General features: G+C 68.6%; 216 protein-coding genes, 1 tRNA gene and 1 pseudogene (2 of these 218 running past the window's edge). 105 read left to right on the forward strand and 113 right to left on the reverse strand.

Features of this window, described 5'->3' with window-relative positions; all coding sequences use genetic code 11:
* Together ACGF7Y_RS10480 and ACGF7Y_RS10485 are read left to right on the forward strand one after the other, a co-directional pair.
* Positions 1–840 carry the 3' portion of a polysaccharide deacetylase family protein gene (locus ACGF7Y_RS10480; RefSeq protein ID WP_393231790.1) on the forward strand. Its footprint begins 60 nt before the window's first position, so 840 of the gene's 900 nt are visible here — the last part of the coding sequence; the start codon falls outside the window, past its left edge; the stop codon is at positions 838–840.
* Positions 841–860: 20 nt separating this feature from the next.
* A complete protein-coding gene (locus tag ACGF7Y_RS10485) occupies positions 861–1,730 on the forward strand; it encodes an SDR family NAD(P)-dependent oxidoreductase (RefSeq protein ID WP_393231793.1) in 870 nt (289 codons plus the stop codon).
* An 8-nt stretch (positions 1,731–1,738) separates the two neighbouring features.
* Here ACGF7Y_RS10485 and ACGF7Y_RS10490 read toward each other — a convergent pair whose 3' ends face one another.
* Positions 1,739–2,071 carry a hypothetical protein gene (locus ACGF7Y_RS10490; RefSeq protein ID WP_393231796.1) on the reverse strand — a complete coding sequence of 111 codons (333 nt, stop codon included), beginning with the start codon at positions 2,069–2,071 and terminating at the stop codon, positions 1,739–1,741.
* Between the two features lie 53 nt (positions 2,072–2,124).
* Here ACGF7Y_RS10490 and ACGF7Y_RS10495 point away from each other — a divergent pair, with 53 nt between their 5' ends.
* Positions 2,125–2,724 (forward strand): GDSL-type esterase/lipase family protein, encoded by a 600-nt coding sequence (locus ACGF7Y_RS10495; RefSeq protein ID WP_393231799.1) that lies wholly within the window; start codon positions 2,125–2,127, stop codon positions 2,722–2,724.
* 95 nt (positions 2,725–2,819) lie between these two features.
* Here ACGF7Y_RS10495 and ACGF7Y_RS10500 read toward each other — a convergent pair whose 3' ends face one another.
* Positions 2,820–4,310 carry an ABC1 kinase family protein gene (locus ACGF7Y_RS10500; protein WP_393231802.1) on the reverse strand — a complete coding sequence of 497 codons (1,491 nt, stop codon included), beginning with the start codon at positions 4,308–4,310 and terminating at the stop codon, positions 2,820–2,822.
* A gap of 105 nt (positions 4,311–4,415) precedes the next feature.
* Here ACGF7Y_RS10500 and ACGF7Y_RS10505 point away from each other — a divergent pair, with 105 nt between their 5' ends.
* Entirely contained in the window at positions 4,416–5,192 is a 777-nt protein-coding gene (locus ACGF7Y_RS10505) for a GntR family transcriptional regulator (RefSeq protein WP_393231805.1), read from the forward strand.
* Positions 5,193–5,621: 429 nt separating this feature from the next.
* On the opposite strand, the gene ACGF7Y_RS10510 is transcribed toward ACGF7Y_RS10505, so the two are convergent.
* From ACGF7Y_RS10510 to ACGF7Y_RS10530, 5 genes are all read right to left on the reverse strand, one after another.
* Entirely contained in the window at positions 5,622–6,746 is a 1,125-nt protein-coding gene (locus tag ACGF7Y_RS10510) for an NAD(P)H-dependent flavin oxidoreductase (RefSeq protein WP_393231807.1), read from the reverse strand.
* Between the two features lie 216 nt (positions 6,747–6,962).
* Entirely contained in the window at positions 6,963–8,306 is a 1,344-nt protein-coding gene (locus ACGF7Y_RS10515; protein ID WP_393231809.1) for a wax ester/triacylglycerol synthase family O-acyltransferase, read from the reverse strand.
* A gap of 134 nt (positions 8,307–8,440) precedes the next feature.
* On the reverse strand, positions 8,441–9,106 hold the full coding sequence (locus ACGF7Y_RS10520; protein ID WP_393231812.1) for a class I SAM-dependent DNA methyltransferase: 666 nt from the start codon (positions 9,104–9,106) through the stop codon (positions 8,441–8,443).
* Positions 9,107–9,119: 13 nt separating this feature from the next.
* The gene (locus tag ACGF7Y_RS10525) at positions 9,120–9,566 is read right to left on the reverse strand and encodes a nuclear transport factor 2 family protein (protein WP_393231814.1); all 447 of its coding nucleotides are present in this window, start codon (positions 9,564–9,566) and stop codon (positions 9,120–9,122) included.
* Positions 9,567–9,642: 76 nt separating this feature from the next.
* Positions 9,643–10,560: a DMT family transporter gene (locus tag ACGF7Y_RS10530; protein ID WP_393231816.1), complete on the reverse strand. Its 918-nt coding sequence runs from the start codon at positions 10,558–10,560 to the stop codon at positions 9,643–9,645.
* A 248-nt stretch (positions 10,561–10,808) separates the two neighbouring features.
* Between ACGF7Y_RS10530 and ACGF7Y_RS10535 the strand changes: the two genes are divergently transcribed.
* Positions 10,809–12,041 (forward strand): hypothetical protein, encoded by a 1,233-nt coding sequence (locus tag ACGF7Y_RS10535; RefSeq protein WP_393231819.1) that lies wholly within the window; start codon positions 10,809–10,811, stop codon positions 12,039–12,041.
* A 215-nt stretch (positions 12,042–12,256) separates the two neighbouring features.
* Positions 12,257–13,006: an SDR family oxidoreductase gene (locus ACGF7Y_RS10540; RefSeq protein WP_393231821.1), complete on the forward strand. Its 750-nt coding sequence runs from the start codon at positions 12,257–12,259 to the stop codon at positions 13,004–13,006.
* Between the two features lie 57 nt (positions 13,007–13,063).
* Here the strand turns inward: ACGF7Y_RS10540 and ACGF7Y_RS10545 are convergent, their stop codons facing one another.
* Both ACGF7Y_RS10545 and ACGF7Y_RS10550 read right to left on the reverse strand, forming a co-directional pair.
* Positions 13,064–14,725, reverse strand: coding sequence for a cutinase family protein (locus ACGF7Y_RS10545; protein ID WP_393231824.1), 1,662 nt, complete (start codon positions 14,723–14,725; stop codon positions 13,064–13,066).
* Between the two features lie 273 nt (positions 14,726–14,998).
* On the reverse strand, positions 14,999–15,733 hold the full coding sequence (locus tag ACGF7Y_RS10550; protein WP_393231827.1) for a TetR/AcrR family transcriptional regulator: 735 nt from the start codon (positions 15,731–15,733) through the stop codon (positions 14,999–15,001).
* 120 nt (positions 15,734–15,853) lie between these two features.
* Between ACGF7Y_RS10550 and ACGF7Y_RS10555 the strand changes: the two genes are divergently transcribed.
* Entirely contained in the window at positions 15,854–17,119 is a 1,266-nt protein-coding gene (locus ACGF7Y_RS10555; protein WP_393231830.1) for a serine hydrolase domain-containing protein, read from the forward strand.
* A 158-nt stretch (positions 17,120–17,277) separates the two neighbouring features.
* Here the strand turns inward: ACGF7Y_RS10555 and dnaB are convergent, their stop codons facing one another.
* From dnaB to rpsF, 5 genes are all read right to left on the reverse strand, one after another.
* Positions 17,278–18,660, reverse strand: coding sequence for a replicative DNA helicase (gene dnaB / locus ACGF7Y_RS10560; protein WP_084466690.1), 1,383 nt, complete (start codon positions 18,658–18,660; stop codon positions 17,278–17,280).
* 627 nt (positions 18,661–19,287) lie between these two features.
* Positions 19,288–19,740: a 50S ribosomal protein L9 gene (rplI, locus tag ACGF7Y_RS10565; protein WP_393231832.1), complete on the reverse strand. Its 453-nt coding sequence runs from the start codon at positions 19,738–19,740 to the stop codon at positions 19,288–19,290.
* A 17-nt stretch (positions 19,741–19,757) separates the two neighbouring features.
* Positions 19,758–20,009 (reverse strand): 30S ribosomal protein S18, encoded by a 252-nt coding sequence (rpsR, locus tag ACGF7Y_RS10570; RefSeq protein WP_040871322.1) that lies wholly within the window; start codon positions 20,007–20,009, stop codon positions 19,758–19,760.
* Positions 20,010–20,067: 58 nt separating this feature from the next.
* Positions 20,068–20,604: a single-stranded DNA-binding protein gene (locus ACGF7Y_RS10575; protein WP_040871221.1), complete on the reverse strand. Its 537-nt coding sequence runs from the start codon at positions 20,602–20,604 to the stop codon at positions 20,068–20,070.
* A gap of 88 nt (positions 20,605–20,692) precedes the next feature.
* The gene (rpsF, locus tag ACGF7Y_RS10580) at positions 20,693–20,980 is read right to left on the reverse strand and encodes a 30S ribosomal protein S6 (protein WP_040871220.1); all 288 of its coding nucleotides are present in this window, start codon (positions 20,978–20,980) and stop codon (positions 20,693–20,695) included.
* 215 nt (positions 20,981–21,195) lie between these two features.
* Between rpsF and ACGF7Y_RS10585 the strand changes: the two genes are divergently transcribed.
* Positions 21,196–22,587, forward strand: a complete 1,392-nt coding sequence (locus ACGF7Y_RS10585; RefSeq protein WP_393231837.1) for a hypothetical protein — start codon at positions 21,196–21,198, stop codon at positions 22,585–22,587.
* On the opposite strand, the gene ACGF7Y_RS10590 is transcribed toward ACGF7Y_RS10585, so the two are convergent.
* Entirely contained in the window at positions 22,584–23,117 is a 534-nt protein-coding gene (locus ACGF7Y_RS10590) for a CGNR zinc finger domain-containing protein (RefSeq protein ID WP_393231840.1), read from the reverse strand. The two genes, ACGF7Y_RS10585 and ACGF7Y_RS10590, sit on opposite strands and share 4 nt — an antisense overlap.
* 83 nt (positions 23,118–23,200) lie before the next feature.
* On the opposite strand from ACGF7Y_RS10590, the gene ACGF7Y_RS10595 reads away from it, so the two are divergent.
* Positions 23,201–24,100, forward strand: coding sequence for a DMT family transporter (locus tag ACGF7Y_RS10595; RefSeq protein ID WP_393231842.1), 900 nt, complete (start codon positions 23,201–23,203; stop codon positions 24,098–24,100).
* Position 24,101: 1 nt separating this feature from the next.
* On the opposite strand, the gene ACGF7Y_RS10600 is transcribed toward ACGF7Y_RS10595, so the two are convergent.
* The 3 genes from ACGF7Y_RS10600 to ACGF7Y_RS10610 form a co-directional block, all read right to left on the reverse strand.
* A complete protein-coding gene (locus ACGF7Y_RS10600) occupies positions 24,102–24,725 on the reverse strand; it encodes a Tellurium resistance (RefSeq protein ID WP_062966718.1) in 624 nt (207 codons plus the stop codon).
* A gap of 94 nt (positions 24,726–24,819) precedes the next feature.
* Positions 24,820–25,920: a DUF475 domain-containing protein gene (locus ACGF7Y_RS10605; protein WP_393231846.1), complete on the reverse strand. Its 1,101-nt coding sequence runs from the start codon at positions 25,918–25,920 to the stop codon at positions 24,820–24,822.
* Positions 25,921–26,078: 158 nt separating this feature from the next.
* Positions 26,079–26,654, reverse strand: coding sequence for a TerD family protein (locus tag ACGF7Y_RS10610; RefSeq protein ID WP_040871215.1), 576 nt, complete (start codon positions 26,652–26,654; stop codon positions 26,079–26,081).
* Between the two features lie 145 nt (positions 26,655–26,799).
* On the opposite strand from ACGF7Y_RS10610, the gene ACGF7Y_RS10615 reads away from it, so the two are divergent.
* The 5 genes from ACGF7Y_RS10615 (at position 26,800) to ACGF7Y_RS10635 (ending at position 32,743) form a co-directional block, all read left to right on the forward strand.
* Positions 26,800–28,017 (forward strand): hypothetical protein, encoded by a 1,218-nt coding sequence (locus ACGF7Y_RS10615; protein WP_393231849.1) that lies wholly within the window; start codon positions 26,800–26,802, stop codon positions 28,015–28,017.
* Positions 28,018–28,030: 13 nt separating this feature from the next.
* Complete coding sequence (locus ACGF7Y_RS10620; RefSeq protein ID WP_393231852.1) at positions 28,031–29,245, forward strand: HpcH/HpaI aldolase/citrate lyase family protein; 1,215 nt, start codon at positions 28,031–28,033, stop codon at positions 29,243–29,245.
* 80 nt (positions 29,246–29,325) lie between these two features.
* On the forward strand, positions 29,326–30,759 hold the full coding sequence (locus ACGF7Y_RS10625) for a phosphoribosyltransferase domain-containing protein (RefSeq protein WP_393233124.1): 1,434 nt from the start codon (positions 29,326–29,328) through the stop codon (positions 30,757–30,759).
* The gene (locus ACGF7Y_RS10630; RefSeq protein WP_393231855.1) at positions 30,756–31,895 is read left to right on the forward strand and encodes a cysteine protease StiP family protein; all 1,140 of its coding nucleotides are present in this window, start codon (positions 30,756–30,758) and stop codon (positions 31,893–31,895) included. The genes ACGF7Y_RS10625 and ACGF7Y_RS10630 overlap by 4 nt, the downstream gene beginning before the upstream one ends.
* A 59-nt stretch (positions 31,896–31,954) precedes the next feature.
* Positions 31,955–32,743 (forward strand): HAD family hydrolase, encoded by a 789-nt coding sequence (locus ACGF7Y_RS10635; protein ID WP_393233127.1) that lies wholly within the window; start codon positions 31,955–31,957, stop codon positions 32,741–32,743.
* 47 nt (positions 32,744–32,790) lie between these two features.
* On the opposite strand, the gene ACGF7Y_RS10640 is transcribed toward ACGF7Y_RS10635, so the two are convergent.
* Positions 32,791–33,177 carry a MerR family transcriptional regulator gene (locus tag ACGF7Y_RS10640; protein WP_393231858.1) on the reverse strand — a complete coding sequence of 129 codons (387 nt, stop codon included), beginning with the start codon at positions 33,175–33,177 and terminating at the stop codon, positions 32,791–32,793.
* A gap of 47 nt (positions 33,178–33,224) precedes the next feature.
* Here ACGF7Y_RS10640 and ACGF7Y_RS10645 point away from each other — a divergent pair, with 47 nt between their 5' ends.
* Positions 33,225–34,022: an MBL fold metallo-hydrolase gene (locus ACGF7Y_RS10645; protein ID WP_393231860.1), complete on the forward strand. Its 798-nt coding sequence runs from the start codon at positions 33,225–33,227 to the stop codon at positions 34,020–34,022.
* Positions 34,023–34,024: 2 nt separating this feature from the next.
* Here ACGF7Y_RS10645 and ACGF7Y_RS10650 read toward each other — a convergent pair whose 3' ends face one another.
* The 5 genes from ACGF7Y_RS10650 to ACGF7Y_RS10670 all read right to left on the reverse strand — a co-directional run bounded on the left by ACGF7Y_RS10650 (position 34,025) and on the right by ACGF7Y_RS10670 (position 38,713).
* Positions 34,025–34,870 carry a hypothetical protein gene (locus tag ACGF7Y_RS10650; protein WP_393231862.1) on the reverse strand — a complete coding sequence of 282 codons (846 nt, stop codon included), beginning with the start codon at positions 34,868–34,870 and terminating at the stop codon, positions 34,025–34,027.
* Positions 34,871–35,011: 141 nt separating this feature from the next.
* A complete protein-coding gene (locus ACGF7Y_RS10655; protein WP_393231865.1) occupies positions 35,012–36,511 on the reverse strand; it encodes a hypothetical protein in 1,500 nt (499 codons plus the stop codon).
* A 100-nt stretch (positions 36,512–36,611) separates the two neighbouring features.
* Positions 36,612–37,376, reverse strand: a complete 765-nt coding sequence (locus ACGF7Y_RS10660) for an AIM24 family protein (RefSeq protein ID WP_393231867.1) — start codon at positions 37,374–37,376, stop codon at positions 36,612–36,614.
* A gap of 7 nt (positions 37,377–37,383) precedes the next feature.
* Positions 37,384–38,079, reverse strand: coding sequence for an AIM24 family protein (locus ACGF7Y_RS10665; RefSeq protein ID WP_393231869.1), 696 nt, complete (start codon positions 38,077–38,079; stop codon positions 37,384–37,386).
* Positions 38,080–38,089: 10 nt separating this feature from the next.
* Entirely contained in the window at positions 38,090–38,713 is a 624-nt protein-coding gene (locus tag ACGF7Y_RS10670) for an AIM24 family protein (RefSeq protein WP_040871306.1), read from the reverse strand.
* Between the two features lie 180 nt (positions 38,714–38,893).
* Between ACGF7Y_RS10670 and ACGF7Y_RS10675 the strand changes: the two genes are divergently transcribed.
* Positions 38,894–40,312 (forward strand): TerD family protein, encoded by a 1,419-nt coding sequence (locus ACGF7Y_RS10675; protein WP_393231873.1) that lies wholly within the window; start codon positions 38,894–38,896, stop codon positions 40,310–40,312.
* A gap of 28 nt (positions 40,313–40,340) precedes the next feature.
* Positions 40,341–41,918 (forward strand): TerD family protein, encoded by a 1,578-nt coding sequence (locus tag ACGF7Y_RS10680; RefSeq protein ID WP_393231876.1) that lies wholly within the window; start codon positions 40,341–40,343, stop codon positions 41,916–41,918.
* Between the two features lie 10 nt (positions 41,919–41,928).
* On the opposite strand, the gene ACGF7Y_RS10685 is transcribed toward ACGF7Y_RS10680, so the two are convergent.
* The 3 genes from ACGF7Y_RS10685 to ACGF7Y_RS10695 all read right to left on the reverse strand — a co-directional run bounded on the left by ACGF7Y_RS10685 (position 41,929) and on the right by ACGF7Y_RS10695 (position 47,134).
* Positions 41,929–43,599 (reverse strand): glycosyltransferase family 87 protein, encoded by a 1,671-nt coding sequence (locus ACGF7Y_RS10685; protein WP_393233130.1) that lies wholly within the window; start codon positions 43,597–43,599, stop codon positions 41,929–41,931.
* 225 nt (positions 43,600–43,824) lie between these two features.
* Positions 43,825–46,257: a transglycosylase domain-containing protein gene (locus tag ACGF7Y_RS10690; RefSeq protein ID WP_393231878.1), complete on the reverse strand. Its 2,433-nt coding sequence runs from the start codon at positions 46,255–46,257 to the stop codon at positions 43,825–43,827.
* Positions 46,258–46,714: 457 nt separating this feature from the next.
* Complete coding sequence (locus tag ACGF7Y_RS10695) at positions 46,715–47,134, reverse strand: DUF5318 domain-containing protein (RefSeq protein WP_040871200.1); 420 nt, start codon at positions 47,132–47,134, stop codon at positions 46,715–46,717.
* 113 nt (positions 47,135–47,247) lie between these two features.
* Between ACGF7Y_RS10695 and ACGF7Y_RS10700 the strand changes: the two genes are divergently transcribed.
* From ACGF7Y_RS10700 to ACGF7Y_RS10715, 4 genes are all read left to right on the forward strand, one after another.
* Positions 47,248–48,339 carry a DUF1707 domain-containing protein gene (locus ACGF7Y_RS10700; protein ID WP_393231880.1) on the forward strand — a complete coding sequence of 364 codons (1,092 nt, stop codon included), beginning with the start codon at positions 47,248–47,250 and terminating at the stop codon, positions 48,337–48,339.
* 3 nt (positions 48,340–48,342) lie between these two features.
* Complete coding sequence (locus tag ACGF7Y_RS10705; RefSeq protein WP_393231883.1) at positions 48,343–49,140, forward strand: DUF1707 domain-containing protein; 798 nt, start codon at positions 48,343–48,345, stop codon at positions 49,138–49,140.
* Positions 49,141–49,253: 113 nt separating this feature from the next.
* Positions 49,254–49,811, forward strand: a complete 558-nt coding sequence (locus ACGF7Y_RS10710; RefSeq protein ID WP_040871180.1) for a PadR family transcriptional regulator — start codon at positions 49,254–49,256, stop codon at positions 49,809–49,811.
* Complete coding sequence (locus ACGF7Y_RS10715) at positions 49,804–50,904, forward strand: inositol-3-phosphate synthase (RefSeq protein ID WP_040871179.1); 1,101 nt, start codon at positions 49,804–49,806, stop codon at positions 50,902–50,904. Before ACGF7Y_RS10710 ends, ACGF7Y_RS10715 begins: the two co-directional genes overlap by 8 nt.
* A 68-nt stretch (positions 50,905–50,972) precedes the next feature.
* On the opposite strand, the gene ACGF7Y_RS10720 is transcribed toward ACGF7Y_RS10715, so the two are convergent.
* The 6 genes from ACGF7Y_RS10720 to ACGF7Y_RS10745 form a co-directional block, all read right to left on the reverse strand.
* Positions 50,973–51,398 carry a GyrI-like domain-containing protein gene (locus tag ACGF7Y_RS10720; protein WP_393231887.1) on the reverse strand — a complete coding sequence of 142 codons (426 nt, stop codon included), beginning with the start codon at positions 51,396–51,398 and terminating at the stop codon, positions 50,973–50,975.
* A 9-nt stretch (positions 51,399–51,407) separates the two neighbouring features.
* Positions 51,408–51,866 (reverse strand): GyrI-like domain-containing protein, encoded by a 459-nt coding sequence (locus ACGF7Y_RS10725; protein ID WP_040871176.1) that lies wholly within the window; start codon positions 51,864–51,866, stop codon positions 51,408–51,410.
* Between the two features lie 250 nt (positions 51,867–52,116).
* Entirely contained in the window at positions 52,117–54,393 is a 2,277-nt protein-coding gene (locus tag ACGF7Y_RS10730) for a transglycosylase domain-containing protein (RefSeq protein WP_393231890.1), read from the reverse strand.
* Between the two features lie 182 nt (positions 54,394–54,575).
* Positions 54,576–55,469 (reverse strand): carbohydrate ABC transporter permease, encoded by an 894-nt coding sequence (locus ACGF7Y_RS10735; protein ID WP_174315517.1) that lies wholly within the window; start codon positions 55,467–55,469, stop codon positions 54,576–54,578.
* Positions 55,469–56,497, reverse strand: coding sequence for a carbohydrate ABC transporter permease (locus ACGF7Y_RS10740; protein ID WP_393231893.1), 1,029 nt, complete (start codon positions 56,495–56,497; stop codon positions 55,469–55,471). Before ACGF7Y_RS10740 ends, ACGF7Y_RS10735 begins: the two co-directional genes overlap by 1 nt.
* Positions 56,498–56,541: 44 nt before the next feature.
* Positions 56,542–57,843: an ABC transporter substrate-binding protein gene (locus tag ACGF7Y_RS10745; RefSeq protein WP_393231895.1), complete on the reverse strand. Its 1,302-nt coding sequence runs from the start codon at positions 57,841–57,843 to the stop codon at positions 56,542–56,544.
* 455 nt (positions 57,844–58,298) lie between these two features.
* Here ACGF7Y_RS10745 and ACGF7Y_RS10750 point away from each other — a divergent pair, with 455 nt between their 5' ends.
* The 4 genes from ACGF7Y_RS10750 (at position 58,299) to ACGF7Y_RS10765 (ending at position 60,690) form a co-directional block, all read left to right on the forward strand.
* Positions 58,299–58,787 (forward strand): hypothetical protein, encoded by a 489-nt coding sequence (locus tag ACGF7Y_RS10750; protein ID WP_393231898.1) that lies wholly within the window; start codon positions 58,299–58,301, stop codon positions 58,785–58,787.
* Positions 58,777–59,139, forward strand: coding sequence for a hypothetical protein (locus ACGF7Y_RS10755; RefSeq protein WP_393231901.1), 363 nt, complete (start codon positions 58,777–58,779; stop codon positions 59,137–59,139). The genes ACGF7Y_RS10750 and ACGF7Y_RS10755 overlap by 11 nt, the downstream gene beginning before the upstream one ends.
* Before the next feature lie 89 nt (positions 59,140–59,228).
* On the forward strand, positions 59,229–60,074 hold the full coding sequence (locus ACGF7Y_RS10760) for a DUF2786 domain-containing protein (protein ID WP_393231904.1): 846 nt from the start codon (positions 59,229–59,231) through the stop codon (positions 60,072–60,074).
* A gap of 103 nt (positions 60,075–60,177) precedes the next feature.
* Complete coding sequence (locus ACGF7Y_RS10765; protein ID WP_393231906.1) at positions 60,178–60,690, forward strand: TIGR04338 family metallohydrolase; 513 nt, start codon at positions 60,178–60,180, stop codon at positions 60,688–60,690.
* A gap of 437 nt (positions 60,691–61,127) precedes the next feature.
* Here the strand turns inward: ACGF7Y_RS10765 and ACGF7Y_RS10770 are convergent, their stop codons facing one another.
* A complete protein-coding gene (locus ACGF7Y_RS10770; protein ID WP_393231909.1) occupies positions 61,128–62,111 on the reverse strand; it encodes an o-succinylbenzoate synthase in 984 nt (327 codons plus the stop codon).
* 105 nt (positions 62,112–62,216) lie between these two features.
* Between ACGF7Y_RS10770 and ACGF7Y_RS10775 the strand changes: the two genes are divergently transcribed.
* Together ACGF7Y_RS10775 and ACGF7Y_RS10780 are read left to right on the forward strand one after the other, a co-directional pair.
* On the forward strand, positions 62,217–62,627 hold the full coding sequence (locus ACGF7Y_RS10775; protein ID WP_393231912.1) for a hypothetical protein: 411 nt from the start codon (positions 62,217–62,219) through the stop codon (positions 62,625–62,627).
* Positions 62,628–62,671: 44 nt separating this feature from the next.
* Positions 62,672–63,010, forward strand: a complete 339-nt coding sequence (locus tag ACGF7Y_RS10780; protein WP_063051937.1) for a hypothetical protein — start codon at positions 62,672–62,674, stop codon at positions 63,008–63,010.
* 366 nt (positions 63,011–63,376) lie between these two features.
* On the opposite strand, the gene ACGF7Y_RS10785 is transcribed toward ACGF7Y_RS10780, so the two are convergent.
* Positions 63,377–64,546 (reverse strand): thiolase family protein, encoded by a 1,170-nt coding sequence (locus tag ACGF7Y_RS10785; protein ID WP_393231915.1) that lies wholly within the window; start codon positions 64,544–64,546, stop codon positions 63,377–63,379.
* 99 nt (positions 64,547–64,645) lie between these two features.
* Here ACGF7Y_RS10785 and ACGF7Y_RS10790 point away from each other — a divergent pair, with 99 nt between their 5' ends.
* Entirely contained in the window at positions 64,646–65,176 is a 531-nt protein-coding gene (locus ACGF7Y_RS10790) for a winged helix-turn-helix transcriptional regulator (RefSeq protein ID WP_393231918.1), read from the forward strand.
* A 115-nt stretch (positions 65,177–65,291) separates the two neighbouring features.
* Here ACGF7Y_RS10790 and ACGF7Y_RS10795 read toward each other — a convergent pair whose 3' ends face one another.
* From ACGF7Y_RS10795 to ACGF7Y_RS10805, 3 genes are all read right to left on the reverse strand, one after another.
* Positions 65,292–66,374, reverse strand: coding sequence for an ABC transporter ATP-binding protein (locus ACGF7Y_RS10795; protein ID WP_393231920.1), 1,083 nt, complete (start codon positions 66,372–66,374; stop codon positions 65,292–65,294).
* A gap of 91 nt (positions 66,375–66,465) precedes the next feature.
* Positions 66,466–67,452: a phosphotriesterase gene (locus tag ACGF7Y_RS10800; protein WP_393231923.1), complete on the reverse strand. Its 987-nt coding sequence runs from the start codon at positions 67,450–67,452 to the stop codon at positions 66,466–66,468.
* A 127-nt stretch (positions 67,453–67,579) separates the two neighbouring features.
* Positions 67,580–68,839, reverse strand: coding sequence for a PucR family transcriptional regulator (locus ACGF7Y_RS10805; protein WP_393231926.1), 1,260 nt, complete (start codon positions 68,837–68,839; stop codon positions 67,580–67,582).
* A 153-nt stretch (positions 68,840–68,992) separates the two neighbouring features.
* Here ACGF7Y_RS10805 and ACGF7Y_RS10810 point away from each other — a divergent pair, with 153 nt between their 5' ends.
* The 6 genes from ACGF7Y_RS10810 to ACGF7Y_RS10835 all read left to right on the forward strand — a co-directional run bounded on the left by ACGF7Y_RS10810 (position 68,993) and on the right by ACGF7Y_RS10835 (position 74,239).
* Positions 68,993–69,787: an LLM class F420-dependent oxidoreductase gene (locus tag ACGF7Y_RS10810; protein WP_393231929.1), complete on the forward strand. Its 795-nt coding sequence runs from the start codon at positions 68,993–68,995 to the stop codon at positions 69,785–69,787.
* Positions 69,788–69,937: 150 nt separating this feature from the next.
* On the forward strand, positions 69,938–71,734 hold the full coding sequence (locus tag ACGF7Y_RS10815) for an ABC transporter permease subunit (RefSeq protein ID WP_393231932.1): 1,797 nt from the start codon (positions 69,938–69,940) through the stop codon (positions 71,732–71,734).
* A complete protein-coding gene (locus tag ACGF7Y_RS10820) occupies positions 71,735–72,460 on the forward strand; it encodes an amino acid ABC transporter ATP-binding protein (protein WP_393231935.1) in 726 nt (241 codons plus the stop codon). It begins immediately after the preceding gene.
* A 108-nt stretch (positions 72,461–72,568) separates the two neighbouring features.
* Positions 72,569–72,865 (forward strand): hypothetical protein, encoded by a 297-nt coding sequence (locus tag ACGF7Y_RS10825; RefSeq protein WP_357123516.1) that lies wholly within the window; start codon positions 72,569–72,571, stop codon positions 72,863–72,865.
* Positions 72,866–72,897: 32 nt separating this feature from the next.
* On the forward strand, positions 72,898–73,737 hold the full coding sequence (locus tag ACGF7Y_RS10830; protein ID WP_393231938.1) for an alpha/beta fold hydrolase: 840 nt from the start codon (positions 72,898–72,900) through the stop codon (positions 73,735–73,737).
* Between the two features lie 97 nt (positions 73,738–73,834).
* A complete protein-coding gene (locus tag ACGF7Y_RS10835; protein WP_393231941.1) occupies positions 73,835–74,239 on the forward strand; it encodes a nitroreductase family deazaflavin-dependent oxidoreductase in 405 nt (134 codons plus the stop codon).
* Positions 74,240–74,263: 24 nt separating this feature from the next.
* On the opposite strand, the gene ACGF7Y_RS10840 is transcribed toward ACGF7Y_RS10835, so the two are convergent.
* The 5 genes from ACGF7Y_RS10840 to ACGF7Y_RS10860 all read right to left on the reverse strand — a co-directional run bounded on the left by ACGF7Y_RS10840 (position 74,264) and on the right by ACGF7Y_RS10860 (position 79,875).
* Positions 74,264–74,506: a hypothetical protein gene (locus ACGF7Y_RS10840; protein ID WP_393231944.1), complete on the reverse strand. Its 243-nt coding sequence runs from the start codon at positions 74,504–74,506 to the stop codon at positions 74,264–74,266.
* Positions 74,507–74,725: 219 nt separating this feature from the next.
* Complete coding sequence (locus tag ACGF7Y_RS10845) at positions 74,726–75,982, reverse strand: CHAT domain-containing protein (protein ID WP_393231946.1); 1,257 nt, start codon at positions 75,980–75,982, stop codon at positions 74,726–74,728.
* The gene (locus tag ACGF7Y_RS10850) at positions 75,979–77,505 is read right to left on the reverse strand and encodes a tetratricopeptide repeat protein (protein ID WP_393231949.1); all 1,527 of its coding nucleotides are present in this window, start codon (positions 77,503–77,505) and stop codon (positions 75,979–75,981) included. Before ACGF7Y_RS10850 ends, ACGF7Y_RS10845 begins: the two co-directional genes overlap by 4 nt.
* Before the next feature lies 1 nt (position 77,506).
* Positions 77,507–78,526 carry a hypothetical protein gene (locus tag ACGF7Y_RS10855; protein WP_393231952.1) on the reverse strand — a complete coding sequence of 340 codons (1,020 nt, stop codon included), beginning with the start codon at positions 78,524–78,526 and terminating at the stop codon, positions 77,507–77,509.
* Entirely contained in the window at positions 78,526–79,875 is a 1,350-nt protein-coding gene (locus tag ACGF7Y_RS10860; RefSeq protein WP_393233132.1) for a hypothetical protein, read from the reverse strand. The genes ACGF7Y_RS10855 and ACGF7Y_RS10860 overlap by 1 nt, the downstream gene beginning before the upstream one ends.
* Positions 79,876–80,063: 188 nt before the next feature.
* Here ACGF7Y_RS10860 and ACGF7Y_RS10865 point away from each other — a divergent pair, with 188 nt between their 5' ends.
* From ACGF7Y_RS10865 to ACGF7Y_RS10880, 4 genes are all read left to right on the forward strand, one after another.
* Positions 80,064–80,669 (forward strand): hypothetical protein, encoded by a 606-nt coding sequence (locus ACGF7Y_RS10865; RefSeq protein ID WP_393231955.1) that lies wholly within the window; start codon positions 80,064–80,066, stop codon positions 80,667–80,669.
* Between the two features lie 234 nt (positions 80,670–80,903).
* Positions 80,904–81,635, forward strand: a complete 732-nt coding sequence (locus ACGF7Y_RS10870; RefSeq protein WP_393231958.1) for an alpha/beta hydrolase — start codon at positions 80,904–80,906, stop codon at positions 81,633–81,635.
* 349 nt (positions 81,636–81,984) lie between these two features.
* On the forward strand, positions 81,985–82,428 hold the full coding sequence (locus ACGF7Y_RS10875) for a VOC family protein (RefSeq protein ID WP_393231961.1): 444 nt from the start codon (positions 81,985–81,987) through the stop codon (positions 82,426–82,428).
* A complete protein-coding gene (locus ACGF7Y_RS10880) occupies positions 82,421–83,227 on the forward strand; it encodes a MerR family transcriptional regulator (RefSeq protein ID WP_393231964.1) in 807 nt (268 codons plus the stop codon). Before ACGF7Y_RS10875 ends, ACGF7Y_RS10880 begins: the two co-directional genes overlap by 8 nt.
* 43 nt (positions 83,228–83,270) lie before the next feature.
* Here ACGF7Y_RS10880 and ACGF7Y_RS10885 read toward each other — a convergent pair whose 3' ends face one another.
* Positions 83,271–83,768, reverse strand: a complete 498-nt coding sequence (locus ACGF7Y_RS10885; protein WP_393231967.1) for a MarR family winged helix-turn-helix transcriptional regulator — start codon at positions 83,766–83,768, stop codon at positions 83,271–83,273.
* Between the two features lie 118 nt (positions 83,769–83,886).
* Here ACGF7Y_RS10885 and ACGF7Y_RS10890 point away from each other — a divergent pair, with 118 nt between their 5' ends.
* A complete protein-coding gene (locus tag ACGF7Y_RS10890) occupies positions 83,887–84,831 on the forward strand; it encodes an NADP-dependent oxidoreductase (RefSeq protein ID WP_393231969.1) in 945 nt (314 codons plus the stop codon).
* 106 nt (positions 84,832–84,937) lie between these two features.
* Here ACGF7Y_RS10890 and ACGF7Y_RS10895 read toward each other — a convergent pair whose 3' ends face one another.
* Both ACGF7Y_RS10895 and ACGF7Y_RS10900 read right to left on the reverse strand, forming a co-directional pair.
* Positions 84,938–85,669, reverse strand: a complete 732-nt coding sequence (locus ACGF7Y_RS10895; RefSeq protein ID WP_393231972.1) for a MerR family transcriptional regulator — start codon at positions 85,667–85,669, stop codon at positions 84,938–84,940.
* A 40-nt stretch (positions 85,670–85,709) separates the two neighbouring features.
* Entirely contained in the window at positions 85,710–87,089 is a 1,380-nt protein-coding gene (locus ACGF7Y_RS10900) for a serine hydrolase domain-containing protein (RefSeq protein WP_393231975.1), read from the reverse strand.
* 158 nt (positions 87,090–87,247) lie between these two features.
* Here ACGF7Y_RS10900 and ACGF7Y_RS10905 point away from each other — a divergent pair, with 158 nt between their 5' ends.
* The 3 genes from ACGF7Y_RS10905 to ACGF7Y_RS10915 all read left to right on the forward strand — a co-directional run bounded on the left by ACGF7Y_RS10905 (position 87,248) and on the right by ACGF7Y_RS10915 (position 88,992).
* On the forward strand, positions 87,248–87,727 hold the full coding sequence (locus ACGF7Y_RS10905; protein ID WP_393231978.1) for an ankyrin repeat domain-containing protein: 480 nt from the start codon (positions 87,248–87,250) through the stop codon (positions 87,725–87,727).
* Positions 87,728–88,313: 586 nt separating this feature from the next.
* A complete protein-coding gene (locus ACGF7Y_RS10910; protein ID WP_393231981.1) occupies positions 88,314–88,682 on the forward strand; it encodes a type II toxin-antitoxin system RelE/ParE family toxin in 369 nt (122 codons plus the stop codon).
* A complete protein-coding gene (locus ACGF7Y_RS10915; RefSeq protein ID WP_393231983.1) occupies positions 88,672–88,992 on the forward strand; it encodes a helix-turn-helix domain-containing protein in 321 nt (106 codons plus the stop codon). Before ACGF7Y_RS10910 ends, ACGF7Y_RS10915 begins: the two co-directional genes overlap by 11 nt.
* A 110-nt stretch (positions 88,993–89,102) precedes the next feature.
* Here ACGF7Y_RS10915 and ACGF7Y_RS10920 read toward each other — a convergent pair whose 3' ends face one another.
* The 3 genes from ACGF7Y_RS10920 to ACGF7Y_RS10930 form a co-directional block, all read right to left on the reverse strand.
* Positions 89,103–89,615 (reverse strand): hypothetical protein, encoded by a 513-nt coding sequence (locus ACGF7Y_RS10920; RefSeq protein WP_393231986.1) that lies wholly within the window; start codon positions 89,613–89,615, stop codon positions 89,103–89,105.
* 100 nt (positions 89,616–89,715) lie between these two features.
* Positions 89,716–89,937, reverse strand: coding sequence for a hypothetical protein (locus tag ACGF7Y_RS10925; protein WP_393231988.1), 222 nt, complete (start codon positions 89,935–89,937; stop codon positions 89,716–89,718).
* Between the two features lie 171 nt (positions 89,938–90,108).
* Positions 90,109–90,546: a DNA-directed RNA polymerase subunit beta gene (locus ACGF7Y_RS10930; protein ID WP_393231990.1), complete on the reverse strand. Its 438-nt coding sequence runs from the start codon at positions 90,544–90,546 to the stop codon at positions 90,109–90,111.
* A 314-nt stretch (positions 90,547–90,860) separates the two neighbouring features.
* Here ACGF7Y_RS10930 and ACGF7Y_RS10935 point away from each other — a divergent pair, with 314 nt between their 5' ends.
* From ACGF7Y_RS10935 to ACGF7Y_RS10955, 5 genes are all read left to right on the forward strand, one after another.
* Positions 90,861–91,751, forward strand: coding sequence for a helix-turn-helix domain-containing protein (locus tag ACGF7Y_RS10935; RefSeq protein ID WP_393231993.1), 891 nt, complete (start codon positions 90,861–90,863; stop codon positions 91,749–91,751).
* The gene (locus tag ACGF7Y_RS10940) at positions 91,748–91,951 is read left to right on the forward strand and encodes a DUF397 domain-containing protein (protein WP_393231996.1); all 204 of its coding nucleotides are present in this window, start codon (positions 91,748–91,750) and stop codon (positions 91,949–91,951) included. The genes ACGF7Y_RS10935 and ACGF7Y_RS10940 overlap by 4 nt, the downstream gene beginning before the upstream one ends.
* Positions 91,952–92,471: 520 nt before the next feature.
* Positions 92,472–92,999, forward strand: a complete 528-nt coding sequence (locus ACGF7Y_RS10945; protein WP_063051964.1) for a lipoprotein LpqH — start codon at positions 92,472–92,474, stop codon at positions 92,997–92,999.
* Positions 93,000–93,098: 99 nt separating this feature from the next.
* A complete protein-coding gene (locus ACGF7Y_RS10950; protein WP_393231999.1) occupies positions 93,099–93,899 on the forward strand; it encodes a hypothetical protein in 801 nt (266 codons plus the stop codon).
* Between the two features lie 232 nt (positions 93,900–94,131).
* Positions 94,132–96,198 carry a PhoX family protein gene (locus tag ACGF7Y_RS10955; protein ID WP_393232001.1) on the forward strand — a complete coding sequence of 689 codons (2,067 nt, stop codon included), beginning with the start codon at positions 94,132–94,134 and terminating at the stop codon, positions 96,196–96,198.
* A 105-nt stretch (positions 96,199–96,303) separates the two neighbouring features.
* Here ACGF7Y_RS10955 and ACGF7Y_RS10960 read toward each other — a convergent pair whose 3' ends face one another.
* Together ACGF7Y_RS10960 and ACGF7Y_RS10965 are read right to left on the reverse strand one after the other, a co-directional pair.
* Entirely contained in the window at positions 96,304–97,041 is a 738-nt protein-coding gene (locus tag ACGF7Y_RS10960) for a glycoside hydrolase family 25 protein (protein WP_393232004.1), read from the reverse strand.
* A 74-nt stretch (positions 97,042–97,115) separates the two neighbouring features.
* A complete protein-coding gene (locus ACGF7Y_RS10965) occupies positions 97,116–98,453 on the reverse strand; it encodes a glycogen debranching protein (RefSeq protein WP_393232007.1) in 1,338 nt (445 codons plus the stop codon).
* 228 nt (positions 98,454–98,681) lie between these two features.
* Here ACGF7Y_RS10965 and ACGF7Y_RS10970 point away from each other — a divergent pair, with 228 nt between their 5' ends.
* Positions 98,682–99,371 (forward strand): SDR family oxidoreductase, encoded by a 690-nt coding sequence (locus ACGF7Y_RS10970; protein ID WP_393232009.1) that lies wholly within the window; start codon positions 98,682–98,684, stop codon positions 99,369–99,371.
* A 76-nt stretch (positions 99,372–99,447) separates the two neighbouring features.
* Here the strand turns inward: ACGF7Y_RS10970 and leuS are convergent, their stop codons facing one another.
* Positions 99,448–102,294 (reverse strand): leucine--tRNA ligase, encoded by a 2,847-nt coding sequence (leuS, locus tag ACGF7Y_RS10975; protein ID WP_393232012.1) that lies wholly within the window; start codon positions 102,292–102,294, stop codon positions 99,448–99,450.
* Positions 102,295–102,458: 164 nt separating this feature from the next.
* Here leuS and ACGF7Y_RS10980 point away from each other — a divergent pair, with 164 nt between their 5' ends.
* A complete protein-coding gene (locus ACGF7Y_RS10980) occupies positions 102,459–102,866 on the forward strand; it encodes an SdpI family protein (protein WP_391461370.1) in 408 nt (135 codons plus the stop codon).
* Positions 102,867–102,879: 13 nt separating this feature from the next.
* Here the strand turns inward: ACGF7Y_RS10980 and ACGF7Y_RS10985 are convergent, their stop codons facing one another.
* A complete protein-coding gene (locus ACGF7Y_RS10985; protein ID WP_393232015.1) occupies positions 102,880–103,245 on the reverse strand; it encodes a cupin domain-containing protein in 366 nt (121 codons plus the stop codon).
* Between the two features lie 154 nt (positions 103,246–103,399).
* On the opposite strand from ACGF7Y_RS10985, the gene sigJ reads away from it, so the two are divergent.
* Both sigJ and ACGF7Y_RS10995 read left to right on the forward strand, forming a co-directional pair.
* Positions 103,400–104,344 (forward strand): RNA polymerase sigma factor SigJ, encoded by a 945-nt coding sequence (sigJ, locus tag ACGF7Y_RS10990; protein ID WP_393232018.1) that lies wholly within the window; start codon positions 103,400–103,402, stop codon positions 104,342–104,344.
* Positions 104,345–104,426: 82 nt separating this feature from the next.
* Positions 104,427–105,611 (forward strand): NAD(P)/FAD-dependent oxidoreductase, encoded by a 1,185-nt coding sequence (locus ACGF7Y_RS10995; protein ID WP_393232020.1) that lies wholly within the window; start codon positions 104,427–104,429, stop codon positions 105,609–105,611.
* Between the two features lie 161 nt (positions 105,612–105,772).
* On the opposite strand, the gene ACGF7Y_RS11000 is transcribed toward ACGF7Y_RS10995, so the two are convergent.
* From ACGF7Y_RS11000 to ACGF7Y_RS11015, 4 genes are read right to left on the reverse strand one after another with little or no spacing between them, the layout of a single operon-like run.
* A complete protein-coding gene (locus ACGF7Y_RS11000) occupies positions 105,773–106,810 on the reverse strand; it encodes an aminotransferase class I/II-fold pyridoxal phosphate-dependent enzyme (RefSeq protein WP_393232021.1) in 1,038 nt (345 codons plus the stop codon).
* Positions 106,807–107,841: a 3-oxoacyl-ACP synthase III family protein gene (locus ACGF7Y_RS11005; protein ID WP_393232024.1), complete on the reverse strand. Its 1,035-nt coding sequence runs from the start codon at positions 107,839–107,841 to the stop codon at positions 106,807–106,809. Before ACGF7Y_RS11005 ends, ACGF7Y_RS11000 begins: the two co-directional genes overlap by 4 nt.
* 8 nt (positions 107,842–107,849) lie before the next feature.
* Complete coding sequence (locus tag ACGF7Y_RS11010) at positions 107,850–108,509, reverse strand: SRPBCC family protein (RefSeq protein WP_393232026.1); 660 nt, start codon at positions 108,507–108,509, stop codon at positions 107,850–107,852.
* A gap of 58 nt (positions 108,510–108,567) precedes the next feature.
* Complete coding sequence (locus tag ACGF7Y_RS11015) at positions 108,568–110,256, reverse strand: thiamine pyrophosphate-binding protein (protein WP_393232029.1); 1,689 nt, start codon at positions 110,254–110,256, stop codon at positions 108,568–108,570.
* A gap of 137 nt (positions 110,257–110,393) precedes the next feature.
* Here ACGF7Y_RS11015 and ACGF7Y_RS11020 point away from each other — a divergent pair, with 137 nt between their 5' ends.
* Positions 110,394–110,924 (forward strand): EXLDI protein, encoded by a 531-nt coding sequence (locus tag ACGF7Y_RS11020; protein ID WP_062973098.1) that lies wholly within the window; start codon positions 110,394–110,396, stop codon positions 110,922–110,924.
* 57 nt (positions 110,925–110,981) lie between these two features.
* On the opposite strand, the gene ACGF7Y_RS11025 is transcribed toward ACGF7Y_RS11020, so the two are convergent.
* From ACGF7Y_RS11025 to ACGF7Y_RS11035, 3 genes are all read right to left on the reverse strand, one after another.
* On the reverse strand, positions 110,982–111,725 hold the full coding sequence (locus ACGF7Y_RS11025) for an anti-sigma factor family protein (RefSeq protein ID WP_393232032.1): 744 nt from the start codon (positions 111,723–111,725) through the stop codon (positions 110,982–110,984).
* Positions 111,722–112,258, reverse strand: a complete 537-nt coding sequence (locus tag ACGF7Y_RS11030) for a sigma-70 family RNA polymerase sigma factor (RefSeq protein ID WP_393232035.1) — start codon at positions 112,256–112,258, stop codon at positions 111,722–111,724. Before ACGF7Y_RS11030 ends, ACGF7Y_RS11025 begins: the two co-directional genes overlap by 4 nt.
* A 132-nt stretch (positions 112,259–112,390) precedes the next feature.
* Positions 112,391–113,035, reverse strand: coding sequence for a YqgE/AlgH family protein (locus tag ACGF7Y_RS11035; RefSeq protein ID WP_393232038.1), 645 nt, complete (start codon positions 113,033–113,035; stop codon positions 112,391–112,393).
* Between the two features lie 135 nt (positions 113,036–113,170).
* On the opposite strand from ACGF7Y_RS11035, the gene ACGF7Y_RS11040 reads away from it, so the two are divergent.
* Positions 113,171–113,932, forward strand: a complete 762-nt coding sequence (locus ACGF7Y_RS11040; RefSeq protein ID WP_393232039.1) for a lysophospholipid acyltransferase family protein — start codon at positions 113,171–113,173, stop codon at positions 113,930–113,932.
* 4 nt (positions 113,933–113,936) lie between these two features.
* Here ACGF7Y_RS11040 and ACGF7Y_RS11045 read toward each other — a convergent pair whose 3' ends face one another.
* Positions 113,937–114,248, reverse strand: coding sequence for a GNAT family N-acetyltransferase (locus tag ACGF7Y_RS11045; RefSeq protein ID WP_040871100.1), 312 nt, complete (start codon positions 114,246–114,248; stop codon positions 113,937–113,939).
* Between the two features lie 157 nt (positions 114,249–114,405).
* On the opposite strand from ACGF7Y_RS11045, the gene ACGF7Y_RS11050 reads away from it, so the two are divergent.
* Positions 114,406–115,995, forward strand: coding sequence for an alpha/beta hydrolase (locus ACGF7Y_RS11050; RefSeq protein ID WP_393232042.1), 1,590 nt, complete (start codon positions 114,406–114,408; stop codon positions 115,993–115,995).
* Positions 115,996–116,129: 134 nt separating this feature from the next.
* Positions 116,130–117,248, forward strand: coding sequence for a glycerate kinase (locus ACGF7Y_RS11055; protein WP_393232045.1), 1,119 nt, complete (start codon positions 116,130–116,132; stop codon positions 117,246–117,248).
* A gap of 50 nt (positions 117,249–117,298) precedes the next feature.
* Here ACGF7Y_RS11055 and ACGF7Y_RS11060 read toward each other — a convergent pair whose 3' ends face one another.
* Positions 117,299–117,655, reverse strand: coding sequence for a helix-turn-helix domain-containing protein (locus ACGF7Y_RS11060; protein ID WP_040871095.1), 357 nt, complete (start codon positions 117,653–117,655; stop codon positions 117,299–117,301).
* Between the two features lie 138 nt (positions 117,656–117,793).
* Between ACGF7Y_RS11060 and ACGF7Y_RS11065 the strand changes: the two genes are divergently transcribed.
* Both ACGF7Y_RS11065 and ACGF7Y_RS11070 read left to right on the forward strand, forming a co-directional pair.
* Complete coding sequence (locus ACGF7Y_RS11065; RefSeq protein ID WP_393232047.1) at positions 117,794–118,672, forward strand: NAD(P)-dependent oxidoreductase; 879 nt, start codon at positions 117,794–117,796, stop codon at positions 118,670–118,672.
* 254 nt (positions 118,673–118,926) lie between these two features.
* Entirely contained in the window at positions 118,927–119,373 is a 447-nt protein-coding gene (locus ACGF7Y_RS11070) for a nitroreductase family deazaflavin-dependent oxidoreductase (RefSeq protein WP_062973086.1), read from the forward strand.
* Between the two features lie 2 nt (positions 119,374–119,375).
* Here the strand turns inward: ACGF7Y_RS11070 and aroQ are convergent, their stop codons facing one another.
* Both aroQ and ACGF7Y_RS11080 read right to left on the reverse strand, forming a co-directional pair.
* Entirely contained in the window at positions 119,376–119,825 is a 450-nt protein-coding gene (aroQ, locus tag ACGF7Y_RS11075) for a type II 3-dehydroquinate dehydratase (RefSeq protein ID WP_393232050.1), read from the reverse strand.
* Between the two features lie 51 nt (positions 119,826–119,876).
* Entirely contained in the window at positions 119,877–120,476 is a 600-nt protein-coding gene (locus ACGF7Y_RS11080) for a hypothetical protein (RefSeq protein WP_393232053.1), read from the reverse strand.
* Positions 120,477–120,852: 376 nt separating this feature from the next.
* On the opposite strand from ACGF7Y_RS11080, the gene ACGF7Y_RS11085 reads away from it, so the two are divergent.
* Positions 120,853–122,532: an NTF2-like N-terminal transpeptidase domain-containing protein gene (locus ACGF7Y_RS11085; protein ID WP_393232056.1), complete on the forward strand. Its 1,680-nt coding sequence runs from the start codon at positions 120,853–120,855 to the stop codon at positions 122,530–122,532.
* On the opposite strand, the gene ACGF7Y_RS11090 is transcribed toward ACGF7Y_RS11085, so the two are convergent.
* The 3 genes from ACGF7Y_RS11090 to ACGF7Y_RS11100 are packed head-to-tail and all read right to left on the reverse strand — an operon-like array spanning position 122,533 to position 125,555.
* Positions 122,533–122,892, reverse strand: a complete 360-nt coding sequence (locus ACGF7Y_RS11090; RefSeq protein ID WP_393232059.1) for a DUF3054 domain-containing protein — start codon at positions 122,890–122,892, stop codon at positions 122,533–122,535. It lies immediately after the preceding gene.
* 49 nt (positions 122,893–122,941) lie between these two features.
* Positions 122,942–124,030, reverse strand: coding sequence for a YbhN family protein (locus ACGF7Y_RS11095; RefSeq protein ID WP_393232061.1), 1,089 nt, complete (start codon positions 124,028–124,030; stop codon positions 122,942–122,944).
* Positions 124,031–124,034: 4 nt separating this feature from the next.
* Positions 124,035–125,555, reverse strand: coding sequence for an adenylate/guanylate cyclase domain-containing protein (locus tag ACGF7Y_RS11100; protein ID WP_393233135.1), 1,521 nt, complete (start codon positions 125,553–125,555; stop codon positions 124,035–124,037).
* A 211-nt stretch (positions 125,556–125,766) separates the two neighbouring features.
* Between ACGF7Y_RS11100 and ACGF7Y_RS11105 the strand changes: the two genes are divergently transcribed.
* The 4 genes from ACGF7Y_RS11105 (at position 125,767) to ACGF7Y_RS11120 (ending at position 129,734) form a co-directional block, all read left to right on the forward strand.
* Positions 125,767–127,062: an AI-2E family transporter gene (locus tag ACGF7Y_RS11105; RefSeq protein WP_393232064.1), complete on the forward strand. Its 1,296-nt coding sequence runs from the start codon at positions 125,767–125,769 to the stop codon at positions 127,060–127,062.
* Complete coding sequence (macS, locus tag ACGF7Y_RS11110) at positions 127,022–128,215, forward strand: MacS family sensor histidine kinase (protein WP_393232067.1); 1,194 nt, start codon at positions 127,022–127,024, stop codon at positions 128,213–128,215. The genes ACGF7Y_RS11105 and macS overlap by 41 nt, the downstream gene beginning before the upstream one ends.
* 99 nt (positions 128,216–128,314) lie before the next feature.
* Positions 128,315–128,980: a response regulator transcription factor gene (locus ACGF7Y_RS11115; RefSeq protein WP_040871077.1), complete on the forward strand. Its 666-nt coding sequence runs from the start codon at positions 128,315–128,317 to the stop codon at positions 128,978–128,980.
* 118 nt (positions 128,981–129,098) lie between these two features.
* Positions 129,099–129,734, forward strand: a complete 636-nt coding sequence (locus ACGF7Y_RS11120; RefSeq protein ID WP_393233137.1) for a DUF1707 domain-containing protein — start codon at positions 129,099–129,101, stop codon at positions 129,732–129,734.
* 9 nt (positions 129,735–129,743) lie between these two features.
* Here ACGF7Y_RS11120 and ACGF7Y_RS11125 read toward each other — a convergent pair whose 3' ends face one another.
* Positions 129,744–130,856, reverse strand: coding sequence for an alkene reductase (locus ACGF7Y_RS11125; protein WP_393232069.1), 1,113 nt, complete (start codon positions 130,854–130,856; stop codon positions 129,744–129,746).
* A 65-nt stretch (positions 130,857–130,921) separates the two neighbouring features.
* On the opposite strand from ACGF7Y_RS11125, the gene ACGF7Y_RS11130 reads away from it, so the two are divergent.
* The gene (locus ACGF7Y_RS11130; RefSeq protein WP_393232072.1) at positions 130,922–131,290 is read left to right on the forward strand and encodes a MerR family transcriptional regulator; all 369 of its coding nucleotides are present in this window, start codon (positions 130,922–130,924) and stop codon (positions 131,288–131,290) included.
* On the opposite strand, the gene ACGF7Y_RS11135 is transcribed toward ACGF7Y_RS11130, so the two are convergent.
* Entirely contained in the window at positions 131,287–132,477 is a 1,191-nt protein-coding gene (locus ACGF7Y_RS11135; RefSeq protein ID WP_393232075.1) for a helix-turn-helix domain-containing protein, read from the reverse strand. The genes ACGF7Y_RS11130 and ACGF7Y_RS11135 overlap by 4 nt on opposite strands.
* A 347-nt stretch (positions 132,478–132,824) precedes the next feature.
* Here ACGF7Y_RS11135 and ACGF7Y_RS11140 point away from each other — a divergent pair, with 347 nt between their 5' ends.
* Together ACGF7Y_RS11140 and ACGF7Y_RS11145 are read left to right on the forward strand one after the other, a co-directional pair.
* On the forward strand, positions 132,825–133,277 hold the full coding sequence (locus ACGF7Y_RS11140) for a hypothetical protein (RefSeq protein ID WP_393232077.1): 453 nt from the start codon (positions 132,825–132,827) through the stop codon (positions 133,275–133,277).
* 1,085 nt (positions 133,278–134,362) lie between these two features.
* Positions 134,363–135,970 carry a DUF2339 domain-containing protein gene (locus ACGF7Y_RS11145; protein WP_393232080.1) on the forward strand — a complete coding sequence of 536 codons (1,608 nt, stop codon included), beginning with the start codon at positions 134,363–134,365 and terminating at the stop codon, positions 135,968–135,970.
* A 481-nt stretch (positions 135,971–136,451) separates the two neighbouring features.
* Here ACGF7Y_RS11145 and ACGF7Y_RS11150 read toward each other — a convergent pair whose 3' ends face one another.
* The 4 genes from ACGF7Y_RS11150 to ACGF7Y_RS11165 are packed head-to-tail and all read right to left on the reverse strand — an operon-like array spanning position 136,452 to position 142,427.
* Positions 136,452–139,484 (reverse strand): MMPL family transporter, encoded by a 3,033-nt coding sequence (locus ACGF7Y_RS11150; protein ID WP_393232083.1) that lies wholly within the window; start codon positions 139,482–139,484, stop codon positions 136,452–136,454.
* Positions 139,484–140,212 carry an NYN domain-containing protein gene (locus ACGF7Y_RS11155; RefSeq protein WP_084499051.1) on the reverse strand — a complete coding sequence of 243 codons (729 nt, stop codon included), beginning with the start codon at positions 140,210–140,212 and terminating at the stop codon, positions 139,484–139,486. Before ACGF7Y_RS11155 ends, ACGF7Y_RS11150 begins: the two co-directional genes overlap by 1 nt.
* Positions 140,209–141,021 carry a tRNA (guanosine(46)-N7)-methyltransferase TrmB gene (trmB, locus tag ACGF7Y_RS11160; RefSeq protein ID WP_393232088.1) on the reverse strand — a complete coding sequence of 271 codons (813 nt, stop codon included), beginning with the start codon at positions 141,019–141,021 and terminating at the stop codon, positions 140,209–140,211. The genes ACGF7Y_RS11155 and trmB overlap by 4 nt, the downstream gene beginning before the upstream one ends.
* A 59-nt stretch (positions 141,022–141,080) precedes the next feature.
* Complete coding sequence (locus tag ACGF7Y_RS11165) at positions 141,081–142,427, reverse strand: lipase family protein (RefSeq protein ID WP_393232090.1); 1,347 nt, start codon at positions 142,425–142,427, stop codon at positions 141,081–141,083.
* Between the two features lie 151 nt (positions 142,428–142,578).
* Here ACGF7Y_RS11165 and ACGF7Y_RS11170 point away from each other — a divergent pair, with 151 nt between their 5' ends.
* The 4 genes from ACGF7Y_RS11170 to ACGF7Y_RS11185 all read left to right on the forward strand — a co-directional run bounded on the left by ACGF7Y_RS11170 (position 142,579) and on the right by ACGF7Y_RS11185 (position 148,240).
* Positions 142,579–143,361: an SDR family oxidoreductase gene (locus ACGF7Y_RS11170; protein WP_040871059.1), complete on the forward strand. Its 783-nt coding sequence runs from the start codon at positions 142,579–142,581 to the stop codon at positions 143,359–143,361.
* A gap of 65 nt (positions 143,362–143,426) precedes the next feature.
* Entirely contained in the window at positions 143,427–144,560 is a 1,134-nt protein-coding gene (locus ACGF7Y_RS11175; RefSeq protein WP_393232093.1) for a hypothetical protein, read from the forward strand.
* Positions 144,547–146,190 (forward strand): hypothetical protein, encoded by a 1,644-nt coding sequence (locus tag ACGF7Y_RS11180; RefSeq protein WP_393232096.1) that lies wholly within the window; start codon positions 144,547–144,549, stop codon positions 146,188–146,190. The genes ACGF7Y_RS11175 and ACGF7Y_RS11180 overlap by 14 nt, the downstream gene beginning before the upstream one ends.
* Positions 146,191–146,407: 217 nt before the next feature.
* Complete coding sequence (locus tag ACGF7Y_RS11185) at positions 146,408–148,240, forward strand: phosphoenolpyruvate carboxykinase (GTP) (protein ID WP_393232099.1); 1,833 nt, start codon at positions 146,408–146,410, stop codon at positions 148,238–148,240.
* Positions 148,241–148,352: 112 nt separating this feature from the next.
* Here ACGF7Y_RS11185 and ACGF7Y_RS11190 read toward each other — a convergent pair whose 3' ends face one another.
* Positions 148,353–149,105: a phosphohydrolase gene (locus ACGF7Y_RS11190; RefSeq protein ID WP_393232101.1), complete on the reverse strand. Its 753-nt coding sequence runs from the start codon at positions 149,103–149,105 to the stop codon at positions 148,353–148,355.
* Between the two features lie 113 nt (positions 149,106–149,218).
* On the opposite strand from ACGF7Y_RS11190, the gene ACGF7Y_RS11195 reads away from it, so the two are divergent.
* Entirely contained in the window at positions 149,219–150,169 is a 951-nt protein-coding gene (locus ACGF7Y_RS11195; RefSeq protein WP_393232104.1) for a GlxA family transcriptional regulator, read from the forward strand.
* A 343-nt stretch (positions 150,170–150,512) separates the two neighbouring features.
* Positions 150,513–150,716 carry a hypothetical protein gene (locus ACGF7Y_RS11200; RefSeq protein WP_393232106.1) on the forward strand — a complete coding sequence of 68 codons (204 nt, stop codon included), beginning with the start codon at positions 150,513–150,515 and terminating at the stop codon, positions 150,714–150,716.
* On the opposite strand, the gene ACGF7Y_RS11205 is transcribed toward ACGF7Y_RS11200, so the two are convergent.
* On the reverse strand, positions 150,717–152,162 hold the full coding sequence (locus ACGF7Y_RS11205) for an aldehyde dehydrogenase (protein WP_393232108.1): 1,446 nt from the start codon (positions 152,160–152,162) through the stop codon (positions 150,717–150,719).
* 209 nt (positions 152,163–152,371) lie between these two features.
* Here ACGF7Y_RS11205 and ACGF7Y_RS11210 point away from each other — a divergent pair, with 209 nt between their 5' ends.
* Positions 152,372–152,674, forward strand: a complete 303-nt coding sequence (locus ACGF7Y_RS11210; protein ID WP_040871049.1) for a hypothetical protein — start codon at positions 152,372–152,374, stop codon at positions 152,672–152,674.
* Positions 152,675–152,679: 5 nt separating this feature from the next.
* On the opposite strand, the gene ACGF7Y_RS11215 is transcribed toward ACGF7Y_RS11210, so the two are convergent.
* Positions 152,680–153,465: a class I SAM-dependent methyltransferase gene (locus ACGF7Y_RS11215; protein ID WP_393232111.1), complete on the reverse strand. Its 786-nt coding sequence runs from the start codon at positions 153,463–153,465 to the stop codon at positions 152,680–152,682.
* A 112-nt stretch (positions 153,466–153,577) separates the two neighbouring features.
* Between ACGF7Y_RS11215 and ACGF7Y_RS11220 the strand changes: the two genes are divergently transcribed.
* The gene (locus ACGF7Y_RS11220; protein WP_393232113.1) at positions 153,578–154,750 is read left to right on the forward strand and encodes a glycosyltransferase family 4 protein; all 1,173 of its coding nucleotides are present in this window, start codon (positions 153,578–153,580) and stop codon (positions 154,748–154,750) included.
* Between the two features lie 205 nt (positions 154,751–154,955).
* Here the strand turns inward: ACGF7Y_RS11220 and ACGF7Y_RS11225 are convergent, their stop codons facing one another.
* Positions 154,956–156,833, reverse strand: a complete 1,878-nt coding sequence (locus tag ACGF7Y_RS11225; protein WP_393232115.1) for a hypothetical protein — start codon at positions 156,831–156,833, stop codon at positions 154,956–154,958.
* Positions 156,834–157,420: 587 nt separating this feature from the next.
* Between ACGF7Y_RS11225 and ACGF7Y_RS11230 the strand changes: the two genes are divergently transcribed.
* On the forward strand, positions 157,421–158,662 hold the full coding sequence (locus ACGF7Y_RS11230; RefSeq protein WP_393232118.1) for a polysaccharide biosynthesis protein: 1,242 nt from the start codon (positions 157,421–157,423) through the stop codon (positions 158,660–158,662).
* Between the two features lie 33 nt (positions 158,663–158,695).
* Positions 158,696–158,920: a VOC family protein gene (locus ACGF7Y_RS11235; protein ID WP_393232121.1), complete on the forward strand. Its 225-nt coding sequence runs from the start codon at positions 158,696–158,698 to the stop codon at positions 158,918–158,920.
* A gap of 69 nt (positions 158,921–158,989) precedes the next feature.
* On the opposite strand, the gene ACGF7Y_RS11240 is transcribed toward ACGF7Y_RS11235, so the two are convergent.
* Entirely contained in the window at positions 158,990–160,150 is a 1,161-nt protein-coding gene (locus ACGF7Y_RS11240; protein WP_040870842.1) for a DUF3068 domain-containing protein, read from the reverse strand.
* 203 nt (positions 160,151–160,353) lie between these two features.
* On the opposite strand from ACGF7Y_RS11240, the gene ACGF7Y_RS11245 reads away from it, so the two are divergent.
* Entirely contained in the window at positions 160,354–161,538 is a 1,185-nt protein-coding gene (locus ACGF7Y_RS11245; RefSeq protein ID WP_393232124.1) for an acyltransferase family protein, read from the forward strand.
* Between the two features lie 18 nt (positions 161,539–161,556).
* Here ACGF7Y_RS11245 and ACGF7Y_RS11250 read toward each other — a convergent pair whose 3' ends face one another.
* The 5 genes from ACGF7Y_RS11250 to ACGF7Y_RS11270 form a co-directional block, all read right to left on the reverse strand.
* Positions 161,557–162,057 carry a DinB family protein gene (locus ACGF7Y_RS11250; RefSeq protein ID WP_174371866.1) on the reverse strand — a complete coding sequence of 167 codons (501 nt, stop codon included), beginning with the start codon at positions 162,055–162,057 and terminating at the stop codon, positions 161,557–161,559.
* Positions 162,058–162,174: 117 nt separating this feature from the next.
* On the reverse strand, positions 162,175–166,584 hold the full coding sequence (locus ACGF7Y_RS11255) for an alpha-(1->3)-arabinofuranosyltransferase family protein (RefSeq protein WP_393232126.1): 4,410 nt from the start codon (positions 166,582–166,584) through the stop codon (positions 162,175–162,177).
* Complete coding sequence (locus ACGF7Y_RS11260; protein WP_357130952.1) at positions 166,565–166,735, reverse strand: DUF2613 domain-containing protein; 171 nt, start codon at positions 166,733–166,735, stop codon at positions 166,565–166,567. The genes ACGF7Y_RS11255 and ACGF7Y_RS11260 overlap by 20 nt, the downstream gene beginning before the upstream one ends.
* 150 nt (positions 166,736–166,885) lie before the next feature.
* The gene (locus ACGF7Y_RS11265; protein WP_393232130.1) at positions 166,886–167,980 is read right to left on the reverse strand and encodes an isochorismate synthase MenF; all 1,095 of its coding nucleotides are present in this window, start codon (positions 167,978–167,980) and stop codon (positions 166,886–166,888) included.
* A gap of 69 nt (positions 167,981–168,049) precedes the next feature.
* Complete coding sequence (locus ACGF7Y_RS11270; protein WP_393232133.1) at positions 168,050–168,523, reverse strand: universal stress protein; 474 nt, start codon at positions 168,521–168,523, stop codon at positions 168,050–168,052.
* Positions 168,524–169,072: 549 nt separating this feature from the next.
* Between ACGF7Y_RS11270 and ACGF7Y_RS11275 the strand changes: the two genes are divergently transcribed.
* The 3 genes from ACGF7Y_RS11275 (at position 169,073) to ACGF7Y_RS11285 (ending at position 172,283) form a co-directional block, all read left to right on the forward strand.
* Positions 169,073–170,233 carry a glycoside hydrolase family 3 N-terminal domain-containing protein gene (locus tag ACGF7Y_RS11275; protein ID WP_393232135.1) on the forward strand — a complete coding sequence of 387 codons (1,161 nt, stop codon included), beginning with the start codon at positions 169,073–169,075 and terminating at the stop codon, positions 170,231–170,233.
* A gap of 99 nt (positions 170,234–170,332) precedes the next feature.
* Positions 170,333–170,932: a TetR/AcrR family transcriptional regulator gene (locus ACGF7Y_RS11280; protein WP_040870930.1), complete on the forward strand. Its 600-nt coding sequence runs from the start codon at positions 170,333–170,335 to the stop codon at positions 170,930–170,932.
* 112 nt (positions 170,933–171,044) lie between these two features.
* The gene (locus ACGF7Y_RS11285; RefSeq protein WP_393232138.1) at positions 171,045–172,283 is read left to right on the forward strand and encodes a DUF5685 family protein; all 1,239 of its coding nucleotides are present in this window, start codon (positions 171,045–171,047) and stop codon (positions 172,281–172,283) included.
* A gap of 100 nt (positions 172,284–172,383) precedes the next feature.
* Here ACGF7Y_RS11285 and ACGF7Y_RS11290 read toward each other — a convergent pair whose 3' ends face one another.
* Positions 172,384–173,274, reverse strand: a complete 891-nt coding sequence (locus ACGF7Y_RS11290) for a MaoC family dehydratase (protein ID WP_393232141.1) — start codon at positions 173,272–173,274, stop codon at positions 172,384–172,386.
* Positions 173,271–174,629 carry a 3-oxoacyl-ACP reductase gene (locus ACGF7Y_RS11295; protein ID WP_393232143.1) on the reverse strand — a complete coding sequence of 453 codons (1,359 nt, stop codon included), beginning with the start codon at positions 174,627–174,629 and terminating at the stop codon, positions 173,271–173,273. Before ACGF7Y_RS11295 ends, ACGF7Y_RS11290 begins: the two co-directional genes overlap by 4 nt.
* A 209-nt stretch (positions 174,630–174,838) precedes the next feature.
* Here ACGF7Y_RS11295 and ACGF7Y_RS11300 point away from each other — a divergent pair, with 209 nt between their 5' ends.
* Positions 174,839–176,161 carry an acetyl-CoA C-acetyltransferase gene (locus ACGF7Y_RS11300; protein WP_393232145.1) on the forward strand — a complete coding sequence of 441 codons (1,323 nt, stop codon included), beginning with the start codon at positions 174,839–174,841 and terminating at the stop codon, positions 176,159–176,161.
* A 70-nt stretch (positions 176,162–176,231) separates the two neighbouring features.
* Here the strand turns inward: ACGF7Y_RS11300 and gnd are convergent, their stop codons facing one another.
* Entirely contained in the window at positions 176,232–177,260 is a 1,029-nt protein-coding gene (gene gnd, locus ACGF7Y_RS11305) for a phosphogluconate dehydrogenase (NAD(+)-dependent, decarboxylating) (protein WP_393232147.1), read from the reverse strand.
* A gap of 315 nt (positions 177,261–177,575) precedes the next feature.
* Between gnd and ACGF7Y_RS11310 the strand changes: the two genes are divergently transcribed.
* Entirely contained in the window at positions 177,576–179,474 is a 1,899-nt protein-coding gene (locus ACGF7Y_RS11310; protein WP_393232149.1) for a VanW family protein, read from the forward strand.
* A 71-nt stretch (positions 179,475–179,545) separates the two neighbouring features.
* Here the strand turns inward: ACGF7Y_RS11310 and ACGF7Y_RS11315 are convergent, their stop codons facing one another.
* The 3 genes from ACGF7Y_RS11315 to ACGF7Y_RS11325 form a co-directional block, all read right to left on the reverse strand.
* Positions 179,546–180,631: a DUF4185 domain-containing protein gene (locus ACGF7Y_RS11315; RefSeq protein WP_393232152.1), complete on the reverse strand. Its 1,086-nt coding sequence runs from the start codon at positions 180,629–180,631 to the stop codon at positions 179,546–179,548.
* A 37-nt stretch (positions 180,632–180,668) separates the two neighbouring features.
* On the reverse strand, positions 180,669–181,421 hold the full coding sequence (locus ACGF7Y_RS11320) for a helix-turn-helix domain-containing protein (RefSeq protein ID WP_393232155.1): 753 nt from the start codon (positions 181,419–181,421) through the stop codon (positions 180,669–180,671).
* A 188-nt stretch (positions 181,422–181,609) separates the two neighbouring features.
* Positions 181,610–183,445 (reverse strand): acyl-CoA dehydrogenase, encoded by a 1,836-nt coding sequence (locus tag ACGF7Y_RS11325; RefSeq protein WP_062972999.1) that lies wholly within the window; start codon positions 183,443–183,445, stop codon positions 181,610–181,612.
* 733 nt (positions 183,446–184,178) lie between these two features.
* On the opposite strand from ACGF7Y_RS11325, the gene ACGF7Y_RS11330 reads away from it, so the two are divergent.
* Positions 184,179–184,769, forward strand: a complete 591-nt coding sequence (locus tag ACGF7Y_RS11330; protein ID WP_393232158.1) for an alpha/beta family hydrolase — start codon at positions 184,179–184,181, stop codon at positions 184,767–184,769.
* A 4-nt stretch (positions 184,770–184,773) separates the two neighbouring features.
* Here ACGF7Y_RS11330 and ACGF7Y_RS11335 read toward each other — a convergent pair whose 3' ends face one another.
* From ACGF7Y_RS11335 to ACGF7Y_RS11350, 4 genes are all read right to left on the reverse strand, one after another.
* A complete protein-coding gene (locus ACGF7Y_RS11335) occupies positions 184,774–185,448 on the reverse strand; it encodes a bifunctional 2-polyprenyl-6-hydroxyphenol methylase/3-demethylubiquinol 3-O-methyltransferase UbiG (RefSeq protein ID WP_062972997.1) in 675 nt (224 codons plus the stop codon).
* A 49-nt stretch (positions 185,449–185,497) separates the two neighbouring features.
* Entirely contained in the window at positions 185,498–186,709 is a 1,212-nt protein-coding gene (locus tag ACGF7Y_RS11340) for an erythromycin esterase family protein (protein ID WP_393232160.1), read from the reverse strand.
* Positions 186,710–186,805: 96 nt separating this feature from the next.
* A complete protein-coding gene (locus ACGF7Y_RS11345) occupies positions 186,806–187,912 on the reverse strand; it encodes a DUF4185 domain-containing protein (protein WP_393232163.1) in 1,107 nt (368 codons plus the stop codon).
* A gap of 166 nt (positions 187,913–188,078) precedes the next feature.
* A complete protein-coding gene (locus ACGF7Y_RS11350) occupies positions 188,079–188,822 on the reverse strand; it encodes a crotonase/enoyl-CoA hydratase family protein (RefSeq protein WP_393232165.1) in 744 nt (247 codons plus the stop codon).
* Positions 188,823–188,940: 118 nt separating this feature from the next.
* On the opposite strand from ACGF7Y_RS11350, the gene ACGF7Y_RS11355 reads away from it, so the two are divergent.
* Genes ACGF7Y_RS11355 through ACGF7Y_RS11365 form a run of 3 tightly spaced genes read left to right on the forward strand, consistent with a single transcriptional unit; the run spans position 188,941 to position 191,875 of the window.
* Positions 188,941–190,470, forward strand: a complete 1,530-nt coding sequence (locus tag ACGF7Y_RS11355) for an acetyl-CoA acetyltransferase (RefSeq protein ID WP_393232168.1) — start codon at positions 188,941–188,943, stop codon at positions 190,468–190,470.
* The gene (locus ACGF7Y_RS11360) at positions 190,467–191,231 is read left to right on the forward strand and encodes a crotonase/enoyl-CoA hydratase family protein (protein WP_393232171.1); all 765 of its coding nucleotides are present in this window, start codon (positions 190,467–190,469) and stop codon (positions 191,229–191,231) included. Before ACGF7Y_RS11355 ends, ACGF7Y_RS11360 begins: the two co-directional genes overlap by 4 nt.
* The gene (locus ACGF7Y_RS11365) at positions 191,216–191,875 is read left to right on the forward strand and encodes a TetR/AcrR family transcriptional regulator (protein ID WP_393232174.1); all 660 of its coding nucleotides are present in this window, start codon (positions 191,216–191,218) and stop codon (positions 191,873–191,875) included. The genes ACGF7Y_RS11360 and ACGF7Y_RS11365 overlap by 16 nt, the downstream gene beginning before the upstream one ends.
* A 13-nt stretch (positions 191,876–191,888) precedes the next feature.
* On the opposite strand, the gene ACGF7Y_RS11370 is transcribed toward ACGF7Y_RS11365, so the two are convergent.
* Complete coding sequence (locus ACGF7Y_RS11370) at positions 191,889–192,680, reverse strand: alpha/beta fold hydrolase (RefSeq protein ID WP_393232177.1); 792 nt, start codon at positions 192,678–192,680, stop codon at positions 191,889–191,891.
* Between the two features lie 97 nt (positions 192,681–192,777).
* Between ACGF7Y_RS11370 and ACGF7Y_RS11375 the strand changes: the two genes are divergently transcribed.
* The 4 genes from ACGF7Y_RS11375 (at position 192,778) to ACGF7Y_RS11390 (ending at position 194,490) form a co-directional block, all read left to right on the forward strand.
* A complete protein-coding gene (locus ACGF7Y_RS11375) occupies positions 192,778–193,002 on the forward strand; it encodes a hypothetical protein (RefSeq protein ID WP_040870818.1) in 225 nt (74 codons plus the stop codon).
* On the forward strand, positions 192,989–193,285 hold the full coding sequence (locus ACGF7Y_RS11380) for a hypothetical protein (protein ID WP_040870817.1): 297 nt from the start codon (positions 192,989–192,991) through the stop codon (positions 193,283–193,285). The genes ACGF7Y_RS11375 and ACGF7Y_RS11380 overlap by 14 nt, the downstream gene beginning before the upstream one ends.
* 141 nt (positions 193,286–193,426) lie before the next feature.
* The gene (locus tag ACGF7Y_RS11385; protein WP_393232181.1) at positions 193,427–193,756 is read left to right on the forward strand and encodes a hypothetical protein; all 330 of its coding nucleotides are present in this window, start codon (positions 193,427–193,429) and stop codon (positions 193,754–193,756) included.
* A 122-nt stretch (positions 193,757–193,878) separates the two neighbouring features.
* On the forward strand, positions 193,879–194,490 hold the full coding sequence (locus ACGF7Y_RS11390; protein ID WP_393232184.1) for a hypothetical protein: 612 nt from the start codon (positions 193,879–193,881) through the stop codon (positions 194,488–194,490).
* 31 nt (positions 194,491–194,521) lie between these two features.
* On the opposite strand, the gene ACGF7Y_RS11395 is transcribed toward ACGF7Y_RS11390, so the two are convergent.
* Positions 194,522–194,824 (reverse strand): DUF1905 domain-containing protein, encoded by a 303-nt coding sequence (locus ACGF7Y_RS11395; RefSeq protein WP_063052760.1) that lies wholly within the window; start codon positions 194,822–194,824, stop codon positions 194,522–194,524.
* Positions 194,825–195,000: 176 nt separating this feature from the next.
* Here ACGF7Y_RS11395 and ACGF7Y_RS11400 point away from each other — a divergent pair, with 176 nt between their 5' ends.
* Genes ACGF7Y_RS11400 through ACGF7Y_RS11410 form a run of 3 tightly spaced genes read left to right on the forward strand, consistent with a single transcriptional unit; the run spans position 195,001 to position 196,947 of the window.
* Positions 195,001–195,357: a DUF1048 domain-containing protein gene (locus ACGF7Y_RS11400; RefSeq protein ID WP_357131737.1), complete on the forward strand. Its 357-nt coding sequence runs from the start codon at positions 195,001–195,003 to the stop codon at positions 195,355–195,357.
* A 9-nt stretch (positions 195,358–195,366) separates the two neighbouring features.
* Positions 195,367–196,176: an ABC transporter ATP-binding protein gene (locus tag ACGF7Y_RS11405; RefSeq protein ID WP_393232187.1), complete on the forward strand. Its 810-nt coding sequence runs from the start codon at positions 195,367–195,369 to the stop codon at positions 196,174–196,176.
* 9 nt (positions 196,177–196,185) lie between these two features.
* On the forward strand, positions 196,186–196,947 hold the full coding sequence (locus tag ACGF7Y_RS11410) for an ABC transporter permease (RefSeq protein ID WP_393232190.1): 762 nt from the start codon (positions 196,186–196,188) through the stop codon (positions 196,945–196,947).
* Between the two features lie 255 nt (positions 196,948–197,202).
* Here the strand turns inward: ACGF7Y_RS11410 and ACGF7Y_RS11415 are convergent.
* The 8 genes and pseudogenes from ACGF7Y_RS11415 to dpgA form a co-directional block, all read right to left on the reverse strand.
* Positions 197,203–198,144: pseudogene (locus ACGF7Y_RS11415) on the reverse strand (MFS transporter); the annotation flags it as partial.
* Positions 198,145–198,696: a cytochrome b gene (locus ACGF7Y_RS11420; RefSeq protein ID WP_393233140.1), complete on the reverse strand. Its 552-nt coding sequence runs from the start codon at positions 198,694–198,696 to the stop codon at positions 198,145–198,147.
* Positions 198,697–198,706: 10 nt separating this feature from the next.
* Positions 198,707–199,783: a catalase family peroxidase gene (locus tag ACGF7Y_RS11425; protein WP_393232193.1), complete on the reverse strand. Its 1,077-nt coding sequence runs from the start codon at positions 199,781–199,783 to the stop codon at positions 198,707–198,709.
* A gap of 73 nt (positions 199,784–199,856) precedes the next feature.
* On the reverse strand, positions 199,857–201,662 hold the full coding sequence (locus ACGF7Y_RS11430) for a thiamine pyrophosphate-binding protein (RefSeq protein WP_393232194.1): 1,806 nt from the start codon (positions 201,660–201,662) through the stop codon (positions 199,857–199,859).
* 43 nt (positions 201,663–201,705) lie between these two features.
* Complete coding sequence (gene dpgD / locus ACGF7Y_RS11435) at positions 201,706–202,515, reverse strand: enoyl-CoA-hydratase DpgD (RefSeq protein WP_393232196.1); 810 nt, start codon at positions 202,513–202,515, stop codon at positions 201,706–201,708.
* Positions 202,512–203,822: a (3,5-dihydroxyphenyl)acetyl-CoA 1,2-dioxygenase DpgC gene (gene dpgC / locus ACGF7Y_RS11440; RefSeq protein ID WP_393232199.1), complete on the reverse strand. Its 1,311-nt coding sequence runs from the start codon at positions 203,820–203,822 to the stop codon at positions 202,512–202,514. The genes dpgD and dpgC overlap by 4 nt, the downstream gene beginning before the upstream one ends.
* Positions 203,819–204,523, reverse strand: coding sequence for an enoyl-CoA-hydratase DpgB (dpgB, locus tag ACGF7Y_RS11445; protein WP_393232201.1), 705 nt, complete (start codon positions 204,521–204,523; stop codon positions 203,819–203,821). Before dpgB ends, dpgC begins: the two co-directional genes overlap by 4 nt.
* A gap of 33 nt (positions 204,524–204,556) precedes the next feature.
* On the reverse strand, positions 204,557–205,699 hold the full coding sequence (gene dpgA / locus ACGF7Y_RS11450; RefSeq protein ID WP_393232204.1) for a 3,5-dihydroxyphenylacetyl-CoA synthase DpgA: 1,143 nt from the start codon (positions 205,697–205,699) through the stop codon (positions 204,557–204,559).
* Between the two features lie 527 nt (positions 205,700–206,226).
* Between dpgA and ACGF7Y_RS11455 the strand changes: the two genes are divergently transcribed.
* The 3 genes from ACGF7Y_RS11455 to ACGF7Y_RS11465 all read left to right on the forward strand — a co-directional run bounded on the left by ACGF7Y_RS11455 (position 206,227) and on the right by ACGF7Y_RS11465 (position 209,447).
* The gene (locus ACGF7Y_RS11455; RefSeq protein ID WP_393232207.1) at positions 206,227–206,715 is read left to right on the forward strand and encodes a MarR family winged helix-turn-helix transcriptional regulator; all 489 of its coding nucleotides are present in this window, start codon (positions 206,227–206,229) and stop codon (positions 206,713–206,715) included.
* Positions 206,716–206,799: 84 nt separating this feature from the next.
* Entirely contained in the window at positions 206,800–208,017 is a 1,218-nt protein-coding gene (locus ACGF7Y_RS11460; RefSeq protein ID WP_393232210.1) for an acyl-CoA dehydrogenase family protein, read from the forward strand.
* The gene (locus tag ACGF7Y_RS11465) at positions 208,014–209,447 is read left to right on the forward strand and encodes an LLM class flavin-dependent oxidoreductase (protein ID WP_393232213.1); all 1,434 of its coding nucleotides are present in this window, start codon (positions 208,014–208,016) and stop codon (positions 209,445–209,447) included. Before ACGF7Y_RS11460 ends, ACGF7Y_RS11465 begins: the two co-directional genes overlap by 4 nt.
* Before the next feature lie 51 nt (positions 209,448–209,498).
* On the opposite strand, the gene ACGF7Y_RS11470 is transcribed toward ACGF7Y_RS11465, so the two are convergent.
* Positions 209,499–209,981, reverse strand: coding sequence for a GAF domain-containing protein (locus ACGF7Y_RS11470; RefSeq protein WP_393232216.1), 483 nt, complete (start codon positions 209,979–209,981; stop codon positions 209,499–209,501).
* A 98-nt stretch (positions 209,982–210,079) separates the two neighbouring features.
* Between ACGF7Y_RS11470 and ACGF7Y_RS11475 the strand changes: the two genes are divergently transcribed.
* From ACGF7Y_RS11475 to ACGF7Y_RS11505, 7 genes are all read left to right on the forward strand, one after another.
* Positions 210,080–211,471, forward strand: a complete 1,392-nt coding sequence (locus tag ACGF7Y_RS11475) for a styrene monooxygenase/indole monooxygenase family protein (protein WP_393232219.1) — start codon at positions 210,080–210,082, stop codon at positions 211,469–211,471.
* A 128-nt stretch (positions 211,472–211,599) separates the two neighbouring features.
* Positions 211,600–212,715 (forward strand): dimethylsulfone monooxygenase SfnG, encoded by a 1,116-nt coding sequence (sfnG, locus tag ACGF7Y_RS11480; protein ID WP_393232221.1) that lies wholly within the window; start codon positions 211,600–211,602, stop codon positions 212,713–212,715.
* Positions 212,715–213,932 carry an SfnB family sulfur acquisition oxidoreductase gene (locus ACGF7Y_RS11485; protein ID WP_393232223.1) on the forward strand — a complete coding sequence of 406 codons (1,218 nt, stop codon included), beginning with the start codon at positions 212,715–212,717 and terminating at the stop codon, positions 213,930–213,932. The genes sfnG and ACGF7Y_RS11485 overlap by 1 nt, the downstream gene beginning before the upstream one ends.
* A gap of 11 nt (positions 213,933–213,943) precedes the next feature.
* On the forward strand, positions 213,944–214,459 hold the full coding sequence (locus ACGF7Y_RS11490) for an NADPH-dependent FMN reductase (protein WP_393232226.1): 516 nt from the start codon (positions 213,944–213,946) through the stop codon (positions 214,457–214,459).
* Positions 214,452–214,967: a flavin reductase family protein gene (locus ACGF7Y_RS11495; RefSeq protein ID WP_393232229.1), complete on the forward strand. Its 516-nt coding sequence runs from the start codon at positions 214,452–214,454 to the stop codon at positions 214,965–214,967. The genes ACGF7Y_RS11490 and ACGF7Y_RS11495 overlap by 8 nt, the downstream gene beginning before the upstream one ends.
* 84 nt (positions 214,968–215,051) lie before the next feature.
* Positions 215,052–215,666 (forward strand): uracil-DNA glycosylase family protein, encoded by a 615-nt coding sequence (locus ACGF7Y_RS11500; protein WP_393232231.1) that lies wholly within the window; start codon positions 215,052–215,054, stop codon positions 215,664–215,666.
* 221 nt (positions 215,667–215,887) lie between these two features.
* The gene (locus ACGF7Y_RS11505; protein ID WP_393232233.1) at positions 215,888–216,997 is read left to right on the forward strand and encodes a methyltransferase; all 1,110 of its coding nucleotides are present in this window, start codon (positions 215,888–215,890) and stop codon (positions 216,995–216,997) included.
* Between the two features lie 89 nt (positions 216,998–217,086).
* On the opposite strand, the gene ACGF7Y_RS11510 is transcribed toward ACGF7Y_RS11505, so the two are convergent.
* Genes ACGF7Y_RS11510 through ACGF7Y_RS11525 form a run of 4 tightly spaced genes read right to left on the reverse strand, consistent with a single transcriptional unit; the run spans position 217,087 to position 218,651 of the window.
* Complete coding sequence (locus ACGF7Y_RS11510; RefSeq protein ID WP_393232236.1) at positions 217,087–217,281, reverse strand: hypothetical protein; 195 nt, start codon at positions 217,279–217,281, stop codon at positions 217,087–217,089.
* 12 nt (positions 217,282–217,293) lie between these two features.
* On the reverse strand, positions 217,294–217,749 hold the full coding sequence (locus ACGF7Y_RS11515) for a hypothetical protein (RefSeq protein ID WP_393232239.1): 456 nt from the start codon (positions 217,747–217,749) through the stop codon (positions 217,294–217,296).
* A gap of 42 nt (positions 217,750–217,791) precedes the next feature.
* Positions 217,792–218,118 carry a hypothetical protein gene (locus ACGF7Y_RS11520; protein WP_393232241.1) on the reverse strand — a complete coding sequence of 109 codons (327 nt, stop codon included), beginning with the start codon at positions 218,116–218,118 and terminating at the stop codon, positions 217,792–217,794.
* On the reverse strand, positions 218,115–218,651 hold the full coding sequence (locus ACGF7Y_RS11525) for a hypothetical protein (protein ID WP_393232244.1): 537 nt from the start codon (positions 218,649–218,651) through the stop codon (positions 218,115–218,117). Before ACGF7Y_RS11525 ends, ACGF7Y_RS11520 begins: the two co-directional genes overlap by 4 nt.
* 235 nt (positions 218,652–218,886) lie before the next feature.
* Between ACGF7Y_RS11525 and ACGF7Y_RS11530 the strand changes: the two genes are divergently transcribed.
* Positions 218,887–220,248, forward strand: a complete 1,362-nt coding sequence (locus ACGF7Y_RS11530) for a hypothetical protein (protein ID WP_393232247.1) — start codon at positions 218,887–218,889, stop codon at positions 220,246–220,248.
* On the opposite strand, the gene ACGF7Y_RS11535 is transcribed toward ACGF7Y_RS11530, so the two are convergent.
* The 4 genes from ACGF7Y_RS11535 to ACGF7Y_RS11550 all read right to left on the reverse strand — a co-directional run bounded on the left by ACGF7Y_RS11535 (position 220,232) and on the right by ACGF7Y_RS11550 (position 223,542).
* A complete protein-coding gene (locus ACGF7Y_RS11535) occupies positions 220,232–220,768 on the reverse strand; it encodes an NUDIX hydrolase (RefSeq protein WP_393232248.1) in 537 nt (178 codons plus the stop codon). The two genes, ACGF7Y_RS11530 and ACGF7Y_RS11535, sit on opposite strands and share 17 nt — an antisense overlap.
* A gap of 179 nt (positions 220,769–220,947) precedes the next feature.
* A tRNA-Gly gene (locus ACGF7Y_RS11540) sits at positions 220,948–221,021 on the reverse strand.
* 613 nt (positions 221,022–221,634) lie between these two features.
* A complete protein-coding gene (locus ACGF7Y_RS11545; protein WP_393232251.1) occupies positions 221,635–222,348 on the reverse strand; it encodes a phosphatase PAP2 family protein in 714 nt (237 codons plus the stop codon).
* A 420-nt stretch (positions 222,349–222,768) separates the two neighbouring features.
* Entirely contained in the window at positions 222,769–223,542 is a 774-nt protein-coding gene (locus ACGF7Y_RS11550) for an SDR family NAD(P)-dependent oxidoreductase (RefSeq protein WP_393232253.1), read from the reverse strand.
* Between the two features lie 112 nt (positions 223,543–223,654).
* Here ACGF7Y_RS11550 and dcd point away from each other — a divergent pair, with 112 nt between their 5' ends.
* Positions 223,655–224,254, forward strand: coding sequence for a dCTP deaminase (gene dcd, locus ACGF7Y_RS11555; RefSeq protein ID WP_393232256.1), 600 nt, complete (start codon positions 223,655–223,657; stop codon positions 224,252–224,254).
* Between the two features lie 75 nt (positions 224,255–224,329).
* On the opposite strand, the gene ACGF7Y_RS11560 is transcribed toward dcd, so the two are convergent.
* Positions 224,330–224,779 (reverse strand): hypothetical protein, encoded by a 450-nt coding sequence (locus ACGF7Y_RS11560; RefSeq protein WP_393232259.1) that lies wholly within the window; start codon positions 224,777–224,779, stop codon positions 224,330–224,332.
* Positions 224,780–225,339: 560 nt separating this feature from the next.
* Between ACGF7Y_RS11560 and ACGF7Y_RS11565 the strand changes: the two genes are divergently transcribed.
* Positions 225,340–225,777, forward strand: the beginning of a protein-coding gene (locus ACGF7Y_RS11565; RefSeq protein ID WP_245549136.1) for an XRE family transcriptional regulator. Its footprint extends 573 nt past the window's final position; only the first 438 of its 1,011 coding nucleotides appear in the window; its start codon is at positions 225,340–225,342; the stop codon falls past the right edge of the window.

Below are 225,777 nucleotides of genomic sequence, written 5' to 3' on the forward strand. Positions count from 1 at the left end.
GGCAATGCCCGGGTGGCGTTCTATCTCGGGCTCAATGTCGAGCACTACCAGGTGGACCGCCCGTCCACGAGCATCTTCCCCGGCACCGCCGGGCTCGCGCCCGACCCGCTGAACTACGGCTGGCGCGACTACGGGCCGCGCGTCGGCATCTGGCGGGTGATCGAGGTGCTCGACCGGCACGGCATCCGGGCCAGCGCGTTGCTCAACTCGGATGTGGCCGAACACTATCCCCAGATCGTGGCGGCAGGGGTGCGGCGGAACTGGGCGTGGCTCGCGCACGGGAAGAACAATTCGATCTTCCAGGCCGACCTTCCGCCGGACGAGGAGCGCGCCTACCTCGCCGACGTGGTCACGACCATCGAACGAGCGACCGGCCGCAGGCCGCGTGGCTGGATGGGACCGGCGCTCACCGAGTCGTTCCTGACCCCGTCGCTGTTGGCCGAACTCGGCCTCGGCTACGTGCTCGACTGGACCAACGACGACCAGCCTTATCCCCTGTCGGTGCCCGGCCTGCTCAGCGTCCCCTACTCGGTGGAGCTCAACGACAACACGCTGTTCCTGGGCAAGGCCACCAGCGGACCGGACTTCGTGCGGATCGTGCGCGATCAGCTCGACCAGCTCTACGCGGAGTCGGCAGGCAGCGGGCGCGTCATGGCGCTGGCCCTGCACCCGTTCGTGATCGGGCAGGCGTTCCGGATCAAGTACCTGGATCAAGCGCTCGACTACGTGGCCGACCACCCGGGGGTATGGCTGACCACCAGCGACGAGATCGCCGAGCACTACGCGGGCGCGTCGATGCTTGCCGAATACGCGCCGGCCGAAGACGATCGGGTCACGTAAACGATGCTCGGGAGGCAGCGATGACAGCGCAGGACGAGGTACACGACAAGGACCTCACCGGAAAGACGGTGGTGGTGACCGGCGCGAGCTCCGGTATCGGCGCCGCCGCGGCACAGCGGCTCGCCGCGCGCGGCGCGAGCGTCGCGGTGGTCGGCCGATCACCGGAGCGGACCGCCGAGGTGGCGGCGAAGGCGGGGGCGGAGCCGTTCGTCGCCGACTTCGCCCGGCTCGACGACGTGCGCAAGCTGGCCGACCAGCTGCTCGACCGGTATCCCAGGATCGACGTGCTGGCCAACAACGCGGGCGGCGCGTGGCCCAAGCGGACGGTCACCGACGACGGCAACGAACTCACCTTCCAGGTCAATCACCTGGCGCCGTTCCTGCTCACCAACCTGCTGCTGGAGCGCTTGGCCCACTCGCAGGCCCGGGTGGTCAACACCGCGAGCATGACCTACCGGATGGCCAAGCTGGACCTGGACACGGCCAACGCGGCGACGGGCTCGTTCAACCAACTCGGCGCGTACGGCACGTCGAAACTGGCGAATATCCTGTTCACGCGGGAACTGGCCCGCCGCACCGAGGGCACCGGGATCACCACCGTGGCCTTCCATCCCGGCGCGGTCGCCACCCACGTCTACGACAACGCCCCGTTCGGTCTCGGCTGGTTCATCCGGTCCCCGCTGGCGCGCCCGTTCTTCATCCAACCGGACAAGGGCGCGCAGCCGCTGGTGCACCTCGCCACCACCGCCGACGGCGCGGCGATCAACGGGCAGTACTTCCACCGGTTCGAGCTGGAGCCGCCGAGCAACAAGCAGGCGGTCGACGCCGATCTCGCGCGACGACTGTGGACGCTGTCCGAGCAGGCCACCGGGCTGACGCCGAGCGAATAGGCCGGCCCTTACGGGCCGGCGTCGGTGAGCCGCAGGGACAGGCCGTCCACCGGCTCCGGCTCGACGCCGACCCCGTACACCCCACCGGACCGGTCGCTCGCGTCAAGTTCGACGATGGCCCGCGCGACTTGCCCGGTGGGGACCAGGACGGGAAAAGTGTTGGGCGTGGCCTCGACGCCGCCGAGCCGGGCGACCAAGTCGTGCCACTCGCGCGAGGCGAACACCGCGAGCGGTCCGCCGCGCAGGTCGGAGAACCGGATTCCGTCGGCGCTGTAACCATCGGCGACGGTCGCGAGAGGCCGGGGCGCTCCCCGCGAAGCCGCTCGAACCTCCGTGATCATATTGCCCGCACCCGGCATTCGCGGGCCGGTCTCCGCGCTGCCAGGATCAGGTGGTGAGCCGTGATCTGCGTGTGTGTTTCGTCGGGGATTCGTTCGTCGCCGGTGTCGGCGACCCGGCTTGCCTGGGCTGGGCGGGCAGGCTCGCGTCCGATGCGCACGCGCAGGGCGTCGCGCTGACCGCCTACAACCTAGGGGTCCGCAGGGAAACTTCGGCCGCGATCCTGCGGCGCTTCCGAACCGAATGCGCGCCCCGCCTGCCGGAGGGCGCGGACGCCAGGGTGGTGCTGTCGTTCGGCGTGAACGACGCCATGCACGAGAACGGCGGTCCGCGGGTGCCCCCTGACGAGTCGGTGGCCAATCTGGGCGAACTGCTCGCGCAGGCGGCCGAGCGGCGGTGGCCGGTGCTGATGGTCGCCCCGCCACCGATCGCGGACGACGAGCACAATGCCCGCACCGCCGCGCTGGACGAACGATTCGCGCAGGTCTGCGCCCGATCGGAGGTGCCGTACATACGCGTGCACCAACCGCTGCGCGTCAATGCGGTGTGGGGTGCCGAGGTCCGCGCGGGCGATGGGGCGCATCCGGGGGCCGCGGGCTACGACGAGTTCGCGGCACTCATCGCCCCGCGGTGGCACGCGTGGTTGGCGCGGTGAATCGCCTGTCTGAGACAAAATGCGGCACGACGGCCGGATCGCACCATATGTGCTGATAGATCGGTGGATCTGCCTGCGACTCAGCACAACCGGGATCACGCGATCGGCATGCCGGGCTTGCTCATCGCGGCCCGTCGCCTCCGCGCGGCGCCCAGGTCCAGCGTCGGCGTGACGGCCTCCGTGTTCTCCTCCGGGATGAACGCCTCGCTCAATTCCGGTACCCAGCGCACGATTTCGTCGCGATAGGGACCTTCGGTCTCCAGCTGGCCGAGCACGCCCACCAGCGTGAGGAAGGAGCGGGCGAACGGCGTGAAGTAGGCGGGCATGGTCATCTGCCGTACCACATTGCTCAACCGAGGATTGGTGGTGCGCAACACTTGTCGGCGCAACCAGCGTGCGGTCAGGCGATACGTCTCGTGGCGGAAGGGTTCACCGCACGGGGTTATCGCGGCGTAGAGCGCCTCGCTGTCGATGGCTTGCCCGTTCTCCACGAAACCGTGCCTGCGGGTAGCCGCCGCCAGATCTCCCGGTCCGCCCCGGAAGATCGCCTTGCAGCAGTCGAGCGTCAGCTCGCCGAAACCCGCGGGCGGCCAAGCGCAGCACGCGCCGAAATCCATGACGCCCAACCTGCCGTCGGGCAGCACCCGGAAGTTGCCCGGATGCGGATCGGCGTACAGCAATCCGTGACGGCCCCAGCCGGAGGTCACGAAACGGACCATGAGCATGCCGACCCGGTCGCGCTCGGCCTGCGTGCCGGAGGCGACGACGCGCGGTACCGGCGTGCCTTCGATCCATTCGCTGATCAGCACATCACCGTGCTGCGCAATGACATTCGGTACATAGAAGTCCGGATCGCCGGCATAGGCCGCGGCGAAAGCTGTCTGGTGGGCGGCCTCCGCCGCGTAGTCCAGTTCCCCGGCGACCGACGCGCAGATCGCTTCGGTCACCGCTTTCACGTCCGCGCCGGGCAGGAACACCGTTGCGAGATAGGAGATCCTGCGCAGGTGGTCCAGATCGCGCGCCACCGCTTGCCTGCCGCCCGGGTACATCACCTTGACCGCGACCGTCCTGCCGTCGTGCCAGACCGCGCGGTGCACCTGCCCGAGTGAGGCGGCCGCGGCGCGCCGGTCGTCGAATTCGCGGAAGCGCGAAAGCCAGTCCGCGCCCATGCTTTCGGCCATGGCGGCGTGCACCGTGTGCGGCAGCATCGCGGGCGCGGCATCCTGGAGCCTGCTGAGCGCGATCCGATACGGTTCGGCCACCTCCCGCGGCAGCGCCAGCTCGTAGATGGCCAGCAGTTGCCCCAGCTTCGCGGCACAGCCCTTCAGCTCGCCGAGCACCTCGAAGATGTGCTGCGCGGTGCGCAGCTGGATGTCGCGATTGACTTCTTCGGCCGATCTGCCCAGCGCCCGCTTGCCGAGGCCCGCGGTCTGTCGTCCGGCGAACGCCACCGGCAGCGCGGCGAGCTTGGCGCCGCGCACAGCGCCGTGAACAGGCGGTTTGCCATGGGACCGCGACGCGAAAAGGCGGGATCGCTTGCCCGTGGACCCCTCCTCGGGGCGCTCTCCGATGGGCCGGATGGTCATGCCTCACCTCACAGTCGCGCGCACAAGTGTGACACAGGTGCAGTACCGGACAGTAGGGCTTAGACTGTCTGGGACGTGTTCGAAAGTAGTCGAAAGGTGACTTCGATGGGATCCCAGACGGTGGTCGCCGACGTTGCCGACGAGCTGGCGCGCCGGGTTGCCGCGGGGGAATATCAGCCGGGGGATCTCATGCCGTCGGTGCGTCAGGTCGCCGAGGAATTCGAGATGAATCGCGCTACCGCGCAGCTGACCTTGGGCCGGCTGGAGTCGTACGGCTTCGTCGAAGCAAGGCGCGGCAAGGGATTCACGATCCGCGATGTCCGGGAGGCCGGTGGAGTGGACGTGTACCGCCAGCTGTTCCGGTTCTCGATTCCCATGCCGGACATCGCGATAGAGATGTTCCGCGACATCGTCGACGTCGAGCGCAATCTCGTGCTGGAGGCGCTGCTCACCTATACGGGTGGCGAACAGCGGATCGATTCGGCCGAACTGAAGAACGCGATCGACGAACTGGAATCGATAGCGCGCCAGTCCGATCCGGACTTCCGGCAGCTCCTCGCGCTCGAGGTCGCGCTGGTGCGCAGGCTGTTGACCGTGCTCGGACTCCCCATGCAGCGCGCGATTTTGAACTCGATCGGCGAGATGGTGCTCGAGGTGCCGGAGGCGGTCGAGTCGTACTTCGCGGGCGCGGCGGACCTGCACGTCCTGGTCTGGCGGGCGCTGGCCGCGGTGTGGGATTCCGGCTCCGGGCCGAGCGAGGCGCAGCTGGCGCTGTTCGAGGATCTGTTCGGTATGTACCACGAGAAGGTCATCGCGCGCTTCGAGGAATTGGTGGCCGGTGTCATGGACGAGGCCGACGAGTCCCACGCTGCCACCGCTTGATTTTCGTACGCTGCACAGTCCGTCTGGGACGGCTCCGGCGGACAAGTGCGGATTCGCCCCCTCGGTCCGCCCAGATGCGCCTGTCCGCTGAGTTCGGCTAACAGTCTTGTCCCAGACAAAGTGAAGCACCCGGTGTGGTTCAGGGCGCTGAGCCGCTGCGGGCGATCGGGTCCGCAGGGATCTGCCAGTCGCGACGAATCATTGTGAGCGACCGGGCATCAGTGCACCGGCCGCCCGCCGGCGAGGCGGCTCGGCGTCGTCCTGAACCGCTTGGACGCGGCTGAGCGGATGTCACGTGGCAGTACCGAAGCTGCCGCGAAAACTCTCGCGGGGCAGCATCGACCATCCGGTACTCGCCACTCGAATCCCGCCGTGGGATGCCGCACGGGAAATTCCGCGCGGCATCGCGACCGGGAACGGCGCCCGAAGTCAGACCCCGCCGTTGAGCTTGTTGAGGCGCTCGCACGCCTCGACGTACTCCTGGATCAGCCGGTTGACCACGTCGGCGGAGCGCTCCACGCGGTTCATCATGCCGACGATCTGGCCGACCGGATTGAAGTTGACGTCCTTGGCGGCTTCCGGATAACGGTGGCCACGCTTGACGCCGTCCAGCGCGACCATCATCTGCAGCGGCATCGGCAGCGGGTCGGGGGTGTCGGCGTGCTCCCACGCCTCGGTCCAGTCGTTGCGCAGCATGCGGGCGGGCTTGCCGGTCCATGCGCGCGAACGCACGGTGTCGTGGCTGGTCGCGTCGATGTAGGTCTGCATCTGAGCCGGCGGCACATTGGCTTCCTCGACGGTCAGCCACACCGAACCGGTCCACGCGCCCGCGGCGCCCATCGCCATCGCGGCGGCCACCTGGCGGCCGTTGCCGATGCCGCCCGCGGCCAGCACCGGCAGGTCGCCGACGGCGTCGATGACCTGCGGCCAGAGCACCATCGAGGAGACCTCGCCGCAGTGGCCGCCGCCCTCGGTGCCCTGGCAGACCACGAAGTCCAGGCCCGCGCGCTTGTGGTTGAGCGCGTGCTTGACCGAACCGCACAGCGCGCCGATCAGCCTGCCGGAGTCCTGCACCTGCTTGATCACGTCCTCCGGCGGGGTGCCGAGAGCATTGGCCACCAGCTTCGCCTTCGGATGCCGCAGAATCACCTCCACCTGCGGTCCCGCGGTGGTGGCCGTCCAGCCGAGCAACTGGTTGTGGTGCTCGTTCTCCGGCAGCTTCGGCACGCCGTGGTCGGCGAGGATCTTCTCGGCGAAGTCGCGGTGCCCCTGCGGGACGAGTTCGGCCAGCTTGGCTTCCAGCTCCTCGGGGCTCAGGTCGTCGATGCCCTTGCCCTCGTACTTGGACGGAATCACCAGGTCGACGCCATATACGCCCTGCACGTGCTCGTCCAGCCAGGCCAGCTCGACCTCGAGCTGCTCGGCGGTGAAGCCGACGGCGCCGAGCACGCCGAGTCCACCCGCGTTGCTGACCGCGGCCGCCACGTCGCGGCAGTGGGTGAAGGCGAAGATGGGGAATTCGATCCCGAGCCGTTCGCAGATTTCGGTACGCATGGCGTGCTGGTCTCCCTAACTGCTCCGCCGCGAACGGCGCGGCGCAGGTGTACTAGAACGAGTTGCATAAGTGGCGCGCCGTGCGGCCGGGCCGCCGCGCATCGAGTCCACCGCGAGCCGCGCATATCGCCATGAAGCGGCTGCGGCTTCCTCGACCGGCCGTTGCACCATGCATCGACAGTAACACGTTCTAGTTTTCCGGGGAATGCGCTGCCGTCAAGCGGTGGCCCGCTCCAGTTCGGCGAGCGACTCCTCCAAGTGATCGAGCAGGCGAGGCAACTGCGGCACACTGCGGCGGCAGCCGACCACGCCGAAATCGAGGTTGCCCGCGTTGGAGGTGAGCGTGATGTTCACCGCCTGGCCGTCGAACGGGATCGACAACGGATAACTCGCGTCCAGCCGCGCACCGTTCCAGTACATGGGCTCGCGTGGCCCCGGCACGTTCGAAATCACGAGGTTGAAGGTCGGATTGGTCAACGAGATCAGCGCGGGCACGAGATTGAGGGCGAGCGGGCTGAGCATAAGCGCCGACAGCGCCATCGTCTGGTTGCACGAGAGCGTGCTGTAGACGTCCTTGCCGTCGCGCATCGACCCGGCGACCACCCGCAGGCGGTCCAGCGGATCGGTGATGTCGGTGCCGAGATTGCACAGCACCGCCCCGACCTTCACCCCGTTGGTCTCGTCGTCGTCCTCGGCGCGCAGCGACATCGGCACCATCGCGATCAACGGCTTGTCCGGCAGCGCGTCCCGTTCGATCAGGTACCGCCGCAGCGCGCCCGCCGACATGGTGAGCACCACATCGTTGAGTGTCGAACCGGACGCCTTCTTCACCTGCTGCAGCCGCTCCAGTGGCCAGGACCGGACCACCGCACGGCGCGCGCCGCCGATCGGTACGTTGAACATGGTGCGCGGGGCCGCGAACGGCAGGGTCAGCTGCTGCCGGGTCAGAGCGGTGCGCGCGGCGCGCAGCACCGACGCGCCGGAGGCGGCCGCGGAGACCAGGTTTCGCGCCGGACCGGCCGCACCGGACGCCCTCCTGCGCCTACCCCGGGGCAGATGCCACGGCACCCGCGTGGTGCTGGAGGACGGATCGCTGGTCAGCGTGCGCCGCAGCAGGCGTTGGGCCGAGACGCCGTCGATCAACGCGTGATGCATCTTCGAATACAGCGCGAACCTGCCGTCGGCGAGTCCCTCGATCAAATGGAACTCCCACAGCGGGCGATGCCGGTCCAGCAGGCCGCTGTGCAGGCCGGAGGCCAGCTCCACGAGCTGGTCCATGCGGCCCGGCGCGGGCACGGCCAGTCGCCGCACGTGATAGTCGAGTTCCACGTGGTCGGCATGCGTCCACGCCATCTGCGGCGACCCGAAGATAGTTGCGGGATGCTTGCGGAAGGTCGGATCGACGTCGGTGCTTCGGAGTAGTTCGGCGTGGACTCGAGCGGCGAAGTCCGCTCCCGCGTCCTCCGGTGGCTCGAATAATTGCAGCGAACCGACGTGCATCGGCTGTTCCCGGGACTCGGCGAGCAAGAAGACGGCATCGACCGGCGCGATGAATTCCATGATGAGTCGCCCCCTGACGACATGGTGAAAAGGTTCGGAGTTCAGATCGACCACGTTGTCGGCGGGCCCGCGCAGCCATGAAACCGCCGCGACACGACAAACTTACCCGGACGGGATGGACCGCGTTCGGTGAATCACCGAACCTTCGATGCCAGCAGGTAGGCCTGCCCGAACCGCTCCTCGGGACCCGGTTCGCGCACCACGCGTGCGATCATGGCGAACCCGGCGGCGCCGAGTAGACGCGCGAGGCGTTTCGGCGCCCACCGGTAGGCGCGAATCACCCTGTGATCGAAGGCTTCCACCGCATCGGGCCGGTCCGCCGTCTGGAAAGCCAGCAGCACGTGCCCTTTGCTCGCGAGTACCCGATTGCACTCGCTCAACACGTGCGGCATGCGATCCGGTGGCGTGTGGATCAACGAATACCAAGCCGCTATGCCGCCGAGCGTGTCGTTGCCAAAAGGTAGCTGTTCTATCGAACCCTGCGCGAAGGGCAGGTGCGGGTATTCCGCACGGGCCAGCGCCACCATGCGAGGGGCCAGATCGATGCCGAACACGCGCGCACCCAGCGTCGCGAGATGAGCCGTCACATGCCCCGGCCCACAGCCGAGATCGGCGATCGGCCCGGAACCGTTGCCCGCAACCGCTTCCGCGAACACCGCCAGCATCGCCCGGTCGAGCGGCTGGCGCTCGAGCCGGTGCCGGACATCGTCGGCGTAGCGGTCGGCGACCTCGTCGTACGCCTTGCGGGTGGCGATCGGATCGGGACGCTCGCCCGCGAGGTCTTCGGTCGAATTCAGCACCCGGAGCAGCGTATTACGTGCTCGCTCCCCCGGCGTCGAATGCCTGGGCGACGGCGAGACTGTCCTCGTAGACGTGGTGCCGGGTGATCAGCCCGCCGCGCACCGTGATGTGCAGCGCGAAACGCGCGCGATAGGCGCGGCCGGTGGCACGCGCGGTCTGCCGGATCTCGCCGAGCACCACGGCGTCGTCACCGTCGACGAGCACCCGGTCGACCCGCGTAGCCGCCTCCTCCGGCACATGGTGCTCGGCGATCGAGCGGAAATGCGCCGCGGCGTCGGCGCGGGTGGACCGGTGCCGGATCCAGGGCGTCGCCACCCTTCCGTGTTCCGCTTCCGGCCAGTCGAGCTGCCAATCAGTGTGTTCGGCGTACAGCTCGGCGACGGCTTCGGCATCACCGGAACCGATTCGGCGCAACAACTCTTCGACCACCGATCGAGTGGACGGCGCGGAGACCGACACGACGGATCCTTTCGCTGGGGTGCCGCGTGAACGTGCGGCGCCTTGCCATTCTCGGCAGGCGCGCGCTCGATGGCGATTACCTCTCGGGTAATTGGGTGGCCGCCTCCGGCGCGGCGGGCGCGGGCAGGTCCGCCCGGGCCGCCTCGTCGCGACCGCGTGCGGTTCCGAGCACCGAACCGAGGATGACCAGTGGGAATCCGATCGCCATGCCCGCGGTCAGCGGCTCGTCGAGCGCCGTGACGCCGAGCAGGATCGCCACCGCGGGATTGATGTAGGTGATCACCGTCGCACGGGCGGGGCCGGCCTCGGCGATCAGCGCGAAGAAGAACAGGAACGCCGCGGCCGTGCAGATCACCGCGAGACCCAGCACCGACCAGCCCGCGTCGGCGGTGATGCGCGACGGCCACAGCCAACCCGCGAACGGCGCGTAGATCGCCGCCGCCAGCAGCAGCGACCCGGTCACCACGCCCAACGGAGGCAGATCGGCCAGCGCGCGATCGATGACGATCGGCCCCACCGCGTATCCGATCGTGGTCAGGCCGATCGCGGCGAGCGCCGCCGGATTCCCCAGATCGACGTCCAGGCCGACGAGCGCGGCGACGCCGGCGAACCCGACGAGCAGACCGATCACCCGCCGCGCGTCGAACCGGTCGTGGCCGAGTGCCGTCACGATCACCACGGCGATCAGCGGCACCGCCGCGATCAGCAAGCCGACGGTCGAACTGTTCAGCGTGGTCTCGGCGTACCCGATCAAGAACCACGGCCCGGTGATCTCCACCAAGGTGTAGAGCAGCAGCGGCCGCCACCGTCGCAGTACCGGCGCCAGCGCGCGAGCGTACAGCGCGACCGGCAGCAACAGCAGGCCGCCGATGAGCGTGCGACCGAACGCGACAACGATCGGGTCGAGATCCCGCACCGCCACGCGGATCATCGCGTACGGCACGCCCCAGATCAGGCCCATCGCCAGGAACAGTGTCCACCCGCGGCGCGTCATCGCGCGCCCACTGTTCCACACGCACGGACGGCGACGGGCTCGGTGACGGATGGAATCGGCTCGATTCGGGACATACTCCGCTCGCTTTCGACCGTTCGGAGCCTATTCAAATGAGCCGATCATCCGACAGATCCCGTTCCCGCTTGTGACAAGAGGCCGCCCGCCTGTCCTTTTCGTCCGATTAGGGCGAATGATCCGTGCGTGCAGGGTGTTCGGGCTAGTCTCGCCGGGAGCGAAGGGAATACATTGTGGTCGACGTGATCCGCCGGCTTGCCCCGAGCGAGGAGATGTTCGCCGCGGGCGAGGTCTTCATCGGTTACGCGGTACGAGTGTCCGGACGGTTGGACCTGCCTGCGCTGACGGCCGCCTTCGAGGCCGTCGCAAGGGCGCATCCGATCCTGCGCGCCCGCATCGAGGCGACCGAAGCGGGCGGCCATGTCTTCGCCGTGACCGATGCCACGCCCGAGATCTTCGTCGCCGACGCGAACCCCGAATCCCCCCTCACCGGCGCGAAATTCGATCAGCGGGCGGGCGTTTGCGCCCTGTGCGTGGTGCGCGACGGCGCTACCGCGAGCGTCACCCTGATGCTCCATCACAGCGTCGCGGACGCCTTCCACGCGTTCGCCATCGTCACCGAACTCTGGACCGGATATCGAGACGCGGTCGGTGAAGGTACGTCCGAGTTGCCGGTGCACCCGTTTCCCGAACCGGTCGAGCACCTGCTCGCGGCGCGAGGCATCGAGAAGATGGCGCTGCCCGGTTCCGGCCCCGCCGGTGCGACCTCCTCCACGCCGACGGAGGTTGCGCGACCGCGCGACGACGAGTACCCGGCGTTGCGCACCACCCGGTGCCTGTTCACCGAGGAGGAGACCGCGGCGCTGGTCGCGGTCGGGCATCGCGCGGACGTCACGGTGCACGGCCTGGTGTCGGCGGCGCTGCTGCGGACCGAGGCCGAGATCCGCGAACTGCCGCTCACCGGACTGCTCTACCTGTACTCCGTCGACCTGCGGACCAGAGTGAGCCCCGCGATCGACGCCACCGAAGGGACGAACGTCCTCGGTTTCGCCAGCTACCTCTCCCCCGCATCCGACGTGACGCTGGTGGAATCGGCCCGAGGGATCAGCGAGGCTCTGCATGCGGGCCTGGCCGCGGGCATCGTGCAACGCACGCCCCTGAGCATTCCCGACATGGCGGCCGCACCGAGGCCCGCCCTGCCCGGCGTGGTCATCGCCACCAACTGGGGCACCATCCCGCCGCTACCCGAGCAGGAGGGGCTGCACATCGACGACTTCCACTCCACCATGCTCGCCAAGCCGGACCTGACCGGCCGCCGTCCGCAGCAGCCGGGTGACGGCACCTGCGTCATAAGCACTTTCGCCGGGCGGCTGAGCGTGGAGATACACCATCCGGAGGAATTCACCGACCTCCAGCACCACCGCATCGAGGTGCTGGCCCGTAACCTCCGCGCGGTCATCTCCTGACAGCGTCGTCGGCGCGCAGGTGCGTCCGGCCGCCGTTGCTCGTTGCGCCACTCGCCGGTGCGATGCCCGGCGAATTCGGCAGGCTGCGCTGTTATGGTTGGCCCCTTCTGGTGAACCGACGCCGCTGCTCCGTGGCGTATCGCTTACCCGCCCGGTGACCGGGCGTCGTCGAACAGCTCCGGAATCACGCCGACGAACGGAAGGAACAGCATCCGGTGGCAACCACAAACGGCGGGTCCGCGCGGGTCGCGGTGGTGACGGGCGGTTCTCGCGGCATCGGCCGCGCGTGCGCCGAACGTCTGGCAGGTGACGGGTTCGCTGTGGTGCTGAACTTCGCTTCGAATGCCGCCGAAGCCGACAGCACCGCTGAAGCCATTCGCGCCGCAGGAGGCGTCGCGGTGATCGCCCAGGGTGACGTCGCCGACGAGTCCGCGATGGCGGCCGTATTCGATCGAGCGGAAGGCGAGTTCGGCGGTGTCGACGTGGTGGTGCACGCCGCGGGCCGGATGCAGCTCGCACCGCTGGTCGAACTGGATCTGACGGTGCTGGACAGCACCTACCGGACCAATATTCGCGGCACCTTCGTCGTGGACCAACAGGCGGCCCGGCGGCTGCGACCGGGCGGGGCGATCGTCAATTTCTCCACGTCGGTCGTCGGTACCGCGTTCGCGGAATACGGCGCCTACGCCGCCAGCAAGGGCGCGGTGGAGGTGTTGACCAGGATCCTGGCCCGTGAACTGCGCGGCCGGGACGTGACCGTCAACGCGGTGGCGCCGGGGCCCACCGCCACCGACCTCTTCCTGCACGGAAAAGACGACGCCACCATCCAGCGACTCGCCGACGCCGTGCCACTGCAACGACTCGGCGCACCCGACGATATCGCCGCTGTGGTGGCGTTTCTGGCCGGCCCGGACGGCCGCTGGGTCAACGGTCAGGTGATTCGCGCCAACGGCGGCCTGGTCTGAGCGAAGCGCCGTCGGCTCGCGATCGCGCCGAGTGGCGATCACGAGCCGACGGGTTGGTCAATTCGACGCTTGCGCGGTCGTGCTGGTGGTCGGCGCCGCGGACTGCGTTGTGGTCGTGGTCGTTTCGGTAGTGGTCGGCTTCGCCGTCTCGACCGGAGCCGCGACCGGAGACGGAGCGGGCGTCGTGGTGACCGCCGGCGTCGAGGTCGTGCTCGTCGGCGCGACCGTAGTCGTCGAACTGCCCGTGGTGGCGGTCGTCGTCGGGGCGGCGCTGGTCGATGACGTGGTCGAAGTCTTGGCGGGTTCGGTCGTCGGCGTCGCCGAGGTGGTCTCCGCCGCCTTGTACACGGCGGCGAGGTCCGCCTCTTGCGGCTTGGACGTCGTGTCGACCTGCTTGCCCGCCTGCGCCTGCTTCGCCAGATGGGTGAGCCAGGCGGCGGCGTACTCGGCGGAGGTCAGCGGCTTGCCCGCGTCGGGGTCGGCGTCGTCCCAGTAGTCGAAGTGATGACCGGTGTGGTTCGGGCCGAGCGTGAGGTTGTACGGGTCGCTCATGATCACGGGGATCGTGTTCTGATTCGTCACGATCAGACCGATGATCTCGTTGAAAACCTTCTGCGGCAGGTAGGCCAGCGGCGACATGTCATCGGCCGCGATCGCGTCCGCCTTCGCAGGAGCCTTCGGCTGCTCACCCGGCTTGTACGCCGGATCCGACACCCTCAGCAGCACTTGCAGGAAGGTCTCGTCGCTCTGCATCCAATTCGGCTGCGACTGGATGTCGGCGAACGCCGCCAGCGCGATCCTGCCGAGCACCACCGCGACGTCCTGCCCGGTCGCGGGCGTGAGCCCGTCGCGTTCGAGCGCGTCGACGTTCAGCTGCCTGCCGACGTTGACCACCAACTGCAGCAGTGAGATGTTCTGCGGGGCCGAGCAGGTGAGATCGCCGTCCGAGCAGAACGACGCGATCTTGCCGTTCAGCGCACCGAAGTCACCGCTGGTTCCCTGCACCGCGCCCTGACCGGGCACCGGGTTCCTGCCGTTCTGATACTGCTGGTCGAAGCCGTCCGGGTTGCCGAACGGGTCCTTCGATCCGGGGAACGGCCCGTCTCCGGCCGAGCGACCCGAGTCCGCGAGGATGACGACACCGACGACGTCGTCGGGATCCACGATCCCGTAGGCGCCGTCCTGGCCGGGCTCCTGGTGACCGATCTTCATCGCGACGCGGCGCACGACGTCGGCGCCCTCGCTGTAGCCGACGATCGAGAACTTGGTGTCCGGGCACGCCGCGGAGATCTCCCGCATCACCTGTTCGGTGTTCGCGACACCCGCGTTGACGGCATCCTCGTACGTGGACATGTTCGCCGGATACGCGATGTAGACCGCGGCGTACGCGCCGGGATCGACGTCATCGGCCGGCGCGTTGACGACCGGGTCGACCCACTCACTGCTGTGATCACCGGACAGGGCCGCGGGCAACGGATTGCCGTCGGCGTCCACCAGCATCTTGGTGGTGCCCTCCCGCGGAGTGTCGTTGCGACCGGCCACCGAGATGGTGACCATGTCGTGGCATTCCGTGACCGACGACGTGAGCTGCGTATCCCTGGTTTCCGGCGTCGAGGTCAGTGCCAACGAGGCGGCGACGACCGCCGCCACCCCCAATACAGCCGGCGCGGCAGCGGCCGAAGCGATGCGATGCCGTGCGAAGAACTCGCGAAGAGCCATGTCCTGATTCCCATTCCATACACCGACAAAGTGGACGGACAAGCCCCCCGACGGGCCATACGTCACCGAGGACGTCGTGGTTGGGGAGCCGAGCGTTACTGGTCTGCGACCCCGGCGACACCGCCGCACCCAGCCGGATCATGCGGCCGGGCAGTGTGCGTCCGCGGTTTCGTCGGGTCGACGAGCGAGACTCGCGGCCCGCCTCGGTGGTCGCTCAGGGCCGACCGGCCACAGGGCCGCGCCTATCCCCGTCGTCGGCGGACCGGCGTGGATTCAGTCCGTGGAGGGGAGCGCCGCCGCGAGACCGTCGAGGACACGGTCCAGACCGTAGGAGAAGTTTTCGTCGCGCAGGCGGGCGGGGTCGTCGGCGCGCCGGGCGGCGTAGCCCTCGCTCAGGAGCGGATGCTCCCGTGCGGCCTCTTCCGCGGTCGGCCGCAGGCTCTCGGCCCACTCCTGTTCGGTCTGGCCGCTGCGGGCCAGCAGGGAGAGGTAGGCCGCCTCGCTGGTGGCCATGCCGATGACGTAGGCGATGAGCGTGCTCATGGACCGGTCGGCTTCACCTGGTGCGAACCCCGCCGCATGGAAGAGGGCGAGTATGCGTTCGGACTGCCGCATCATGTTGGGCCCGAATTCCGAGAGCCCCACCTGGCCGAGGACGGAGACGACCCAAGGGTGGCGGAGCGCCATCGCGCGCATGCTGTGCGCGCACGTGGCGACGGCGTCCCGCCAGGTCTCGGTGGCGTCCGCGTCGGGGACGCTGATCTGGCCGTAGACCTCGTCCACGACCAACTCGATCAGCTCGTCCTTGTTGGCCACGTGCCGGTAGATCGAGGTGGCTCCAGCGTTGAGCCGGGTTCCGAGAGTACGCATGCTCAGGGCCTCGATGCCCTCCTCGTCCAGCAGGCGCACAGCCTCGGAGACGATGCGTTCCCGGGTGAGGACCGGTTGTCGCCGGGCGGGGCGCTGACGGGCCCAAACCGAGGGCACGGGCGGCTTGTCGGTTGGCATGGGTCTCCTCTTCGGTGTTGACGGCCACGATAGCGCACAGTGTTCGCACTTGCGCACGGCGCAATCTATGCGTACGGTGTTCGCATATTGAGAACACCGTACGCATTTGGAGGAGAGGCTATGTCGACGACCGTGAGCTGGGACGCACAGGGCAATTGGAAGGCGCGGTGCCGCCGGGACGACGAGGGCGCGCGGCACGGTGGACTGTCGCGGCCGGGACTGCGGCGGATGCGCGATGTGCTGGCCGGGCATGTGGCAGCCGGAGCCGCGCCCGGACTGGTCGCGCTGGTCAGCCGGGGCGACGACGTCCACGTCGAGACGCTGGGAACGATGCACGAGGGCGGCGGCGAGCCGATCCGGCGCGACACGATCTTCCGGATGGCGTCGCTGACCAAGCCGATCACCGCCGCGGCGGTCATGGTCCTGGTCGAGGAGTGCCGCCTGCGGCTGGACGATCCGGTCGACACGTGGTTGCCCGAACTCGCGAACCGGCGGGTGCTCAGGAACATCGACGCCCCACTGGAGGACACCGTCCCCGCCCTGCGGCCGATCACGGTGCGGGACCTGCTGACCTTCACGTTCGGGTTCGGCGCCGTGCCGGCCGCGCCGGGCACCTACCCCATCCAGGACGCGATGGGCGAACTGGGCCTGGACGTGCCGCCGTCGGTCGCGCCGGACGAGTGGATCCGGCGCCTGGGCACCCTTCCGCTCATGCGTCAGCCGGGAGAGCTGTGGCAGTATCACACCGGCTCCGACGTCCTCAGCGTGCTCATCCCGAGGGTCACCGGCCAGACGTTCGAGTCGTTCCTGCGCGAACGGATCCTCGACCCGCTCGGTATGCGGGACACCGGCTTCCACGTGCCCGAGGACCAGATCCACCGGCTGCCGACCAGCTACGCCCACGACCCCGAGACGGGCGCCCCGGTGGTGTGGGACGAGGCGAGGGGCGGCAAGTACAGTCGGCCGCCGGAGTTCCAGGCCGGTGGCGACGGGATGGTGTCGACCGTCGACGACTATCACGCGTTCTACCGCATGCTGTTGAACAAGGGCAGCCTGGGCGGCGAGCGTGTCCTGTCACGCGCCTCGGTCGAGCTGATGACGATGGATCACCTGACGCCGGAGCAGAAGGTCGAGAAGGACGCCTTCGGCGACCACTTCGGTAGGCACGGCGGCTACGGGTTCGGAATGGCCGTGCGGACCCATCGCCGCGACCTGGCCCCTGTGGGTCAGTTCGGGTGGGACGGCGGGCTGGGGACGACCGCCTACTCCGACCCGGTCGAAGGACTCACCGGGATTCTGCTGACGCAGTCGGCGATGGATACCCCGGCCACCGCGCACCTGCACCGGGACTTCTGGACCACGGCCTACCAGGCGATCGACGACTGAAAAGTACGCCGGGTGGAAAGGCTTGTCGTGCAGGGCCCGCGGAATGGTCACCGGAAGGACGACGACAGTGACGAAGCTCGGCGACGCGGCACCGGTACGGCAGGCGAGCCTACCTCCCCCGGGGACGTCGCAGCACGGGCTGTTGCACGGGCCGTAACTCAGCCGCGGGCCATGTCCACGAAGCGCGACAAATGCAATTGGTGGGCGACGGTGATCGTCGCGGTGGGACCATTACGGTGCTTGCCGAGAATGAGATCCGCCTCGCCGCCGCGCGGGTCGTCCCGCTCGAAAGCATCGGGACGATGCAGCAGGATGACCATATCGGCGTCCTGCTCGAGGCTCCCCGACTCGCGGAGATCGGACACCATCGGGCGCTTATCGGTTCGCTGTTCGGGGCCGCGGTTCAGCTGGCTGATCGCCACCACCGGCACTTCGAGTTCCTTGGCCAGTAGTTTCAGATTTCGGGAGAAGTCCGAGACTTCCTGCTGGCGGGATTCGACTTTCTTACCGGAGGTCATCAGCTGCAGGTAGTCCACCACAACGAGTTTCAAATCGTGGCGTTGCTTGAGCCGCCGCGCTTTGGCGCGAATCTCCATCATGGTCAGGTTCGGCGAGTCGTCCACGAACAGCGGCGCCTCGCTGATTTCGCTCATCCGCCGCGCCAATTTCGTCCAGTCGTCATCGCTCATCCGCCCGGACCGCATATCCCCGAGCTTGATCTTCGCCTCCGCCGACAACAACCGCATGACAATTTCGGTCCGGCTCATCTCCAAGGAAAAGATAACGCTCGCCAAGCCATGCTTGATCGAGCAACTGCGCATGAAATCCATTCCCAGCGTCGATTTGCCGACGCCAGGCCTGGCCGCGACGATGATCATCTGGCCCGGGTGCAGGCCGTTGGTGACCTCGTCGAGTTCGGTGAAACCGGTGGGGACGCCGAGCGAGATGCCGCCGCGGCTGGCGATGGAGTCGATCTCGTCCATCGTCGGCTGGAGCAATTCCTCGAGGGGGAGGAAGTCTTCGCTGGTGCGGCGTTCGGTGACCTCGTAGACCTCGGCTTGGGCGCGGTCGACGACCTCGGCGATGTCCTGGCCGTCGGCGCCCGCGTAGCCGTACTGGACGATACGGGTGCCCGCCTCCACGAGGCGGCGCAGAATGGCCTTCTCCGCGACGATTTCGGCGTAGTAGCTGGCGTTCGCCGCGGTCGGCACGGTCTGGGTGAGTGTGACCAGATAGGGCGCGCCGCCGATGCGTTTGAGTTCGCCACGGCGGTCGAGCCCGGCGGCGACGGTCACCGGGTCGGCGGGTTCCCCGCGCCCGTAGAGATCGAGAATCGTGTCGTAGACAGCCTGATGAGCGGGACGGTAGAAATCGCCGGGACGAATCACCTCGACGACATCGGCGATGGCGTCCTTGCTCAACAACATGCCCCCGAGCACCGACTGCTCGGCCGCCATGTCGTGCGGAGGCTGTCGGCCGAAGTCTTCGCCGGGAGGTTCGGGCGGAAAATCCCTGCGCCCGCGGTCATCGGTGGCTGTCACCAGACTCGACCGTCCTCTCTACCCCACGACCGGGTTGCACCCTGTCGACTCGTTTTACTCCCGGGCACCGACACGTACGTAAAAGCCGTTGACCAGGGCTCCAGCTACCGCTGCGGTACCCGTCCGTGCCCGCGATCGGGAGCGTTCCGCGCGCAGCGATGCGACGAACCTAGCGATCCGAGAGGCGTGGACCAAACCGTGCTGTGCACACAGCTGTGGATAACTTGGGGAAAGTTCACCCAACCGTGTGCAGCCCCTGTGGACAACTTGGGGAAAACCCAGGTCGCCGGGGTCAAATACGCAGATAGATGGAGACTTCCGCGTTTTCCCAGGTGTGGATTAAAGAAGTACCGGCGTGTCGGCCGAGTTGAACAGCCGGGCGTGTTGGGTTAACAGCACGCGAGCTGCATATGACCTGAATCACATTGCGAGCGGTCGGTTTTACCGGTAATCCACAGGCTGGGTGAGCGGAGCGCTTGTGCAGGTGGAGTGACGCCCCGATTGTCCCGAATAACGCTCGGCGCTATTCAGCAAATAATTAGCTATTAAGCAGGCTCGGATGACAAGGCACAGCCGAGGACCACTCCCGTTCACCAGAGGGGAGCGGTCCTCGACGCAATGCCTGAATCAGGCGGCGGTGACCGTGAGGTCGAACTTCGCCACCACATCCGGGTGCAGGTGCACCACGATGCTGTGCTTGCCGGTCGACTTGATGTGCGACTTCGGCAGCTCGATGCTGCGCTTGTCGACGACGGGGCCACCCGCCGCCTTGACGGCCGCCGCGACGTCCGACTGGGTCACCGAGCCGAACAGCTTGCCGGTGCCCGCTGTCTTGACCGCCAGCGAGACCGAGTCCAAGGCCTCGATGGCCTGCTTCAGCTCGTTGGCGTGGTCCAGGTCGCGGACCCGGCGGGCTTCCTGCGCCCGGCGGATGCCCTCGACCTGCTTCTGCGCACCGCGGCTGGCCGCGATCGCCAGGCCGCGCGGCAGCAGGTAGTTGCGGCCGTAGCCGTCCTTGACCTCCACGGTATCGCCGGGGGCACCGAGGTTGTCCACATCAGCAGTCAGAATCAACTTCATTTGTGTGCCTCCCTTTCTCAGCGAGCCGTCGACACGTAAGGCAGCAGCGCAACCTCACGCGAGTTCTTGACCGCAACCGCGATATCGCGCTGGTGCTGCACGCAGTTGCCGGTGACGCGGCGGGCGCGGATCTTCCCGCGGTCGCTGACGTACTTGCGCAGCAACGCCGTGTCCTTGTAATCGATGTTGACGGTGCCGGTCTTGCTCTCCTTGCAGAACGCGCAGGCCTTCTTCTTGAGCACCTTTTCGCGCGCGGGCGCTTTAGGCATGGTCTTGTACTCCGTAATCAGTGATGGCCCGAATTCCTGCGGGCCGTTGTGGCCGTTCTCAGAACGGCGGTTCGTCATCCATGCGGCCGCCGCCCCCGAAGGAGCCGGCCGCGGGCGCACTGCCCCAAGGGTCGTCCTCGGCACCGCCGGAACGCCCACCGCTACTACCGGAGGAGGCGTAGTTGCCACCGCCGCCGGAGCCGGACCCGAAGCCGCCGCCACCGCTGCCGCGGCTGGTCTTGTTGACCTTCGCGGTGGCGTAGCGCAGCGAGGGACCGACCTCGTCGACCTCGAGCTCGACGACCGTGCGCTTCTCACCCTCGCGGGTTTCGTAGGAGCGCTGCTTGAGCCGTCCGCTCACGATGACACGGGAACCTCTGGTCAGGCTTTCGGCGACATTCTCCGCGGCCTCGCGCCAGATATTGCAGCGCAGGAACAGCGCTTCGCCGTCTTTCCATTCGTTCGAATTACGGTCGAACACACGGGGAGTCGACGCGACGGTGAAATTCGCCACCGCCGCTCCCGCCGGTGTGAATCGAAGCTCCGGGTCGGCCGTCAGATTGCCGATGACGGTGATGACCGTGTCGCCTGCCATGTGGTTCCTCCTGCTCGGTGTGCAGTCCGCGTCTCGCTGTTGCGCTAGAGCCTAGGCACAGGCTCCGACGCAAACGAGAGTTGCCGGACTACTTGTCGTGGCGCAGAACCTTGGTGCGCAGCACCGTCTCGTTCAGACCGAGCTGGCGGTCGAGCTCGCTCACGGTGGCGGGCTCGGCGGTCAGATCGACCACGGCGTAGATGCCCTCGGCGTGCTTGGCGATCTCGTAGGCGAGCCGGCGACGGCCCCAGATGTCGACCTTGTCGATCTTGCCGCCTTCGGTGCGAACGACACTGAGCAGGTTGTCCAGCGACGGACCAACAGTGCGCTCGTCCAGGCTCGGATCGAGGATGACCATCACTTCGTAATGACGCACGGACCAATCACCTCCTGTGGACTAGGAAACGGCCACGGACGGTCCGTGGCAGGAGGGTCGTTGCGTCAGCAACCCGAACAGGCTACATGAGCGGGGCGTGAGCAGTGAAATCGCCCCGCCGAGTCGCCCCGGCGAGCATGGGATCGGCCCGCGCGTTCACCTTCGTGGGGAGGGGAACGGCGGCGCGGCCCGGACCGTCCGCTTAGGGTGGATCCATGCCGACCGCACTCGCCGCCAGCGACCTGCCCGCGGGTGGTGTGCGACGCCGCGCGGCGTTGGCCGTGGTGGTGGTGTTGCTCTGCGGTCTCGTCCTGGGGCTGGCGTACGCGAACAAGGCGCGCTGCGCCGGGGCGCCGTTCGACCGGGACGGGCGCAGCACGGTTTTCGACGTCATCAAGGATTCGGACGTCTGCTATTCGGACATCCAATTCCTCTGGCTGGGCCGAGACATCAACGAGCACGTCTTTCCCTATGTGAGCGGCGGCATCACCGACGGCGGGGCCCTGGTCGGCGGCGCGGTGGAGTACCCGGTGCTCAGCGGTGTGCTGATGTGGCTCGGCGCGGTAGGCGCGCACAACGACGCCGATTTCCTGCGGTACTCCGCGCTGCTGCTCGCGCCGTTCGCGCTGCTGACCGCGTGGATGCTGGCTCGCCTGGCCGGAGGCGCCGCCCTGCTCTGGGCGGCCGGACCGCCTCTGGTGCTCTACGCCTTCCACAACTGGGAGCTCCCGGTGGTCTGCACGGCGGTGGCGGCCGTCTACGTGATGGCGACGTTGACCCGATACTCCGTGCGTACCAGGGGAATCCTGGCCGCGGTGCTGCTCGGCCTCGGGTTCTGCCTCAAGCTGTACCCGGGGATCTTCGTGTTGCCGCTGCTGGCGTACGTGCTGACCGGCGGCGTCGACCGCGCCCCGGAAGAGCGCGAGCGCGAACTCGACCTGTGCGGCGCGCTGCTCACCGCCGCCGCGGCGATCGGCACCGTCGTCGCGGTGAACCTGCCGTTCGCGCTGGTGGGGTACGAAGGCTGGCGCGCGTCGATCACGTTCCAGCAGTTGCGTCAGGCCGACATCACCACGAACTCGATCTGGTACTGGGGACTGCGGCCGATGTTCGGCCCGGACGCGCGCGGCGAGGTGGCATTTCAGCAGGTGGTCACCATCGCCTCGCCGCTGCTGGTACTCGCGGCGTTCGCGCTCGCGATGTGGCTCGGCTGGAAGCGCTACCTGGCGGTCGGTGTTTTCCCGTGGGTGGGCGTGAGCGGGGCGATGCTGTGTGGATTCCTGTTGTTCCACAAGGTGCATTCGCCGCAGTACACCCTGTGGCTGGTGCCGTTCCTCGTGCTGCTCGAGGTGCCCTGGTGGCTTATCGGCAGCTATCTCGTCGCCGACGCGGCCATCGGGATCGGGGTGTTCCGCTACTTCTACTCGATGGGTGCGGGCACCTCGGTCGAGCAGATGGAGAACGTCGTCCAATTCGGTGTGTGGGGGCGCGCGAGCCTGCTGATCGTGTTGTTCTTCGTGTTCGTGTGGGCGATGCCCCGAGGGCACCGTTCGACGCCGCCCCCGGTGGCACAGTCCGACCCCCGCAGTCTGGTCCCGGTGGTCTAAGGCCCGCCGTGCCGAGCGCGGAAGGCGGCGCTTTTGGCGCGGTTGCCGCACAGCGTCATGTCACACCAACGGCGCGAGCCGCCCCGGGAAGTGTCCACATAGAGCCGGGTGCATACGGTCCGGCCACACTCCTTGACGAGTGCCCCGCCACCCAGTAGCTCGATCGCGGAACGGGCGATGGCGGCCAAGGCGGCATCCGCGTCACCGGAACGGACGACCGCGCCGTCGGTGCCCAGGCTGATCGAGGGCGGTGCTGTCACGGCGAATTCGTTGAGTGTGCGGCGGTCGGCGTCGTCGAGGGAGTGTCCGCGAGCGGCGGCCAGTGCCGACCGATAAGCCGCCTCGCGCAGGCGCACCGCACGCGCGAGGGTGTCGGCATCGCTGGGCGGGGGATCGTCGAGCAGGTTCGCGGCGACGATCCAGTCGGCGAGCGCGGCGGGTGTGGTGAGGGCGTCCTCGAACGTGGTCGACCGCGCCTTGACGGTCCCGGCGAAGTCCAAGGCGAGATTTCCGCTCACGAAGGTGAACACGCCCTCATGGTAACCGCCTTGACAGGTTAGTCCGCAGGATGTCACGGTGATAACCACCCAAGGTGGTTATTTCGGGAGGTTCCGTGCAGAGTCGGTTCGCGATGGTGGCCGCGCAGCCGCTGTTCGTCCTGTTGTGGAGCAGCGCGTTCATCGCCGGTGTGATCGGGGTCGGCGCCGCGCCACCACTGCTGGTGCTGTTCGTGCGCTTCGCCGTCGCCGGAATTCTGCTCGTCGCGTACGCGCTGCTCGCGCGGGTCGAGTGGCCGCGCGGAAGTCGACTGCGCCATGTGCTCGTCGCCGGGTTGCTGATGCAGATGGTCCAGTTCGGCGCGTTCTACACGGCGATGGCCGAGCACGTCTCGGCGGCGGTGATCGCGCTCGTGCAGGGCCTCAATCCGGTGGTCATCGCCCTGTGCGCGGGACTGATCGGCGAAGTCGTCACGCTGCGGCAGTGGTTCGGCTTCGGTGTCGGGGGGATCGGAGTCGCGCTGGCCGTGTTCGACCAGTCCCACTTCTCCCTGACCGGATTGGCGTTGTGCGTGGTGGGGTTGCTCGGGCTGAGCCTGGGCACCGTGTACCAGAAACGGTTCGTGCCCGCCGTCGATCCAAGGGCCGCCACGGCGCTGCACGTGGTGGTGAGTGCGCCGATCGCGGGGGCGCTGGCCTGGCTGTCGGGTCAGACGCACGTGTCGGACGCGGGTCGCTTCGCCGGGTCGCTCACCTGGATGGTGCTGGTGAACTCCATGGCCGCGTTCCTGCTGTTCAACGCCATGCTGCGCCGCTGGGACGCGACCAGGGTGGGCAAGCTGTTCTTCGCGACGCCCGCCGTGACCGCGATCCTGGCCTGGCTGCTGATCGATCAGCCGTTGCGACTGCTGACGGTCGCCGGGCTCGGCATCGGCCTGGTCGGTTTGGTGTTCGCCGCGCGCACGCCGACCGGTTCGGCGGTCGTGGCGCGGCAGCCCGTGCCCGCGGCGCGGTGACCTACTTGCGCCCCGCCTGCCACTGCATGCCCCACTGATAGGCCTGGTCGAGTTCACGCTGGGCGCCGTTGACGTAATGCACTTCGCGGTGCACGGTGATCCCGGCCCCCTGGTTCAGCAGCAGGGCGATGGCGCACGATCGCGCGCCGTCCACCGGAGAGTCGAGGCGGACCTCGATCTGCGGACCGGACGTGGGGTAGAGCGTGACCACGCCGTCGGCGGCGGCCCAGTTGGGCACGCCCTCGTAGATGAAGGCGAAGATCAGGATGCGCCGGAACAACTCGGGCCGGGCGAGGTCGATGTGCATGTTCTCGCCCGTCGTCGCCGAACCGCTGCGGTCGTCGCCGTCGAGCCGGATGTAGGGCTCGGCCTCCAACGTGCCGAAATTGTTCCCGATCGCCTGGACGACGCCCTTGGCTCCGGTGGACAGTTCGTAGAGGCAGCCGAGGTCCAGGTCGACGGGCTTGGACCGGCGGAAGAAACCCTTGGATCCGCTCGACCAGTTCAGGTTGACCCGCATGGTGCCCTGTTGCTCACCCGGCTTGGTCAGATTGATGCTGGGCGTCGCCTTCGACAAGGTCACCTTGGACAGGTTGACGCCGCCAGGGTTGGCGTTGATCGCCATGGCGCGATCCCCCCTCTGTGGAAACGAGAGCGGCAGCGGCCATCCGCGGGGATGGGGCCGCTGCCGCAACGGGTCTTCGGCTGCTTGCCGGGAATCAGCCTACCGGCGTGGGTTCCCGTTCGCTGTCCAGTTCCTCCTCGTCCGCTCGGCCGTTGCGGACGATGCTGGTGAGGAAGGCCGCGCCGATGAACGCGACGCCGACCAGGCCGGTGACGATCTCGTTGATGTGCACGCCGATCGAGACCAGCAGGATGACCGCGAGCGCGCCGATCGCCCAGTGCGCGCCGTGCTCCAGGTAGACGTACTCCGACAGGGTGCCCTTGCGGACCAGGTACACCGTGATCGACCGGACGAACATGGCGCCGATCAGGCCGAGACCGAGCGCGATGATGATCGGGTCGGAGGTGATGGCGAACGCGCCGATCACGCCGTCGAAGGAGAACGACGCGTCGAGCACCTCCAGGTAGAGGAACAGGAAGAAGCCCGCCTTACCGGTGGCCTTCACCAGTTCGGAGGGGCCGCCTTCGGTGTGCTCCTCGGTGTGGAACATGGAGCCGAGGCCGTCCACCGCGATGTAGGTGATCATGCCGAGCAGGCCCGCCACCAGGACGGTCGAGCGGTGCGCCTCGTCGGCGATGAACTCCGCGGTGAGGATCAGGCCGCCGCCTGCGACCACCACGGAGAGCATGTCCAGCTTGCCCGCCTTGGCCAGCGGCCGTTCCAGCCAGCTCAGCCAGGTGATGTCGCGTTCCTCGAAGATGAAGTTGAGGAACAGCAGCGCCAGGAACATGCCGCCGAACGCCGCGATCTGCGGGTGCGCGTCGGTGAGCAGTTTCTCGTAGCTGGGGCTGCCGTCCGGGAAGGTCAGCGCGTCGCCCGGGGGCGGATTGAGGGCCAGGTCGAAGGCTCGCACCGGATCCAGCCCGGCCGTGATCCACACGATGGCCAGCGGGAATACCAGCCGCATGCCGAAGACGGCGATCAACACGCCGATGGTGAGGAAGATCCGCTGCCAGAACGCGCTCATGCGTTCGAGAACGGTGGCGTTGATCACGGCGTTGTCGAACGAGAGGGACACCTCGAGGATGCCGAGGATCGCGGCGAGCGCGAGGGCGGTCGGTCCGCCGTACACGACCGCAGCGATGAGCGAGAGCACCGTGACGACGAGAGACATGCCGAATATGCGCAGGACCACGCTGGGACCTTTCGTGAGTGAAGACTTGGCGGCGACGTTGCTACCAGCGTGGCTGCTGGATCGCCGGTTGTCCAACGCTGCTCCCAGGGCGCCGGCATGCCTGGGCCGCATGACGAGGGGGCCCGTCGCCGGGCCCCCTGCGAACAGCGAAGTGTTGCTTAGACGTTCACGCCGTAGTCACGGGCGATGCCCGCCAGACCGGAGGCGTAACCCTGGCCGATCGCGCGGAACTTCCACTCCGCGCCGTTGCGGTACAGCTCGCCGAAGACCATGGCGGTCTCGGTCGACGCGTCCTCGGTGAGGTCGTAGCGGGCGAGCTCCTCGCCGTTGCTGCGATCCACGACGCGGATGTAGGCGTTGCGGACCTGGCCGAAGGACTGCGACCGGGAGTCGGCGTCGTAGATCGAGACCGGGAAGAAGATGCTCTCGATCGTGGGCGGGGTGCTTGCCAGGTCGACGTTGATGACCTCGTCGTCGCCCTCGCCCTCGCCGGTCCGGTTGTCGCCCGCGTGCTCGATCGCGCCCTCGGGCGAGCGCAGGTTGTTGAAGAAGACGAAGTGCTGGTCGGACAGGACCTTCTTGTCCGCGCCGGTCGCGATGGCGCTGGCGTCGAGGTCGAAGTCGGTGCCGGTGGTGGTCCGAACATCCCACCCGAGGCCGACTGCAACAGCAGTGAGGTTAGGCGCCGCCTTGGTCAGCGAGACATTGCCGCCCTTGGACAAACTGACACCCATGCGGGATTCCCTTTCAATAGTCCGTCATTGGTTCCCAGCATGTCCGAATCGCCGGGTACGTCATCCGACAGTAGTAGGTTTCCGCGAACTTGCGTAGGAACCGGCGTAACCCCCGGCGAACAGGAAGATCTCCTACCATCGGGGCGTGGCAGGGCGAAGGCGCGGTTGGTTCCGTTCGTCGGGAAACGACGAGTGGATCGAACATGCCCGCGCGACGCTGGCGGCGGCGTTCCTCGACATGGACCGGCGGCAGAGCGCGGCCGACGCGGCGGTGCACGCGGCCGACCAGATCTTCCCCGAGCGGCGGACGGGCGCGCGCTGGGAACCGCTGCGCCACAAGTGTTATGGCGCCGCGGAGGTCTATCTGACGCTGAGCGCGGAATTGGAGGCCGCGCAGCAGGGCGGGCCGCCGGTCCCGCAGGGCGGGCAACGCGTCGACGCCGCGGTACGGCAACTGACCGACGCGGCGCACGCGGTCGATGAGTTCTATCGCGGCGACCAGGGCAAGCTCGAAGAGGCGGTGGCCGTGCTCGGCGCGGTGCCGCGGTTGGCGCAGCAGGTGAAGGCCGCCGCGGCCGAGGTGCGCGGCCGGGCCGCCGAGTCGGAGTTCGCGAACTATCCGTCGGTGCGCAAGGGCGCCACCGCGGTCGATGAGGCGCTGGTCACACTGGAGGCTTCGGGTTCCGGCGCACCCGCGGGCGCGGTGCGGGAGGCCGCGAACCGGCTGGACACGGCCACCAGGGAGCTGGCGGATGCGTTGGCGCAAGCACCATCTCGGGCCGCGGCCGCGACCACCGCTATCTCCTCGGTGACAACCCGCATTGCCGCCGTCCGGACCAGGGCCGAAGGCGTTCCGCCGGCCTTCTCGGCGCTGCTGCGCGAGTTCAATGCTGCGAGTTCGGCCGATCTGGCTAACAATGAGCGGGAAAGCCAGCGAGCCATCGAGGCCGCGGACGCGGCCTTGGGCAGGGCGCGTACGGCGGCGGCGGAGAACAATCCGGAGTTTGCACTTGATCTGACCACATCCGCGCGCGGGTTCCTAGCCGAGGCCGAGCAGCGAGTCGACGCCGTCACCAAGCGGCTCACCTTGCTGCGTGCGATCCGGTCCGACCCGCAAGAACAGGCCAAGGCCGTACGATTCCGGCTGCGGGACGCGCAGATGCTCGCGGTGAGCCGCGGGCTGGTCGCCGAATGGGGTTCGGTGCTCGACGCGCAAGCGGCACGGATCGACCGAATCAGCGAAACACTGTCGGGGCGTCATCCCGACTACTGGGCCTATGTGACGGAACTGAATGCCGTTACGGAATTCATAGCCGGGGTAGTGGAACGAATGAGAAGACAAGCAGGACCACGACGAGAATGAGGATGGGGCAACGATGACCGCAGGCATCGCCGTCCAGCAGGAGGTTTCCCTGCGGAAGCGAATGCCGCTGCGCCACTTCCGGCAGTTGCACGGCCCAGAGGCGAGGCGACTCTTCCACCGGCAGCCCGAGCCGTTCGGCGACGACCACACCGATCGCGAGCTGCTCGCGATCGGGCTCGGCGCGACGCTGTATGCGCCCGCGACCAGGCCCGATCTCGCGCTGACGATCGGCAGGCGCGCCGAGCACGGGGTGTGTTCGATGGTGATCGACCTCGAGGACGCGGTGGCCGATCACGAGGTGGAGTACGCCAAGCAGCAGACCGTCGCCGCGCTCGATCTGCTCGCGGGCAGCCACGACGCCAACCCCCTGTTGTTCGTCCGGGTGCGCGACGCGGACACGATCACCGAACTCATCGAGCAACTCGGACCGGGCGCCAAGGTGCTGACCGGGTTCGTGTTCCCGAAGTTCGACAGCGTCACCGGACCGAAGTACCTCAACGCGCTGAACGTGGCGGCCCAGCGGGTGAACCGGCCGCTCTACGGGATGCCGGTGCTGGAGTCGCCGGGGCTGGTGCACCGGGAGACCCGCGATTACGAGCTCACCCAGATCGCGGCGCTGCTGGCCGCGCATCGAGACCGGGTGCTCGCGGTGCGGGTGGGCGCGACCGACATGTGCTCGACGTTCGGCATCCGCCGCGACCGCGACCTGACCATCTACGACGTGCGGGTGGTCGCCGACGTCATCGCCGACATCGTGAATTACCTGGGGCGCGCGGACGGTACCGGGTTCGTCATCACGGGGCCGGTGTGGGAGTACTTCGCCGATCACGAACGGATGTTCCGGCCGCTGCTGCGGACCGCGCCGTTCGAGGAGTCCGACGCGGTGCCGTTCCGGCAATACCTGGTCAGCCGGGATCTGGACGGCTTGCTGCGGGAGATCACGCTGGACCGGGCCAACGGCATCCAGGGCAAGACGGTGATCCACCCGTCGCACGTGTCCGCCGTGCACGCGCTGTCTGTGGTGTCGCACGAGGAGTACTCGGACGCGCTGGACATCCTGCGCGAGGACGTCGGCGGCGTGGCGGCCTCCGGTTACCGGAACAAGATGAACGAGATGCGGCCGCATCGCAGTTGGGCGCGACAGACCTTGTTGCGCGCACGGGTGTTCGGCGTGGCGAACAAGGGAGTGTCGTTCGTGGATCTGCTTACCGCGATGGTCACCGTATGAACCGCCGAGTGACCGAACTCGATAACAGCGAAATCCCTTGGGCGACAAGAACTCTCGGCATATCGCTGCATCACGACCCGATGCGCGAACGCGATTCGGACCGGCTGCGCTCGGCACGGCTGCCGATCACGGCGCTGGTCCAGCCGGGTGTTCGCCACAACAACCGGCGCCGGGCGCACCTGTTGGTCTCCACCGTGCTCGGCAAGCACCTGCCGACCGATCCGCGGGTGGTGCTCGGCGCAGGCGATCACCTGGGTGATCTGGTGCGCGCGGTGCTCGGTGAACGCGAAGCCGTCGTGCTCGGGTTCGCCGAGACCGCGACGGGACTCGGCCACTGTGTGGCCGCGCGGATCGGCGCGAGCTGTTATCTCCATTCGACCCGGCGCGAGGTGCCGCACGCGCAGACGCTCGCCGGGTTCGAGGAGGGGCATTCGCATGCCACCTCGCACCTGTTGCAACCGGCGCCCGCCGACATCTTCGTCAACGAACTGCCGCTGGTGCTCGTCGACGACGAGATTTCTACCGGCGCCACGGCGATCGATGCGGTGCGCGCGTTGCACGCCTTCTCGCCGCGCGCCCACTACGTGCTCGCGTCGCTGGTCGACCTGCGTACCGAGGCCGACCGTGCCGCATTCGACACCGCCGCGGCGGAACTCGGGGCGCGGATCGACACGGTCTGTCTCGCCGCAGGCCGGGCGTCGCTGCCCCCGGAGCTGGTCGACGCCGTCGGGGCTCTCCCCGAGCCGCGGTTGAATCCGACCGCGGGACATCTCGGCTCGTTCCGACGGATGGAGCTACCGTGGCCCGCCTCCGTTCCGGAGGGCGGCAGGCACGGCGTACTCGCCTCCGACACCGGCGCGTTCGAGGCCGCGCTGCTGGAGGCGGGGCAGGTGCTGGCCGCCCGGCTCGCCACCGATTTCCCCGGCCGGGCCGTCATCGTGCTCGGGCACGAGGAGTTGATGTATCTGCCGCTGCGACTGGCGGCGCTGCTCGCCGACACGGGGACGCCGACGCGCTTCCAGACCACCACGCGATCGCCCGCCTACGTGCTGGACGAGCCGGGGTATCCGTTGCGGCGCGGGTTCCGGTTCATCGCGCCCGAACCGGGCGACCCTGCGCCGCGCTATCTCTACAACGCGCACTGGCCGGTGACTCTCGACGTGTTCGAGGCGGACCTCGCCGGGTTGGGCTCGCTGCTCGCCGCTCCGCCGCGCCGCGACGAGGCCGCCGGCGCGATTACCGATGACGGTGTCGGCAGTGGTGCCGATGACGGTGTCGGCAGTGGTGCCGATGGCGGTGTCGGCAGTGGTGCCGATGGCGACGGCCCGGCCGCCGATCCGGTGCTCGTCGTCGTGGTCGACTCACCCGCCGACACGGCGGAGTTGATGGCCGAGCACGGGTTGGTGGACGTGCTGACCGCTTCCGGCGCGGACGTGCTGCTCGCGGTGCTGCCGGAGGCGGACCCGCGGCGGCTGCACGCCGAACGCGCGACAGCGGCCGGGAGCCGGGCGTGACGAGTACCAGGGTGGGTGCGCTACCCACGCCGCTGCACGGGCCGGAGTTCGGCTCCTATGCCGCCGACGAGGTCTCCTGGCTGCTCAAGGACCTATCGGGCGTCGATCTGGAGGCCGATGTCGCCGAGCGGGAACGGCGGATCCAGGCGGGACAGGCGCACTACGCGGAGTCGCTGCCGATCGAGTACCAGCCGGACGCGACGTATCGGTCGCTGTTCGACGAGGTGCTGGCGGCCAGCGCCGAGCGGCTCGCGCTGGCCGTGGCGACCGTGTCCGAGCTGGTCGTCGCCGAACGCGGCGAGGACATCGTCCTGGCGTCGCTGGCGCGGGCGGGCACGCCGGTCGGGATTCTGATGCGCCGCTGGCTGCGTTCGCGGCGTCCGGGCCTCGAGATCCCGCACTACGCGGTGTCGATCGTGCGGGATCGCGGCATCGACGCGGTGGCGCTGGACTACCTGGCCGAGCAGCACGATCCGTCCTCGGTCGTGTTCGTGGACGGATGGACCGGCAAAGGGGCGATCACCCGCGAGTTGACCGAGGCCCTGGACGCCTATCACGCGGCCGGTGGCGCGCGGTTCGACGACGAGTTGGCGGTGCTGGCCGATCCCGGCTACTGCGTGCGTACCTACGGCACCCGCGACGACTTCCTGATCGCCTCGGCCTGCTTGAATTCGACCGTTTCCGGCCTGGTCTCGCGCACGGTCCTCAACGACACGCTGATCGGCCCCGGTGATTTTCACGGCGCCAAGTTCTACCGGGAACTGGTCGGTGAGGATGTGTCCGGACGTCTGCTGGATGTCGTGAGCGGCGCCTTCGACGTGATCGGCGACCGGGTGCCCGCGGAGTTGGCCGCGGTCCGCGCGAGTGACCGGACGCCCACCTGGTCCGGCTGGGCGTCGGTGGAGCAGGTGCGCGAGCGTTACGGCATCGCCAGCGTGAACTTCGTGAAGCCCGGCGTCGGCGAGACCACGCGGGTGCTGCTGCGGCGGGTGCCGTGGCGGGTGCTGGTGCGCGAGGCGGACGCGCCGGAGCACGCGCACATCCGGATGCTCGCCGCGGCCCGGGGTGTCCCGGTCGAAGTCGTCGCCGACCTGGCATATTCGTGCATGGGATTGATCAAGGACGTGCAGCAGTGAACCTATCTCCGAAAGCACACCGAAGACGCGCGCTGATCGCGACCGACCTGGACCGGACGATGATCTACTCGCGTAACGCCTTCAGCACCACCGCCGACGTGCCGACGGTCTGCGTGGAGCATCTGGAAGGGGCGCCGCTGTCGTTCATGACCACCACCGCGGCGCTGCGGATGCAGACCCTGACCGAACCCGCCGCCGTCGTTCCCACCACCACCCGCACCATCAAACAGTTCGACCGCATCCGGCTGCCCGGAGCGCCCTGGCGCTACGCGATCACCAGCAACGGCGGGAACATCCTGGTCGACGGCGTGCCCGATCTGAGCTGGCGCATCGATATCGACGCCAAGGTCCGTGCGGGAGGCGCCACCCTGTCCGAGGTGAGCAAGGAATTGCACGCCCGCATCGATGACTCCTGGGTCACCAAGTTCCGCGTGGCCGACCACCTCTTCTGCTATCTGGTGGTGAAGCCCAAGGAGGTGCCCGAGGGATTCCTGGCCGAGTGGGACGACTGGTGTCGTCCACGCGGCTGGTCGGCGTCCCAGCAGGGCCGCAAGATCTACACCATGCCGCAGGCCGTCTGCAAGAGCCGCGCGGTCGACGAGGTGCGCAAGCGCCTCTGGGAAGGCGGAGAACTCGCCGACGATGCCCGCACGCTCGCCGCGGGCGACGGCGCCCTCGACGCCGACATGCTGCGCGCCGCCGACTCCGCCATCCGCCCCCGCCACGGCGAACTCGAACAACTCAACTGGACCCACCCCAACCTCACCATCACCCGAGCCACCGGCATCCTGGCGGGCGAGGAAATCATCAACTGGTTCATCAAGGCAGCTCCGCCGCCCGCCGAGTAGCCAGCACGGCATCCGTCGGCCCGGTGCCGCGACGAATCGGGTTCGTGTCATGCCGGTTCGAAGGTGGACTTGAAGTCCGGGCATTCGACCAAGGGGTCGTGGGTGCAGGTGGAGGCGTGGCGGAGGCTGTCGCGCATGCGGATGAGGCGGGTGATGTCGTCGTCCAGTTGCCTGGCTTTCTCCGCCATGCGGGTGCGTAGTTCGGCGTCGGTGGGGGAGGCGCGCAGGAAGCGGGCTATCTCGGCGAGGGTGAAACCGGCGCCGCGGGCGCAGGCGATGAGGGCGAGACGGCCGAGGATGTCGGGGTGGTAGGTGCGGCGCAGGCCGTTGCGGCCGGTGGCGGTGATGAGTCCGCGTTTCTCGTAGAAGCGCAGTGCGGAAGGGGCGAGGCCGGTTCGCTCGCCGACTTCGGCGATATCGAGCAGGTCGTTCATCTCGTCTCCTTGACTTGAACCGCGCTTCAAGTCACAGACTAACTCGCATGACGATCCATCACCTCAATTGCGGCTCGGTCCGGCAGATCGAAGCCACCTACGACGGACCAGCGCCCGCCCATGCCGTGAACCACTGCCTGCTGGTCGAGACGGCATCCGACGGACTGGTCCTGATCGAGACGGGCATCGGGCTCGATGACGTGCGTGACCCGGCGGGCACGCTCGGGGCGGACTGGGTGGCGATGGCCCAGCCCGTGCTCACCGAGGACGAGACGGCGATCCGGCAGGTCCAGCGGCTCGGCTACGACCCCGTCGACGTCCGGCACATCATCCTCACCCACCTCGACGTGGACCACTGCGGCGGACTGCCCGACTTCCCGCACGCACGGGTCCACGTGCTCGCCGCGGAACTGGCGGCGGCGCGAGCCGAAGCGCCCAGCTTCCGCTACCGCCCCGCGCACTGGGCCCACGACCCGCTCTGGCAGACCTACCCGTCGGACCCGACGGGACAGTGGTTCGGCTTCGACGCGATCCAACCGAAGGATCTGCCCGGCGACTTTCAGCTGATCCCGCTGGGCGGGCACACAGCGGGCCACACCGGTGTCGCCGTCCGCGATGGCGACAGCTGGTTGCTGCACTGCGGCGACGCGTACTACTACCATCGCGAACTCGATCCGGCGCCGCAGCCCCACCCGGTGCTCGACATCGTGCAGACCACCTCCGAGGTCCACCACGACCTGCGACTGGGCACCCAGGCGCGGCTGCGCGAACTACGCCGCGATCACGGTGACGAGGTCACCTTGATCAGCGCGCACGACCCGTGGGAGTTCCAGCGCGCGAGCTGAACTCACCGACGCTGCCAGCACTGTGCCCGGTCGCCGAGATTCCACCACGAGACGTAGCCAGGGTCCTGGTCGAGCAGAGTCCACCCGGCCTCGAGCGCGTCGAAGAACGCGCTGTCGGCCGTGCGCCCGCCGCGCGGTTCGCCGATGTAGACCAGCAGCGAGCCGCCCGCGTCCTGGTAGGCGGTGAGCGTCGTCGAAGCCATGGGGTTCTCCCAGCCGGGCGGCCAGCAGAGGAACAGCGCGTCGTCGGCGTGGGCGGCGGCGAGATCGGCGGTCGACGCGGGTGGCGTCGCGGTGGGGTGCCAGGTCGCGGGCAGTCCCGCGGCGGCGGGGAACGCCGTGTTGGCCGCCCGGTCCGGCGGGTGTGAGTCGAAAGCATTGGTGGGCACACCCATTCGGGTGAGTTGGTAAGCCCAATAGCCGCGCCCGGCACCGACTTCCAGCACCGGTTGGCCCTGCGCGACGTCCGCTATCCAGCGCAGTGTCGCGGGCGAGGGGATCGCGTACGCGTAGGCGGCTTGCAGCAGAATCTGCGCGTACGCCAGTCGCGCACTGCCTTTCGGGTTCCCACCGTTCACCTCGGAGCGGTTCGCGCGCTCCCACGGCCCGGGCGATACCGCTGCGGCGACGATGTCCCAGTACGGGTTCGTGCTCGCGCCCCCGGTCATGTAGTGCAGCAGGTGTAGGTCGAACGTGGCGTCGGCGATGTCGTCCCCGGTGCCGGGCAACCGGCCCGCGGCGGCCCAGTAGTCGGCGACCCGCGGATATGCTGTCGCGAAACAGAATTCGTCTTGGACCAGGTGCGTCAGCGCCGTGCGACGCTGCGCCGAAAGCGCCGAGTCAGCCATGACCCGATTCTGCGCCGACCGTGGACCGGCGCCGGTGCACATCGAGACGAGTTCACCGATCCGTCGCGAATCCTTTGCTGTACATACGTGATCCGCCTGTCGGCGCGATCTACTCTGACGTGGTTTGCCCGTTTTGTGGGCTCACCGGCTGTCGCGTATCGACACCAGTCCGCCGAGCGTGCCGAGGTAGGCCGCTCCGTCGGGGCCGATCGCTATCCCGGCGTAATTGTTGTTGAAGCCCGGGCCCGTGCCGGACAGCTGTTTCCACACGGTCGCGCCGGTGCGGTAGTCGAGGGCGGTCCAGTGCCACGGGTCGCTCGGCTCGGTGCCTTTCGTATAGGTGTAGACCAAGCCGGTGGCCAGGGACAGCTTCGGTACCACCGTGGGCGCGGCTTCGACCGAGTTGGTCCAGGTGAGATGGCAGCCGTTGCCGTCGGCGTCGATGTCGACACGGGCGAACCCCGGTGTGGTGGTCTTGCCGGACGCGACCGCGTCGGGATGCGAATATCCGTAATTGTTCTCGACGATGAGTGAACGTCCCGCACCGATCAACGAATTCTCCGTGGCGCTGCGGCCGGGCTCGAACACCGGTACCGCGCAGACCTGTCGTTCGGCGACCGACGGCGCCGTGCGGTAGACGACGACGTTCATCGGATCGGCGTTGTCGGTGATGGCGACATAACCGTCTGGCAGAACGGTGGGCGTGGTGCCGGTTCCGTCGTCCACTTGGCCCGGCTTGCGCTGGTCGCTGTTGGCGTAGGTGGTCTGCCAGGTGACCTGGGGTGCCCGGTCCGGACCGGCGTCGAAACGCAGGAGTTGACGGTTGGTGGCGACGTACACCTCACCGGCCGCGCCGACCGCGAACGAATTCTCGATCTGGTTCTCAGTGCCCGCTCCGAGCCGAACCACCTGCGCCGCACCGGTATCCGGATCGAGTGTGCCGACCACGCCGTTCGTCTTGGCCACGAACCAGATCAGGCCGTTGGAATCCGGCAGCGCCGAGTTCAGCGTCTCGTCCGGGCGCAGCACGCCGGTCAGGTCGTAGTCGCGCACCAGCGAAAAGCCTTCGGCTGCAGCATTCTCGGCGAATACTTGGATGTGGCCGGTGCTGGTGCCCACTACAGCGCGGTCCTCGTTGTCGAGGTAGAAGTACCCGCCGCCGACGAAGTTGTTGAAAGCGCCGGGTCGCAACGTGTCGATCGGGCTCTTACCCGGCAGTGGATGCCTGCCGAGGACGGTCATCGTCGCCGGGTCGATGAGGTAGAGCCCCGGTTGCAGCCCGAGGCAGGTGGTGACGATGCGTCCGGCACGGTCGAACGCCACCGAGCCGCACTCGCTGCCGAGCAGCAGGGAATCGGTCCGTGGCGCGCGGCCGAGCGGACCGGGGCGGGTGTAGGTGTCGCTCATCCACCCGTCGTTGTGGACACCCGAGTTGCCGTTCGGCGCCAGATGCGGGTTCTGCGGGACCGGGGGAATGCCGGTGACCGGTTCACCGCTCGCGGCAGCACCGGCGAATCGCGGCGGTTCCGGCACGGCTGGAACCGCCGGAATCGGCATCGCGGCGGCTGGCACCGCCGCTGCGGCGAGGATCGCCGCGGGCAGCGCCGCGCGCAGGATATGGGAGGAGAGGATGTGAAACACGAATGAACGGTATCGAGGTCCGGCGGGCCGCGAATCCCCCACGCGAGTGATTCCGGGCAAGGTCGCGATGTTCGCGCGGCCGCGACCGGAGTTCCGCGGGTCAGTACTGCTGCTGCCCCGCCAATTGCTGCGCGATGAGCCCTTGCAGTCTTTGCAGGCCGCCGACGGTGATGCCGCTCTGGATCTGTCCCTCGATGGTGCGTACCAGCATCGAGTCGCTGAGCACCTTCTCGCTGGATTGGATCAGCACGGTGCCCGCGCCGGTGAACTCGAACTGACGCTCCTCACCGGAGTTCACGCCGAAGCGCGCCGCACCGGCGGCCAGGAAGTTCGAGATCCAGCGCTCGTCGTAGTGGTGGCTGGGAGAGGGACAATCCGCCCAGCCGACCAGCGATTCCGGGTCGACGCGCAGCGGAGGCTCGGCGAACATGACGGGTCCGTTGGAGGAGGCGAGGAACTTGCCGGTGCCGATGAGGGTGAGGAAGCCGGGCACGATGGATTGGTTGAGCGACAGACCCGGCTCGAAGGCCAGCAGGTTCGCCGCCCGGATGGTCAGGTTGCCGTTGTCCTCGAGGTCATAGGAATTGATGTCGTAGCCGCGGTCGCCGATGATCAGCTTGCCGCGCCCCTCCGCGACGACGTAATCGCCGGTGAACAGCGGCGCCGAGAACTGCTGCGACACCATGTGCAGCAGCCCGCCCTGCAACCCGTGGGTGAGCATCTGGAACCGCATGTCGCCGTAGTAGGCGATCATCGCGCCCTTGCGCATGAACCACGGCTTGTTCAGGTCGATGCAGTACGCGTAGCTGTTTCCCGGGAGGTTGTCGCTCTCACCGAGATTCATGGGGTTGAGGATCTGGGACATACCCTGCTCACAACTTCTCTTCGGAGGCCTGCACGTAGACGACGCCCTGCCCGGCGCAATGCAGCTGCATCGCCTCGCCGGAACCGCGACCGACGGCATCCCGCCAGCTCAGTGCCGCTTTGAGCTCGGTCTGCACGTTGCCGTAGGCGGCGACGAAGGCTTGCGGGTCGACCACGATCGGATTGGGCCCGCCCACTTGTAATTCCAGGAATCCGCCGTGCGCGAGCAGCACCGCGGCCCCCTGCCCGGACAGCTGGGTGGTGAACATGCCCTGCCCGGTCAACGCGCCAGAGGCGGCGCCACGCAGCGCGCCCATCAGGCCGCCACCGCCTCCGCCGCCCGAACTCATCACCGACACCACCGAACTCTGCAATCCGGCGGTGTTGGCCAGCAGCCGCGAAGCCTCGACGCGCAGCGTCGCGCCCGGCTGCATGTGCACCACGTGGACCTCCAGGCCCGCGAATCCGTAATGGACTTGGCCGTTGCCCTGCGCGAGCATGGTGCGCTCGTGCTCACCCGCCATCGCGCGGCCCGCCAGCCCCATCAGCCCGCCCATGCCGCCCATACCCTGCGCCCCCGGAATCTGGTGGGGGGCAAACGAAACGTCGCCGGTATAGAACAGCATCGCGCCGTTGCGGGCGACCACACCGCCCGCCATCCCGACATCGACCTTGACGACTTTGCCGTTGACCTTCTCGAACACCCGCTCGCCCCTACCGTTCCGCCGGTTGGATCAACACCACGCCCTGGCCGTCCCAGCGCAGCGAAAACGCCTCGCCCGCATCCTGGCCGACGAAACTGCGCCAGGACACGTCGGTGACGAAGGACTGGTTGAGGTTCCCGCGCGCCGCGACGAACGCGTCCGGATCCACGATCAGCGGGTACTGCGGGGAAACCTCCAGGTGGATGAGCGGACCGCCGGCCGAGAGCAGCGCGACCTGACCCTGGCCGGAGACGGTAGTGGTGAACAGGCCCTGCCCGCTGGACGCACCGCGCAAACCGGCGAAACGCACATCGGTGCGCAGGTTCCCGGCGAACGCGAGCAATTGCTGCGACTCCACCTGTAGCGTCTCGTTGTTCAGGTCGACCACGGTGACGTGCTGGCCGTTGACGGCGAAGAACACCCGGCCGTGCCCGGCGCACTCCATCAGCGACAGCTTCTCACCGGTGGCCCGGCGCTTCAGCCCGGCGATCACACCGTCGCCTCCGCCGAAACCGGCCGCTTTGAACTGCACATTTCCCTCGTAGGCAATCATCGAGCCGGAGATCGCGCGGAGGCTGGTTCCGGCCAGATGAGCCTCGATCACCTTCTTCGATTGCTCGAACAGTTGCGCCATGCGGTGTCTGCCTGCTGTCTCGATCGGGAACACGATGTGATCGCCGCATTCCATCTGCGTGCCGTCACCCTAACCGATGTTTCGCGAGTGTCGGGGTAGCTCGGCAGTTGAGTACAAGCGCCGCGCAGCGCGTTTCTCGTAGAGTGTCAGGCGAACGCACCGACAAGCGAAGGGTCGAACTTGTCCGCAACTCTCGCCAAGGGCCAGAACGGTCCGCTGGCCACCAACGACGTGGTGATTTCCGTCCAGCTCACGGCGCCGGCGGATCTGTCGGCACTACTGGTCACCGAGCGGGGCAAGGTCCGTTCCGACGCCGACTTCGTCTTCTTCAACCAGCCCAGCGGCCCCGGCGTCAACTTGCAGCCCGCGCCCGCGGGCCAGCCGGCGTCGCTGGCGGTGTCGTTGAACGCCGTGCCCGCCGACATCGATCAGATTCGCGCGGTGATCACGCTGGACGACGCGAACAGCAATTTCGGCATGTTCCCCGCACCGACCGCGATCGTGTCGGACGCGGCCGGTAATCAGTTGTACGAGTACCGGATCGAAGGGCTGAACACCGAGTCGATCGTGATCGCGCTCGAGCTCTACCGTCGTCAGGGTGCGTGGAAGGTGCGTGCGGTCGGACAGGGCTACGCGGGCGGTTTCGCCGCGCTGGTCACCGATCACGGTGTGACGGTCGATGATGCGCCCGCCCAGCCCGCGCAGGCGCCACAGGCCCCGCCGCCTCCGCCGCAGCCGGTTCAGCAGCCGCCGACCGCCCCGGCGTACCCGACCCAGCAGCAGGCGCCGCAGTACGCGCCGCCCGGCCCCGGCCCCGGCTATCCACCGCCCGGCCCCGGCTATCCGCCGCCCGGCCCCGGCTACCCGCCCCCGGGTCCCGGTCAGCCACCGCAGGGCGGGCCGGGTTATCCGCCGCCGCCCGGCCAGGGTTATCCCCCGCCCCCCGCCCCCGGGCCGGGCTATCCGCCGCCCGGCCAGCCCGTCCCGCAGCAGCCTGCCGAGGTCAGCCTGAGCAAGGACCGCCCGGTCAGCCTGGTCAAGGGCCAGCGGGTGACCCTGCGTAAGGAAGGCGCCGCGCTGACCTTCGTCAAGATGGGTCTCGGCTGGGATCCGGTGCGCAGCCGCGGCATGTTCGGCAACCGCACGGTCGATATCGACCTGGACGCGTCGGTCATCCTGTTCGCCGACATGAACCCGGTGGACGTCGCCTACTACGGCCAGCTGACCTCGAAGGACGGCTCGATCCGCCACCAGGGCGACAACCTCACCGGCGAGGGCGAGGGCGACGACGAGGTGATCCTGGTCGACCTGACCCGCATCCCCGCGCACATCACCACGCTGGTGTTCATCGTGACCTCCTACAAGGGGCACACCTTCGAGCAGGTGCAGAACGCGTTCTGCCGCTTGGTCGACGGGACCACCAACGGCGAGCTGGCCAGGTACACGCTCGCCGGTGGCATGCCGTTCACCGCCATGGCGATGTCCAAGCTGTACCGGGTGGGCAGCGACTGGAAACTGCAGGCGCTCGGTGAGGGCTTCCAGGCCAAGCATCCGGGTGAGGCGGTGCCGCAGCTCGGCCGGTTCCTCGTCAACAATTGACCGGCGGCGCGACAGCAGGGCAGACACGGTGATTCAACTGCGGGCCGGTCAGAACATCCCGTTGACCGGTGAGGTCGTTCGTTTCAGTGCGCGCGCCGAGGCTGCCCTCGACGTTTCCGCGCTGGTGGTCGCCGAGAACCTGAAGGTGTTCTCCAGCGACGATTTCGTCTTCTACAACCAGCCCGCCACGGCGGGGGTCGCGTTGGCGGCCGACGGGGTCACGATCACGCTCACCGAGGTGCGCGCCGACGCGAAGGCCGTGCTGCTTGTGGTCAGTGCCGACCCGGCCGCCCCCGCGCGGGCCGACGGGCTCGGGCCGGTCACCGCCACCTTGTCCGAGAACGACAGCGTGACCGCGGAATTCGCGATCACCCCGTCGTCCGGTGAGACGGCGCTGATCTGTCTGGAGGTGTACCGGCGCGGTCCTGCTTGGAAGCTGCGCGCGGTGGGCCAAGGTTACGCGGGCGGTCTCGCCGTGTTGCTCACGGCGCACGGCGTCGAGGTCGACGGCGCGGCCACGGAATCCGGGCACTCCGACCAACCCGGTACGCACACCATGGCCGGTCCGCTGGCGGGTGACGCGCAGATCGCCGCCGCCGGTGCGCCGCTGGAGGTCGGTCACGGCCTGGAACGGCTGTGGATGGTGTTCGAGGACGCCGCGCGATCGGCTGCCGCGCTGATCTCGGCGCGGGAGTACGCGGCCAAGCGGTTGGATCACGAACTGTCGCTCGCCGTCTCCGACCCGGCGACCAGGAATACTCCGGCAGCCGAGCAGGCGCGCCGGGTCGCGCAGCAACGGCACGACGAGCTGGTCGCCACCGCCGAGCGCAACCATCAGCGCGACGCCGAACAGCTGACGGGCGAACTCGCCGAGGCCGACCGGGTGCTGCCGCCCGCCCTGGCCTCCTGGGACTCGCCCGTTTGGGACAAGCCGCCCGCACCGAGCGACGGTATCCGGCTCGGCGAGTTGTACGCGCTCGACCGGGGATCGGTGCGCATTCCGTATTGCGTTCCGGTGCCGCTGAACCGGCCGTTGTGGATCGATGCCGAATCGACCCGTGCGGTCACGCCCGTGGTGGGCGCGCTGCTCGCGCGGTTGCTCGCCACGGCGCCGCAGCGGCGGACGCTGCTCGACATCATCGACCTGACCGATGCGTTCAGCGGCTTCACCGGTTTGCTGGCTCCGGTGCTGAACGGCCCGCCGATCACCGACCACGCCGATATCTCGGCGCGGTTGCAAGCGCTGGTGGACGCGGCCGAACTGGCCGAATTGGCTTATGCGAGTGGCGCCTTCACACCGCCCAGCGAGCATCGAGTCCTGCTGGCCGCGGATTTCCCGCATGGCTATCAGAGCTCGGACGCGCAGCGGATCGGCGCGTTGATCACGCGTGGCGAGCTGATCGGACTGTCCATCGTGATCGTCGGCGCCGACGAATCCGACTCGGCCGACACCACCGTGGCGATGCTGTCGCAGTCGTGCCGCCATCTGCCGACCATCGGTGGTACGCCGCTGTTCGACCCGTGGACCGGCAGCGCGTGGGAACTCGATCTGGACATGTTGCCGCAGGAGCCGGAACGGCAGGCGCGCTTCCTGCGCACCCCGTGAGATCGCCTGGTCAGCCGCGTGCGACCGCCGGTCGCGGTCGCAGCGGCGCAGGCAGCCACGCCAGCAGTGGGTCCGGCATACGGTCGACGATCCCGCCGACGGGGTCGTCGACGAAGTCGCGCCGCACCAAGTCCTCCTCGGGGCGGTAGATCTGGCGCACGATCAGGGCGCACAGTCCGAGTACCGCCAGATCACGCAGGGCGACGGTGCCGGTGAACCACTGCTCGGGCAGGCCCTTGCGGTCCAAGCCGAGGTAGTAGAACATACGCGGCACCCAGACCAGCGCGTCGATGGTCATCCAGGCCAGCAGGATGCGCCGGTGCGGCAACGCCAGGACGGCCAGCGGCACCAGCCACAGCGAATACTGCGGACTCCACACCTTGTTCGTCAGCAGGAACGCCGCGACCACGAGGAAACACAACTGCGCCAGCCGCGGTCGCTGCGGCGCCGTGAGGCCGATGTAGGCGATCACCGCGCAGGCCGCGACGAACGCCAACAGCGAGACGGCGTTCAGGATGGCGGGTTGCTCCCCGTGGGTCAGCACGCCGTCGAAGCCGGGCCAGCCGGTGAACGAGGAGATCACGTTGTAGATCGAGTCCGGGTCGGCATGCCGGGTGGTGTTGAGCCGGAAGAATTCCCGCCAGCCGTTCGGGAACAGCGCGGCGATCGGCAGGTTCACCGCCAGCCAGGTGGCCAGCGCGGCGCATACGGTGACGGACGCGGCGCCGAGCGGACGGGCGCTGAGAAATTGGACGCGGTAGGGCGTCTCGCGCACCCACGCCAGGAAGGCGGGCCAGCTGTCGATATCGCGGATCCGCAGGCCGAGGTGCGTGCGCGGCGTGCGTTGCATCGTCTCGGTGCGCAGGCACAGCACGACGATCGGACCGAGCAGCAGCAGAGGATACAGCTTGGCGGCGCCGCCCAGACCGAGCAGGATTCCCGCGAGCACGGGTTTGCGCCGGGCCCAGGCGAGCAGGCCGGTCGCGGCGAAGGCCGTCGCGAGCGCGTCGAAATTGGTGAACGCGTGCACGATCACCAACGGTGAACAGGCGATCAGCGCCGCGTCCCAGATCCGGCGGCCGGACAGCAGCGCCGACGCCCAGACCGTGATCAACCAGGCCATCGCCAGGCCGAACGCGACGACGTTGAAGTAGATCACCACCTGCAACGCGCCGGGCAGCGGCGCGGCGTCCCAGCTCTTCGCGATCCGCATCGAGAAGTACTGGTACAGGCCCGAGAGCACCGGATACTCCATGTATCGCGTCTCCCGCCCGCCGTCGGGAGTCTGCTCTGTCCATTGCTTCTTGTACGGGAAGGCGCCTTCGTTCAGCCGTTCCGCGCCGTAGAGCGGAACGGTGTCCGAGTAACACATCGCCAGGTACTGGCGGCCGTTGTTCCAGTCGAGGGTCGGGCCGTCCGCGCCATCGGTCTGCTGGAGGCATCCCGCCTTGCCGAACCAGCCGAGTGCCAGGAACACCACGGTGAACGCCAGCAGCACTCGCATGGGCGTCCAGAACCGCACCCGCCCGATCAGCGCATGATCACCGACCGGCCCGCCGATCACCGTGGACAGTTGCGCGGCGAGGGATTCGTTGCGGCTCGGCCGGTCGCGCGCGTCCGCCGATCGCAGATCGGAGGCGAGCGGAGCGGGAGCGGCGTAGTACGCCCCACCGGGCACCATCTTCTGGTCCGACAGCGGCGCCCTCCCATTCCTCCGTGGCTCCACCAACTGCTGATCGGTCACGGAACCCGAGGCTACCCGGAGGGCGCCGCGCGGTCCGGATCGACTCGGGCACCGACCGCCTCGGCACCACAGCGCATGCCGACCACCGGGTTCGTCGAAAGGGAGGCGACACGCAGGCCGGGGCCGACCATGGTGCGGTCGGCCCCGGCCTGCGACGAGGATCTATCGACCTCGGGTGGGCGCTGTTCCGCTCGTACCTTCGCCGTTCCCCGAGTTGCCGCTGTTGCCCGGTCTCGGTGAGCCGGTGGCGGTCGGCGAGGAACCGTCGGTCGGTGCGACCGGCTGGCCGGGCAGCGGGCCCGAGTCCGACTCACGTTGCTGTTGCGGACGCTGTTGCTGCGGTGCGGGCTGGACGCCGGGCACCGGGATGGTGATACCGGGCAGGATCTCCACCTGGGTCGGCGCGACCACGACCGGCGGCAGCAGGGGGGAGTCGACGGTGGTGGGCGGGGTGTAGGGCGCCGACCACTCGGGGACACCGGCCTGGCCCTTGATCGGCGCGGGCTTCGGGAACGTCTCGTTGCGGGTGCCCGAGAGCGCGCCGTCCATTGTCGCCTTCCAGATGTCGGAAGGCAGACCCGAGCCGTAGATCATGCCGCCGCCGTAGTTGCGCAGCGGAGAGTTGTCGACGCTGCCGACCCACACTGCGGTGGACAGCGAGGGGGTGTAGCCGACCATCCAGGCGTCCTTGTTCTCGCCCGTGTCCAGCAGCTGCGCGGTGCCGGTCTTGGCGGCCGACTCGCGCCCGTTGGCCAGTCCGTGGTTGCGGGAGTAGCCTGCGATCGGCTTCATCGCGGCGGTGACGTTGTCGGCCACCGCGGCCGAGACGCGCTGCTCACCGGCCACTTCGCCGCGATCGAGCAGCACCTGGCCGTCGGCGGTCACCACCTTGGTCACGAAATGCGGCGCGTGGTAGACGCCGGAGGCGGCGAGCGTCGCGTAGGCGGAGGCCATGTCCAGCGGCCGGGCCTGGTACTGACCGAGCACGATGCCGTTGTTCGGCCCGGAGCCGTCCGACTCGGTCAGGGTCTTGCCCACACCCGGGATGGTGTCCGGGATGCCCAGCCGGTGACCCATGTCGGCGATCTTCTGCGGACCGTTCTGCATGTCCAGCTGCATCCGGTAGAAGCTGGTGTTCAGCGACCGCTTGAGCGCTTCGGCGATGGTGCACATGCCGCACTGCTCACCTTCGACGTTGCTGATCTTGATGCCGTTCACCGTGAGTGGCGAGCTGTCGTACATCTGCGACAGTGGAATGCCCTGCTCCAGGTTGGCCGCGAGGCCGATGACCTTGAACGACGAACCGGTCTGCAAACCGGCGTTGGCGTAGTCGTAGCCTTGGCCGTCGTTGCCGCCGTAGTAGGCGCGCACCGCGCCGGTGTGCGGATCGATCGAGACCACCGCTGTGCGCAGCTGCTCCGGCTCGCCTTGCATCTTCGACGTGGCGGCGTCGACCGCCGCCTGCTGCGCCTTCGGGTCGATCGTGGTGGTGATCTGCAGTCCCGAGGTGTTCAGCTGCTGCTCGCTGATGCCCGCCGCCGCGAGTTCCTTGAGCACCTGGGTCTTGATCAGGCCTTCGGGGCCGGAGTCCTGCTCCTTGTCCTGGGTGGAGGCGAGGGACACGACCTGCGGGTACTGCAGGCTCTGCCGCTCGCCCGCGCTCAGGTTGCCCGCGGAGACCATGCCGTCGAGCACGTAGTTCCAGCGTGTCTTCGCGCCCTCCGGGTTCTTCTCCGGGTCCAGGCTGGAGGGCAACTGGATGGTGGCGGCCAGCACCGCGCCCTCGGCGACGGTCAGTTCCTGCACGGGCTTGCCGAAGTACGCCTTGGACGCCGCGTCGATGCCGTACGCGCCGCGACCGAAGTAGATGGTGTTCAGGTACGCCGCGAGGATCTCGTCCTTGCTCCACTGCCGCGCCATCTTGGCCGAGATGACCAGCTCGTGCATCTTGCGGGTCAGCGAGTGCTCGTCACCGACCAGCGCGTTCTTCACGTACTGCTGGGTGATCGTCGAACCACCGCCCGCGCTCTCCTTGCCGAGGACGTTGTCCCTGGCGGCACGCGCGAAGCCGGAGATCGAGAAGCCGGGGTTGGTGTAGAAGTCCCGGTCCTCTGCGGCCATCACCGCGTTGCGGACGTGCGGCGGGATCTGCTCGATGGTGACGTCGGTCCGGTTGCCTTCCGGCGGCACCACTTTGCTGATCACCGTGTCACCGTCGGAGGCGAGGATGGTCGCCACCTGGTTGGTCTTCAGATCTCCCGGCTGCGGCACCGACACCGTGGTGTACGCGGCGAGGAAGATGCCGCTGGGCAGCAGGATGGCCAACGCGATCAGGACGTAGAGGGTGCGCCGCACGATGCGCCACGGCGACTTCTTCTTCTGCGCCGGCCGCCTGCCCGGCCCATCGGAGCCGTCACCGTTGCCGCCGCCACGGCGCGGCGGCGGACCCGACGGCGGGCCGCCCGCGGTCTGCCTGCGTTCGCCGGTGGAGGGTCCACTGCCCGGGACGCGACGTCCCTCACGGTCCACCGCCGGACGCGCACCGGTGGCCGGACGCGGGCCGGTGGAGGGGCCGCGCCGGTCACGGTCGGCCACCGCCTCGGTCAGCGAGCCCGGCCGCTGGATCCGCTGGGTCTGCTGCGGGCCGGGAGCGCCGCCGGCGGGTACGCCGCGATTGGGCTGCGGCGGCCTGCCCGGCTGCGGCGGACGGCCACCCTGTGGCGGTCGTCCCTGCGGCGGGGGGCCGGGACGGCGCGGCGCCTGTGGGCCGCGTGGCTCACCGGGGATGGGACGCCCCCCGGGCGGCGGAACCGGCCGGGCGCCAGGCGGCGGGCCGGGACGGGGATTCTGGTACGGGTTGGGACTTGGACGTGAACTCTGTGGAGGACGGCCGCCATGTGGCTCATCGCCGTAGGGGGAAGTCTCGTAGGGCGAATTCACTGACAAGATCTCCATAACTCGTAGCGGTCCAAGTGGCTATCAGCGGTAGTCGTCACCGCGGCGGACGCATGCCGGCTCCGCGAGTCACCCGACGGGCGAATGACCTGGCACTTCATTCGGCGGCGGTGCGCCGGTTCGCGCGTGTCCCGGTGCGGCGGCGTGGCGGCGCAGGCGTGGAACCGAGCACATAGGACTGCACCAGATGATTCCAGCTGCAGGTCCTGCATACCTCGACGACATGGACCGAGAACTCCTCGCGCGTCTCGGCGAGGCGCACGAGTTCCTCGGGTGTGCGAGCCGATCCGGCGACCGGCCCGAGGCCGTCGCCGAAGACCCAGGATACGAGGGTCAGTTGTTCCTTCCGGCAGATGGGGCATGTGACCTCACTCCCCCGACCGTGGAACTTCGCCGCACGTAAGAGGTAGGGATTCGCATCACACACCTCGGCGACATCGACTCGGCCCGCATAGACGTCAGCCAGCAGCGACCGGCGCCGGAGGGCGTAGTCGACAACTTGCCGCTGAATTCGCACGAGAACCAGAGTAGCGGTGTTGGAATCGGCCCGCCCCGGGCTGTGCGGATTGACCGGCTCCGGCGGGTGCCGGATCCGGCGCGTCGCGCCGTTATCCGGATTACGATCCGTCTGTGTCCACCGCAGCATCCGGGCGCACGCGAGCGCGTGACCTCGACCGCGCCACCGCGTCCAGCCTGCTGGATGCCGCCTACGCCGAGGGCCAGCTCGGCGCCGACGAATATCACGACCGGATCGCGCAGGCCGCGGCGGCGAAAACGCTCGGCGAGCTGGCCGCGCTCACCGCCGATCTGCAAGCCCCCGCCGCGGCGCGCGGGTTCACCGCGCAGCGCTCGTCGGCCACGCGAAAAGTCCTGCGCCGCTCGGCATCTGGCGGAAGTTATCCCGATCACACCCGGGCGCGCGATGCCGATCGCGCCACTACTCGCGACCTGCTCGACTCCGCCCGCGCCGACGGCCAGCTGTCCGAAGAGGAGCACGACACCCTCACCGAACTCGCCGCGGAGGCGCGCACCCTGGGCGATCTGAAGGATCTGGTCTCGGACTTGCAGCGGTCCCGCGATACCGCCCCCGCGCCGCGGCCGCCGCGTTCGCGTCGCCGTCAGTGGTACGTGGGTGCGGTGACCGTGTCCGCGGTGCTGGCCGCCTGCGCCGGATATCTCGCGGTCACCCGGGAGGCGGAGGCACCGCGACCGGCGGCGCAAGCCCTGCCCGCGCTGGACCAAGGGGCGGTGCAGCCGTTGGTGATCCCCACACCGAGCCCGCACACCACCGACGGAATCGCCACATTCCTACGGAACTACCAGCGGAAATTCGGCGACCTCCAAGTCGACGAGCTGTATATGCACGAAAATTACGCCACGCTCGTCCGGGCGGTGCCGGGCCAGCCGAACCGGAAGGTCTCCTACGACTACCGCGGTGGGTTCGCCCAGTCCGGGAAGATCGAGACGCGCAAGGCCGACACACCCTCGGTGGATCTGGGCACGTTGAACGCGGACGCGATCGGCCGGGCGCTCGCCGACGCGGCCACGATCACCCGGGTGCCGGGCGGCGCTGTGTCGCATTTCATGGTGAGCGCGAACGGCGACAGGGGCTCCGCCGAACCAACCGTCACCGTGCACGTGAACAACCCGGTCAGGGAGAGCGGCTACTTCACGCTGACCCCGGCGGGCGAGATCCGCCTCGTCCGGCCGTTCAAGGGATAGGCGATGGCGACCACCCGATACAGCGGCATCCGCGCCCGCGACACCGACCGCGCCGACGTGTGCGGCCTGCTCGACGCCGCGCTGGCCGATGGCCAACTCACCGCGGGCGAGCACGCCGCGCGGACCACCGAGGCGATGCGAGCCAAATCCTTCGGCGAACTCGACGCGCTGATCGGCGATCTACAGATTCCAGGCGAACTCGCGAACGCCCCGGTGGTCCGCGTCGACCGCAGGCGGCCGCGGCGCTGGCTGGCGCCGGTCTACACGATCGCTGCCGCCCTGGTCGCCGGTGCGATGGTGGGCGCGATCAGTCGTTGCGGCATCGATCTGCCCGGGTCGTCGGAGAAGGTCCCCGATATGACCACCGGGGCAGGTCTGGCCTACTTCCTCGCGGAGTACCGGGCCGAGTTCGGCGACCTGATCGCCGACGATGTCACGCTGTACCCGAAGTACGTCATCGTGGCTCGGCAGCAGCCCGGCAACGAGTCGCAGACCGGCGACTACTACTACAACGGCGACTTCCGCACCTCGCGGACCTCCGAGCGCAAAACGGGGACGCGCACCTTCGACCTCGCCGCCATCGACGTGCCCGCCATCGCCCGGCTGCTGGCCGGCGCGCGGCAGACGGTGCGGTGCCCGGACGGCGAGATCAGCCACGTCGGCTTGGAGTTCGACACACCCGACGCGGCCGATCGCGGTCCCGTGGCGAATATCTACGTGAAGTGCAAAGGCGGCGCGTCCGGGTACGCGAAGGTCACCTTCGCGGGCGAGCCGATCGCGGTCTTCCCCGCCTCTCGCTGAATCAGCGCAACGCCCGTTCCCCGGCCACGTCTGTGCACAGATGTATCGCTCCGATATAGTGGAAAGTCGCATCCATCGGTTAGGTCTGTACAACAGTCAGGGGGTGAAGCCCGGTGCTCGAGCTGGCAATCCTCGGGCTGCTCCTCGAAGCACCCATGCACGGCTACGAACTGCGCAAGCGGTTGACCGGCCTGCTCGGGGCGTTTCGTGCCTTCTCCTACGGATCCCTCTACCCGACACTGCGCCGCATGCAGGCGGACGGGTTGATCGCCGAGGAGATCCCCGCGGGCGCGACGACTCGCCGTGCGCGGCGGGTTTACCAACTGACTCCGGCCGGGCGGGAGCGGTTCAGCGAGTTGCTCGCCGACACCGGACCGCAGAACTACACCGACGACGGCTTCGGCGTTCATCTGGCCTTCTTCAGCCGCACCCCCGCGGAAGCGCGGATGCGGATCCTGGAGGGCAGGCGGCGTCAGGTCGAGGAGCGCCGAGAGGGGCTCCGGGAGGCGATCAAGAAGGCCAGCGGTTCGCTGGATCGCTACACCCGGCAGCTCCATCAACTCGGACTCGAATCAAGCGAGCGCGAAGTGCGCTGGCTCAACGAGTTGATTGCGGCGGAGCAATCGACGAAGGCGGCACCACAGAAAGAGGGAAATACCGGCCATGAGTGACATCGAGAAGGCTGACAACGCCACAGAGGTTCGCGTCGCCATCGTAGGTGTGGGAAACTGCGCCTCTTCGCTGGTCCAGGGCGTGCAGTACTACCGGGACGCGGACGAGTCCGCGACCGTTCCCGGTCTGATGCACGTACGGTTCGGGCCCTACCACGTCCGCGACGTCAAGTTCGTCGCCGCGTTCGACGTGGACGCGAAGAAGGTCGGCTTCGACCTGGCCGAGGCCATCTTCGCCAGCGAGAACAACACCATCAAGATCTCCGATGTGCCGCCCAGCGACGTCGTCGTGCAGCGCGGCCCGACCCTCGACGGCATCGGCAAGTACTACGCGGAGACCATCGAGCTGTCCGAGGCCGAGCCGGTCGACGTGGTGCGGGTACTGAAGGACAACAACGTCGACGTGCTGGTGTCCTACCTGCCGGTGGGTTCGGAGGAAGCCGACAAGTTCTACGCGCAGTGCGCGATCGACGCGGGTGTCGCGTTCGTCAACGCGCTGCCGGTGTTCATCGCCTCCGACCCGGTCTGGGCGGAGAAGTTCACGAAGGCCGGTGTCCCGATCGTCGGTGACGACATCAAGAGCCAGGTCGGCGCGACCATCACCCACCGCGTGATGGCCAAGCTGTTCGAGGATCGCGGCGTGCAGCTCGACCGCACCATGCAGCTCAACGTCGGCGGCAACATGGACTTCAAGAACATGCTCGAGCGTGAGCGCCTGGAATCGAAGAAGATCTCCAAGACCCAGGCCGTCACCAGCAACCTCAAGAAGGAGCTCGGCGCCAACGACGTGCACATCGGCCCGTCCGATCACGTGGGCTGGCTCGACGACCGCAAGTGGGCCTACGTCCGCTTGGAGGGCCGCGCCTTCGGTGACGTGCCGCTGAACCTGGAGTACAAGCTCGAGGTCTGGGACTCGCCGAACTCCGCAGGCATCATCATCGACGCGGTGCGCGCGGCGAAGATCGCCAAGGACCGCGGCATCGGCGGACCGGTCATCCCGGCCTCGGCCTACCTGATGAAGTCCCCGCCGCAGCAGCTGGCCGACGACATCGCGCGCACCCAGCTGGAAGCTTTCATCATCGGCGCGGAGTAATTCGGCAGACCGACGCAAGCCGGCCGGAGGCGATGCCTCCGGCCGGCTGCGTTGGTACGACGTCCGCGCTAGTCCAGGGAGACGTAGACCTCCACCGACGCCGGGCCGGTGTAGCGCTCTACCTCGGCGGTGTGAGAACGGGTGATGGTTCCCGCGTTCTCGGCCTTCGCCACCTGCGCCCACGCGGTGCGCAGCAGGTCGTAGGGCTTGTCGGCGACGACGAATTTGGCGTAGCGGCCCTGCGGGATGATGGTGAGCACATCGCCCGGGTCCAACTCGTCCATCCCGCCGATCTCGTAGCCGAGCACCGCGACGGCGTGATCGTTCTGGCCGATGTAGGCGGCCACCCGCGGCACGGTCTTCTCCCGCGCCAGATACCGGTCCCACGTGAAGTTCACCAGGTCGAGGTCACGCGCGGTCACCTCACGGCCGGCCAGCGGCACGGTCAGGCCGGCGACCATGCTCTGCGGCAAAGTGACGATCTCGAAGTCCACTGTCTGTTCCTACCCGTTGCCCTGATCGTCTGCCAATGCCACGAAGACTTCCACCGTTCGCGCGTCCGGATAGTGTTCCCAGTCGCCGGTATAGGCGCGCAGGAGCCGCCCCGCGGCCTCCGCGTCCCAGACCGCTCGCCAGATGCTCACAATGGTGTCGCCGAGATTGTCGCCGCTGGCGATGAACCGGGCGAAGCGCCCGGCGGGCACCCGGGCGAGCACGTCGCCGGGCTGCAGGTCGGCCAAGCTGTGGCAGCGGTAGCCGACGATATGGGTCAGGTACGAATTGATCTCCGGCGCGTGGTCGACGTACGCCGTGGTGGGCGGTCCGGGCAGCTTGCGGGCCAGGTTGCGCTTCCACGCCTCTTCGACTTTCGCGCGGCGCGGCCCCTCGACCGCGAGCGCGGGGCTGCGAAGCACTGTTCCCGCCACCAGCGTCTCGGGTTGGTCAACGACATTGAAATCCACCGGCGTAGCCCCTATGTCTCGTCTGTCTTCAATTGGCGTCGCTCCCGGTGCCCTCCATGGTGCGCAGGCTACCGCCTCCGGGCCCGCCGCTCGCGCCGCGCTGTCGTCGCTCGAGCGCATATCCTTCCGCATCGTTTCCGCGGTTTCGGCGTCGGCCCGTTCCGACGCACTCGCTGTTCGCTCTCACTCTGGCAAACGATGCTGCCATGTCATGCGTTCCGCCGGGCCACGGAAGGTCACAGCATCATCGCTATCCAGGAACCGGAATGCTCAGGCCCGGAAAAATCTCCACCTCCCTGGGCGGTTGCGGGCTGGACGGGATGATCACGGCGGGTTCGCGCTGCGGTGACTGCTGCGGCGGATTGAGGATGTCGTAGGGGCCGCCCGAGGGAGGCTTGCTCTGATTCGGCCGGTCCGGGGCCCGCGTCCCAGGGAACTGTTCGATGGGCGTGCCGTCGAGCGCGTCGTCCATCACCTGTTTCCAGATGTCGGCGGGCAGGCCGGAGCCGTAGATGTCGGCGCCGCGCGCGGTGCGGATCGGCTGGGACTGCTCGGTTCCGATCCATACTGCCGTGGACAGCGACGGGGTGAACCCGATCATCCACGCGTCCTTGTTCAGATCGCTCGTACCGAGTTGCGTGGTACCGGTTTTGGCGGCCGAGGGACGGTTGTTCTTCAGCGCGTGCCCATTGGAGTAGGCCGCGATCGGGAGCATCGCCTCGGTGGTGTTCTCCGCGATCTTGCGGGGGAAGCTCTGCCTGCCCTCGGGCAGTTGTTCACCGACCTGCTGGTCCGGGCCGCGATCCAGGAGCACCCGCCCGTCACCGGTCACCACGCGCTGTACGAAATAGGGCCGGTGATAGACGCCCGACGCGCCGATCGTGGCGTAGGCCGAGGCCATGTCGATGGGCCGGACCGAATACTGCCCGAGGACGATCCCGTTCAGCGGTCGCCCGCCTTCCTCGGTGAGGGTCTTGCCCGGTACGCCCGGCAGTTCCTCCGGTATGCCCGCCGCGTGCGCCGCGTCCGCGATCGCCTGCGGGCCGTCGAACATCGTCATGGTCAACCGGTAGAAGCTGGTGTTCAGCGAGCGCTTCAGCGCCTCCGCCATGGTGCACTTGCCGCACGATTCGCCGTCCACGTTGGTGATCCGGGTACCGCGGTCGGTCACGGGGGAGCTGTCCAGCACGCGGGACAGCGGGATGCTCTGCTGCTGCGCGGCGATCGCCGCGAAGACCTTGAACGCCGACCCGGTCTGCAACGGCGCCTGGGCGAAATCGAAGCCGATACCGTCGTAGCCGCCGAAGTACGCGCGCACCGCGCCGGAGCGCGGGTCGATCGACACCACCGCGGCGCGCAGTTCCGGTGGCTGCGCACCGAGCCGGTCGCGCACCGCGCCCAGCACCGCCTGCTGCGCCCTGGTGTCGATGGTGGTGGTGATCTGCAACGCGCCCTTGTTCAAGTCGCGCTCACTGATGCCGGAGTCGCGCAGTTCGCGCACCACCTGGTTGCGGATCAGGCCCTCGGGGCCGCGGGTCACATTGTCGTCCGGGATCTGGGTGAGCGGGATGATCGGCGGAAAGACGGTCGCGTCGCGATCGCCCGGCGCCAGCGCGCCCATCTCCACCATTCCGTCGAGCACGTAGCGCCAGCGCGCTTTGAGGTCCGCGAGGTGGGTTTCCGGGTCGAGGATCGAGGGCGTCCGGATCAGCGCCGCGATCACCGCGCCCTCCGCGAGGGTCAGCTGGTCGACTTGTTTGTCGAAGTAGACCTTGGCCGCCGCGGCGATGCCGTAGGACCCCCGGCCGTAGTAGATGGTGTTGAGGTACGCGGCGAGGATGTCGTCTTTACTCCACTGCCGCGCCATCTTCGCCGCGATGATCAGTTCGCGCATCTTGCGGGTGACGGTGCGCTCGGAGCCGAGGAACGCGTTCTTGACGTACTGCTGGGTGATCGTGGAGCCGCCACCCGCGTTGTCCTTGCCGAGCAGGTTGTCCCGTGCGGCACGCAGGAAGCCGGAAGTCGAATAACCGGGATTGGTGTAGAAATTGCGGTCCTCCGCCGACAGCACAGCGTCGCGTACCGGCCGCGGCACATCGGACAATGGAACCGGTGTCCGGTTTCCATCCGGCGGAACGATTTTCGCGAGCACGGTGCTGCTGTCGGAGGCGAAGATGGTCGCGATCTGATTCGTCTGCACCGCATTCGGATCCGGGATCTCGGCGCTCCAGTACGCCAGGACGGACAGCAGCGCGGGCACCACGCCGAAGAGGATGAACAAGGCGAGCAGCAGGCGACGGATACGTTCGGCTCTGCTGCGCGGCGGCCGATCCGGCTGCGCCGGACGCGGGGTGGGCGGCCGTGATTTCCGGCGGGCCGCCGCGCGTTCGCGCCGGTCGCGTGCGTCCCGCTTCGCCGCATCCGGCCGCTGCGTCCAGCCCGCGATCGAGGCATACGGTGCGGTCGGGGGAGCCCCCTTGGCGCCGCGTCCACGTCCTCGCGGTTTGCGGAACGAGCTCACGATCATCTCCTCCCGGAGCGCCGGACGAACTCACCTGCACGAACGAACGGAAAAGAGCGTCGAAAGCCAGAGTTTACCGTGTTCTCTCACAAGCGGCTTTCCACTTTCCGGCCCGTCCGCACGCACCAGCGCGGCGATGTGCGACTCACTGTGCGGGGCGCCGGCTCGCTGCGACCGCCCCGGAAGGCTCAGCTCTTCACGCCGCCCGCGGTCAGGCCGGAGATGATGCGGCGCTGGAAGAGCAGGACCATGACGACCAGCGGGATGGTGACGATGGTGCCTGCCGCCATGATCGCCGCGTACGGCTGGACCAGCGGGTTGTTGCCGGAGAAGCGGGCGATCGCGACGGTGACCGGTTCGGTCTTGTCGCTGGAAAGCAAACGCGCGAGCAGGTATTCGTTGACCGCGGCGATGAACGCGAGGATCGCGGTGGTGAACACGGCGGGAGCGGCCAAGGGCAGCATCACCAGGCGGAAGGCCTGCAACTTGGTGGCGCCGTCGATCCGGGCGGCTTCTTCGAGTTCCCACGGCAGTTCGGCGAAGAAGGACGCGAGGATGTAGACCGTCATCGGCAGCACGAACGAGATGTTCGGGATGATCATCGCCTGGTACTCGCCGATCCAGCCGAGGTTGGTGAACAGCTGGAACAGCGGGGTCACCAGCACGACCACCGGGAACATCGAGGCGCTGAGGATCAGGCCGGACACCACGTACTTGCCGTGGAAGGTGAGCCGTGCCAGCGCGTACGCGGCGAGCACGCCGATCACCAGCGCGATCGCCGTCGTGATGGAGCCGATGACGATGCTGTTGACCAGCGCCTTGCCGAAGTTGTTGCCGCGGCTGGTGTCGAACGCGTTGCGGAAGTTCTCCAGCGTGACGTGCGTCGGCCACGGAGTGTTGTCGAAGGTGTAGTCGGGGTCGCGGAACGCGGTGACCGCCATCCAGTAGAACGGCGCGAGACCCCAGACCAGCACGATCAGCGCGCCGAGGTACAGGCGAACCGAACCGAGTCGTCTGGTCCACGGAACCGGCCGCGCGGCGGACTTGTCGGTCGCCGGTTTTTGCGCCGTCTGCACGGACATCAGTGCGCCTCCCGCTGTTCTTCCTGGGTGCGAACCGCGTTCGCGCCGAGGATCTTCACCAGCACGAACGCCACGGCGAAGATCAAAAGGAAGGTGATCGTGGACAACGCGGCCGCGCTGTTGGGGCCTTGCCGGACCTGATCGACCACCAGGATCGACACCGTGCGGGTGGACGGGTTGCCCAGCGTCATGATCGCGGGCAGGTCGTACATCCGCAGGGCGTCCATGGTCCGGAACAGCACCGCGACCAGGAGGGCGGGCTTCAGCAGGGGCAGGGTGATCTGGGTGAACCGCTGCCAGGCCGACGCGCCGTCGACGCGAGCCGCCTCGTACACGTCGGCCGGGATCACTTGCAGTCCGGCCAGCAGCAGCAGCGCCATGAACGGCGTGGTCTTCCAGACGTCGGCCGCGATCACCGCGAACCGGGCGGGCCACGCGTCGGAGGTCCACAGGATGTGCGTGCCGAGTACGCGGTTCACCACGCCGTCGTACTGGAACATGAACTCCCACAACCGCGCGGTGACGGCGGTCGGGATGGCCCACGGAATCAGCACGGCCGCGCGCAGCAGCGCCCTGCCGCGGAAGGTCTTGCCCATCACCATGGCCATGCCGAGGCCGAGCGTCGCTTCGAACGCGACGGTGACGACCGTGAAGAACAGGGTGACCCCGATGGCCACCCAGAATTGCGAGCCGAGGTTGCCGGTCGGGCAGGCCACCGTCTCGCCGGTGGCGACCTGGCACTGTTGCAGCAGCCAGTGCGTGTAGTTCGCGAAGCCGGCGTTGCCGCCTTCGACGAACATGCCGGTCGCCGGGTCGAGGCCGGGGTCCTTCTGGAAGGACATCCACAGCGCCCGGATCACGGGATACCCGATGACGACCGCGAGCGCGATCAGCACGGGCGTGACGAACACCCAGGCTTTCCCGGATCGTCGCAATTCCAGGGCCGTCCTGGCGGCGAAGCCGCGCCCGGCCGGAACGAACTCGTCGTCTTTCGGCACGCTAGTCGCCGTTCCCGAAGGATCCGACACCGTTTCTCTCCTGCGGGTTCGTCGGGTCCGTTGCGCTCAACCGCTCACGATCCGGCGGTTTCGATGCCCTTTTGCATCCCGGTGATCGCGTCGTCGACGGACTTGGTTCCGTTCAACGCAGCATAAGCGTTGTCCTGGATGGCCTTGCTCACCGCGGGATAAAAGGGTGTCACCGGGCGCGGCACCGCGCTGGAGATGGAGTCCTTGAGCGCGGGCAGGTACGGCATCTTCGCGATCAGCGCCGGGTCGTCGTACATGGACGCGCGCACCGAGGGCAGCGCACCCGCGGCGACGATGTGCTGCGCGTCCTCGCTGATCAGGAAGCGCAGGAAGTCCAGTGCGGTGGCCTTGTTCTTGGAGTACGCGCTGATCGCCGCGTTGTAGCCGCCGAGGGTGGAGGCGCCGACGCCGTTCTCTCCGGGCAGCGGTGCCACCGCGAACTTGTCCTTCACCGCGGAGGCCTCGCCGCCGACGTCACCGAAGGTGGACGGCCACGAGCGCAGGAACATCAACTTGCCCTGCGCGAAGGCGTTGCTGGACTCGGGCTCCTTGAAGGTGATGGCCTCTTTGGGGATGTCGCCGTTGTTGTACGCGTCGACCAGGACCTTCAGTCCGGCGCGGGACTGCGCGCTGTTCACGGTGGGGGTCTTGCCGTCGGAGCCGACGAAGCTGCCGCCATAGGCGTTGATCACCTCGGCCGCGTTCACGGTCAGGCCCTCGTAGGGCGCGAACTGACCCGCGTAGCAACCGATGTTCTGCTGGCGCGCGATGGGGCACTGGGCGAGCAGTTCGTTCCAGGTCTTGGGCGGATTCGGCACCAGGTCCTTGCGGTAGAACAGCAGGCCGCCGTTGGTGTTGCGGGGCGCGGCGTAGAGCGTGTTGTTGTAGGTGGCGCTGGCGACCGGCGGGGAGAGCAGCGCGCTGGTGTCGATGGTGAAGGAGTCCTTCAGCGGCTGGATCCAACCCTTGGCGGCGAACTCGGCGGTCCACGGCACGTCCAAGGCGACCACGTCGTAGTTGGACTGCTTGGACCGCATGTGCTCGACCAGGTCGTCGTATTGCTGCGAGGCGTCGTTCGACTGTTCCTTGAACGTCACCGGCTCGTCCGGGTGCGCGGCGTTCCAGCGCTCGATCAGCTGCTTGACCGCGCCGGTCTCGGTGGTGTCCTTGCCCTCGACATAGGTGATCGGACCGCGACCGGTGAGGTTCTGGCTGGTCGGACTGCCGCCGCTGTCGCTGGAGCAGGCGCTGGTGAACGTCGCGGTCAGCAGCCCGACCGAGGCGACCGCCACCGCGGCTCGCGGCACCAGCGACGAACGTAGGGACGACACCTTCTTCACAGCCATCGCAAACACTCCAGGATCATTCGTGAGCGGCAGCACACCCTGCCGGTGCACAAGGCAAGATACATGGTGTCGATCCGGAGTGCGGGACAGTGGCGGTAGGAGCAGCTCGTGGGGCCTGTTCCCAGGATGCGCTCGGCGGTACACGCGGTGGCCACAAGGTGGTTCCGGTGATGCTGGGGCAGTTCGTAATGTCCTCCGCCACTCGATAATTCGGTGGTAGTCTCGTGCTACCGACGGGGGGTTCGTACGTTCGGTGTCCATTCCCGACAGGCGTTCGAGGTTGCACTAACTGTCTCTAGTGAGTGTGTTCCACTTCGATCTCGGTGATCGGCTCGCGGGTGGGCGGCCGTCGTTCGGAAGTGCTCTCCTCGCGGAGGGGTGCCTACACATGCAGGCAGGCACTTGCAGTTGATGGGAGTTGAGTTCGCTGCGTTGTCGCGGGGGGAGGAATTCGCGTGTCTATCGGAATTCGCGTGGCGTTATCTGCTGTGTGTGCCGGAATCACTGTTCTGGGATTCGCATCACTCGCTGCAGCCGAACCCCAAGTCTGGGGTGCCTGCGGGGTGTCGGACAACGACGCGAAAGTAGTCAGAACCTTTTCGATCACTACCGGGCCGGTGGGAGGCAAGCCGGGCACGTTGCTGTGCGGGAACAGGGACAGTGGATTCCGTCATATCAAGGATCGCCACATGGCCGAATGGGAGGGCCTGGCGGCGATCGAGCGACGCAACTGGCGCGATATCGTCGATATGGCGATCGAGAAGTCACTGTCCTCGCCGGACAAGTTCACGACGCAAGACGGCGGGAAGTTCTGCTATACAGGCCAGATCTACCTGGTCAACAAAGTGAGCGGTCAGATTGCACAGACCGTTCAACCTACGGTGATCGTTACTGGCAGTGGAAAGATCATTACGGCTTTTCCAGGAGGTGGGTGTGCACGCTGATCCGACATCAGCCGAGCTGACCGAATCGGTGGCCCGCGCCGCGCGCGGGTTGGGACTTCGCGTGGCGACCGATGAGAAGGGCGGGCTCAGGATCACGGCCCGGGGCGAGGTCGAGCTGGTGCCGCCGGTCGCGATCGAGTTCAGTGAAGAGGCGATCAGTGACTACTACGCGCGGATCGCGTCGAGGGTTCCGGATGACGAACCCGACCATACGCCCTCGAGTTGGTGGTACATGCTGATGTCCACTCACCTGTACGAGGCGCTGTACGAGATGGATCGACTCGGTGTCCCTTGCGACATCGTGATCGGGCCCAGCGGGCTCACCGCGGTACCGAGCGATCGAACGAGGTAGTTCTCGTTGGGCGGTCATCCGGGCTTCGCTCGTGCCGAAGCCGCCTGCGGTCGGACTTCGACCGGCTTCGCCCACTACGCTGGGGCGCGATGACTTCGCCGAACGCGGTTCCCGATCGGATGCTCACCCGCATCGGTGGGCTGCTGCGCAAGGCCGAGGCCACCGACAACGAGCACGAGGCCGAAGCGTTTCTCGCCGCGGCTCAGCGCCTGGCCACGAAGTCGTCCATCGACCTCGCGGTGGCGCGGGCGCACATCGCGGGACGCGAGCGCAGGCCAACGCCGGTGCAGCGGGTCATCCCGATCGGTGAGCCCGGCAAGCGCGGGTTGCGGACCTATGTGCAGTTGTTCGTCGCGATAGCGGCGGCGAACGACGTGCGCTGCGATGTCGCCCGTACTTCGACGCAGGTCTACGCGTATGGATTCGACTCCGACATCGATACCTGCGAGGCGCTCTACGCCAGCCTGCTCGTGCAGATGGTGCGCGCGTCCGACCAGTACATCAAGTCGGGCGCCTACAAATCGGCCACCGTCGAGAAGATCGTGGTGGAGAAGCGATGGGGTCGTCCGGTCCGGCGCCGGGTGCAGGCGCCGGTCGCGGGTGTGACGGCACGGCTGAACTTCCAGATGGCGTTCGCCGCGCGGATCGGGCGGCGGCTGACGGAGGTGAAAGCCGAGGTCGAAGCGGAGGTGTTGCCACGGGAAGCCGAGGCAACCGGCACGGCGCTGGCCTTGCGCGCCAAAGAGATCGAGCTGACAGACTTCTACGCCAAGACGTCGGAGGCGCGCGGCACCTGGCGCGGGCCGCAGGCGTCGGCGGGGCATTCGGCGGCCGCGCGGGCGGCGGGGGATCGAGCGGGCCGGGCCGCACGGATCGGTTCCTCGCCCGAACTCCCTGCTGCCCGGCGGAAGTTGAGCTCATCCGAGGGTGGTTGACCAGCGTGCACAACCTCGGGCGTGCGGGCGGGCGTGGCCGCGCGCCATCGGCGGGTTTCGGTAACCGGCTGGTGCCCGCTGTCGCGAGATCGGCTTCGCGACCATGACGGTGCGCGACAGCCAGCGCGCCAAGGTATACGACGCCGAGCAGTTGGTACGCGGGGTGTTCGATCGCGCCGACGAGCACGGTGCGCGCACCGTCGAACTCTACGGTTCGCAGCTCACCTTGCCGATCGAGCGACGCTTCGCCTCGGTGGAATCCGTGCAGAGCTATGCGGACAAGGTGCTGGCCCTCAATTGGATACGGGCGCGGTGGGATCGGGCCGCCGTGGCGGTGCGCGTCCGCTCGCGAGCCGGGACCGCCGCCGCGCATTACGAGGCGGCCGGGAACGTGTTAGCCGTTCCGCTGCACACCGGCGGCACCGCCTGGGCGCTGCGGGAATTGGTGATCCTGCACGAACTGGCGCATCACCTGGAGCCCGCCCCCGGGTCGGTGGCCGCGCACGGTCCGGAGTTCTGCGACCGCTATGTGGAACTGGTCGACGGCGTTATCGGTCCTGAGGCGGCGTTGCTCTTGCGGACGACAATGCTGGGCTGTGGGGTACGGATCGGATAAGCCTTCGGTGAACGGAAGCCGAGTCGGTGGTGTGTCGCCGTGCTATGGAGGCGTAGCGCGATCTCGGTGCGCATGATTCGCGGCTATCGGGGGGAAGTCGGAAACCTCACTCGCGCTGCGAGATCGGTCAGGTCGTCGGCGAGGTGCGGTGCCGCTGGCCGGGTGGGTGCCGGGCGTGATCGCGTGGGTACGCGTCGGCGGCTGGTGTCGTGATCGAAGCGGGTCGCGCGTCGTCAGTGGTGGCCCGTGGTGCGGTCGGATTGGCGCGGGTGTTGTCGCTGGGTGGATGTGCGTCGGGCCGGGGGCGCGTCGTCGGTGGGTGGCCCGTGGCGTGGCGGGATCGGCGCGGGTGTCGTCAGCGGGTGATGGGCGTCGTGATCGAAGAGGCACGCGCGCCGTCACCGGCTTCCGCGGCGCGGGAAGTGGGTTCGCGCTGTTCAGGGCGCCGGGGCTTGTTGGACCAAGGCGCTGACGCGGGCCAAGCGCTCCTGCCACCACGCGGTGCGGTCGGCATCGGGTTGGCGATGGCTTTCCATCAGCTGCGGGTCCGGCTCGGGTGGGGTGCGGAGAACGGGGAGATAACCGTCCGAGGCACGCAGCGCGCCCGGCGTCACATCGCCGGTGAGCAGGCTCAAAGTGCCGAGACCACAGGCGAAGTCGAGTTCGGGCAGCGCGCCGGCCAGCGCCAGTTGCGCGGCGAGGCCGACGCTGGTCTCCAGCGCGGAGGAGACCACACACGGCAGTCCCGCCGCCTCCGCCACTCGCAGGGCGCGCCGGACGCCGCCGAGCGGCGTGCATTTGAGGACGGCGATGTCGGCGGCCCCGGCGACCGCGACCCGCAGGGGGTCTTCGGCGCGGCGGATGGATTCGTCGGCGGCGATGCGGACGTCGACGCGGCGGCGCACCGCGGCGAGTTCCTCGATCGTCCGGCAGGGCTGTTCGACATATTCCAGCCCTCCCGCGGCCTTATCGATCCGCTGGATGTGGCGCACGGCGGTGTCGACATCCCAGACCGCGTTCGCGTCGACCCGGATCGCGCCGTTGCGGCCGAGCGCGTCGCGGACCGCCTCCACCCTGGCCAGATCCTCGGCGAGCGAGTCGGGGTGGTCGGCCACCTTCACCTTGGCGGTGCGGCAGCCGGACCGGCCCACGATCGCGTGCGCCTGCTCCGGGTCCACGGCGGGCACGGTGCAATTGATCGGAATGCGATCGCGCACCGGCTCGGGCCAGCCCGTCGTGACCTGTTCCAGGGCGGTGGCCAGCCAGGCGGCGGCCTCGCGGTCGTCGTATTCGGGGAACGGACAGAACTCGCCCCACCCGAGCGGTCCGTAGATCAGCATTCCCTCACGCACCGTGATGCCGCGGAAACGGGTGCGCATCGGAATGGCGTAGACGATGTTCTGCGCTGCGGAGTCGCTCATCGCCGCCCAGCTTATTCGGCCGCCGCCGCGGATCGGGGATTGCGCACGCGGACTCGAGTAGTTTCCCGGAGTCGCCCGGACGACCGACGCGGGATCGTTGGCGTCATGATCCAGACCGGTACCTCGCAGCCCTGGCCGCCGTACGGCATGCCGCATGGGCCCGCACATCCGCCCGCCGGGCAGCGGGCGGTGCGGACCTGGGACGTCGTGCTCGCCGTCGTGCTGTACTGCGTCGCGGCGGTCCTCGGCCTCGCCGTGGCCTACTTCACCGTCTTCTTCGCCTTCGCCACCGATCCGTGCGGGCCCGACAACTGCCGCACCGACTACCTGGGCTGGGCCTTCGTGGTGTCCTGGGGTGGCACCGCGTTCGCGATCGTCGGCGTGACCGGGATGCTCATTCTGGCCGCGGTGAAGCGCTGGTACATGTGGTATTGGCCGGTGCTTGCGATTGTGCTGATCGTCGCCTCGTTCGGCGGCGGCCTCGCCCTGGCGTCCCAGGTCTACCCGGGTAACTGAGCCGCCGAGATGCCGGGTGGCGGTGCGCCGGTCATGCTGAAGGCATGGCGTGGCATTTCCGGCGGCGAACGACCGATGCGCTGCGCGTGGCGCTGGGTTCGGTGATCGTGCTCGGATTCGGCTGGCTGATGGCGTCTTTCGTCCCGCTCTACGATGTGCTCGCGCGCGACGGCGAGGCTGGGAGTGGAGCGGGGTATCTCCCGTGGGCGCAAGTGATCGCCTGGACCGGCATCGTGGCATCGGTGCTCGCGGCGGTGTTCTCGGCGCTGGAGAAAGTGCGCGACGGCAGGCCGATCGCGTGGACCCCGCTCATCGCGATCCCGTTGATTCTCGAATCCTGGTTGGTCGGTTTCCTGATCGCGGCAGTACTCGTCTCGTACTGATCGGTCGCGACATCGGCGCGAACAGCGCAGGTCAGGTCGCGCTTCGGTCGAACCGACGGTTGGGTGAGCCGGGCGTTCGACGTCGAAGCTCGGGGCAGGGTGATCCACAGCTTCGGCGCGAGTTCCGCTGGCGAAAGGTCAACCCGTGCCCGCTGCCCTGCTCGGCCGGCCGCCGAGTCGACCGGCAATCCTGGTTCACCACCCGACTTGGAGGACACCCGTATGCGAGGGCAGGCTGTGTCGGCCGGGTGAGCCGGGCGCGGTCGGCAGCCTCGTGTCATCGCGTGTGCGGTTCGGAGCGGCCGAACGCCCGCCACCGGCGTGCGTGTTCGCGCGAGGAACACGCACCGCCGGTGGCGCGGCTGATCACAACCTTTCGACGATGGTGGCGTTGGCCAAACCGCCCGCCTCACACATGGTTTGCAGGCCGTAGCGGGCGCCGCGGTCCTGCATGGCGTGCACCAGCGTGGTCATCAGGCGCGCGCCGGACGCGCCGAGTGGGTGGCCGATGGCGATCGCGCCGCCGTTGACGTTGACCTTCGTCAGGTCCGCGCCGGTGTCGTGCGCCCAGGCCAGCACCACCGGCGAGAACGCCTCGTTGATCTCGACCAGATCGATGTCCGACAGCTGCAAACCCGCGCGCTGCAACACTTTCCGGGTCGCCGGGATTACCGCGGTGAGCATCAGCAGCGGGTCGTCACCGGCCACCGCGAAGCTGTGCAGCCGGGCGAGCGGTTTCAGCCCCAGTTCTTTCGCGCGCTCGCTGGTCATGATGAGCACCGCCGCGCTGCCGTCGCTGACCTGGCTCGCGGACGCCGCCGTGATGGCCCAGCCGATCTGCGGGAAGCGGGCGGCCATGGCCGGGTCGTAGTAGGCGGGCCGGAGTGCGCCCAGCGTCTCCAACGTGCTGCCGACCCGGATGCCCTCGTCGGTGGTGAGCCCGTTGATCGGTGCCAGTTCCCGGGCGAACAGGCCGTTCTTCGTGGCGAGCGCGGCCTTGTCGTGACTGGCGAGCGCGAACTCGTCCAGCTGCGTGCGGGTGAGTCCCCACTTCGCCGCGATCAGCTCGGCGCTGATGCCCTGCGACACGAGGCCGTCGGGGTAGCGCTCGGCGAAGCCGACGCCGGAGATATCGTCCGAACCGACCAGATTGGCGCCCATGGGAATTCGCCCCATCGACTCCACGCCCGCGGCGACCACGATGTCGTAGGCGCCCGCGATGACGCCTTGCGCGGCGAAGTGGATCGCCTGCTGGCTGCTGCCGCACTGCCGGTCGACGGTGGTCGCGGGGACGGATTCGGGATATCCGGCGGCCAGCGCGGCGCGCCTGGTCATGTTCGCGCCCTGCTCGCCGAACTGCGTGACGACGCCGCCGATCACGTCGTCGATGAGTGCGGGATCGATGCCGCTGCGGTCCACCACCTCGCGCAGGCTGTGGGCCAGCAGATCCACCGCGTTGACATTGTGCAGTGCGCCGTTCGGTTTGCCTTTGCCGATCGGTGTGCGTACCGCTTCGACAATCACCGCGTCTCTCATGGTGCTTCCTTCCGGACCGAGAGCCGGGCCGCCATGCCTGGCTCTATCAACACATAGTCAGGGTACCTCTGGCAATAGTGGAGGCAAGTCAGCTTCGGTATGATGTTCGTCATGGCAGCAGTGATGGAAGGACCGTTGGCCGATCTCAGCGCGTGGAAGGCCGACGAATGCTCGATCGCGAAGGCGATGGACCTCATCGGCACCCGCTCGGCGGTGCTCATCCTGCGCGAGGCGTACTACGGGACGCGGCGGTTCGACGGGTTCGCCAGCCGGGTCGGCATCACCGACGCGGCGGCCGCCGCCCAGTTGCGCAAGCTCACCGAGGCGGGCTTGCTGGCGAAACGGCCGTATCGAGAGGAAGGCAAGCGCACCCGGCACGAATACGTGCTCACCCGGATGGGCCGGGATCTGCTGCCCGCCGTGCTGGCGCTCATGCAGTGGGGGGACGCCTACTTACAACCGGGACCGGCCCCGCTGCTCTTGGTCGAGGAGGCCACCGGCGACCCGGTGCGGGTGCAGGTGCGCAGCGAATCCGGCCGCGAGATCGAACTCGAGGAATTGGGCGTGCGGCTCAACGACGAATACGCCCGGCGGCGGCGCGAACGCCGTCGATCGGACGTGACGGACTGACCGCGCCGGGCCGCTCCCGGCGACCGTGTTTCGGGACGCGGCTGGATCGCTGCCCGCCTGACGCGGGCTGCTGGTCCGCTCGCCCTGGCGGGCGAGCGGACCGCTGGGCGCGGTGTCAGTTGAGCCTGCGCCCGTCGATGTCGAAGAAGTAGATGTGCTCCGCATCGGTGGCCAGCCGCAGGCGGGTGCCCTTCGCGGGCGGGTTGCGCCAATCCGCGCGCGCCACAATGGTTTCCCCGGCGCCGTCGGTCGCGCCCTCGGCGCTTGTGCGGCCGTAGATGTAGGCGTCGGAGCCGAGTTCCTCCACCACATCCACTTCCATCTCGATGCCGGAGCCGTCGCCCAGCTCGAAGTGCTCCGGCCGGATGCCGACGGTCACGGTGCCCCCGGCGGCGTCCGCCACCGAGCGCGGCAACGCGAGCGCGTGACCGCCCAGTTGGACCCGGCCGTCGGTGATCGGAAGCGTGAACAGGTTCATGGCCGGTGAGCCCATGAATCCCGCGACGAACACGTTGGCCGGATCGCGGTAGAGGTCGCGCGGCGTAGCGCACTGTTGCAGCAGCCCGTCCTTCAGCACGGCGACCCGGTCGCCCATGGTCATCGCCTCGACCTGGTCGTGCGTGACGTACACCGTGGTGGTGGCGAGCCTGCGCTGCAACTGCGCGATCTGGGTGCGGGTCTGCACCCGCAGCTTGGCGTCCAGGTTGGACAGCGGCTCGTCCATCAGGAACACCTGCGGCTGGCGCACGATCGCGCGGCCCATCGCGACCCGCTGGCGCTGGCCACCGGACAGCGCCTTCGGCTTGCGATCCAGGAAGGGCTCCAGGTCCAGCAGCTTGGCCGCCTCCAGGACCCGCTTCTGCTTCTCCGCCTTGGCGACCTTGGCCAGTTTCAGCGCGAAGCCCATGTTCTCGGCCACGGTCATGTGCGGGTACAGCGCGTAGTTCTGGAACACCATGGCGATGTCGCGTTCCTTCGGCTCGGCGTGCGTCACATCCCTGTCGCCGATCAGGATGCGGCCGCCGTTGACGTCCTCCAGCCCGGCGAGCATGCGCAGCGAGGTCGACTTCCCGCAGCCGGACGGGCCGACCAGGACCAAGAACTCACCGTCCTCGATCTCCAGATTCAGCCGATCCACCGCTGGTGTGGTGGACCCGGGGTAGAGCCGCGTCGCGTTGTCGAAGGTCACCGTGGCCATGACGAATTCACATCCCATCCCGGCAGGAACGTGCCGGACGATCCGAGTAAGGGTGCGGCGATCCTATCGGGCCGGTCGGCGATGAGCCATGTCAGCGGGTGCGCGCCTCGAAGAACGCGCGCGGAACGTCGACGAGCATCGCGCCGATCTGCTCCTTGGTGACGCCGCGATCGAGCGCGTAGGGGAAGACGTCCTCGAACAGGTGGGTGTAGTGCCACTGCGGCAGGGCGGCCATGGCGGCCGGCTCGATCCAATCGATGTAACAGCTGGCGTCCTGGGACAGCACCATCCGGTCGGTGTAGCCGCGGCGCACCATTTCGATCAGCGTGTCCGCGCGGGCTTCGAAGGTGGTGTCGAGGTTGATGCCGAAGCGGTCCATGCCGAGCACGAAGCCGGAGTCGGCCAGGTAGGCGAGGTGATCGCAGTCGGTGGTGTCACCGCTGTGGCCGAGCACGATGCGGCGGGGGTCGACGCCTTCCTCGTCGCACATCACACGCTTCACGTCCAGCCCGCTGCGGGACTCGGGATGGGTGTGCACCGTGATCGGGACGCCGGTCGCGAGATGGGCCCGGGCGACCGCGCGCATCACCCGCTCCACGCCCGGAGTGAGACCTTGCCGGTCGATCGCGCACTTGAGCATGCCCGCCTTCACACCGGTGCCCGCGATGCCGTCGCGGATGTCGCCGATGAACATGTCGACCATCGGGTCGGGGACCTGCGCGCCGACGATGTCGTTCAACGCGGGCCCGCGGTAGTGGAAGAAGAACGGGACATCGCCGTAGGTGTAGATACCGGTGGCGACCACCAGGTTCAGCGGCACTTGCTCGGCGATTCGCTGAATGCGCGGGATGTAGCGGCCCAGCCCGACCACCGTGGGATCGACGATGGTGCGCACACCGGCGTCGTAGGCGACGCGCAGCCTGCGCACCGCGTCGGCGATGCGTTCGTCCTCGGAGCCCCATTCGGCCGGATAGTTCTGCTGCATGTCTCCGGTGAGCACGAAGACGTGCTCGTGCATCAATGTCACTCCGATATCGGCGGTATCGATCGTGCCGCGCACCGTTTCCAGCGTTGACATGGCGGTTTCTCCTCAGCTCAGCTGCGCACTCGGGGGAATGCTACGAACCAGGATGTGAGCCGGACCATATTCGCCGACACCGAAACTTCGTACAACTTTCGTGCGGTGCGCACATAGAGCGGCCGGCTCAGAGCGCCGGGTTCGATCGCAGTACCGCCGGTCCGAGCCAGCGCGCGGCCTGCAATGCCACGTGCAGGTGCAGCGTGCGGTCGTGGTCGTCGAAGACGTGGCCGATCAGCTCGACGGCCTGCCCCACCCGGTACTGGATGGTGTTGCGATGGACTGCCAACTCCTGCGCGGCCGCGGCGTAACTGCGGTTGTTGGCGAGGAAGACGCGCAGCGTTTCGCGCAGCCAGAGATTGCGCTGGTTGTCGGTGGCGAGTTCACCGAGGCAGTCGGCCACGTATCGGCGCAGTTCCTCGATGTCACCACTCAGTAGAGCGATGGCCGCCACCTGCTCGTGCGACACAGCCCGTGGCGCGCCGTCTCCGGCGAGCAGCACGAGTTCGCGTACCCGGTCGGCTCGGCGCAGGCTGCGACGGAATCCCTCGACACCGCCGCCGCACCCGCCGATCGCCACCCGCGCCGGCAACGACAGGCCCGACAGCGCGCGCTGGATGGCGTCGATATCGATCGTCAGGTCGCGGGAGACGGAGAACCACATCCGGACCTCGCGTTCGTCGGTCGGCACCAGCAACGCCCGGCGCGGGTTGCCCAACAGCGGCACCAGCGCCGCGCGAACGGCATCGAGGACGTCCATCGCGGCCCGCGCCGAGAGCTGCGGCTCGGTCCAGGCGTTCACCGCGACGTGGTGGCCGGTCAGGGGATAGCGCAGCACTTGCTCGGCTCGGCCGATGTCGTCGGCCGAGCCGTCCAGTACCCGGGCCACCCACTCCTGGCGCAGGCCGCCGCGGCTGCCCACCCACCGGTCGCGTTCCTGTTCGTAGGCGACGCCGACGTGCTCGCATACCCGGTCGATATACACGGCGGTGCGATTGACGATCCGGATGATGGCCGCCGCACTGTCCGGGCCGCCCAGTTCCACGGCGTAGCGCATCGCGACATCGAGGAACCCGGCATGCCCCACGCGGTAGGCGCGGATCAGCGCGGACAGCGGGACGTCGCGCTGGGCGAGGGTGCGCGCGTACACCAGCGCCCGCGCCGGGGCGTGCACCTCGTGCTCGGCGGCGTCGTTCTGTACGAAGTCCAGGACCGACATCAGGTTGTCGGTGGTGCCCGCTTCGAACAGGCCGCGCAGCCTGGTGTCCGAGTCGAGCGCCGCGACCTGCGCGCGCATGGACGCCGACAGCTCGGCGATCAACCGGTCACGATCACGCAGGATCGTCGAGACGACCGAGCGGACCACGTCGTCGTCGCCGTCGGTCACACCCGGCACCTCCTTCCGCCCGCTCGGCATCGCGTCCCCAACCTAGCTCGCGCCGGGCGTGTCGGCGCGCGCCGCGGACCGGTGGCTGCCTGCGGGAAGGCGACCGCGCCGGTAGCCTCGGGCGGGGGCGGGCCGAGCGACGAGGAGAGTGCCATGAGTCGTCCAGTTCGTATCGGAGTGCAGCTACAGCCGCAGCACGCGCCGGAGTACCGGCTCATCCGCGATGCCGTGTTGCGCTGCGAGGACGCGGGTGTCGACATCGTGTTCAACTGGGACCACTTCTATCCCCTCACCGGCGATCCCGACGGCGCGCACTTCGAGTGCTGGACGATGCTGGGCGCGTTCGCCGAGCAGACCGAGCGGGTGGAGATCGGCGCGTTGGTGACCGGCGGCGGCTACCGCAATCCGGACCTGCTGGCCGATATGGCGCGCACCGTCGATCACATCAGCGGTGGCCGGCTCATTCTCGGCCTCGGCGCGGGCTGGTTCCAGAAGGACTACGACGAGTACGGCTACGAGTTCGGCACCCCGGGCAGCAGGCTGGAGCTGTTGAAGGAGAACCTGGCCCGGATCAGCGCCCGGCTGCCGAAACTGAATCCGCGCCCGACCCGCGACCTGCCGATCCTGATCGGCGGCGGTGGCGAGAAGAAGACCTTGCGGCTGGTCGCGCAGTACGCCGACATGTGGCACACCTTCGCCGACCTGGACGTGCTCGCACACAAGAACGAGGTGCTCGCCGAGCATTGCGCCGCCGTCGGCACCGACCAGGCGCGCATCGAGCGCTCGGTGCAGTGGCCGGGGCTGGAGAAGGCGGCCGCCTTCGTCGGCGCGGGCGTGACGACGTTCACCATCGGGGTCAGCGGCCCGGATTACGATCTGGGCGCGGTCGCGGCCGCCGTCCGATGGCGTGACGAGGTCAACCCGGAACCGGTCAGCGGCCTGGCCTGAGGACGGATTGCCTGCCGGCTGTCGTGTCGCCGCGAGGCTTTCCGATCAGCGTGATCGAAATCTCGGCGGGTACCCCGGCGTCGGCTTCCCATGCCGGCGACCCCGGGGTAGCTGTGGAATAGCAGATTTCCGCGGCTAGGGTTGTCCGTCATGGCTGTTGTGCCCGCTGTGCGGTCTCGTGCGTTGATCGCCGTGTTATTGCTTGCCGTCGGTCTCAGCGCGACGGCGTGCGGTTCCGGCTCCGACGACGCGGCCACGGAGCGCAATCTCTGCGCGCCGCCCGGCGTGGCCGCGGCCTCCGCCGCGCCGACCAACCTGGCCTCAGCGGCCGCCGCGGGCAGCGACCGCTACACCACCGCGACCACCGTGCCGCTGAACTCTATCGACGTCTCGAAGCTCGGTTTGATCACGCCCGGCAAGCTCAGCGTCGGCACGCTCTCGGACGCACCGCCGAGCATCTGCGTCGACCGGCAGGGCACGTTCACCGGCTTCGACAACGAACTGCTGAAGGCGATCGGCGCCAAGCTCGGCCTCCAGGTGGAGTTCTCCGGCACCGAGTTCGCCGGGTTGCTCGCCCAGGTGTCCGGCGGGCGTTTCGACGTGGGCTCGTCCAACATCACCACCACCGACGCGCGCCGCCAACTGGTCGGCTTCACCAACGGCTACGACTTCGGCTACTTCTCCCTGGTGGCGCCGAACGGCAGCGCCATCAAAGGGTTTTCCGACCTGAACCGCAGCACCCGGATCGCCGTGGTGCAGGGCACCGTGCAGGACGAGTTCGTGGTGAACCAGCTGCATCTGGACCCGGTGAAGTTCCCCGACTACAACACCGCCTACGCCAACCTGAAATCCGGCCAGGTGGACGCGTGGGTCGCTCCGTCCGCGCAAGCGGAGGGCGCGATCGGGCCGGGTGATGGAATATCGGTCTCGCAGAACACCTTCAGCCTCGACAACTTCGTCGGGTACGCGGTCGCCAAGAACAACCAGCCGCTGATCGACGCGCTCAACAGCGGCTTGGACGCCGTGATCGCGGACGGTACCTACGCCGAGCTCTACACCGACTGGGTGCCAAGGCAGCTGCCCCCCGGTTGGAAGCCCGGCTCCAAAGCCGCTCCCGCGCCGCAGCTGCCGGACTTCGCCGCGTTGGCCGCGGGCAAGCAAACGAATGAGACGCAGCAGAACGCGCCGAAATCCACCGTGCGGCAGTTGAAGGACACGTTCTTCGACTGGTCGCTGTACCGCAAGGCTTTCCCCGACCTGTTCAAGACCGGTCTGCCCAATACCCTGATCCTCGCGGTGGTCTCGGGTGCGCTCGGCACCGTCCTCGGCATGCTGCTCGCGGTCGCCGGGATCTCGCGGACCCGCTGGCTGCGCTGGCCCGCCCGGGTGTACACCGACATCTTCCGCGGTCTGCCCGCCGTGGTGATCATCCTGCTGATCGGTCTCGGCGTCGGCCCGGTGGTGCGCAACCTCACCGGCAACAACCCCTACTGGCTCGGCGCCGTCGCGCTGGCATTGCTCGCCTCGGCCTATATCGGCGAGATCTTCCGCTCCGGTATCCAATCGGTCGAGGCCGGGCAGCTGGAGGCGGCCCGCGCGATCGGGTTCGGCTACCGCCAGGCGATGACGCTGGTGGTGATCCCGCAAGGCGTGCGCCGGGTGCTGCCCGCGCTGATGAACCAGTTCATCGCCCTGATCAAGGACTCGTCACTGATCTACTTCCTCGGTCTGCTCGCCACTCAGCGCGAGTTGTTCGCCGTCGGCCGCGACCTCAACGCGCAGACCGGGAACCTCTCGCCGCTGGTGGCCGCGGGCCTGGTCTATCTGATCCTCACCATCCCGCTCACCCACCTGGTCAACTACATCGACCGCCGGATGCGGACCGGCAGGCCCGACCGGCCGATCGACCAAGTCGAGGCGGCCACGATCACGGAAGGGCGCGGATAGATGAGTGCCTCCCTCACCGGTACCGGACTGCATCTGACGCTGGGGCACAACCACGTGCTGCGCGGGATCGACATCCACGTCGACGCGGGCAAGACCGCCACCGTCATCGGGCCGTCCGGGTCCGGCAAATCGACCCTGCTGCGGGTGCTGAACCGGCTCTACGAGCCGGATCAGGGCGACGTGCTGCTGGACGGCGAGTCCGTGCTCACCGAGAACCCCGATCGCTTGCGGCAGCGCATCGGCATGGTGTTCCAGCAATTCAACCTGTTCCCGCACAAGACGGTCGCGGAGAACGTCGCGCTCGGACCGCGCAAGCTGCGCGGCCTGTCCAAGGACCAGGCGCGGGCGCTGGCCATCGAACAGCTGGAGATCGTCGGCCTCGCCGACAAGGCCGATACCCGCCCCGCCAACCTGTCCGGCGGGCAACAGCAGCGCGTCGCCATCGCGCGGGCGCTGGCGATGCGACCGGAACTCATGTTCTTCGACGAGGCCACCTCGGCGCTGGACCCGGAACTGGTGAAGGGCGTGCTCGCCCTGATGGCCGACCTCGCTTCCGGCGGCATGTCGATGGTCGTGGTGACCCACGAGATGGGCTTCGCCCGCAGCGTCTCCGACACCGTGGTGTTCATGGACCAAGGGCAGGTCGTGGAGACCGGCACGCCCGACGCCTTGTTCGACGACGCGCAGACGCCGCGATTGCAGAGATTCCTCGCCCAGGTGCTCTGAGTCGGCACGCCGTTCCAGCACACGTGAGGCAATCTCTATTGATGCGCACCTGCTAATGTATTGGTCATCACGATTCCAGCTATCCGTGCCAGGAAAGAGGGAAATTCGATGACCACAGCACACGCGCAGCACACCGGCCACGACCATGTGCACGGCCCGGACTGCGGGCACACCGCGTTCCAGCACGGCGATCACATCGACTACGCCCACGATGGTCATCTGCATCGCGAACACCAGGGGCACTACGACGAATGCGAGCGGTCGGGGCACACCGAGTGCGCCCAGCACCCGCATCAGCACGGTCCCAACTGCGGCCATGAGGCCGTCCAGCACGGGGACCACGTCGACTACGTGCACGACGGCCACCGCCACGCCGTCCACGACGGTCACTTCGACGAGCACTGACCGCGTCGGTACCCGGTTCTAGAGTCGGGCAGGTGATCGAAGAACGCGAGATTCGCACCGGAGCGGGAACCTTCGACGTACTGGCCGCCGGCTCTCCCGGCGACCGGGAGGTGCTGCTGCTGCACGGATTTCCGCAGGGCGCGCGTGAGTGGGAGTTCCAACTCGGGGTGCTGGGCGGGGGCGGGTGCCACGCCGCGGCGCCCGACCAGCGCGGATATTCCCCGGGTGTGCGGCCGGAGCGAGCCGCCGAATACCGGCTCGCGGAATTGGTCGGCGACGTGGTGGCCATCGCCGACGCGCTCGGTTGGGAGCGGTTCGACCTGATCGGGCACGACTGCGGCGCGCTGGTCGGGTGGGCGGTGGCGGCGGAGCTGCCGCAGCGGGTTCGCACGTTCAGCGCGGTGTCGCAGCCGCATCCCGCGGCGCTCCAGCAGGCGATGGCCGAAGACGAGGACCAAGCGCAGCGGTCGCATCACCTGACCACGCTGCGACAGCCGCGTACCGCGGAGCGGAGCTTGCTCGCCGACGACTGCGCCGCACTGCGCCGGATCTTCGAGTGGAAGATCCCGGAGGAACGGGTGGAGGACTACGTGCGCAGGCTGGCGCAGCCGGGCGCGCTCACCGCGGCGCTGAACTGGTATCGCGCCATGGATCAGTCGGGTCCGATCGGCCCGGCGAGCGTGCCCACCCTGTACGTGTGGGGCACCGAGGATGCCACCATCGGGTCCACGGCGGCGCTGGCCACCCGGAAATACGTTTCCGGCCCGTACCGATTCGAGATGCTCGAGGATGTCTCGCACTGGATTCCGGAGGAGGCGCCCGAAGCGCTGACCCGGCTGCTGATCCAGCACCTGCTCGCCCATCGCGCCTGAATGCGCCGGGGACGCGGTCGATCCCGGCATTTCCCGGACAGGGCGCGCGACCAGACGGAAAGCTGAGTTCGTCGACCACAATCAAGGGAGGTGAACCGTGGACGTCAAGGAAATCAATCGGCGAACCATCGCTGCGTTCCGAGCCGGCGGCGAGATCGACGGCATGCAGCGCGACCGTCTGATCTTGCTGACCACCATCGGCCGCAGGACCGGCGCCCCGTACACCACCCCGTTGATGTACCACCGCGACGGTGACCGCCTGCTGATCGTCGCGTCCAATGTCGGTGCGCCGAAGCATCCCGACTGGTATTCCAATCTGCGGAAAGACCCGCACGTCACCGTCGAGGTGGGCCAGGAGAGCTATGCGGCGCTGGCCACCCCGCTGACCGGTGACGACCGCGCGCGCACCTGGGCGATGCTGAAGAACACCTATCCGTTCTTCGCCGAACACGAAATGGGCACGTCCCGGGTCATCCCCGTGGTCGCACTCACGCGGATGTGACGACGCGGCGAAGCGCTGTGCCGCTCAGCGATGGGCAGACGCGTTGGCATGGGAAGACGTCGCATCGGCTCGACGGGCCGCGACCAGGTCGAGCAGAGCGGTCAGGTTGTCCGGGTCGGCGGGATCGATGACGCCCTCCGGTAGGGCCAGTTCGGTGAGCCGTTGTCCCCGATGGAAGGCGGCGGGGCGCAGCGGCGGTGCGTCGTCGGGTTGTCCGAGGATGGTGGCGATGTTCCCGTCGTTGTCGTAGACGGCGTAGTAGCGCATTGATGGGCTCCTCAGAGGCCGGTCGAGGCGGTCATCCGACTGGTGTTGCGACTTCTCCTGATCAGGAATCGTGATGGCTGACGGCGTTGAAGCTTATCCACACGTTCGACGCTGAGTGTCGGTTTGCGCAGGAGTAGCGTTACCCGTTTTCGTTCGAATCTCACGGCATCGCCGCACGTAGACCGGTATATGGAGACCGGTGGGCATGGTTTGCCCGAATCAGGCGCACACGGTAGCGAAGGCTGCCCAGAGCACCGGGGAATGCTCGATCCGGCCGGTATCGCGCCAAGCGGTCGAGCGGTCGCGCTGCCACGCGGCGAGGGCGGTCACCGGGTCGGGTTGTTCGTGCGCCTCGTCGATGGCGCAGATGGCCTCCTGGAGCGGGAGGGCTTGCGCCGGCGCGCCCGCGACGCGCTGGAAGGCGAAATCGGTGGGCAGCGGCCACCGGCTCGCGGTGACCAGTTCCGCGCCGCCGGTGATCATCGCGGCGGTCAAGCCGAGCGCCTCGCTGAACCGCAGGTCGCCGCCGCTCTCACAGGCGATCAGCGCGACCCGGCTCGGCATCGGCCACAGCTGCGGTCCGGCAACGGGATCCGGATGGACGGTGTGCGTGCCGAGCAGAAGGTCCTTGGCCGAGAGCGGCCGGTGCGTGCGCGATGGTTCGGCGAAGCCGACGGCATCGGCGGTGCAGGCGAGGTGCAATTCGGCGTCCTCGCTGCGGCCGGATTCGGGCGCGGCGGCGGTGACATGCCCGACGTAGATCAAGCGGCTCGCGCCGGCGCGCAGGGCGGCGCCGAGCCAGTCACGATCGACGTCGGTGCGCCGGAAAGCGTCCACCGGGCCCGGTACCTCGGGCCGCAATCGGTCCTCCGCGAGGTAGCGCGCCATCCGCCGCGCGAGCGGAGCTTCGGGGGTCATCCGCCCCAGCACCGAACCGAGCGTCGAATCGGCGCGGAAGCCGGGGATGCGCGGGTCCAGCACCGCGACGATCGGATGCGCGGCGGTCTCGGTCCAGGCGCGTGCGATCCGCCCGGGCGCCTGCACGACGCTCGCCGGGGCGAGCAGGCTGACGTCGGCGATGTCGATCAGCCGGACGTCGCGGTCCGGCGCGATGAGTTCCCACGGCACCTGGGCGACCCGTGGTGAGGGTTGCAGCCGGATATGCGGGCGCACGCCGCGCTGCCACAGCTCGTAGAGTTGCGCGGCCAGGCCGTAGGGCAGCAGTGCGCGAGAGAGCGCCTGTGCCACGGCGTATTCCCGCTCGTAGTCGGCGAACGCGCCGGTGGTGAGGGCCTGCTCGAGACCGCCGGGTTCGGCGGGCCGGGGCAGCGCGTCGGCCAGCAGTCCGACCGCTCGCATCGCCGCGTCTTCCGGAAGCACCCCCGCGCCACGGGGTGCGCTGTCATCGACCCACCGCCACGACACGTAGATGTCTCCCGCGTCCGCCATCCGGACGAGCACCGTCGGTCGCGTCATACCGTGAGCACCCGATCGTCGCGGATCACCCGGCCATAGCGCTGCTCGGCGGCGGCGATGAACGGCGCGAGTGCGATCCTTCCTTCGGCGGCCAGTGCCAGGCGCGGCGGCGGCGCGACCGGCAGGCCCGCTCCGGCCGCGACGTCGGCCAGGGCGGCGCCCAGTTGCAGGGCGGCGCTGCCGGGATGATCGGTGAAATCCTCCGGCGGATCGAGCAATTCGAGCGGAAGCCTGGTGGGAGCTTCCCGCTCGGCCCGATCGAGCGCCAACGTCGTCCCCGCGCACTGTGTTTCGACCAGGTCGGCGACGAGGACACCATTGCCGGAAAGGTAGGCGAAGCGGAACGCCAACCGCATCGCCGGGTCGGCGATCCGCCGGTTCCATTGCTCGCGCTGCGTGCCGTTCGGCAAGGTGTGGCGTACGGCGTCGATGGCCAGTGCGGCGGGAACGGCGATTCCGACGGCACGCGAGAGCATCTCCGCCTGCGGCGATTCGGTCGCGGCGATCGCGCCTTCCAAGAGCGTCGCGTGCCAGAAATCGAGCTGGGCGCAGTGCAGGCCGAGGCCGCGCTCGGCATAGATCGCGAACGCCGTGGCGAGCAGTTCCTCGCACTCGCCGACCCGCCCGGACCGGAACGCCACGGTGGCCGAGCGGATACGCACGTCCGCGGCGTCGAGCACGGCTTCGGACGCGACGAAGTACGCCAGGCTCCGCTCGTAGAACTCCCGCGCGCTCGCCAGGTCACCGCGGCCCTCGGCGAGAAATCCCATGGTCTTGAGGCCGATCCCGGCTCGGTGCCCGAGCCCGGTCTGCTCGAAATATTCCTGGCTGGATCGCAGCGGCGCTTCCGCCTCGTCGTACCGCTCGACGCGGACGAGCATGGTGGCGAGGTTCTGTTCGGTCTCGGCGACCGCGTTGCGATCACCCGCCGACTCGAACGCGGCGAGCGCCTGCCGCGCGAAATCGACGGCCAAGTCGCGGCGGCCGGTCTCGAAGTAGGTGGCGGCGAGATTCATCAGCGGGTGGCCGGCCAGCTGCGGTGCGAAACGCCGTGCCGCCTCCAGCGATTCGGTGGCCAGTTCGGCGGCGTAGGCCCAGTTCTGCCGGTGCAGAGCGACGGCGGTCAGGGAGAGCAGGCAGGCCACGCGCAGTACACCCAGGTCGGTGTCGGTGTTGTCGGCGAGCAAGGCCCGCGCCTGCTCCAGCGCCGCCTGCGCCGCGTCCAGCTCGCCGAGATGCTGTAGCGCCTGCGACATGTTGACCAGGGCATTCGGGCGCAATCGCGGTGCGTGCTCTGGCATCTCGGCCAGCGCCGAACGGTACAGGGCGAGCGAGGCGGCGTGGTCGCCGAGTTCGTCGGCCATGCTCGCGGCGTTGATGATCGCGCCGAGCCGGATGTCGCCGGTGGTTCGTTCGGCGGCGTCCTCGAAGAGGCGCTTGGCCTCGGCCGGGTCCCCACGGGTGTACGCCGCCGCGCCCGCGGCGAGCAGTTCGCGGCCGTCGTCGGGAGTCTGCTCGGTCATGTCAGAAGTCCGAATCCGATGCGGCGGCCGCGATTTCCGCCAGCAAGAGCGAATCGGCGGGATTGCCGGACGCGTTGTCCGCGCGGTGCAGCCGCGCCGTGACCAGGTCGCGAATCCGCGCGCGTCGGGTCGCCGCGTCCGGCTCCTGTTCGTCCACGCCGACGCCGGGAACGTAGACCTGTACGGTCACGCCCGCTTCCGCACCGGCCGGGGCTGTGGTCTCGGCCCGCCACAGGTCGCCCTCGCGCAGCAGCGGGACGTCGGCGGCGTCGGTCGCGGTGCGAATCCCGGCGCGGGGATGCAGGTGCGCAGGCACGTCCGCCGGGGAGAGCGGGGCGGCGACCGCGCTCACTCGCACGATCGTGGTCCCGGGCTCGCGCACCACTTCCCAGGACACGGCGCGTTCGGAAGCGTCGAGCAGGCCTGGTGGGCAGCGTTGCCAGTCCCACCCCGCGGTGCCCCTGGCCAAGACGAGCGCGCCGGGCGCGACGGTCGCGGCCGGCCCGGCGGCCAGCGCGTAGTCCTCCGCGCGGCCGAGCGCCACGGTTGCCGTGCGCTGTTCGGTGACCGCGTCGGCTTCGTCGACGATCAGGTCGCATTCCTCGCTCAGAGCGGTTATCTCGTCCTCGAGCAGGACCTCGTCCAGGGGGGCGATGCCATCCAGGATCGACGCGGGCCACCAGCGTGCCGCCCAGCGCGCGTAGCCGAGCCGCCAGGCGCGCGCGGCGAGGTCCGGCAGCGCGGGCTCGGCCGGGTATTCCCCTCCGCCGCCGGTTTCCGCGAGGGCGAGGGACACCTCCGGGCCGTACACCGCCCAGATCCACTCCTGCGCGAGGTCGAGGTCGTCGAGGACCGCCGCCGGGGTCACCTGCCCGCTGAGCAGGCTCCAGGTCAGGTGCCCGCCCGCCACCTCGAGCACGAGCACGTCCACCCCGGCCCGGTCGTCCACGACGGTCGGGGCGTCGTCCGGCGCGATGATCCACAGGTCGTCGCGGCGGCGGATGCGTACGGTGGTGCTCATCAGCTCGCCTTCGATTCCGCCGCGTCCGGCTCACCCGCGTTCACCCGCACACTCAGCGCCCGCTTGACCCGCGTGCGATGGTCCAGGATGACCGAACGCGCCACACCGTCGAGCAGATCCCACAGCTCGTCCGGCTCGTGGATCGGGAACTCCCGAACATCCCTGCCGTGCAGGCGGACCCACAATCGTCGCAGGTAAGGCTGCCACGGCGTGATCAGTTCGGCGGCGATGGCGGCCAACGGGCCGGTAGGGGCCTCGGCGGACACCACCAGCCGCCGAGCCTGCAACACATACGCTTCGCGCTGCCAGCGGCTGTTGACCACCTGATGCGCCGTGGATCGCGTTGTCTCCGGCGCTGTTTCGGCCAGACGTAGACGCGGTCGGCCCGTCGACGGTTCGCGGCGGTGCTCGATGGGCGCCAATCCGGTCGCCAGCGCGGTTCCCGCCGTCGCCGCCACGCGCAGCGACTCGTCCAGCAGCGCCCACGGTGCGCAACTCCGGGCGATCTCGGCGTCGACCAGCTCGGGGATCGGCGGCAGCTCCGCGCGTTCGGTGGACGCTTGCAACACGGTGAACACCCGCTCGTACACGGTGCGATCGAACGGACGCCCCAGGGTCGATTTCGAGGCCGAAGCGCCGATCGCGGGGCGCAGCGGCACCGGATGCGCGGTCAGTCCCAGTTCCTGAGCGGACGCGTCCTGCCACAGCCGGATTCCCGTGTGCGTACCGGCATGGGCCGCGACCAGCCGCTCCAGGGTCCGCTGCCCGTCGGCGTCTTCGCCGAGGCGTGCCGCCGCACAGGCTTCCAGCAGCTCGTCCACCTCCGCGTCGTGGTCACCGCCCGCCGGGCCGGTGAGCGGACGCCGCCGCCAGGCCAGCTCGAGCAGCCCGGCCAGCTCCCGTTCCCGGGTGTGGTCGGTGAGGTACTCCTTCAGCGCCTGCGTGGTGCGTCCCGCGGTGTACTCGTGGATCTCGCGCAGTGTGTCCTCGGCGACCGCGCGCGCCCGTGCCGGATCCGGCATGCCCGCGGTGGTCGCCAGCTCGAAACAGCGCTGGAAGTACAGATCCTGCGGGTGCCCCTCGGTGATCCGCAGCGTCCGCCGCACCTGCTTGAGCACCGTGAACCACGCCGCCGTGGCGCGCAGCGCATCGGCCGCCGCCTGAATGCGCGCCTCCAGCAGCACCGCTCCGTCGGCCGTCAGGATCGGCCCCGCGCACGACGGATGCTGCACGGGCCGGATCACCAACGGGTCGAGCACAAGCTTCACCGTCCGGCGTAGCGGACCCCCGTGCGGACCGCTGAGCGGTTCGACCCCATCGAGCCTGCGCCACACCTCGTCGAGCACCATGGCGCGCGGTCGTCGCATGCGAGCAGTGTATTTGCCGCGACTTCGTCCCGGCGTGTTCACGGCCCGCGCATGAAAACCGGAGTGCAGTTACTTCGAACTGTGTGTGGCGTACCACACGCCGTCGAATTCGACGCCTAAGGTCTGACTCGGTCCGCCCATCAGGGGCAGCTGAGTGGAGGGATTCGAAGATGAAGTTCGAGAAAATCACCGCTGCCGTTTTCCTGGCCGTCTCGGCCTCGGGTATCACCGCGGCGACCGCCCATGCGGAGCCGGCTGTGACGGAGCGGCCGACCGCGGAGGTCACGACCTCCGGTGTCGATCACGGGATCGACTACCAGATCACCGTTTCGCCACTCGACAGAGTCGTTACCGCCACCGTCGAGAACGGCAAGTTCGAGCTCGCGCAGAACGGTGCGGTCGTGCTCGAGTCCGGCGACGGAGCGGTGGTGACCGAAGTGCCGCAACGGTTCGCCGTGGACGGCCGTTCGATCGCGGCTGCCCAGCACATCGGTGCGGACGGCCGCACCCTGACGCTGACCCCGGCCGCCGAAGATGTCGCGCAGCTGAAGGACATCAGCTCCTACGACCGGCTGAAGGAGCAGATCAACAAGAACCTGCCCGGCGTCGTCACCGGCGCCATCGTGGGCGGCCTCCTCGGGGCGTGTGTGATCCTGATATGGGGCGTCAGCATCCCCGTGGGTGCGCTGATCGGTGCGACCGTCGGCGGCTACGCCATGGGCGGCCCGGAGTTCCTCGACGCCGTACAGGCGTTCGTCGCCAACCAGGGCAGGTGAGATAGCGGGCACGTCTCGGTGCGCAGCCTCGGGAAGTCGCCCGCCCACTGAGCCTTCGGAAAAACCTGTTGGCGGACCACGGCGACCGCTGCTACCTTTCCGGAAGCCGTGCCAGAGAACGAGGAGGTGGTACCCGTGAACGCAGTATCTACATGGGTGCTCCCCTCTGGGGTCACGGTCGGGCGATAGGTCGTCCGGGAGCGCCGCTCGAGAGCACTCCCGAAAGGCACGACCATGCAATTCACTTCCGAACAGCGCTTCGACGACGGCGTCCTCGAACGCGAATTCACCCTCGGCGAGATCCCCGGCATCCTGTGGACGCCCGGATCCGCTTCCGCACCGGCCCCTCTGATCCTGATCGGCCACCCCGGCGGACTACGCCAGATGTACCCCCGCCTGGTGGGCCGGGCTCGGCACTCCGCCGCGGAGGGCTTCGCCGCGGCCACCATCGAGCTCCCCGGCAGCGGTGACCGGCCCCGTTCGGCCGCCGCCGAACAGGCCCGCGCCGACCTGCGCCGGGCGGTGACGGCCGGCGAGCCGGTCGATGACGAGATCGTCGACCGGCTCGTCCTGCCGCTGGTCGAAAAGGCGGTCCCGGAATGGCGGGCCGCCCTGGACGCCCTCCTTTCACTGCCCGAGATCGGCGGACCGGTCGGGTACTCGGGAGGGGTGATCTCCATCGGCGTCCGGTTGGCGGTGGTCGAGCCGCGTATCTCGGCCGCCCTTCTGTTCGCCGGGAGTTACGTGCCCCGCGCCATCTTCGAGGAGGCCCGGCAGGTCACCATTCCGCTGCATGTCCTGCTGCAATGGGACGATGAAGGAAACGACCGGCAGATGGCCCTGGACCTGTTCGACGCCTTCGGCTCCAAGGAGAAGACGCTGCACGCCAATATGGGCGGGCACACCGGCGTCCCGCGATTCGCGGGGGAGGAGGGAAACCGGTTCTTCGTCCGGCATCTGAAGTAAAGCCGGGCCGTCGGCCAGGCAGCAGACGATAGGAGCTGCCGGCCAGGACGCCGCTCATCGAGGACGGGCCCCGGCCCTGCTCGGTGGCGGTGATCGGCAGATGCACCACCCGCCTCGAACCGGCCATCGGCGGTACCGGCCGGTCGGGGCGGCGCTCGGCCATCAGCGCCGCGGGCGTCGTCGCCGCGCGCCTCGGACAGCGCCCGGAGGAACCAGCCTTGACCCTCACGCCGCGTGAGGCTGGAGGGTGGGGTGCATGAGTGACTACTACAACGCGTTCGAGATGAGTCCCGTGCCCGCTCCCGGGCCGGATGCGGTTGCGCCGGAGCCGTTCCGTGGCATCTATGGAATGCCCGCGTTCGTGACGATCCCCACGAACGATTTGGCGGCGTCGGTGGATTTCTGGATTCGTGGGCTCGGGTTCTTCGAGCTGTTCAGCATTCCCGGCAGGGTTGTGCATCTGCGCCGGTGGGCGTTTCAGGACGTACTCCTCGTCCCGGCGGCGAGCGTTCCGGAGCAGACGCCGGCGGTGAGCTTCAGTTTCGCGTGCGTGCTCAGCCAGGTCGATTCCCTTGTCGAGGCCTGTCGCGCGTTGCGCCCGAACTCGGTCGATGGCCCACGGGATACCCCCTGGAACACCCGTGATGTGGAGGTGATCACCCCCGAGAACGCACGGATCGTTTTCACCGCGGCGAAGCCCTTCGATCCGGCCAGTGCGGAGGCGCGTAACCTCGCGGCCGTCGGGATCACCCCACCGGGCGTCGGCCGTGGCGACAATGATGAGCATGCCTGATGTCACTGACGCCGATGGCCTGACCGTCGGTCAGGTTTCGAAGTGTCTGGGCGTGACAGTCCGCGCGCTGCACCACTGGGATGAGATCGGTCTGGCGCGACCGTCGCTGCGCACGGTTGCCGGATACCGGCTCTACACCGCTGGTGATCTGGAACGCCTGAACCGCATCGTCGTCTACCGTGAGCTCGGTCTCGGCCTGGACGGTATCGGGGCCATCTTGGACGGCTCAGCCGCAGACGTGCCCGGCGCACTGCGCGCGCAGCGCACCCAGGTCGCCGAACGGATCGACCGCCTCCAGCAACTCAGCGCCGGTCTGGATCAGATGATCGACGTCCACGAACGCGGCCTGCTGCTGACCGTCGAGCAGCAGGCCGCGATCTTCGGCCCCCAGTGGAACCCGGACTGGCCCGCCCAAGCCCGTCAGCGCTACGGGGACACGGAGCAATGGCAGCAGTACGCCGAACGCTCGGCCTCTCGCGGTCCGGAGGAATGGCAGGCCATCGCCGACGCCATCGCCGACCTCGACCGCGCCTTCAAGGACGCGATGGACGCAGGCGTCACACCCGGTAGCCCAGAAGCGAATCGACTCGTCGAGCGGCACCGCGAAGTTTTCGCTTCCTCGTACTTTCCCCTCACCAGGCAGATGCAGGTCTGTCTCGGCCGGATGTTCGAGGCCGACCCGGGATTCGCCGCCCACTACGACGGCATCCGCACCGGCCTTGCCACGTGGTTGCGTCGAATCATCGATGCCGGCGCTCGCGCCCACAGCATCGACCCAGATACCGCGACTTGGCAGTAGAGCGGGGTGAGGAAGCGCGCATGCGTGCGGGCTTCCGATGCCCTTATCGCCTCCGGCGTGGCGCTGCCGAACGGGGTGGCGCCGAACGCATGTGGTCGCGCACCGGCGACAGCAGGTCGGCCAGAGCCTTGGTGTCCTTGCCCGATAGTGGCGCGAAGAGCTGCTGGCTGAGGACCTCGGTATGGCCGGGAAGCACCTTCGCGAGCAGCGCCCGCCCGGCATCGGTGATCGTGACCGTGACGCCCCGCTCGTCATCCGCGGAGGGTGTCCGCGTGACCAGGCCCGCCTTTTCGAGCAGGCCTGCCTGATAGGTCAACCCGCTGCGGCTGTAGACGACGCCGTCGGCCAGGTCGGTCATGCGTTCACTGCCGGTCGGCGAGTCGAGGCCGAGACGCGCCAAAAGCTGGAACTGCACGTAGCTCAGATCGCCGGCTTCGCGCAGCTGCTGCTCGACCGCGTGCCGGAGCAGGCCCGCCACCTCCATGAGGGCGAAGTACGCGCTCAGTTGGACGGCGTCCAGGGGCCGCGGTGTGTCAGGCATGGCGCGAACTTTACCACTTGCTTCATATTCGAAGCTCTTGCTTCGAGTTCAAAGCACTGCTACGTTGGCCATGTGCTTCGAGTTCGAAGCATATGTCCATCGAGAGTGAGGCACCACGATGAAGACGGTTCGATTCCACGAGTACGGCGCCCCCGATGTCCTTCGCTACGAGGACGTCGACGAGCCCGTCCCCGGTACCGGACAGGTGCGAGTGCGCGTCGCCGCGACGACGTTCAACGGCGTCGACGGCAACATCCGCGCAGGTTTCATGCAGGGCCCGATGCCGCTGACCTTGCCGCATACCCCCGGCCTGGACGTCGCGGGAACCATCGACGCACTCGGCGAGGGCGTCAACGGCCTCGGGATCGGTGACCAGGTCGTCGGCTTCCTGCCGTTCGTCGATGACGGTGCTTCGGCGGAGTACGTCCTCGCGCCCGCGGAGAGCCTGGCGGCGGCGCCGACGAGCATCCCGCTCGCTGACGCGGCCGCGCTGCCCGTAGTCGGTCTCACCGCGTGGCAGGCTCTGTTCGACCACGCCGAGCTGAAGGCCGGGCAGCGGATCCTGATCAGCGGCGCCGGCGGAGCTGTGGGCGGTTACGCGGTACAGCTAGCGAAAACCGCCGGCGCCTATGTGATCGCGACCGGCAGCCCCCGCAGTGGCGAGCGCGTCAAGGCAGCGGGCGCCGATGAGGTCATCGACCACACCAGCACCGAGGTGACCACCGCGGTGACCGAGCCGGTAGACATCCTGCTCAACCTCGCGCCGATCAGCCCTGCCGAGTTCACGGCGCTGGCCGGCCTGGTCCGCGACGGCGGCGTCGTGGTCAGCACCACCGTGTGGATGCCCGCTCCGGCCGACGAGGAACGCGGCGTGCGCGCCATCGACGTCTTCGTCCGCAGCGACGCGAAGCAACTGTCGGAATTGGTTGCGCGGGTAAATCGTGGCGAGCTGATCGTCGACGTCACCGAGCGTGTTCCGCTGACAGACCTGGCGTCGGTCCATGCCCGGGCGGCCGCGGGGGCTCTGTCGGGCAAGGTCATCGTCCTGCCTGCCACCGCCTGACCCACCCGTCCGGCAGGCGACGACAACACAGGATTGAGCGCCCGACCACAATCCGGATCGGCGATTGACGGATATCAGGGCGGGATCCGGTGTGGAAACGAGAGTATTACCCGATGGTCGCCTTCTGTGCGATCTGCGCCAGTCGCTCCCAGGCGGGCGAGGTGATTCCGACTGATTCGATCACCAGGCGGATCAACTTCCGATCCAGTGTCGGGGTTGTCCGGCCCGCTCCGGTGCGTCTGCCGGTCAACCACCGTCGGGTGCGGTCGGCGAGGTCCACCAGGCGCGGGTCGTCGGGAGACCAGTCGAATGCCGCGTCGTAGTCGAGGTAGATCGCCTGGAATTGGGGGTCGTCGATGGCGTCGAGCTTGTCGGTGGCCCAGGCCGACGCCTGTTCCGGGGCGACCGATCGCATCAGAATCCAGATGTCGCGTTCCATCCGGACTGCCCGGTCGCTCATCCCGAGTCGCTGCAGGCGGTCGAGGTACTCGGCGACCTCAGTGGACACGAACAGGCGGTCGCCGGAGCTCAATTCGGCGATCTGCTCGCGGGTCCGGCGGATCTCCTCGGCGCGTTCGGCGAGTGTGCGGTCGATCTGGGCGATCGCTGCCGCGAACTCGTCGGAGTTCGCGGTGAGCAATTCCTTGACACGCGCCAAGGGCACACCTGCCTGCGCCAGTGTCTTGATCTTGACCAGCTCGATGGCATCTTCGGCGCGGTAGCGGCGATAGCCGGAGGAGTCGCGCGCCGCTTCGGGGAGCAGACCGCGCTCGTGGTAGACGCGCACGGCCTTGATCGTCACGCCCGCATACCGTGCGAGTTGTCCGATCGTGATCATGCGCGTCTCCTTTCGGTGATCTGTCATACACCCGTGGCCGTTATCGCACCCGGGCGAACAAGCGACCGGCGAGGTCGATCCCGGTCACGGCGCCGGATTCGTCACGGGTGAAGAACCCGCGTTGTCCTTGCAGACCGCCCTCGGTGACGATGTATTCGTCCGCCTCACCGGGCAGCAGGCCGAGGGTAGCCGGTGGCAGGTCGGGTGGCAGTTCGGTGTCTCCGGCGGCCCGGATCTCCGGTTTGATCGCGCATCCGATCGTCATCCCGGCCCCGTCCGTATCGAGGGTGAGCCGCATCATCTCGTTCTCGTAATACCCGACGATCTCCGCTGCCCGCGCCCCGTCGTAGGGCATCGGTTCCGGGTCACGTTCGACCACGCCGAGGTAGTGCTCCAGCACCCGATTCACTACAGCACGGTTGAACGCGAGGCCGGCGTCCGGGCCCGCGTTCGACGTCACGGCGACGGCGAAATTCCGCTCCGGCACGATGAGCAGGTCCGCGAACTGGCCATTGCCCGATCCGCCGTGTCCGATGGTCGCGACACCGTCCACCTCGCGCAGGAACCAACAGATGCCGAAGGCGTCACCCAATGTGCTCCCGCGCAGTTCCACCGTCGGCTGCCGCATCCGGTGCAGCAGTTCGGTGGGCAGGAGGCGTGCACCGCCATCGATCCGGCCGTCGCCGAGATGGAAGCGCGCCCAGCGCAGCAGGTCACTCACCGACGTCGCCACGCCGCCGCCGGGGTTGTTGGAGCGGTTGTCCTTCCACTGCCGGGCAACCGCGAGCACACCGTTGGCATCGACGTTGTGTCCCACCGCGAACCGCCGCGTCATGACGTCGTTGACCGCGTAGCGGCTGTGAGCCAGTCCGAGCGGTTCGAACAACAGCGACGCGACGGCCCCTTCGAAGGTCGATCCGGTGACATTCTCGATGATCCGGCCGGCCAGATTGAATCCCGCCTGGCTGTAGGACGCCCGCATTCCCGGTGGCGCGATCAGCGGCGATTCGGCGAGTGTCACCGCGTGCCGCGCCAAGGCGTCGTCTCCTTCACCGGGGTCGACGCGGAGCTTCCACTCCAGCCCCGCCGTATGGTTGAGCAGCCGCAACACGGTGATCTCGTCCGCCGCCGCATCCATGGGGACGAATTCCGGGACATACCGCCGCACCGGCGCGTCCAGCTCCACCCGCCCCTCGGCGACCAGCCGCATGATCGCCGTAGCGGTGAAGGTCTTGCTCACGGATCCGACCACGAACATCGTGTCGCGGTCCACCGGAAGCGGATTGTCCACGCTCGTCACCCCATGGCATGCGAAATCTTCTCGACCACCGGCCAACACCCCGACGGCCACACCCGGTACACCGAGCTTCTCAGCCGTGGCCGCTACGAATTCCGACAGTTCCTGTGTTGTCTCGTTCATGCCCCCATGCTCGAACCCTGCCCCTGGGGCAAGGTCAAGCCGGCCCGACGCCGAGTTCTCGGAAGCCCGAGTCTTCGCACCGGCCAGCGCCTGCCAGTCGTTCGACTATCTGAATGTGTGAGGTGGCCATGAAGGTTGGGCCAGGGCATGCTGATGCAGTGGCCGGTGCAGAAGATTTCGATCTCGTCATGGCTGTCATACACGCCGACACCGACGAGGTGCGAAGCGCCCACGAAGCGGGCGTCGACCTGGCGAGTGTCACTACGCCGGGAGGGTCTCTTTTCGGTTGGGCCGCGGAATGGGGCAGAATCGAAATTCTCGCTTACCTGCTGGCCCAGGGTATCGAAGCGGATCCGATGGCCCTTTCAAAAGCCGCGCACAAGGGCCATGTCAAGACGGTGCGGCTCCTACTCGACCATGGCATGCACCCGGATCTGCCGGCCGACTGGCCGCCGCTGTGCGCGGCAGCAGTCTGCGGTTCTCCCGAGTGTGTCCAAGCACTCTTACAGGCCGGAGCGCGGGTAGATGTTCGCACGGGGCCGCAGGCGGATCGCTGGAGCGGGAAGACTCCCAAGGAGCTTGCCATGATGCGCCCCACTGAAGGCACAGCGGAGATACTCCGGCTACTCGAACGGTAAACGGCGGATCGATGCTTCTCCGCCCGCTCACCCTCGACGGTGACGCCGTCGACATGATCGGCGGAGGTGGTGCGCTCATCGGCTACGGCCGCATCTCCACCACGCCGATCCGCCAACTCTGACGCCGACCCTTTCACTGAACGTCCCGCCGGTCACAGCTGCGTGTGCCACGACAGAATGGCGGGGCGGGGGGCGCAGCCTCGGTGAGCTGTCCGCAGCGAGTCACACTGAATGGGTCCCTTCTGACGCTTTTCGACTCGCCGGTGATGTGGCGCTGGGGTGTACCCACCCGTTTGCTCTCGGCGACGCTTGTGGTCCCGCCGATGGTTCACGGCCCGTCGTACAGTCTCTCGTTCGGCAACCGGCGTAGGCCGGTCGTGTCGCCAGGGATTACCTCCACGGAGTCGACGAAGGGGCGCCGGTGCTGTTCCTGGAGGACCATAGTGCGGAGGTGAGGCAGCCGGTGTCCATTCGCGTTGGGCAGGCCGAGCCCTACCGCGAACTCCCACATGTGGCGTTCGTCATCGTTCACCTACAACGTTCGGGGAAACAACGTAGTCGTTGTATAACGCTGAGGATATAATCGATGCGTGTGGACTGTGATCCTGACGGACGGGTCGACGAGTGGTTCGTCACCTTGGCCCGCACCGATGCCGAGCAGGCCGCTCGGGTCGAGGCGGCCATCGACACGCTCGCTGACGAGGGGCCCCTGCTCGGTCGCCCGCTCGCGGACCGGATCAAGGGGTCGGAACTGCACCACCTAAAAGAGCTTCGGCCGTTGACGACCCATATACGCATTCTGTTTGCCTTCGACCCCGACCGTCAGGCGATCCTGCTGGTCGCAGGAGACAAGGCCGGGCAGTGGAAACAGTGGTACATAGACAATATTCCGCTAGCCGAGAAGCGCTATCAACGATGGCTCGACATGAAGGACAGTGAGGACGATGGCACGTAGTTGGAAGGACGTGAAGACTGACGTGCATGCGCAGGGACTCATCAATCCGGCGCATGTCGCAGAGGCAAAGCTAGAGATCGAAGGGGCGCAGCGAGCTTATCGGCTGGCACAGGTCCGTAAGGCTCAGGCGCGCACGCAGAGTGAGATCGCCAAGGCGATGGGTGTGACGCAAGCGCGGGTGTCCAATATCGAGCGCGGCGACATGTCACACACCGAGATCGGCACACTGGCTGCCTATGTTCGTGCGCTCGGAGGAAAGTTGCGTGTGGTGGCTGAATTCGGCAATGGCGACACGTTGGCTTTGCAATAACCGCGTCGTAGTCGACGAAGGTCTGCTCGTGCAGGGTGAAAGGGTGGTCAAGACGCACGGGCCGATCGGCGCGATGAAATCCCGGCGCGGCTCGGGGTGGAGCTACTCGTTCACGGCCCGTCGTAGAGTCTCTCGTTCGGCAACCGGCGTAGGCCGGTCGTGTCGCCAGGGATTACCTCCACGGAGTCGACGAAGGGCCGCCGGTGCTGTTCCTGGAGGAACCATAGTGCGGAGGTGAGGCAGGCGGCGTAGTGCAGCCGGTGTCCGTCGACCACCACCGCCAGGTGTACGTCCGGCTGCTCCGGGTGCGGTGACACCGGCTCTCCGGTGTGGTCGAGGGCCGGTTGGCGTTTGCGCCGCACGACCGATTCCGTGCGGGCGGCTTGCGTGATCACAGGCCCGGCGCACTGCGATTTCCTGATTTTGTACAGCGCCGCTATGAAGGTGGCGCAGGTCATGGGTGGGCAGTCTTGGTGGTGGTGGTAGGCCGTGCGTGCGGCCTCGTAGCTTTGCATCGGCCAGTGTGGGTTGTTGTGGTCCAACCATGAAAGCGTCCGGGCGAGGACGGTGGTGTCGTAGCACGGCCCGCTCGAGTCGGCCTCGGCATCGCCGTTGGCGGCCATTTGTTCGAACACCTCCCACGGGAACGGCGGCGCGGAGCCGCGACGGAAACTTCGGAGTTATATGCGTTCTGCCGCCACGCTTCGGGTGGAGGGGCAGCGGTTACGCGGGAATCAGCTCCGCGTGCACCCACGGATCGCGGCGCGGCTCGGTGAGGTCACACAGATGCTCGATATCGGCGTCGGATGGAAGCGATCGGTTCGCCGCCAGCTCCAGATAGCGCCTTTCCGTACAGGTGACGCGGTACTCGAGAATCGCCGTACTCACGAAGAAACAGATCGCCAGCCACGACACGACCCCGAAGGCGACAAGCACCGGCATCATCGGCCCACCTCGGATGGCCACCCGTCCGAATCGGCCGCGAGGACGGCCGCAAGGTCAGGAACCCCGTTGTCCGTAGGCACATCGGCGTTGTCCTCGTCGAATTCCGCACCGTCGCAGCGGGATGACCTCAGCCACGGGCCGGTGCTACTACCGGTTGGGTCGCCCATCGCGCTACCTGGCATAGCGCGAAGCCGGCGGCGCGAGTTCGGACCATGCCCGCACGGCGTCGACGACAGCGAGGCCGGACGGAAGGAAGGCGTTGCGAGCCGGAACAACCCACTGCCGAATGGAGCCGTTCGGGCTGGGGGAGGGCAGTGCGATGACGGCTCCCTCCCGCGCGATGCTCACGTCCTTGCGGAACATCTCAGCGAACAGCTTGACGTCGTCGTCTTCGATGTCGGGACGGACGAGAAAAGTCCACCGATCCGAACGCGGATGTCCGACAACGGGTCCGAGTGCGATGCCGCCGCACTGCATGTGCGCTTTCACCGCCTGGCCCAACCTGCTGGGCATCGTCACCGCCCACACCGATCCGGCGCGCATCACGATCCGGCCTAGTTCCGGCGGATCGATCACGGCGTTGAATCCGCAACTCCTGCGATAGAACATGCACCGGGACCGTGGTGTGTCCCCGAACGCATCCAGTTGGTCCATCGAAGACCTCTGCTCCCATCGAATGACGGTTAGGTGTGCGCCCAGCCCCGTGCCCCTGCGATGTCCGAGTGCGGAGGACTCCTCCACCTCCTACTGAGCGCCTTCCCAGTACACATCAGATTTGGTCCAAATGGACCGTCCACTGCGGATATTCCACCGATTAAGGTGGATGTCCAATGGGGGCCGATCTATTAAGGTGCGGTCCATCGTGACTAGGTCCACTACGACGCAGTCCACTAGGGGCCAAACCAGATAGCGAGGCGAAAGAGATGCCAGGTTCCACCCTTCCGCGGCGCGCACTCGGTCGGTTGCTGCGCGACCTACGCGTCAACGCCGGAAAGAGCCAGCTCGCAGCAGGACTGGCGATCGAGGTTTCCAAGCAGACGATCGGCAGGGTCGAGGACGGACGGCCAGCAAGGATCAGCACGGCGCAATTTCGTGATCTCCTGGACTTCTACGAGGCAGACGAAGCTGCCCGAACGGAACTCCTCGGCCTGATCCAGGAAGTCAAAGCCGCGAAGGGGGACCCCGCAGGCGGTTGGTGGCGGGCGTATGCCGACCTCGTGAACTCGCACTTCGATCACTTCATGAGCCTGGAACAGGCTTGCGATCGGATGACCACGTGCCAGATGACGTTGCTGCCCGGCCTGCTGCACACGCCTGCCTACCGACGATGGATCGAATCGACAACTAATCCGGCCATGTCTGCGATCGAGATCGAGCGGCGGCTTGAACTGACCGCACGTCGTCAGCGACGGTTGTCGGAGGACCAAGAGTTTCGCTTAGAGGTTCTATTGTCCGAGGCTGTGCTTCGCCACCAAGTCGGCGGCCCAGCGGTGATCTCCGAACAGTTGATCCACCTCCTCCAAATCGGTGCTTTGCCGAACGTCTCGATTCGAGTTGTGCCGTTCGGAGTGGGCGGGCACCTAGGGCTGATCGTTCAGTCCTTCACGATGTTCGAGTTCCCGCCCCTGCGGTCAAGTCGCATGCAGGAACCGCCGGTCGTATTCGTCGAAGGCTATACCGGTGCATTGTTCCTGGAAGATGCCTCGGTGATCGAACAGCACCGAGCAGCGGTGAGTGCTCTCCGGGAGGTAGCGTTGAGCGAGGAAGACACCAGGCGACTGGTGCAGAAGATCGCAGAGGAGCATGCCGCGTGACCGATTCGTCCGGCGCAAAGTGGCGTAAGAGTAGCCACAGCCAGTCCGGCGGCGACTGTGTTGAAGTAGCGCATCTCGACGGGGGCATGGTCGGCGTGCGTGACTCGAAGAATCCGAGCGGCCCCGCGCTGGTGTTCACCCCCGGCGAGTGGGACGCGTTCACCGCTGGCGTGAACGACGGCGAGTTCAAGCGTCCGTAGCACTAAGCCATCACTGCGGCCCGGCCCGCTGTCCTCGAAGGGACAGGGGCCGGGCCGTTTTCGTTGCGATAGCGCTAGGTGGCGGTGTTTCGACTGTGCCGACCGTCGTTATTTCCAGGTGTTTCGTTCGTGGCTCCATGTCGCTTCGTGATCAGCGGCGGGAAGCGAACTGAGGATTCGGCTGTAGCAACGGCTTGCCGCAGCGAGTGCTACGTCGAAGTCGTGGTAGTCGGCGGCGGGTGGACTTTCGCGCGCGGTAGCCGACCACCTGACCGGCCAAGTGGAACCTCGACTTTCGAGGGTCGTGGCTACGAGTAGGTCGTGTCGCGCGGGTTTCCGGAGAGAAGATCCGGTTTCCCCGGAATTCGTCGGGTGCAGTCGCAGGTCATCTACCTGCGCAAATGCGGGAAACCTGGGATCGGTAGGGCGCGAATCGTTCCTACCTTTTACTCAACGGCTTCACACGGGGCCGGAGAACAGGACCAGGGGCCCCGCCCCTCGAACGACAAGGACACAGACCATGAACGCCACTTCGCTCCGCATCGCCGCCGCCGCTTTCGCCGCCACCGCCGCCGTCGCGGTGCTCACCGGATGCGGTGACAGCAAGGGCAGCTCCCCCGCCGCGCCCGCGCCGTCCTCGGCCCAGCCCGCCCCGGCGGGTAAGTCGGTCGCTTCGGTCGACGGTAAGGCCTTCGACGCCAAGTTCACCACGACCTGCGCGAAGCAGGGCGGCACCCTGGCGCTGGCGCTCACCGACACCGAGAACTCCGCCTACGGCAACCTCTCGGTGAGCGCGACCATCACCGACGCGAACACCGTGCAGGCGGTCGGGATCGCGGGCAGCAAGGGCGGCGACAACGGTCTGCCCTACGCGGTGGGCTTCGGCAACGGCATGCCGGGCGGCTCCGCCACGGTCGTGAAGGACGGCAACACCTACAAGGTCACCGGCGAGGGCGTGGGCGCCCCCGACCTGACCAACCCGCTGGCCGCGCCGAAGACCTCGAAGTTCGACATCACCTTCGCCTGCTCGTCCATCGTCGGCGCCTGATCGCCGCATGCCCCCGATCCGCCCCCGTCATTCCGGCCGACCCGCCGGGATGACGGGGCGCGGCGAATCCCGAAACTTCCCACACTCGAAGGAAATGTCATGAAGAAGATCCGTCTGATCGCCCTCGCCCTCGCCGCCGCCGCGATCGGCTACTACGTCTACCACGCCGTCACCTACGTCCCCACCAGCGAATGGGAGCCCTCCGGAATGGGCTGGCTCGGCTTCGAGATGGCGCTGCCGATCATCGCGCTCACCCTGGTCCCCATGGTCTTCGCGTTCACCGGCGAAGGCATCATGAGCGCGCTCACCGGCCGCAACAGCGCGGAGTTCCGCGACGGGCTCACCGGCCTCGGCACCGTCCGTTCGGTGCGGCAGACCGGCGTCACCGTCAACGACCAACCGCAGGTCCACGTCGAGTTCAGTGTCGAAGGCGCGGACGGCAAGACCTTCCATTCCTCCGCGAAGATGATCGTGCCGTTCACCGAACTGGCGCTGCTGCGCGCCGGTGTGGTGCTGCCGGTGCGCTACCTGCCCGGCCGGACGGACCGGGTCGAGGTGGACCTGTCCGGCGACGCGTCCGCCGCGCAGCGTGCCATGAACGAGTCCCTGATCCGCAAGGGTATGACCACCCGGCACAAGCTCGACATCGCCGAGCGCGGCATCGCCACCCAGGCGGTGGTGCAGTCGCTGTCGGTCACCGGCACGATCCGCGAGGGGCACTCCGAGGTGGAGCTCGGCCTGGTGGTCACCCGGCCGGACGGGTCGAGCTTCGCCACCCGGGTGACGAAGTTCCTCGCACCCGCCAGCGTCGCCCAAGTGCAGGTGGGCCGCATCCTGCGGGCGCACTATTTGCCCGAGAACGAGAGCGAGGTCGTCATCGCCCTGCCGGTCAACGCCTGATGGGCGAGCCGGACGCACTTCGCGCCGGGCCGGCCGAAAACGAGGCAACCGCTTGCGGAGACGAATGCCGCGTCGATTCGAGATCATCGAGTCGGCGCGGCATTCGTTGTTCCCAGGTTTGGCGGTCGCGCAATTTCAGGGTTACCTAATTGGGCGGCTGTTCACTTTGTCGTCTATTCCGCATTGTCCGGATGGTTTACCGTGCGGCCGTCGGCCCAACCCAGGAGTCACCGTGAGTCTTCAGCCACTCGCCCTTTTCGTGAAGCACGACGGACAGTCGTCGCGCGCCGCCGTGACCTGTGAATACAAGTGCGCGAACGCGTGCTTCCACGAGGCGCCGAACACCTCCTCGGGGGCCTACTTCGGTGACATCGTCAGCTCGCTGAACCGGCGCGGGCTGATCAAGGGCGGTGCGGCCGCCGTGCTCGCGGTCGGCGCGGGCAGCGTCCTCGCGGCCTGCGGTGACGACAACGAGCCCGCATCCGTGGCGTCGACCTCGCCAGCGGGCCCGCCGGGAACCGGTGTCGACTTCGCCGCTGTCGCGCCGAACAAGGAAGACGCCGTGGTGATCCCGGACGGTTACGAGCAGTCCGTCGTGATCCGCTGGGGCGATCCGCTGTTCCCCGACGCGCCCGCCTTCGACTTCGACAAGCAGACCGCCGCCGCGCAGGCGAAGCAGTTCGGCTACAACAACGACTTCGCCGCTCTGCTGCCGATCGAGGGCCAGGCCAACGGCTACCTGCTCGTGGTCAACCACGAGTACACCACCAGCCCGCACATGTTCCGTGGCTACAACAAGGACGCGCCGACCGACGAGCAGATCGCGGTCACCATGGCCGCCCACGGACTGACCGTTGTCGAGGTGCACGGCGAATCCGGTTCGGGCAAGCTGGTTCCCGCCTTCGGCAAGTACAACCGCAGGATCACCGCCGCCACCGAGTTCAAGCTGACCGGTCCCGCCGCGGGCAGCGACTTCGTGAAGACTTCGGCCGATCCGACCGGCACCAAGGTGCTCGGCACATTCGCCAACTGCTCCGGCGGCCTGACCCCGTGGGGCACCGTGCTGTCGGGCGAGGAGAACTTCCACGGCTACTTCGCCAACGCGGACAAGGTGACCGAGTCGGCCGCCGCCGCGCGGCTGAAGCGCTACGGTCTCGCCGCGGGCAAGACCGCCAACCTGTGGGAGCGCGCGGACAAGCGCTTCGATCTGGCGCAGGAACCCAACGAGGCCAACCGATTCGGGTACGTCATCGAGGTCGACCCGTGGGATCCGAACTCGACGCCGATCAAGCACACCGCGATGGGCCGGGTGAAGCACGAGGCCGCCACCATCTACGTAACGAAGAACGGCGACGTCGTCTCCTACACCGGTGACGACGAAAAATTCGAATACATGTACAAGTTCGTGTCCTCGCGCAAGATTCAGTCGGGCACCGGTGCGGCCAGCATGCGGCACAACCTGACCATCCTGGACGCGGGCACGCTGTACGTCGCCAAGCTCACCGGCGACCACGCGGACAAGATCGACGGCACCGGCGCCAAGCCGTCGGACAAGGGCTTCACCGGCACCGGCAAGTGGATCCCGCTGCTGGAAACCGGTGCGGACGGCAAGGGCAAGTCGCTGGTCGATGGCATGAGCGCGGAAGAGGTGGCGGTCTTCACCCGCCTGGCCGCCGACAAGGTGGGCGCCACCAAGATGGACCGCCCGGAGGACTTCGAGGCCAACCCGTACACCGGCAAGGTGTACGTGGCGCTGACCAACAACGACAACCGCGGCGCGGAGGGCAAGCAGGGGCCGGACGAGGCGAACCCGCGCAAGCTCAACAAGAACGGTCAGATCCTGGAGATCGACGACAACCACACCGGCACCGACTTCACCTGGTCGCTGCTGCTGGTCTGCGGCGATCCCGCGGCGGCCGACACCTACTTCGCCGGATACGACAAGTCGAAGGTCAGCCCGATCTCCTGCCCGGACAACCTGGCCTTCGACCCATACGGCAACCTGTGGATCGCCACCGACGGCAACGCGTCGAAGTCGAACGACGGCTTGTTCGCCGTGGTGCTCGACGGCCCGAATCGCGGCCGGACCAAGCAGTTCCTGACCGTCCCGCGCGGTGCGGAGACCTGCGGTCCGGTAGTCGGCGAGGCCCGGGTCATGGTGTGCGTGCAGCATCCCGGCGAGGCCGACGACGCCACTCCGGAGAACCCGCTGTCGCACTGGCCCGACGGCGGCACCTCCCAGCCTCGCCCCTCGGTCGTGGCGGTCTGGAAGAAGGCCGGCGGCCGCATCGGGGTCTGAGACCACAGCCGCGGCCACCGGCCCCTGCGACCACGGCCGACCACCATCCGCGGCTTTTCCCACGGGTGGAGCCGCTACTCGACTGGGCGAGTAGCGGCTCCGCTCTCAGCTACTGCCGGTGCCGCTGATGTTGGCGTAGCCGGCGAAATCACCCTGGGCGCCGCTGTAGACGTTGAGGTCGACGCGGCCCGCGATGCCGGGAATGGCGCCGCTGTCGGTGGTCTGCCAAAACGTCCAGGTAGACCAACCGCCGGGCACCTCGGGTTGGGCGTTGCCGCGATAGTCGGCGATCCACAGCGGGTGATCGGCGAACTCGGCGGTGTCGGCCATCGCGGTACGCCAGAAGTTGGGATAGGTGTAGACGATGGGGACGCGGCCGGTGAGCGTTTCCACGGTGTTCAGGTAGCGGCGGGTCCAGTCGATCAAAGCCGCCGGGCCGAGACCGCCGGAGTCCTCCAAGTCCAGCACGGGCGGCAGGTCGAGCGGTCCGTTCTGTCCGAGTACCACCGCCGCGTACAGCGCGGCCTGCGGTTCGGGCGGCAGGTTGGGGCGGGCGTAGTGGTAGGTGCCCCGAGCCATTCCGGCCGCGCGCATCAGCAGACTGTCGGGCACGAAGTACGGGTTGATGTAACTGAGCCCCTCGGTGGCCTTGACCATGGCGAAGTTGTGGCCGGCACGCTTGACCGCGAACCAGTCGATCGGGCTGCCGCCGGTGTGCTGCCACGAGGAGACGTCCGGACCGGTCGGCGTGGCGGTCGCGGGGTGCGTGGCGACGAGGATGCCGGACAGTGCGAGCAGCGACAGCGCTGTGCCGCGGCGAGTGGTCGACCTCCAGATACCCATGCCGCACGACGATAGCCATTCGCTCTGAATGTTACCAGTGTGACGAATGGGGTGTCAGAACTGTCCTGTGGCTTTCACCCCAGCCAATCCAGGACCGAGGCCGCCGTCCACGACTGCTGCATGCTGCCGAGCGGTTCGCCGGTGAACGGCTCGTAGTACTCGGCGAAGCTGCCGTCGCTGGCCTGCCGCAAGCCCTCGGCGCGCAGCATGAACGAGCGCTCGGCCCAGCCGCGCCTGGCGAAAACCCAGGAGAACAGCCAGCTCATCACCGGCCACACCGGGCCGCGCCAGTACTCGCGGGAACGGAAGTCCTTGGACACCGGCGAGGTCGAGGGCGGCAGCGCGTAGCGCAGATCCGGGTGGCCGCAGAAGCGCGGACCCTCGAACACGCGCAGCAGAGCGCGCTCGGTGTCGCGGGGTAGGCCGCCACACAGCAGCGGCGCGAACATCGAGAGCGTCTCGGTGTTGATCCACCGCTGTAACCGCACGTCGAAATCGCGGGCCGCGCCGGTGCGGGCATCGGCCGTCGCGACGACGCCCGCGCGAAACCGGTCGGCCCAGGCGTAGAGATCGCGCACGTCGGCGTGCGGCTGCTTGTACTCCTCGCCGATGTTGGCCAGCACCTCGCAGGCCAGCGAGAAGATCCCGGTGACGAACACGTCCTCGACGGCGAAGCTCATGGTGGAGGCGAGCTGGTAGTCGTCGTAGCCCGCGCGGCGCATCTGCTCCACCAGCCACAGGTAGCGGTCGTACTCGCGGTCGGTGGGCCGCTGGGTCGGATCGGACACCACCAGCACGTCCTCGCGGCGGTAGGGCGGCAGGTCGCCGGGGACTACGTGCTCGTAAGCGCGATCCCAGCGCGGCGAGTTGTCCATTCCGGACTCCCAGCCGTGATACAGGGTGATGCGGCCGGTCTCCTTGGGATCGCGGGCGTGTGCCAGCCAGCGGTGCCAGCGCACCAGATCCGGCCAGCGCCGGTTGAGGAACTCCTCGGCCACGGACCTGGTAGTGCGGCCGTGCCTGCGCGAATGATCCAGGATCCGCTGCACCGCGATGGCGTGCACGGGCGGTTGGGTGATCCCGGAGGTGTCCAGGTCGTCCGGGGCGTTGGCCGCCAGTTTGCGGCACTCCCAGCGGGCCGGGCCGGGAAAATATCCGTCCACGCCGTTGGCGAAGACGATGTGCGGGATCATGCCGTTCTTCCACTGCGCCGAGAGCAGGGTGTCCAGTTCGATCACCGCCCGCTCCACGCTCAGCGGCGCGAGGCCGACCGCGACGAACGCCGCGTCCCAGCTCCACATGTGCGGGTACAGGCGTGGCGCCGCGCTGGTCATCGTGCCCAGATCGTTGCCGCGCAGCAGGTAGGCAGCGCGGGCCGCGAGCTGGGTGGGGGTGAAGCCCGGATGTGCCATCCCCCTATTCTGCGATGTCACCCGCAGATATGCCCGCTCAGCGGTGTCCGTTTCGTCCCCGGCCCCTGGGCCCGTGGCCGGTTGGTGTTCGGCGGTTCTCACTTTCGCATGCCCCGTCCGTGATTCGCTGCTCGAGATTGTCGCCTGGATTCGGTGTGCAGCGCTAGTCGTTCGTCCAGTGCTACGCGTTTCTACGCCTCCTTCACCCGGCCGGTTACGGTGGGGCCCATGACTTCCGCCGCGCCCGCGAAACCGACCGCGTTGATCACCGGCGCCAGCCGGGGCCTGGGCGCCGCGATCGCCCGCGAACTCGCACCCACGCACGACCTGCTGCTGGGCGCCCGATCCGCGGAGTCGCTACGCGGCATCCTGGCGGAGCTGCCCGCCGCTCAGGGCCGGCCGGTCGAGTTGACCGACTATGCCGCCCTCGCCGAAGCGGTCGCGCCGATCCGGAGCCTGAACGTACTGGTGCACAACGCGGGCATCGCCGATCTCGGCACGATCGCCGGGTCCACCGTCGAACAGTGGCGGAACACGTTGGAGGCCAACCTCATCGCCGTCGCCGAGCTCACCCGGCTGCTGCTGCCCGCGCTGCGGGCGGGCAAGGGACACGTGGTGCTGATCAACTCGGGTGCCGGGCTGCGCGCCAACGCGGGCTGGGCGTCCTACGCGGCGAGCAAGTTCGGACTGCGCGCTTTCGGTGACGCGTTGCGGCAGGAGGAGCCGGAACTGCGGGTGACCTCGATCCATCCGGGGCGCATCGACACCGACATGCAGCGAGAGATCATCGCGGGCGAGGGGCGCGAGTACCGGGCGGAGGATTTCCTCACCCCCGAGACGGTGGCATACACGGTGCGTTGCGCCATCGACACTCCGCGCGACGCACACCCGACCGAGGTCGTGCTCCGGCCGTACTGATATCCGCGGGCGCGTTCGCCCGGCCGACAGCTCGCCGGTGCCGACCGGTGCGACGCGGGGCGGGCCCGCCGAGCGCTCAGGCGACGATGTTCACCAAGCGTCCGGGCACCACGATCAGCTTGCGCGGCGCCGCGCCGTCGAGCAGCTGGGCGATCTTCTCATCGGCCAGCGCGGCCGCCTCGATCGCCGCGTTGTCCGCGTCGGCCGCCACCTGAATCCGGCTGCGCACCTTGCCGTTCACCTGAATCGGGTACTCCACCGACTCCTCGACCAGCAGGGCGGGATCGGCGACCGGGAATGGGCCGTGCGCCAGGGACGTGGTGTGGCCCAGCCGCTCCCACAGCTCCTCGGCGACGTGCGGGGCCAGCGGCGCCAGCATCAGCACCAGCGGCTCCACCACCGAGCGCGGCGCGCCGTCCGGGTAGCTCTTGGTCAGGTGGTTGGTCAGCTCGATCAGCTTGGCGCCCGCCGTGTTGTCGCGCAACGCGGCGAAATCCTCGTCCACGCCCGCGATCGTCTTGTGCAGCAGGCGCAGCGTCTCGCCGGTCGGCTCGGCGTCGGTGACCCGCAGCGCGCCGGACTCCTCGTTCACCACCAGGCGCCAGGCCCGTTGCAGGAACCGGTGCGCGCCGACGACGTCTTTGGTGGCCCACGGCCGCGAGGTGTCCAGCGGACCCATGGCCATCTCGTAGAAGCGGAAGGTGTCGGCGCCGTACAGATCGCACATCTCGTCCGGGGAGATGGCGTTCTTCAGCGACTTGCCGATCTTGCCGTACTCCTGGAACACCCTGATCTCGGTGCCGGTGGCGTCGGTCCAGAAGAACTGGCCGTCGCGTTCGACCACCTCGGCGGCCGGCACGTACGCGCCGCGCTCGTCGGTATAGGCGTGCGCCTGGATGTAGCCCTGGTTGAACAGTCGCCGGTACGGCTCCGAGCTGCTGACATCGCCCAGGTCGAACAGCACCTTCTGCCAGAACCGCGCGTACAGCAGGTGCAGCACCGCGTGCTCGACACCGCCGACGTACAGGTCCACGCCGCCCGGATCGTCCGGCCCGCCGACCTCGGCGCGCGGACCCAGCCAGTACGCCTCGTTCTCCTGGGCGCAGAACGCCTCGGTGTTCGTCGGATCGGCGTAGCGCAGCTGATACCACGAGCTGCCCGCCCAGTTCGGCATGACGTTGGTGTCGCGGCGGTATTTCCTGGGCCCATCGCCCAGGTCCAGTTCGACATGCACCCAGTCGGTGGCCTTGGCCAGCGGCGGCGACGGTTCGGACGTCGCGTCGTCCGGGTCGAAGGTCACCGGCGCGAAGTCGTCGAGTTCCGGCAGCCGCACCGGCAGCATGGACTCCGGCAGCGCGTGCGGTGCGCCCTGCTCGTCGTAGACGATCGGGAACGGCTCGCCCCAATAGCGCTGCCGGGCGAACAGCCAGTCGCGCAGCTTGTACTGGATGGTGCCGGTGCCGTGGCCGTCGGACTCCAGCCGGGCGATCACCGTGGCCTTGGCGTCTTCGACCGACAGCCCGTCCAGGTAGCCGGAATTCACCAGTTCGCCCTCACCGGAGTGGGCCGAGACGGTGATGTCGCCGCCGGAGATGACCTCTTTGATCGGCAGCCCGAGCGCGGTGGCGAAATCCCAGTCGCGCTGGTCGTGGCCGGGTACCGCCATGATCGCGCCGGTGCCGTATCCGCTGAGCACGTAGTCGGCGATGAAGATCGGCACAGGTGTGCCGTTCACCGGGTTGGTGGCGTAGTTGCCCAGGAAGACGCCGGTCTTCTCCTTGTTCTCCTGACGCTCCAGATCCGATTTGGCCGCGATCGACCTGCGGTAGGCCGCGACGGCGTCCGCCGGGGACGCGGCCCCGCCGTTGGTCCAGCGGGGATCGACGTCGGCGGGCCACGCGGCCGCGGTCAGCTTGTCCACCAGCTCGTGTTCGGGCGCCAGCACGACGTACGTCGCGCCGAACAGGGTGTCGGGCCGGGTGGTGAAAACCTCGATCTGCTCGCCGTCGGCGTCGAACCTCACCTGCGCCCCGCGCGAACGCCCGATCCAGTTGCGCTGCATGGCCTTGACGTTCTCCGGCCAGTCCAGCCGGTCGAGATCGTCGACCAACCGGTCGGCGTAGGAGGTGATGCGCATCATCCACTGCCACAGCCGCTTCCGGAACACCGGGAAGTTCCCGCGCTCACTGCGACCTTCGGCGGTGACCTCTTCGTTGGACAGCACGGTGCCCAGACCCGGGCACCAGTTCACCATCGAATCCGTCTGGTAGACCAAGCGGTAGGAGTCCAGCAGCGCGCCGCGTTCGGCGGGACTCAGCGCGGCCCAGTCCTTCCCGTCCGGGACCGCCCGCGCACCGGAGGCGAACTGGGCCTCCAGCTCGGTGATCGGGCGGGCGCGATCGGCCTCCTGGTCGTACCAGGCGTTGTAGATGCGCAGGAAGATCCACTGCGTCCAGCGGTAGTACTCCGGGTCGGTGGTCGCGAACGAGCGCCGCCGGTCGTGGCCGAGACCCAGCCGGTCCAGCTGGCGCTGCATCGTGGCGATGTTCGACTCGGTGGTCTCGCGCGGGTGCGCGCCGGTCTGCACCGCGTACTGCTCGGCGGGCAGGCCGAAGGCGTCGTAGCCGAGGGCGTGCAGCACATTGCGGCCGTGCATGCGGTGGTAGCGGGCGAAGACATCGGTGGCGATATAACCCAGCGGATGTCCGACGTGCAGCCCCGCGCCCGAGGGGTAGGGGAACATGTCCTGCACGAACAGCTTGTCCGGCGGCGTCGGGCCCGCCAGCGGTCCCACCGGGTTCGGCGCATGGAAGGTTCCGCGTTCGTCCCACGTTCGCTGCCACCGGCGTTCGATGCGGCCGGCAAGCTCCGCGTTGTACCGATGCTCTGGTACATCGCTTTCGGTTGCGCGTGTGTCTTGCACGGTCCTGCCTTCTTGTGGTCGCCGATCCCCGACAAACTTCGTCTATCAGGGTAGAACGTCACCTCCGCTGGACCGAAAATCGGGCTGGCCTGGACTTTGCCGACGTGTTCTCGGTCGCACCGCCCGTCATCGGCCCGGCGGCACCGATGCGCTAGCCTGCATGGGTGTTCGTCGTCGCTCTCGTCCTGTTCGCGCTGGCTGTCGTAGCCGTCACCACCGGCGCACTCGGGCTGACCGGCCGGTTGCCCCGCAATCGTTTCTTCGGGGTGCACACCGAGGCCGCGTTGTCCACCGGCGAGACGTTCCGCGTCGCCAACCGGGTCGCCGCGCCCACCTCGATCGCGGCCGGGGCGTTGCTGTTCGCCGGTGGTCTCGTCGCGCTGGTCGCCGGCGGATTCGTCGCGCTGGTGGTCGCGGCCTGCACCGCCGTGGTCGCGTTGTTCACCCTCGGCGCGGGCGCGAATGCCGCCGCACAGGCCGCCGACGCCATCGCTCCGCCCCCCGAGACCGGCGGTTGCGGCAGCTCCTGCGGAGCGTGCTCACTTCGCGACGCCTGCCAGCCCGCGAGCTGAGGGCAACCGCGCTTCACTTCGGCGGCGCCACGCTGCGCGACAGCGGGCTGCCGACCGGAGTGACGTAGAGCACGCACAGCAGCACCGGCTCGGTCCCGATATTGCGGGCGACATGCGGGTAGCGCGGCCCGCTCGGTTCGCGGAAGACTCGCCACCGCCGATAGGTGACCGGCGCGCAGTCCGCGCCCGGGTGATCGAGCGTCCCCCGCGCGACGAGGACGAACAGCGTCCCGTCGTGATAGTGCCACCCGCTGGAGCCGCCGGGTTCGATGATCGTCTGGCGCAGGATGAACGCTCGTCGTCCCACGGCGAACCGGAACAGGACCCGACTGGCGGTCCCGTGCGCGGGCGCCGGGTTGGCCTCGAATGCGCGCCACATCCCTCGATCGAATCACTTCCGCTCGACTACTCCAAGCCTGCCCGGACGTCGTCCGTACCGGCTGGGTGGCCTCATCGACGTCCGCTACTGATCTGTTCTGGGGTGGCGGGTGTAGCGGTTGGCGGAAGCGGGCGGCGACGGTTAGTTTCGAGCCATGTCGGCTGGTGCGCCTGAGGTCGAGGTATTCGAGAACTGCCGGCCGCGACTGGAGGCGATCGCGTATCGCCTGTTGGGTTCGGCGAGCGATGCCGAGGACGCGGTGCAGGATACGTTCATGCGCTGGCACGCCGCCGACCGCGCGTTCGTCGAGACGCCCGAGGCGTGGCTGACGAAGGTGCTCACCAATATCTGCCTCAACCAGCTCGCTTCGGCACGGGTACGGCGAGAGGCATATGTAGGCCAGTGGCTGCCCGAGCCGATCTTTGCCGGGGACCGGATGCTCGGCCCGGCCGAGACCGTCGAGCAACGCGAATCGGTGTCGATCGCGATGCTCACCCTGATGGAACGGCTGTCGGCCAATGAGCGCGTGGTGTATGTGCTTCGCGAGGCATTCGGCTACGCGCACAACGAGATCGCCGAGATCCTCGATATCACCGAGTCCAACTGCTATCAGATCTACCGGCGCGCGAAACAGCGCGTGACCGGCGACCGGACCCGCGTGGAGATCGATGAGGCCGCCGCCCGCAAGATCGTCGACGAGTTTCTCGCTGCCGCGCTGAGCGGCAACACCGACTCGCTGGTGCGGATGTTGACCGACGACGCGATCAGCGCGGGTGACGGTGGCGGCGTGGTCTTCTCGCTACCGGAGCCGATCACCGGCGCGCTGCGGGTGGCGCGATTCCTGCGCCGTCTGTTCGAGCCGACCGGCGCCAAGTGGGCGATGATCGGCGGTCGCGCCGCTCTGTTCGCCGCCGTGGCCAATGGCGTGCCCGCGCTGGTGATCGTGGTCGGCGATCGGGTCGTCGGTGTCATCTGCCTGGAGGTGACGACCGACGGCATCGCGGCCGTGCACACCCAGGCCAACCCGAGCAAGCTCGTCCGCGCCACGCGTCGCTGGGCGATGTCCGAGCACGGAAACCCCCTGGTCGACGTATGGTGACCTAGATCACACTCCGCTTCTGTCAGGTTCCGCGCCGCTGTCCGGTTCAGGAAGCGAACACCACCCAGACAGGAGTGAGACCATGAAGCATCGCATCGTCGTTCTCGGCGCGGGATACGCCGGAGCCAACGCCGCTGGTCGCCTGGCCAAGCGGCTGCATCCCGCCGATGTCGAGATCGATCTCGTCAACGCCGATCCGGAGTTCGTCGAGCGGGTCCGCATGCACCAGCTGGCCACAGGTCAGGAGCTGAAGACCCGCGAGCTGGCCGATGTCTTCGCCGGCACGGGCGTGCGGGTTGTGCCCGCGCGGGTGACCGCGATCGATGTCGACCGGAAGGTGGTCGACATCGATGCCGCCGATGGCCGCCGTGAGATCACCTACGACACTCTCGTTTACGCCCTCGGCAGCGCCGCCGCCGACTGCGGCGTGCCCGGTGTGGCCGAGCACGCCTACGACATCGCGGGCAAGCAGTCCGCGCTGCGGGTGCGCGAGCGTCTGGCCGGCTTGGGCGCGGGTGCGACCGTGCTGGTCGTCGGCGCTGGTCTCACCGGCATCGAAGCCGCCACCGAAATCGCTGAGGCTCGACCGGATCTCGCGGTCGCCGTCGTCGCTCGCGGCGGCCTCGGCGACTGGCTGAGCGCGAAGGCCCAGCAGCATCTGCGCAAGGCGTTCGACCGGCTCGGCATCACCGTGCACGAGCACACCGACATCGCCCACGTCGAGCCGACCGGCGCCGTCACCAGCGACGGCCGCACGATCCCCGCCCGAATGACGCTGTGGACAGCCGGTTTCGCCGTCCACCCGATCGCCGCGGCCACCACCCTGCGGGTGTCGGCGACCGGGCAGATCATCGTCGACGACACGATGCGGTCGGTCTCGCACCCCGATGTCTACGCCGTCGGCGACGCCGCGCTCGCCCCCGGGGCGAACGGCGAGCCGCTGCGCATGTCCTGCGCCTCGGGTGTCCCGTCGGCATATCACGCCGCCGACGTCATCGCCGCACGTCTGACCGGCCGAAAGATCCCCGGCAATTCGATCGGCTACACCGCCCAGTGCATCAGCCTCGGCCGCCGCGATGCCGTCGTCCAGTGGGTCACCCCCGACGATCAGCCCAAGCCCTCCGCCCTCACCGGCCGGGCGGCCGCGCGAGTCAAGGAGTTCATCTGCAAGAGCGCGGCGTGGAGCATCTCGCACCCGACATCGATGCTCCCGTCTCGCCGTCGTCACATCACCGCCGCCGAGCCGATCCGCGCCCTCACCGCGTGACGCCGCGCTCGGTACGGGCCGTGTCGGACGGGACGATCCGACACGGCCCGCCCTACCTCCGCCGCAAGCAGACCGGCCTCGGCCGGATCATCTCCGCGCCGTCGCGGGCTCGAGCGCACTGCCGACCGGCCCACCTGTGCAAGAAGTCGCCGTCGTAACGGTCACGAAGTGTGCGCCAGAAGCGCTTGCAGAACCGCATGGTCGGCGGCGGGGTCGCCGACGGCGATCCGAGCGCTGCCGTCCGGATAAGGCTTCGCGGCGATCCCCGCGCGACGGAGGGTGGTGACGGTGCCGGGACCGGGGACGAACAAGAAGTTGGCGCGGCTTTCCGGTATCGCGAAACCGCGGGCCACCAGTGCGGCACGGAGCGCGTCTCGTTCTCCGGTGATGCGGAGCGTTCGTGCGGCGAGTTCGGGTTCGGCGGCGTAGGAGGCGGCGACCGCGGCCACCGCCGCCGCGCTCAGCCCGAAGGGCAGTTGCAACTTGCCCACTCGCGCGATCAGTTCGGTGTTGCCGAAGGCGTAACCGATTCGCAGCCCGGCCAATCCGTACGCCTTCGAGAAGGTCCGCAGGACGAGCAGGTTGGGGTGTTTCGCGATCAGTGCCAGCGGGTCGACGCACTCGGCCGCGCCGAGGAATTCGACGTACGCCTCATCGAGAATCACCGGAACCCGGGCGGGCACGTCGGACAGGAACGCCTTCAGCTCATCCGCCGGAAGCACCGTGCCGGTGGGATTGTGCGGACGGCACACCACGACCAGTGCGGTGCGCCGGTCGATGGCGCGGCGCATCGCCCGCAGATCCTGGTTCCCCGTCGCGTCCAGCGGCACCGGCACGGCGACCAGGCCGGTCATGTCGGCCATGATCGGGTACCCGTCGAACGTCGGCGCGCTGTAGACGATCTCCGTGCCCGGCGTGGTCAGCGCCTGCATGATCTGTAGGGCCACCCCGGTCGCCCCCGAGCCGACCACCACCTGATCCGCCCGCAAATGCACATGCCGGGCGATCAGCGACGGCAGCCGATGCGGCAGGAACTCCGGGTATCGGTTGGCCTGTGCCAGCGTCATGTGCACCGCCCGCAGCACCGAAGGCAGTGGCGGGAACGGGTTCTCGCTCAGGGTGAGGTCGAAACGAGGCGGCACCCGGGGCGCGGGGTGCCTGCGGGAGGGCCGGGTGCCGTCGACGACGCGCACGCTCATCGCGCGGCTCCCCAGCGGACGGCGGCCGCGCCCGCGAAGTCGCCCGCGTGGGCGAACCCCGCCAGCAGGACCAGCGAGCCGTTGGCCAGCCGTCCCGCCCGGTTCTCCACGTCCAGGGTCACCGGGATACCGGCGGCGAACAGATTTCCGCAGGAGTCGAAGGTGTCGGGATGCCGCTGCGCCGGAAGCTCCAGCGCGTCGTGCCAGTTGCGCAGGAACAGACGGTTCGGCTGATTGGTGACGAAGGTGTCGACGTCGCGTCCGCGCACGCCGAGCCGATCGCACACCGCGAGGGCGACTTCCGGAACCAGCCGGTTGCCCCTGGCGAACACCTTGGTGACCTTGGACTCGGTGAAGCTGACGCACCCCTGTCCCTCGCCCGGCTCCCAGTACTTGCGCTCGCCGTTGGTGGAGAACTCCATGTCTCCCGCGAATTCGGGATAGGTGCGGCATTCGATGTCGAGGATCGGCGCGCTGTCGTCCTTGCGCAGCAGCCCCACTCCGCAGCCGTCGCCGGGCACCGGAGCCTGGGCCAGCTTACGGATCTCGGTCTGGGTGAACACCGGTCCCGCGCAGTTCTGGCTCGCCGCGATCAGGGCGGTTCGGGCGGAGGTGGTCTGCAGGATCATGCGCGCCATCGCCATCATGTGCACGAACGCCGCGCACCCGCCGTTGTGCAGATCGTAGACGTACGAGGGACGGAGGCCGAGCCGCCGGGCCACCTCGGGGCCGCTGCCGAGCACCGGATTGTCCGGCAGCTGGGTGTGCGTGAGCAGGACGTCGACCTCGGCGATCGCGTCGGCGCCGTTGCGTTCGATCAGCGGTGCGACGGCGCGCTCGACCATGTCCACCGCGGTCTCGTCGCGCGCTATGTGGTGGCGGCCCTTGGGCGCGCGGAACATGACGTTCTTGGCCATCCGGTCCGAGCGGGCGAACTGGGTGAAGTATTCGGTGCCGACCGGTTCGCCGGGTAGATACGAGGACACGTCGACGAGGCTGACCGGGGGTAGGCCGGAGGTGTTCTGGTGCATAGCGGGTCTCACTTCATCCAGTCGGGCTTGATGGGCAGGCCGTGGGTGGCCCGGTACTCGCAGATGGCCTTGAGGTTGTCCATCTCCAGCTGATGACCGGCCGAGAACAGCTCCCAGAAATCGCCGACCCACACCTCCCGCTTCGGCGGCGCGGTCTCCGGGTAGGGGTTCTCGTCGTAGAACGGGTGCTTGCAATTCACCCACAGGACAACCGAACCCGGCTTGTCGAACACCACTCGCGCGTCGACCACGCGCAGCAGGTAGATCATCCACAGGTGCCGTGACTGGTCCCAGGCGCAGTGGTAGTCGACGGTCATGGCGTCGGGGTTCGCGACGGTGCGGGTGAAGATCTTGGTGTCGGCGCCCAGCCGGTCATAGGCCAGCCACAGTCCGGGTTCGTCGGTCTCGGCGAACCCGCGCATGCTGTAGGTCCACTCCTCCAGCGACCTGGTGTCGGCGAGGTATTCGTACACCTCTCGCGGCGGTGCGGCGATATAGCCCTGCACCGGGCAGTATTCGCCGTAGATCTGGTCGTGTGGGTACACCGATCGCAGCATGTCCATGATGAGCGGAGTGGCGGCCTCCTTGTCGAACTTCTCGACGCGGAGCACATTCGGCAGACCCTCCTCCGGGATGTCGCTGAGGGCGGGCAGGGAAGTCGCGGTCACGGGGTGCTCCTCTCGGCGGGCGCAGGCGCGGCGTCCGCACGGGTTGGGCGAGTGTGGGTCATCGGGCCTTCCCGGATTGCTCGACGGTGGTCAGGAAGGGCAGGAACGGGGGGATCTCATCGGGGTCGCATTCGATCGAAAGGAATGACGGACCCTCGGTTTCCAGGCAGCGTCGCAGCGCTGCGGCGAGATCGCCGACGGTGTGCACCGAGAACGCGGGCAGCTCGGGGAACATCGCGGCGACGCCCGCGCCCAGGTAGGCCGGACGAAATCGGTTGAAGCTGTAGCGATCCCGGTAGTACAGCTGCTCCCTGGTCACGCACATGGCGTGCGCGTTGTTGTTCAGCACGACGAAGGTGACCGGCAGCGCGTGCTCGATCGCGGTGTGCAACTCCATACCGTGCATGTAGAACGAGCCGTCACCGGCGATGACCACCGTCCGCCGGACGCCATCCGCTCGCACGTGCCGCGCGAACGCGGACCCGATGCCGGCGCCGAACGCGTAACCCATCCCGCCCATGCCGAGGGCGACCACGAACCGGCCGCCCCGTGGGACCCGCAGGTGGTGCACGACGGCCGCCCCGGTGTTGCCCGCGTCGGCGAACACGTCGGTGCCCTCGGGCAAGACCGCGTCGATCGTCTCGACCGCGTCCCGATAGCGCAGACCGGGTCCGGAGGAGGCGGGCACACGCAGCGAAGTCAGCGGTTGCGCCGCGAGCACGCGTTCGGATCCGGTGCTGCCGTCGTCCAGTTCGTCGGCGAGTTCGGCGAGCGTTCCCGCGAGATCGGTACTGGTCGCGTGGATGGCGGGCAGGTACGGCGGCGCCACGCCGATGCTCGCGACCGCGCGTTCGGCGAGCGCGGTCTCCGCGCCGGCGCGGGCGGGCACCGGCAACCGGGTGCCGACCAGCAGGCACAGGGCCGAGGAGCGAATGGCCGCCGTCAGCTCGGGGTGACCCATGCTGCCCGCGACACCGCGGAAGGCGGGATCGGTGTTGTCGAAGGTGTCCTTCGCGTCCGGCGCGACGCCCACCGCGGCCTCCAGCGCGGTGGCCAAGCGGGCCAACTCGGCGCGCGCGTCGTCGCGCGCGACCTGATCACCCGCGATGATCACGATCTTGCCGGTGTGCCGGGCCGTGGTGAGCGCGGCGCGTACGCGAGCGATTCCGGCGTGGTCGGACCGGCGCGTTCGCGGGCTGGGCCGAAACGGGGCGACGTTGCCCAGCTCGGCCTGCTGCACGTCTTTGGGCAGCAGTAGTACCGCGGGACCGCCGTGCCGGGCGGCCCGCATCGCCCGGTCCAGCTGCTCCGGCACATCCGCGGCCGATTCCACCCGTGCGCAATAGGTGCTGACCGCGCCGAAGAGGCGGACCGCATCGATGGTCCCGGCGCGTCCGCTGGTGTCCTGGAACGCGCCGTTGCCCTCCAGGGCGGTCGGCGGCTGGCCGACCAGTGCGAGTACCGGCACACGCGACGCGAACGATTCGGCGAGTCCGGCGACGAGGTTCATCGCACCGCCGCCGGAGGTCGCCGCGACGACGCCGAAGCCACCTGTGCTGCGGGCATACCCGTCGGCCATGGTGGCCGCGGAGAACTCGTGCTTGGCGACCACCCCCGTGACGTACTCCGGCGCGTCGAAGATCGCGTCGTACAGGTCCTCGATGTTTGCGCCGTCCACCCCGAAGATGTGCCGAACACCCAACGCCGACACCGCTCGCACCAGATGGTCTACGACCCGAGTCCGCATCGGCGCTCCTTTCCGCTGACGATGAATCGACTGCGTACAGGAGTGATACGGGCCGGACCGCCGAACGGTTCAACGCTGCTTCAGGCGAAGGTGAGTGACACCTTGCGTGTACGTATACATCTACGTATAGTCGGGGTATGCCCAACAAGACGATCTACGTTGCCGACGACGACCTTCCGCTGTTCCAGCGCGCGCAAGAGTTGGTCGGCGGCAACCTTTCGGGTGCGGTGGTCACGGCGTTGCGCCGGTTCATCGAACTCGAGGAGGGTCGGCTGGAGGGCTACGACGAGATCGTGGTCAAGGTCGGCCGCGACGGTGTGCGCCAAGTCCGCTTCTCCGGCACTCTGCTGGGGGAGTGGCACGAGGTCAACGATACGCGGATCGAGCACATCCAGGTGTATCGCAGCCGCAAGGGCAAGTACGTGATGCACGCCCAGTATTCGAACTGGGACGAATATCCCGTCGACGCGGGCGCGAACTGGCTCAAGGACTGGCGGGACCCGAAGAGCTGGCGCCGCCTGCTCGGCGTCGGGCAACAGGACTGGGGCGATTTCGTCTTCGTCGTGGTGGATTCCCTGGACGAGTTGAAGGGGCAGCTGCCCGACAAGCTCTACCGGCGGGTTGCGGACGTGGCCGGGGGGCCGAAGATCGAGGACCTGGACATCTAGCCGCCACCGATCCGCGATCCCCGCGGGGCAGTACCCCGCAGGGGATCGTCCGAACGATCAGACCGTGCCGGTGAGCAGCACTCTCCCGGTGTTCGCCGCGCGGATCTCCACCGAGCGGACCTGATCGGGTGCGCCCTCGATGGTCCGGTCGATGGTCAGCTCGGTGCCCGGGCCCGCGGGCCACTCGTCGAGTTTCTGCTGCTGGCCGCTGGTGCTGGTGACGTAAAGCGCGAGATTCGCGCTGTAGCGCAGCTGCTCGCCCGGTGGGTAGCTGCAGGACATCACCACGCGTGTCCGGTCGCCCGCCGGGACGAGCTTGAAGTTCGCCGAGACCGGCGTCGGCTCCAGCGGAGTCATCTGGCGTTCGACGAACGCCTGCTCGCTGGTGCCCGGCTCCTGCGAATCGTTCGATCCGGACACCGAGATCGCGATCGGGACGGCGATCGCCACCGCGGCCGCGGCGGAGGCCACCGCGATGCCCACCGACGTCCAGCCGCTGCGGCGGCGGCGCCGCTCGGCCGCGTCGGCGAGCCGGGGTGGCGGTGGGAGTGTCGGCATGGGCGGGGGAGGTGGGACCGCCGCGGACTCAGCGGTTCGCGCGGGCGGCTCGATCATCGCGAGCGCGATGTCGGTCTCCACGAGGGCGAGCATGCCCGGTAATCCCGCGAGTTCGGCCACGGCGCCCCGGCAGTCGGGGCAGGCGGCGAGGTGGCTCTCGTACTGCAGGCGCTCTTCGCGGGTGAGGGAGCCGAGCACATACGCGGCGTCCCACGTGCTGAAGTCGTCGGTGATGTCCGTCATTGATTCGTCACCCCCATCTCCTGTAGTGCCAGGCGCAACGCGCGCATACCGTAGTGCATCCGGGACTTCACCGTGCCCGGCGGGACGTCGAGTTCCTCGGCGATCTGATGGGTGGACAGTCCCCGGTAGTAGGCCCGCACGATCACCTCGCGGTGGTCGGCGCTGAGCTTGCCGAGGGCATCGGCGACCAGCCAGCCGTCCAGCGCACGATCGGAGTGGTCGGGGGCCGCCCGTTCGGGTGGGTTGTCGGTGCGGAACTCGCGCCTGCTGCGGGCGCTGCGGTGCTCATCCACGGCGAGATTGCGCGCCACGGTGAACAGCCACGCCCGCGCCGACGTGGTGGATTGATCCAAGACGTTCGGCCGTTGCCAGGCCCGCAGCAACGCTTCCTGCACGATGTCCTCTGCCCGTCCCCGGTCCCGAACCAAGCCGAGCGTGTACCGCCACAGCGGGGCGGCGTGTTCCTGGTAGAGAGCCCGCATCAATTCGGACTGGTCGTCGGGCGGGCCCGTCTCGCCGCGTACCTTGCGCACAACTGGATACCTCTCCGCTCGAATTGCGGGTCCGGTCGGTGGGCGCATTCGATGCGTCACCCATGCTCTCGCCGGTTCAGTTGTCGGGTCTCATGTCGTGTCTCCTTCGGTCCCTTCGAGGAGTACACGGTCTCAGTTGCGTTCGAGTTCAATCGGGTGTGTCGCGAGCAAGGACAGCGGGAGCGGCTGACGGCGCAGCACGTGCGCCCACAGGTCCGCGCGGCCCGTGCTGATCGGGTCGGACGGCAGGGCCGAGACCACGATCCAGTCGTCGTTCTCCAGTTCGCCCTCGAGCTGCCCGAAGGTCCAGCCCGCGTAGCCCGCGAAGATCCGGATGCCCTCGACGAGCGGGGCGACCCGCTCGGGATCGGCGTCCAGGTCGACGAGGACGACCCGTCCATCGATCCGCCGCAGCCCGGGGACGCCCTCGATGCGCGCGCCCACCCGGACGGTGCCCAGGCACAGCGCGGCGTCCCGCTTCACCGGGCCGCCGATGAACAACGTGCGTGGCGCCGCGACCGCGTCCGTCCAGTGCGGCAGCACGTCGTGCACGGCCGTGTCGCTCGGGCGGTTGAGCACCACGCCGAGGCTGCCCGCCTCGTTGTGCTCGATGATGTAGACGACGGTGCGCCGGAAAGTGGGTTCGACCAGTTCGGTGGACGACACCAGCAGCGTCCCGGCACGAACCACCTGCTCGCCGTGCCGGAACTCGCGTCGCCTGCGGTCACCGTGCCCGCCGCGGGTCTTCCGATCGTCCGGGTCTTCTGCGCGTGCCACTCCGACATCATCGCAGCTGTTCGCCCACAATGCGCCTTCTGCGGCCGACTTCTGTGTTCCGGATTCGCCGAACGGGTGACGGCCGACGGCGGACGCCCCGTCGCGCCATCGGCGCCACATCGTAGAGTCCAGCTCATGGAACCGCCCGAGGTGCGCCTCGAGAACAGCGACACCGTGTACGACTACTACCGCGATCATCGCCAGAACCGCCTGAAGGCATGGGGGGCCTACGCCGTTCTCGGCCGCCGCTACCACCCGCGCGTCACCTACGCGGAGGGCGCGCGCGCCGCGCTCCGCACGGTGATCAGGCAGAACAGGCCGCTGCTGATCGCGATCAACCATCTCTCCGAGAGCGACCCCTACACCGTGGCCGCGGCCGCGTGGCGCAGCGGGCTACGGCGGGTGATCGGCCGGGTGCGCGTGCTGGCCAAGGACGAACTGTTCGTCGATCCCGATCAGCGGCGCAAGATCGACATGATGGGCGGGATCCCGGTGTTCCGCGGCAAGGACCACGGCATCCGCGCGGTGAACGCCGCGGGCCAGCGCATGATGGACGTCTGCGCGGAGCGGCTGGCCCGCGGCGACGGCATCGCGGTCTTCCCCGAGGGCACCTGCAACGACGTGGACCCGGCCCGCGTGCAAGCGGTGGGCAGCGGCATCGGGCACATCGCGTTCCGCGCGATGAAGCTCGGCGTCGAGCCCGTGCTGGTGTCGATGGCACTGAGCTACGGTCCGCGCCGGGACCCGGCGGTGCGGCCGACGAAGGAGGACGCCAAGGGAGCCAGCTTCCACTTCGGGGTCCCCATACTCGAGTTGCCGCCCCGGCCCGGCGACATCGCCCGGTTGGTGCGTACCGATCTGCAGAAGGCGCTCGACGCCGCCGTCGCGGCCTACTGAGGACCTACTGCGGCAGGTTCAGCCGGTCGCGCGCCCAGTGCGGCACCATCGTGAGGTATTCGGGGCGGGTCTCGATGAAGTGGTGGACCGTCCGGCACATGGGCAGCGCGCCGAGCTTGTCGTCGCGGGTGCTGTTCAGCGCGGTCTCGACCAACAGCCGCGCATAGCCCTGGCCCTCGTAGGACGAGTAGATCTCGGTGTGCACGAACGCGCGCTCGGAAGCCGTGTCCTGGTATTCGGCGTAGCCGGCGATCGCACCGTCGACGTAGATCTCGAAGCGTTCCAGTGCGGTGTTGTTGCTGACCTCGGTCGACATGGCTCGACGCTACTCTGTGCGCCGGTGTCCGGATAAATCACACGCCCGACCGGGCGGAATCCCGCCACCGACTTGTCTGTCCCGGCGGGCCTACGCAGAATGCTCTTGGTCGGGTCCGTCGTCGCGCGCGAGCGGGCAGGCTCGGGGAGGTACGAAAATGATGAGGACACCGCGGGTTTCGCGGGTCGCGGCCACCGTGGTCGCCGCAGGCCTGCTCGTGGGATCGATCGTCACCGGCGTCGCGAACGCCGCGCCGGGAATCGCCTTCGGCCGGTGTCCGGAGGGTGCGGTGCCCGCCGATCGGGGTGTGCGGTGCGCCGTCGTCAGCGTGCCGATGAACTACGCCGAACCGGATGGGCCCACGATCGAGCTGACCGTCAGCCGGATCGCCGCCACGGGCGAGCGGGAAGGTGTCCTGTTCGCCAACCCCGGCGGTCCCGGCGCGGACGCGCTGGACTACTGGGCGCGCCGGGTGGAGGTATTCCCCGCCGGGCTCGCCGAGCACTACGACCGGATCGCCGTCCAGCCGCGTGGTCTGCGCTGGGCCACGCCACTGGAATGCGGCACGAGCACCAAGAACGAGCAGGGCCGGCAGGTCTCGCTCGGCGGCGGCAATCGCGACGAGATCAAGAAGGCCTGTGACGCGGCGCAGCCCGGTTACCTGGACGCCATCACCACCGAGAACACCGCCCGCGACATCGACGCCGTGCGCGCCGCGCTCCGGCTGGAGCGGATCGGTTACCTGGGCACGTCCTACGGCACCTACCTCGGCGCGGTGTACGCGGCGCTGTTCGGCGACCGGGTGGACCGGATGGTCCTGGACTCCAACGTCAACCCGGATTGGGTGTGGACCGAGGAGTTCGCCCAGCAGCAGGTCGCGGGCAAACAGCGCCTGGACGACTTGTTCGCCTGGATCGCCGAACACGACGACGAATACCACCTCGGCGATACCGCATTGCAGGTCTATCGCAACTGGGTCCGGTTGGCGGCGGCCCAGGGCGGCGGCTGGTACGCCAACCTGACCCCGCCGCCCGCGAGCGTCGGCGACCTGCCCGGCGCGCTGCCCGAGCCGCTGGCCGAGATCGCCAGGGATGGCTACACCGGCAGCGTCGAGCAGCTCGGCAAGCTGCAGAACCTGTTGCGCACCTTGGTCAGCGGCGGCGTCTCCGCGCAGGTGCCGCTGCTCGGCGCGACCACCGTGGCCACCTATACCCGCACCTTCTGGCCGGTCTTCGCCCGCGCGATGGCCGACGCCGCGGCCGATCCGGCGAACGTGCAGCGCCTGCGGGCCATCGAGGGCGCGACCTCGACCGACCCCACCGGGCGGTTCGTGTTCAGCGCGATCACCTGCAACGAGAACGCCGTGCCCGGCAGGCCGGAACTGCTCGGCGCCGCGGCAGGCACCATAGCCTCCGGCGGCAACGCCATGGACGCGCGCGCCGACCTGGTGCGCTCGGGAATGGCCTGTGGTTCCTGGAAACCCGTGACGAAGCCGGTGCCGATCACCGGTGCGGGGCTGCGCACCCCGCCGCTGGTGTTGCAGAGCCGCCACGACGCGCTGACCAAATACGAAGGCGGCCCGGCCATGGCCGCGGCGCTGGGCGGCACGCTGGTCGTCGTGGACGGCGGCGACCACGGCACGTTCGGTCGCGGCAATCCCGCGGTGGACGAGGCCGTGCTCACCTACCTGCGCACCGGGAAGGTCGACATCACCCGCGCCGACCAAGCCCCGCTGCCCGCAAGCTGAACGTTGCCGTACAGCGAGTTCGCCGACTCACACCAGTGGTATGTGCGTTCTTGTCCGGACGCTCGTGAGCGCACGGGTTTCGTGGGCGGACGTGTCGTGGTGCGGCCGATCCGGTGGCGTCCGAGAATGTGGGGATGACATCCGCTGCGCGAGTGATCCTCGCTCCGGACAAGTTCAAGGGGTCGCTGGCCGCGCCGGAGGTGGCGGCGGCCCTCGCGGCGGGATTGCGCCGGAGCGCGCCGGATGCCGAGATCCGGCAGGTGCCGGTCGCCGACGGGGGTGACGGCACGGTCGAGGCGTTCGTCGCGGCGGGTTGGACGCGGGTGGAGTTGACGGCGCCGGGGCCGACCGGGGTACCGCGCCGGACGGCCTATGCCCGGCACGGCAGGACCGCTGTTGTCGAACTGGCCGCCGTGGTCGGTCTGGCGGACTTGCCAGGGGGACGGCCGGACCCGTTGGGCGCGAGCACATATGGGCTCGGCGTGGTCCTGGCGCATGCCATGGAGCGCGGCGCGACCGAGATCGTGCTCGGCCTGGGCGGCAGTGCCTCCACCGACGGCGGCGCGGGCATGTTGCAGGCCCTCGGCGTCCACATCCTGGATGCCGGCGGACGGGAATTGCCACGCGGCGGAGCGGCTTTGGCCCACGCCTCGCGTCTGGACCGCTCCGGGCTGCATCCCGGTGTCGTCGGTGCGACCTTCACGCTGGCCTGCGACGTCGACAATCCGCTGCTCGGGCCGACCGGCGCGACTGCCGTCTACGGGCCACAGAAGGGTGCCGGACCCGCCGAACTCGACGTCCTCGAATCGGCGCTCACCACCTGGGCCGAACTCGTGGGCCCCCAGTTCGCGCGGCTTCCCGGCGCGGGCGCGGCGGGCGGTACCGGTTTCGGTGCGCTCGCCGTGCTGGATGCACGGGTGCGCAGCGGCATCGAGGTCGTGCTCGAGTTGCTGGATTTTCCCGCCCTGCTCGCCACCGCCACGTTCGTGGTCACCGGTGAGGGGTCGCTCGATCAGCAGAGCTTGCGCGGCAAGGCGCCGGTCGGCGTGTGCGCGGCCGCTCGCAAGGCGGACGTCCCGGTGGTCGCCGTGGCGGGCCGCGCGCTGCTCGCACCCGAGGAGATCCGGTCCGCGGGCTTCGCGGGCTGCTATGCGCTCGCCGATCTGGAACCCGACCCGGACCGCTCGATGGCGGAGGCGGCGGCACTGCTCGAACGCGTCGGCGGGCGGATCGCCGCCGAGTGGCTGGACTAGCTCGCCGATGCCGGAACGCCCGGTGCCGGTCGCTCCTTACCGCGGTGGGATCAGCTCGCCGACGCCAGGAGATTCGCGGACAGCTCGTGCCGGTGCCGGTCGCCCCACTCCTCGAGCGGACGCAGCGCGACGGCCAGCTCCTCGCCGAGCGGCGTGAGCGAGTACTCGACCCGCGGCGGGACCTCGGGATAGACCTCCCGGTGCACGACGCCACTGGACTCCAGGTGCCGCAGGTTCTCGGCGAGGACCTTCTCGCTGACCCCGTCGAGCAGCCTGCGGATCTGGCCGAAGCGCTGGGGGCCGGTGCCGAGCACCCACATCAGGTGCATCTTCCACTTGCCGCCGACGACATCGATCGCGACCGTCATGCCACACACTTCGTGATCCGCGTCACTACTCATGCCCATCGCGCTCCTCTGACCTCGTTTCGGACCTCGAGGTAAGCAACCGCACCTCGACGTTCGGTCTTCCCGACTCTACCTGCGGGAACGACCATGAAACCCGGCGCCGAAGCAAGTAACCGACGAGAACCGAAGGGACACATCATGTCCGAGCAGACCACCGCCCACGCAGTCTCCGTCGTCGGCCTCGGGCCGATGGGGCAGGCGATGGTCCGGGCCTTCCTGGACGCGGGCGTCGAGGTGACGGTGTGGAACCGCAGCCCCGAAAAGGCCGACGCCATGGTCGAACTCGGCGCGAAGCGCGCCGCGACCGTCGCCGACGCGCTCGACGCGAACGAGGTCACCGTGCTCAGCCTGACCCACTACGCGGCCATGTACGACGTGCTGGGCCAGGCGACCGGCCACCTGAAAGGCAAGGTGATCGCGAACCTGTCCTCCGATTCGCCGGAGAAGGCGCGCGAGGGCGCGCAGTGGGTTCGCTCGCACGGCGCCCGATTCATCTCCGGCGGCGTCATGTCGGCGGGGGACAACATCACGCACCCGGCGTCCTACATCTTCTACAGCGGCCCGCGTGAGGTGTTCGACGCGCACGCCGAGTTGCTGCGCCCGTTGAGCCCGCAGGAATACCTCGGCGCGGACGACGGCCTCGCGCAGGTCTTCTACCAGGGACTCCTGACCATCTTCCATCCCTGGCTGCTCGCCTTCGACCAGGCCACCGCGATGATCGATCGCTCCGGCCACGACATCGCGGCGTTCGTCCCGTTCGCGATCCGCTCGGCCGCCGCGTTCCCGTACTTCATGGAGGAGTTCTCGGTCGCCAACCAGAACGGCGGCTGGGCCTCCCTGGCCAGTCTGAAGATGATGGACGCGGGCGCACAGCACGTCATCGACGCGAGTGAAGAAGTCGGCGTCGACGCCGTCCTCTCGCACACCGCCCAGGGGCTCTGGCGCAAGGCCGTCGCCGCGAGCGAGCAGGCGGGCAACCCCGTCTCCACCTACGCTCTCCTCCGCGGCGACGCCTGACCCGCGCACACCTGCGCCTCGCAGAGCCGTTTCCCGCGCGCCCAGCCATGCGGAGACCTAATCGGCTCTGCGAGGCGTTTCCTGGTCAGCGGCACGCAGTGGAGGGGCCTACTCGCGATATGCCGCGCTCATGTGCCGTTGATCATGAACCTCAGGGTGGGCGGGGAGCTTGGAGAGCAGTGCTCTTGACTTGAAGGCGCGCCCCGTGGAACACTTCTCTCTATAGAGAGCAGTGCTCACAACAAGGAGTAGTCATGGACCTCAGCACCCGCTACCTCGGCCCCGCCGGATTCGACGCGATCTTCAACCGGTTCGCCAACCTGCTGCCCAAGCTCGGCATCAGTGTGATGGGGTCGCGACTGCTCGCGGTGCGCGGGCGCAAGAGCGGGGAATGGCGCACCACGATGGTCAACCTGATGGTGCGGGAGGACGGTGAGCGCTTCCTCGTCGCGCCGCGCGGGCACACGCAGTGGGTGCGCAACCTGCGCGTGGCGGGCGGGGGAGAATTGCGGCTCGGCCGCAAGGTGGAGACGTTCACCGCCACCGAGGTGGCCGATGCCGACAAGGTGCCGCTGCTGCGCCTCTACCTGCGGAAGTGGGGCTGGGAGGTCGGCAGGTTCTTCGAGGGCGTCACCAAGGACGCCACCGACGAGGAACTCGCCGCCATCGCGCCCGGATTCCCCGTCTTCCAGCTCCGGTGAGCTCAGGCCGAACGGGCCAGGAATTCGATGGCGGCCGCGTAACCCTGGATGCCCATCCCCGCGACCACCGCGGTCGCGATGGGAGAGATGTAGGAGTGGTGCCGGAACTCCTCGCGCGCGTGCACATTGCTGATGTGCACCTCGACGATGGGGAGTTCCGGAATCACAAGCGCGTCCCGTAGCGCCACCGAGGTGTGGGTGAGTCCACCGGGATTGATCACGATGCCCGACTCGGCGCCGCGCGCCTGGTGGATGCGATCGATGAGGGCGCCTTCGGAGTTCGACTGGAAGGCGACGATCTCCCGGTCGAATCTCGCCGCGGTCCCCCTGCACAACTCCACGACGTCCTCGAGCGTGGCCGACCCGTACACCTCCGGTTGCCTGGTGCCGAGCATGTTGAGGTTCGGGCCGTTCAGAACCAGGATCGGGCCCGGCGTCGCGGTCACAGCCATGCACGGCAAGATACCGCGCCGGACCACGCCGTTCGGACCGGACCCGACCGGCTACAACCCCTGCGGACCTTCCGAGCGCAGGTCGTCGACCTTGCGCATGGCTTCGCGCAGTTCCTCCAGCCACGCTTCCGCGTGCTGGCCCGCCAGCTTCACCGTCCAGGCCAGCGCGTCGGCGCGGGAACGGGCGACACCCGCGTCGACCAGAGTGTCGAGTACCTTGCGCTCCGGCTGGCGCAGCCGGGTCATGACGGGCACGGCCAGATGGGTGAACATGATCCGTTCCCCGTCCACCGACACGCCCCAGGCCACATTGCGCCGGTAGCGGTGCTGCGCCTCGTTCGCGATCTGCATGCGGGCGGGGCGGGTCGACTCGCGGAACCGGGCGACCGCGCCCTCCTTGGTCGCGCGCGGCACTTCTTCGGCCGGGGTGTCGGCGTCGTCGTTCTCCGGCGTCTTCTCCGGTTGCGGGATCGCCAGCTCGCCGATGACGACGATCTCGTCCCGATCGACCTCGATCACCGGCGGGCCGGTGAACCAGTCACTCGGCAATCTTCCGGCGAACCAGTCCGGAACGTCCGACGGGTCCGGCAGGTCGGCCTGCTGCCAGCCGCCCGTTCGCCCGAAACCCCGGCCGCGGTGTGCGTTTCTCATGACGAGTCACCTACTTACTATGCTGCGGTGCTTTCAGTGATTACAAGATTACGTCGCAAACGGGTCATTGGAGTTCCGCTGTACGCGAACGAGGGTCCGATTGCTTCGTTCCGCACCTTTCGGGGTATTTATTGATTCGAAACGTCGACCGCGGGGGTAACCGCGCGACTTTTCGGGAAGGCCGGTACGGTAGCGGCGCCGGTTGCCGCCGAGCGGCCGGGCGATGATCATGAAAGGCCCCCCGAGATGCAAGATCCCGGGGCACAATTGGGATGCTGAGCATGGGTAACGTCCTCGCTACGGAGGCATCGCGGTCTGGTCTTTTTCGGGTACGGTGGTCTTGTTACTGGAGTGACAAGAGTGAAGAGTGGGCGACATGGACGTGTGGGGATCCCGCCGCTTTCGTGTTCGCGGCGCAATGGCACTCATGGGGGTGGCGGCGCTCGCGCTCGGGATCGGGTCGTGCGGGATACACGAGAAGCAGAACGAAGCCGAAGCGGTCGTGGAGCGCTTCACGGATCTGCTCGACGATCAGGACTACACCAAGGCGGCAGACCTGACGTCGTACCCCACTGCGGCCACAGCAACCCTGAAGCAAATGTTTACCGGGTTGCAGGGCGCGAAGGTCGACTACCGCAAGACCCAGTTCATCGGTCTGGACGCGCAGTCCGCGATCTTCAGCATGGACGTCGAGTGGAGCTTCGGCGAGCGGAAGACCTGGAACTACAGCCTCGAGGGCAATGTGCGCAAGCTGGCCATCGGCTGGCGGATCTCCTGGGAGCCCGCGGTCGTGATGCCGCAGCTCGCGCACAACCGAACGGTGCAGCTGGTGCGCACCTACCCGACGCCACCGCCGCGGGTCAACGACATCGCGGGCGCACCGCTGATGACCGAGCAGACCATCAACGTGGTCAAGCTCGATCCCGGCAAGATGCCCGACCCGGTCGCGTCGACCGACGCGCTCGCCAAGGCCATCGAGCCGGTCGCCCCGCTGATCACCGGCCCGTCGCTGATGCAGCAGCTGGCCACCTCGCAGGGCAAGCCGATCGTCGCGGTGAACCTGCGCGAGGGTGACTTCGAGATCCTGGAACCGCGGATGGCGCCGATTCCCGGCGTGGTGCTGGAGAAGCAGCCGCGGCTGATCTCCGCCGACCGCCGGGTCTGGTCGCCGATGCTCGACGCGCTGCGCAAAGTGCAGCAGGAAAGCCAGGAGGCGCATTCCGGCTGGGGTGTCCAGCTGTTCGAACAGGACGGACGGTTCATCACCCAGCTCGCCGGGCAGCAGGGCCCGCCGGGACCCGATATCGCGGGCACCATGGACCAGCGTTTGCAGCGCGCCGCCGAGGACGCGGTGGTCAGCGCGGCCACCCAGGCCTCGATCGTGGCGATCCAGCCGTCCACCGGGGCGGTGGTGGCGGCCGCGCAGAACAGCCAGGCCAGTGAGCACGGCTCGGTGGCATTCACCGGGTTGTATCCGGTGGGCGGCAACATGGAGCTGTTCCGGGCCGTCGCGGCCTCGGTGAAGGGGAAGGCGCCACAGGACGTCTCGGTACAGGACGCGGCAGAGGCGGCGACCGCGCTCGGTGTCGGCATCGACTTCAAGGTGCCCGGCCTCGACGAGGTGACCGGCCGTCTGGCCGTCGCGGGACGCAGCGCCGAGCAGGTACTGCAAGGCGGCGGTTCGGACGCCGTGCTGGCCAGCCCGTTCGGCATGGCCATCGCCGCGGCCGCGATCGTGCGGGGAGCGGTGCCGCCGCCGATGATCGAGGCAGGCCGCCCGAGCACCACCGATGCCCCGCTCGACCCGCTGCCGCCGCAGACCGCCGACCGGCTGCGCGTCATGCTGCGCGACGCCACCAACGCGCCGGAGCTGGCCGCCGTGCGCCGCTACCGAGACGTCGACGCGTTCGCCGCGACCGCGGGCCCGGACGGGTGGCTGATCGGGGCGATGGGCGACCTGGTCTTCGCCGTCCACATCAACGATGTGGACAGCAAGGACGCGACCGCCCGGATGGCGGCCAGGATGTTGCAGGCACTGGCGACGCCGGAGCCGTGATCACCGCACGGCTTTGTACACCGCGCGCCAGCCGAGCAGGAACACCGCGAGCACCACGCCGGCGACCAGCACGAAGCTGACCGCCGTGCCCTGACCACCGACCACGCGCAGCAGCATGCCCCCGATCAGGGTGCACGCCCAGATCACGACCCCGGCGGGCCACAGGGCGGTGATCTCGCCCGCGGTGGCGCGCCACCTGAGCGCCACGACGACGAGCCATCCCGCGATCAAACCCGTCGCGAACGGCCACACGGTGCGCAGCAGGCCGGTGAGCACCGCCTCGTCGTGGCTGCGCCTGCCGATAGCGCAGAAGACGACGACGAGCAGCGCATCGACCACGAAGGGCAGCAGTTTCCTCACGCGGGCCAGCGTAACGGGGCTTCCGAAGACCAGCGCGCGGGCTGACCTGTCACAGCCGCCGCTGCTCGAATTCCTTCTCGAACTCTTCGTCGTCGGCCTCCCGGGTGCGGAACAGGAACCCGAACACGATCCAGCCGACGATCGCGACCAGGACGAAACTCACCATCCGATAGACGAACGCCGCGGCGACCGCCTGCGCGGCGGGCAGTCCCGCGGCGGCGGTGAGACCGTAGATCAGCGTCGCGTCGACGTAGACGATGCCGCCCGGCGCGAACGGGATGGACCCCACCGCCTTGCCCACGGCGAACGCGAGCAACAGACCGGCGATGCGCGGATCTGCGCCCACCGCGTAACAGGCCGCACCGAGGCAGGCCACGTCGGCGAAACGGTGCATCAGTGCCCAGAGCGCTACCAAGAGGCCGTCGCGCTTGCCGAGGTCAACCGATTCCAGTTGGCCGAGCACGTCCGCGATCTTGTCCGCCCCCTGCCCCGGTGGCCGTTTGCGCACCCGGTTGACCAGTGCGAGCAGCCTGCGTGCCAGCGCCTCGAGCGAACCGGGATCGCGCGATATGTGATTGCCCGCCCACACCAGCGCGACGACGGCGGCCAGCGAGAGGATCAGGTTCAGCGGACCCACTCGCCCGCCCGACAGCAGCGTGCCGCCGACCCCGAGCAGCGCCAGGCCCACTGCCGCGACCACGCCGGAGAACACCAGCTGCCACGAGGCGACGATCGGACTGGCGCCCCAGCGCCTGGTCTGCCGGTAGGTGAACGCGGTGGAGAACACCTGGCCCGCGGGCAAGGTCACCGACATCGCCGTCGCACCGTAGACGACCGCGACGGATTTCCGCTGACTCACCGCGACGCCGCCCGCGTTGAGCAGCTGCTTCTGCACCCGGGCGAAGCCGCTCATCGACACGGCCTGAAGCCAGATCGCGGCGGCCAGCCAACCCCAGTGGATCTCGGTGAGCTTGCGCCAGGACTCGTGCAGGCGCGGCCAGAGGTACACACCCTCGGCGATCAGCAGGGCCAGCAGGGCGGCGCCGAGCACCCACTTCAGCCAGCGGAATCTGCCACGGCGGGAACCCGCCGTGGGCGGCGGCGCAGGATCCCCTGCCAGTTCCCCGTCGGCCGTCACGCGGTCAGCCTAACGAACGCGCCGTTTCGGCATCGGTAGCGTCGGGCGCGTCGGCCTGTTCTCGTGGCCAGGCCAGCAGCGTCTTCCTGCGTCTGCCGCGCAGCTGCACCTCGTCGCCGGTTTCCCACTGGTCCTGCTCGCTTTCCTCGGCGAAATACAGCGCGCTGCCCGAGGCCAGTGTCCGGCCGGGACGTTCTTTGGCCAGCTCGGTGAGCCGGGATGCCTCGTTGACCGGATCTCCGATCACCGTGTACTCGAAGCGGTTGGCCGCGCCGATGTTCCCCGCGACGGCCAGGCCGGCCGAGACACCGATACCGATGTCGAGGCCGGGGACTTCCCGGAGGGTTTCGCGCAGTTCGCGCGCGGCGGCGAGCGCGGCGGTCGGCGCGTCCGGGCGGTCCAGCGGCGCGCCGAAGATGGCCAGCGCCGCGTCGCCGACGAATTTGTTCACGAAGCCGTGGTGGCGGTGGATCACGTCCACCACGATGCGGAAGAACTCGTTGAGCAGGCTCACCACCTCGGTGGGCGGCCGCTCGGCGGCGGCGGCGGTGGAGCCGACCATGTCGACGAACAGCACCGCGACGAAGCGGGTCTCGCCGCCGAGTTCGGTGCCGTAGTCCAGCGCCCGCTGCGCCACCTCCTCGCCGACGTGCTGACCGAACAACTCCTGGAGCTGGCGACGCTTGGCGGCCTCCTCCATCATCCGGTTGAAGCCCACCTGTAGCAGCCCGATCTCACTGCCGTCGAAGACCTCGACCTGCACGTCGCGCGCCCCGGCCTGCACCCGGTCGATGGCTTGGCTGAGCTGGCGCACCGGGTCGGAGATGCTCGAACCGGTGAGCATGGACAGCGCGAGCGCCTGCATGATCACCACGCCACACAGCAGCAGGATGGAGATGGCAAGCGACTGCGCGGAGAACTTCACCTCCGAGGAGATCTGGGTGACGCACAGCAGCACGATCGCGATGGTGGGCGCGAAGGTGCCCATGCCCCAGGTCATCGCCATCCTGGTGCCGACGCCCGGGGTCAGGGTGTGGTCGAAGGTGCCCTCGGTCAGCGCCTGGGCCGCGACCGGGCGCAGAATGCGTTCGCCCAGCATGTAGGTGAAACCGAACACGATGGTCGCGGCCATGCACTCGGTGATGATGACCGCGCCTGCCAGCGCGGGAGTGTCCTTGATGATCAGCGTGGCCAGCACCGCGCCGCCGATCAGCCACAGCGCGAGATGCAGGATCGCCTGGCGCAGCGGTGCGTGCAGCGCGGCCATCTGCTCCTGGCGGCTCGGCGGCCCGCCGCGCATCTGCCAGCGCATCACCGGGCGCAGCATCAGCGCGGAGGCGGCCATGCTGAGCAGGCCGCCCGCCACGAAGACCACGGCGGGGATCAGCAGGCCGGTGCGCCTGGCACCGGAGGGCTCGCCCTCGGGGACGGGTAGCCCGTACTGGATGAACGCCCACACCAGAACCGCGCCGAAAGCGTTCGCCAGCAGCATCGATGTCAGGTACAGCGGCCAGCGCGTTCGCATGGTCTGTTTGACCGCTTCCAGAGGCGCTGACACGGGGTCCAATCTAGCGTTTCGATCATGTCGGCATGTCCGCGGCGCTGCGCGGCGGTCGCGGCACCGGTGATCGCGGACAGGGTGCGGCCGAGCCGGTTAGGCGTACCTCCGCCTTCGCTCCGGCCATGCGCGGGCTTAAGCCGGACTACGTCCGGCAGCAGACATTAGGCTCACGGAGGTGACCGACCCGAAGCCAAGTCCAGAGCGGAAAATCACGCTGTCACGGCACGCCGCGGAGACGGTGCACCCGATCGTCCGGGTGTCGGCGGAGTGGGGCTGGCGGCTGCTGGTGCTGTTCGCGCTGGCGATCGCGGCGGCGGCGATCGTGCAGAAACTGGCGACCGTGGTGATTCCGCTCGCCATCGGGCTGCTGGCGGCGGCTCTGCTCGCACCGCTGGTGGACTGGATGCAGCGCTTGGGCGTGCCGCGCGCGGTGGGCGTCTTCGTGGCGCTGGTCGGGTCGATCGGTGTGGTCGCGGGCATCATGACCTTCGTCGTCGAACAGTTCGTCGCCGGTGTGCCGGAGCTGTCGAACAAGTTCACCGACAGCATCCACCAGATCCAGGACTGGCTGATCAACGGCAGGCTGCACCTGAGCAACGAGCAGATCCGCAACGTGGGCGACGCCGCCGTCAAGGCGATCCAGTCCAATCAGGACAGCCTGACCAGCGGTGCGCTCACCACCGCCACCGTGATCGGCGAGTTGCTGACCGGCACCTTCCTGACGCTGTTCATCCTCATCTTCTTCCTCTACGGCGGTGATCAGATCTGGCAATTCGTCACCAGGATCGTGCCAACCGACCACCGCGAGCGGGTCCGCACCGCCGGGCGGCTCGGGTTCGGCACGCTGGTCGGATTCGTCCGCGCGACCGTCGTGGTCGCCGCGGTGGACGCCATCGGCATCGGCGCCGGACTGGCCATTCTCGGGGTGCCCTTGGCGCTCCCACTGGCCTCGCTGGTGTTCATCGGCGCGTTCATCCCGATCATCGGCGCGTTCCTGGCCGGGTTCATCGCCGTGTTCATCGCGTTGGTGACCAAAGGGCTGGTCACCGCGCTGATCGTGCTCGGCATCATCATCGCGGTGATGCAGCTCGAGGGTCACGTGCTGCAACCGCTGCTGCTCGGGCGGGCGGTGAGCATCCATCCGCTGGCCGTGGTGCTGGCGATCACGGCGGGCGTGGTGATCGGCGGGATCGCGGGCGGTCTGCTCGCCGTGCCGTTCGTCGCGGTGATGAACACCGCGATCCGGTCGTTGCTCGACGGACCGGAGGAGTTGTACGAGGAACTACAGACCGGCGACGACCATCGCGGGCTGTATCAAGCCGAACCCGATCACCCCGATCCCGGCCGGTTCGACGTGGCCGCGACGCTGATGGAGGCGACCCGGAAGCGGGCGGAGGCGATGAAGGCGGCGCAGCAAAAGGTGGAATCCGATGACGGCGCGCAAGCCGGCGACGGCACGGCCCAGGCCTGAGCTGCGCTCGGCCGACGTGGCGACCACACCGCTGTGGCGGGCCGCGCAGGCGCTGCGGCTGGTCACGCTGCTGTACGCGGTCGGACAGCAGATCGCCTCGGTGCCGTACTACACGAATCAGCGGTTGAGCTGGGTGCTCGTCGCCCTGATGGCGGTGTGGTCGGGTGCTTCGGCGATCATGTTGTCGCAGTGGCATTTTCCCGAGGTGGCCCGGCTGCGTGTCTGGGTGGTGATCGGCGACCACGTTGTCGTGATCGGGCTGATGGCCGCCACTCGCCTGGTCGCCGATTACGGCTGGTATCACGGACATCAGACGCTGCCGACCACGCTGTGGGCGACCAACGCCGTGATCGGGGCGGCGATCCTGCGCGGCCCGTTCGCCGGTGTGCTGTCCGGCGCCCTGATCGCCGCGGTGGCACTGACGGTGCGCGACCAGTGGGGTGAGGACGTGTGGACGGACGCGACGGTGCCGGTGCTCGTCTCGGTGGGTCTGGCGCTCGGCTTGGCCGCCAACACCGCCCGCCGCGCCCAGGACCAGCTGGAGCAAGCGGTGCGCCTGACCGCGGCGGCCGAGGAGCGCGAACGGCTCTCCCGCGAGGTGCACGACGGGGTGTTGCAAGTACTCAGCTACATCAAGCGCCGCGGCAGCGAGATCGGCGGGCCCACGGAGGAATTGGCGTTGCGAGCCGGTGAGCAGGAGGTGGCGCTGCGCGTGCTGATCACCGAGCAGGCCGATCACCGGGACGCGGGGAGCGCCGAGGTCGACCTGCGACCCCTGCTGACCGCGCAATCCACCCCCGCGGTGTCGGTGTCCACGCCCGGCGAGCCGGTGCGGGTCGGCCGCTGGATGGCGAACGAGATCGCCTCGGCCGTGGCCACGGCGCTGTCCAATGTGGAACTGCACGCGGGGCCGGATGCGAGAGCATATGTCCTGCTGGAGGACACCGGTGACGAACTGGTGATCAGTGTGCGCGACGATGGCGTCGGCATCCCGCCGGGCCGGCTGGCCGAGGCCGAAGCCGAAGGGCGCATGGGAGTCTCCCGATCGATCGTCGGCCGGATCGCGGCCCTCGGTGGCAGCGCGGACCTGCTCACCGAGATCGACGGCGGGGTCGGGTTCGGCACCGAATGGGAATTCCGGGTGCCCAGATGAGCGAGCGCAGCGAGTGAACAATGGACACAGCCGAGCATTCGCTCGTGCCGGAGCCGAGCGTCAGCGAGGCGCAGGCATGAGCGACGACGGGAGGCACGGATGACGGACCAGGCGGCCGAGTCCATTTCGGTGATGGTGGTGGACGACCACCCGATGTGGCGCGACGGCGTCTCCCGTGATCTCACCGAGGCGGGATTCCAGGTGACGGCCACGGCCGACGGTGTCGCCGCGGCGGGCAGGCGCGCCGCCGCGGTGCGCCCGGACGTGGTGCTGATGGACATGCAACTGCCCGACGGCAACGGGGCGCAGGCCACTGCCGAGGTGCTGCGGGTGTCGCCGCAGAGCCGGGTGCTGGTGCTCTCGGCCTCGGCCGAGCGCGACGACGTACTCGACGCGATCAAGGCCGGCGCCTCGGGCTACCTGGTCAAAAGCGCGTCGGCGGCCGAGCTCGTCGACGCCGTGCGCGCCACCGCGGCCGGTCAAGCGGTGTTCACTCCCGGGCTGGCCGGGCTGGTGCTCGGCGAATACCGGCGGATGGCGACCGCGCCCGCGCAACCGGACGAGCCACACCGGCCCGCGCTCACCGAGCGGGAGACCGAGGTGCTGCGGATGGTGGCGAAAGGGTTGTCCGCCAAGCAGATAGCGACGCGGCTGGGACTGAGCCATCGCACCGTGGAGAACCACGTGCAGGCGACGCTGCGCAAATTGCAGCTGGCGAACCGGGTCGAGTTGACCCGCTACGCCATCGAACAGGGGCTCGAGTAGGCCCGGCATTCCCCTGAATCAGGGATCGCCCTGATGCGGAGGTGACCGCGCGCTCGGTAGCCTCGATCACATGGGTGGGCCCGAATCGGTATCGAAGGCGGTCGGCTCCGGCGGCGCGGTGGGCGACCGGGAACTGCGCGTGTCGGACGCCGAGCGGGAACACGTCGGTCAACTGTTGCAGCGCGCCGTCGGCCTCGGCATGCTCTCGCTCGGCGAGTTCACCGAGCGGATGGACACGGCTCTGGCCGCCAGGACGCGCGGCGAGTTGAACGCCGTCCTCATCGATCTGCCCGGTGTGCGCCTGGTCGGGCAGCCCGCCGCGGCGCCGTCGACGTTCGTGAACACCTCGCCCGCGTTCGCCAGGCAGGCCCCCGGCCCGAATGCCACGGGCAACGTGATCCGTTCGCGGTTGTCCGGGGTGAACCGCCGCGGCTCGTGGCAGGTGCCGCCCACGCTGCATCTGAACAACTGGCTGTCCGGGGTCACCTTGGACTTCACCGCGGCGATCATGTCGACCCAAGTGGTCGAACTGCGTGTCGACGACTTCTTCGGCTCGATCACCCTGATCGTGCCCGCGGAGGCCACCGTCGACCTGAACGGTCTGGAGCTGATCGGTTCCAGCGTGAACAACAAGGTCCGCACCGGCCCGCCGATCGGCCCGCTGCATCTGGTGGTGCACGGCAAACTGCGATTCGGATCGGTCACCGCGAAGCATCCGTTCATCGCGCAGTGGCGGCGGTTGATGGGTCGCTGAGCGGCCGGTTCAGTGGGTCGCGGGCGCCATGGCCAGCGTCGGGTAGTCGGTGTAGCCCTCCGCGCCGCCCACGTACATGAGGTGCGCGTCGCGGACCGGGTTCAGCGGCGCTCCCGCGCGGAATCGCTCGACCAGGTCGGGGTTGGCCAGAAAGGAACGGCCCAGGGAGATCAGGTCGGCGCCGCCGGCGAGCAGGCGCCGCGCGGCTTGCCCGCCGCCGTCCGCGGGCAGGGGAACGCCCCAGCCCAGGTTCGGGTTGGCGATCAGGATGCCCGCCCACAGCGACCGAATCCGCTGGAACAGTGGCTGATCGGCATCGGCGAAGACGTAGTGCAAGTAGGCGAGGCCGCTTTCCGCCAGGGCCGAGACCAACGCGGGATAGATATCGTCGGTGTCGCCCTCATCGATGCCGTTGACCGAGACTCCGGGAGAGATTCGCACACCTACGCGCTCGGCGCCGATCGCGTCCGCGACCGCTGCGACCACTTCACGGGTGAAACGGATGCGGTTGGCCACGGACCCGCCGTAGGAGTCGGTGCGCTGATTGGTGTTCTGCGCCAGGAATTGGTGCAGCAGATAACCGTTCGCGCTGTGTACCTCCACCCCCGCGAATCCGGCCGCGATGGCGTTGCGGGCAGCGGACACGAAATCGGCGATGGTGGTTTCGATGTCGGCGGTGGACATCTCCAGCGGGACAACGGCGTCTTGCGCGCCGCTGGGCGTGTGAATCGGTTCGGGCAGCGCGATCGGCGAGGGCGCGATCGGCGACAGCCCGCTGTTGTCCGGATGACCGACGCGGCCGCCGTGCTGTAGTTGCAGAAACATGCGCCCGCCCGCGGCCGCGACAGCGCCGGTCACCGCGCGCCAGCCCGCGATGTGTTGTTCGGTATAGATTCCGGGGATGTCGGCGTAGGTCTGCCCGACCCGGTTCGGCGTGGTCGCCTCGGCGATGATCAGGCCCGCGCTCGCGCGCTGGGTGTAGTAGGTCGCCATGAGCGGGGACGGCGTGCCGTCGGACGCGGCGCGGTTGCGGGTCATCGGTGCCATCACGAGGCGGTTCGGCAGTGCGAGGGAGCCGATGGCCGCGGGCTGGAAGAGGGCGGAAGCCGCTGTGTTCGTCATGGTAGTACCGTAAAACTTGACACCGATGTGAGATTCAAGCCGGAACGGGAAAAGGCAGGTGGCGGATGCGAATCGGGGAACTCGCGGAGCGGACCGGCGTGAGTGAGCGGTCGCTGCGCTACTACGAGCAGCAAGGCATGCTGGCCTCCGATCGCACACCCGGCGGTCATCGCGACTATCCGGAGCGGGCGGTGGACCGGGTCATCCACATTCAGGAGCTGCTCGCGGCGGGACTCACCAGCAAGAAGATCTCGCGGATCCTGCCCTGCATGCGCGACGCGGACGGCGGTCCCAACGAGTACGCCACGCCCGCGCTGGTCGACGAGCTGCGGACGGAACGGGAGCGGATCACTCGTACCATCAACGATCTCGTGCGCTCGCGCGAGGTGCTGGACGAGGTGATCGAACGGGCCGGTGAACGGGCGGTGACCTAGGTGTTGACCCCGACCCGGCGGGCGAACGCGCGCAGCGGCACCTTCCGGTCGTGGTCGAGCAGTTCGGACACGATATGACGCGGCAGGGTCTGGTATTTCAGCCAGTCCGCGCCGCCCACCCGTTCCGCGGTGAGCAAGGCGTCCAGCGCGCGCCGGTGCTGCCCGGTGCGCGTCAGCGCGACCGCCGTGTCGGCGAGGTGCCGGGCCCGCGACGCCTGCGGGAGGCTGCCGTTGACAGGCATGTTCTTGGCCGCGGCCAGTGCCTCCGGGTAGCGCTCGGAGGAGACGTTGACATCGACCGTCTGCATGACGACCTGTGAGGGGCCGAAATAGGTCTCGTAATCCTGCCGGTCCACGCCGATCCGCATGGCGACTTCGCTCGCGGCCTCGACCAGGGACAACGCGCCCTGCACGTCCTGCGCCCGGCCCGCGGCGGTCGCGCCCTGCAATACCAGCGAGCCGTAGGCGGACAGGTGCGTCGGCGTGACGTCGCCGGAGGGCTCGAGGGTCGCGGCCGCGTTGAGCGCGACGCCGCGCGATTCGTCGTAGCGGCCCTGCACCAGCAACTGCCAGGCCACCGAACCGCGGATGGTGGCCAGCAGCAGGGGGTCGTTGCCCCGCTCGGCGGCGGTGAGCGCCTGCCGGATCGCCAGGAACGCCGGATCGGTTTGGCCGAGATGCACCAGCGTGCAACCGGTCACCCAGTACATCCGGGCCAGCAATTCGTTGGCAGGCGCGACCGAACCGTTGCGCGCGGCGTGCACGGTGGCGCGGAGCTGGGTCAACCCGGGCGGGAGGATCGAGGTCAGCAGTTCGTAGCGGCCCGACCAGTAAGCGCCCCAGGCGTAGTCGACCGCCCGACGGCCGTCGTCGAGGCTGACCGCCGCCTCCTCCTTGGTCTCGCCGAGCAGGTCGTCGACCGGTGTCAAGGCGCGGCGGATCGCCACGATGCCCGCGTCCGGATCGGCGGACGGCACACCTTGGCGCTTGCCGATCAGATCGGCGATGTCCACGTCCAGGGCGCGCGCTATCTTCTGCAAGCTGGCGATGGAGGCGGTCTGGCGGCCGCCCTGCTCGAGCTTGCGCACCAGATCCACGCTGACCCCCGCCTGATCGGCGAGCTGACGCTGGGTGAGCGCCTTGCCGCGGAACTGGCGGATCCGAACTCCGATCGACGATTCGTCCATACCCAAGTCCTTTGTTAAATCTGGGTTTCAGAGTACGACGCTATGTTATCTGGGACTACCGAAGTGGGACATTGCGTACGACTCGTTCGCTGCTGGTTGGAATACCGTTGCCTTTCTGCAACTTTGACTGCAAAGGGCGGCGGCGATGAAAACCATGCCGAATACCACCGTGCGGGCCGGGCGCGCTGATCGCGCGCCGCGGCCTGGTGCACAGACCACCCGACCGGTGCGCCATGTCAGCGCTCTTCCCGCGAATCCCAGCACAGGGATGCGCGACCAGCGCGCGTTGCTATCCCGAAAGTCCGCCGTTATGACCGAATTCGGCTTCTGTGATGCGGAGTAGGGCGATGTTCGAGAGCTGTCACACTCCGCATGAGGTCGCGCATCTGCTGCGGCATACCTACGGGCTGCCGGTCCAGCTTCTGGCCGGACGCCCGATCATCACCACCGGATCCATCATCGGGGCGATCGTCATGCCGCCGGAACTGGGCCGGAAAGTGCTGGCCCAGTTGGACCGCAACCACACCGCGCCCGTGATCGCCGACCCCGGCGAACGCACCTGGACCTTCCTCGTCACGCCCCCGAGCCCCGCTCGGCCGGTCGAAGTCCCGGTTCGCCGCTGCCTCGCCGGTCACGGCGTCACCGTGGTCCCCGGCGGTCGCATCATCCTGCTGCCCAGCTCCGACACGGCCCTCGGCTGGCACTGGGCGGGCGAACCGGCGCCGGGCGTCCTGCGCATGCCCCCGCGCGCCGCGGTGATCGATGCCGTGCACGAGGTCATCGGCTCGCGCGCCTACTGACCACCTGGCGTGACCGGTCCGTATCCGACAGCCCCGGGTGCGGGCCGGTCGGGTAGAACCCGGCTGTCTACCAGGGGTAACTACTCATGCCCGCGCACTTCGCGGAAATCAGCATGAGAGTCATGACTACCTCCATCGATCCGGCGCTGCTCGCGCGGCTCTCCGGCGAGTTCACCACGTTGGGGACGCAGCTGGGCGTGCTCGGCCGGGATCTGCGTCTGCTGCACGAGCAGGTCGCCGCGGATACGGGCGGCGTTCGGCGGGATACCGGCCGATCCGATACGCCGGGCGGTCTCGTCGCCGGAGAGGCTCGCGGGTCTACGGCTGACACGTCGGGTACGTCCGTGACCGGAGACGCTCGCGGGTGGACGGCCGGTACGCGGGGTGAGTCCGTGGCCGGGGTGACGCGCGGGTGGACAGCCGACACGCCCGGTGCGCACGGGGAAAGGGGAGCGCGGCGGTCGACTGCTGACGCGCCGGGTGGTGCCGTGACCGGAGACGCCGGTGGGTCGGTGGGGGACGCGTCGGGTGGGCCTGTGGGTGGGTGGACTGCTGACGCGCCGGGTGGTGCCGTGACCGGAGACGCCGGTGGGTCGGTGGGGGACGCGCCGGGAATGCCAGTGGACGGGTTGTCGGCTGACCCGCGGGGTGTGCGCGAGACCGGAGACGTTCGCAAGTGGACGGCCGACGCGCCCGGTGGATCCGCGGCGGGAGGAACGCGCGGGCGGACGGTCGACGACGCGAGTGCTCCGGTTCCGAGAAGTTCCGCACCGGGCGGGACGGGTGACCAGGCGTCGGGTCAGACGGCAGCCGATGCGGGCCCGTCGTCCGGTACGGCTCATACGCCCGCCGGTGGTGGGTTCGCGGGACCGGAGCGTGCTCCGTCCGGCGCAGTGCCATTCGGGACGCCGCCGTGGCCGGGCCATTCGCCGACGACCGGTATGCCGGTTCCCCCTCCGCAGCCCCATTACGCTCCGCGTTTCACCCCGCCGCCCGGTGGCGCGTGGGGTGCTGCTCCGTGGCCGCCGAACGCACACGGTCCGATGCCGCCTCGACCGCCTGTCCCACCGCGCGCGAAGCCACCGGTGCCGCACACCCCGTGGTGGCAGCGCGACGGGGTGATCAGCCGGATCCTCGCGCTGGCCGGTGTCGCGGTGACGCTGATCGGCGTCGCGATGCTGCTGGTACTGGCCGCGCAGGCGGGGTTCTTCGGCCCGGTGCCGAGGGTTGTCGCCGGAGCGGCTTTCTCGGCTGCGCTGGTGGGTACCGGTGTGCGCGTCTTCCAGCGATCCGGCGGGCGGGTCGGCGGTATCGCGTTGGCGGCCACCGGTATCGCGGGTGCTTACCTCGATGTCGTCGCGCTGACCGCCGTCTACCACTGGCTGCATCCGGTGCTCGGGCTCGCCGTCGCCTTCGGTGTCGCCGCCGCGGGCGTCGGGCTGGCGATGCAGTGGCGTTCGCAGCCTTTCGCGGTGCTGGTGGTGCTCGCCGCGGCGGCGCTGTCCCCGGTTCTGACCACGCGGCTGGTCCTGCTCGCGTTCTTGATCGTGTTGCAACTGGCTTGCGTGCCGGTGCAATTGACGCGGAACTGGCCGTATCTGCACGTGGCACGGACTTTGCCGGCTGTATTGGCGACGTTGGCGTTCGTCGCCGGGGCGATCCTCGGTACGCCCGCGGCCGAGGAGCGCACCTGGGTGCTCGTCGCGGCGGTGGCGGTCGCGCTGGTCGGAGTCGCCGGGACACTCGTCGTCGTCCGGCATCGGGCCGCCGATGTCACCGCCTCGCTGACGATGGCGGCGGCGCTCGCGCCGATCCTGATGGCTCCGGGGATGTTCGAGGGACGGTTCGTCACGGTATCGGTGGCCTCGATCGCCGCCGCAGTGCTTCTGCTTGTCGCGGCGGTGACCATGGTGCCGAAACTGAACGCCTACCTGCGGATTCCGGGACACACCGCGCTCGTGGCCGCTGTCGCGGGCTCGATCGCCTTGCTCGAGGCGTGCGTCGGTGCGACCGGGCCGCGAACGCTCCCCACGGCGCTGCTCCTGGTGGCGCTGACATTCCTGGGCGTAGCGGGCCAGCGGAGGTCACGTCCGGCAGCGGGTCTCGGCACGGCGTTCGCGGTGCTCGGCGGCTTCGCACTGCTGAATGTCGCGAGCCCGGAAATCCTCGCCGCACAGCATCGTTCGGAAGCGGAGCTGGGCATGGCGACCGTGCTCGGCGCGGTACTGGCCCTGGGCGTGGTCGCGGTGGCCCTGTGGTGCGCGCGGCGGGCGCCCGGCCCGGCCGCGGGCACCGAGTGGCAATGGATCACCGCCAGCGTCGCCGGGCTGTACGCCGTCACCGCGACGACGGTCTCCATCGGCGTCGCCACCCGGACGCCGAACGGCTTCCTCGTCGGTCACAGCGCCGCGACCATCCTCTGGATGGCGGCCGCGACCGCCGCCCTCCTGTTCGGCTTGCGCAGGCTCGCCACCGCACCCGCCGTAGCCAAACTCGCCCTTGGCTCAGGACTATTGGTCACGGCAGCCGCACTGGCCAAACTCTTCCTCTTCGACCTGGCCACCCTGGACGGCCTGGTCCGCGTCGCCGCTTTCCTCATCGTCGGCATCCTGCTGCTCTTGGCCGGAACGCGCTACGCCCGCGCTTTCGCCGACGCGAAAACCGGCAACCCCGAGGATTCGACCGTCGACTGAGCCACCTCCGGTGCGCAGCCCGGGTTGCGGCGCAGATCCGCCGCGTGAAGCGGGCTGACGAACCACACCTGACCATCGAGGAGCGTCAGCCCATAGGCGAGAGCACGCTCTGTATCGATTATTCGAAGAGCTGATAGAGGCTGGAATGTTGATCAGGCTGACAGTCATCGGTGCGGCAATCGCTTCGATTGCGCTGGGGATGGCCGGAACGGCGTCGGCTGAAGACGGGGGGTACTACTGGTTCTCGACGGCGCGAGAGTGCGAAGCCTCGTACGAACGCGCGAGGGCGCACATGACGGTCTACACCGGATGCGAACAGTACATTCCGGAGCAGTACCGACACCCGATTCCGGACGGCAAGCCGGGCTGGTGGTACTACACAGCGCGTCCGTAAACACGGACTGGTAAGGCCGCTGCGTTCTTTCCGGGCGAACTACCCGGCCAGGGCGCGGCGGCGTTTCCCTTTGCGATGCCTACCCGCTCACTCGCGGTCGCGACGGCGCAGTAGTTCGTTCACGCTCACCGTGCGGCCGTCGCCGCCGTGATGGCGGCCCTCCTCGGGCCTGCCGACGTGGCGGCGGGAAGAGCGGAGTTCGGCCATCCAGCTCTCGATACTGCTGCGGTTGGTGGTGTCCGGTCCGTTGTACGGCTCCGCGGGCGCTTCGGGCTCGGGCTCGGGTGCGCGGTGAGCGGGGCCGTCGAAAGCCCCAGGGGCGTCGGGCGGCAGGTGCCGTGCCGCACGAGGCGCGCCGGGCTGCTGCGCGAGGTCGAGGGTCGGGTCTTGCGAGATGCCGGACACCGGAAGGGGTTCCGGCGCGGCGGTCGGGCGCGGTGCGGGCGGCGTGACCGAGGACACGACGGGTCGCGGGCTGTGCTCGGGAAAAACGACCGACGGCACACCGGCGTGCGGCGCGTTCTGGTCCTGCGGCAGACCCGTGGGCGGAATCGGTCGCGGCGCTGCGAGGCCTTGCGGGTTCGCGGGCGGCGACGGCGGCCGCTGCTCCGTCCGGTCCGGTGTCGAGCGCGGAGGGATCGGCGCCTGCGAGATCCGCCGCGGGCGAATCGGCTCACCCTGCGGAGGGGTGGCATTTCGCGGCGGTTCCGGTCGCTGCCTGCTCGGATCGAGCGGCGGAGGCACGGGCGTCGCCTGCGGGGCGGGCGAGGGCGGAACCCGGTCCAGCCGCCTGGTGGGTGCTTCGGCCTCGATCTCGGCGACCGTACGCGGCTTACGCCTGCGCGGCACCTTGTTGGCGTCGGCGACCGCGGGAATCTGCATGGTCACCGGGTCGGTGATCGGCGTGGTCTTGACCAGGTCGACGAGATCGTCACCGCCGACTCGCTCGTCGTCGAGGATCGGCTCACCGAGCCCGACCTTCTCCTGCACCTTCTTCATCCAGGCCGGCGCCCACCAGCAGTCGTCACCGAGGAGCTTCATGGTCGCCGGGACGAGCAGCATGCGCAGCACGGTCGCGTCGATGAACAGCGCGGCGATCATGCCGTAGGCGATGTACTGCATCATCACCAGGTCGGAGAAGGCGAACGCGCCGGTGACGACGAGCAGGATCAGCGCGGCGGCGGTGATGATCCGGCCGGTCTGCGCGGTGCCGATCCGCACGGCCTCGGTGGTGCTCGCGCCTTGGGCACGCGCCTCGACCATGCGCGACATCAGGAAGACTTCGTAGTCGGTCGACAGACCGTAGATGATCGCGATGATCAGCACCAGCACCGGCGACATGATCGGCTGCGGAGTGAAGTTCAACAGGCCCGCGCCGTGGCCATCGATGAAGATCCAGGTGAGGATGCCGAGCGTGGACCCGAGACCGAGGGCGCTCATCAGCGCGGCCTTGATCGGCAGCACCAGCGACCCGAAAGTCAGGAACATCAGCAGGGTCGTCACGAACAGGACCAGCGCGATCATCAGGGGCATTCGGCCCAGCAGGGCGTCGATGCTGTCCTTCTGGATCGTCGGCTGACCGCCGACGAGCATGCTGACACCCTCGGGTAACTCCATCGAGCGCAGGTACTCGATGGTCGGATCGGCGTCCTCCGAATTGGTCAACGGGACGGAAGTCGTGAAGATGGTCTTGTCTTTGGGCGCCGTGCTCGGCGGGTAAGCGAATTCACCGGCCAGCCCGGGCGCTTGGCTCGCCTCTTTCACCACCTTGCCCACCGAAGGGGCGAGGCTGGGATCGTCGACCGCGAAAACCAATTCGATCGGATCCGATTTACGCAACGGAAAGACCGTGTCGAACTGTTTCTGCGCCAGACGGGTCGGATTGTCCGGCGGCAGATACCGCTCATTGATGCCGCCGAAAGTCAGGTTCTTGACCGGAATGATCAGCAGCAGCAATACGATGCAGAGTGGAATCGCGATCTTGAGCGGGTGCTTCATCACCCAGCGGGTGGACTGCCCCCAGAAGCCGCCCTCCACTTCGTCGGCGGTCTTCGTCTTACGGAACCGCTTGAGGCCCAGCATGTCGACGCGCTTGCCGAGCACCGCCAGCATCGCGGGCAATACGGTGATCGAGGTCAGTGCCGCCAGGGTGACCGTCGCGATGGCGCCGTAGGCGACCGATTTCAGGAAGCCCTGCGGGAAGAGCAGCATGCCGCCGAGGCTGGCGACGATCATCGTGGCGGAGAACACCACGGTGCGGCCTGCCGTCATCACCGATCTGCGGACAGCTGCCTTCGTGCTGTAACCCTCGGCGAGTTCCTCGCGGAATCGGCTCACGATGAACAGGCCGTAGTCGATGGCGAGACCGAGGCCGATCATCGAGACGACCGGCGAGACGAACGAGTTCACCTCGGTGAACTCGGTGATGAAGCGGACGATCCCCCAGGCGCCCACCACGGTGAGGCCACCGACGACCAGCGGCAGTGCGGCGGCGACGATTCCGCCGAAGATGAAGAAGAGCAGGAGGGCCACGGCCGGAATGGCGAGAATCTCCATGCGCTTCTGATCGTCGGCCATGGTGTCGTTCAACGTTCCCGCGACGGCCTGCAACCCGGTCACCTGGACATCGACGCCCGGGATGAAGAAGACGTTCTTCACCTTGCGGTAGTTGCGCACCATATCGGTGTCGTTGTCGCCCCTGATGGCGATGGAGGCGAAGGCGTACTTCTTGTCCTTCGACCCGAAAACGCTGGTTTGAACGGGAATGTTCGCGTCGTTCCGCCAGTAGATCCCGTTGATCTTGGTGATCTCGTCCGGGTGCTCGCGCGGCAGGGCGGTGAGATTCGCGACGATCTTGCCGCTGAATTCCGGATCATCAATGGTCTTGCCCGTCGGCGCGGTGTACAACACGATGACGTCGGAGTTGTGATCGCGTTCGAAGGCCCCGTCTTTGATCCGCGCCGCGCGCGCCGACTCCGAGGTCGGGTCATCCCACCCGCTGGAGCTGAGGTGGTCCTCCAACCCGAGGCCGTAGCCACCGAGAGCCAGAAGACCGGCCACGACGACGCCGATGACGGCGAAACGCAGCCGGTATACCAGATCGCCCCAGCGTGTGAACACTAAGCGACTCCTTGGGCGGGGCGAGAGGTGAGCAGTGCCGACAGCGGCCGGAACGGCTGCAGCCAGGCACCCTCGTCGGGCAGCGAGTCGAGGCTCACCCGGGGCAGCGGTTCACGGAACACGCCCGGAATGTCCTCGAGGTCGATGAATTCGAGAGTATCGGATGTGACGGCCCAACTCGCGTGCTCGCGGAAGCCGAGCACCTGGACCGGCACTCCCTTGGCGGCGAGTTCCTCCAGCGGTTCGCGGAACGCCTGGCCGTCGGCCGAGGCGACCATGATGCCCGCCAGGCCCGCGCCGCGACTGCGTAGGGCGATGTGCGCCAGCATGTCGGCGTCGACATCGGAGTCGTCGTCGATCTTGGGTTTGGCGAAGACCGCGTAGCCGACGTTGCGCAGCGCCTCCACCCACGGGCGCACGACGTCGGCGGTGCCCGGCGCGATGTTGGTGAAGACGGTGGCCTCGGGTTCCACGCGGTGCACCGCGCCCACCGACAATTCGGCGGTCCGGGCCAGCAGCCAGCGGCCGAGCGCGTCGAACCGCGGGCGGTAGGCGGCGGTGGGGCGACCGCCGAGAATGGCGCCGAGGCCCATGTCGAGATTCGGGGCGTCCCAGACCAACAGGACACGGCGCACGTCCGGCGTCGAGCCGCCCAGACCTTCCGCTCCGCCCCCGTGCACCTCCCCGGCAACATCGACCACTTCGTGGGCCATTTCACTGACGCTCATCGGTCGATCTTCCCCCATATGAGCTCGGTGATGGCGCTACCGGCGCGATGTGCCTTGCCTTCGAATTTCGTGACGGGACGCTCGAAACCGATCGGCGCCGTGCCGCGATGCTCCTCGCTGACCCCGCCCGTGGCCTCGTTCAGGCCCTCGAGCAGGGGCTCTGCCATACCGACGGTGTGGATGTGCTCGGCGTAGTCCGCGTGGTCGGTGGCGACGTGCAGCACGCCTCCCGGCTTCAGGCGGCTGGCGATCAACGCGACCGTCGCGGGTTGCAGCAGCCGTCGCTTGTGGTGGCGCGCCTTCGGCCACGGGTCGGGGAAGAACACTCGGACGCCGGTTAGCGACTCGGCAGCAATCATGTTCTCCAGCACGTCGACCGCGTCTCCGCGCAGCAGGCGGATGTTCTCGATTCCTTCGCGCTCGATGCGCTGCACCAGCTGCGCGAGGCCGGGCTGGTAGACCTCGATGCCGATCAGGTTCAGGTGCGGTTCGGCCTGCGCCATGGCGGCCGTCGCGGTGCCGGTGCCGCAGCCGATCTCGATGACCAGCGGTGCGTCGCGGCCGAACCAGGCGGCCGCGTCCAGTGGCTCGTCGGCGACCTCGCGGCCGATCGAGGGCCACATCCGGTCCCAGGATTGCTGCTGGGTCGCGGTCAGCGCGCCCCTGCGCGACCGGAAGCTGGTGACTCGTGGGTACAGGCGGGAGCCGGTCTTGTGCCCGGGCCCGCCCTCGGCCGGAGCCGAAGCTGTGGACGGCGGGCCCGGAACTGACTCGGCAGTATGGTTCGCGGCGTCGTTCACGGCGTCCATTGTCCAGCATCCTGCGATCGGTGCGGTAAGCGGTTGTGCGCGGACCGCTGAGCAGGAGGTCAGGCGGCGCGTGCGGGCACGATTCTGGTCACCGTGGGCTGTTGCTGGCGCAGCGGCCTGCCCAGCGCGACCTTGGCCGCGGTCACCGCCATCTCCAGCAGGCCGCGCACGCCCGAGGGCGAGGCCGCGACCGACCAGACGGTGGTGTCGCCCACATCGCGCACCGGCTGCCCGGCCAACCGGTCGGCCAGCCAGTCCAGGCTGATCGGCGTGGACAGCGGCAGCAGCGAGAAGTGCTCACTGAGCCGGTCGCGGACGTAGGTCACCGCGGCGCCGCCACGGCGGTAGCGCGCCACCTGACCGTCGATACCGTCGATGTGGATGATCTGGTCGTGGATGGGTTGCACGACTAGAAGTGGGCAGGCGGGCGTCGCGTTGCCGAGCCGCAGGTCGTCGAACATCGCGCGCAGCTGCGGGGTGTCGAGTACCTCGGCGAGCGGGCGGTCGAGGAAGTCGTCCACCTTCTTGTTGGCGAGCCCGAGGATCGCCCCGAACGGTGTCGCGTTCTCCGCGCGGACGACGAACCGGTGGCCGTCGGGGCTCAGTTCGTCATCGATCAGCGAGCTCAACGCCGGATACAGCCTGCGCAGGGCGGCGATGACGATGGCGGGCAGGCCCGCGTAGGGGGTGCCGTTGAGCCGGTCGAAGACCTGGCCAGGGTCGCCCACCGGGGCCCCGAGCACCGCGCCGACGATGTCGAGTTCCGGAGCGTAGGTCGGCGCCATCTCGACCGTCCAGGAGCTGGCCATGCCGCCGCCGGAGTAGCCCCACACCGCGACGCGAGTCCGCGGGCCGAGGCCGAGCGGGCCGAAGCGCAGGGCGGCGCGGATGCCGTCGAGCGCCCGGTAGCCGGGCTCCCGCGGGGCGCCGAAGTTCCCGTGCGGTCCCTCGTGGTCGGCGATGGTCACCGCCCAGCCGCGCCGCAGCGCGTTCGCGACCAGGAGCCATTCGAACTGGGTGACCGATCCGAGTGCCCGCGCGCCGTGGCGAAGGGCGTAGGAGGGGGAGCACTTCTCGGTGACGGCGTCCATCGCGGTCTGGAAGGCCAGCAGCGGGCGATCCTCGTCCGGTTCCGCGTCCAGCGGCAGCAGGACCGTGGTGATCGCCGCTTCCGCCGCCCCGTGCAGATCACAGCTGCGGTACAGTAGCTGCCAGGCCGAGACCTGTTGCGGGACAATCCCGAACAGTGCCACGTCGATCTTCCTGCTGCGCAGGATGGTGCCGGGCGCCTTGGCCGCGAACCCCTTCGGCGGTCGATGGAACGGGTCCACGCTGGGCAGCAAGGGTTTGCGGTCCGCGGGACCGGCGGGCTCCGGGTCCACAGCGCCGATGACATTCGCGGTCATCGCAACCTCCTCATCGTCGAGGTCGGTTGCCGCATGCGAAAGTTGAAGCTGCGCACCGGTTATGGTGCCGACCACTTCTGCAGGGTAAGTGACCGGCGGGCGTCTGGGAACCCCGGAGTACACGGCGGTCCCGGCACTAGACTCCCCGGGCATGAGCAGACCGACAGTATTCATCACCGGCGCGGCGGCCGGTATCGGCCGGGCCACGGCCTTGCTTTTCGCTGCGCAGGGATACCAGGTCGGGGCTTACGACCTCGATGAAGTCGGGCTGACCAGGCTTTCCGGTGATATCACAGCCGCCGGTGGCGCCGCGCACACCGGGGTACTGGATGTGACGAACGCCACGCAGTGGGCGGAGCGGCTCGCGGAGTTCCACGCGGCGACGGGGCGGCTGGACATTTTGGTCAACAACGCGGGCATTCTGCGCGCCGGACCGTTCGAGGCGATCGACCTCGCAGCCCATCGGGCGATCATCGAGGTCAACCTGACCGGCGTGCTCACCGGAACGCACAGCGCGTTCCAGTACCTTCGCGACACCCCGGGCGCCCAGGTGGTCAACCTCTGCTCGGCGTCGGCGATCTACGGCCAAGCCGAACTCGCGAGCTACGGCGCCAGCAAGGCGGCGGTCAAGAGTTTCACCGAGGCGCTCGACCTCGAATGGGAGCGCCACGACATCCGGGTGCTCGCGATCTGGCCGATGTTCGTGGCCACGGCCATGGTGGACGGTGTGACGACCGGGACGACGAAGTCGCTGGGTGTGCGGCTGACCGCCGACGATGTCGCCGCCGGGATCTGGGAGGCCACCCGCAAGCGCGCCCGGCTGCCGAAGGTGCACTACGAGATCGGCGCGCAGGCGAAAGTGCTGGCGACGGTGGCGAAATACGCGCCGAACTGGGCGGTGCGGACCGCGAACAAGTACTTCAGTGGCAGCTGAGCGGTCGAGCCTGTCCGGCGACCGGACTTCTGACAGAATTGCGCACCGTAAAGGGGGTGTGCGGCATGTCGACAGCCACTGATTCCGATGGGCCGCTGCGGGAGCGCGGCGTTCCCACGTCCGCTCACGATCAGCTCGACAAACTGCTCGCCGAGCTGCGCTTCGGCACGGGGCGCGATCCGCAGATCGGATACGCCGCGGCGGCCGCTGTCAGCGCTTGGCGCAAACCGCCGCGGATCCAGGTGGCCGGACGCGCGCACGCGGGGCGGACCACGGTGCTGCACGCGCTCGCGCTGATGTCGGCGGTGGAGACCGATCCGGTGGACCGGCCCGGGGCGCCCGATCCGGAACTCGACGCCGACATCGTCGTCTACGTGTTGTCGGCCGCACCGTCGCCCGCGGATCGCAGGGTGCTCGCCACGCTGCCGCCGCAGCGCACGATCGCGGTGTTGAACAAGGCCGACGCGATCGGCTCCCGCTGGAGCGATGCGGTGGCCGCGGCCCAGCAGTACGGCAGGGAACTGCGGATCCCGGTGGTTCCGGTGGTCGCGTCCCTGGCGACGCGCACCCGGGCGGGCGCGCTGACCGACGCCGATGTCGACCTGCTGCGCAAGCTCGCCACCGAAGCCGACCCCGCCCTGATCCTCGCGCCGGACCTGTTCGTCGCACCAGGGCCGGACGCCGCCGAGCGCGAACAGCTGCTGCGGCGCTGGGACCTGTACGGCGTGGCCTGCGCGTGCGCCGCCCTGCGCCACGATCCGGACCTCGCTCCGCAGCAGCTGTCGCAGATCCTGCACGCGGCCAGCGGCATCGACGCGCTCCATCAGTTGTTGCACCGCCGCTACGAGCAGGTGTCCGCGCTGCGCGGCGGCGAACTGCTCGACGAGCTGGCCCGCCTCGCCGCGCGCGCGGTCCCGGAGGAGGGCGGTCGCGCGCGCGACCTGCTGGAGTCCTATCTCTACAGCGACGACGCCCTCTGGCTCGGGCTCTGCGCCGGCCTGGCCGGGCCCGACGTGGCCCACCTGGCCGCGGGATACGCGGCGCCCGCGCCCTCCGACGCCGACGACGCGCTGGCCCGCGCGAGCCGCTGGCGCGCCGTCGTCACCAGCGATATGCCCACGCCCGCCCGCCGCGCCGCGTTGCGCGTGCACAACGGCTACGTCCGACTATGGGAACGGATGAGCAGTGCCGGTCTCTGAGCCCCCGGAGCCGGCGCGCACGTCGTCCGAGGCGGATCCGGCGTCGCACGTGGGGGCCGATCGAGACCCGATCGGCCGCGCGGGCACGACGGGCCGGGGCGGCCTCGACCTGCCCGCCGACGGCGACGCCGAGCACCCCGTCCGCGCGCTCACGCCCGAACTCGCGGCCGTGGTGGAGCGTTGGAATCCGCAGGGTATGGCGCTGCTGCGCGCGATGGAAGGTCCCGGTGCCGCGGGGGCCGTCACGGTGATCGGTCCGGCCGACGTCAACACGACGTTGTTGCGGACCGAACTCGCGCGGTTCGAACCCCGTGTCACGCTGTCGGAGCCGCGCGCCGACGCGGGCGCGGAGACCGCCGCACCCGCCGGGGCGGTCCCTCCCGCGGTGGCGTTGATCCTGCTCGACGCGGGCTCCATCATCGGCGTGGACGTGCTGGAGGTGATCGCCCGGCTGCGCGCGGACGGCACCCGTCTGCTGCTCGCCATGAACGGCATCCACGCCTATCGGGACTGGCGCGTGGTGCGGGAGCGGAACCTGGAATTGCTCGCCGCGCAGGGCTCCGCCGAGCTGGATATCGTGCCGGTCTCCGCCCGGCTCGCGGCCGCCGCGCGCACCGCGGGCGACACCGGACTGCTCGATCGCTCCGGTCTGGGCGCGCTGCACGCGCAACTCACGGCGGCGGCCGCCGCGGGCGGTGACCGGCGGGGCGCGGTCACCGCACGGGTCTTGGCCGACACCCGTCAGCGGGTGGCCGAGCAGGTGGCGGCGTTGCGCTCCGGCGCCGAACCGGCGCGGCTGCGCGAGGAACGCGCCATCCTCCTGGCCGGTCGTGACGGTGGACGGGCCACCGCGATGTCGACCTTGCGCGGGCAGCTGCACTTGGCCCGGGTGGATCTGATGACCGAGATCGGTGCGAGCATCCGGGCGCTGCACACCGCGGTGCGCGCCGAACTGGATCGGCTGCGTCCCGCGGAACTCGCCGATTACCCCGCACGGTTGCAGCAGGCCGTCACCGAGATGACCGGCGCGCTCGACCACGTCATCGACCTGCGACTGGCCGACCTGAGCGCCCGGATCGAGCGCACGAACGACGCGCCGACGCGCAGGCGCGACCCGGCCCCTCGGGTCGGCCCGGATCCCGAGCCCCGCCATAAAGGTGTCGAAGATCACCTTATGGTCGCGCTCGGCGCGTCGGCCGGCGTCGGCCTGGGTCGCTTGCTGGTTGCTCCGTTCTCGCTGGTACCGGCCCTGGACGTGGCGAGTGTGCCGGTCACGCTGCTGCTCGGCGGCGGCGCTGCGGCATGGGTGGTACGTGCCCGCAGGCAGCTGGCCGATCGAGCGCACATCCGGCAATGGATCGCCGACGCGTTGGTCAACGTAAAAGCCCAGCTCGAGCAGCGGGTGGCGACCGCGCTCGTGGAAGCGGAAGCCGTTTTGGCAGATCACGTGGTCCGAGCAAGCACCGCGCGAATGATCGAGACGGATCGCCGGGTGGCCCGGTTGGAGACCGACTTGCGCCGGATGGCGGCCGAACAGCCGGAACAGCTCGCCGCATGCGAGCGCGATGTCGGGATCCTCGATCGATGGATCTCACCTGTTGAAACGAACGACCGATTGGGTACACAGTGAGGAACCCGATACCGTACCGGCCGTCACATCGCGTTAACCTCTATTCAGGAACTTGGGCGTCCGCTAAGTCCTGATCTGCCGCCCTCCTGGGTGCGCGTTCGACCGGTCGGAGCGGGCGCCTTCCCGCCAACGGTGGCGCTCGGTGCATTCGCGCTGGTCATGGGCCTAGGGCCAGGCGGCGAAGCAGCGAGTAGCCGCCCATCTCAGGAGAGTTTTCATGACGTCAGCGACCATTCCTGGTCTTCGTGGATCCGACGGCAAGGCGCCGACCGAGCACAGCGAACTACTCGCCTGGGTACAAGAAGTCGCCGAACTCACCCAGCCGGATCGTGTGGTCTGGGCGGACGGCTCCGACGAAGAATGGGAGCGGCTGACCGAGCAGCTCGTGGCAGCGGGGACGTTCAAGCGGCTGGACGAGAAGAAGAAGCCGAACTCCTTCCTCGCCCTCTCCGATCCCTCCGACGTGGCCCGGGTGGAGTCCCGCACGTTCATCTGTTCGAAGTCCGAAGCCGACGCGGGCCCCACCAACAACTGGGTCGATCCCACCGAGATGCGCGCCACGATGACCGAGCTGTACCGCGGCTCGATGAAGGGCCGCACCATGTACGTGGTGCCGTTCTGCATGGGTCCGCTGGGCGCGGATGACCCGAAGCTCGGCGTCGAGATCACCGACTCCGAGTACGTCGTGGTGTCGATGCGCGTGATGACCCGCATGGGCGCCGCCGCCCTGGAGAAGCTGGGCGCCGACCGTCCGTTCGTGAAGGCGCTGCACTCCGTGGGCGCGCCGCTGGCCGATGGCCAGGCCGACGTGCCGTGGCCGTGCAACGACACCAAGTACATCACCCACTTCCCCGAGGACCGGGAGATCTGGAGCTACGGCTCCGGCTACGGTGGCAACGCGCTGCTCGGCAAGAAGTGCTACTCGCTGCGGATCGCCTCGGCGATGGCCCACGACGAGGGCTGGCTGGCCGAGCACATGCTGATCCTCAAGCTGATCTCCCCGGAGAACAAGGCGTACTACATCGCCGCCGCGTTCCCGAGCGCCTGTGGCAAGACCAACCTCGCGATGATCCAGCCGACCGTGCCGGGCTGGCGCGCGGAGACCCTGGGCGACGACATCGCCTGGATGCGCTTCGGCAAGGACGGCCGCCTCTACGCGGTGAACCCCGAGTACGGCTTCTTCGGCGTCGCGCCGGGCACCAACCGCAGCTCGAACCCGAACGCCATGGCCACCATGGAGGCAGGCAACACGGTCTACACCAACGTCGCGCAGACCGACAACGGCGACGTGTGGTGGGAGGGCCTGGAAGGCGAGCCCGATCACCTGATCGACTGGAAGGGCAACGACTGGTACCTGCGGGAGACCGAGACGCTGGCGGCCCACCCGAACTCCCGCTACTGCACGCCGATGGCGCAATGCCCGATCCTGGCGCCCGAGTGGGACGACCCCCAGGGCGTGCCGATCTCCGCGATCCTGTTCGGTGGCCGCCGCAAGACCACCGTTCCGCTGGTCACCGAGTCCTTCGACTGGCAGCACGGTGTGTTCATGGGCGCGACGCTGTCCTCCGAGCAGACCGCGGCCGCCGAGGGCAAGGTGGGCACTGTCCGTCGCGACCCGATGGCCATGCTGCCTTTCCTGGGCTACCACGTCGGCGACTACCTGGGCCACTGGATCAACCTCGGCAAGAACGCCGACGCCGCCAAGCTGCCGAAGATCTTCTACGTCAACTGGTTCCGTCGCGGCGACGACGGCCGCTTCCTGTGGCCCGGCTTCGGCGAGAACTCCCGCGTGCTGGAGTGGATCGTCGGCCGCATCGAAGGTTCCGCCGAGGCCGAGGCGACCGCGATCGGTAACGTGCCGACCGCCACGCAGCTCGACCTGGACGGGCTGGACGTCGACCCCAAGGACGTCGACGAGGCGCTCGCGGTGAACGCCGAGGAGTGGCGCAAGGAGATTCCGCTGATCGAAGAGTGGTTCGAGTTCGTCGGTGACAAGCTGCCTTCCGGCGTGCGCGACGAGTTCGAGGCGCTCAAGGAGCGTCTGGGCTGACACTCCACCCAAAGTAGCACCTCGCCCGCACCATCTGTCGGATGGTGCGGGCGATTTGTTCTGCGCGCCAAACGTTTTGCCGCCCGGACGCCGGATCGTTCGAGCAGCGGCGCTATTCGGGGAACGGCGACATCCGGATCATGGCCAGGAAGCCGGCGCGGTTGAGCCAGCGGATCCGGCCGGTCGGCATCGCCTTCGCCTCCGCTCGGAACGCCGCGACGACGTGCCGCTTGAACTCCAGCCGCGGATGACGTCGCAGCAGTTCGGCGACCCAGACCCGGTCCAGCTCGGCCAGCCGTGTTCCGAGCACATCCACCGAGGCTCCCGCGGAGACGAAGCCGCCGGGGTCTCCGAGATCATCGGCGACGCCGGGCGTGACGTGGGCGGCGATGGCCGCGCCGATCGCGTCGGCCCGTTCCGGCGTGGCGCCCGCGTCGAGTGCGACGGCGGCGGCCCGCTCTCCGCCTGCTACCGCGAAACACCTTCCGGGCGTGGGATGTTCGAGCTTCAGATCGTGCAGCAGGCAGGAGACGTAGACGAGTTCGTCGTCATAGGCGGCGCCGTCGAGGTCGGCCAGGACCCGTCCGAAGTAGTAGGTCCGCAGCGAATGGTTCAGTACGTGCGGAGAAAGCGCTTCACGCGCCTCGGTCTCCGCCGCGACGGCGAGCTTCGAATCCGGCAGCCGCAGCCCCGCCAACTCCAGTTTCCCGCGTCCCCGCCGCCCCAGCGCGAGCCGGACCCGGTTGGGCACCATGGCGGGCAGCGTGCGGGCGGTCGCGACGGCCAACCCGCGGCGTTGCTCCTTCGACAACGCGCCCCCGGTGCGGGTGGCCCATGCCCAATCGAGGCCCGTCGGTCCGGCCACTTCGCCCTCCTTCTCCTCGGTAATCGGTGTGCACTCGAGTCAAGTGTGCGACGAGATCCGCGACGAGTGGCGGAAATGACAGTGATACTCGGATTCGTGCCAAACTGGGAGTGATGAAGCGAGTGGTGGCCCTCGCGCTGGACGGCGTGATGGCCTTCGATCTGGCCTGCGCCGTTCAGGCGTTCCGGCATGGTCCGGGGAAGACCGGCGAGCCGTCCGGGTTCGAGATGCGCACCTGTGGGGTGCGGCCCGGGCCGGTGTGGACGCCCAACGGCTTCGAGCTGCGGGTGGAGCACGGGCTGGAGGCGCTGGAGGATGCGGATGTCGTCGTCGTGCCGGGGATCGGGATTCCGACGCTTCCGACCCCGCCGGAGGCGCTGATCGCCTTGCGGAGCGCGGCGGCGCGAGGCGCGACGATGGTGAGCGTTTGCGTCGGGGCGTTCGTCCTCGCCGAGGCCGGACTACTGGACGGACGACCGGCGACCACGCACTGGGCCTACTGCGCCGAGTTCGCCGAGCTGTATCCGGCGGTGAAACTGGACCCTACGGCGCTGTATGTGGATGACGGTGACGTGCTGACTTCCGCCGGACTGTCGGCGGGATTCGACCTGTGCCTGCACCTCGTCCGCCGCGAGCTGGGCGCGCATGCGGCGGCGGAGCTGGCCAGGTGGAATGTGACCGCCCCGCATCGAGAGGGCGGGCAGGCGCAGTACGTTCCGGATCGGCCGGGCGCGGCCGCCCGCGATGGCGGTCTCGCCGCCACCCTGGCCTGGGCGGTCACCGAACCTGCTGCGGCGGTCGATGTTTCGGCGCTCGCCGCGCACGCGTTGATGAGCGAACGTACCTTCATCCGTCGCTTCAAGGCGGAAGTGGGGACCACGCCGCGGCGGTGGCTGGACGCCCAGCGCACCGCGCGTGCCCGCGAACTTCTGGAAACTACACGTTTGCCAGTGGAAGTCGTCGCGGCCAAGGCAGGTTTCGGCAGCGTCACCGCACTGCGTGTGCATCTGCGAGCGGCGACGGGCGCCACACCCGCGGCGTATCGCCGATCGCTGGGCCGGTGAACGCGGCTGGACAGGTGTCCACTAGGGCGAATGTCATTGTGGAGCAGGGCTTTCGACAGCGCTGATCGAGGTGTGTCCCGAGGGGTCGCACAGGAGAGTGCCGGTGGCGAGCGAGAATTCGCGAATTTTCCACGGCTGAACGGGTTTAGCCCTCGGTGGAACGGGGTAATGATCTTGTTGAGAGATTTCGTGTACTCGTGATTTATGCTTGGCGTGTTCTACCTTCCCCATCACACAGTCGGATTACCAACGGTTAACTGATCGACTGAACTACTTCCCTACCGACATCGGACCCGCGATGCCCGCGGCGTACGTCGAGATCGACGCGAGAGGTGGTTGGAGCATGGCCGATCCGGAGACGGCGACGTCCCTTGCCCCCATGGTTGCCGAATTCGAGTCGGCGACCGCGAGCACGCCGCTGCGCCGGGCGGCGGGGCGGCTGCTGGCGGTGCTGCCGCCAGGGTGGAGCGTCGAAGTCGTCGACGCGCCACCCGGGCGTTACGGCCACCGTGCGCCGCTGCTGCGGGTGGTCATGCCGCCCGACTGATCACCCGGTCCAGCCGAGTGGCATGAGCAGCGATTTCTGCTCGCAGAACGCATCGAGACCCTCCGGGCCGTTCTCGCGTCCGAGCCCGGAGGACTTGTAGCCGCCGAACGGCGAAGTCGGGTCGAAGGCGTACCAGTTGATCGCGTAGGTGCCGGTGCGCACCCGCGCCGCGATCTCGGCTCCGTGCTCGATGTCGGTCGTCCACACCGAGCCGGCGAGGCCGTAGACCGAGTCGTTGGCGATGGCGACGGCCTCGTCCTCGGTCTCGTACGGGATGACCGACAGCACCGGCCCGAAGATCTCCTCCTGGGCGATGGTCGACTTGTTGTCCACGTCGGCGAAGATCGTCGGCTCGACGAACCAGCCCCGGTCCAGCCCCTCCGGGCGGCCGCCGCCGAGCACGAGTCGCGCGCCCTCGGTCTTGCCCTCGGCGATGTAGCCCTCGACCCGGTCGCGCTGGCGCTCGGAGATCAGCGGGCCGAGCAGCACGCTCGGGTCGTTCGGGTCGCCAACCTTCATTGTCTTCACATGGTCGACCAGCGCGTCGAGGATCTCGTCGTACCGGCTGCGCGGGGCGAGGATGCGGGTCTGCGCGACACAGCCCTGACCGCTGTTCATCAGGCCGGAGAACGCGAGCACCGGAATGCCGGCCGCGAGGTCCATGTCCGGCAACAGGATCGCCGCCGACTTGCCGCCGAGTTCCAGCGAGACGCTCTTGAGCTGACCGGTGGCGATGGCCCCGATCTTCCGGCCGACGGCGGTGCTTCCGGTGAAGGTCACCTTGTCCACGCCGGGATGTGAGACGAGGTACTCGGCCGCGTCGGGCTCGGCGGGCAGCACCGACAGCACGCCTTCGGGCAACCCGGCCTCGGTGAAGATATCGGCGACCATGTTGGCCGTGATCGGCGTCAACGGGGCGGGCTTCAGCACAACGGTGCAACCGGCCAGCAGGGCCGGGGCGAGCTTGTTGACCGCGAGGAACAGCGGGACGTTCCACGCGGTGACCGCCGCGACGACACCGCGCGGCTCGCGGGTGACCCGCGTGGTGCCGAACCCGCCGACCCGGGTCTCCCGCCAGGGGAAGGACTCGGCCAGGGCGGCGTAGGCGTCCAGCGCGGCGACCGCGGGGATCTGGTTCAGCGTCATCGCCATCATCTGCGGCACGCCGACCTCGGCGGTCAGCGCGGCGAGCAGGTCCGCGGAGCGCTGCTCGATCAGCCGGGCCGCGCGGGTGAGCAGCTCGGCGCGGTCCTTCGGCGGTGTCGCGGGCCACGGGCCGTGGTCGAAAGCGTGCCTGGCCGCGGCGACCGCGGCGTCGACGTCGGCCCGGCTCACCGCCGGGACGCTGCCCACCGGCTCGACCGTGGCCGGCGAGATGACCTGGATGCGCTCGGCGGTGGCTGGCGCGGTCCAGCGGCCGCCGATGAACAAGCTGTCGTAATGCATGAGAACACGTTACAGTTTTGCTCTGCCATTGTCTGTAACCTGTTCCAGTTTTGCGCCGCGGCAGCGCTCTGGCCAGTGTGAATTCCGACCTCTCGGTTCGCTTTTCGCAGAACGCACTATTGCGTTCTGTTGCTGGAGGGGGGATGCTGTAGCGACATATCAGCTCGCTCCATTACCGAACCGTTACCGCAAACTGGGGAGTCCGAGTCATGGCGGTGCAAGTGATCGGCCGGTCGCTGATGACCAGCGATCAAACCGAGCATCAGGCTAAGTGTGTCGGCCACGGCGGGTGGGTGGTCTCCTTCCTACCCGGCCGTACCCTGACGATCGAGCAGGCGACCGCGGCTATGCAGGCCGCGGAGGCGGTCGCCGCCGTAGGGATGCTGGCCGATCTGGTCGGCCTCACCACGCTCGAGACCGTCGGACTGGCCATGCGGGAATCGCCGTGGAGTGAGCCTGTGCACGCGCCCTGCGGTAAGCGGCACTGGCGCCGCGGGTGGCTGGAGGCTTAGCTCGGCTAACTTTTGGTTGCCACAACGACGAGATTGCTCACGAGTAACTCACGCACCATCGGCACCCGGACCAACCACCACGCCCAGCGGGGGTGGTAACGCGGGAAGACGGTGTGCACCTCCGCCGGAGTGCCTGCCGCCCAGCGCAATCCGTCCGCGGCCCGCACCGCGAACAATGAGGTGCCGAACCTGTTCTTGGGTTCGCGCCCGTGCTTGCGCCGGTACCGGCGCGCGGCGTACTCGCCACCGAGGTAGTGCCAGGGTCCGGTCTCGTGCCCGCCGAACGGGCCGTGCCACACCGTGTAGGAGAGCACGATCAACCCGCCCGGCCTGGTCACCCGCACCATCTCGTCGGCCATCACCCACGGCTTCGAGACGTGCTCGGCGACGTTCGACGAGAAGCAGATGTCGACGGCGTCGTCACGGAACGGCAGCGCCATCCCGGATCCGCGGACCGCGCCCGCCACCGAGAGGCCCGCGGCGTGCATCTCCGTCGGGTCGGGCTCCACCGGGATGTAGCTCGCCCCCGTCCGGGCGAACTCGTCGGCGAAGTAGCCCGGCCCCCCACCCACGTCGAGGATCGTCGCACCGGCCAGTGACCGGCCGGTGAGGTCGGTGTAGAAGTCGGCGATCATCGCCGAGGTATCGGCGGCCAGACCCCCGTAGAACAGCGCCGGATCGGTCTGCTCGAACCGGAAACTACCGAGCAGCCGCAGCGACCGGCGCAGGGTCGCCCGGCGGGCGAACCGGGGCGAGTCGCTGCGCGTCGGCGTCGTTTCGGCTTTGAGCACGGCGCCGAGTCTCGCACAACCCCGATGCTCGGCATCTCGGGCGGGTGCTCGGGTTAGGGTGTAGCGCGACATCCGACGTCCCCACCACCTACCGACCGAGAGAAGCTCCACCGTGCGCGAAGTCCTCCTGCTCTGCTGGCGTGACACGGGACACCCGCAGGGCGGCGGCAGCGAGCGGTACCTCGAGCAGGTCGGCGCGCAGCTCGCGGCACGGGGGGTCAAGGTCACCCTGCGCACTGCCCGCTACCCGGGGGCGCCGCGGCGGGAACGCCTGGACGGCATCGATATCAGCCGCGCGGGCGGCCGCTACACGGTGTATCCGCGAGCGCTGGCCGCGCTGCTGCTCGGCAGGATCGGTCTCGGCCCCTTGCGCGGCCTGCGGCCGGACGCGGTGATCGACACCCAGAACGGCATCCCGTTCTTCGCCACCGCCGTCACCACGGCGCCGTCGGTGGTGCTCGTGCACCACGGCCACCGTGAACAGTGGCCGGTGGCGGGCCGGCTGGTCGGCCGCATCGGCTGGTGGATCGAATCGCGGCTGTCTCCGCGCGTGCACCGGCACAACCAATATCTGACCGTTTCGCTCCCGTCGGCGGAGGAATTGGCCACGCTCGGTGTGGACCGCACGCGAATCGCGGTGGTCCGCAACGGAGCTGAACCTGTTCCAGTCGACGCGCCCACCGGCGCCGCGGAAACCCGTACTCCCGCACCCACTGTCGTGGTGCTCTCTCGTCTGGTGCCGCACAAGCAGATCGAGGACGCGCTCGCGGCCGTGGCCCGGCTGCGCGACCGCGTTCCCGGCCTGCGCATGGACGTGATCGGCGACGGCTGGTGGGCGGACAACCTGCGGGACAACGCCCGTGAACTCGGCATCGCCGACGCCGTCACCTTCCACGGGCACGTGGACGAGCGTCGCAAGCACGAACTCCTCGCCCGCGCATGGGTGCATGTGCTGCCGTCCCGCAAAGAAGGGTGGGGGCTCGCGGTGATCGAAGCCGCCCAGCACGGCGTGCCGACGGTCGGCTACCGGAGTTCGCGCGGCCTCACCGATTCCATCGTCGACGGCGCCACCGGAATCCTGGTCGACGACGTCGCCCAGTTGGCCGATGCCGTCGGTGATCTGCTCGACGACCCCGGTGCGCGCACGGTGATGGGTGAGAAGGCCCGCGCCCGCGCTCGCGAATTCTCCTGGGAGCAGACCGGGAACGGCGTCTACGAAGTGCTGGCCGCGGCCGCCAGGGGCGAGCACACGAGCGGGTTGCTCGCTCCTCGCACGGTCGACTGAACGACGCTTCGCCCGAAGTCGACGACCGGTCTTCCGGGGACCCGTCTGCTTTGCGAGGAACGCGCCGCGTGTGAGGAATGATGTCTCGCAGGCATATTCGCCAACACTCCGCCGACGCGTCCGATCTGTCACGGGCGCTGCGCACCGAGCCCGCGTCCGTTCATTTTGTCCGTACCACCTGCGGGCGGTCGCGGGGCAGTGTGCCTCAGTTCCGCGTTCTGCTACGCAATCGCGCGCGTGCGCCGAGGGCGGCGACTGGGCCCGCGACGAGCATCGCGCCCCAGAGCAAGTGGGCCGCGGCGGCGACGGCCCGGTGTGCGGTCGTCGATCGACCGCGCTCGATGACACCGGGCACCCGATACAGCGCGAGGTCGGTGTCCTCGTAGACCCGCTCGACGCGGGCCAGGGTCGCGGCCGATTCACCGAGCGGTCCGGGGGTGGTTCGTTCCACGAGGACCCAGCCCACTCCGAGGCGGGCCAACTCCTCGGGGGAGCCGCCACGCAGCAGCAGGGTTTCCACTTCTCTGGCGCGGGTGCCTTCGCCGGATACCGTGCGCCCGCGTACGGGCAGCTCGCCGGTCTGCAAGACGTCGTTGGGCAGCATGCGCGGCGCCGGGTCCAGCACGGGTACGGCCCCGCTGTAGCGGAACTTGCGGAACATCCCGCCCGGCAGTACGGCGATGTCGCCGGGCCCGTCGACCCGGTCGGCGACCTGCTGCCAACCGGCGGGATAGCGCACCGGGCGGACAGCCCCACCGGCGCCCCAGGCGAGGTCGTACAACGGCAGCACCAGAAGCGCGACGAAGACCACCGCGACCGTAGACGTCACGGCAGGCGGCGCCGTCGCCGGCCGGTCCGCCGACTCCGCCCGGGACGACAGACGCCGGGCCGTGACCGCGCATCCCGCCGCCGCGCACAGGGCATAGGCGGGCATGGCCAGCGCCACGTACTTCTGGGTATCCCGCAGCAAGCCCGCACCCGGCATGTGGGCGACGAGCCACTCCAGTGCGCTCATGCCCCACGCCGTCGCACCGAGCGCGGGAAACAGGATCGCGACCGCCGCGAGCAGCAGCAATGCGCGGCGGACGTGGCGATTGTCGGGGTCGGCGCCACCGGTGGCCACGGCGCGCACACCCAGCGCGACGATCGCCAGCAGCGCCAGAGTGCCGATCGCGGCCAGCGGTGTGGTTCGCGAATCCGGTACCGCCTCGGCGTTCCAGATCCCGCCGAGTCCGGCCAGGCTGCCGAGCGTGCCGAGACCGGGTTCGCCCCGCGCGGCGAAGGCCGCGATGCCCGCGGGATCCGACGGCTCGGCGCCCGCACCCGACAGCGCGGTCGCGACGAGCCATGGCGCGGAGGCGGCGAGCCAGACGACGAGCGCCGCGAGGAGTTGGCGTCGATGGACCAGCGCGAAGGCGGTCACGCCCGCCAACAGCGCACCGGTCGGGGTGAGCCCGGCCGCGGCGAGTGATCCGGCCAGTGCCGCCCAGGCGGACACCACTCTGAGGTTCGCGTGCTGTGCCGCAGCGAAGACGGGCAGCCGGGCCTTCCCGGAGCGTTCGTCTTCCCGCCGTGCGGCCGGCGCGATCGAGCCGTCCGGGGACTGTGCCGGTGCGTTGGACAGAGTCCGCCTGCGCCGTTTCGCGGTGGCCGTGGATCGGAGGCGGTACCCGGCCAGCGCCGTCCACGGCAGCGCGGCGTATCCGGCCAGCAGGCTCCAATGCCCTTGCAGCAGGCGCTCGGCCACGTACGGGTTCCACAACGCGACCGTCGCGGCCACCAGCTGCGGGCCGAGCGACGCGCGCAGCAGTTCGCGCGCGAGCGCCGCCGCCCCGTACGCCGCGGCCCACAGCGCGACGACGAGAATCGCTTTGACCAGCAGCCCGCCGTCGACGAACGCCGACAGCACGGCCAGCAGCGCATCCTGCGGCACCGCACGGGGCGCGGCGTCGCCGAGACCGAGCGCCGAGTCGGTCGGATAGCTGCGCGGCGTGCTCACCGCGTCGCGCAGGAGCAGGTATCCCGGCGCCAGCAAGGGTGCGGTAACCAGCAGCGCCCCGGCCGCGCTGTATCCAGCAGCCACCGCTCGGTCTCGACCGCTCCCATTCACGCCTGAGCACTGTACGTCCCGCTGTCTTCCGCCGCCGAGTCAGCGGGGCTCCCGGGTCGGTGTCCGGGCTCGGTGGATTGATGCTGGTCGGCGCTGTCCAGCAGCGCCTCGGCGGAGTTCGCGCGCAGTTCTGGCTTCGGTAGGACGCGCGAGCGGATCGCGAGTCCGTCCGGCCAGGCGAGTCGTGCGGCGCCCCACCGCCGACCGCGCTGTCGTCGATTCTCGTACCGGTGACGCCGAACGTCTCCACCCCGCTTGTACGCCATGACAGTGCTGTCGCGACGCTGTCGGTTTGCAGGACGGCTCGGCGGCACTCGGTCCGGCGATTGTGCTTGTGCTCCGAGGCGGCGATCCCTCGGTACCCGGTTCGTGCCGTACTCCGCGAGTCGCGGGCCGCCGTTCTCGGCGACCGTCCGGCGCGCGCGGCGGATCCAGGGGTCCTCTGCGGCGCGGTCCATGACCGGTCGGCCCGGTCCGGCGTCCCGGACTGCCTGATCCATGGCGAGCGCCGTTCGCGCTGCGGCGGGGCGGGACCGGCAACGGCCTGCGCAGGTGGGACGATGGGCCACGTGTCTGCTGTCCGTCGGTTTCCTGTGGTGGCGGATCTGACGTGGGTGACGGCGGGTGCGATGACCGCGAACGTCGCCGGGTATCTGTTGCAGCTGCTGGCCGGTCGGTGGCTGGGAGTCACCGGCTACAGCGAGTTCGCGAGTCTGCTCGCCGTGCAGCTGCTGTGCGCGGTTCCGGCGCTGGCGTTGCAGAACGTGGTGGCGAGGGAACTCGTGCGCGGCGCGGGGACGGCTGCGCTGCGCGGGCTCCACTGGCGATGCGCGGTGATCGTGGCCTTGGCGGCCGCGGCGCTGGTGCCGCTGGTCGCCGTCACGCTGAATGTGGGGGTGGCCGCCACCGCGGCGGCGCTCGGTGCGGCGCCCGCGCTGGTGCTGTTGTCCGGTGAGCAGGGAATGTTGCAGGGCGGCAGGCGGTTTCGGGCGTTGGGAACGGTGCTCGGCGCCGCCGGTATCGCCCGGGTCGCGCCCGCGCTGGTGATCCTCGCGCTCGGCGGCGGCGCGACACTCGCCCTGTGGGGCGCGGCCTGCGGGGTGGCGGTGGCGGCGCTGCTGGCCAGGATCGTCGCGGGTGCGCCGTCCGCGCGCGTCCGCGCCCTGGAGCCGGGTGAGGTCGCCGCGGCTCCCGGCGTGCTGCCGGTGCTGCGGGCCGCCCAAGTGCAGGCGGCGATGATGGCGCTGTCGTCGGCGGATCTCATCGTGGTGCGGATCGTGCTCGACGACGTGGACGCCAGCCGCTACGCGCTCGGCACCATCGCCACCAAGATCGCATTCTGGCTGCCGCAGGCGGTCGGTGTCGTGCTCTACCCGCGGATGGCCCAGCCGACGCACTCGGCGAGCGCGATCCGGGCGGCATTGGCGGTGCTCAGCGGGATCGGCCTCGTCGCGGTGCTCGGCGCCGCGCTCGCCGCGCCGCTCGCTCCGTTGCTGGCCGGCGAGGACTACGCCCCGATCCAGGGCTTGCTGTGGGTGTTCGCGTTGCACGGCGCGCTGCTGGCCGTGCTGCAAGGCGCGGTGCTCTCGGCCATCGCCGTGGACCGCACTTCGCTCGCGATGGTCGCCTGGCTGGGGCTGGCCGTCGAAGTCACCCTGATGCTGTCGCTGGCCCGGTCGGTTCCGGCGCTGATCATCACGGCCGTGTCGGTGGCCGCGACCACCACCTTCGTGGTCGCCGTCATCGTTTTGCGCGCGGCAGACCACACGACGCGCCCCGAACCGCTTCGCCCCGTCGGCTGACTGTTGTTCGCTCCAGGCCCGAGTGAACTCGGCGTGCATCCCACCGAAGGCACGCCGTGCCACGAGATCTCGCTGATGTGCGACGACCTGGACCGGACGACGGCCGAGCTGGCCGCCCGTGGAGCACGGTTCGAGGGGGAGGTCACCGAGCGGGGTTTCGGCCGGTGCGTAACCCTGTGTGTTCCCGGCGCGGGCACGATGCTGCTGTATCAGCCACGGCACCCGGTCGCCTATCCGCTCGGCCGCACCGAACCCTGAGAACCCCGCGAACGAATTCGGCTCCCCAGCCGGTAGGCGGGGGAGCCGAATTCGGGGGTGATCAGCCGGTCAGGGCTGTTTGTCGATCCGAATCTGCTCCGTCGGCGCGTCGTCGGCGCCGCGGTTGGCACGCGGTGCGGGGGCGGCCGGAGCCGCGCCGCTCGGACGCTGACCCGGGAAGCCGCCCGCCCGCGCTGGCGTCGGAGCGGAGCCGCCGCGGATGCCGAGCACCACACCGGCGATCAGCGCGATCACACCGAGGACGCCCAGGATGATCGGCATCACCCGGCCGTACAGCGACAGCTTGTCGATGTTCTCCTTGGCCACCGACAGCTGCGACTCGATCGTGTTCTCGTCGAACACGATGTGCGACTTCAGTGCGGTGACCTCCGGCTTGTCCGCGGTGCGCGAGTAATAGAGGTGCAGCGCCTCGCCGCCCTTGACGACCGTGCCGGTCTTCGGCTCCACCCACAGGTCACGGGTGTTGGTGTAGTACCGGGTCATGGTCACCGGGGCGTCGCCGCCCTCCACGCCCCACTTGGCGGCGGGCAGGCTCAGCCGGTTGGTCGGCGCCTGCACGACGTCCCACAGGCTGGTGGCCGGCACCGACATCTGGAAGTGGTAGACCTTGGTGCCGTTGATCTCGGTCTCTTCGAGGAAGTTGGCGTCGAAGGTCTTGCGGACGTTGAGATCGAAGTACGGGTAGGTCTTCTTCTCGGTGCCGATCGGGAACCGGTACTGCAGACCGGTGTGCTGCACCGGCTCGGCGAGGCTCTGGCCCTCGAGGTTGGCGGTCACCGCGATCGAGCCGTTGGGCTCGGTGCCGACCGGCTCACCGGACACCCGGTCGATGGTCACCCGATCGACGGTCGCGGTGAGCAGGCCGGTGTCGCCCTGCTTGTCGATGCGCCGCAGTGTCTGGCCCGCCTGCACGGTCATCTGCTCGGCGTCGGCCGGGTCCTCGACGGTGAGGAAGCGCTGCGAGACCAGCGGGACATTGGTGTCGACCTTCGCCGCGCCTTCCGGAGCGGTCAGTGACTTGGAGTCGAGCACCAGGCTGTCCTCACCCGGCTGGTTCGTGGCGATCGTGGTGATCTCCAGATCGAGGGGAGTTTTGGCCAGCTTGTCGACGGTGTAGGTCGGGATCATGATTGCGGCGACGATCAGCAACGCGCCGAGACCCACGAGCAGGCAGGCCACCGTCCTTCTGGTACCGGCACTCAGTGCCATGCAAACTCTCCTCGTCGTAGAACACAGGTCGCTCCGGCGAGCACTGCGGGCAGGCCGCGGCACTCGTGAGCCCCGACACTAACAGTCCGATGTCGTACCATGCGGCGTCGAGGCCGAAACGGCCGAGAAATCGCCCGAGTCTAGCGCGAAATCTGAAACGCCGGGTTATCAACTGTGGATTCGCCGAGGCAGACTGGAGTCCGATGACAGCGACCCTGCCCACCGCCGCGCCCGCGACCGAACGGGTGCGCCCGCGCGCCTTCGTGCCGGCCTTGGAAGGCATGCGCGGAATGGCCGCGCTCGGCGTGCTGCTGACCCACGTCGCCTTCCAGACCGGCGCCGCGGGCACACCGGTCGTCGGCCGGGTGTGGGGTCGGTTCGACATGGCGGTGGCGGTGTTCTTCGCCCTGTCCGGGTTCCTGCTCTGGCGTCCGCACGCCGCGGCCGCGCGCGGGCTGGACACCGCCCCGCCGGTCGGCTACTACCTGAGACATCGCGCCGCTCGCATCCTGCCCGCCTACTGGGTCGTGGTGTGCGCGGTTCTGGTGCTGCTGCCCAGCGCCGCCGGGACGGCGGGTCTGCGGGTGTGGGTGTCGAACCTCGCGCTGTTGCAGGTATTCGTGCCGCTGACACTCACCGACGGCCTCACCCAGATGTGGAGCCTGTCGGTGGAGGTCGCCTTCTATCTCGTGCTGCCCGTGCTGGCGTTCGCGCTGGTGCGTCTGCGCGGCCCCGCGGCGCGGCGGCGGGTGCCGGTGCTGCTCGCGCTCGCTCTGCTCAGCCTGAGCTGGAACTTCATTCCGGTGCCGACGCCCGACGCGATCCACGCGGACAACTGGCTGCCCGGGTATCTGCCCTGGTTCGCCGCCGGCATGATCCTCGCCGAGCTCGCCGAACATAGCGTCCGGCTATCACGGTGGTGGAAAGTCGGGGCGAATCAGCCACTGATGTGGACCGTCGCGGTGTGCGCCTTTCTGCTCGCGGCGACCGATCTGGCCGGTCCCGCCGGGCTGAACCGGGCCGAACCCTGGCAGTACGTGGTGAAGATGGGGCTCGGCGCGATCATCGGGTTCGCGCTGCTCGCGCCGCTGGTGCTGCGCGACCCGGCGGCGCGCGCGCACCGCTGGCTGGAGTCACCGGTGGCCGCGACGCTCGGCCGCTGGTCCTACGGCATCTTCATCTGGCACCTCGCGGTGCTGTCGATCGTGTTCCCGGTCTTCGGCATCCTGCCCTTCCAGGGGGACTTCGGGTACGTCCTGGCCCTCACGATCGCCGTCACCCTTCCGGTCGCCGCGGCCAGTTACGCGCTCATCGAGGAGCCGGTGCGGCGCTGGGCCCGCCGCCGGGACCGGGTGCGGCGCAACCCGGAACCCGAGCCCGCGCCCTGATCGGCCGCCCGCGCGAGGTCAGCCGTCGAGTTGCCGGTGCATGTCCAGCAGGTGGTGGCGCAGCTCGTGCAGGGTGTGCACGGCGAGCCAGCGCAGGGAACGATCCGCGGGTTCGGGGTAGGGGAAGCCCAGGGTCCGCTCCCAGTCGTCGTCGCCGAGTCGCTCCAGCACGTTCGCGAACAGGAGGGCGGCGTCGCGGATCTGGCGAGCGACGTCCGCGGGGTTCTGCTCGGCGTATCCGTCGTGCTCGACGCGCTCGTCCCGGCCCATCGCGGTAGCGGGCGGATTGTCCGAACGACGCGCGGCCAGCACGCGCTCGCGCTGGGCGAGCAGTACGTCCCGCACGTGGCACGCGTACTCCAGCGGTGACCACACATCCGGCTTGCCACGCCGGCGTAACTTGCCGCCGTCGGCGCCGAGCAGATCGGCGTATTCCACTGCGTGCTCCCGCGCCAGCGACGGCACATCGGCCGCCGAAGCCAAGTCGTAGACGAAACCGCATTCGGCACAGGTGTTCACGCGTGGTCACGTTAGCAACGAGTGCGCTTGCGGCGCACGGCGAATGCGCGCCTCGTCGAGCGGAATGCCTCGCGTGCGCGCCGACAGGGGCGGTCGGTTGTCGATCGGTGTGGACCGTCAGTCCCCGACCGTCGGGGGACGCGGCTCGTCCGACCCGCTCGCACCAGCCCGATCGGCATGCTTCGGCCGGGGCAGCGCCGCGATGCCCACCGCGATGATCGCGAGCAGCGCGGGAAGCTGCACCAGCGCGGAGCCACCCATATAACCGTCCGGCGAGCGCCACGGGCCCGTGGACAGCGCGGCGGCGGAGAGCATGGTGCCCGCGCCCGCCACGACGACGAGCGCACGCGGGGTGACGTACCGCGTGAAACGGGTTGCGGCCAAGGCGATCACCGTGGCGGCAGCGCCCACCGGACCCGCGATCACGGTAGCCGCACCGGTGAGCCCTACCGCGCCCATCCAGCGTCGGCCCCAGGTACCGCGAGCATCGGCGCTCGCATCCGGCTGCTCGGCGGGCACCTCCGATTCCGCTCTGCCCGCCTCGGCCCGGGTGGGGCCCCGCCGCGCGCGGCGGGGGAAGGCCAGGACCGCGAGCGGCAGGAGCAGCAGCAGGCCGCCGAAGATGCCGAGGCGGTACCACCGGTCGTCCGGGAAAGCGATCGTCACCGGGCCGGTGGCATCGGCGGGCAGCAGCCAGGCTTGCTGCCAGCCGTCCACCACCACCGGTTCGAGCACGTGTCCGTCCGCACTGGTCGCACGCCATCCGACGTTGGTGCTCAGCGGCAGCACGAGCAGTCGTGTGCCCGCGTCCACCGCGGGCGCCGCGGCGGTTTCCGTCCCGCTTCGGTGCAAGCGCAGCCGATCCACGAAGAACAGGTCGGTCGGCCCGACCGCCACGTCGGCCCGGCCCTGCGGCAGCGCGAACTCGCTCGGTGCCGCGGCCTCCGGCTCGCCCGCCTCGTCGGTGCACACCCGGGCGGGAACGGGTGCGCCGGAGCGTAATTCGCCGACGGTGGCGGTGACCGACGTGTGCAGCGTCCGACCGCCCGCATCGATCGTCGGCCCCAGCGCGCACGGCACGGTGATCTCGCGGTCCAGTGCGGCGGCCGGGGGGTAGTCCGGTCCAAGCACCGTCACCTCCGCCAGTCCGGGCGGCTGGGTCTGGACGAACCCGAGCGCCGTCCGGTCCAGCACCGGCCGCCAGGTTCGCATGCTGAGTTCGATGCGGTCGGTCACGGTGGGATGCAGGGAGATCCGGATGGGTGTGCCCGAGCCGTCGTCCTCGAGTTCACGCACCTGCGGACCGTCCCCGAGATTCACCGTCACCGAGGTGGGCGTCGCGGGCAAGCCGCCGAGCGAGGGGGTCAGTTCGAGGCCGGTCACCAGCGTGGGCTCGGGCAATTCGAGGGTGAGCGTCGGCCTGCCGCCGGTCGGCTCGCGCACCGAGGCCTCGGGCGCGGTCCAGCTCGTGCGCGGATCGCCGTCGGTCGCGGCGAACGCGGCCCCGCGCAAATCGCCGACGTCGGCCTTGCCCCGGGCCACCGGCCGGGCTCGGTCGGTGAGCAGCGCCTCCAGGGCCGGGCCCTGCCTGGTGCGGACGGTCAGTTCCGGGGCGACCGACATCGGTTCCGGGACGGTCAGCGTGCGCTGGAACGTGCCGGGTTCCTCCGGGGCCAAAGCGAGACCTTTGCTGCAACGCACCCGGTCGGGCGCATCGAAACACGCGCTGCGGCCGGGAAATTCCTGACCGAGATCCCAGCCGCGCAGTTGCGCGCCCGCTGGAGCGGACGGAACCACGGTCCGATGCTCGATGTCGACGCGGACCGGCGCGTTACGCACCGAGTAGTCGTCCAGCGCGAGTTCGCTGATGCCGAATTGCCCGCCACCCGAGCCGCCTTCGGTGCGGATGGCGGTGATCGTCAGCCACTCCGTGCGGCCGGCGGGAAGCGAAACCGAGACCGGCGCACCGGGTTCGGGCACCCGGACCGAGACGGTGCCGTTCGCGGTGCGCACCTCGATCCATTTGACCGGGTCGCCGATGGCGGCCGCACTGGTGGTCAGTTTCAGCTGCCCGGTCTGGATCGGATGGTCGAGATCGAGTCGAAGCCACTGTCCGAGCGCGCGTTCGATGCCGTTGCTGATCCACGCGGTGGCCGGATCGCCGTCGACGACGGCCGCGGTGGAGCTTCCCGGCGCGGCGCCGCCGAGCTGCGTGGCGTCCGCGGCCGAACTGGACGCGGTGATCGTGGCGCCGGACCATTCGCCGCGCACCAGTTCCGCGCCGGGCACCGGATAGTCGGGCACCAGGTTGTGCGTGCGGCGCGCGTCGTCGGGGGCGCGCAACGCCGAGTTGTGGTTGTCCACCCGGCCGAAATCGGCTTCGCGATCCATCGGCGTATCGGTGACCGTCACCGGGCCGATCGGCAACCCGGCGCCGGTCGCGTCGGCGGCGAGCAAGCCGGGCGACCGGGCGGCGGCAGGGTCGCGGCGCATCCGCTCGAACACCTCGGGTCCGCCCTGGACCACCGGAATATCCCCCAGCGGGACGGTATACGCGCCGGGGAACGCATCCGGCGCACCGGTACCGCCGCGCACCTCGGCGGGCGTGCCCAGCGCAGGCGCGTCGACCCGGTAGATCTCGACCGCCGGATACGGCGGGCGCAGGTCGCCGTCGGCCACCAAACCGTCGGCGAGCACCACCGATTCGATCGGGTTGCCGAACTCGGCCACCTTGCGCAGACCGGGTGACTCGTCGAGCGCCTGGTGGGCCAGCATCGGCCGGGTCGAGCGGGAGGTCTCCGGGTCGAGATCGTTGCGCAGGACGACGACGCCGATGCCCTGAGCGCTCAGCGTCGCGGCCAGGCCCGCCGAGGGCCTGCCGTCGGCGATGAGCCGCTGCACCGAATCCATCGCGCGGATGGTGCCGGGCGGGTTCAGCGGCACCGCGTCGCGGATCGCCCACGGCGTTCGGGCCAGCGCTTGCAGCGGTTCGTCGCGCGTGAGTCCCCAGATCTGGCTGCCGAAGGGGGCGCCCGGCACCACCAGGGCGCGCGTATCGGAGGCATTGTTCGCGAGCCAGTCCGCGGTCTGCTGCCAGTAGGCGGGGACCCGGTCGTAGGCGCCGCGCGGCGCGAGCTTGCCGGTCCAGGCCAGTGAGCTGGACAGGGCGAGCGCGGTGAGGATCAGCGCCGCCACCGCGACCGCGCGGTCCCGCTCCGGACGAGCGAACGCGCCGCGCCAAACCCGGAAAGGTACGGAGGCGGGCAGCGGAACCCGGCCGAGCAACTGCGCCAACCCGAGCACGAGCGGGATGCGGATCAGCGGCTCCAGCTTATGCACGTTGCGCAGCGGAGCGCCCCCGGAGTCGAGGAAGACGCGTACCGACTCGGCGAACGGGCCGCTCAGCTCACCGACGAATCCGGCGCAGATGCCGACCAGCCCGACACACAGGATCAGGACGAGCCTGCCCCGGTACGGCATGGATCGCAGGGCCAGGCCGGCCATGCCCGCCGCCGCGACCAGCCCGGTCGCGAGCACCGCCGCGGGCTGGGTCACCAATACCGCGCCCGCGATGCGTTCCGGGGAGACGAACGGGGTCCAGCTGTCGGTGCCGCGCAGCACCTCGCCCAGCGAGGCCCACTGCGTTGTCACGCCAGAGGACTCGATGTAGTCCAGGAACGGCGGACTCACCTTGCCAAGCAGCAGCAGCGGGACCGCCCACCAGAACGTGGCCAGCACCAGCAGCGGAATCCACGCCGCGGTGAAACGCCACCAACGGCGATCCGGCCGATGGGAGCCGCGTCGCGCCGGGGCGAGCGCAGGCGAGGCAGCCGCCCACCACAGCAGCGCGGGCAGGAAGGCGGCCACCGTCGCGACCGCGTTGACCGAGCCCATCAGGGCGAGCGCCAGCGCACTGCCCGCGGGCGACTCCGCTCCGCCCCGCCGCCGGGCGCGCCCGGCGACGCCGAGCGCGGCGGGTGCGAGCAGCACCCACGGCGCCAGCATCATCGGCAGCGTCTCCGAGGAGATCGACCCGACGGTGGTCAGGACCCGAGGCGACAGCGCGAACGCGAGCGCGGCGACGACCCGCGACCCGCGCGTCCCGATGCCGAGCGCCTCGCACAGGCGCACGATCCCCCAGAAGCCGGCGAGCAGCAGCAGCGCCCACCAGACCCGCTGCGTCACCCAGGCGGGTACGCCCAGCAGATGGCCGAGTGAGAAGAACGCGCCGTGTGGGAAGAAGTATCCGTAGGCCTGGTTCTGCACCTGGCCCATCGGCGCCTGGCTACTCCACAGATGTGCGGCGCGCGCGAGGAAGCCGAGCGGATTCTGCGCCAGGTCGTATTTCGTGTCGGCGACCGTGAGTCCCGGCGCCTGCACGAAGGTCAGCAGGAACGCCGCGAGGACGGTCGCGGCGAACCAACGTCTGCCCAGCGGCGCGGTGCTGTGCTGCCCCGGCGCCGCGGAAGATCCGAACGAATTCGCGGTTGAAGCGGAGGTCAGCGGGTCAGCGGCTGCCGTACTCAACGTTGTTCAGCAGCGAGGAGTCCTTGTCGCCGCTGCGGTCGATGTCCGGGCGCGAGTTCTGCTGCACCGCGAGGGTGATGAGGAAGACACTGAGCACGCCCAGCACGGCGCCCGCGACAGCACTCGCAACACCCGGGACAGCAAACTTCATCGCGGCACTCCAATACGTCGATGCAGGCACGTTCCCGGCCAACCTAGCAGGACGTCCGGTATTTGTATGCGTTCAGGCCGGGGAATCTCCGGTGAGCACGCGTCGGCCGGCCCGGTAGACCGCGCGCCGAGCCACCCGGAAGCGGGTGCGTCAGCGGGTGGGAAGAGCGCAGTGCAGTGCGCCGAGCAGGGTGCGCAGCTTCGCGGTGGTCTCGTCGAGTTCCGCCTGCGGGTCGGAGGCCGCCACGATGCCGCCGCCCGCGTACGCCCGCACCGTACGACCGTCGGCCGAGAGCTCCGCGCAGCGAATGGCGACCACCCAGGCGCCGTCACCGTCCGCGGCACACCAGCCGACGGCGCCTCCGTAGAAACCGCGGTCGTCCTCGATGTGTGTGATGGTGTCCAGTGCCAGATCGGTGGGAGTGCCGCAGACCGCGGGCGTGGGGTGCAGCAGCAACGCCAGGTCCAGCGCGCTGATCGTGGTGTCGCGCAGGCGCCCGGTGATCGGCGTCGCCAGATGCCACACCTCGGGGGTGCTGACCAGCTCCGGGCTCTCCGGAATCGACAGGTCGGCGCAGACCGGTCCGAGCCGCTCCCGGATCCAGTCGATCACGAACGCGTGCTCGTCGCGATTCTTGGTGCTGGCCAGCAGTTCTCGGGCCTGCGCGGCATCGGCGCCTTGATCGAGCAGCCGTGGCGCGGTGCCGGCCAGCGGGCGCAAGGTCACCAGGTCGCCTTGCCGGGCGATCAGCACTTCGGGCGTCGCGCCCACCAGCGTCGCGCCGGGGCGTCCGGCGGGAGTGAGATCGACCGCGAAGACGTTCGCGTGCGGGTGCCTGGTCAGCAGGTGCCCCGCGACGACCTCCGGGTCGAGGGCGGACTGTGCCTCGGCCAGCACCGAACGCGCCGCGACCACTTTGCGCAACGGTTGCGCGGGGTCGTTGAGCTGCTCGACCAATTTGGTCACCCGCGCCACATGCTCCGCCCGGCTCGGTATCTCGGTCACCACGCGTACCGCGGGCAGGTCGGGCAGTGCGGCGGGCCGCCATGGTCCCGCGGTGTGCGCGGCGCGCTCCGGCACGCTCAGCGCCGCGGGCTCGCGTGGATCGAAGGGCAGCGCACCGACCACCAGCCGCGCGCGGCCGTCCCGCAGCGCGGCCCGCGCTCGTTGCGCGTCGTCGAAGAAGACCCGGCTCCCATGACCCCGAACAACCCCGTCGGCCCGAGCAAGCAGGAACCCATCCATGACCCCAACCTAGCCCCGTCGCCGCGCCCCATCGCGGTGGAGCGATCCAGATCTCACGCCGGGCGCGGGTCAGGAATTCTTGCCGGGCGGGACGAGCAGGACCGGGCGGTGGCAATGCCTGAGGACGGCGTCGGCGACGCTGCTGTGCAGCAGCGCGCGGATCCCGGTGGCGCCACGGGTGCCCGCGACGATGATGTCGACGTCCAGTTCGTCGGCGCAATCGATGATGGCGTTCCAGATGGTGGTGGTGCATTCTGCGGTGCGCGCCTCGGCGTTCAGGCCCGCCATCTCGGCCAGCCGCACACCCTCGGCATTGGTGGCGCGCGCGTCGACGTAGGCGATGTCCTCGATTTCGTCGTCCGGCACCCATTCCGGTTGCATGACACCCGACAGCCCGGACAGGCGAGCGGCTTGACGCACCATGGGCTCCCAGGCGGTCAGCACGACGGCGCGGTTCGCGCTGAGGAATCGCCCGGCGTATTCGACGGCCCGCTTGGCGTTCTCGGAGCCGTCGTAGGCGATGAGCATCAGATCGCAGGGCACGATGACCTCCTGAGGGAGACACACGGCGACACCTCGAGATTACCCCGTGCGGGTCCGCTCGAACCGGCTTGTCAAGCGGTGTGACCTGCGTAAATGTCAGCCCGAGGTGCCGTCGCGCGGACGACCGGGTCGGGTCGGTGCGGCGGGGCGAGCCGCTGCGTCCGACCCGATCGCGCCGCTGGGGATTACCGGCTGTCGGTCTGCGGATGTGTCCGACTCGACTGTGCGGCTGGAAACCATCGGCCGGGCGAGCCTGGGCCGCCGCGTCCGACTCAGTTGTGCGCTGGAGACCACCGGGCGGGCGCGCCGCGTCGGCGGGTACGACAAGCGACCGTGATCCACGCGAAGTGTCTCGGGCGACCGGCCCGCATGCGACGGCGGGCGCGGCGAACGCCGACCGCCGAAATCACGATGCGGGCAAGGCGGTGACCCATCGGTCCGGTATGGCCGAGTGCGAGACAACGATTCGGTACCGGTGCGTGAGTTACCCGTCCGGTAGGGACGTAGCGACTGCGGTCGCGCACGTCACCACGAGTACGGTTGACCTCTATGCGGAAGACGCCTCTGCTCGTCCTCACCGTTCTCGCCGCCGTCGCGACTGCCTGCTCGAACGGCGGCTCCACCGAGTCGGCGTCATCGAGCACCACCACGCCCGAAGCGACCACCGCGGCGATTCCCGTCACCAGCGCGGCGCCGCCGGACTGCAACGCCGGGTATCTCGCACAGTTCACCACCCGCGCGAAACTCGCGCAGTTGCTGACGGTCGGCGTCACCGGCGCCGACGACGCCACGACCGTGGTGCGCGACGAGCAGATCGGCGGCATCTTCGTAGGCGGATGGACCGACCAGGCGCTGCTCGCCTCCGGCCGGATCGCCCAGGTGAAGCAGGCCGCCAAGGTGCCCCTGATGGTGACCATCGACGAGGAAGGCGGCCGAGTCTCGCGGGTGCGCGACCTGATCGGCGCGGCTCCGTCGGCGCGGGAAACGGCGCAGACCATGACCCCCGAGCAGTTCTACGACGCGACGGTGACCAGAGGCCGTGCGCTGAAGGATCTCGGCGTGACGGTGGACTTCGCCCCCGACGTCGACGTCAGTTCCCAGCCGGACGACTCGGTCATCGGCGACCGCTCCTTCTCCGACGATCCGAACGTCGTCACCCGCTACGCGGACGCCTACATCCGCGCGATGCGCGAGGTCGGCGTCGGCACCGTGATGAAGCACTTCCCCGGTCACGGCTCCGGATCCGGCGACTCGCACACCGGCGCGGTGCGCACCCCGCCGCTGGACCAGATGCAGCAGGTGGACCTGATGCCGTTCCGCAACCTGATCGGCTCGGGCGCGGCCGTGATGGTCGGCCACCTGGACGTGCCCGGTCTGACCACACCGGATGTCCCGGCCAGTATCAGCCCGGAGGCGATGCGGTTGCTGCGCGACGGCAGCGGCTACGGCGCCGCGCCGTTCCAGGGCCCGATCTTCACCGACGACCTCGGCGGCATGGCGGCGATCACCAGCCGGATGTCGATCGAAGACGCCGTGGAAGCCGCGCTGGTCGCCGGTGCGGACAGCGCCCTGTGGATCACCACCGACGCGGTGCCGCAGGTGCTCGACCGGCTGGAGCAGGCGGTGTCGAGCGGACGGCTGCCGATGGCGCAGGTGGACGCGTCGGTGTTGCGTGTGGCCGCGTTCAAGGGTGCGCTGCCGCGCTGCTGAGGCGCGCCGCACGGCCGAGTCGGGCGACCGGTGAGCAAATCGGACCGCCGGAACTTACCTTGGAGTAATATATGAGATTCATCTGTGGTAGGAGTGTGGATGGCGGGCGGTACGAAGCGGCTTCCGCGGGCGGTACGCGAGCAGCAGATGCTCGACGCCGCCGTGGAGGTCTTCTCGCGTAAAGGCTTCCACGACACGTCGATGGACGCGATCGCCGCCGAGGCGAAGATCTCCAAACCGATGCTGTATCTGTACTACGGCTCCAAGGACGAACTGTTCCGCGCCTGCATCCAGCGGGAAGGGTTGCGCTTCATCGAATCCGTCGCGCCCGCGGGCAACCCGCTGCTCACCCCGCACGAGCAGGTGCGCACCGCGCTGGAGGGCTTCCTCGGCTTCGTCGACCGCAACCGGCGCTCCTGGCAGGTGCTCTACCGGCAGGCCATCGGCCAGCAGGCGTTCGCCTCGGAGATCGAGAACGCGCGCGAACGCGTCATCGAGCTGACCGCCAAACTGCTGGAATCCAGCGCCAAGCACGCCGAGCCCGGGACGAACTTCGACGTCGTCGCGGTCGCCGTGATCGGCGCGGGCGAGGCCATCGCCGACCGGTTGGCCAGCGGCCGGATCGAGGTCGCCGAGGCCGTCGACCTACTCGACGATCTGGCCTGGCGCGGTCTGGCCGGCCGGAAGAAAACCGAGTAGCCCGCCTTTTGCCCGTTTCGGTTGCTTCGGCGCCGCCCTCCTGCCACAGTGCGTGAGTTCGCAAAACAGCGGGCCGGCTCACGCGATCGAGCCGGGGAGAAACGGGGCGGAAGTGTTCGGGTTGCTCAGGCCGTGTGCGCACGGCGCTCAGAAGTATGGAATCGATGCGGCCGAGTGGCAGGCGCATCTGTGCGGTTTGTGTCTCGGGTTGCGGGACGGGCACGGTCAGCTCGCTCGCGCCACCACCAACAAAGACGCGCTGGTGCTGAGCATGCTTACCGAGGCGCAGTCCGGTTCCGCGGCACGCACCACCGCGGCGCCGTGTCCGCTGCGCGGGATGCGCCGGGCGTCGGTGGTCACCGCCGACTCACCCGGCGTCCAGCTCGCCACCACCGCGTCACTGCTGCTGGCATCGGCCAAGATTCGCGATCACGTGGACGACGGTGACGTCTCCGCAATCGCCCGCGGGCCGCTGGCGAAAGCCGCGACGCGATGGAACCGGGAGGCGCGCGCGGGTGCGGCGCGGATCGGCCTGGACGTCGAGCCGCTCGTCGCCGCGCTCGCCGCGCAGGTGCGCTTGGAGCGGGAAGCGAAAGAGTTGGTCGCCGTAGGTGGTTCGGGCGCGGGATCGATGCCGGAATCGCTTGCCGCTTCGCCACACTGGCGCTCGGCGATGGCGCCGTCGGCCGATCCGCTGGATCGCTTGACCGCGCCGACCCAGCTGTGCGCGTCGGCGTTCTTCGCGCATACCGCCGTGCTGGCCGATCGCTCGGACAATATCGATGCGTTGCGCGAGGCGGGCTGGCAGTTCGGGCGGATCGCGCATCTGGCCGACGCCGTCGCCGACTACGACGACGACGCCGCCCATGACCGCTTCAACCCCCTCGCGGCCACCGGCACCACCGTGCCCGAGGCTTACGAACTGCTCCGGCAATCGAATTCGAGCCTGCGCGCCGCCGTGGCGGCGGCCGAGCTCAGCCGGGTGCCCACCGTCCGCTGGATGCTGCTCGACCCGCTGACCGCGGTGCTGCGCCGGCTCGGCGGGGGGCTCGGCGCACTCGCCGCCCACACGTGCGCGGTGTCGCCCGACGCCGAGGTCCGCGCGCACGCCCGCGGAAGAAGCGGCCACCGTCCGCCGACTCGTCGCCCGGGTATCGGCGAATCCCTCACGCTCGTCCTGGGCGGCTACTGCACCGGCTACGCGTGCTGCGCCGACCACACGCAACCGTGCACCGGTGAACGCAAGGACGCGTGGATCAAGAACTGCGATTGCAGCGATTGCGGCGAGTGTGACTGCGGCTGCTGCGATTGCGGGGATTGCAACTGCTGCGACTGCGGATGCGACTGCTGATCGGTGCCCGACGGACGCGCGGCGGCAGGCCGGCCGATGCCACTGGAAAGCGCGAAGCCGCATCCCGATTCGCGTGAAGCGGAATGCGGCTCCGGCTTGTTCAGCGCAGGGTCGCCGTCAGATGCGGGTAACCCTTCTTCGGATGGCGCAGCGCCAAGTCCCAACCGCCTTCGGCCTGATCGGCATACAGGTTGACGGTGGAGGGCAGCAGAATCGGCTTACCGAACTTGACCGAGTACGTGGTCTGCTCCGGAATGCGGCCCTCGACCGCGCCGAGCACGGTCGCCGCCGACCACATGCCATGAGCGATCGACCGGGGGAAGCCGAACGCCTTCGCGCCCAACGCCGAGGTGTGGATCGGGTTGTGGTCTCCGGACGCGGCCGCGTACCGGGTGATCGTCTTCTGATCCACCCGCAGCGTGCGCAGCGGAGGCGGCGGAACCTCGTCCGGCTTGGGCTCCTGCTTCGGACCGCCCGACAACGAGGTGCGCTGCTGGTGCAGGAACGTGGTGACCTGGTGCCACACCAGCTCGCGACCCACCTTCACATCGCTGATCGCGTCCACGAGCAGGCCTTTCGGGTGCTCGCGCAGGTTCTCGATGTGTGTGCGGATGTCCAGCGGCTCGCTCACCGAGATGTCCCGGGTCCGCTCGATGACGTTCTGCGCGTGCACCGCGCCCACCGCGACGAACGGGAAGTCCCGCGCCACCACCAGCTGCATGGCCAGCGGGAAGGTGAGGATGAACGGATAGGTCAGCGGCAGCGCGTCGCCGAACCGCAAACCGGTCGCGCGGCAGTAGGCGGCCAGGTGATCGGGGTCCACCCGCAGTCCGTCGAGCTGAACCGCCCGGTCCGGCAGCGCCGGCTTGCGCGCCGACAGCAGCGGCACCGCGCCGAGCGCCGCCTTGACGAACAGGCGGCTGTTCTTCGGCGGTTCGGTGAGGGTGATCACCTGGGTCTTCTCCTTGCCTGCCGGAGCCTGGGTCATCATGCTCCGATCAGGCTCTGCCCGCAGACCCGGACGATGTTGCCGGTCACCGCGTTCGACGCCGGGCTCGCGAAGTAGGCGATGGTCTCGGCGACGTCGACGGTCTGGCCGCCCTGCAGCAGCGAGCTCATCAGTCGTCCCGCTTCCCGGGTGGCCAACGGGATGGCGGCGGTCATCGCGGTCTCGATGAAACCGGGCGCGACGGCGTTGATGGTGATGTTCTTCTCCGCCAGCTTCGGCGCCTCGGCGTTCACCATGCCGATGACACCCGCCTTGGAGGCGCCGTAGTTGGTCTGGCCGCGGTTGCCCGCGATGCCCGCGATCGAGGACACGTCGATCACGCGCCCGCCCTCCTTCAGCGCGCCCCTGGCCACCAGGCCCTCGGTGATCCGGTGCGGCGCGGCGAGATTCACGTTGATGACCGAGTTCCAGCGGCCCTCGTCCATGTTCGCCAGCAGCTTGTCCCTGGTGATGCCCGCGTTGTGCACGATGATGTCGATGCCGCCGAACCGCTCGGTGGCGAATTCGGCCAGCTTCTCCGCCGCGTCGGGCGCGGTCACGTCGAGCGCGAGCGCGGTGCCGCCCACCTTGTTCGCGGTCTGCGACAGCGCCTCGCCCGCGGCCGGGATGTCGGCCACGATCACCTGGGCCCCATCGCGAGCGAACACCTCGGCGATGGTCGCGCCGATGCCGCGCGCCGCACCGGTCACCACGGCGACCTTGCCCGCCAGCGGACGGTCCCAATCGGCGGGTGCGCTCGCGTCGTCCTTGCCGACCCGGATGACCTGGCCGTCGACGAACGCGGACTTCGCCGAGAGCAGGAAGCGCAGGGTCGATTCCAGGCCGGTCGCCGCGGCGGACGCCTCGGGGTGCAGGTAGACCAGCTGAGCGGTCGAGCCGCGCAGCAATTCCTTGGCCACCGAGCGGGTGAAGCCCTCCAGCGCGCGCTGCGCGATCTGCTCGTCCACGCCGCCCGCCAGTTCGGGCGTGGTGCCGATGACCACGATGCGCCCGGACGCGGTGAGGCTGCGCAGGGCGGGCTGGAAGAACTCGAACAGCTGGGAGAGGTCCTCGATGGAGCCGATGCCGGTGGCGTCGAACACCAGGGCGCCGTACTTGGTGCCCTGGCTGAGCGCGTCGGCGAAGTCGTAGTCCGACAGCAGGGCGCGCACCGGCTCGGCGACCCGGCCCTTACCGCCGATCAGCACCGGGCCCGACAGCGGCGGCTCGCCCTTGACGTGGCGGCGCAGTGTCTCCGGCTTCGGAAGGCCGAGCTTGCTGGCCAGGAACGCGCCAGGTGCGGAGTGTACGAACGATCCATAGAGGTTGGGAGCACCCTTGCTCTTGCTGGCTGCCACTATTCCTACCTTTTCTGAGTTCTGTCTCTCGGGTCTGGGGTCGCCCCGGCATGGTCTGCTGGCGCACTTTTGCGGGGGTACGTATCGACATTAAACTTACTCCAGAGTAAGTTTAATGTAAACAACCGCGACGGGGCGCCGAGCAGTGCGGAATGTCCGCGCTCGACCGGGCCGCCGGGACATCCATCCACGAGACCTTGGAGACTCGAGTGACTAGCAAAGCCCGTTCGGCGAAGAGCACCGCCAAGACCGGTAAGACCACCCGTCCGGTCGCGATCGTGGGTGGCAACCGGATTCCGTTCGCTCGCTCCGACAAGGCGTACGCCCGCGCCTCCAACCAGGACATGTTCACCGCCGCGCTGGACGGGCTGGTCAGCCGTTTCGGCCTGCAGGGCGAGCGGCTCGGCATGGTCGTCGGCGGCGCCGTGCTGAAGCGCGTCGGCGAGCACGGCCTGATCCGGGAGAGCGTGCTCGGCAGCAAGCTGAGCCCGTACACCCCGGCGCACGACCTGCAACTGGCCTGCGGCACCGGACTGCAGGCGATCGTCACCGTCGGTGACGCGATCGCCGCTGGACGGATCGAAGCCGGTGTCGGCGGCGGCACCGACACCACCTCCGACGCTCCGATCGGGGTGAGCGAGGGCATGCGCGAATGGATGCTCGACGCCAACCGCGCCAAGACCGGCAAAGACCGCCTCAAGCTGGTCGGCCAGCTGCGCCCGAGCATGCTCGGCATCGAGATCCCGCGCAACGCCGAGCCGCGCACCGGCTTGTCCATGGGTGAGCACGCCGCCATCACCGCCAAGGAGTTCGGTGTCCCGCGCGAGGCGCAGGACGAGCTGGCCTACCTGTCGCACAAGAACATGGCGGCCGCCTACGACCGCGGTTTCTTCGACGATCTGATCACGCCGTTCCTCGGCCTCACCCGGGACGACAACCTGCGCCCGAACTCCTCGATCGAGAAGCTGGCGACGCTGAAGCCGGTCTTCGGGGTCAAGGCGGGCGACGCGACCATGACCGCGGGCAACTCCACCCCGCTGACCGACGGCGCCTCCGCGGTGCTGCTGTCCAGCGAGGAGTGGGCCGCCGAGCACAAGCTGCCCGTGCTGGCTCACCTGGTCGACAGCGAGGTCGCCGCGGTCGACTACATCCACGGCCCCGACGGCCTGCTGATGGCGCCGACCTACGCGGTGCCGCGCCTGCTCGCCCGCAATGGCCTGACCCTGCAGGACTTCGACTACTACGAGATCCACGAGGCGTTCGCCTCGGTGGTGCTGGCCACCCTGGCCGCGTGGGAGTCCGACGCCTACTGCAAGGAGCGCCTCGGCCTCGACGGCGCGCTCGGGTCGATCGATCGCAGCAAGCTCAACGTCAACGGCTCGTCGCTGGCCGCGGGCCACCCCTTCGCCGCGACGGGCGGCCGTATCGTCGCCTCCACCGCGAAAATGCTGGCCGAGCGGGGCTCCGGCCGCGCGCTGATCTCCATCTGCGCCGCGGGCGGCCAAGGCGTGGTCGCCATCCTGGAGCGCTGACCGCGGGCGTAGTCGCACACCACGAAGGTGGTCCGATCGGATTTCCGGCCGGACCACCTTCGCGTTTCGCCTACTCGCCGGGCAGTTCGAGATGCCCGCCGAAGGCTTTGCGCATCGCCGAGAGCACTTTGTCCGCGTACAGCGCTTCGCCCCGCGAGGAGAATCGCGCGAACAAGGCGGACGACAGCACGGGCACGGGTACCCCGGTGTCGATGGCGGCATCGATCGTCCAGCGGCCCTCGCCGGAATCGGACACCCGGCCGCTGTAGGAGTCCAGGTTCGGGTCCGCGTGCAGTGCGGCGGCGGTGAGATCGAGCAACCAGGACGCGACCACCGACCCGCGCCGCCACACCTCGGTGATCTCCGGTACGTCGAGGTCGTACTGGTAGTACTCGGGGTGCTCCAGCGGCGTCTCCTCCGCGGAGAACTCGCCCGTGTGCTCGGCCCCGTAGTTGGCTCGCCGCAGCACGTTCAATCCTTCGGCGTAGGCGGCCATCGCCCCGTACTCGATGCCGTTGTGCACCATCTTCACGAAGTGACCCGCCCCCACCGGCCCGCAGTGCAGGTAACCGAGTTCGGCGGTGGACGGTTCGCCGGTGCGTCCCGGTGTCCGCTCCGCCGCCCCGACGCCCGGCGCGATGGATTTCAGCAGCGGGTCCAGGTGCTTCACCGGCTCGGACTCGCCGCCGATCATCAGGCAGAAGCCGCGGGTGCGGCCGAACACCCCGCCCGAGGTGCCGATGTCCACGTAGTGGATGCCCTTGGGCCGCAGCTTCGCGGCGCGCTCGAGGTCCTCGTGGTAGCGGCTGTTGCCGCCGTCGATGACGATGTCGCCCGGCTCGAGCAGTTCGGCGACCTGCTCGATCACCGCCCCGGTCGCGCCGGCCGGGATCATCACCCAGACCACGCGCGGGGTCTCCAGCATGCCCACGAACTCGGGGAGATCGGTGCTGCCCCGGAAGCCGTCACCGAGTTCCGCGCGCAGTTCGTCGATGTGGGCGGAGCGCCGTTCGTATCCGACCGCGGTGTGCCCGTCCTCGACGACGCGGCGCACGATGTTCGCGCCCATCCGGCCGAGGCCGATCATTCCCAGCTGCATGCCATCCATCTCCCTTGCCTATGCGAAGTGTTGCGGCGGGATCGTCCTGTTCGATTCTCCCGCGTGGGATCGATCACGGTTGGGCTCGCGGGTGTAACGCCGCCCGCGACGGTCCGATAAACAGGTCGGCTCCGCGCAGTTGCCAGACCCCCGACCCGGCAACTGCGCGGTGCCTCTTTGTGTGGTGTACCCGGTTCTTTGCGCGGGATGTGCGCTATGTCCGTGCTGTGCCGATCGCTGACGGCAGGACCACTATCGTGATGGGGACTCGCATCGACGCGGGTCCACAATTCAATCGAACGGGGAGGACGGTTCGTGACGAGCCAGCCGAGCACCGGAGGACGCGGCCCACATCCTGGTGGCGAAGTCGGATGGCGCCAGCTCCTCGGGGCGGAGCGGCCTCCGGAATCGGACCGGTCGGTCGCATGGAGCGGCGACGCGCAGCCTACGCAGCCCCTGCAAACTACCCCGCGCCGGTCCGCGCCCCCGGCACCCCGCCGTGCGTCCGCGCGTCGTCCGATCTCCACCCCGCCGCCGAAGCGCTTGGACAGCGCGCTCGTGCGCAGGGTGGGTATCGCGGTCGGCGCCGTATTGGCGGTCGCGGGGCTCGGCTACGTGGTCGACCTGATGCTTTCCTCGGGCGAGGTACCGCGCGGCACCGTCGTCGCGGGTGTCGACGTGGGCGGCATGGACACCTCCGCCGCCGACGCCCGCTTGCGCGCCGAACTCGACCCGAGGGCGGCCAGGGAGCTGCCGCTGCGCATCGGCGACGTGCAGACCCGCATCGTGCCGAGCGCCGCCGGACTGGCCGTGGACTGGGACGCCACCTGGTCGCGGATCGGCTCGCAGCCGCTCAACCCGTTCACCCGCCTCGCCTCCGTCTTCGCCACGCGCGAGGTGTCGATCGTCAGCGCGATCGACGAACCGGCGCTTGATCGTCAGCTCACCGAGTTGCGGGTGCACGACCGGGCCTCGGTCGACGGCACCATCACCTTCGACAAGGCCGAACCCGTTGCGGTGCCTCCCGTTCCGGGTCGGGTCCTCGACATCGCCGCCGCGCGTACGGAATTGGCCGACCGGTGGATCACCGGGACTACGGTGGACCTGCCCGTTGTCCCCGCGCCGTTGCAGGTGCGTCCGGAAGCGGTGGACAAAGCCCTGCGCGAGATCGCTCGGCCCGCTGTGCGGACGCCGATCGCGTTCGCGGGCAAAGGTGGTGCGGCGCGGCTCGATCCCCAGCAGATCGCGTCCGTCCTGGCCTTCGGGCCGGACGGGCAGGGCGGTCTCGCCGTCTCGGTGAATCAGGACGCCGCGATCGGTCTGCTCGCGCCGCAACTGGCCACCACCGAAGTCGAGCCGAAGGACGCGACGTTCGCGGTGTCGGGCGGCAAGCCGTCGGTCGTACCCGCCGTGGTCGGGGACAAGATCAACTGGCCGAAGACCTTCGAACAGTTCACCGCGCTGCTGACCGCACCGGGCGAGCGGACCGCGCAGGTGGTCTACGAGCGGATCGAACCGAAACTGACCACCGAGGCCGCGCAGGGCCTCGGCGTGATCGAGACCGTCGGATCGTTCACCACCAGCGGGTTCAGCGGTCCCTCCGGCGTCAATATCCGCACCGTCGCCAGGAAGGTCGACGGCGCGATCGTGAAGCCGGGAGACACGTTCTCGCTCAACGATTTCACCGGCCCGCGCGGTACCGCCGAGGGATATGTCGAATCCGGCATCATCGACCACGGCCGTCCCAGCACCGCGGTCGGCGGCGGCATCAGCCAGTTCGCCACCACGCTCTACAACGCGGCGTATTTCGCCGGTCTCGAGGACGCGGGCCACACCGAGCACAGCTACTACATCTCCCGTTACCCTGCCGCCCGCGAAGCAACCGTCTTCGACGGCGCGATCGACCTGAAATTCCGCAACAACACCCAAACCGGCATCTACATCGAGACGTTCGCGACCGACTCCGACATCACCGTCCGCCTGTGGGGGACCAAGACGGTCGATGTCGAATCCATCACGGGTGAGAAGACCAAACCGACCGAACCCAACACCGTCACCTTGCCCAAGGGCAAGGACTGCATCGCTTCCGAAGGCGCCCCCGGCTTCACCATCTCCGACACCCGCGTCATCACCGACCGCAAAACGGGCCGCGAAGTCTCCCGCAAGACCCGCACGGTGAAGTACGACCCGATCCCGGTGGTGAAGTGCGAGTGAGCGAACAGCCGCTGACCCACGATGAGCGAGTCCGTCCTCTCACGCATTGAACAGGACGGATTCCCGCTTCCTCACAACGGCGTTCGCATCAGCAGAACGTTGTACTGGGTGTGCTGGGTGACCAGGAAGTAGAGATCGCGGCCGGTCTGGTAAGGGAAGATCATGGGTGCGTAGGCGGTGGGAAGGGAACGGGCGTCGATGAGGACGCGGGGTTCGCTCCACGGCCCTTCGGGAGCGGGCGCGGTGCGCAGGACGACGCTGTTGGCCGGGTCGGTGGTCAGCATCACGTACTGACCCAGGTATTCGTTCCACATCACCGACAGTTCGGCGACGCCACCGACGATCGGGGCCGCGGTCTTGGCGTCGGTGGGCTTCCACTCCTTGCCGTCCCAGTATTCGTAGGCATCGATATTCGCGATATCGGATTCCTTCGCGCGGGAGACGAATCCGGGATTGTTGCGGCCCGCCGGCGTGCCGTAGCGGTAGACGTAGCCGCCCGCTTTCAGGAAGGCGTTCTGCTGGAAGTTCTCGTGACCGTCGACGTTGGCGCGGCGCGTGTGGGTGAGCTGCGTCCAGGTGCTGCCGCCGTCACCGGAGGAGGCGAGGGTGGAGAAGTTGGTGTGCCACTTCCCGTGATCACCCCACTCGCGCACCGACATCATGCTCATGTACTGCACTCCGCCCACCGAGATGCCCGCAGTGGGGATGAGGCTGATCTCGATGCCGGGAATCTTGGGGCTGGGCAAGGGGTTCGGGACCACATCGTCGAAGACGATGCCCGCGGCCGGGTCGTGTGTGGAGCTGCGGAACAGCACGTTGCTGGTCCAGGCCCAGATGCTGCCCGCGAGGAGGTTGGGTACGCCGATGCCGGCGCTGTCGCCGAAGGCGGTGATCATCCGGCCGTTGCCGTCGTCCCACATGATGCCGAGGTCGGTGCCGAGCACGTTGACGCTCTGCGTGCGGTTCGGGCTGTCCATGCCGGTCACCTGGAACACCGCTTCGGTCGGTCCGGGCAGCTCGGGCAGGCCGTGAATGCCGTTGAGCGCCGGGATGGGGATGACGTTGTTCGGGTCGGCTCCGGCGGGCGCGGCCACGGCCAGCGCGAGGATCGCGGCGAGCGCGCCGGTTCGGGCGAGGGCGGACAGCGATCGGGTCATGCTGGGTCATTCTGCCCGCTGGCCGCCACGCTGTCGCCTACATCGACGCGTGTGCTCCGCGCGTTCGGCCGATCGTCACCAGCCGGTAGAGCCACCACGGCCGTTCCGGGAGTTCGGGGCTGTAGACCCGCATGCTCATCGAGCGGATCCGGCGCGTGGCGAGGTCACGCACCTGCAAGCTGCGGCGGGGGATGTCCGCGGCGCGCACTTCGGTGGTCCACATGCGGTCCCAATCGGGGGAGCGGCGGCAGCGTTCGGCGATCTGCTCCACGCGCTCGCGCGGGGCGAGCGGGGAAAGGATGCGGAAGGCGTCGACCAGGAGGTGCGCCTCTACGGCCCACTCCACCATCACCCGCCGAGCCGCCGCGTCGAGGAACATCCACTCCAGTACGTTTCCCCGGGCGACCGCCCCCGGGAAGGCGCGTTCGTAGGCGGAGTTGGCCTCCACCAGATCCTGCGTGGGCATCCGCTGGTAACAGGCCGGGTCGGGGAGGCTGTGCAGGTCGGCACGGTCGTCCGGAGTCGGCGCGTCGGGACCGGGGCCGTAGGCGGCCGTGAAAAAGTTCGGCAAAGTCAGCACGACGATGTGTTTGCGGTACCAGATCGGCACCTCGAGCGCGTCGAACAACTGCTGGAGCAAGGCGTGATCCGGTGCTACCGCACCTGTTTCGACCTGCTCCAGCACCGCTTCGGTAAGGCCGGCGCGCTGGGCGAGATGGGCGGACGGGAGCCCCGCGGCGAGGCGTCGCTCGCGCAGATAAGCGCCGATGCCAGTTGCGTTGCGCGTCACCTCGGGCACCTCTGCCGACAATTCTCGTGTCGAACCGTGTGAAGGGGGAGGTTCCTGCTGCCCCCCGGGAGCACGCAATCTACCGGAGAGGATCGGCGTCGAGCGGTGATCGAACGTCACGAAACGACAAATCTAGACGACAACGGCCCGGAGATGATCTCCGGGCCGTTGTGCCGTGTCGCAGAGCGTCAGAACGCGGCTTCGTCCAGCTCCATGATGTCGTTGTCCAGGTTGGACAGCACCGCGCGGGTGGCGGTGAGCTCCGGCAGGACGTTGCGGGCGAAGAACTGCGCGACCGCGATCTTGCCGTTGTAGAACGCCTCGTCGGCGCCGGTCGCGCCGTTGTCGAGGGCCGCGATGGCGACCTCGGCCTGGCGCAGCAGCTGCCAGCCGATCAGCAGGTCGCCGACGGAGAGCAGGAAGCGCACCGACCCGAGGCCGACCTTGTACAGCTCGCTCGGCTGCTCCTGGGCGCCCATCAGGTGGCCGGTGAGCGTGGCGGCCATGGCCTGCACGTCCTCCAGCGCGGTGGCCAGCAGCTTGCGCTCGCCCTTGAGGCGACCGTTGCCGGCCTCGGCGTCGATGAACTTCTGCACCTGACCGGCCACGTGGGCCAGTGCGACGCCACGGTCGCGGGCGATCTTGCGGAAGAAGAAGTCCTGCGCCTGGATGGCGGTGGTGCCTTCGTAGAGCGAGTCGATCTTCGCGTCGCGGATGTACTGCTCGATCGGGTAGTCCTGCAGGAAGCCGGAACCGCCCAAGGTCTGCAACGACTCGGTCAGGTACTGGTAGGCCCGCTCCGAGCCGACGCCCTTGACGATCGGCAGCAGCAGGTCGTTGACCCGAGCGGCCAGATCCGCGTCGGCGCCGGAGACCAGCTGGGCCACATCGGCGTTCTGGTGGGCGGCGGTGTAGAGGTACACCGCGCGCAGGCCCTCGGCGTACGCCTTCTGGGTGGCCAGCGAACGACGGACGTCCGGGTGGTGGGTGATGGACACGCGGGGCGCGGCCTTGTCGGTCATCTTGGTCAGGTCGGCGCCCTGGACCCGCTCCTTGGCGTAGTCCCGCGCGTTCAGGTAACCGGTCGACAGGGTCGCGATGGCCTTGGTGCCCACCATCATCCGAGCGTGCTCGATGACCTCGAACATCTGCGCGATGCCGTTGTGCACCTCGCCGACCAGCCAGCCCTTCGCCGGGATGCCGTGGCCGCCGAAGGTGACCTCACAGGTGGCCGAGACCTTCAGGCCCATCTTGTGCTCGACATTGGTGACGAAGACGCCGTTGCGCTCGCCGAGTTCGCCGGTCTCGTGGTCGAAGTGGAACTTCGGTACGAAGAACAGCGACAGGCCCTTGGTGCCCGGTCCGGCGCCCTCGGGGCGGGCCAGCACCAGGTGCATGATGTTCGGGAACAGGTCATCGGAGTCGGCGGAGGTGATGAACCGCTTGACGCCCTCGATGTGCCAGGTGCCGTCTTCCTGCTTGATCGCCTTGGTGCGACCCGCGCCCACGTCGGAACCGGCGTCGGGCTCGGTCAGCACCATGGTGGCGCCCCAGCCCTGCTCGGCGGCGATCTTCGCCCAGCCCTTCTGCTCTTCGGTGGCGTTGTTGTAGAAGATGTTCGCGAAGCCGGGGCCCGCGGCGTACATGAAGGCGGCGGGCTGCGCGCCCAGGATCAGCTCGGCGACGGCCCAGTAGGCCGCGCGCGGGATCGGCAGGCCGCCCAGCTCCTCGGCGATGCCCAGCCGGTCCCAGCCGCCGTCCTGCAGGGTGCGGTAGCTCTTCTTGAACGACTCGGGCAGTGCGACGGTGTGGGTCGCGGGATCGAAGACCGGCGGGTTGCGGTCGGCGTCGGCGAACGATTCACCGAGCGGACCCTCGGCCAGGCGACGCACCTCGTTCAGCATCTCCTTCACGGTGTCCGTGTCGAGATCGCCGTAGGCGCCGCTGTCCAGGATCGACCCGAGGCCGAGGACCTCGAAGAGGTTGAACTCCAGGTCGCGGACGTTGCTCTTGTAGTGACCCATTGTCAGTACTCACTCTCCGTTGAGTTGGTGCGGTCGGTATGGTTGCCGTTCCCGCCCGTTGTTCGCTCCACCGGGGTAGTCGTGCCGGTTTTCCGCATGCTACTCGCGGGTAACTTATCTGCCATATTACCGGCCGGTAATGAATGCGCAAAGAGCTGAGCAGGCAATGTGACGAGTTTTACAGTGTCTGATCGGCCGCGACTTCGTCGCGGCGTGTTCGCGGCCCCTTGATGGCTCGCGTTTGCGCGACCGCCGCTTGCTCCTTCGTCGCGTACGCGACGGCCGCGCAAACGCGAGCCGGGCCGCGAACGGGCGCATGCTCGGTCTCGCTTCGCTCGAAACCGGGAGTCGAGGTGCGCCGGGCGCGTGCGCACCAGAAGGAAGGACTCGGTGCGCGTGACATGGGTGGCGAGTCGAGAGGTGCACCGCCCCGTTACTGCGGGTGGCGGACATTTCGTAGGCCGCGCACGGTGACGAGGATCCGGACTATCCGCCGGATCTGGGGTGCGTTGGGGAGGGGCCGCGCTCGGCTTGGGCTCGGCGGAGCGTCGATGTGGGTGGCCGGACACGGTGCACTCGGTCCCAGGGCTGCCTGGCTCCGGTGCTTATGGTTCGCCGAGCGCTCGCGCCGCCGCGTTCCGCATTCGGGTGATGCCGGGCCGGCCGGTGGGTTGATCGTGCGGATGCCACAGCCTCCCTGGTGTCGAGGAACCGGCGGGGCAGAATGAGCACGATGCTGATCGAGACGAGTGCCGGGCCGGCCGAGGTCGAGCTCGAACAGCCGCGCAGGCCCGCGTTCCTGCTGCTGCTCACGCATGGCGCGGGCGGTGGGGTGGAGGCGAAGGACTTGCTCGCGGTGCGGGATGCCGCACTGCGGCTGGGGGGTGGGGTCGCGCGGGTGGTGCAGCCGTATCGGGTCGCTGGGCGGCGTGCGCCGGGGTCGGCGGTCAAGCAGGACGAGGCTTGGCTCGAGGTCGTCGCTCGGTTGCGTGGTCGCAGACGCATTCCGCTGATCCAAGGTGGGCGGAGCAACGGGGCGCGGGTCGCCTGTAGAACGGCGGTCGCGGCGCGGGCCCGCGGTGTGCTCGCGTTGTCGTTCCCGCTGCATCCGCCGGGCAAACCGGAGAACTCGCGCCGGGACGAGCTGCTCGCGCCGGGTGACATCGAAGTGGTGGTCGTCAACGGCGCCAACGATCCGTTCGGGATACCCGATCCCGCCGACGCCGCCGAGGTCCGCGTCATCCCGGGCCAGCCGCACGCCTTCCGCGCGGGCTTCGACCTGATCGCCGAGACCGTGACCCCCTGGCTGGAGCGCTGGTCCTGAACCCCTAGTCGGCCGGCCGGGTGGCGATGACCAGGGCGTCGATGGCGTCGCCGGTCTCGGTCGGCCGGTAGACGCGGTCGGCGATGCGCACCCGGATTCGCCCTGCCGCCGCCATGGGACCGAGGTCGGCGACGATGTCGTCGGGCGTGAAGAGGATGGAAGGGTCCTGCGGACCACCGCAGCCGTCGGTGATGTTGGTGGTGTCGTGGCCGAGCACGAGCAGGGTGCCTTCCGGAGCCAGCAAGCCGGCCGCCTTGCGGACCAGCGCGCCGCGCTGCTCGGCGGGCAAGTGCAGGAAGACCATCAAGACCAGCTCGAACGGGCCGGTGATCTCCGCCTCATCCAGGTCGGTGACGTCGGCGCACTGCCAGCTGATGCGGTGGCGCACCGAGCGGGACAGGCGCGAGGCCACGGTGCGGCCTTTGTCGATGCCCACCTGGGAATAGTCGACGGCATGCACCTGCCAGCCGTGCGTGGCGAGCCAGAGAGCGTTGCGGCCCTCACCGCACGCCAGATCGAGGGCACGGGGGAACTCCGGCGCCTCCCCCTCGGGTGTGGCGGCCTGGAGTGGCGCACGGCGTTCCAACCCGTAGACGTGTTCCACCACGGTGTTGTTCGGCGGTGCGCCCCAGACCAATTCCGTTTGCGCGTAGCGCTCATCCCAGTCGGCCGCATCCATATTCCGAGTCTATTGATCGCGCGGCCCGCGCCCCCGAGGGTTGCTCGAGTCAGTCCGATACCTGCGAGAGCCAATGCACGGGCGTGGTCTCGCGCACGTGGATCAGCACGTCGAACGCGGCGGCGAGCGAGGAGAGCCGGATGTTCGCGGTGGCGTCGGCGGCCGGGTCGTAGACGCCGCTGATGGTGCGCAGCTTCACCGGGCCGGTCAGCCAGTCACGCACCGGTTCCGGCGCCGTGGCGCGCAGGTCCAGGTAGTAGGCGGGCAGCTCTACCTCGCCCAGTGCCGCGTCGACCAGGTCCGGCGACGGGGCGGGCGCCACGGCCATACCGAGGTCGCCGTGATGGAACCCGATGCCGACGGACACGTATCCGTCGCCCAGATGATCACGCAAATAGCTTCCGGCGCCGCGGAATTCGGCCGTGTCGTAAACGATCGGAAGGCTGGTCGTGTGCGCGAGCCCGTCCCAGTAGACGATCTCGGCGCCGGTGGAGCGCTGCCAGCGCAGCACCGTCTCGGCCGAGGGCCGTTCGTCCCGGGCGAACCCTTGACTCGCGACGCTGGACCGGTGGAAGTCGAGGATCAGACGGGCATGGGCGAGTGCGGTGGCGCGCTCGCTCGTTTCCGGCAACTCGGCCAGCAGCGCGAGGGCGTCTTCGGCGTGTTCGGCGAATGGGCGGCCCGGGTGGATGCCCTGGTGGCGCTGAACGTGCTCATCGACCTGGTGGGCGGTGCGGATCGGCGCGAGGTGCGTCTCGATCGCGGCGAACCGGTCTGGAGCCGCACGGCGCACGTAGTCGAGCACCGCGTCGTAGTCGCTCGGCTCGGCGCGGGGCGGTTCGACGCCGAAGATCCGCACCGGGTCTTCCGGATGTGCCAGGTTCCAGGCGCGGATCCAGCGCAGTGTGGCCACCGATTCCTCGGTTCGCCACGGGCGCCAGGCGCCGGCGAGCACCGTTTCCGGATCGCCATCGCCCGTGGTGACGAACCGATCCCAGCGCGCGCCGGAACGCGCGCTGTCCTGAATCGCCAACGCGCGGAAGCCATGCCGTTCGACCAGTCCGCGGAACAACCGCTCACGCACACCGAAGGTCTGCCGGGAGAACCGCGTGGACTCGCCCAGTCCGACCACCGTGGCGGCGCCGAGCCGAGCGATCAAAGCGTCCAGATCCGAACCGGAGGAGCCGGGGTCGGAGCTATCGATCGCGACGGCGTTGTCGCGCAGCCAAGCGCGGACGTCTTCGACGGTGGTGCTGAGCATGATGCCTCCCGGAAACGTGAACGATCCAACGCGAAGCAGCCTCGTATATGAACCATTGTTGAGGTCAAGCTCCGCGCCGGATCGCCGGTCCGCGAGCTACAGCGTCGTGCGCATCAGCACGACGTTGTACTGGCTGTGCACCGTCGTCAGGAAGTACAGATCGCGCCCGGTCTGGTACGGGAAGATCGCGGGTGCGTACGCGGTGGGCAATTCGCGCGTATCGATCAGCACTTCGGGATCGCTCCACGGGCCGACCGGGGCCGGCGCGCGCCGCATCACCACGGAGTTGAATTGGTCGGTGGTGAGCGAGATGTACTGCCCGAGATAGGCGTTGTACATCACCGAGAGTTCGCCGACGCCCCACATGATCGGCGCGGCGGCGTTCACGTCGTTCTTTCGCCAGGCGCCGCCGTCCCAGTATTCGTATTCGGCGAGGTTCCCGATGTCCTGCGCGTGTACGCGAGCGACGTGAGCGGTGTGATTGCGCCCGGATCGGGTGCCGTATTCGTAGATGTATCCGCCGTCGGCGAGGAAGGCGTTCATCTGGAAGTTGGCGTTTCCGCCCTCGTTGTTGCGCCGCGTTTCCGGCAGTTCGGCCCAGTTCTCGCCGTTGTCCCCGGAGGTGGCGAGGCCGGAGAAATTGGTGCTCCACTGACCGACGTCGTCCCAGGTCTTCACCGACATCAGGCTCATGTACTGCACGCCGTTGACCGAGATGCCCGCGGTAGGGATCCGGCTGATCTCCAGGAACGGAATCTTCGGGCTCGGGATCAGATCGCGGGCCTGGCCGAAGATATCGCGTACCGCGCTGTCGAAGAAGATGCCTTCGGCCGGGTTCGTGGTGTGGCTGCGCAGCAGGATATTGCTGCGCCAGGCCCACATGCTGCCCGCGAGCAGATTCGGGAAGCCGACGCCGGCGGTGTCGCCGAACGCGGTGAGCATTTCACCCTGCCCGTTGTCCCACATGATGCCGAGATCGGTGCCGAGGACGTTATAGCTCTGGGTGTTGTTCGGGCTGGCCATGCCGGTCACCTGGAACACCGCTTTGGTGCGGCCGAGCAGGTTCGGCAATCCCGTCGTGCCGTTGAGTACCGGAATCGGATTGATGGCGTTCGGGTTGGCGATGGCGGGGGTGGTCGCCGTGAAGAGCAGGGCCGAGACACCCGCCAGCGCCGAGAGTAGGAAGGATGCGGTCTTGATCACTGTCTGTGAGCCCTCCGGTTTCTTCCCGAGAGCGGTGCGAACCATGGACGTCCCGCGATACACAGACCCTTCGCAGCGTGCCGCGCACCACTAGTCGACTGGCTGGCAAATCGTGCAAATGGTAGCAGCGGAACCAGTCGGCTGGGCGCTTCTGGCGAATTTACAGCTATCTATCGAGCGCTTTGCGAAGGATCAGCGGCAGTTGGGCCGCGCGCTCGATGGCAAAGGTTCGCCGGGGGGATGCTTGCCACGACTTATCGAACAGTCGCTTGGCGGAGGCGACCGCATGCGGTGACCGCGTCGAGATCTGGTCGGCCAGTTTCTCGGCCTCCGCGACCGGGTCCGCGGTCAGCTCGGTGACCAAGCCGATCTCGGCGGCGTAGGCGGCGTCCACGGTATCCGCGGTCATCGTGAGCAGGAGGGCTTTGTCGATGCCGATCAGCCTGGACAGCGTTGCCGCTCCGGTCATGTCCGGGACCAGGCCGTGCTTGGTCTCCATGACGGAGAACTCGGCGTCGGGGGTGGCGAAACGGATGTCCGCGGCGAGCGCGAGCTGGAGTCCGCCGCCGAAGCAGCGCCCGTGCACCGCGGCGATCACCGGCACGGGCAGGCGGCGCCAAGCCCAGCACGCCTCTTGGAAGGCGTTGGTGCCGCGCCAAGGCAGCGGAACGAAGTTCCGGATGATTGCCAGAGGATCGCTAGTGGCTGCCGCGACGTCCAGGCCGCTGCTGAAGCTTGGGCCTTTCCCGGACAGGATGACCGCCCGCACGTCGCCACGCCGGGCCACCAGCTTCGCGCTGGCAACCAGCTCGCGAAGCATGTCTATGGTCAGGCCGTTGTGCTTGTCCGGCCGATCGAGCGTGACGTACGCGCGGTGGTCGTCGAACCGCACTGCGATGTTGCTGCCCATCCTCCGATCTTACTCACCGGTCAGTTGTTGCCGCCCGCGCTGTTGCTCGCGCGCGCGGGCTCTGTTCTAATCGGAACCGAATTACCGTCAATGTTGACGGTTATGGAGCGGAGGACGCATGCTGCCAGCCGGAATGGATCCGAGGACGCCGGTGCTCGTCGGCGCCGGGCAGGTCGTACACCGACCGGGTGAGCCGGGTCTGCCCGGCCCGGTCGAACTCGCCGCGCAGTCCCTGCGCCGCGCGGGCGCCGACAGCGGAGTCGGTGACCGTCTGCTGCGGTCGGCCGACTTGATCGCCGCCGTCGCCCCGGTCAGCCGCCCCTACGGCGATCTGGGCGCGCTCGTCGCCGCCGATCTGGGCGCCACTCCGAGGCGGACCGTGCAGTCGGTGCGTTTCGGCGGCGACGCACCGCAGCGGCTGCTCAACACGGTCGCGCAGGCCATCGCCGACGGCCGCTCGGACGTCGCGCTGCTCACCGGGTCCGAAGCGGTGTACTCCGGGAACGCGGCCACCCGCACCGGCACGGCGGTGGACTGGCCGGAGCAGCCGGAGGACGTGGGTCCCGACGAGGTCATCGGCTCCGATCGCGGGCCGAACTCGGACATGGAAACCGCCGCGGGCCTGTGGGGTCCGGTGTACTTCTACGCGCTCATGGAGACGGCGCTACGCCACCGCCTCGGGTCGGGTGAGGCCGCGCACCGCGAGCGGATCGGCGCGCTGTGGTCGCGGCTGTCGGAGATCGCGGCGCGCAATCCGTACGCGTGGCAGCCGACCGTGCATGCCGCCGCCGACCTGGTGACACCCGCGCCCGACAATCGGATGGTGTCGACGCCCTACCCCAAGCTGATGATCGCGAACCTCACCGTCGATCTGGGCGCCGGGCTCATCCTGTGCAGCGCGGCGGCGGCCGACGCCGCCGGTGTGCCCCGGGACCGGTGGGTGTTCCCGCACGCGGGCGCCACCGCGACCGACGAGTGGTTCGTCTCCGAGCGCGCGGACATGTCCCGCTCTCCCGCCATCGCCGCGGCGGGGAAAGCGGCGCTGGGTGCGGCGGGAATCGGGATCGACGATGTCGCGCACATCGACCTCTACTCCTGTTTCCCGGTCGCGGTGCAGATCGCCGCCGAGGAACTCGGCCTGCCGATCGACGATCCGTCCCGGCCGCTGTCGGTCACCGGCGGTCTCACCTTCGCGGGCGGGCCGGGCAACAACTACACGACGCATTCGATCGCGACGCTGGCCGGCATGCTGCGCGCGGACCCGGGCGCCTACGGCCTGGCGACGGCACTCGGCTGGTACAGCACCAAGCACGGTGTCGGCGTGTATTCGGCCAGGCCGCCCGAGCGGCTGTTCCGTGCGATCGAGGCTCAGGTGCCCGCGGCGCGGCGCGAACCTGCGCCCGGGTACACCGGTCCCGCCTGGGTCGAGGCGTACACCGTCGCCTATCGCAAGGGCCCGGCGCCGGACCGCGCCGACGAGCCGGAAGCCGTTGTGGTGAGCGCGCTGACACCCGAGGGGACCCGCATACTGGTCCGGGCGTCGGATGCCGACACCCTCGCGGCGTTCACCGCGGGCGATCCGCTCGGAACGGCCGCCGAGATCGCCGCGGACACCTTCACCCTGCTCACCGAGAGGAGCGCCCGATGACGGATCCCGTCCTTATCGAGCGGCGCGACGCGATCACCGTGCTGACGGTCAACCGTCCCGAAGCGCGCAACGCGATCAACCTGGCCGCCGCGCAGGCCATCGAGGCCGCCGTCGACGAGTTCGAGGCCGACGACGCCGCGCGCGTGCTCGTGCTCACCGGTGCGGGCGGAACCTTCAGCGCCGGAATGGATCTCGTCGCCGCGTCGAAAGGCGAGATGCCGATGACGCAACGCCGCGGTCCGCTCGGCATCACGGCGAAGCCCCCGGCCAAGCCGATGATCTCCGCGGTCGAAGGCTTCGCGCTGGCGGGTGGTTTCGAGCTGGCGCTCGCGGGCGATCTCATCGTCGCCGCGCGCGACGCGCAGTTCGGCATCCCCGAGGTCAAGCGCGGTCTGGTGGCCGCGGGCGGTGGCGTGCTTCGCCTGACCCAGCGGCTGCCGCGCAGCACCGCCGCCGAACTCGCGCTCACCGGCGGCCGTATCGGCGCCGAGCGGCTCCTCCAGCTCGGCTTGGTCAATCGGGTCACCGAACCGGGGGCGGCGCTGTCGGTCGCGCTCGAGCTCGCGGCCGAGATCGCCGCCGCCGCTCCGCTCGCGGTGGCCGCGAGCAAGCGCATCATCGACGAGTCGCCGGATTGGACGGTCGCCGAGGCGTTCGCGAAACAGGGCGAGATCGCCCTGCCCGCACTGCTGTCCAAGGACGCCGCCGAAGGGGCGCTGGCGTTCGCGCAGAAGCGCGAGCCGCAGTGGCAGGGCCGCTGACGGGCGCGGGACACGTCCGGCAGCCGCAGGCGCAGCGCAGGGAGCGCATGCGCACGCGGCTGCTGGACGCGGCGGTGGAGAGCCTGGTCGAGGTCGGTTACGCGGGCACCACCACGCTCGAGGTGCAGAAACGGGCGGATGTGCCGCGGGGGACGTTGCAGCATTACTTCCCCACCAGGGCCGACCTGCTCGCCGGTGCCGTGGAGCACGTGGCGCGGCGTCGATTCGACCAGCTGACAAGCGAATTCGAGGCCATTCCGGACGGCGCGGACCGGCTGGAGACGGCCGTCGAGCTGACCATGCGGATGCTCAGCGGCCCGTCGTTCTGGGCGGCGCTGGAGATGTGGGTCGGCGCGCGGACCGATCCGGAACTGCGAGCGGCGTTCCTGCCGCTGGAGGTCCGCCTGTTCGAACTGATGCACACCAGCATCCGCGACAGCTTCCGGCGCGAATTCCCGGCCGATCCCCGGGTTCCGACGATCACCGAGTTCACCATCGAGATCATGACCGGCCAGGCCTTGCGCGTGCTGCTCACCGGCGACCTGTCCCGCAACCGGCTCCTGCGGCACCGATGGGGGAACGCCGTGCGCGTCCTGCTCGGCACGGCGGACGCGGACACGTTGCTCGATCCGCCCGCGGACTGAACCGGCCGGACGCCTACCGCACGCGGGTGATCGTCTCGAGCAGGACCTGTGCGCAGCCGGCCGGGTCGTCGAAGAACGGCGTGTGCCCACTGCCGTGCAGCGTGACGTGCTCGGCGTTCGGCAGCACGCTGCGCGCCTTGCGGCTCTGTGTCGCGTAGGTGAGCAGGATGTCGCGGCTGCCCCAGGCGATCGTCACCGGAATGTCGGCGAGTGCGCCGATTTCGGGCAGCCGGACGTCGGTGAACGAGGCGAGCGCCTCGTCGAATCCGGCCGAGTCCGCCGCGCCGAGCGCGGTCTCCAGCGCCACCTTCGCATCCAGCGCCCATGGCTTGCCGAAGACCAGCGAGAGGAATACGGTGCGGCCCGCGGCGGTGCTCAGCACGGACGGCAGCGCGGGACGCAGCCGGCGCGCCAGTGCCCGTGACTTGCCCAGCGACTGCTGGCACCACACCCGGCCCGCGGTGTCCCAGAACCCGATCGGCGAATAGGCGGTCACCGACCGAGCCAGCCCGCGGGCGCCCAATTCCAACGTGATCAGCCCGCCCATCGAATTGCCCGCCAGATGCGGCCGATCGATCCCCTGTGCGGCGAGGAACTCGGCGAGCGCCTCGGCCAGGTTGGGCACCGTGGTGTGCGCGAGCGGGTGCGTCGATCCGCCGAAGCCGGGCAGGTCGACGGCGATGACCTCGTACGACGTGGCCAGCGTGTCGATGATCGGCTCCCACACCTGCCACCGGCTCCCGACCCCGTGTACCAGCACGAGTGGCTCGCCCGCGCCGACGCGATGATGGTGCAAGGTCGTCATGCGCCAACACTAACAGCAGTCACCCGTCGTCAGATGGGATGTCGCACGCGACCATCAGGGCTGGTCCGCGCCCCGCGGTGCGGGTACGATAATTGGTATGGCAACGCGTAAGGTCACCCTTTCGCTGGACGAAGCCGCCTGGTCATTCGCGGAACAGGCGGCCGCTCGGGCGGGAATGTCGCCGTCGGCTTGGATTTCGAAGGCCGCGCGACGGGAGGCCGTGCGCACCGGTGTCGGTCCGGTATCGGATGTGACCGCCGAGGCCGCCGCGGACGCGGCCGAGCTGGCGGCCGCGGAGGAGGAGATGCGTGCGTCGGGGTGAACTGTGGATCTACAACCCGCATGGTTCGCCGCGCCGCCGAACGGTCGTGCTCATCAGCAGTGACGGCATCAACGAATCGCCGCGTCCCTGGCTGATCGCGGCCGAGGTGATCGAGGACGATCCGCAGGACATCCTCGCGGTTCCGGTCAAGGAACACGGCTGGGTGCATGCCGGGAACATCGGGCGGATCTTTCGCGGTTGGCTGGCCGAGCGGGTGGATGCGGTGGACAGCGACACCCTGGAGCGGCTCGACACCGCGTTGCGCGCGGCGATGGACCTCTGAGATTTCGCACCTAGCCCGTTGGACGGCACCGCATCCCGTATTCGCCGTGGCAGACGACTACCGCCGGACGCCGCACGGCATTATGGTGGCCACGCCACCGACAGTGGTCAGTCGAGGAAGAGGAGTCAGGTGCGGATCTGCATGATCGCCGCGGCGCTGATCGCGCTGCCGGTGCTCGCGGCATGCGGCAGCGACAAGGACACGGCGGCGCCCACGGTGACGCAGGCCGATCTGTCCAAGTCGTTGCAGGACAAGGGCCTCAAGAACAAGCAGCTGGCCGATTGCGCCGCGAAGGTGTTCGTCGATCAGGGGATTTCGCAGGACGGACTGCGAATCATGATCAGCGACGAGTACGACACCAAGGCTCCCGACCAGGAAACGCTGGGGATGAGCAAGGAAGACGCGGACAAGGCGCGCGCCGCCAGCGGTCGCATCGCGAGCGAGTGCATGTCGGCGGCCCAAACGCGCTGATCATCGGCGGTCGGAGACCGTTGTCAACGGTGGGCGGATGCTTCGCGTAGCGATGCGGTAGGGCAGACCGTACGCTGTCGCTACGTCGACGAGGGTGTCGACCGGAAGCCGAGGATCCGCCCGTGTCACAGCCGCCTTTTCCGACGTCGCCGAATTCGCTGGGATCGCCGGTCATCAGCCCGTCCGGTCGCTGGTTCGCGCTGGGTGGCGCGCTGATCGCCCTCGGCGTCATCGGCGGGATCGTCCTCGGTGCTTTCGGTTTCCTGCAGACCTCGGGACGCATCGATGACTTCCAGCGGGTCGGGGTGCCCGGCTCCGGGGTGGTGAACCTGGCGGAGTCCGGCGGGTACACCGTGTACTTCGAGTACGCGGGGGCGTCGTCCGAGAGTGCCTCCGGCACGGTCGATCTGCGGGTGCTCGACCCGCACGGCAAGCATGTGGAGCTGCGGAAGTACGACGCGAGCATCACCTATTCCTTCGGCAGCCATGAGGGCCGGGCCGGATTCTCCTTCGAGGCCGCCGAACCGGGCGGCTATCGGGTGACCACGGCCGGTAGTTCCGCGGTGACGGTTGCCATCGGCCGAGGCCTCGGCTCTTCCTTCGTCGGCACGCTGCTCGGCGCGCTCGCCCTCGGTTTCGGTGGCGTGGTGCTAGGCGTGCTCGTGATCGTGGTGGTGGCGGTCAAGCGAAGTGCGAGCAAGCGCAACGCCGCTGTGGGAGGGTTCGGGTACTGACCCCTCGGGTCGCCGCGTCGCGTTTCGTGTCCTACAGCGCGACCGTCAGTTCGATGTGCGCGGCGGATCCCGCCTCCAGTCCCTCCGCGACGCGCACCGCTTTCTTCATGGGCAGGACATAGGTCGCCCGTGACTTGTCCGGGAACAGCGAAGTAGACCACCGAGTGCCGCCGACGACAACGTGCACTCGCACCGCGCCGAACCCGCCGGAACGATGCGCGTAGCGCTCCTCGATCTCATCGGCCACGTCCTCGGGCAGCGACACGAAATGCCAGGCGGCATCGCCCGGTAATTCCCATACTTCCGCCGTGAACGAGTACCGCGAACCAGCCACGCCGCGACTGTAACGGCGGGCACCGACGGGGCTTCGCATCGACCGCGTGAGAGTTCCTACTTCCTGGACTTGCATGTACGTATATGTCTACTTATAGTTAGGCCAGCACGTGTACGTATACATCTACTTATATCTATGGGCGGCTCGAACCGCCCTCTACGAAGGAGGCAGCTGCCATGGGCATCTCGGATCTCACCTCGAAGTTGGTCGGCGACATCGGCGACAAGCGGCGGTGGCGGCAGTACAAGACGCGGGCGGGGCAGCTTCCCGCGGGTTATCGCACAGCGGTCGATGGTTTCGAGCGGTACCTGATGTACACCGGCTCGGGAGGCGGCGTTTCGATGTTCGAGGACCTCGCCGAGCTGTTCGAGCGGAGCGCGGCCGACGGATCCCCGATACGCGAGGTCGTCGGGGAGGACCCCGTGGCGTTCATCGAGACGTTCGCGCGGAACTACCAGGAAGATTCGTGGATCAACCGGGAACGGGCACGGTTGAACAGCGCCATCGAGCGCGCCGCCGGAGAAGGAAAGTAGGGGCGTTCGATGACGACACAGCAAACTCCGGCGATCCATGTGCGCGGTCTGGAGAAGTCCTACAACAAACTGGAGGTGCTGCGCGGCGTCGATTTCGAAGTCGAGCGGGGCAGCATCTTCGCCCTGCTCGGCTCGAACGGAGCCGGCAAGACCACTGTCGTGAAAATCCTCTCCACGCTGCTCAAAGCCGACGCGGGGACAGCCAGGGTCAACGGCTTCGACGTCGCCACGCAACCGGGCGACGTGCGGGAGTCCATCAGCCTCACAGGGCAGTTCGCCGCCGTCGACGAAATCCTCAGCGGGCGGGAGAATCTCGTGCTCATCGCCAAGTTGCGGCACCTGAAGAACGCGGAAACGGTGGCCGACGACCTGCTCGAGCGTTTCTCGCTGACCGACGCGGCCACACGGAAGGTGTCGACGTACTCCGGTGGCATGCGCCGCCGCCTCGACATCGCCATGAGTCTCATCGGGAATCCGCCGGTCATCTTCCTCGACGAGCCGACCACCGGGCTCGACCCGCAGGCGCGCATCGAGGTGTGGCGCGCGGTGCAGGAACTCGCCGAGCACGGCACGACAGTGCTGCTCACGACGCAATATCTGGACGAGGCCGAACAACTCGCCGATCGGATCGCGATCCTGCACAAGGGCCGGATCATCGTCAACGGCACCCTCGCCGAGCTCGAGCAGCTCCTCCCGCCCGCCGAGGTGGAATACGTCCAGAAGAAGCCGAGCCTGGAAGACGTCTTCTTCGCCCTGGTCGGTGACGAAGGCGACGAGGGCGCTCCAGACAGTGACCGCAGCGCGGTACGGACGAAGTAAGGAACTACGATGACCACGCATTTCTTCGCCGACACCACGCTGCTGCTGGGACGATCCCTGCGCCACATCACGCGCAGCGTGGACACCATCATCACGACCACGATCATGCCGATCGCATTCATGCTGCTGTTCGTCTACGTCTTCGGCGGCGCGATCGACTCGGGGTCGGACTCCTACGTGCAGTACCTGCTGCCCGGAATCCTGCTCATCACCATCGCTTCGGGCATCTCCTACACCGCGTTCCGGCTGTTCCTGGATATGAAGAGCGGCATCTTCGAGCGATTCCAATCCATGCCCATCGCCCGGTCATCGGTCCTGTGGGCGCACGTGCTGACCTCGCTGGTCGCCAACGTGATCTCGCTTGTGGTGGTCGTGCTCGTCGCCCTGCTCATGGGCTTCCGCTCAGGGGCCGGAATATCGGCCTGGCTCGCGGTGGCGGGCATTCTGATCCTGTTCACCCTCGCGCTGACCTGGATCGCGGTCATCCCCGGCCTGTCCGCGAAGACCCCGGACGGCGCGAGTGCCTTCTCCTACCCCCTGATCTTCCTGCCCTTCATCAGCTCGGCCTTCGTACCCACCGATACCATGCCCGGCCCGCTGCGAGCCTTCGCCGAACACCAGCCGGTGACCTCCATCATCGACGCCATTCGTAACCTGTTCACGCAGCAGCCCGTCGGCACCGACATCTGGATCGCCCTCGCCTGGTGCGTCGGCATCCTCATCGTCGCCTACCTGTTCGCCATGAATACCTACCGCCGCAAGATCTCCTGAGCGGCATCGGCCGAGGCTGTCGCGAGTCGGCTCGCCCCCCAGGACCGGCTGCCGGGCCGGTCCGACGACTTGGGGGCGGCCTGCTCCGGCCGCCGCAGCGGCTTGTAGGAGAGTCAGGGCGGTGAGCACCCCCAGTGCCGGTGCCCAGCCGCTTGTTCGGGTGTGCAGAATGCCCAGGAGGGTCGGGCCGACAGCGGCCATGGCGAACCCGACGGTCTGAGCCATCGCGGCCAGCGCGGCCGCATCGGTCGCGTCGCCGGCGCGTTCACTCTGGAATGCCATCGCCAGGGCAAGGCAGGCGCCGGCTCCGGTACCGAGCAGCAGGATCGCCAGGGGCGCCAGGGCGGAGTCGACGGCGAGGAGCAGGAAGCCCGCGGCGTCGAGCACCGAGGCGGTGACGGCGAGGCGGCGTTTCGCCGCCGTGGTGCGGGTGAGCCAGGGCAGCGCGTTGACGACGAGCAGACCGAGGATCTGGAACGCGAACAGTGACCAGCCCGCGGCCTCTGGGGTCACTCCGTCGTCCTGGAGAACAGAGGGCAGCCAGGCGAGTGTCGTGTAGAACCCCAGCGCCTGTAGACCCATGAAAGCGCTGACCTGCCAGGCCACGGGTGAATGCCACGGCATCGATACCCGGCGGGCGGGTGCCGGCTCCAGGACGGGTCTGTCGCGAACCTGCCACATCAGCAAAGCCAGCACGACCGGCAGCGTTGCCCACGCGAGCGCGGGTCGCCAACCGCCGGGCAGGAGACCGGCCAGTGGAACGGCGATCCCGGACGACAGGGCAGCCGCCGCGCACATCGCCGCCACCCAGGCGCCGGTGATCGCCGTGACGCGCGCGGAGGGGGCGCTGTCCCGCACGATCGCGGGCAGCAACACATTCGCGTAGCCGATCGCCGCCGCGATCACCACGGTTCCGGTGAATAGCCACGTCTGGCCGGGTGTCGAGCGAACCAGCAGCCCCACCAGCATCGCGACCAGCGCCCATCGCACGAGCCGGTCGGGCCCGTGATGGACGGTCCGCAGCACCGCCACGGGGACGACCGCGAAGATCAGCAGGGGCAGGGCGGTGAGAACTCCGGCGTGCGTGCTGGACAGCCCGGTGTCGGCGGTGATCACCGGTATCAGCGGCCCCACGCATGTCAGCGGGGCACGCAGCGTCGTGCCGACGACAACGATTCCCTGGCCGACCGGTCTCATCTATCGCTGCGAGGTCGGGAAGGTCATGCGGCGAAGTAGCTTGTCGCGCAGCACCAATGCGTGGAAGGTGACCGCGCAGACGTGGGCGATCAGCGCGAACGACAGCAGATAGGCGAGCACGCTGTGCAGCGTCCGCAACATGGCGTACAGCCGCGGGTCGGTCGGTGCGATCGCCGGGACGCGCACTCCCGCGAGGATCTCGATGGGAATCCCGGATGCGGAGACCAGTGCCCACCCGACGAGCGGTTGCGCCAGGAACAGCGCGTACATCAGGATCTCGGATCCGGTCGCGACGAGCCGCTCGGGGCTGCCCATGGTTTCGATCTGCGGTGGCGGCCGGTGCGTGAGACGGTAGGCGAGACGGACGATCGCGAGAAGCAAGATGATCAGCCCGATGGTCTTGTGCCAGGTCAGCAACCGGCTGTAGGGGCCGAGGTAGCCGACCATCGCCGCACCGATGCCGATCATGGCCACGATCGAGGCCGCCATCGCCCAGTGCAGGATTCGCGCGGTGACGCCGAACCGGGGGGCCTCGCCGGTGTGTTCGGTGATCGCCATCGGATCAGGCCTCCTTCACCACAACGGCTCCGGTGGGTTTCGTTTCGCCCGCGCGGCGGCGGAAGGACTCGGCGTAGGCCGCCGAGCGCGCTTGCAGGAGCGGATCATCGGACGGCGCGATGCCGTCGGGCAGCACGAGCGGATCGAAGTTCACGTTCTGCACGTTGTGCGCGGCTTCGGTGTGCACTTGCTCCAGCACAACGGTGCCCACGTGCACTTCGCGCCGGTCGGCCGGCCATACCTTGGTGGCGTCGTCGGTGGGGTCGACCCCGCGCTCGCCCACCGTCACCAGAAATCTCCAACGCAGCGGCGCCACCCGGATGGCGGCGACCAGACCGTCGAAGAGTGCGTTCTCGCCGGCTGCGGGCGGTGCGAGCCCCGGTGGGTGCTCCGGTACGAGTCGCCATCGCACCGGAACGGAGTCACCGTGATCGTCGGCGAACTCGAAGGCGTTGAGACCGAAGAATGCGGTGTCCGCGAAAGTAGCCGGCGGCGAGCCCTTTTCGATGACACTCAGCGCTGCGGCGGTCTTCGGGTGTGCGGCGACATAGCGGCTCATCACAGCGGGGTCGGGCTTGCCGGTAGCCGGATCCGGTGCGAAAGCGAGCGCGCGGTCGTAGAAGTCCTGCGGGGTTGCGTCGAGGAAGACGGGCACGTTGATCATCGCCATCCGCCACTGCTCTCCGCCGGGGAGGAACAGCCGCAGCCCCAGCCCGCGGGGTGCGGTCGGCGCGTCGGGCATGTGCGGGTTGCCGCCTGCGAGGGAGAACCGGCCGTCGAGCCGGTAGCGCCCCGCCCGGAACACCGACGCCTTCGACAGTTCGACACCGTTGCCGTTGCTCTCGAAGTACCCGCCGACGGCGAGCCCTTTGGCGTGGTTGCGCCGGCACCCCGGGAAGGAGCCGCCCGCGGTGTCCTGCAGGCGATCGACCAGCCTGCGCGCCGTCAGCCGCCACGGCCCGACGACGCTCTCGGTGAACAACAACCCTCCGATTCCCGCGGCGCCGAGCGCGGCGACAGCGGCGCCGCCGAGCAGGGTGCGGCGATTCAATCGCAAGGAATGCCTGCTTGCCTCGGTCATGATTCCCTTTCTCCGGGTGCGACGCGCTCGCTCGCGGAGCGGGCGCTCGAGCGCGGCTGGACGGCCCGGCCGGTCACGGCGGGCCCATGGACTGGAGCCGTTCGACGAGAACCGGGTCGACGTCGGGGTTGTCGGCCAGCAGCATGTCGATCGGCGGCGCGGACGCGGAGGCGATACGGATGTCGATCACGTAGGGCGCGCCCTTGTCGAGGGCTTTGAACCCGCGCTTCAACGCATCGGTGAGTTTCGCGGTCTTGGTCACCACTTCGCCTTCGATCTCGAAGGTTTCGGCGATCTGCGCGAAGTCCTGGGTAGGCCGGCCCAACCGCAGATACCAGGCGTCGCTGGTCGGTTGCCAGCCGTAGATCTGGCCGATGGCGGAAAGGCCGGTCATGAGGGTCTTGTACTCGTGGTTGTTCATCACCAGATACAGCACGGGCAGTGCCGATTTGCTCGTCGTCCACCACGAATTGGTGTGGAACAGCGCAGAACCGTCGCCGACTATGGTCACGACGTAGCGGCTCTTGCCCACGGCCAGCGCGATGCCGATCGATGCGGGCAGGGAGAAGCCGAGCGATCCGCCGGAGGTACAGAAGTAGGCGTCGGGCGCGTCGTAGGCGATCGCCTTCTGAATCGCCGCCGAGATCGCGAAGTCCTCGTTGATCACGGTCAGCGGCTTGTCGAGCGACCTTTGCACCTCGGCGAGCTTCATCGGCACGAGGTAGTCCGGGATCGCGGGCTCGTGGCCCGCGACGGTGGCTCCCGCGGCGGCGAACGCCTTGTCGCGCCTGGCATCGAGGTCGAGCAGGCGCCGATTGCGATGCGCAGCCGCAGCTTCGTCGTAGGCGGGATGACCGACGACGGCATCGATGATCAGCGGCAGGCTGCGTTTGATGTCGCCGAGCACGCCGACCGTGGCATAGGAGTTCTTGCCGATCTCCCATGGATCGTTGTGCAGGGTCACCTGGGTGAGCGCCGGCGGGATGATCGGGCCCTTCTCCCACCGGAACACCAGGATCTGAGCTTGGGAGTTCACCCCGACCTGGAAGATGGTGTCGAATTCGGCGAGCTGCATGTGCACCCCGTCCTGGGTGGGCACGAGTTCGCCTTGCCAGTGCGGCAGATCGTTCGGATAGTTCATCCGGCTGGCCTGGTTCTCCGAGTACACCGCCGCGCCGAGCACATTCGACAGGCGCTCGATCTCCGGCCAGGCCTCTGCCTCACCGACGCCGTCGCCGACGAGCACCACCGGGTTCTTCGCCCGCGCGAGCTGTTGCGCGGCATCCGTGACACCGGCCGGATCCGCGGCTACCGCGTGCGCGATGCGGGTGACCCGACCTGGTTCCTGCACGGCAGGCGCTTCGAGCAGGAAGTTCCACGGCAGCGAGACGAATACCGGCCGCAGCGGCGGGACCAGGAGTTCCTTGAACGCGCGCTGCAGCACCAGCGGCATTTCGTCGACGCTGCGGATCTCATGGGCCCACTTCGTGTATTGCTCGGCGGTGTGGACCAGATCGGAAGCCAGGATCGGTTCCTGGATCAGCAGTTCGCTGTGCTGCTGACCACAGAACACGATGAGCGGGATGTTGGAGCGGTAGGCGTTGAAGAGGTTGCCGATGATGTTGGCCGTGCCGGGGGTGATGTGGACGATCGCCGCGCCGGGGCGTCCCGACATGCGGGCGTAGCCCATGGCCGCGCCGAGCGCGATGTTCTCGTGCAGGCATGGCACGTACTCGACCCCGTTCTCGGGGATGGTGGTCCCGTCGAGCAGCGGAATCTCATGTGTGCCCGGCACACCGAAGGCGTATTCGGTGCCGACCGCACGCAGATAGTCGAAGATGATGTCGCGGCCCAGCCTGTGGGGCGGTGTAGCTGTCATGGCCCTTTCGTTTCTCGGTAGGTGCACCCGGTCGGGAGGCGGCTCAGCGACCGGTCCAGATCGGTGGTCGTTTCTCGACGAACGCGCGCGGCCCTTCGCGGGCGTCGGCGGAGCCGGCGCGCAGCGTTTCCCAGTGGTATTTGGCGGTGAACGCCTCGGGCAGTGGCATGGTCACGGCCGCTGCCGCGGCCTCCTTGATGGCGCGCACCGACAGCGGCGCGCAGGCGAGGATGTCGGCGACCCAGGCATCGGTGCGCGCGTCGAGGTCGTCGGCGGGAACGACTTCGTTGACGAGGCCGAGCTCGGCGGCGCGGGTCGCGGACATCCTGCGGCCGGTGAGCAGATGGCCCAGCGCGATCCGATAGGGCGCCTGGCGGGGCAGCCGGAAGACCCCGCCCGCGCCCGGAATCAGGCCGAGTCTGGCCTCGGTGAGCCCGAACTCGGCGTTGTCGGCCGCGACGACGATGTCGCAGGCGAGCGCGAGCTCGAAACCGCCGCCGAGCGCGTACCCGGCGACCTTGGCGATCAGCGGCTTCGCGAAGCCGAACCGATCCGTGATCCGCGGGTGCCCGGGTTTGCCCGCGCTGCCGAACGTGGAGTAGCCGTCGCCGCCGGCGATGCGCAGGGACAGTTCCTTCAGGTCCTGGCCGACCGAGAACGCGCGACCGCCGCGGCCACTGAGCACGGCTACCCAGATCTCGTCGTCGCGTTCGATGTCGTCCCACACCTGCCCGAGTTCGATGTGCATGCGCGAATCCATCGCGTTGAGCACTTCCGGGCGGTCGAGTTCGACGGTGGCGACGCGGCCCCGCTTTCGGTAGACCACGGTGGTCAGGTCCGGAAGCGAGGTCACCCGCGCGCTCCCGCGCTGAACCGGCCCACCTTCGCCAGCACGTCCACGCCGTAGAGCCGCAACGCCTGATGCAGGGCGAATTCGGCCAGGTAGGCGCGGAACGCGTCCTGTGGTTCCTCGGCGGTCACGATCATGTGTTTGTTGGAGATCACCGCGTCGGCGGCCAGTCGCGCGGCGGCGCGGTCGATTTCGGCGTCCATCGCATCCGGTTCGACGACGGTGTCGAAGACGTAGCGCGCGTCGGGCTCGGTGGCGTGAATCCGTCTGCCCCACAGGATCACGTCGCGTGAGAGCCGGTAGCTCGAACCGCGTCCGAGCCGGAGATTGCCGGCGCCCGGCACGATTCCCTCCTGCGCCGCCGGGAGACTGAAATAGCTGTCGGCGGCGGCGATCACGCGGTCGAAGACGAGCAGCAGCTGTGCCCCGCCGCCGATCGCGAAGGTGTCCACCGCGGCGATCCACGGCTTCGTGCGCAGCCGCGGTGGCCACTCGCCGGAATCGTCGGCGGAGAGACCGCGCAGGATCTTGGCGAGGTATCCGGTCTCGCGGCCGAGCAGGAAGTCGACGTAGGAGATCTTGCCCCGGTGCAGTTCGGTGAGGTTGATGCCCGCGCTGAACACACGCTTGCCGCGATAGCGGGGGTGGGTCATCTCGCCGCCGCGCACGACGCCGACCTCGGACCGCTGGTCGAGCAGGACCAGGTCGACGGCGGTCTCCATGTCGGCGACGTGCTGGTTGTCCTCGGCATTGAGGCAGTGGGTGTTGGTGATGGTGATGGTCGCGGTGTGCCCGGCGCGGGTCAGCGTCACCGCGGGCAGCGTGATGCGGCCGGTGCGCTCGAAGTCGGGCAGCAGCGCCTGCGCGCGGCCGGTCGGTCCGCGCATCGCGTCGAGCAGGTGGTTACCGGCGATCGGGTCGGAGAACACCGCGTGGAAGAAGATCCCCTGGTCGATCTCCCAGCCTTCCTTGTGCGCTTGCACCGCTGCGGCGTCGGCGGCGAGCCGGCCGGGGTCGGGGAGCAGACCGGGGAACCGGGTGGTGACCGCGGCCGCGAGTTCGGCAGCGCGCAGCGGAACACGCAAGTTGTCGGTGGCGGCGAGATACACCGCGGACAGATGCGTGCGCAGGAACGCCCGCCGCAGGGTTCGCAGCGTCGTGAGGGCTTCGGCGGCTCGCGTGGCCCGGGTATCGTCGCGCTCCGCGACCGGCCCCGAATCGTCGAGGGCTCTGTCGCATTCGGTGGCGGCGGCCTGAAGCGCTGCTCGGTCGTATTCGAGGTCTCCGATGAACTGCGGCAATGTGGTCACAGCGTGCTCCCGAGTCGCCGCAGCGTCCGGTCGGAGGCGGCCAGATGCGCGCCGAGCGCGTCTTCGAATCGAGTGACCGCCGCGTCCAGGACCAGACGCCTGCGAATCGCGATCTCCGTTCCCACGGCCGACTCGAACAGCGCCAGACCTGCTTGGACGGCGCCGTTCTCGGCTTCGGCGTTGCCGCCGATCACCGCGTCGATCAGGCCGTGCTCCAGCGCTTGGGCGGCCGAGAGGCTGCGTCCCTGGATGGCGAGTGTCCTGGCGAGCCCGGCGCCGTGCTGGGCGACCAATCTGTGCAGGGCCATGGCAGGCCAGCTGCCCTCCTCGGAGGTGGCGAATCCGAGAACCGACCCGGAACGCAGTATCCGGTAGTCGGCGACGAGCAGCAGTTCGGCCGCGGGGCCGTAGGCGTCTCCGTCGACGGCGGCGACGATCGGCGCCGGAGCCTGTTCCAGCCGTCGCAAGGCGGCTTCCCATTTGCCGACGGCGCCGATGTCCACGGCGCCGGGCCACGAGAAATCGTGTGCGGCTTCCGGGCCGGTGATGTACAGGACGACTCCGTGCGGCCGATCGCGCGGGGCGTCTTCGGCGCGCAGAGCGATCGAGGTCACCGCGTCGGTCAGTTCGGCCGAGAGTGGTTGGTCGGCTGGAATCACCGCGGCTAAGACGTTGATGCCCGACCCGTTGGTTGTGGTCATGCTTCCCCCTGGATGTAGTTCGGTCGACGTCGATCAGAAACGGAGCAGAGCTGTTTCGATCTGCGAACCCGGGCCCATCGTCATGAGGACCCCGTAGTCGCCGGGGCGGACCCGGCCTTCGGCGAGCAGCCGCTGATAGGAGAACAGGAACGAGCCACTGGACAGGTTGCCGAAATCGCGCATCACCCCGGTGGTGTGACGCAGGTCGTAGGAGGTCAAGCCCAAGTTGATCTTGACCGCGTCGATGACCTTCTTGCCGCCCGAGTGCACGGTCCAGTGCGCGATGTCCTTGCGGCGCAGGCCGGTACCGCGCAGCAACTTGTCGATCACGATCTCCGCGTGCGCGCCGACCTCGTAGGGCACTTCCTTGTCGAGGTAGAAGCTGAACTTCCCGGCGTCTTCGTCCCAGTCGTAGCGCATCGCGCCGACCGCGTGCCGGATCATGTAGCTACTGGTGGTCAGCAGTGTGGGCCCCGGAGCCGGCCTCCCGCGCTCACCGGAACCGATGCCATCGCCCGCCTGCACCGCCAGCGCGGCCGCGCCGTCGCCGAAGAGGCTGTTCACCACGGCCGTTCGCATCGTCCCGTCGAACACGTAGGCCGCCGAGCAGGCCTCGGAGCAGACGAGCAGGGCGAGTTCGCCCGGATGGGCGGAGGCCCAGTTGGCCACGGCGCCGAGCCCGTTGAGCCCGGCGTTGCAGCCCATGCCGACGACATCCAGCCGGGCCGTATCCGGGTCGAGGCCCAGTTCGTTGATCAGCAGCGCGCTGAATCCGGGGGTCAGGAAGCCGGTGGTGGTGACGGCCACCAGATACCGCACGTCGTGCAGGTCGCGCCCGATTTCGCGCAGGCACGCGCGCATCGCGTCGGCACCGGTGCGCACACCCTGGCGGCGGTGTTTCTCCAGTAGTTCGGCCTGGGTCTCGACGCGGAATTCGCCGTCGTCGCCGCGCGGGGGCAGGGTCAGATGTCGTCGCTCGATTCCGCCGTTGAGGAAGACGCCGCGAATCTTCGGGTCGGTGATCTTCAGCAGATCGATGAGTTCGCGCTGGCTGTAGCGATCAGGTGGGTTGGCGGTGGCCACTCCGAGCAGCTTCGGTGGAGTGGTTGCCTGCCGGGGGAGGGTGCGTAATCTCGGCTCGAGTGCTTCGACCCGGGCGGTGCTCATGGTCGTCATGCTCAGTTCCTGTGCTGATTAGTGGGTGCGCAATTGCGCGGGCGCGATAGACCGATAAATGTGATGCGTTTCCCGCCGGTTGTTCACCCGGCTCGCCGGAGCCGGCCGACGGTATCAGTCGGACCTTTTATCACCCGTGAATGCGCAGCGCGCATTCATCGAGCAGGGCACGTCGAATAAATTGGTATGCCACCCCCATTCCCCCCGAGAATCGATCCGTACGGCACAGTCGCAGGGCGACTATGTGGTTTCGGCTTCCGGTTCGAGCCCGGAAGCGCCAGTTCGATCGATTCCGAACAGTACCCCTGCTTGATCATGGGTGGCAACCCCTAAACGTTAGGGGGACGCTCACATCTCGGCTTCAGATTGATGAAAAATGTTGGTGCACAAGATATTACGATGACGCTTAGACCAGGAGAAGATAGTCCGTACACGTACTGTTGGCGGCGTGCCAGCGGCCGGGAGCGGAGTTGATCAAGCGACCGAAACAACGCCGGGCGCCGGTGTGATCGTGGTCTAATCAGCGAATGGAGTCACTCACCTCGGCGCTGGCGCCACATGTCTTCTCGGAGACGCCGGGACACTTGATCAGGCTGCTCTACCAGCGACACAATTCCGTCTGGCACACCACGGTGGGGGATTCGATCACACCGACCCAGTTCGCGATTCTCAATGTCGTCTACAGCGACGGGCCATCGACCCAGCACGAGATATCCCTCCGTGTCCGGACCGACACCTCGACAATGGCGCAGGCCGCCGCCGCCCTGGAACGCAAGAATCTGATCAAGCGATCCGTGAACCCCGCCGACAAGCGGGAACGGCGGATCGCCCTCACCCGCGCCGGACGCCGCGAATACGCGCAGCTGCTCCCGAAAGCCGATGAGGTGCAGCGCATCCTCTTCGAAGCCCTCGAACCGGACGACCATCCCAGCGCCCTCGCCCTGCTGCGGAATCTCGCGGGCATCCAGTCGGCCTCGGCGAGCCGGGCCGATCAGTTCGAGCCACCCGCTCGGTAGCTCGACCGACGGCCAGGGGGCCGCATTTCGATCGCGCTGCGCGCAACCCGTGAGCACCCGGCCATGGTGCGCGATCGTGAGCTGATGACGACCACCGAGGCGAAATCCACTACCGACTCCGAACTGGATGCGATCTTCGGCCCGATCTTCGACCGGATCGCCCAGGGCGCCGTAGCGCGAGAAATCGATCGCACCCTGCCCTACGACGAGGTCGGCGAGCTGCGTGCGGCGAAATTCGGCGCGCTGCGCGTTCCGGTCGAGTCCGGCGGATACGGCGTCACCGTCCGGCAGCTGTTCCGGTTGCTCATCGAACTCGCCGCCGCGGAATCGAACCTGCCGCAGGCGCTGCGGGTGCACTTCTCGTTCGTCGAGGACCGACTGCTGGCCGAGCAAGGGCCCGAGCGGGAACGTTGGTTGCGTGCGGTGGCCGAGGGCACGCTGGTGGGCAACGCGATCACCGAACCGGGCGTCGGCGCGGTGGACCGCTACCGCACCACACTCACCGAAGACGGCGGACGGTGGCTGCTCAACGGTGTGAAGTACTACAGCACAGGCTCGCTGTACGCGGACTACATCCTGGCCGCCGCCGACCGCGACGGTGAGCGCGTCGGCGTCCTGGTGGACGCGCATGCCGAGGGAGTGCGTCAGCACGACGACTGGGATGGCTTCGGCCAGCGGCTGACGGCCAGCGGCACCACCGAATTCACCGACGTGGTGGTGAGCGAGGATCGAATTCTCGGTCCCGGCTACGGCGCGCCCGGCCCGACCTACGCGACCTCCTATCTGCAACTGGTCCAGCTCTCGGTGCTCGCGGGCATCGCCAAGCGCGCCGAGCGCGACATCCGGGAGTGGGTCGCGGCGCGCACCCGCGGCTACACGCACTCCACCGCCGACCTGCCCAGGCACGACCCGCTGGTGCAGCAGGTGATCGGGCGCCTCTCGGCGGCCGCGTTCGCCGCCGAAGCCAGTGTGCTCGCCGTCGCCGACGTGCTCGACGAGGTGCTGGCGGGCGGCGCGAAGGACGAGAGCGCCCTGGTGGCGGCCGAACTCGCCGCGGCCCGGGCCCAGCTGGCCGTCATCGACCTGGTGCTGCCCGCCACGTCGCTGCTGTTCGAAGTGGGCGGTGCTTCGGTGGTCGCCGAACGGCTGCGGTTGGATCGGCACTGGCGCAACGCCCGCACCATCTCGGTGCACAACCCCGCGATCCAGAAGGCGCGGGCCATCGGCGATCATCTGCTCAACGGCGCCGACCTGCCGTTCGCGTGGAGCGCGGGGGAGCGCACCGGGGGAGCGGCGCGGTGACCCGCCGCATCCGGTTCAACGCCTTCGACATGAACTGTGTCGCCCATCAATCACCCGGGCTGTGGCGGCATCCCGCCGACCAGTCGCACCGCTACAAAGAGCTGGGCTACTGGACCGAGTTGGCGAAGCTGCTGGAACGCGGCCGTTTCGACGGCATCTTCATCGCCGACGTGCTGGGCACCTACGACGTATACGGCGGCAACGACATCGCCGCGCTGCGCCAAGGCGCGCAGATCCCGGTGGCCGACCCGCTGCTGCTGGTCTCCGCCATGGCCGCGGTGACCGAGCATCTCGGGTTCGGCATCACCACCGGCACCGGCTTCGAGCACCCGTACCCGTTCGCACGGCGGTTGTCGACGCTCGACCATCTCACCGGCGGCAGGCTCGGCTGGAATGTGGTGACCGGCTATCTGCCCTCGGCGGCGCGCAACTTCGGCGCCGCCGACCAGCTCGATCACGACGAGCGCTACAACCAGGCCGACGAGTACCTCGAGGTGCTGTACAAGCTGTGGGAAGGCTCGTGGGAGGACGACGCGGTGGTCCGCGACGCGACCGCGGGCGTCTACGTCGACCCGGCCAAGGTGCACCACATCGGTCATCGCGGCGCGCACTACACCGTGCCGGGCATCCATCTCTCGGAGCCGTCGCCGCAACGGACGCCGGTGATCTACCAGGCGGGAGCGTCGCCGCGCGGCGTGCGATTCGCGGCGGAGAACGCGGAAGCCATCTTCATCGCCGGTCCATCGAAACGGGTGCTGGCGCAGACGGTCGCCCGGATCAGGGACGCGCTGGAAGCGGCAGGCCGCGCCCGGGACGCGGCGCGCGTCTACGCTCTCGCGACGATCATCACCGACGCGACCGACGAGGCGGCACGGCGCAAGCACGAGGAGTACCTGTCCTACGCCAGTGTCGAAGGCGGTTTGGTGTTCATGTCCGGCTGGATGGGCATCGACCTGTCCCGCTACGACCTCGACGACCCGATCGGCCAGGTGGAGAGCAACGCGATCCAGTCGGCGGTCGCGGCGTTCCAGGAATTCGTCGACGACGGCCGGGAGTGGACCGTCCGCGATATCGGCAAGTGGGCCGGGATCGGCGGCATGGGCCCGGTGTTCGTCGGCTCCGGGGAGACGGTCGCCGATCTGCTCCAGGAGTGGGCCGCCGAGACCGATCTGGACGGGTTCAACCTGGCCTACGCGATCACCCCGGGCTCGTTCGAAGACATTGTGCAGCATGTCGTTCCGGCGTTGACCGCCCGAGGCGCCTACGCCGAGGAATACGTGCCGGGCACCCTGCGCAATGCGCTGTTCGGCGCGGGTGACCGGTTGCCCGCGGAACACCGCGGCGCGAGCTACCGGTTGGGTGGCGCCGGCTCGACCGCTTTGCCGGACGAGGTTTCGCGGGCGGGGGCAACGGCCGAGACGCGCTCGTAACGTAGTCGGACGGCACCGGAACTGCCGGCCCGGCGCTGCCCGGCGACGCGATCAGGGAGCGGCGAGAAATATCCCGGCCACCGCCTCCAGCCCCGCCCGATCGATGTCATCGAAACGGTCCGGGCGCGGACTGTCGAGATCGAATACCCCGATCAGATCTCCGTCCCGGACCAGCGGCACGACAATTTCCGAACGCGTGTCGGCATCACAGGCGATATGGCCGTCGAACGCGTGCACATCCGGCACGAGTTGGGTGGTCCTGGATTCGGCCGCGGTGCCGCACACGCCTTTCCCGAGCGCGATGCGCACACACGCGGGCTTGCCCTGAAACGGGCCGACCACCAATTCGTGCCCGTCGTAGAAATAGAAACCCACCCAATTCACATCGGGTAGCGCGTGGAATACCAGCGCGGAGAGATTGGCGGCGTTGGCGATGCGGTCGGTCTCGCCCGCGACCAGCGCCTCGGCCTGCGCGGCGAGCTGTCGGTACTGCTCGGTGCGGTCTCCGGTCAGATCGGCGGCGACGAACGACATGGCCCGAATGGTACGCGCTCGGAATTCGCTGTCTGCCCATTCATTCTCGGTGATCGCAACACTCTGCCCGCGCCTGGCGGGCATCGCATCATCCCTGCATGACATCGCAGCAATCCGTTTCCCGTTCCACTCGTTCGGCCGCGGTTATCGGCGCCGGACAGACCGGCGTCACTGCGGCGCTAGGACTTCTCGACGCCGGTTTCGACGTCACCATCTACAGCGAGCGCGATCAGCGCTCCTTGCGTGACGATGTGCCCGCCACCGGCACCGCGCTCGAATTCGGTGAGACCCAGCAGGCCGAGGCCGCGCTGGGATTGGACAGCTACACCGCCCGGGCGCCCCGGCACACCGGCTTGAGTGTGCGCATCGCCGGACCCGGCCCCGATCGTCCCGAATTGATCCAATTCGACGGTCATTTCGACGGATACGTCGGCGTGGCGGTGGACACCAGGCTCAAGGCCGACGAGCGACTCACCGCGTTCCTGGAGCGCGGCGGCCGGTTCGTGGTCGAGCAGGTGACGCCGGAGACGCTCGACGGCATCGCCGCCGCCAACGACCTCACGTTGGTCGCGACCGGACGTGGCGGACTGTCGGACCTGTTCCCCGTCGACGCGCAGCGCACCCCCTACGCCGCGCCGCAGCGCTCGCTGCTCACCGTCACCGTGACCGGAATCGGGCACGACGAGAACGTTTTCGCCCATCGCAGCGTCGCAGGCGGCGCGCACAGCGGCTTCTCCATCCTCGCCGACCAGGGTGAAGGGTGGTGGGGCCCCTATCTGCACAAGGATGCGGGGCCGAGCTGGGCGTTCCTCGGCTGGGCGCGTCCCGGCAGCGACTGGGAGAAGCGTTTCGCCGCGGCGGACTCCGCCGACTCGGCGCACCGCATCGTGCAAGACCTCTACCGCGACTACATCGACTGGGATCTGCCGGAGGTGCTGGCCACCGAGACCATCCCCGAGGACCCGCACTCGTGGCTGAAAGGCGCGGTGCGCCCGGTGGTGCGGTCGGGTGTGGGGCGCACCGCGGGCGGCCACGTGGTCGCCGCGCTCGGTGACACCGCCATCGCCTACGACCCGATCGCCGGGCAGGGCGCGCAGAGCGGCCTGATCCAGGCTCAGCGGCTGGTCGCGGCGGCCGCCGTGCACGAAGGGCCGTTCGACGAGGCGTGGATCGAGCGGCAGTACGCGGCGTTCCTGGCCGCGCGCGCGGACGCGGCGAACAAGGTGACCAGGCTGTTCCTGAGTGATCCGGAGCTGGGCGAGATCGGCAACGCGTTCTTCGCGGCGGCGGCCGTCGACCCGGCGTTCGCCTCGGCGCTGGTCGGCCTGCTGCATCGCCCGCAGCCCTTCCTGCCGGTCGACTCGCCGGAAGCGGTCAACGAGTTCATCACGCGGGTCACCGGCGAGGACGCGGCCGCGCTGCTGGGCCGGTTCGCGCCCGCGGGCAAGTTCGCCAGGTCGAACTATTCGCCCGCACTCGCCGACGCCTGATCCGAATCCCACAGATTCAAAATCTCGTACCAACCGGGGGCCGGTGCTGGAGTGGAAGGAGCGCCGGACGCCTGCGTGGCGTCCGGCCTCCGATCCGACGGCTACCCCCCGAAAACCATGGAGCAGCTATGACCACGGAGCAGATCGCCGAGCAGATCCGGTTCGCCTACTGGGTGCCCAACGTCAGCGGGGGACTGGTCACCAGCGATATCGAACAGCGCACCGGCTGGGATTTCGAGTACAACAAGAAGCTCGCGCGGACCGCGGAGAACAACGGCTTCGATTACGCGCTGTCCCAGGTGCGCTACACCGCCTCCTACGGCGCCGAATACCAGCACGAATCGACCTCGTTCAGTCTCGCGCTGCTCGGCGCCACCGAACGGCTGAAGGTCATCGCGGCCGTGCATCCCGGGCTGTGGCACCCGGCGGTGCTGGCCAAGTTCGGCGCCACCGCCGATCACTTGTCCAACGGACGGTTCGCCATCAACGTCGTCTCCGGCTGGTTCGCCGGAGAATTCACCGCGCTCGGCGAGCCGTGGCTCGAGCACGACGAGCGCTACCGGCGCAGCGCGGAATTCCTCGAGGTGATCCGCAAGATCTGGACCGAAGACAACGTGAACTACGGCGGCGACTTCTATCGCATCCGGGACTTCACCCTGAAGCCCAAGCCGTTGAACACCCCCGAACGCCCCAATCCGGAACTGTTCCAAGGCGGTAACTCGACCGCCGCCCGGCGCAACGGCGGACGCTACGCCGACTGGTACTTCTCCAACGGCAAGGACTTCGACGGCGTCACCGAACAGCTCGACGACCTGCGCTCTGTCGCACGCGCCCACGACCGCGAGGTGAAATTCGGGCTCAACGGCTTCATCATCGCCCGCGATACCGAGAAGGAAGCCCGCGACACCCTTCGCGAGATCATCGAGAAGGCGAACAAGCCCGCGGTGCAGGGCTTCCGTGACGCGGTACAGCAGGCGGGCGCGTCCACCAAGGACCGCAAGGGCATGTGGGCCGACTCGACGTTCGAAGACCTGGTGCAGTACAACGACGGTTTCCGCACCCAGCTGATCGGCACGCCGGAGCAGGTGGCCGAGCGGATCGTCGCCTACAAACAGCTCGGCGTCGACCTGATCCTCGGCGGCTTCCTGCACTTCCAGGAGGAGATCGAGTACTTCGGCGCGAAGGTGCTCCCGCTGGTGCGCGAGCTGGAAGCCGCGCAGCGGCCTGTCGCGGCGGTGAACTGATGACCGCGGTCGCCGCCGATCGCATCCTGTCGGCGGCACAGGCGTTCGCGGTCGCGCAGCGGCTGGCGACGGACTTCGCGCCGGGGGCCGCGGAACGCGACCGGGATCGCCTGCTGCCGTACGCGGAGGTCGATCGGCTGGCGGCCAGCGGCTTGCTCGCGATCACCGTGCCCGCGGACTACGGTGGCGCGGATCTGCCGCCGAGCGCGGTCGCGGAAGTGACGCGAATCCTCGCCACTGCCGACCCGAATATCGCGCAGATCCCGCACAGCCACTTCGTATATGTGAACCTGCTCCGGCTCGCGGGCACTCCGCAGCAGCGGGAGCGATACTTCGGCCGGGTGCTCGACGGTGGGCGCATCGCCAACGCGCAGTCCGAGCGCGGCGGCGCGACCGTCGCCGACATCGCGACCACGTTGCGGCCGGTCGATGACCGATTCCGGGTCGACGGCGTGAAGTACTACTGCACCGGATCGCTGTTCGCCGACCTGTTCGCGGTGCTGACCCGGCTGGACGATCCCGAGGGACGCAGCGGCCTCGAGCCCGGGGAGTACATCGCCTACCTGCCCGCGAACACTCCCGGTGTGCGCGTGGTGGACGACTGGAACGGGCTCGGGCAGCGCACCACCGGCAGCGGAACAGTGTCCTTCGACGAAGTGCTCGTCGACCGTGACCAGGTGATTCCCCGCTCCGGCGCGGTGCGCGCGCCCACCGGTTACGGCGCTTTCGCGCAGTTGCTGCACGCCGCCATCGACACCGGCATAGCGCGCGGCGCCCTCACCGCGGCAACGGAATTCGTGCGCACGAAGAGTCGTCCATGGTTCGAGGCGGGGGTGGCGAACGCGGTGGACGACCCGCTGTTGATCCAGCGCTTCGGTGAGTTGTCCGTCGCGGTGACCGCCGCGGAGGCGACCCTCTCGTCGGCCGGATGGGCGTTGGACGCGGCCATCGGGATCGATCCGAGCGCCGCGAACATCGCCACGGCGTCGCTGGCCGTCGCGACCGCCAAAGTACTCGCCGACCGCGCCGCCAACGACGTGTCCGCCGCGTTGTTCGAGGTCAGCGGAACGCGCAGCGCGGCAGCCGATCTCAATCTGCACCATTTCTGGCGCAACGCGCGCACGCACACCCTGCACGATCCGGTGCGTTGGAAGTACCAGCACATCGGCAGGGCTCTGCTGCACGACGCCGCGCCGCCGCTACACGGTGTGATCTGAAAGGAGACGAAATGACAGTCACTGTCGTCGTCGGCAATCCGAAACCCGCCTCCCGCACGCTCACCGCGGCCACCTCGGTCGCCAGGGGACTGCGTCCGGAGGTGGAACCCACCGTGATCGACTTGGTCGAGTTCGGTCCCGCCCTGCTCAGCTGGGGTGACCCGGCCGTGGCCGAGGCGGTGCGCACCGTGGCGGGCTCGGAACTCGTCGTCTTCGCCAGCCCCACCTTCAAGGCGACCTACACCGGTCTGCTCAAGCTGTTCCTCGAACAGTTCGAGGGCGGAACCGGCCTGGAAGGCGTGCTAGCGGTCCCGGTGATGCTCGGCGCCGGACCGGCCCACGCCCTGGCGCCCGACCTGTTGCTCAAGCCCGTGCTCGTCGAAATCGGGGCCACCGCCGCACTGCCCGGGCTCTACCTGTCCGATCGCACATTCGCTGAGGACGGCGTCATCGACCGGTACAGTGGTCGGTGGCGTTCGGTCGCCCAGGCACTGGCCCACAGCTCGAAGGCTGCGAATCATGCATGACCTGTTCGAATTCCCCGCCGACGGAGCCGGTCTGCGGCGCGCGTTCGCGAATTTCCCCAGCGGTGTCGTCGCGGTGTGCGCCGAAATCGACGGAACCCCGCACGGTCTGGCGGTGAGCACGTTCGTTCCCGTCTCGCTGGACCCGCCCCTGGTCTCGTTCTGCGTGCAGAACTCCTCGGCCACCTGGCCCAAGCTCGCCGCCGCGAGCCACCTCGGCCTCAGCCTGCTCGGCACCGGCCAGCAGGCCGCCGCCCGCACGCTGGGCACCCGCGACGGCGACCGCTTCCGCGACATCCAACTGCACCGCGGTTCGGGCGACGCCGTGTTCATCGACGGCGCGTCCGCTTGGATCGAGGGCGTCCAGGAGGCGCACGTCCCAGCGGGCGACCACGCGGTCGTCATCCTGCGTATCCACCGCATCGCCACCCGCACCGACGTGGACCCTCTCGTCTTCCACGGCAGCAAGTTCCGCCGCTTGCACGCCGAAACGGCCAACGGGGCAGCCTGACTCGCGGGTGCGAACCGCCCCGGCGACCGGTTCCGGGCGCGTAGGGTGATGCTGTAGCGCTGTCGGCGGTTCCCGAGGTGGCCCGTGAAGATCCCCGATCATCCGCGAGCTCTGAGCGAGCGCCGGATTCGGCGCGAACGGGCCGCGGCCGCGATCGAGATGCCGCACGTTCGCGCGCTCAATCAGCTTGTCGATCGCATCGAAGCGGATACTCGTTCCGAGAATCTGCCTTACATAGATCCGTTGTTCGGCGGTGTCGCGGCGGAGCTGTTGTTCGTGCTGAAGGCCCCCGAGGGCGACGCTGATCCCGACTTGCGCGACAGAAGGTTTCTCAGCTGGGACAACGATGACGTGGGTGCGGAGAACTTCTTCCGCACATGTGCCGCGACCGGTCTGGACCGGGCGCGGTGTACCGCCTGGAACGCCTGCCCGTTTCCGATCACGGGTGGCGCCCCCTCGCGTTTCGAACTCGGCAGGGCCGAGCCGTACACGCGCCGAATGCTCGAACTGCTTCCGCGGCTGCGCGTGGTCGTGCTGCTCGGCCGGCCGGCACAGCGTGCTTGGCAGAAAATGTCGTTGACCGGCGCGAATATCCACTTGGTGCACGGAGCCTCGCCTTCTCCGCCCGGCATCAACCATCCGGACAATCGCCGCAGCTTCGAAGCGGCGATCCGCACGGCCGTCCGGTTGCTCGACTGAGGGGCTTTGCTCCGGTAGTCGCCGCTGTGGGAGACTCGTGCGTCTCCCTCGGAAAGGTCCTGGTCGTGACGCTCGGCATGGTTCTCGGTGATTCCTCGCGCACTTCGGCGCGGGTGTAGCCAATCCAGGTGATTGCTGTGCGGTAGCCGCACAGTTCTGTTCGCGACCCTGCGGCGAAGTGCTCGTCGTGCCCATGCACGTTCGATCACGAGGAGTTCGCGGTGTCCACCGTTTCCTGGACCGAAGACGACATCAATACGACCGCCCGCTGGCATTCGGCGAATGGCGCGCCGCCACCTGACCCGGTCGTGGTGGTGAACGACCGCACGACCGCCGCCGCGGCTTGCCGACTGGCGCGAGCGGGAACCGGCCTGCTGTGGCGCGGTGATTTCCACAATGCGCGGCAACTGCTGCGTGCGATGGGCCGGCGGGTGGACCGGAAGGTTCCGCCGGGCGATGATTCGGCCGAAGCGTTCCGGCGGTATCGCGCGTCGCGTCGTCGGCGCGCGGAAGTGCTCGGCAAGTTGCTCGTGCTGCTGGAAGACGACTATTCCCTGGCGCTGCGGCGCGCACCCGACGTGCGACGCGCGTGCACCGAGGCGTACGGCCTGCCGCAGGGGCGCACGGTGGTCGCGCTCACCGAACTGCTCGGCGCGCTCGGTGCGGCGCAATGGCGAGAGAAGGGCGTGTACGTTCCCGCCCTCGGCGACCATATCCATCCGCACTACGGCGTGTTCTCCCCGGTACGGGGCGAGTACGTCGACCTCGTCGCCACCGCGCCCCTACCCGAACGCGCCGATACCGCCTTCGATCTCGGCACGGGAACCGGCGTGCTCGCCGCGATCCTGGCTCGACGCGGATGCCTCCGAATCATCGCCACTGACAACAGCTTTCGCGCGCTCACCTGCGCTCGTGCCAATCTCGACCGGCTGGGCCTGTCCTCCGTCGCCGTACAAGGCCCTGCTCTCTTCCCGGACGGCAAAGCCGACCTCGTGGTGTGCAACCCACCTTGGCTCCCCGGCACACCCACCTCGGCCCTGGAAAGCGGTGTCTACGACGAGAACTCGTCCATGCTGCATGCCTTCCTCTCCGGCCTCCCCGCCCACCTGCACCCAGGCGGCGAAGGCTGGCTGATCCTCTCCGACCTCCCCGAACACCTCGGCCTGCGCACCCGCGACGAACTACCCGCCCGCATCACCGCCGCCGGCCTCCGAATAGCGGCTCAACTGGACATCCGCCCCACCCACCCCCGAGCCAACAACCCGGATTCCCCGCTCGCCACCGCCCGCGCCGCCGAAACAACGTCCCTCTACCGCCTGGTACCGCGTTGAGTGGCACATGACGGAGGCGTCCCTCGCGGATTCGCCTCAGCCACGTGCGACTCGATAGTTGAGTGCCTACCGGTCGGGTTCTGTCGTTCTCACATGGTTGGGTGATCCGGTTCGTGGTCGCCATAGCGTCGGGGGCCGGGCGCGGCGGCGGCGAGTTCGGTTGCCGCCTGTTGCAGCGCAACCGCCGCCGGATGCGCAGCACCGAGCAGGGCCACTACTTCCTCATAGATCGGTTGAACCTGGTCCCGCAATTCCCGGGACTTGCTCACGTCGAAGTTCGGCACCAGAGATCCTTCTCATCGGCTCGGGCATTGGCTGATCGGTACCTCGCGCGTTCTCGAGCGGTCGCTGAACACGAACGGGTTGCCCTGGATGCGGCCTGTCACGCTCATACTGACACGCCAGTTGCCCGCGTAACAGGCTGCGCTCACCTCGTACATCCTGGATTTCGGCGGGGTCGGCGGGATCGCGCCCTCGGTGATGTGCGCGGCGTTCACCCACCTACCGCCCTGCTGGTATTCCAGCGCCAAAGTCAAGATGTGCTCTTCGGGCGGCCCGTCGCACTGGGCGACACCGTTTCCCGTGATCTTCGGCGGGTACACCGACGGCCGACTGTAGGTGAATTCGAAACCGCAAGATTTGGCAGCGATGAACTGCGGGTGAGCGCTGGTCGTAGCCCCGGCCGGTGCGGTGCCGAGCACCGCAGAGCAGAGGAGCCCGACGAGAATTATTGCGTTGAAGCGAGACAGCATGGGATTCCCTCATTCTTTCTTCTACCTGAGCGACCTGCGCGCTCAGTACTCCCGCGTGGTGTCAGGCTTCATCCGGCCCGCGCTTATCAGGATTTGCCGTGCCGCCGCCTTACGTCGGCACTCGTCTGCGCGGCACCCGCGATGCCGTTGCATTGTCATGTGCGCCTCGTGGATACCGAGATCCCGCTCCGGCGCATCAATCGGAAAGCCCGTAGCCCACAACGTGTTGTCCATTCGCTGCTCAGCGACGCGCGCCTTGGCGGCCTCGCGGTCGGCGGGAGCCTGCCACCACATCGAGGCCGCGACTACCGGCGCCATGACCACGAGCGCGGCGCCGAGACCGATTGCGAAGGTGACCCACCCGTTCACTCGGCATCTCCCTCGTGCAGCTCCGATGCGCCGAACGCCGGACCGACGCTGAACTCTTCTCCCGGCGTGCCGTCCTCATCGACCAACACCCATGTCCGCGGCTTGTCCACAGCCATCCAGAGCGGACCCTCGGTGCGTGCGATAGCGAGCTTCGCCGCGTCGTCGGCCTCGAATGCGGCGCGCACGGCTTCCAGTGCGGGCGAATACTCGTACTCCATCACTCGCCCCTCCGGAAACCGGACGTGACAGGGGATGATCTGGACGGGCGTAACGACACTGCACACCGCGGTGATCGCGTCGATCACCGGCTCCGCCATGTGGCGCTGGTCCGCGATCACCACTGCCGCGGCACGGTGGCGGTGGATCCGGGCAAGTAACCACGTGGCGGGTTCGGGCTCGACCTCGTCACCGGGCGTGAGTATTTCGATGAGCGTGTGGCCCACTCGCTCAGCAAGTTCGCGGATCGTCGTTGCGTCTCGCAGGGGGTCCGTTGCCAAATCCTTTCGCAGGAACCCGATCGACTTTGCGGTCATACCGTCCTCACTGCTGGGTGCGTTGGTGTGCACCCGACGCCGGGGCTCTCGCCATCGGCTGGCAGCTCAGTGCCGCCGATGGGCTGGCATCACCCGGCGCCGGATGCATAGATCAAGGACACGTCAAGTGGGCGCCCCGCCGTAAGGCGTGCATGCTGGGCGGGTGTGTGCACACGGGGTGTGCACGGGATCGAATTCATGGCGTGCCAAGCGTTTCGCGTGCCACACTCCGGAAATGGGACGGCAGCCCAAGCAGCCCAACACACAACTCGCCGAGCTGCTCGAGGAGACGGGCCTACCGAACAAGGCGCTCGCCCGCAGAGTCGTCGAGCGCGGCCGCGCTGTCGGCGTCGAGTTGCGCTACGACCACACCTCGGTCGGGCGCTGGCTGGCAGGCGAACAACCCAACTCACCAGGGCCCGAGTTGATCGCGGAGTGTCTCACTGAGGTCGCGGGCCGCCGGGTTACCGCTGCCGACTGCGGGATGGCCGGCGGAGGAGAGGGTGCCGATCTCGGACTGGAGTTCGCGTTGAGTCTCGCCGAGGCGACCGCTTCGGCAACAGCGCTGTGGAGGAGCGATGTGGAGCGCAGGCGGTTCCTAGTCGGCGCATCGTACGCAGTCGCGGTCTACCCGGCCGCGTCGATGCGGTGGCTGACCTTGCCCGGACCCGAGCACCCGGTCTCCGCCGGAACTCGTCGCATAGGACAGGGCGACGTTGATGCCGTGCGGACCATGACGACTGCGTTTCGAGACCTCGACAACCGTGTCGGTGGGGGCAAGGTGCGCTCGACGATCGTCCACTACCTACACAGTTCCGTCGCACCACTGCTGCGCGGCAGCTACAACGAGCGCATCGGGCGGCAGCTGTTCGCCACCACTGCCGAGCTCACGAAGCTGGCGGGCTGGGCCGCCTACGATCTCGAGGAACATGGACTCGCGCAGCGCTACCTCATACAGGCGTTGAGGATGTCGCGCGCCGCGGGCGACGCCGGACTCGGCGCGGAGATCCTTGCAGCGATGAGTCACCAGGCGACGTACGTCGGCCGCCCGGGCGATGCCGTCGACCTCGCCCGCGCCGCGCAGATCGCAGCTCGAAACGCCGGCTTGGCCGCACTCGAATCCGAGTGCCTGATGGTCGAGGCGCACGGCCACGCCGCGCGATTAGACGAATCGTCTTGCGCGACATCTTTGAACGCAGCTGAACGCGCGTTCGGCCGCGGCGATTCCGGTCGGCCGGAGTGGCTGAACTATTTCGACGGCGCCTACCTGTCGGCCAAGACCGCCCACTGCTTCCGGGACCTGGGAGACCTTGCCCGGGCGGCTCGCTACGCCGAGCAATCCCTCGACATGTCCGACGGCTATCTGCGGGGTCGAGCGTTCAACCTGTGCCTGCTCGCATCTGCCGTCGCGGATGTCGACCCGCATGAGGCGGTGCGCATCGGCGGCGAGGCGCTCGAACTGGCGGGCGGACTCGAGTCGCGACGCAGCTATTCCTACCTTCGCGAAGTCCGATTCCGACTCGCTCCGTACGACGAACTCGATGACGTTGCGGAGTTCCGGCGGCGGGTGCTCGCCGCGACTAGAGCGACAGAGTGAGAGCGCGATACAGCGCGACGACTGTTGCTGCGCCGACGATCTCCCCGCGGTCGATCATCGCGATCGCCTCGGGTAAGGGGATCCAGTCGATCCGTTCGGCCTCGTTGATGTCCGGCGGGTTGTCGGTCAGATCGGCTCCGTGCGCAAGGTAAATCTGCTGCGGTTGGTCGAGCGTGCCGATCGCTGGCTGGTAGGTGACGAGGTGTTCCATGGTGCGGGGACGCCAGCCGGTCTCTTCCTCGACTTCGCGAGCTGCGGCGAGCGCTACGTCCTCGGCACCGTCGACGTAGCCTCCGGGTAGTTCCCACACCCATCGGTCGATGATGAACCGATGCCGGTACATCAGCAGGGCTTCGCGCTTCTCGTTCAAGACCAGTGTCATTGCGCATCTAGGCATCCGGGCGACGTACTGCGTGAACCTCACGCCGTCAGGCAATTCGACGTCAACGGTAGTGAGTCGGATGTGTCGGTTCTCGTCGACGAGGTGCTCGCCATGGATAGTCCACTGGGTTCGGCTCACATGTCGAAGGTAGCAACCGAAGGCCACAGGGCGATCGCGAGCAACCCTTCCGTATGCTCTGACCTGGGGTGATTCGACCGATTCCGGTGTGCCGCTACCGAATGCCCATCGGGTGCAGTGCCCCACTCGACCGCTGGTCTCAAAAGCAAAACCCGCCCTGGTCAGGGCGGGTTTTGTGGTGGAGCCGATGACGGGAATCGAACCCGCGCTGTCTGCTTGGGAAGCAGAAGTTCTACCATTGAACTACATCGGCAAGGTACCCGAGACTTTAGCAGACGCCGAGCGGGTGCGGTAAAGGCCCTGGTAGACGGCCCTGACCTGCGGGGATGCCCTCTCATGACGAGTCGGTGGTGAGGGAGAGCTGATCTTGCGTTGAGCCGCGTTCGGCGGCGTTCAGGCGCGTTTCCTCACAAAATTCCTCCCAAAATCCTCACAAAACCAGCTCTCGAGATCCCTGGTCTCGAGCCGTGCGCTATCGACCGGGTAGCCATCCCGTTGCGGAAATCCCTCGCCGGAAATCGGCGTGTTGCGCGGTCAGGCGCGTCGCAGAGGCGTGAAAAGCTTGCTCTGTCAGGGCCGCTGAGTGCGGTCGAACGCTCCGGCTGCGACACCATCCGAGGGCGGGTCGATCCGCGCGTACTCCGAGACGACCGACGACCTCGGGCGCGCGAAAGGGATCGCGGAGGCCGGGATCACGCGCCTGCTCGAAGAGATGGCCGAGCCGCGATGACGCGAGCCGCGCAATCGACGGCCTCGAGTCCATCATCCGGGCCGTGTCTATTCCCGGTGTCCGGACGTTCGGTCTGGAAACGGGCTGATGACGAGCTGTTCGGACCTCGGTACGGCCGTCGAGTATCTACTCCGGACTATTCCGCTCGATGACCGGAGGAAGTCGCGGTCCTGTCCGTCTCTCTGCTCGAAAGGTGGTCCCCGGACGTGCCCGGGGCGGTGGGCACCAGATGTCGATAGACAGTCAAGCAGAGGATGAGCCAGAGCGCGCCGAAGCACCAGCCGCCGACGACGTCTGTCGTCCAGTGGACGCCGAGATAGATGCGGGACAGGCCGACCGCTGCGACGAACAGGGCGGCGACAATCGCCGCGCCCGCTCGGAGGGCGGGTCCGTGGATGCCGGGCAGCGCCACCACCAGAACGATGCCGACCACGACGAACGAGCCCAGGCTGTGCCCGGAGGGATAGGCCTGGTTGGACACGTTGATCAAGTGTTCCTCGACGGGCGGGCGGTCGCGGTCGGTCAGCCGTTTGCCGCCGCGCACCAGCAACCCACCGCCGAGCCCGGTGGTCGCGACGAGCGCCGCCGACGTCCAGCGCCGCCGCCAGGACAGCACCAGGCAGGCCGCGGTGGCCAGGGCCGTCATGGCGAGCGTGCCGCCCAGCACGCTGACGACCACCGCGACCGGGGTGAGCGCGTCGCTGCGGTGCGCGATCGCCCAGTCGGCGATGCCGCGATCGACCTTGCCGGGGCCGCCGCCTCCGACCACGCCTGCCGTGAGAACCGCGGCGCACACCACCAGCGACACGGTGAGTACCACGATGACGTTCCGGATGCGGGAGGAGGTCACCACTCCACGTTGCCATGCCGGACGCTGCGAGGTAACCCGGTCCGCTTCCCGCCACGGATGACACCGGCGACGTCGGCGAACACCAAGGGTGCAGGCCGAAGATCCCGCCTTCGGTGTTCGACCGGCATTGCCGTCCGCGAGGGCTGCACTGAGCGGATCGTCGGCCGGGGGGCGAGTTGGTCGTCGAGAAACTGATGCCATGCGACCGCCCCGCGATCCGCGCCAAGTGCTTCCTGCGCCGGGGCGACAGAGTCGGCTACGGCGGATGTATCCGGGGCCGACCACCGTCACGTTGTGGCCTGGGCCCTCTCAGGGGAGGCGATGACAGGGCTCGGCCATCCTGTGTCGGCCGCCACTGCCAGTCGGCACTCCGAGCGCAGGTCGGCGGGTCAAGCGCCGCAGTGCCGACTCGGACTGACCTCAGAACTTGCTGTAGCCGCCGTCGATCAAGAGAGTATCGCCGGTGTGGTAGCCGCTGGCGGGGCTGGCGAGGTAGACGGCGACGGATTCGAAATCGCTCGGCAAGCCCCAGCGGCGAACCGGGATCCTCGGGTGGACGCGTTCGCGGAAACGGTCCCAGGCGAAGGCCCCCTCGGTCATCGGCGTCTCGACCCAGCCGGGCAGCACCGAGTTCGCGCGGATGCCGTGCTTGGCCAGCTCCACCGCGATCGAGTTGACCATGGCGATCAGCCCCGCCTTGCTGGCCGCGTAGGACTGCCCGCGCGGAACACCCTGCTGGGCGGCGAGGCTCGCGGTGGCGACCAGGCTGCCGCCCTCGCCCTGGGCGAGCATGACCTTCGCCGCTTCACGCAGCGTCACGAACGCCGCGTCGAGGTTGAGGGAGGTGACCCGGCGGAATTCCGCGAGATCGGTCTCCACGAACGGCATGAAACCCTGACTGACACCGGCGTTCACGAAGCAGGAGTCGACGCGGCCGAGTTCGGCGGTCGCGCGCCCGAAGGTGTCGATCACCTGCTGCTCCTCGCCCACGTCGCAGCTCAGTGCCAGCACGCGGCCGCCGAAGGCGCTCAATTCGGCGGCGGCGGCCTCGTTGCGCTCGGCGTTGCGGCCGACCACGCAGACGTCGGCTCCGGCCCGTGCGAGCCCACGGGCGAAGCCGAGACCGATGCCGGAGTTGCCTCCGGTGACGACGGCGACGTGGCCGGTCAGGTCGAACAGCGAGCCCTCGGTCATGGTTCATCCCTTCGATCGCGGGCGGCGCCGCCCGAATGAATGCGAGGATATCGCTCTCTCTATATCACTGTGCGGCTGAGGAGCCCCGGCGAGCAGGCGCTACGCTCGTCGCGTGCTGCTTTCCGATCGTGACATCCGCGCGGAGATCGCCGCTGGGCGTCTCGGGGTCGAGCCACTGCTGGAGAACCTGATCCAGCCGTCGAGCATCGACGTGCGCCTGGACCGGATGTTCCGGGTGTTCAACAACACCCGCTATACCCACATCGATCCCGCGAAGCAGCAGGATGAGCTCACCAGTCTGGTCGAGCCGGCCGACGGTGAACCGTTCGTGTTGCACCCCGGCGAGTTCGTGCTCGGCTCCACTCTCGAGGTGTGCACGCTGCCGGACGATCTGGCCGGACGGTTGGAGGGCAAGTCCAGCCTGGGCCGATTGGGCCTGCTGACCCACTCGACCGCGGGCTTCATCGATCCCGGGTTCAGCGGGCACATCACGCTGGAGCTGTCCAACGTGGCCAATCTGCCGATCACGCTGTGGCCGGGCATGAAGATCGGCCAGTTGTGCCTGCTCAGGCTGACCAGCCCGGCGGAGCATCCGTACGGCAGCGCCGTGGCGGGTTCGAAGTATCAGGGCCAGCGCGGGCCGACTCCGTCGCGGTCCTACCTCAACTTCCCGGTTCCGGCCGCCGCGATCGACGCCGCCGAAACACGCTGACCGCCGGGTCCGCTTCGTCGACTGTGGGACAAGCGGACCCGGCGGACGGCAGCGGGGATCTGATCGCGGAGGTGATCAGTCCCCGCCGCCCGCTCCCACCGCGAGCGCCGTAGTGAGGATGACGGACAGCGGTGGAAGCGCGTCACCGCGGCTCGGTGGGTTGACCCAGAAGCACCCTTCCCGGGTCCAGCGACCGAGACCGGTCGGCAACATCACGGCGCTGCCCACGGCGGGCAGGCCGATATCCAGCCGATTGAGCACCTCGAGCACCTGCGGTCCCGGTCGACTGTCGGGCTCGGCGAGGAAACTCCATCGGATCTGCCTGGCCAACATGGGACCCCTCGTTCCCTGCTGTTCCAGTGCGACGCGGACCTTTTCGGCACGCGCGGTCGGCAGGTGGACTACGCAGACGCGACCGGTGACCGGCAGCATGGCGAAACCGCCACGCTCGGTGACCGGCAACCCGAACTCGTGCCGATAGAACGCCACCCAATCGTCCACGGTCCTGAGCTTCTCGACATTCACGGCGAACTCCTTGCCTTCCGACTCAATGTTCGCGGCCCGCAGCGTGATTGGGTATCGCCCGTCAGCCCGCTTACCGCTGCCCTTCCGCTGCCATTGATGCCGGTCGCATTTCAGCTGTGGCCGCGCTCACAATCCGCTCGTACTCTGGAAGGGGTTCGTTCGGAAGGGATGGCACCGTGGTCAGGCATTGGTCAGGCAAAGAGGCCCGCGCCCTTCGCGATGCCAAGCGGATGAGCATCAGGGAATTCGCCGCCCACCTGGGTGTGCACGAACGCTTGGTGTCGAAGTGGGAAGCCGGGGGCGTCCGGGTTCATCCACGACCGATCAACCAAGCCGCTCTGGATACCTCACTGGCCAGGTCCGACGATGTGGTGCGAGCCCGGTTCGCGGCTTTGATCGATCAGCCCTCGAGCGATCGAGCCGTCCCGCCGGGATTCGATGCGCGCGCCGACGCCTCGGCGCGCGTTGATTATTCGAGTGACGCGGACCTTTTGGCTCTCATAGACGCCGGTGCGATGAGAGGTGTTGCGTTAGCAGCGATTTCGGAGAGGGATCTGATCATGGCGGCTGCCCACGAGGCCAGCGAGCACGCCGGCAAGGCCGAGAGCACCAATGTCGGTGCGAGCACATTGGAACAGCTCGACGCGGACGTGGTGCGCATCGCGAACGACTACGTGCGTATTCCGCCGGTGCCGATGATGGTGGACATGGTGCGGGTGCGACGCCGGGTGTACCGATTGCTGGAAGGCCATCAGCGGCCCGCCGATACCGGTCATCTGTATCTCTTGGCGGGCACGCTCTCGGGTCTGCTCGCCAACGCGAGCACCGACCTGGGCTATTACGACGCGGCCGGGGAGCAGGTCCGTGCCGCATGGGCCTACGCGGAGCTGTGCGGGCACAACGGGCTTCGCGCCTGGACCCGCGGCATGCACGCGCTGATCGAGTATTGGTCGCAGCGCCCCCGCCGGGCGGTTCAGCTCGCCCAGAGCGGGCAGGAG

It is taken from the genome of Nocardia sp. NPDC047654 (assembly GCF_043205035.1).
In the GTDB taxonomy this organism is placed as follows: domain Bacteria; phylum Actinomycetota; class Actinomycetes; order Mycobacteriales; family Mycobacteriaceae; genus Nocardia.

Coding starts and splice junctions, on each gene's coding strand:
- ACGF7Y_RS10485 (WP_393231793.1), top strand. CDS start 861: ATGACAGCGCAGGACGAGGTACACGACAAGGACCTCACCGGAAAGACG.
- ACGF7Y_RS10880 (WP_393231964.1), top strand. CDS start 82,421: ATGCCTGATGTCACTGACGCCGATGGCCTGACCGTCGGTCAGGTTTCG.
- ACGF7Y_RS10600 (WP_062966718.1), bottom strand. CDS start 24,725: ATGGCGATCAACGCCAACCCTGGCGGCGTCAACCTGTCCAAGGTGACC.
- ACGF7Y_RS11005 (WP_393232024.1), bottom strand. CDS start 107,841: ATGCACCAGAACACCTCCGGCCTACCCCCGGTCAGCCTCGTCGACGTG.
- ACGF7Y_RS11015 (WP_393232029.1), bottom strand. CDS start 110,256: ATGCGGACTCGGGTCGTAGACCATCTGGTGCGAGCGGTGTCGGCGTTG.
- ACGF7Y_RS11200 (WP_393232106.1), top strand. CDS start 150,513: ATGGCCGATCCGGAGACGGCGACGTCCCTTGCCCCCATGGTTGCCGAA.
- ACGF7Y_RS10620 (WP_393231852.1), top strand. CDS start 28,031: ATGACCGCAGGCATCGCCGTCCAGCAGGAGGTTTCCCTGCGGAAGCGA.
- ACGF7Y_RS10950 (WP_393231999.1), top strand. CDS start 93,099: ATGAAGAAGATCCGTCTGATCGCCCTCGCCCTCGCCGCCGCCGCGATC.
- ACGF7Y_RS11175 (WP_393232093.1), top strand. CDS start 143,427: ATGTCGACAGCCACTGATTCCGATGGGCCGCTGCGGGAGCGCGGCGTT.
- trmB (WP_393232088.1), bottom strand. CDS start 141,021: ATGGACGCCGTGAACGACGCCGCGAACCATACTGCCGAGTCAGTTCCG.
- ACGF7Y_RS10920 (WP_393231986.1), bottom strand. CDS start 89,615: ATGGCCGCCAACGGCGATGCCGAGGCCGACTCGAGCGGGCCGTGCTAC.
- ACGF7Y_RS10860 (WP_393233132.1), bottom strand. CDS start 79,875: ATGGTGCTCGACGAGGTGTGGCGCAGGCTCGATGGGGTCGAACCGCTC.
- ACGF7Y_RS10645 (WP_393231860.1), top strand. CDS start 33,225: ATGACGATCCATCACCTCAATTGCGGCTCGGTCCGGCAGATCGAAGCC.
- sfnG (WP_393232221.1), top strand. CDS start 211,600: ATGACCACGGAGCAGATCGCCGAGCAGATCCGGTTCGCCTACTGGGTG.
- ACGF7Y_RS10770 (WP_393231909.1), bottom strand. CDS start 62,111: ATGAGCGACTCCGCAGCGCAGAACATCGTCTACGCCATTCCGATGCGC.
- ACGF7Y_RS11100 (WP_393233135.1), bottom strand. CDS start 125,555: ATGCGAACGCGCTGGCCGCTGTACCTGACATCGATGCTGCTGGCGAAC.
- dpgB (WP_393232201.1), bottom strand. CDS start 204,523: ATGACCACAACCAACGGGTCGGGCATCAACGTCTTAGCCGCGGTGATT.
- ACGF7Y_RS11060 (WP_040871095.1), bottom strand. CDS start 117,655: ATGGGCATGAGTAGTGACGCGGATCACGAAGTGTGTGGCATGACGGTC.
- ACGF7Y_RS10895 (WP_393231972.1), bottom strand. CDS start 85,669: ATGATCACGATCGGACAACTCGCACGGTATGCGGGCGTGACGATCAAG.
- ACGF7Y_RS11245 (WP_393232124.1), top strand. CDS start 160,354: ATGACAGCGACCCTGCCCACCGCCGCGCCCGCGACCGAACGGGTGCGC.
- ACGF7Y_RS11240 (WP_040870842.1), bottom strand. CDS start 160,150: ATGGCACTGAGTGCCGGTACCAGAAGGACGGTGGCCTGCCTGCTCGTG.
- ACGF7Y_RS11130 (WP_393232072.1), top strand. CDS start 130,922: ATGCGAATCGGGGAACTCGCGGAGCGGACCGGCGTGAGTGAGCGGTCG.
- ACGF7Y_RS11350 (WP_393232165.1), bottom strand. CDS start 188,822: ATGGGCAGCAACATCGCAGTGCGGTTCGACGACCACCGCGCGTACGTC.
- gnd (WP_393232147.1), bottom strand. CDS start 177,260: ATGCAGCTGGGAATGATCGGCCTCGGCCGGATGGGCGCGAACATCGTG.
- ACGF7Y_RS10625 (WP_393233124.1), top strand. CDS start 29,326: ATGCGCGAACGCGATTCGGACCGGCTGCGCTCGGCACGGCTGCCGATC.
- ACGF7Y_RS11050 (WP_393232042.1), top strand. CDS start 114,406: ATGATGAGGACACCGCGGGTTTCGCGGGTCGCGGCCACCGTGGTCGCC.
- ACGF7Y_RS10685 (WP_393233130.1), bottom strand. CDS start 43,599: ATGGTGCCCGGTGGGGCGTACTACGCCGCTCCCGCTCCGCTCGCCTCC.
- ACGF7Y_RS10865 (WP_393231955.1), top strand. CDS start 80,064: ATGAAGTTCGAGAAAATCACCGCTGCCGTTTTCCTGGCCGTCTCGGCC.
- ACGF7Y_RS11085 (WP_393232056.1), top strand. CDS start 120,853: ATGGACGTGTGGGGATCCCGCCGCTTTCGTGTTCGCGGCGCAATGGCA.
- ACGF7Y_RS10780 (WP_063051937.1), top strand. CDS start 62,672: ATGGCGTGGCATTTCCGGCGGCGAACGACCGATGCGCTGCGCGTGGCG.
- ACGF7Y_RS10985 (WP_393232015.1), bottom strand. CDS start 103,245: ATGTGGCGCGCATTCGAGGCCAACCCGGCGCCCGCGCACGGGACCGCC.
- ACGF7Y_RS10800 (WP_393231923.1), bottom strand. CDS start 67,452: ATGTCAACGCTGGAAACGGTGCGCGGCACGATCGATACCGCCGATATC.
- ACGF7Y_RS10935 (WP_393231993.1), top strand. CDS start 90,861: ATGCCAGGTTCCACCCTTCCGCGGCGCGCACTCGGTCGGTTGCTGCGC.
- ACGF7Y_RS10490 (WP_393231796.1), bottom strand. CDS start 2,071: ATGATCACGGAGGTTCGAGCGGCTTCGCGGGGAGCGCCCCGGCCTCTC.
- ACGF7Y_RS11315 (WP_393232152.1), bottom strand. CDS start 180,631: ATGACCCGATCGCTGTCCGCCCTCGCCCGAACCGGCGCGCTCGCCGCG.
- ACGF7Y_RS11185 (WP_393232099.1), top strand. CDS start 146,408: ATGACGTCAGCGACCATTCCTGGTCTTCGTGGATCCGACGGCAAGGCG.
- ACGF7Y_RS10660 (WP_393231867.1), bottom strand. CDS start 37,376: ATGTCCCAGATCCTCAACCCCATGAATCTCGGTGAGAGCGACAACCTC.
- ACGF7Y_RS10765 (WP_393231906.1), top strand. CDS start 60,178: ATGACGGTGCGCGACAGCCAGCGCGCCAAGGTATACGACGCCGAGCAG.
- rplI (WP_393231832.1), bottom strand. CDS start 19,740: ATGAAGTTGATTCTGACTGCTGATGTGGACAACCTCGGTGCCCCCGGC.
- ACGF7Y_RS11375 (WP_040870818.1), top strand. CDS start 192,778: ATGGCAACGCGTAAGGTCACCCTTTCGCTGGACGAAGCCGCCTGGTCA.
- ACGF7Y_RS11210 (WP_040871049.1), top strand. CDS start 152,372: ATGGCGGTGCAAGTGATCGGCCGGTCGCTGATGACCAGCGATCAAACC.
- ACGF7Y_RS10640 (WP_393231858.1), bottom strand. CDS start 33,177: ATGAACGACCTGCTCGATATCGCCGAAGTCGGCGAGCGAACCGGCCTC.
- ACGF7Y_RS10635 (WP_393233127.1), top strand. CDS start 31,955: ATGATCTACTCGCGTAACGCCTTCAGCACCACCGCCGACGTGCCGACG.
- ACGF7Y_RS11165 (WP_393232090.1), bottom strand. CDS start 142,427: ATGACCGCGAATGTCATCGGCGCTGTGGACCCGGAGCCCGCCGGTCCC.
- ACGF7Y_RS10505 (WP_393231805.1), top strand. CDS start 4,416: ATGGGATCCCAGACGGTGGTCGCCGACGTTGCCGACGAGCTGGCGCGC.
- ACGF7Y_RS10900 (WP_393231975.1), bottom strand. CDS start 87,089: ATGAACGAGACAACACAGGAACTGTCGGAATTCGTAGCGGCCACGGCT.
- ACGF7Y_RS11170 (WP_040871059.1), top strand. CDS start 142,579: ATGAGCAGACCGACAGTATTCATCACCGGCGCGGCGGCCGGTATCGGC.
- ACGF7Y_RS10545 (WP_393231824.1), bottom strand. CDS start 14,725: ATGGCTCTTCGCGAGTTCTTCGCACGGCATCGCATCGCTTCGGCCGCT.
- sigJ (WP_393232018.1), top strand. CDS start 103,400: ATGTCGGCTGGTGCGCCTGAGGTCGAGGTATTCGAGAACTGCCGGCCG.
- ACGF7Y_RS11115 (WP_040871077.1), top strand. CDS start 128,315: ATGACGGACCAGGCGGCCGAGTCCATTTCGGTGATGGTGGTGGACGAC.
- ACGF7Y_RS11330 (WP_393232158.1), top strand. CDS start 184,179: ATGCTGATCGAGACGAGTGCCGGGCCGGCCGAGGTCGAGCTCGAACAG.
- ACGF7Y_RS11400 (WP_357131737.1), top strand. CDS start 195,001: ATGGGCATCTCGGATCTCACCTCGAAGTTGGTCGGCGACATCGGCGAC.
- ACGF7Y_RS10850 (WP_393231949.1), bottom strand. CDS start 77,505: ATGACCGAGCAGACTCCCGACGACGGCCGCGAACTGCTCGCCGCGGGC.
- ACGF7Y_RS11515 (WP_393232239.1), bottom strand. CDS start 217,749: ATGCTGTCTCGCTTCAACGCAATAATTCTCGTCGGGCTCCTCTGCTCT.
- ACGF7Y_RS11495 (WP_393232229.1), top strand. CDS start 214,452: ATGCATGACCTGTTCGAATTCCCCGCCGACGGAGCCGGTCTGCGGCGC.
- ACGF7Y_RS10855 (WP_393231952.1), bottom strand. CDS start 78,526: ATGAGCACCACCGTACGCATCCGCCGCCGCGACGACCTGTGGATCATC.
- ACGF7Y_RS11455 (WP_393232207.1), top strand. CDS start 206,227: ATGGAGTCACTCACCTCGGCGCTGGCGCCACATGTCTTCTCGGAGACG.
- ACGF7Y_RS11530 (WP_393232247.1), top strand. CDS start 218,887: ATGGGACGGCAGCCCAAGCAGCCCAACACACAACTCGCCGAGCTGCTC.
- ACGF7Y_RS10775 (WP_393231912.1), top strand. CDS start 62,217: ATGATCCAGACCGGTACCTCGCAGCCCTGGCCGCCGTACGGCATGCCG.
- ACGF7Y_RS10730 (WP_393231890.1), bottom strand. CDS start 54,393: ATGATCGTGAGCTCGTTCCGCAAACCGCGAGGACGTGGACGCGGCGCC.
- ACGF7Y_RS11340 (WP_393232160.1), bottom strand. CDS start 186,709: ATGCTCAGCACCACCGTCGAAGACGTCCGCGCTTGGCTGCGCGACAAC.
- ACGF7Y_RS10915 (WP_393231983.1), top strand. CDS start 88,672: ATGGCACGTAGTTGGAAGGACGTGAAGACTGACGTGCATGCGCAGGGA.
- ACGF7Y_RS10810 (WP_393231929.1), top strand. CDS start 68,993: ATGAGTCGTCCAGTTCGTATCGGAGTGCAGCTACAGCCGCAGCACGCG.
- ACGF7Y_RS10510 (WP_393231807.1), bottom strand. CDS start 6,746: ATGCGTACCGAAATCTGCGAACGGCTCGGGATCGAATTCCCCATCTTC.
- ACGF7Y_RS10815 (WP_393231932.1), top strand. CDS start 69,938: ATGGCTGTTGTGCCCGCTGTGCGGTCTCGTGCGTTGATCGCCGTGTTA.
- ACGF7Y_RS10885 (WP_393231967.1), bottom strand. CDS start 83,768: ATGCCTGACACACCGCGGCCCCTGGACGCCGTCCAACTGAGCGCGTAC.
- ACGF7Y_RS11000 (WP_393232021.1), bottom strand. CDS start 106,810: ATGAGCGTGCGCGTCGTCGACGGCACCCGGCCCTCCCGCAGGCACCCC.
- ACGF7Y_RS11355 (WP_393232168.1), top strand. CDS start 188,941: ATGCTGCCAGCCGGAATGGATCCGAGGACGCCGGTGCTCGTCGGCGCC.
- ACGF7Y_RS10555 (WP_393231830.1), top strand. CDS start 15,854: ATGTCGACGACCGTGAGCTGGGACGCACAGGGCAATTGGAAGGCGCGG.
- ACGF7Y_RS10670 (WP_040871306.1), bottom strand. CDS start 38,713: ATGGCGCAACTGTTCGAGCAATCGAAGAAGGTGATCGAGGCTCATCTG.
- ACGF7Y_RS10995 (WP_393232020.1), top strand. CDS start 104,427: ATGAAGCATCGCATCGTCGTTCTCGGCGCGGGATACGCCGGAGCCAAC.
- ACGF7Y_RS11335 (WP_062972997.1), bottom strand. CDS start 185,448: ATGGATGCGGCCGACTGGGATGAGCGCTACGCGCAAACGGAATTGGTC.
- ACGF7Y_RS10870 (WP_393231958.1), top strand. CDS start 80,904: ATGCAATTCACTTCCGAACAGCGCTTCGACGACGGCGTCCTCGAACGC.
- ACGF7Y_RS10575 (WP_040871221.1), bottom strand. CDS start 20,604: ATGGCAGGCGACACGGTCATCACCGTCATCGGCAATCTGACGGCCGAC.
- ACGF7Y_RS11135 (WP_393232075.1), bottom strand. CDS start 132,477: ATGGACGAATCGTCGATCGGAGTTCGGATCCGCCAGTTCCGCGGCAAG.
- ACGF7Y_RS10735 (WP_174315517.1), bottom strand. CDS start 55,469: ATGTCCGTGCAGACGGCGCAAAAACCGGCGACCGACAAGTCCGCCGCG.
- ACGF7Y_RS11205 (WP_393232108.1), bottom strand. CDS start 152,162: ATGCATTACGACAGCTTGTTCATCGGCGGCCGCTGGACCGCGCCAGCC.
- ACGF7Y_RS10890 (WP_393231969.1), top strand. CDS start 83,887: ATGAAGACGGTTCGATTCCACGAGTACGGCGCCCCCGATGTCCTTCGC.
- ACGF7Y_RS11230 (WP_393232118.1), top strand. CDS start 157,421: ATGGGCCACGTGTCTGCTGTCCGTCGGTTTCCTGTGGTGGCGGATCTG.
- ACGF7Y_RS10910 (WP_393231981.1), top strand. CDS start 88,314: ATGCGTGTGGACTGTGATCCTGACGGACGGGTCGACGAGTGGTTCGTC.
- ACGF7Y_RS11425 (WP_393232193.1), bottom strand. CDS start 199,783: ATGACCGAGGCAAGCAGGCATTCCTTGCGATTGAATCGCCGCACCCTG.
- aroQ (WP_393232050.1), bottom strand. CDS start 119,825: ATGGCTGTGACCGCGACGCCGGGCCCGATCCTGGTTCTGAACGGCCCG.
- ACGF7Y_RS11325 (WP_062972999.1), bottom strand. CDS start 183,445: ATGGGTCACTACAAGAGCAACGTCCGCGACCTGGAGTTCAACCTCTTC.
- ACGF7Y_RS11430 (WP_393232194.1), bottom strand. CDS start 201,662: ATGACAGCTACACCGCCCCACAGGCTGGGCCGCGACATCATCTTCGAC.
- ACGF7Y_RS11125 (WP_393232069.1), bottom strand. CDS start 130,856: ATGACGAACACAGCGGCTTCCGCCCTCTTCCAGCCCGCGGCCATCGGC.
- ACGF7Y_RS11370 (WP_393232177.1), bottom strand. CDS start 192,680: ATGACGACCTTGCACCATCATCGCGTCGGCGCGGGCGAGCCACTCGTG.
- ACGF7Y_RS11025 (WP_393232032.1), bottom strand. CDS start 111,725: ATGACGGACATCACCGACGACTTCAGCACGTGGGACGCCGCGTATGTG.
- ACGF7Y_RS11045 (WP_040871100.1), bottom strand. CDS start 114,248: ATGTCGACCGAGGTCAGCAACAACACCGCACTGGAACGCTTCGAGATC.
- ACGF7Y_RS10840 (WP_393231944.1), bottom strand. CDS start 74,506: ATGCGCTACTACGCCGTCTACGACAACGACGGGAACATCGCCACCATC.
- ACGF7Y_RS10745 (WP_393231895.1), bottom strand. CDS start 57,843: ATGGCTGTGAAGAAGGTGTCGTCCCTACGTTCGTCGCTGGTGCCGCGA.
- ACGF7Y_RS11360 (WP_393232171.1), top strand. CDS start 190,467: ATGACGGATCCCGTCCTTATCGAGCGGCGCGACGCGATCACCGTGCTG.
- ACGF7Y_RS11140 (WP_393232077.1), top strand. CDS start 132,825: ATGTTCGAGAGCTGTCACACTCCGCATGAGGTCGCGCATCTGCTGCGG.
- ACGF7Y_RS10845 (WP_393231946.1), bottom strand. CDS start 75,982: ATGACGCGACCGACGGTGCTCGTCCGGATGGCGGACGCGGGAGACATC.
- ACGF7Y_RS10875 (WP_393231961.1), top strand. CDS start 81,985: ATGCCCGCGTTCGTGACGATCCCCACGAACGATTTGGCGGCGTCGGTG.
- ACGF7Y_RS11290 (WP_393232141.1), bottom strand. CDS start 173,274: ATGATGACCCAGGCTCCGGCAGGCAAGGAGAAGACCCAGGTGATCACC.
- ACGF7Y_RS10790 (WP_393231918.1), top strand. CDS start 64,646: ATGATGTTCGTCATGGCAGCAGTGATGGAAGGACCGTTGGCCGATCTC.
- ACGF7Y_RS11460 (WP_393232210.1), top strand. CDS start 206,800: ATGACGACCACCGAGGCGAAATCCACTACCGACTCCGAACTGGATGCG.
- ACGF7Y_RS10930 (WP_393231990.1), bottom strand. CDS start 90,546: ATGTTCTATCGCAGGAGTTGCGGATTCAACGCCGTGATCGATCCGCCG.
- ACGF7Y_RS10925 (WP_393231988.1), bottom strand. CDS start 89,937: ATGATGCCGGTGCTTGTCGCCTTCGGGGTCGTGTCGTGGCTGGCGATC.
- ACGF7Y_RS11475 (WP_393232219.1), top strand. CDS start 210,080: ATGACATCGCAGCAATCCGTTTCCCGTTCCACTCGTTCGGCCGCGGTT.
- ACGF7Y_RS10585 (WP_393231837.1), top strand. CDS start 21,196: ATGCCGACCGCACTCGCCGCCAGCGACCTGCCCGCGGGTGGTGTGCGA.
- ACGF7Y_RS11080 (WP_393232053.1), bottom strand. CDS start 120,476: ATGAGAAACGCACACCGCGGCCGGGGTTTCGGGCGAACGGGCGGCTGG.
- ACGF7Y_RS11020 (WP_062973098.1), top strand. CDS start 110,394: ATGCCCAACAAGACGATCTACGTTGCCGACGACGACCTTCCGCTGTTC.
- ACGF7Y_RS11550 (WP_393232253.1), bottom strand. CDS start 223,542: ATGACCGAGGGCTCGCTGTTCGACCTGACCGGCCACGTCGCCGTCGTC.
- ACGF7Y_RS11070 (WP_062973086.1), top strand. CDS start 118,927: ATGGACCTCAGCACCCGCTACCTCGGCCCCGCCGGATTCGACGCGATC.
- ACGF7Y_RS11155 (WP_084499051.1), bottom strand. CDS start 140,212: ATGAGCGTCAGTGAAATGGCCCACGAAGTGGTCGATGTTGCCGGGGAG.
- ACGF7Y_RS11065 (WP_393232047.1), top strand. CDS start 117,794: ATGTCCGAGCAGACCACCGCCCACGCAGTCTCCGTCGTCGGCCTCGGG.
- ACGF7Y_RS11525 (WP_393232244.1), bottom strand. CDS start 218,651: ATGACCGCAAAGTCGATCGGGTTCCTGCGAAAGGATTTGGCAACGGAC.
- ACGF7Y_RS10500 (WP_393231802.1), bottom strand. CDS start 4,310: ATGACCATCCGGCCCATCGGAGAGCGCCCCGAGGAGGGGTCCACGGGC.
- ACGF7Y_RS11265 (WP_393232130.1), bottom strand. CDS start 167,980: ATGGATGGGTTCCTGCTTGCTCGGGCCGACGGGGTTGTTCGGGGTCAT.
- ACGF7Y_RS10530 (WP_393231816.1), bottom strand. CDS start 10,560: ATGACGCGCCGCGGGTGGACACTGTTCCTGGCGATGGGCCTGATCTGG.
- ACGF7Y_RS10715 (WP_040871179.1), top strand. CDS start 49,804: ATGAGTGACATCGAGAAGGCTGACAACGCCACAGAGGTTCGCGTCGCC.
- ACGF7Y_RS11405 (WP_393232187.1), top strand. CDS start 195,367: ATGACGACACAGCAAACTCCGGCGATCCATGTGCGCGGTCTGGAGAAG.
- ACGF7Y_RS10965 (WP_393232007.1), bottom strand. CDS start 98,453: ATGGCACATCCGGGCTTCACCCCCACCCAGCTCGCGGCCCGCGCTGCC.
- ACGF7Y_RS10945 (WP_063051964.1), top strand. CDS start 92,472: ATGAACGCCACTTCGCTCCGCATCGCCGCCGCCGCTTTCGCCGCCACC.
- ACGF7Y_RS10515 (WP_393231809.1), bottom strand. CDS start 8,306: ATGGAATTCATCGCGCCGGTCGATGCCGTCTTCTTGCTCGCCGAGTCC.
- ACGF7Y_RS10550 (WP_393231827.1), bottom strand. CDS start 15,733: ATGCCAACCGACAAGCCGCCCGTGCCCTCGGTTTGGGCCCGTCAGCGC.
- rpsR (WP_040871322.1), bottom strand. CDS start 20,009: ATGCCTAAAGCGCCCGCGCGCGAAAAGGTGCTCAAGAAGAAGGCCTGC.
- ACGF7Y_RS10610 (WP_040871215.1), bottom strand. CDS start 26,654: ATGGGTGTCAGTTTGTCCAAGGGCGGCAATGTCTCGCTGACCAAGGCG.
- ACGF7Y_RS11385 (WP_393232181.1), top strand. CDS start 193,427: ATGATCGCCGCGGCGCTGATCGCGCTGCCGGTGCTCGCGGCATGCGGC.
- macS (WP_393232067.1), top strand. CDS start 127,022: ATGACGGCGCGCAAGCCGGCGACGGCACGGCCCAGGCCTGAGCTGCGC.
- ACGF7Y_RS11410 (WP_393232190.1), top strand. CDS start 196,186: ATGACCACGCATTTCTTCGCCGACACCACGCTGCTGCTGGGACGATCC.
- ACGF7Y_RS11055 (WP_393232045.1), top strand. CDS start 116,130: ATGACATCCGCTGCGCGAGTGATCCTCGCTCCGGACAAGTTCAAGGGG.
- ACGF7Y_RS11280 (WP_040870930.1), top strand. CDS start 170,333: ATGGCGGGCGGTACGAAGCGGCTTCCGCGGGCGGTACGCGAGCAGCAG.
- ACGF7Y_RS11195 (WP_393232104.1), top strand. CDS start 149,219: ATGAAGCGAGTGGTGGCCCTCGCGCTGGACGGCGTGATGGCCTTCGAT.
- ACGF7Y_RS10960 (WP_393232004.1), bottom strand. CDS start 97,041: ATGGGTATCTGGAGGTCGACCACTCGCCGCGGCACAGCGCTGTCGCTG.
- ACGF7Y_RS10970 (WP_393232009.1), top strand. CDS start 98,682: ATGACTTCCGCCGCGCCCGCGAAACCGACCGCGTTGATCACCGGCGCC.
- ACGF7Y_RS10785 (WP_393231915.1), bottom strand. CDS start 64,546: ATGAGAGACGCGGTGATTGTCGAAGCGGTACGCACACCGATCGGCAAA.
- ACGF7Y_RS10650 (WP_393231862.1), bottom strand. CDS start 34,870: ATGGCTGACTCGGCGCTTTCGGCGCAGCGTCGCACGGCGCTGACGCAC.
- ACGF7Y_RS11040 (WP_393232039.1), top strand. CDS start 113,171: ATGGAACCGCCCGAGGTGCGCCTCGAGAACAGCGACACCGTGTACGAC.
- ACGF7Y_RS11275 (WP_393232135.1), top strand. CDS start 169,073: ATGCGGAAGACGCCTCTGCTCGTCCTCACCGTTCTCGCCGCCGTCGCG.
- ACGF7Y_RS10760 (WP_393231904.1), top strand. CDS start 59,229: ATGACTTCGCCGAACGCGGTTCCCGATCGGATGCTCACCCGCATCGGT.
- ACGF7Y_RS10820 (WP_393231935.1), top strand. CDS start 71,735: ATGAGTGCCTCCCTCACCGGTACCGGACTGCATCTGACGCTGGGGCAC.
- ACGF7Y_RS11490 (WP_393232226.1), top strand. CDS start 213,944: ATGACAGTCACTGTCGTCGTCGGCAATCCGAAACCCGCCTCCCGCACG.
- dpgA (WP_393232204.1), bottom strand. CDS start 205,699: ATGACGACCATGAGCACCGCCCGGGTCGAAGCACTCGAGCCGAGATTA.
- ACGF7Y_RS11470 (WP_393232216.1), bottom strand. CDS start 209,981: ATGTCGTTCGTCGCCGCCGATCTGACCGGAGACCGCACCGAGCAGTAC.
- ACGF7Y_RS10705 (WP_393231883.1), top strand. CDS start 48,343: ATGGCGACCACCCGATACAGCGGCATCCGCGCCCGCGACACCGACCGC.
- ACGF7Y_RS11260 (WP_357130952.1), bottom strand. CDS start 166,735: ATGAAGTTTGCTGTCCCGGGTGTTGCGAGTGCTGTCGCGGGCGCCGTG.
- ACGF7Y_RS10795 (WP_393231920.1), bottom strand. CDS start 66,374: ATGGCCACGGTGACCTTCGACAACGCGACGCGGCTCTACCCCGGGTCC.
- ACGF7Y_RS11485 (WP_393232223.1), top strand. CDS start 212,715: ATGACCGCGGTCGCCGCCGATCGCATCCTGTCGGCGGCACAGGCGTTC.
- ACGF7Y_RS10825 (WP_357123516.1), top strand. CDS start 72,569: ATGACCACAGCACACGCGCAGCACACCGGCCACGACCATGTGCACGGC.